220 protein-coding genes, 1 tRNA gene and 1 pseudogene (1 of these 222 cut by a window edge) are annotated in these 230686 nt (G+C 64.8%); 66 read left to right on the forward strand and 156 right to left on the reverse strand.

What is annotated here, in order from left to right:
* Positions 1 to 153: pseudogene (locus ACOQFP_RS14585) on the reverse strand (S-(hydroxymethyl)mycothiol dehydrogenase); the annotation flags it as partial.
* Positions 154 to 318: 165 nt separating this feature from the next.
* On the opposite strand from ACOQFP_RS14585, the gene sthA reads away from it, so the two are divergent.
* From sthA to ACOQFP_RS14610, 5 genes are all read left to right on the forward strand, one after another.
* Positions 319 to 1734: a Si-specific NAD(P)(+) transhydrogenase gene (sthA, locus tag ACOQFP_RS14590; protein ID WP_206490618.1), complete on the forward strand. Its 1416-nt coding sequence runs from the start codon at positions 319 to 321 to the stop codon at positions 1732 to 1734.
* Positions 1735 to 1918: 184 nt separating this feature from the next.
* Positions 1919 to 2863 (forward strand): proteasome assembly chaperone family protein, encoded by a 945-nt coding sequence (locus tag ACOQFP_RS14595; protein WP_206490617.1) that lies wholly within the window; start codon positions 1919 to 1921, stop codon positions 2861 to 2863.
* A 334-nt stretch (positions 2864 to 3197) separates the two neighbouring features.
* A complete protein-coding gene (locus ACOQFP_RS14600; protein ID WP_341244475.1) occupies positions 3198 to 4181 on the forward strand; it encodes an alpha/beta hydrolase in 984 nt (327 codons plus the stop codon).
* A gap of 70 nt (positions 4182 to 4251) precedes the next feature.
* The gene (locus tag ACOQFP_RS14605) at positions 4252 to 6768 is read left to right on the forward strand and encodes a DEAD/DEAH box helicase (protein WP_421584731.1); all 2517 of its coding nucleotides are present in this window, start codon (positions 4252 to 4254) and stop codon (positions 6766 to 6768) included.
* Between the two features lie 12 nt (positions 6769 to 6780).
* Positions 6781 to 7452, forward strand: a complete 672-nt coding sequence (locus ACOQFP_RS14610; RefSeq protein ID WP_421584732.1) for a PhzF family phenazine biosynthesis protein — start codon at positions 6781 to 6783, stop codon at positions 7450 to 7452.
* Here ACOQFP_RS14610 and ACOQFP_RS14615 read toward each other — a convergent pair.
* Positions 7442 to 8086, reverse strand: coding sequence for a hypothetical protein (locus tag ACOQFP_RS14615; RefSeq protein WP_206490614.1), 645 nt, complete (start codon positions 8084 to 8086; stop codon positions 7442 to 7444). The genes ACOQFP_RS14610 and ACOQFP_RS14615 overlap by 11 nt on opposite strands.
* A gap of 54 nt (positions 8087 to 8140) precedes the next feature.
* Between ACOQFP_RS14615 and ACOQFP_RS14620 the strand changes: the two genes are divergently transcribed.
* Entirely contained in the window at positions 8141 to 8371 is a 231-nt protein-coding gene (locus ACOQFP_RS14620; RefSeq protein ID WP_421584733.1) for a hypothetical protein, read from the forward strand.
* On the opposite strand, the gene ACOQFP_RS14625 is transcribed toward ACOQFP_RS14620, so the two are convergent.
* Positions 8355 to 9614, reverse strand: a complete 1260-nt coding sequence (locus ACOQFP_RS14625) for an aminotransferase class III-fold pyridoxal phosphate-dependent enzyme (protein ID WP_341244471.1) — start codon at positions 9612 to 9614, stop codon at positions 8355 to 8357. The two genes, ACOQFP_RS14620 and ACOQFP_RS14625, sit on opposite strands and share 17 nt — an antisense overlap.
* A 3-nt stretch (positions 9615 to 9617) precedes the next feature.
* Positions 9618 to 10286, reverse strand: coding sequence for a Pr6Pr family membrane protein (locus ACOQFP_RS14630; protein WP_421584857.1), 669 nt, complete (start codon positions 10284 to 10286; stop codon positions 9618 to 9620).
* A gap of 76 nt (positions 10287 to 10362) precedes the next feature.
* On the opposite strand from ACOQFP_RS14630, the gene hrpA reads away from it, so the two are divergent.
* Entirely contained in the window at positions 10363 to 14259 is a 3897-nt protein-coding gene (hrpA, locus tag ACOQFP_RS14635; protein ID WP_421584734.1) for an ATP-dependent RNA helicase HrpA, read from the forward strand.
* Positions 14260 to 14271: 12 nt separating this feature from the next.
* Here the strand turns inward: hrpA and nrdR are convergent, their stop codons facing one another.
* Positions 14272 to 14736, reverse strand: a complete 465-nt coding sequence (gene nrdR / locus ACOQFP_RS14640) for a transcriptional regulator NrdR (protein ID WP_341244470.1) — start codon at positions 14734 to 14736, stop codon at positions 14272 to 14274.
* A 100-nt stretch (positions 14737 to 14836) separates the two neighbouring features.
* Positions 14837 to 15250 (reverse strand): hypothetical protein, encoded by a 414-nt coding sequence (locus tag ACOQFP_RS14645; protein WP_421584735.1) that lies wholly within the window; start codon positions 15248 to 15250, stop codon positions 14837 to 14839.
* A 370-nt stretch (positions 15251 to 15620) separates the two neighbouring features.
* Between ACOQFP_RS14645 and lexA the strand changes: the two genes are divergently transcribed.
* On the forward strand, positions 15621 to 16298 hold the full coding sequence (lexA, locus tag ACOQFP_RS14650) for a transcriptional repressor LexA (protein WP_206490672.1): 678 nt from the start codon (positions 15621 to 15623) through the stop codon (positions 16296 to 16298).
* 89 nt (positions 16299 to 16387) lie between these two features.
* On the opposite strand, the gene ACOQFP_RS14655 is transcribed toward lexA, so the two are convergent.
* The 3 genes from ACOQFP_RS14655 to ACOQFP_RS14665 all read right to left on the reverse strand — a co-directional run bounded on the left by ACOQFP_RS14655 (position 16388) and on the right by ACOQFP_RS14665 (position 20704).
* The gene (locus ACOQFP_RS14655; RefSeq protein ID WP_206490608.1) at positions 16388 to 17530 is read right to left on the reverse strand and encodes an acyl-CoA dehydrogenase family protein; all 1143 of its coding nucleotides are present in this window, start codon (positions 17528 to 17530) and stop codon (positions 16388 to 16390) included.
* Between the two features lie 151 nt (positions 17531 to 17681).
* Entirely contained in the window at positions 17682 to 18953 is a 1272-nt protein-coding gene (locus tag ACOQFP_RS14660) for a solute carrier family 23 protein (RefSeq protein ID WP_341244766.1), read from the reverse strand.
* A gap of 20 nt (positions 18954 to 18973) precedes the next feature.
* Positions 18974 to 20704, reverse strand: a complete 1731-nt coding sequence (locus ACOQFP_RS14665) for a phosphoenolpyruvate--protein phosphotransferase (RefSeq protein WP_421584736.1) — start codon at positions 20702 to 20704, stop codon at positions 18974 to 18976.
* Between the two features lie 170 nt (positions 20705 to 20874).
* Between ACOQFP_RS14665 and ACOQFP_RS14670 the strand changes: the two genes are divergently transcribed.
* Genes ACOQFP_RS14670 through ACOQFP_RS14685 form a run of 4 tightly spaced genes read left to right on the forward strand, consistent with a single transcriptional unit; the run spans position 20875 to position 25011 of the window.
* The gene (locus ACOQFP_RS14670; RefSeq protein ID WP_421584737.1) at positions 20875 to 21642 is read left to right on the forward strand and encodes a DeoR/GlpR family DNA-binding transcription regulator; all 768 of its coding nucleotides are present in this window, start codon (positions 20875 to 20877) and stop codon (positions 21640 to 21642) included.
* A complete protein-coding gene (locus tag ACOQFP_RS14675) occupies positions 21639 to 22649 on the forward strand; it encodes a 1-phosphofructokinase family hexose kinase (protein ID WP_341244768.1) in 1011 nt (336 codons plus the stop codon). Before ACOQFP_RS14670 ends, ACOQFP_RS14675 begins: the two co-directional genes overlap by 4 nt.
* Before the next feature lie 9 nt (positions 22650 to 22658).
* On the forward strand, positions 22659 to 24710 hold the full coding sequence (locus ACOQFP_RS14680) for a PTS fructose transporter subunit IIABC (RefSeq protein ID WP_421584738.1): 2052 nt from the start codon (positions 22659 to 22661) through the stop codon (positions 24708 to 24710).
* A 43-nt stretch (positions 24711 to 24753) separates the two neighbouring features.
* Entirely contained in the window at positions 24754 to 25011 is a 258-nt protein-coding gene (locus ACOQFP_RS14685; protein WP_206490603.1) for an HPr family phosphocarrier protein, read from the forward strand.
* A 9-nt stretch (positions 25012 to 25020) separates the two neighbouring features.
* On the opposite strand, the gene ACOQFP_RS14690 is transcribed toward ACOQFP_RS14685, so the two are convergent.
* Genes ACOQFP_RS14690 through ACOQFP_RS14710 form a run of 5 tightly spaced genes read right to left on the reverse strand, consistent with a single transcriptional unit; the run spans position 25021 to position 30259 of the window.
* Positions 25021 to 26109, reverse strand: a complete 1089-nt coding sequence (locus tag ACOQFP_RS14690; RefSeq protein ID WP_421584739.1) for a hypothetical protein — start codon at positions 26107 to 26109, stop codon at positions 25021 to 25023.
* 5 nt (positions 26110 to 26114) lie between these two features.
* Positions 26115 to 27656 carry a GTPase HflX gene (hflX, locus tag ACOQFP_RS14695; protein ID WP_206490601.1) on the reverse strand — a complete coding sequence of 514 codons (1542 nt, stop codon included), beginning with the start codon at positions 27654 to 27656 and terminating at the stop codon, positions 26115 to 26117.
* 58 nt (positions 27657 to 27714) lie between these two features.
* A complete protein-coding gene (dapF, locus tag ACOQFP_RS14700; protein ID WP_341244770.1) occupies positions 27715 to 28584 on the reverse strand; it encodes a diaminopimelate epimerase in 870 nt (289 codons plus the stop codon).
* Positions 28585 to 28593: 9 nt separating this feature from the next.
* Positions 28594 to 29520, reverse strand: coding sequence for a tRNA (adenosine(37)-N6)-dimethylallyltransferase MiaA (gene miaA, locus ACOQFP_RS14705; RefSeq protein WP_421584858.1), 927 nt, complete (start codon positions 29518 to 29520; stop codon positions 28594 to 28596).
* A 16-nt stretch (positions 29521 to 29536) separates the two neighbouring features.
* Positions 29537 to 30259: a hypothetical protein gene (locus ACOQFP_RS14710; protein ID WP_421584740.1), complete on the reverse strand. Its 723-nt coding sequence runs from the start codon at positions 30257 to 30259 to the stop codon at positions 29537 to 29539.
* A gap of 152 nt (positions 30260 to 30411) precedes the next feature.
* On the opposite strand from ACOQFP_RS14710, the gene ACOQFP_RS14715 reads away from it, so the two are divergent.
* On the forward strand, positions 30412 to 31917 hold the full coding sequence (locus ACOQFP_RS14715) for a DUF349 domain-containing protein (RefSeq protein ID WP_206490599.1): 1506 nt from the start codon (positions 30412 to 30414) through the stop codon (positions 31915 to 31917).
* A gap of 25 nt (positions 31918 to 31942) precedes the next feature.
* Here the strand turns inward: ACOQFP_RS14715 and ACOQFP_RS14720 are convergent, their stop codons facing one another.
* Both ACOQFP_RS14720 and miaB read right to left on the reverse strand, forming a co-directional pair.
* On the reverse strand, positions 31943 to 32602 hold the full coding sequence (locus ACOQFP_RS14720) for a hypothetical protein (RefSeq protein ID WP_421584741.1): 660 nt from the start codon (positions 32600 to 32602) through the stop codon (positions 31943 to 31945).
* A complete protein-coding gene (gene miaB, locus ACOQFP_RS14725; RefSeq protein ID WP_341245099.1) occupies positions 32590 to 34140 on the reverse strand; it encodes a tRNA (N6-isopentenyl adenosine(37)-C2)-methylthiotransferase MiaB in 1551 nt (516 codons plus the stop codon). The genes ACOQFP_RS14720 and miaB overlap by 13 nt, the downstream gene beginning before the upstream one ends.
* Positions 34141 to 34389: 249 nt before the next feature.
* On the opposite strand from miaB, the gene ACOQFP_RS14730 reads away from it, so the two are divergent.
* The 4 genes from ACOQFP_RS14730 (at position 34390) to ACOQFP_RS14745 (ending at position 37633) form a co-directional block, all read left to right on the forward strand.
* A complete protein-coding gene (locus ACOQFP_RS14730; RefSeq protein ID WP_206490667.1) occupies positions 34390 to 35118 on the forward strand; it encodes an amino acid ABC transporter ATP-binding protein in 729 nt (242 codons plus the stop codon).
* Between the two features lie 53 nt (positions 35119 to 35171).
* Positions 35172 to 36005, forward strand: a complete 834-nt coding sequence (locus tag ACOQFP_RS14735; protein ID WP_206490597.1) for a glutamate ABC transporter substrate-binding protein — start codon at positions 35172 to 35174, stop codon at positions 36003 to 36005.
* Positions 36006 to 36089: 84 nt separating this feature from the next.
* Positions 36090 to 36767 carry an amino acid ABC transporter permease gene (locus tag ACOQFP_RS14740; protein ID WP_206490596.1) on the forward strand — a complete coding sequence of 226 codons (678 nt, stop codon included), beginning with the start codon at positions 36090 to 36092 and terminating at the stop codon, positions 36765 to 36767.
* Positions 36767 to 37633 carry an amino acid ABC transporter permease gene (locus ACOQFP_RS14745; RefSeq protein WP_206490595.1) on the forward strand — a complete coding sequence of 289 codons (867 nt, stop codon included), beginning with the start codon at positions 36767 to 36769 and terminating at the stop codon, positions 37631 to 37633. The genes ACOQFP_RS14740 and ACOQFP_RS14745 overlap by 1 nt, the downstream gene beginning before the upstream one ends.
* Positions 37634 to 37727: 94 nt before the next feature.
* Here ACOQFP_RS14745 and ACOQFP_RS14750 read toward each other — a convergent pair whose 3' ends face one another.
* The 5 genes from ACOQFP_RS14750 to ACOQFP_RS14770 all read right to left on the reverse strand — a co-directional run bounded on the left by ACOQFP_RS14750 (position 37728) and on the right by ACOQFP_RS14770 (position 41674).
* Entirely contained in the window at positions 37728 to 38282 is a 555-nt protein-coding gene (locus ACOQFP_RS14750; RefSeq protein WP_341243449.1) for a regulatory protein RecX, read from the reverse strand.
* Positions 38283 to 38294: 12 nt separating this feature from the next.
* The gene (recA, locus tag ACOQFP_RS14755; protein WP_206490593.1) at positions 38295 to 39332 is read right to left on the reverse strand and encodes a recombinase RecA; all 1038 of its coding nucleotides are present in this window, start codon (positions 39330 to 39332) and stop codon (positions 38295 to 38297) included.
* Between the two features lie 194 nt (positions 39333 to 39526).
* Positions 39527 to 39718, reverse strand: a complete 192-nt coding sequence (locus tag ACOQFP_RS14760; protein WP_206490592.1) for a DUF3046 domain-containing protein — start codon at positions 39716 to 39718, stop codon at positions 39527 to 39529.
* 10 nt (positions 39719 to 39728) lie between these two features.
* The gene (locus ACOQFP_RS14765) at positions 39729 to 40901 is read right to left on the reverse strand and encodes a glycosyltransferase (RefSeq protein ID WP_421584742.1); all 1173 of its coding nucleotides are present in this window, start codon (positions 40899 to 40901) and stop codon (positions 39729 to 39731) included.
* Between the two features lie 140 nt (positions 40902 to 41041).
* Positions 41042 to 41674 (reverse strand): TetR/AcrR family transcriptional regulator, encoded by a 633-nt coding sequence (locus ACOQFP_RS14770; RefSeq protein WP_421584859.1) that lies wholly within the window; start codon positions 41672 to 41674, stop codon positions 41042 to 41044.
* 228 nt (positions 41675 to 41902) lie between these two features.
* Here ACOQFP_RS14770 and ACOQFP_RS14775 point away from each other — a divergent pair, with 228 nt between their 5' ends.
* Complete coding sequence (locus tag ACOQFP_RS14775) at positions 41903 to 42799, forward strand: diacylglycerol kinase (RefSeq protein ID WP_421584743.1); 897 nt, start codon at positions 41903 to 41905, stop codon at positions 42797 to 42799.
* A 10-nt stretch (positions 42800 to 42809) separates the two neighbouring features.
* Here the strand turns inward: ACOQFP_RS14775 and ACOQFP_RS14780 are convergent, their stop codons facing one another.
* The 5 genes from ACOQFP_RS14780 to pgsA form a co-directional block, all read right to left on the reverse strand.
* Positions 42810 to 42983, reverse strand: a complete 174-nt coding sequence (locus tag ACOQFP_RS14780) for a hypothetical protein (RefSeq protein ID WP_206490588.1) — start codon at positions 42981 to 42983, stop codon at positions 42810 to 42812.
* Between the two features lie 102 nt (positions 42984 to 43085).
* On the reverse strand, positions 43086 to 43886 hold the full coding sequence (gene pspM, locus ACOQFP_RS14785; RefSeq protein WP_341243447.1) for a phage shock envelope stress response protein PspM: 801 nt from the start codon (positions 43884 to 43886) through the stop codon (positions 43086 to 43088).
* Between the two features lie 111 nt (positions 43887 to 43997).
* Positions 43998 to 44807 carry a PspA/IM30 family protein gene (locus ACOQFP_RS14790; protein WP_206490586.1) on the reverse strand — a complete coding sequence of 270 codons (810 nt, stop codon included), beginning with the start codon at positions 44805 to 44807 and terminating at the stop codon, positions 43998 to 44000.
* 145 nt (positions 44808 to 44952) lie between these two features.
* The gene (locus ACOQFP_RS14795) at positions 44953 to 45294 is read right to left on the reverse strand and encodes a helix-turn-helix domain-containing protein (protein ID WP_206490585.1); all 342 of its coding nucleotides are present in this window, start codon (positions 45292 to 45294) and stop codon (positions 44953 to 44955) included.
* Between the two features lie 199 nt (positions 45295 to 45493).
* Positions 45494 to 46186 (reverse strand): CDP-diacylglycerol--glycerol-3-phosphate 3-phosphatidyltransferase, encoded by a 693-nt coding sequence (pgsA, locus tag ACOQFP_RS14800; protein WP_374222394.1) that lies wholly within the window; start codon positions 46184 to 46186, stop codon positions 45494 to 45496.
* A 140-nt stretch (positions 46187 to 46326) separates the two neighbouring features.
* Between pgsA and ACOQFP_RS14805 the strand changes: the two genes are divergently transcribed.
* Together ACOQFP_RS14805 and ACOQFP_RS14810 are read left to right on the forward strand one after the other, a co-directional pair.
* Positions 46327 to 46914 carry an amino-acid N-acetyltransferase gene (locus ACOQFP_RS14805; protein WP_421584745.1) on the forward strand — a complete coding sequence of 196 codons (588 nt, stop codon included), beginning with the start codon at positions 46327 to 46329 and terminating at the stop codon, positions 46912 to 46914.
* Between the two features lie 42 nt (positions 46915 to 46956).
* The gene (locus ACOQFP_RS14810; protein WP_206490584.1) at positions 46957 to 47241 is read left to right on the forward strand and encodes a YciI family protein; all 285 of its coding nucleotides are present in this window, start codon (positions 46957 to 46959) and stop codon (positions 47239 to 47241) included.
* Between the two features lie 84 nt (positions 47242 to 47325).
* Here ACOQFP_RS14810 and ACOQFP_RS14815 read toward each other — a convergent pair whose 3' ends face one another.
* Both ACOQFP_RS14815 and ACOQFP_RS14820 read right to left on the reverse strand, forming a co-directional pair.
* Positions 47326 to 49992 carry a DNA translocase FtsK gene (locus ACOQFP_RS14815; RefSeq protein ID WP_421584746.1) on the reverse strand — a complete coding sequence of 889 codons (2667 nt, stop codon included), beginning with the start codon at positions 49990 to 49992 and terminating at the stop codon, positions 47326 to 47328.
* Positions 49993 to 50061: 69 nt separating this feature from the next.
* On the reverse strand, positions 50062 to 50685 hold the full coding sequence (locus ACOQFP_RS14820; RefSeq protein WP_206490582.1) for a TIGR03085 family metal-binding protein: 624 nt from the start codon (positions 50683 to 50685) through the stop codon (positions 50062 to 50064).
* Between the two features lie 78 nt (positions 50686 to 50763).
* Here ACOQFP_RS14820 and ACOQFP_RS14825 point away from each other — a divergent pair, with 78 nt between their 5' ends.
* Positions 50764 to 51543, forward strand: coding sequence for a sulfite exporter TauE/SafE family protein (locus ACOQFP_RS14825; protein ID WP_206490581.1), 780 nt, complete (start codon positions 50764 to 50766; stop codon positions 51541 to 51543).
* Positions 51544 to 51548: 5 nt separating this feature from the next.
* Here ACOQFP_RS14825 and ACOQFP_RS14830 read toward each other — a convergent pair whose 3' ends face one another.
* From ACOQFP_RS14830 to thyX, 3 genes are all read right to left on the reverse strand, one after another.
* Positions 51549 to 53303 carry a ribonuclease J gene (locus tag ACOQFP_RS14830; protein ID WP_374222399.1) on the reverse strand — a complete coding sequence of 585 codons (1755 nt, stop codon included), beginning with the start codon at positions 53301 to 53303 and terminating at the stop codon, positions 51549 to 51551.
* Between the two features lie 107 nt (positions 53304 to 53410).
* Positions 53411 to 54319: a 4-hydroxy-tetrahydrodipicolinate synthase gene (gene dapA, locus ACOQFP_RS14835; RefSeq protein ID WP_206490580.1), complete on the reverse strand. Its 909-nt coding sequence runs from the start codon at positions 54317 to 54319 to the stop codon at positions 53411 to 53413.
* 77 nt (positions 54320 to 54396) lie between these two features.
* Entirely contained in the window at positions 54397 to 55137 is a 741-nt protein-coding gene (gene thyX, locus ACOQFP_RS14840) for an FAD-dependent thymidylate synthase (protein ID WP_206490579.1), read from the reverse strand.
* 153 nt (positions 55138 to 55290) lie between these two features.
* Between thyX and ACOQFP_RS14845 the strand changes: the two genes are divergently transcribed.
* The gene (locus ACOQFP_RS14845; RefSeq protein ID WP_341243446.1) at positions 55291 to 55764 is read left to right on the forward strand and encodes a hypothetical protein; all 474 of its coding nucleotides are present in this window, start codon (positions 55291 to 55293) and stop codon (positions 55762 to 55764) included.
* A gap of 31 nt (positions 55765 to 55795) precedes the next feature.
* On the opposite strand, the gene zwf is transcribed toward ACOQFP_RS14845, so the two are convergent.
* The 4 genes from zwf to ACOQFP_RS14865 are packed head-to-tail and all read right to left on the reverse strand — an operon-like array spanning position 55796 to position 60046.
* Complete coding sequence (gene zwf, locus ACOQFP_RS14850) at positions 55796 to 57319, reverse strand: glucose-6-phosphate dehydrogenase (RefSeq protein WP_241256984.1); 1524 nt, start codon at positions 57317 to 57319, stop codon at positions 55796 to 55798.
* The gene (locus ACOQFP_RS14855; protein ID WP_206490576.1) at positions 57316 to 58527 is read right to left on the reverse strand and encodes a winged helix-turn-helix domain-containing protein; all 1212 of its coding nucleotides are present in this window, start codon (positions 58525 to 58527) and stop codon (positions 57316 to 57318) included. The genes zwf and ACOQFP_RS14855 overlap by 4 nt, the downstream gene beginning before the upstream one ends.
* Positions 58528 to 58562: 35 nt before the next feature.
* Positions 58563 to 58679 (reverse strand): MFS transporter small subunit, encoded by a 117-nt coding sequence (locus ACOQFP_RS14860; RefSeq protein ID WP_421584747.1) that lies wholly within the window; start codon positions 58677 to 58679, stop codon positions 58563 to 58565.
* Positions 58676 to 60046 carry an OFA family MFS transporter gene (locus ACOQFP_RS14865; protein WP_206490575.1) on the reverse strand — a complete coding sequence of 457 codons (1371 nt, stop codon included), beginning with the start codon at positions 60044 to 60046 and terminating at the stop codon, positions 58676 to 58678. Before ACOQFP_RS14865 ends, ACOQFP_RS14860 begins: the two co-directional genes overlap by 4 nt.
* Before the next feature lie 150 nt (positions 60047 to 60196).
* Here ACOQFP_RS14865 and ACOQFP_RS14870 point away from each other — a divergent pair, with 150 nt between their 5' ends.
* Positions 60197 to 60649: a hypothetical protein gene (locus tag ACOQFP_RS14870; protein WP_341243445.1), complete on the forward strand. Its 453-nt coding sequence runs from the start codon at positions 60197 to 60199 to the stop codon at positions 60647 to 60649.
* Between the two features lies 1 nt (position 60650).
* Here ACOQFP_RS14870 and ACOQFP_RS14875 read toward each other — a convergent pair whose 3' ends face one another.
* The 4 genes from ACOQFP_RS14875 to dapB are packed head-to-tail and all read right to left on the reverse strand — an operon-like array spanning position 60651 to position 63260.
* The gene (locus tag ACOQFP_RS14875) at positions 60651 to 61556 is read right to left on the reverse strand and encodes an alpha/beta hydrolase (protein WP_421584748.1); all 906 of its coding nucleotides are present in this window, start codon (positions 61554 to 61556) and stop codon (positions 60651 to 60653) included.
* 16 nt (positions 61557 to 61572) lie between these two features.
* Positions 61573 to 62025 carry a flavodoxin family protein gene (locus ACOQFP_RS14880; RefSeq protein ID WP_421584749.1) on the reverse strand — a complete coding sequence of 151 codons (453 nt, stop codon included), beginning with the start codon at positions 62023 to 62025 and terminating at the stop codon, positions 61573 to 61575.
* A gap of 6 nt (positions 62026 to 62031) precedes the next feature.
* Entirely contained in the window at positions 62032 to 62451 is a 420-nt protein-coding gene (locus ACOQFP_RS14885; protein ID WP_206490662.1) for a hypothetical protein, read from the reverse strand.
* A 50-nt stretch (positions 62452 to 62501) separates the two neighbouring features.
* Complete coding sequence (gene dapB / locus ACOQFP_RS14890; RefSeq protein ID WP_421584751.1) at positions 62502 to 63260, reverse strand: 4-hydroxy-tetrahydrodipicolinate reductase; 759 nt, start codon at positions 63258 to 63260, stop codon at positions 62502 to 62504.
* Between the two features lie 93 nt (positions 63261 to 63353).
* Between dapB and ACOQFP_RS14895 the strand changes: the two genes are divergently transcribed.
* Positions 63354 to 64142 carry an ABC transporter ATP-binding protein gene (locus ACOQFP_RS14895; protein WP_421584752.1) on the forward strand — a complete coding sequence of 263 codons (789 nt, stop codon included), beginning with the start codon at positions 63354 to 63356 and terminating at the stop codon, positions 64140 to 64142.
* A 4-nt stretch (positions 64143 to 64146) separates the two neighbouring features.
* On the opposite strand, the gene ACOQFP_RS14900 is transcribed toward ACOQFP_RS14895, so the two are convergent.
* From ACOQFP_RS14900 to ACOQFP_RS14925, 6 genes are all read right to left on the reverse strand, one after another.
* Positions 64147 to 65253: an alcohol dehydrogenase catalytic domain-containing protein gene (locus tag ACOQFP_RS14900; RefSeq protein WP_341243442.1), complete on the reverse strand. Its 1107-nt coding sequence runs from the start codon at positions 65251 to 65253 to the stop codon at positions 64147 to 64149.
* Between the two features lie 83 nt (positions 65254 to 65336).
* Positions 65337 to 68015 (reverse strand): MGH1-like glycoside hydrolase domain-containing protein, encoded by a 2679-nt coding sequence (locus tag ACOQFP_RS14905; protein ID WP_421584753.1) that lies wholly within the window; start codon positions 68013 to 68015, stop codon positions 65337 to 65339.
* A 24-nt stretch (positions 68016 to 68039) separates the two neighbouring features.
* Complete coding sequence (locus tag ACOQFP_RS14910; RefSeq protein WP_421584754.1) at positions 68040 to 69962, reverse strand: putative nucleotidyltransferase substrate binding domain-containing protein; 1923 nt, start codon at positions 69960 to 69962, stop codon at positions 68040 to 68042.
* The gene (locus ACOQFP_RS14915) at positions 69952 to 71499 is read right to left on the reverse strand and encodes a GMC family oxidoreductase (RefSeq protein WP_421584755.1); all 1548 of its coding nucleotides are present in this window, start codon (positions 71497 to 71499) and stop codon (positions 69952 to 69954) included. Before ACOQFP_RS14915 ends, ACOQFP_RS14910 begins: the two co-directional genes overlap by 11 nt.
* A 12-nt stretch (positions 71500 to 71511) precedes the next feature.
* Positions 71512 to 73023, reverse strand: a complete 1512-nt coding sequence (locus ACOQFP_RS14920; protein ID WP_421584756.1) for an APC family permease — start codon at positions 73021 to 73023, stop codon at positions 71512 to 71514.
* Between the two features lie 24 nt (positions 73024 to 73047).
* A complete protein-coding gene (locus tag ACOQFP_RS14925) occupies positions 73048 to 74574 on the reverse strand; it encodes an aldehyde dehydrogenase family protein (protein ID WP_421584757.1) in 1527 nt (508 codons plus the stop codon).
* A gap of 188 nt (positions 74575 to 74762) precedes the next feature.
* Here ACOQFP_RS14925 and ACOQFP_RS14930 point away from each other — a divergent pair, with 188 nt between their 5' ends.
* Entirely contained in the window at positions 74763 to 75017 is a 255-nt protein-coding gene (locus tag ACOQFP_RS14930; protein WP_206490565.1) for a hypothetical protein, read from the forward strand.
* Positions 75018 to 75168: 151 nt separating this feature from the next.
* Positions 75169 to 76065 (forward strand): YdcF family protein, encoded by an 897-nt coding sequence (locus ACOQFP_RS14935; RefSeq protein ID WP_421584758.1) that lies wholly within the window; start codon positions 75169 to 75171, stop codon positions 76063 to 76065.
* Here ACOQFP_RS14935 and ACOQFP_RS14940 read toward each other — a convergent pair.
* A complete protein-coding gene (locus ACOQFP_RS14940) occupies positions 76059 to 76652 on the reverse strand; it encodes a TetR/AcrR family transcriptional regulator (RefSeq protein ID WP_421584759.1) in 594 nt (197 codons plus the stop codon). The genes ACOQFP_RS14935 and ACOQFP_RS14940 overlap by 7 nt on opposite strands.
* A gap of 57 nt (positions 76653 to 76709) precedes the next feature.
* Between ACOQFP_RS14940 and ACOQFP_RS14945 the strand changes: the two genes are divergently transcribed.
* Positions 76710 to 77207, forward strand: coding sequence for a DUF4188 domain-containing protein (locus ACOQFP_RS14945; protein ID WP_421584760.1), 498 nt, complete (start codon positions 76710 to 76712; stop codon positions 77205 to 77207).
* 10 nt (positions 77208 to 77217) lie between these two features.
* Here the strand turns inward: ACOQFP_RS14945 and nuoN are convergent, their stop codons facing one another.
* From nuoN to ACOQFP_RS15025, 16 genes are all read right to left on the reverse strand, one after another.
* On the reverse strand, positions 77218 to 78780 hold the full coding sequence (gene nuoN / locus ACOQFP_RS14950; RefSeq protein WP_421584761.1) for an NADH-quinone oxidoreductase subunit NuoN: 1563 nt from the start codon (positions 78778 to 78780) through the stop codon (positions 77218 to 77220).
* On the reverse strand, positions 78780 to 80315 hold the full coding sequence (locus ACOQFP_RS14955) for an NADH-quinone oxidoreductase subunit M (RefSeq protein WP_421584762.1): 1536 nt from the start codon (positions 80313 to 80315) through the stop codon (positions 78780 to 78782). Before ACOQFP_RS14955 ends, nuoN begins: the two co-directional genes overlap by 1 nt.
* The gene (gene nuoL, locus ACOQFP_RS14960) at positions 80312 to 82183 is read right to left on the reverse strand and encodes an NADH-quinone oxidoreductase subunit L (RefSeq protein WP_421584763.1); all 1872 of its coding nucleotides are present in this window, start codon (positions 82181 to 82183) and stop codon (positions 80312 to 80314) included. Before nuoL ends, ACOQFP_RS14955 begins: the two co-directional genes overlap by 4 nt.
* Positions 82184 to 82199: 16 nt before the next feature.
* Positions 82200 to 82499, reverse strand: a complete 300-nt coding sequence (nuoK, locus tag ACOQFP_RS14965) for an NADH-quinone oxidoreductase subunit NuoK (RefSeq protein WP_008717020.1) — start codon at positions 82497 to 82499, stop codon at positions 82200 to 82202.
* On the reverse strand, positions 82496 to 83257 hold the full coding sequence (locus ACOQFP_RS14970; RefSeq protein ID WP_206490529.1) for an NADH-quinone oxidoreductase subunit J: 762 nt from the start codon (positions 83255 to 83257) through the stop codon (positions 82496 to 82498). The genes nuoK and ACOQFP_RS14970 overlap by 4 nt, the downstream gene beginning before the upstream one ends.
* Positions 83254 to 83799, reverse strand: coding sequence for an NADH-quinone oxidoreductase subunit NuoI (nuoI, locus tag ACOQFP_RS14975; protein ID WP_206490528.1), 546 nt, complete (start codon positions 83797 to 83799; stop codon positions 83254 to 83256). Before nuoI ends, ACOQFP_RS14970 begins: the two co-directional genes overlap by 4 nt.
* Positions 83792 to 85102 (reverse strand): NADH-quinone oxidoreductase subunit NuoH, encoded by a 1311-nt coding sequence (gene nuoH, locus ACOQFP_RS14980; protein WP_421584764.1) that lies wholly within the window; start codon positions 85100 to 85102, stop codon positions 83792 to 83794. The genes nuoI and nuoH overlap by 8 nt, the downstream gene beginning before the upstream one ends.
* Entirely contained in the window at positions 85099 to 87528 is a 2430-nt protein-coding gene (locus ACOQFP_RS14985; protein ID WP_421584765.1) for an NADH-quinone oxidoreductase subunit G, read from the reverse strand. Before ACOQFP_RS14985 ends, nuoH begins: the two co-directional genes overlap by 4 nt.
* Positions 87525 to 88826, reverse strand: coding sequence for an NADH-quinone oxidoreductase subunit NuoF (nuoF, locus tag ACOQFP_RS14990; RefSeq protein WP_421584766.1), 1302 nt, complete (start codon positions 88824 to 88826; stop codon positions 87525 to 87527). The genes ACOQFP_RS14985 and nuoF overlap by 4 nt, the downstream gene beginning before the upstream one ends.
* A gap of 1 nt (position 88827) precedes the next feature.
* Positions 88828 to 89724, reverse strand: a complete 897-nt coding sequence (nuoE, locus tag ACOQFP_RS14995; protein WP_421584767.1) for an NADH-quinone oxidoreductase subunit NuoE — start codon at positions 89722 to 89724, stop codon at positions 88828 to 88830.
* Entirely contained in the window at positions 89721 to 91019 is a 1299-nt protein-coding gene (gene nuoD, locus ACOQFP_RS15000; RefSeq protein WP_206490523.1) for an NADH dehydrogenase (quinone) subunit D, read from the reverse strand. The genes nuoE and nuoD overlap by 4 nt, the downstream gene beginning before the upstream one ends.
* Positions 91019 to 91681: an NADH-quinone oxidoreductase subunit C gene (locus ACOQFP_RS15005; RefSeq protein WP_421584768.1), complete on the reverse strand. Its 663-nt coding sequence runs from the start codon at positions 91679 to 91681 to the stop codon at positions 91019 to 91021. Before ACOQFP_RS15005 ends, nuoD begins: the two co-directional genes overlap by 1 nt.
* A complete protein-coding gene (locus tag ACOQFP_RS15010; RefSeq protein ID WP_206490521.1) occupies positions 91678 to 92232 on the reverse strand; it encodes a NuoB/complex I 20 kDa subunit family protein in 555 nt (184 codons plus the stop codon). The genes ACOQFP_RS15005 and ACOQFP_RS15010 overlap by 4 nt, the downstream gene beginning before the upstream one ends.
* A gap of 55 nt (positions 92233 to 92287) precedes the next feature.
* Positions 92288 to 92647, reverse strand: coding sequence for an NADH-quinone oxidoreductase subunit A (locus tag ACOQFP_RS15015; protein WP_206490658.1), 360 nt, complete (start codon positions 92645 to 92647; stop codon positions 92288 to 92290).
* A gap of 250 nt (positions 92648 to 92897) precedes the next feature.
* Positions 92898 to 93344 carry a hypothetical protein gene (locus ACOQFP_RS15020; protein WP_421584769.1) on the reverse strand — a complete coding sequence of 149 codons (447 nt, stop codon included), beginning with the start codon at positions 93342 to 93344 and terminating at the stop codon, positions 92898 to 92900.
* Positions 93345 to 93423: 79 nt separating this feature from the next.
* Positions 93424 to 94065, reverse strand: coding sequence for an AMIN-like domain-containing (lipo)protein (locus ACOQFP_RS15025; RefSeq protein ID WP_341243431.1), 642 nt, complete (start codon positions 94063 to 94065; stop codon positions 93424 to 93426).
* A gap of 98 nt (positions 94066 to 94163) precedes the next feature.
* On the opposite strand from ACOQFP_RS15025, the gene ACOQFP_RS15030 reads away from it, so the two are divergent.
* Positions 94164 to 94439 carry a hypothetical protein gene (locus ACOQFP_RS15030; protein WP_206490518.1) on the forward strand — a complete coding sequence of 92 codons (276 nt, stop codon included), beginning with the start codon at positions 94164 to 94166 and terminating at the stop codon, positions 94437 to 94439.
* A gap of 167 nt (positions 94440 to 94606) precedes the next feature.
* Here the strand turns inward: ACOQFP_RS15030 and ACOQFP_RS15035 are convergent, their stop codons facing one another.
* On the reverse strand, positions 94607 to 95029 hold the full coding sequence (locus ACOQFP_RS15035) for a hypothetical protein (protein ID WP_421584770.1): 423 nt from the start codon (positions 95027 to 95029) through the stop codon (positions 94607 to 94609).
* 66 nt (positions 95030 to 95095) lie between these two features.
* On the opposite strand from ACOQFP_RS15035, the gene ACOQFP_RS15040 reads away from it, so the two are divergent.
* Positions 95096 to 95854: a 2-phosphosulfolactate phosphatase gene (locus ACOQFP_RS15040; protein ID WP_421584771.1), complete on the forward strand. Its 759-nt coding sequence runs from the start codon at positions 95096 to 95098 to the stop codon at positions 95852 to 95854.
* Positions 95855 to 95951: 97 nt separating this feature from the next.
* Positions 95952 to 96698, forward strand: coding sequence for a polyprenol monophosphomannose synthase (locus ACOQFP_RS15045; protein WP_206490515.1), 747 nt, complete (start codon positions 95952 to 95954; stop codon positions 96696 to 96698).
* Between the two features lie 3 nt (positions 96699 to 96701).
* Here the strand turns inward: ACOQFP_RS15045 and ACOQFP_RS15050 are convergent, their stop codons facing one another.
* Positions 96702 to 97376 carry a lysophospholipid acyltransferase family protein gene (locus ACOQFP_RS15050; protein WP_206490514.1) on the reverse strand — a complete coding sequence of 225 codons (675 nt, stop codon included), beginning with the start codon at positions 97374 to 97376 and terminating at the stop codon, positions 96702 to 96704.
* 53 nt (positions 97377 to 97429) lie between these two features.
* Between ACOQFP_RS15050 and ACOQFP_RS15055 the strand changes: the two genes are divergently transcribed.
* The gene (locus tag ACOQFP_RS15055) at positions 97430 to 98002 is read left to right on the forward strand and encodes a TetR/AcrR family transcriptional regulator (RefSeq protein ID WP_206490513.1); all 573 of its coding nucleotides are present in this window, start codon (positions 97430 to 97432) and stop codon (positions 98000 to 98002) included.
* On the opposite strand, the gene ACOQFP_RS15060 is transcribed toward ACOQFP_RS15055, so the two are convergent.
* The 4 genes from ACOQFP_RS15060 to ACOQFP_RS15075 form a co-directional block, all read right to left on the reverse strand.
* A complete protein-coding gene (locus ACOQFP_RS15060; RefSeq protein ID WP_206490512.1) occupies positions 97983 to 99374 on the reverse strand; it encodes a M16 family metallopeptidase in 1392 nt (463 codons plus the stop codon). The genes ACOQFP_RS15055 and ACOQFP_RS15060 overlap by 20 nt on opposite strands.
* Positions 99337 to 101598 (reverse strand): polyribonucleotide nucleotidyltransferase, encoded by a 2262-nt coding sequence (locus ACOQFP_RS15065; RefSeq protein WP_206490511.1) that lies wholly within the window; start codon positions 101596 to 101598, stop codon positions 99337 to 99339. Before ACOQFP_RS15065 ends, ACOQFP_RS15060 begins: the two co-directional genes overlap by 38 nt.
* A 411-nt stretch (positions 101599 to 102009) precedes the next feature.
* Positions 102010 to 102279 (reverse strand): 30S ribosomal protein S15, encoded by a 270-nt coding sequence (gene rpsO / locus ACOQFP_RS15070; RefSeq protein WP_206490510.1) that lies wholly within the window; start codon positions 102277 to 102279, stop codon positions 102010 to 102012.
* A 121-nt stretch (positions 102280 to 102400) separates the two neighbouring features.
* A complete protein-coding gene (locus ACOQFP_RS15075; protein ID WP_206490509.1) occupies positions 102401 to 103369 on the reverse strand; it encodes a bifunctional riboflavin kinase/FAD synthetase in 969 nt (322 codons plus the stop codon).
* Between the two features lie 103 nt (positions 103370 to 103472).
* On the opposite strand from ACOQFP_RS15075, the gene ACOQFP_RS15080 reads away from it, so the two are divergent.
* From ACOQFP_RS15080 to ACOQFP_RS15095, 4 genes are read left to right on the forward strand one after another with little or no spacing between them, the layout of a single operon-like run.
* The gene (locus tag ACOQFP_RS15080) at positions 103473 to 104435 is read left to right on the forward strand and encodes a metal ABC transporter substrate-binding protein (protein ID WP_421584772.1); all 963 of its coding nucleotides are present in this window, start codon (positions 103473 to 103475) and stop codon (positions 104433 to 104435) included.
* The gene (locus ACOQFP_RS15085; RefSeq protein WP_206490507.1) at positions 104432 to 105247 is read left to right on the forward strand and encodes a metal ABC transporter ATP-binding protein; all 816 of its coding nucleotides are present in this window, start codon (positions 104432 to 104434) and stop codon (positions 105245 to 105247) included. The genes ACOQFP_RS15080 and ACOQFP_RS15085 overlap by 4 nt, the downstream gene beginning before the upstream one ends.
* A 48-nt stretch (positions 105248 to 105295) precedes the next feature.
* Positions 105296 to 106123: a metal ABC transporter permease gene (locus ACOQFP_RS15090; protein ID WP_421584860.1), complete on the forward strand. Its 828-nt coding sequence runs from the start codon at positions 105296 to 105298 to the stop codon at positions 106121 to 106123.
* 19 nt (positions 106124 to 106142) lie between these two features.
* The gene (locus tag ACOQFP_RS15095) at positions 106143 to 106877 is read left to right on the forward strand and encodes a metal-dependent transcriptional regulator (protein WP_421584773.1); all 735 of its coding nucleotides are present in this window, start codon (positions 106143 to 106145) and stop codon (positions 106875 to 106877) included.
* Between the two features lie 69 nt (positions 106878 to 106946).
* On the opposite strand, the gene truB is transcribed toward ACOQFP_RS15095, so the two are convergent.
* Genes truB through ACOQFP_RS15110 form a run of 3 tightly spaced genes read right to left on the reverse strand, consistent with a single transcriptional unit; the run spans position 106947 to position 109500 of the window.
* Positions 106947 to 107879: a tRNA pseudouridine(55) synthase TruB gene (truB, locus tag ACOQFP_RS15100; protein WP_341244011.1), complete on the reverse strand. Its 933-nt coding sequence runs from the start codon at positions 107877 to 107879 to the stop codon at positions 106947 to 106949.
* Between the two features lie 35 nt (positions 107880 to 107914).
* Positions 107915 to 108580: a 4'-phosphopantetheinyl transferase Npt gene (gene npt, locus ACOQFP_RS15105; RefSeq protein WP_421584774.1), complete on the reverse strand. Its 666-nt coding sequence runs from the start codon at positions 108578 to 108580 to the stop codon at positions 107915 to 107917.
* Positions 108577 to 109500, reverse strand: coding sequence for a metallophosphoesterase family protein (locus ACOQFP_RS15110; RefSeq protein WP_421584775.1), 924 nt, complete (start codon positions 109498 to 109500; stop codon positions 108577 to 108579). The genes npt and ACOQFP_RS15110 overlap by 4 nt, the downstream gene beginning before the upstream one ends.
* 270 nt (positions 109501 to 109770) lie before the next feature.
* Here ACOQFP_RS15110 and ACOQFP_RS15115 point away from each other — a divergent pair, with 270 nt between their 5' ends.
* The 4 genes from ACOQFP_RS15115 to ACOQFP_RS15130 are packed head-to-tail and all read left to right on the forward strand — an operon-like array spanning position 109771 to position 112887.
* Positions 109771 to 110163: a TOBE domain-containing protein gene (locus tag ACOQFP_RS15115; RefSeq protein WP_421584861.1), complete on the forward strand. Its 393-nt coding sequence runs from the start codon at positions 109771 to 109773 to the stop codon at positions 110161 to 110163.
* A 17-nt stretch (positions 110164 to 110180) separates the two neighbouring features.
* The gene (modA, locus tag ACOQFP_RS15120) at positions 110181 to 110972 is read left to right on the forward strand and encodes a molybdate ABC transporter substrate-binding protein (protein WP_421584776.1); all 792 of its coding nucleotides are present in this window, start codon (positions 110181 to 110183) and stop codon (positions 110970 to 110972) included.
* The gene (locus ACOQFP_RS15125) at positions 110969 to 111796 is read left to right on the forward strand and encodes an ABC transporter permease (protein ID WP_421584777.1); all 828 of its coding nucleotides are present in this window, start codon (positions 110969 to 110971) and stop codon (positions 111794 to 111796) included. Before modA ends, ACOQFP_RS15125 begins: the two co-directional genes overlap by 4 nt.
* Complete coding sequence (locus ACOQFP_RS15130) at positions 111793 to 112887, forward strand: sulfate/molybdate ABC transporter ATP-binding protein (protein ID WP_421584778.1); 1095 nt, start codon at positions 111793 to 111795, stop codon at positions 112885 to 112887. Before ACOQFP_RS15125 ends, ACOQFP_RS15130 begins: the two co-directional genes overlap by 4 nt.
* Positions 112888 to 112910: 23 nt before the next feature.
* Here ACOQFP_RS15130 and ACOQFP_RS15135 read toward each other — a convergent pair whose 3' ends face one another.
* The 8 genes from ACOQFP_RS15135 to rimP form a co-directional block, all read right to left on the reverse strand.
* A complete protein-coding gene (locus tag ACOQFP_RS15135) occupies positions 112911 to 114236 on the reverse strand; it encodes an MATE family efflux transporter (RefSeq protein ID WP_341244007.1) in 1326 nt (441 codons plus the stop codon).
* Positions 114233 to 115228: a DHH family phosphoesterase gene (locus ACOQFP_RS15140; protein ID WP_421584779.1), complete on the reverse strand. Its 996-nt coding sequence runs from the start codon at positions 115226 to 115228 to the stop codon at positions 114233 to 114235. The genes ACOQFP_RS15135 and ACOQFP_RS15140 overlap by 4 nt, the downstream gene beginning before the upstream one ends.
* A 1-nt stretch (position 115229) precedes the next feature.
* Positions 115230 to 115718 (reverse strand): 30S ribosome-binding factor RbfA, encoded by a 489-nt coding sequence (gene rbfA / locus ACOQFP_RS15145; protein ID WP_421584862.1) that lies wholly within the window; start codon positions 115716 to 115718, stop codon positions 115230 to 115232.
* Between the two features lie 86 nt (positions 115719 to 115804).
* On the reverse strand, positions 115805 to 116095 hold the full coding sequence (locus tag ACOQFP_RS15150; RefSeq protein WP_206490488.1) for a DUF503 domain-containing protein: 291 nt from the start codon (positions 116093 to 116095) through the stop codon (positions 115805 to 115807).
* Between the two features lie 154 nt (positions 116096 to 116249).
* The gene (gene infB / locus ACOQFP_RS15155) at positions 116250 to 119114 is read right to left on the reverse strand and encodes a translation initiation factor IF-2 (protein ID WP_421584780.1); all 2865 of its coding nucleotides are present in this window, start codon (positions 119112 to 119114) and stop codon (positions 116250 to 116252) included.
* Between the two features lie 97 nt (positions 119115 to 119211).
* Positions 119212 to 119544 (reverse strand): YlxR family protein, encoded by a 333-nt coding sequence (locus ACOQFP_RS15160; protein ID WP_206490486.1) that lies wholly within the window; start codon positions 119542 to 119544, stop codon positions 119212 to 119214.
* Positions 119545 to 119640: 96 nt separating this feature from the next.
* Positions 119641 to 120648: a transcription termination factor NusA gene (gene nusA / locus ACOQFP_RS15165; protein WP_206490484.1), complete on the reverse strand. Its 1008-nt coding sequence runs from the start codon at positions 120646 to 120648 to the stop codon at positions 119641 to 119643.
* Positions 120645 to 121223, reverse strand: coding sequence for a ribosome maturation factor RimP (rimP, locus tag ACOQFP_RS15170; RefSeq protein ID WP_421584781.1), 579 nt, complete (start codon positions 121221 to 121223; stop codon positions 120645 to 120647). Before rimP ends, nusA begins: the two co-directional genes overlap by 4 nt.
* A 184-nt stretch (positions 121224 to 121407) precedes the next feature.
* On the opposite strand from rimP, the gene ACOQFP_RS15175 reads away from it, so the two are divergent.
* Positions 121408 to 121923 (forward strand): hypothetical protein, encoded by a 516-nt coding sequence (locus ACOQFP_RS15175; protein ID WP_421584782.1) that lies wholly within the window; start codon positions 121408 to 121410, stop codon positions 121921 to 121923.
* Positions 121920 to 122360, forward strand: coding sequence for a ferritin-like domain-containing protein (locus tag ACOQFP_RS15180; RefSeq protein ID WP_421584783.1), 441 nt, complete (start codon positions 121920 to 121922; stop codon positions 122358 to 122360). Before ACOQFP_RS15175 ends, ACOQFP_RS15180 begins: the two co-directional genes overlap by 4 nt.
* Here ACOQFP_RS15180 and ACOQFP_RS15185 read toward each other — a convergent pair.
* Positions 122323 to 123777 (reverse strand): MFS transporter, encoded by a 1455-nt coding sequence (locus ACOQFP_RS15185; RefSeq protein WP_341244003.1) that lies wholly within the window; start codon positions 123775 to 123777, stop codon positions 122323 to 122325. The two genes, ACOQFP_RS15180 and ACOQFP_RS15185, sit on opposite strands and share 38 nt — an antisense overlap.
* 82 nt (positions 123778 to 123859) lie before the next feature.
* On the opposite strand from ACOQFP_RS15185, the gene ACOQFP_RS15190 reads away from it, so the two are divergent.
* On the forward strand, positions 123860 to 124462 hold the full coding sequence (locus ACOQFP_RS15190; protein ID WP_421584784.1) for a TetR/AcrR family transcriptional regulator: 603 nt from the start codon (positions 123860 to 123862) through the stop codon (positions 124460 to 124462).
* On the opposite strand, the gene ACOQFP_RS15195 is transcribed toward ACOQFP_RS15190, so the two are convergent.
* The gene (locus ACOQFP_RS15195) at positions 124459 to 126195 is read right to left on the reverse strand and encodes an acyl-CoA dehydrogenase family protein (RefSeq protein WP_421584785.1); all 1737 of its coding nucleotides are present in this window, start codon (positions 126193 to 126195) and stop codon (positions 124459 to 124461) included. The two genes, ACOQFP_RS15190 and ACOQFP_RS15195, sit on opposite strands and share 4 nt — an antisense overlap.
* Positions 126196 to 126270: 75 nt before the next feature.
* Positions 126271 to 128022 (reverse strand): proline--tRNA ligase, encoded by a 1752-nt coding sequence (locus ACOQFP_RS15200; RefSeq protein WP_421584786.1) that lies wholly within the window; start codon positions 128020 to 128022, stop codon positions 126271 to 126273.
* A 69-nt stretch (positions 128023 to 128091) separates the two neighbouring features.
* Between ACOQFP_RS15200 and yaaA the strand changes: the two genes are divergently transcribed.
* The 3 genes from yaaA to mgtE are packed head-to-tail and all read left to right on the forward strand — an operon-like array spanning position 128092 to position 131432.
* Positions 128092 to 128835 carry a peroxide stress protein YaaA gene (gene yaaA / locus ACOQFP_RS15205; RefSeq protein ID WP_341244000.1) on the forward strand — a complete coding sequence of 248 codons (744 nt, stop codon included), beginning with the start codon at positions 128092 to 128094 and terminating at the stop codon, positions 128833 to 128835.
* The gene (locus ACOQFP_RS15210) at positions 128832 to 130043 is read left to right on the forward strand and encodes a DUF2786 domain-containing protein (RefSeq protein WP_206490468.1); all 1212 of its coding nucleotides are present in this window, start codon (positions 128832 to 128834) and stop codon (positions 130041 to 130043) included. The genes yaaA and ACOQFP_RS15210 overlap by 4 nt, the downstream gene beginning before the upstream one ends.
* 42 nt (positions 130044 to 130085) lie before the next feature.
* A complete protein-coding gene (gene mgtE / locus ACOQFP_RS15215; RefSeq protein ID WP_421584787.1) occupies positions 130086 to 131432 on the forward strand; it encodes a magnesium transporter in 1347 nt (448 codons plus the stop codon).
* On the opposite strand, the gene ACOQFP_RS15220 is transcribed toward mgtE, so the two are convergent.
* The 10 genes from ACOQFP_RS15220 to mqo all read right to left on the reverse strand — a co-directional run bounded on the left by ACOQFP_RS15220 (position 131433) and on the right by mqo (position 144218).
* On the reverse strand, positions 131433 to 132863 hold the full coding sequence (locus ACOQFP_RS15220; RefSeq protein WP_206490653.1) for an MFS transporter: 1431 nt from the start codon (positions 132861 to 132863) through the stop codon (positions 131433 to 131435).
* 64 nt (positions 132864 to 132927) lie between these two features.
* The gene (gene cobA, locus ACOQFP_RS15225; RefSeq protein ID WP_421584788.1) at positions 132928 to 134163 is read right to left on the reverse strand and encodes a uroporphyrinogen-III C-methyltransferase; all 1236 of its coding nucleotides are present in this window, start codon (positions 134161 to 134163) and stop codon (positions 132928 to 132930) included.
* Between the two features lie 11 nt (positions 134164 to 134174).
* Positions 134175 to 135857 (reverse strand): ATP-binding cassette domain-containing protein, encoded by a 1683-nt coding sequence (locus ACOQFP_RS15230; RefSeq protein ID WP_421584789.1) that lies wholly within the window; start codon positions 135855 to 135857, stop codon positions 134175 to 134177.
* A gap of 69 nt (positions 135858 to 135926) precedes the next feature.
* Positions 135927 to 137594 carry an alkaline phosphatase D family protein gene (locus ACOQFP_RS15235; RefSeq protein WP_421584790.1) on the reverse strand — a complete coding sequence of 556 codons (1668 nt, stop codon included), beginning with the start codon at positions 137592 to 137594 and terminating at the stop codon, positions 135927 to 135929.
* The gene (locus ACOQFP_RS15240) at positions 137591 to 138010 is read right to left on the reverse strand and encodes a cobalamin biosynthesis protein (protein WP_421584791.1); all 420 of its coding nucleotides are present in this window, start codon (positions 138008 to 138010) and stop codon (positions 137591 to 137593) included. The genes ACOQFP_RS15235 and ACOQFP_RS15240 overlap by 4 nt, the downstream gene beginning before the upstream one ends.
* Before the next feature lie 12 nt (positions 138011 to 138022).
* Positions 138023 to 139417 (reverse strand): cobyrinate a,c-diamide synthase, encoded by a 1395-nt coding sequence (locus tag ACOQFP_RS15245; protein WP_341243907.1) that lies wholly within the window; start codon positions 139415 to 139417, stop codon positions 138023 to 138025.
* Positions 139411 to 140031: a cob(I)yrinic acid a,c-diamide adenosyltransferase gene (cobO, locus tag ACOQFP_RS15250; protein WP_421584792.1), complete on the reverse strand. Its 621-nt coding sequence runs from the start codon at positions 140029 to 140031 to the stop codon at positions 139411 to 139413. Before cobO ends, ACOQFP_RS15245 begins: the two co-directional genes overlap by 7 nt.
* Positions 140032 to 140040: 9 nt before the next feature.
* A complete protein-coding gene (locus tag ACOQFP_RS15255; protein WP_421584793.1) occupies positions 140041 to 141960 on the reverse strand; it encodes a magnesium chelatase subunit D family protein in 1920 nt (639 codons plus the stop codon).
* 249 nt (positions 141961 to 142209) lie between these two features.
* Complete coding sequence (locus tag ACOQFP_RS15260) at positions 142210 to 142686, reverse strand: GNAT family N-acetyltransferase (protein WP_206490450.1); 477 nt, start codon at positions 142684 to 142686, stop codon at positions 142210 to 142212.
* 11 nt (positions 142687 to 142697) lie between these two features.
* Positions 142698 to 144218 (reverse strand): malate dehydrogenase (quinone), encoded by a 1521-nt coding sequence (gene mqo, locus ACOQFP_RS15265; protein WP_206490448.1) that lies wholly within the window; start codon positions 144216 to 144218, stop codon positions 142698 to 142700.
* A 177-nt stretch (positions 144219 to 144395) separates the two neighbouring features.
* Between mqo and ACOQFP_RS15270 the strand changes: the two genes are divergently transcribed.
* Both ACOQFP_RS15270 and mtr read left to right on the forward strand, forming a co-directional pair.
* On the forward strand, positions 144396 to 145436 hold the full coding sequence (locus ACOQFP_RS15270) for an alpha/beta hydrolase (RefSeq protein ID WP_421584794.1): 1041 nt from the start codon (positions 144396 to 144398) through the stop codon (positions 145434 to 145436).
* Positions 145433 to 146818 (forward strand): mycothione reductase, encoded by a 1386-nt coding sequence (gene mtr / locus ACOQFP_RS15275; RefSeq protein ID WP_421584795.1) that lies wholly within the window; start codon positions 145433 to 145435, stop codon positions 146816 to 146818. Before ACOQFP_RS15270 ends, mtr begins: the two co-directional genes overlap by 4 nt.
* 11 nt (positions 146819 to 146829) lie before the next feature.
* Here mtr and ACOQFP_RS15280 read toward each other — a convergent pair whose 3' ends face one another.
* Entirely contained in the window at positions 146830 to 147396 is a 567-nt protein-coding gene (locus ACOQFP_RS15280; RefSeq protein WP_421584796.1) for an alpha/beta hydrolase, read from the reverse strand.
* Between the two features lie 106 nt (positions 147397 to 147502).
* Between ACOQFP_RS15280 and ACOQFP_RS15285 the strand changes: the two genes are divergently transcribed.
* Genes ACOQFP_RS15285 through ACOQFP_RS15295 form a run of 3 tightly spaced genes read left to right on the forward strand, consistent with a single transcriptional unit; the run spans position 147503 to position 149477 of the window.
* Positions 147503 to 147865, forward strand: coding sequence for a GntR family transcriptional regulator (locus ACOQFP_RS15285; RefSeq protein ID WP_206490652.1), 363 nt, complete (start codon positions 147503 to 147505; stop codon positions 147863 to 147865).
* Entirely contained in the window at positions 147862 to 148785 is a 924-nt protein-coding gene (locus ACOQFP_RS15290; protein WP_421584797.1) for an ABC transporter ATP-binding protein, read from the forward strand. Before ACOQFP_RS15285 ends, ACOQFP_RS15290 begins: the two co-directional genes overlap by 4 nt.
* Positions 148782 to 149477, forward strand: a complete 696-nt coding sequence (locus ACOQFP_RS15295; RefSeq protein ID WP_421584798.1) for an ABC transporter permease — start codon at positions 148782 to 148784, stop codon at positions 149475 to 149477. The genes ACOQFP_RS15290 and ACOQFP_RS15295 overlap by 4 nt, the downstream gene beginning before the upstream one ends.
* Here ACOQFP_RS15295 and ACOQFP_RS15300 read toward each other — a convergent pair.
* Both ACOQFP_RS15300 and map read right to left on the reverse strand, forming a co-directional pair.
* Positions 149461 to 150996 (reverse strand): cobyric acid synthase, encoded by a 1536-nt coding sequence (locus ACOQFP_RS15300; RefSeq protein ID WP_421584799.1) that lies wholly within the window; start codon positions 150994 to 150996, stop codon positions 149461 to 149463. The genes ACOQFP_RS15295 and ACOQFP_RS15300 overlap by 17 nt on opposite strands.
* Positions 150993 to 151868, reverse strand: a complete 876-nt coding sequence (map, locus tag ACOQFP_RS15305; RefSeq protein WP_206490435.1) for a type I methionyl aminopeptidase — start codon at positions 151866 to 151868, stop codon at positions 150993 to 150995. Before map ends, ACOQFP_RS15300 begins: the two co-directional genes overlap by 4 nt.
* 141 nt (positions 151869 to 152009) lie before the next feature.
* Here map and ACOQFP_RS15310 point away from each other — a divergent pair, with 141 nt between their 5' ends.
* Entirely contained in the window at positions 152010 to 152882 is an 873-nt protein-coding gene (locus tag ACOQFP_RS15310; protein ID WP_206490433.1) for a helix-turn-helix transcriptional regulator, read from the forward strand.
* A 22-nt stretch (positions 152883 to 152904) separates the two neighbouring features.
* On the opposite strand, the gene ACOQFP_RS15315 is transcribed toward ACOQFP_RS15310, so the two are convergent.
* The 5 genes from ACOQFP_RS15315 to dxr all read right to left on the reverse strand — a co-directional run bounded on the left by ACOQFP_RS15315 (position 152905) and on the right by dxr (position 159377).
* Entirely contained in the window at positions 152905 to 154695 is a 1791-nt protein-coding gene (locus ACOQFP_RS15315; RefSeq protein ID WP_421584863.1) for a penicillin-binding transpeptidase domain-containing protein, read from the reverse strand.
* A gap of 104 nt (positions 154696 to 154799) precedes the next feature.
* Complete coding sequence (locus tag ACOQFP_RS15320) at positions 154800 to 155636, reverse strand: GNAT family N-acetyltransferase (RefSeq protein ID WP_421584800.1); 837 nt, start codon at positions 155634 to 155636, stop codon at positions 154800 to 154802.
* 121 nt (positions 155637 to 155757) lie between these two features.
* The gene (ispG, locus tag ACOQFP_RS15325; RefSeq protein WP_206490429.1) at positions 155758 to 156921 is read right to left on the reverse strand and encodes a flavodoxin-dependent (E)-4-hydroxy-3-methylbut-2-enyl-diphosphate synthase; all 1164 of its coding nucleotides are present in this window, start codon (positions 156919 to 156921) and stop codon (positions 155758 to 155760) included.
* 33 nt (positions 156922 to 156954) lie between these two features.
* Positions 156955 to 158178, reverse strand: a complete 1224-nt coding sequence (locus ACOQFP_RS15330) for a M50 family metallopeptidase (protein ID WP_206490427.1) — start codon at positions 158176 to 158178, stop codon at positions 156955 to 156957.
* Positions 158179 to 158183: 5 nt separating this feature from the next.
* On the reverse strand, positions 158184 to 159377 hold the full coding sequence (gene dxr / locus ACOQFP_RS15335) for a 1-deoxy-D-xylulose-5-phosphate reductoisomerase (protein WP_421584801.1): 1194 nt from the start codon (positions 159375 to 159377) through the stop codon (positions 158184 to 158186).
* Positions 159378 to 159446: 69 nt separating this feature from the next.
* Between dxr and ACOQFP_RS15340 the strand changes: the two genes are divergently transcribed.
* A complete protein-coding gene (locus ACOQFP_RS15340) occupies positions 159447 to 159968 on the forward strand; it encodes a DUF1990 family protein (RefSeq protein ID WP_421584802.1) in 522 nt (173 codons plus the stop codon).
* 1 nt (position 159969) lies between these two features.
* Here ACOQFP_RS15340 and puuE read toward each other — a convergent pair whose 3' ends face one another.
* Positions 159970 to 160869, reverse strand: a complete 900-nt coding sequence (gene puuE / locus ACOQFP_RS15345) for an allantoinase PuuE (RefSeq protein WP_421584864.1) — start codon at positions 160867 to 160869, stop codon at positions 159970 to 159972.
* A gap of 215 nt (positions 160870 to 161084) precedes the next feature.
* Here puuE and ACOQFP_RS15350 point away from each other — a divergent pair, with 215 nt between their 5' ends.
* Positions 161085 to 161354 (forward strand): DUF2631 domain-containing protein, encoded by a 270-nt coding sequence (locus tag ACOQFP_RS15350; protein ID WP_206490423.1) that lies wholly within the window; start codon positions 161085 to 161087, stop codon positions 161352 to 161354.
* 7 nt (positions 161355 to 161361) lie between these two features.
* On the opposite strand, the gene rlmN is transcribed toward ACOQFP_RS15350, so the two are convergent.
* Positions 161362 to 162513 carry a 23S rRNA (adenine(2503)-C(2))-methyltransferase RlmN gene (rlmN, locus tag ACOQFP_RS15355; RefSeq protein ID WP_421584803.1) on the reverse strand — a complete coding sequence of 384 codons (1152 nt, stop codon included), beginning with the start codon at positions 162511 to 162513 and terminating at the stop codon, positions 161362 to 161364.
* Between the two features lie 372 nt (positions 162514 to 162885).
* Here rlmN and ACOQFP_RS15360 point away from each other — a divergent pair, with 372 nt between their 5' ends.
* Entirely contained in the window at positions 162886 to 163728 is an 843-nt protein-coding gene (locus tag ACOQFP_RS15360; RefSeq protein ID WP_421584865.1) for an HpcH/HpaI aldolase/citrate lyase family protein, read from the forward strand.
* A 55-nt stretch (positions 163729 to 163783) separates the two neighbouring features.
* Here ACOQFP_RS15360 and ACOQFP_RS15365 read toward each other — a convergent pair whose 3' ends face one another.
* The 6 genes from ACOQFP_RS15365 to rpsB form a co-directional block, all read right to left on the reverse strand.
* Positions 163784 to 164503: a class I SAM-dependent methyltransferase gene (locus ACOQFP_RS15365; RefSeq protein WP_421584804.1), complete on the reverse strand. Its 720-nt coding sequence runs from the start codon at positions 164501 to 164503 to the stop codon at positions 163784 to 163786.
* Between the two features lie 15 nt (positions 164504 to 164518).
* Positions 164519 to 165433 (reverse strand): phosphatidate cytidylyltransferase, encoded by a 915-nt coding sequence (locus tag ACOQFP_RS15370; protein ID WP_206490417.1) that lies wholly within the window; start codon positions 165431 to 165433, stop codon positions 164519 to 164521.
* Positions 165434 to 165469: 36 nt separating this feature from the next.
* Positions 165470 to 166027, reverse strand: coding sequence for a ribosome recycling factor (frr, locus tag ACOQFP_RS15375; RefSeq protein ID WP_206490416.1), 558 nt, complete (start codon positions 166025 to 166027; stop codon positions 165470 to 165472).
* Positions 166028 to 166082: 55 nt separating this feature from the next.
* Positions 166083 to 166811 (reverse strand): UMP kinase, encoded by a 729-nt coding sequence (gene pyrH / locus ACOQFP_RS15380; RefSeq protein WP_421584805.1) that lies wholly within the window; start codon positions 166809 to 166811, stop codon positions 166083 to 166085.
* Positions 166812 to 166988: 177 nt separating this feature from the next.
* On the reverse strand, positions 166989 to 167813 hold the full coding sequence (gene tsf, locus ACOQFP_RS15385; RefSeq protein ID WP_206490412.1) for a translation elongation factor Ts: 825 nt from the start codon (positions 167811 to 167813) through the stop codon (positions 166989 to 166991).
* A 156-nt stretch (positions 167814 to 167969) separates the two neighbouring features.
* Positions 167970 to 168839 carry a 30S ribosomal protein S2 gene (gene rpsB, locus ACOQFP_RS15390; protein ID WP_206490410.1) on the reverse strand — a complete coding sequence of 290 codons (870 nt, stop codon included), beginning with the start codon at positions 168837 to 168839 and terminating at the stop codon, positions 167970 to 167972.
* A gap of 347 nt (positions 168840 to 169186) precedes the next feature.
* Between rpsB and ACOQFP_RS15395 the strand changes: the two genes are divergently transcribed.
* A complete protein-coding gene (locus ACOQFP_RS15395) occupies positions 169187 to 169723 on the forward strand; it encodes a M23 family metallopeptidase (RefSeq protein ID WP_374222390.1) in 537 nt (178 codons plus the stop codon).
* A 20-nt stretch (positions 169724 to 169743) separates the two neighbouring features.
* On the opposite strand, the gene ACOQFP_RS15400 is transcribed toward ACOQFP_RS15395, so the two are convergent.
* The 13 genes from ACOQFP_RS15400 to ACOQFP_RS15460 all read right to left on the reverse strand — a co-directional run bounded on the left by ACOQFP_RS15400 (position 169744) and on the right by ACOQFP_RS15460 (position 182901).
* Positions 169744 to 171018: a MinD/ParA family ATP-binding protein gene (locus ACOQFP_RS15400; protein ID WP_421584806.1), complete on the reverse strand. Its 1275-nt coding sequence runs from the start codon at positions 171016 to 171018 to the stop codon at positions 169744 to 169746.
* 109 nt (positions 171019 to 171127) lie between these two features.
* Complete coding sequence (locus tag ACOQFP_RS15405; RefSeq protein ID WP_206490408.1) at positions 171128 to 172054, reverse strand: tyrosine recombinase XerC; 927 nt, start codon at positions 172052 to 172054, stop codon at positions 171128 to 171130.
* A 69-nt stretch (positions 172055 to 172123) separates the two neighbouring features.
* Positions 172124 to 172906, reverse strand: a complete 783-nt coding sequence (locus ACOQFP_RS15410; protein ID WP_421584807.1) for a siderophore-interacting protein — start codon at positions 172904 to 172906, stop codon at positions 172124 to 172126.
* Between the two features lie 94 nt (positions 172907 to 173000).
* Complete coding sequence (gene dprA, locus ACOQFP_RS15415; protein WP_421584808.1) at positions 173001 to 174122, reverse strand: DNA-processing protein DprA; 1122 nt, start codon at positions 174120 to 174122, stop codon at positions 173001 to 173003.
* A gap of 11 nt (positions 174123 to 174133) precedes the next feature.
* The gene (locus tag ACOQFP_RS15420) at positions 174134 to 175639 is read right to left on the reverse strand and encodes a YifB family Mg chelatase-like AAA ATPase (RefSeq protein ID WP_421584809.1); all 1506 of its coding nucleotides are present in this window, start codon (positions 175637 to 175639) and stop codon (positions 174134 to 174136) included.
* Positions 175639 to 175995, reverse strand: a complete 357-nt coding sequence (locus ACOQFP_RS15425) for a YraN family protein (protein WP_421584810.1) — start codon at positions 175993 to 175995, stop codon at positions 175639 to 175641. The genes ACOQFP_RS15420 and ACOQFP_RS15425 overlap by 1 nt, the downstream gene beginning before the upstream one ends.
* Before the next feature lie 347 nt (positions 175996 to 176342).
* A complete protein-coding gene (locus ACOQFP_RS15430; protein ID WP_421584811.1) occupies positions 176343 to 176687 on the reverse strand; it encodes a histone-like nucleoid-structuring protein Lsr2 in 345 nt (114 codons plus the stop codon).
* Between the two features lie 380 nt (positions 176688 to 177067).
* Positions 177068 to 177373: a DUF2469 domain-containing protein gene (locus ACOQFP_RS15435; RefSeq protein ID WP_008717288.1), complete on the reverse strand. Its 306-nt coding sequence runs from the start codon at positions 177371 to 177373 to the stop codon at positions 177068 to 177070.
* 37 nt (positions 177374 to 177410) lie between these two features.
* Positions 177411 to 178184, reverse strand: coding sequence for a ribonuclease HII (locus ACOQFP_RS15440; RefSeq protein ID WP_206490396.1), 774 nt, complete (start codon positions 178182 to 178184; stop codon positions 177411 to 177413).
* Positions 178181 to 178957, reverse strand: a complete 777-nt coding sequence (gene lepB / locus ACOQFP_RS15445) for a signal peptidase I (protein WP_421584812.1) — start codon at positions 178955 to 178957, stop codon at positions 178181 to 178183. Before lepB ends, ACOQFP_RS15440 begins: the two co-directional genes overlap by 4 nt.
* A 182-nt stretch (positions 178958 to 179139) precedes the next feature.
* Positions 179140 to 179481: a 50S ribosomal protein L19 gene (rplS, locus tag ACOQFP_RS15450; RefSeq protein ID WP_008717293.1), complete on the reverse strand. Its 342-nt coding sequence runs from the start codon at positions 179479 to 179481 to the stop codon at positions 179140 to 179142.
* A gap of 132 nt (positions 179482 to 179613) precedes the next feature.
* On the reverse strand, positions 179614 to 180468 hold the full coding sequence (locus ACOQFP_RS15455) for a hypothetical protein (protein WP_206490646.1): 855 nt from the start codon (positions 180466 to 180468) through the stop codon (positions 179614 to 179616).
* Positions 180469 to 180558: 90 nt separating this feature from the next.
* Positions 180559 to 182901 carry a Tex family protein gene (locus ACOQFP_RS15460; protein ID WP_421584866.1) on the reverse strand — a complete coding sequence of 781 codons (2343 nt, stop codon included), beginning with the start codon at positions 182899 to 182901 and terminating at the stop codon, positions 180559 to 180561.
* A gap of 74 nt (positions 182902 to 182975) precedes the next feature.
* Between ACOQFP_RS15460 and ACOQFP_RS15465 the strand changes: the two genes are divergently transcribed.
* Entirely contained in the window at positions 182976 to 183932 is a 957-nt protein-coding gene (locus ACOQFP_RS15465; RefSeq protein WP_421584813.1) for a serine hydrolase, read from the forward strand.
* Between the two features lie 5 nt (positions 183933 to 183937).
* On the opposite strand, the gene trmD is transcribed toward ACOQFP_RS15465, so the two are convergent.
* The 12 genes from trmD to ftsY form a co-directional block, all read right to left on the reverse strand.
* On the reverse strand, positions 183938 to 184618 hold the full coding sequence (gene trmD / locus ACOQFP_RS15470) for a tRNA (guanosine(37)-N1)-methyltransferase TrmD (RefSeq protein WP_421584814.1): 681 nt from the start codon (positions 184616 to 184618) through the stop codon (positions 183938 to 183940).
* 3 nt (positions 184619 to 184621) lie between these two features.
* On the reverse strand, positions 184622 to 185170 hold the full coding sequence (rimM, locus tag ACOQFP_RS15475; RefSeq protein WP_341244053.1) for a ribosome maturation factor RimM: 549 nt from the start codon (positions 185168 to 185170) through the stop codon (positions 184622 to 184624).
* 14 nt (positions 185171 to 185184) lie between these two features.
* Positions 185185 to 185427: an RNA-binding protein gene (locus tag ACOQFP_RS15480; RefSeq protein ID WP_206490390.1), complete on the reverse strand. Its 243-nt coding sequence runs from the start codon at positions 185425 to 185427 to the stop codon at positions 185185 to 185187.
* Positions 185424 to 185894, reverse strand: a complete 471-nt coding sequence (rpsP, locus tag ACOQFP_RS15485) for a 30S ribosomal protein S16 (RefSeq protein WP_206490389.1) — start codon at positions 185892 to 185894, stop codon at positions 185424 to 185426. The genes ACOQFP_RS15480 and rpsP overlap by 4 nt, the downstream gene beginning before the upstream one ends.
* Positions 185895 to 186080: 186 nt before the next feature.
* Complete coding sequence (locus tag ACOQFP_RS15490; protein WP_421584815.1) at positions 186081 to 186938, reverse strand: CPBP family intramembrane glutamic endopeptidase; 858 nt, start codon at positions 186936 to 186938, stop codon at positions 186081 to 186083.
* Positions 186904 to 188022 (reverse strand): amidohydrolase family protein, encoded by a 1119-nt coding sequence (locus ACOQFP_RS15495; RefSeq protein ID WP_421584816.1) that lies wholly within the window; start codon positions 188020 to 188022, stop codon positions 186904 to 186906. The genes ACOQFP_RS15490 and ACOQFP_RS15495 overlap by 35 nt, the downstream gene beginning before the upstream one ends.
* A 10-nt stretch (positions 188023 to 188032) precedes the next feature.
* Positions 188033 to 189592 (reverse strand): signal recognition particle protein, encoded by a 1560-nt coding sequence (ffh, locus tag ACOQFP_RS15500; RefSeq protein ID WP_341244056.1) that lies wholly within the window; start codon positions 189590 to 189592, stop codon positions 188033 to 188035.
* 137 nt (positions 189593 to 189729) lie between these two features.
* Positions 189730 to 190635, reverse strand: coding sequence for a peptidoglycan DD-metalloendopeptidase family protein (locus ACOQFP_RS15505; RefSeq protein WP_421584867.1), 906 nt, complete (start codon positions 190633 to 190635; stop codon positions 189730 to 189732).
* A 330-nt stretch (positions 190636 to 190965) separates the two neighbouring features.
* The gene (locus tag ACOQFP_RS15510; RefSeq protein WP_206490384.1) at positions 190966 to 193497 is read right to left on the reverse strand and encodes a [protein-PII] uridylyltransferase; all 2532 of its coding nucleotides are present in this window, start codon (positions 193495 to 193497) and stop codon (positions 190966 to 190968) included.
* The gene (locus ACOQFP_RS15515) at positions 193487 to 193825 is read right to left on the reverse strand and encodes a P-II family nitrogen regulator (RefSeq protein ID WP_019664269.1); all 339 of its coding nucleotides are present in this window, start codon (positions 193823 to 193825) and stop codon (positions 193487 to 193489) included. The genes ACOQFP_RS15510 and ACOQFP_RS15515 overlap by 11 nt, the downstream gene beginning before the upstream one ends.
* Before the next feature lie 72 nt (positions 193826 to 193897).
* Positions 193898 to 195187, reverse strand: a complete 1290-nt coding sequence (locus tag ACOQFP_RS15520) for an ammonium transporter (RefSeq protein WP_206490642.1) — start codon at positions 195185 to 195187, stop codon at positions 193898 to 193900.
* 202 nt (positions 195188 to 195389) lie between these two features.
* Entirely contained in the window at positions 195390 to 196871 is a 1482-nt protein-coding gene (gene ftsY, locus ACOQFP_RS15525; protein ID WP_421584817.1) for a signal recognition particle-docking protein FtsY, read from the reverse strand.
* Between the two features lie 101 nt (positions 196872 to 196972).
* Here ftsY and ACOQFP_RS15530 point away from each other — a divergent pair, with 101 nt between their 5' ends.
* Positions 196973 to 197605: an MSMEG_1061 family FMN-dependent PPOX-type flavoprotein gene (locus ACOQFP_RS15530; RefSeq protein ID WP_341245374.1), complete on the forward strand. Its 633-nt coding sequence runs from the start codon at positions 196973 to 196975 to the stop codon at positions 197603 to 197605.
* A gap of 4 nt (positions 197606 to 197609) precedes the next feature.
* Here ACOQFP_RS15530 and smc read toward each other — a convergent pair whose 3' ends face one another.
* The 14 genes from smc to ACOQFP_RS15600 form a co-directional block, all read right to left on the reverse strand.
* Positions 197610 to 201266: a chromosome segregation protein SMC gene (gene smc / locus ACOQFP_RS15535; protein ID WP_421584818.1), complete on the reverse strand. Its 3657-nt coding sequence runs from the start codon at positions 201264 to 201266 to the stop codon at positions 197610 to 197612.
* A gap of 65 nt (positions 201267 to 201331) precedes the next feature.
* Entirely contained in the window at positions 201332 to 201607 is a 276-nt protein-coding gene (locus ACOQFP_RS15540) for an acylphosphatase (protein WP_421584819.1), read from the reverse strand.
* Positions 201604 to 202518: an SMP-30/gluconolactonase/LRE family protein gene (locus tag ACOQFP_RS15545; protein WP_421584820.1), complete on the reverse strand. Its 915-nt coding sequence runs from the start codon at positions 202516 to 202518 to the stop codon at positions 201604 to 201606. Before ACOQFP_RS15545 ends, ACOQFP_RS15540 begins: the two co-directional genes overlap by 4 nt.
* On the reverse strand, positions 202518 to 202946 hold the full coding sequence (locus ACOQFP_RS15550; protein WP_421584821.1) for an OsmC family protein: 429 nt from the start codon (positions 202944 to 202946) through the stop codon (positions 202518 to 202520). Before ACOQFP_RS15550 ends, ACOQFP_RS15545 begins: the two co-directional genes overlap by 1 nt.
* Before the next feature lie 101 nt (positions 202947 to 203047).
* Positions 203048 to 203914 (reverse strand): bifunctional DNA-formamidopyrimidine glycosylase/DNA-(apurinic or apyrimidinic site) lyase, encoded by an 867-nt coding sequence (gene mutM / locus ACOQFP_RS15555; protein WP_421584822.1) that lies wholly within the window; start codon positions 203912 to 203914, stop codon positions 203048 to 203050.
* Positions 203914 to 204696, reverse strand: a complete 783-nt coding sequence (rnc, locus tag ACOQFP_RS15560; RefSeq protein WP_206490641.1) for a ribonuclease III — start codon at positions 204694 to 204696, stop codon at positions 203914 to 203916. The genes mutM and rnc overlap by 1 nt, the downstream gene beginning before the upstream one ends.
* A 26-nt stretch (positions 204697 to 204722) precedes the next feature.
* Complete coding sequence (rpmF, locus tag ACOQFP_RS15565) at positions 204723 to 204905, reverse strand: 50S ribosomal protein L32 (RefSeq protein WP_032397784.1); 183 nt, start codon at positions 204903 to 204905, stop codon at positions 204723 to 204725.
* The gene (locus ACOQFP_RS15570) at positions 204906 to 205514 is read right to left on the reverse strand and encodes a YceD family protein (RefSeq protein WP_206490368.1); all 609 of its coding nucleotides are present in this window, start codon (positions 205512 to 205514) and stop codon (positions 204906 to 204908) included. It lies immediately after the preceding gene.
* Positions 205515 to 205605: 91 nt separating this feature from the next.
* Complete coding sequence (locus tag ACOQFP_RS15575; protein WP_206490366.1) at positions 205606 to 206394, reverse strand: DivIVA domain-containing protein; 789 nt, start codon at positions 206392 to 206394, stop codon at positions 205606 to 205608.
* 135 nt (positions 206395 to 206529) lie between these two features.
* Entirely contained in the window at positions 206530 to 207018 is a 489-nt protein-coding gene (coaD, locus tag ACOQFP_RS15580) for a pantetheine-phosphate adenylyltransferase (RefSeq protein WP_421584823.1), read from the reverse strand.
* Between the two features lie 58 nt (positions 207019 to 207076).
* Positions 207077 to 207634, reverse strand: coding sequence for a 16S rRNA (guanine(966)-N(2))-methyltransferase RsmD (gene rsmD, locus ACOQFP_RS15585; RefSeq protein WP_341245201.1), 558 nt, complete (start codon positions 207632 to 207634; stop codon positions 207077 to 207079).
* Positions 207631 to 211047, reverse strand: a complete 3417-nt coding sequence (locus ACOQFP_RS15590) for a pyruvate carboxylase (protein WP_206490363.1) — start codon at positions 211045 to 211047, stop codon at positions 207631 to 207633. The genes rsmD and ACOQFP_RS15590 overlap by 4 nt, the downstream gene beginning before the upstream one ends.
* A gap of 110 nt (positions 211048 to 211157) precedes the next feature.
* Positions 211158 to 213434, reverse strand: coding sequence for an ATP-dependent DNA helicase RecG (gene recG, locus ACOQFP_RS15595; protein WP_421584824.1), 2277 nt, complete (start codon positions 213432 to 213434; stop codon positions 211158 to 211160).
* Positions 213435 to 213446: 12 nt separating this feature from the next.
* Positions 213447 to 215123 (reverse strand): DAK2 domain-containing protein, encoded by a 1677-nt coding sequence (locus tag ACOQFP_RS15600; RefSeq protein ID WP_206490360.1) that lies wholly within the window; start codon positions 215121 to 215123, stop codon positions 213447 to 213449.
* Between the two features lie 494 nt (positions 215124 to 215617).
* Between ACOQFP_RS15600 and rpmB the strand changes: the two genes are divergently transcribed.
* Both rpmB and ACOQFP_RS15610 read left to right on the forward strand, forming a co-directional pair.
* On the forward strand, positions 215618 to 215809 hold the full coding sequence (gene rpmB / locus ACOQFP_RS15605; protein ID WP_008717389.1) for a 50S ribosomal protein L28: 192 nt from the start codon (positions 215618 to 215620) through the stop codon (positions 215807 to 215809).
* 133 nt (positions 215810 to 215942) lie between these two features.
* Positions 215943 to 216737 carry an enoyl-CoA hydratase/isomerase family protein gene (locus ACOQFP_RS15610; RefSeq protein WP_206490358.1) on the forward strand — a complete coding sequence of 265 codons (795 nt, stop codon included), beginning with the start codon at positions 215943 to 215945 and terminating at the stop codon, positions 216735 to 216737.
* 5 nt (positions 216738 to 216742) lie between these two features.
* Here ACOQFP_RS15610 and ACOQFP_RS15615 read toward each other — a convergent pair whose 3' ends face one another.
* The 3 genes from ACOQFP_RS15615 to ACOQFP_RS15625 are packed head-to-tail and all read right to left on the reverse strand — an operon-like array spanning position 216743 to position 218930.
* Positions 216743 to 217435: a uracil-DNA glycosylase gene (locus ACOQFP_RS15615; protein ID WP_206490356.1), complete on the reverse strand. Its 693-nt coding sequence runs from the start codon at positions 217433 to 217435 to the stop codon at positions 216743 to 216745.
* A complete protein-coding gene (locus ACOQFP_RS15620) occupies positions 217432 to 217956 on the reverse strand; it encodes a gamma carbonic anhydrase family protein (RefSeq protein ID WP_206490354.1) in 525 nt (174 codons plus the stop codon). Before ACOQFP_RS15620 ends, ACOQFP_RS15615 begins: the two co-directional genes overlap by 4 nt.
* Before the next feature lie 38 nt (positions 217957 to 217994).
* Entirely contained in the window at positions 217995 to 218930 is a 936-nt protein-coding gene (locus ACOQFP_RS15625; protein WP_421584868.1) for a thiamine-phosphate kinase, read from the reverse strand.
* A gap of 243 nt (positions 218931 to 219173) precedes the next feature.
* On the opposite strand from ACOQFP_RS15625, the gene ACOQFP_RS15630 reads away from it, so the two are divergent.
* Both ACOQFP_RS15630 and ACOQFP_RS15635 read left to right on the forward strand, forming a co-directional pair.
* A complete protein-coding gene (locus tag ACOQFP_RS15630; RefSeq protein WP_421584825.1) occupies positions 219174 to 219422 on the forward strand; it encodes an Lrp/AsnC ligand binding domain-containing protein in 249 nt (82 codons plus the stop codon).
* Between the two features lie 102 nt (positions 219423 to 219524).
* The gene (locus tag ACOQFP_RS15635) at positions 219525 to 220073 is read left to right on the forward strand and encodes a DUF3515 domain-containing protein (protein WP_307830835.1); all 549 of its coding nucleotides are present in this window, start codon (positions 219525 to 219527) and stop codon (positions 220071 to 220073) included.
* 11 nt (positions 220074 to 220084) lie between these two features.
* Here ACOQFP_RS15635 and ACOQFP_RS15640 read toward each other — a convergent pair whose 3' ends face one another.
* Both ACOQFP_RS15640 and ACOQFP_RS15645 read right to left on the reverse strand, forming a co-directional pair.
* Positions 220085 to 221191, reverse strand: a complete 1107-nt coding sequence (locus ACOQFP_RS15640) for a D-alanine--D-alanine ligase family protein (RefSeq protein ID WP_421584826.1) — start codon at positions 221189 to 221191, stop codon at positions 220085 to 220087.
* A gap of 73 nt (positions 221192 to 221264) precedes the next feature.
* On the reverse strand, positions 221265 to 222263 hold the full coding sequence (locus ACOQFP_RS15645) for an NAD(P)H-dependent glycerol-3-phosphate dehydrogenase (RefSeq protein ID WP_206490349.1): 999 nt from the start codon (positions 222261 to 222263) through the stop codon (positions 221265 to 221267).
* 116 nt (positions 222264 to 222379) lie between these two features.
* On the opposite strand from ACOQFP_RS15645, the gene cofC reads away from it, so the two are divergent.
* The 3 genes from cofC (at position 222380) to ACOQFP_RS15660 (ending at position 226378) form a co-directional block, all read left to right on the forward strand.
* A complete protein-coding gene (cofC, locus tag ACOQFP_RS15650; RefSeq protein WP_421584827.1) occupies positions 222380 to 223150 on the forward strand; it encodes a 2-phospho-L-lactate guanylyltransferase in 771 nt (256 codons plus the stop codon).
* Between the two features lie 172 nt (positions 223151 to 223322).
* Positions 223323 to 225443 (forward strand): RNA degradosome polyphosphate kinase, encoded by a 2121-nt coding sequence (locus tag ACOQFP_RS15655; protein ID WP_241257037.1) that lies wholly within the window; start codon positions 223323 to 223325, stop codon positions 225441 to 225443.
* Entirely contained in the window at positions 225443 to 226378 is a 936-nt protein-coding gene (locus ACOQFP_RS15660; RefSeq protein WP_206490343.1) for an NUDIX hydrolase, read from the forward strand. The genes ACOQFP_RS15655 and ACOQFP_RS15660 overlap by 1 nt, the downstream gene beginning before the upstream one ends.
* A gap of 119 nt (positions 226379 to 226497) precedes the next feature.
* Here ACOQFP_RS15660 and ACOQFP_RS15665 read toward each other — a convergent pair whose 3' ends face one another.
* The 3 genes from ACOQFP_RS15665 to leuC form a co-directional block, all read right to left on the reverse strand.
* On the reverse strand, positions 226498 to 227145 hold the full coding sequence (locus ACOQFP_RS15665) for an HU family DNA-binding protein (protein ID WP_421584828.1): 648 nt from the start codon (positions 227143 to 227145) through the stop codon (positions 226498 to 226500).
* A gap of 148 nt (positions 227146 to 227293) precedes the next feature.
* Positions 227294 to 227911: a 3-isopropylmalate dehydratase small subunit gene (leuD, locus tag ACOQFP_RS15670; protein ID WP_421584829.1), complete on the reverse strand. Its 618-nt coding sequence runs from the start codon at positions 227909 to 227911 to the stop codon at positions 227294 to 227296.
* A gap of 46 nt (positions 227912 to 227957) precedes the next feature.
* Positions 227958 to 229382 carry a 3-isopropylmalate dehydratase large subunit gene (gene leuC / locus ACOQFP_RS15675; protein WP_206490337.1) on the reverse strand — a complete coding sequence of 475 codons (1425 nt, stop codon included), beginning with the start codon at positions 229380 to 229382 and terminating at the stop codon, positions 227958 to 227960.
* A 148-nt stretch (positions 229383 to 229530) separates the two neighbouring features.
* Between leuC and ACOQFP_RS15680 the strand changes: the two genes are divergently transcribed.
* The gene (locus ACOQFP_RS15680; protein WP_206490335.1) at positions 229531 to 230259 is read left to right on the forward strand and encodes an IclR family transcriptional regulator; all 729 of its coding nucleotides are present in this window, start codon (positions 229531 to 229533) and stop codon (positions 230257 to 230259) included.
* 116 nt (positions 230260 to 230375) lie between these two features.
* The gene (locus ACOQFP_RS15685) at positions 230376 to 230543 is read left to right on the forward strand and encodes a DUF5302 domain-containing protein (RefSeq protein ID WP_206490333.1); all 168 of its coding nucleotides are present in this window, start codon (positions 230376 to 230378) and stop codon (positions 230541 to 230543) included.
* 98 nt (positions 230544 to 230641) lie between these two features.
* Here the strand turns inward: ACOQFP_RS15685 and ACOQFP_RS15690 are convergent.
* Positions 230642 to 230686: transfer RNA gene (locus ACOQFP_RS15690), tRNA-Glu, on the reverse strand; it runs 28 nt beyond the window's last position.

Raw genomic sequence — 230686 nt, forward strand, 5'->3', positions numbered from 1 at the left:
ACCCTCGCGATAATGCAGATCCGTATGACACACCCCGCACGCCGCAACCGCGACCACCACATCGTTCGGACCCGGATCCGGGATCGTAATCGTCTCGATCGACACGGGCTCGCCCTTGCTCTTGGCAACGACTGCCCGGACCTGTTGCGGCATATGTTCCTCCACTGAAAGCTGGTGTGATGCGTTCGCGGTTCAGCCTGTCACAACGCATCAGACCGTAGCTACATCTGCATGCGTGCCGCGGTGGGTAGTTCTCTGTTCACGAGGTTGTGACCGAGCGAACACACGTTCTTTGCGTGCGAGCGGTACCAATGAGCAATGTCCGAACACATGGCGTACGACCTGGTGGTCATCGGCTCCGGCCCCGGTGGCCAGAAGGCCGCCATCGCAGCAGCGAAGCTCGGTAAGCGAGTGGCGATCGTGGAGAAGGGGCACATGCTCGGCGGGGTGTGCGTCAACACCGGCACCATCCCTTCCAAGACGTTGCGTGAGGCCGTCCTCTATCTGACGGGCATGAATCAACGTGAGCTGTACGGGGCCAGCTATCGAGTCAAGGCAGACATCACGCCTGCCGATCTGCTGGCGCGCACCCAGCACGTCATCGGCAAGGAGATCGAGGTCGTCCGCTCGCAACTGCTGCGCAACCGCATCGAACTCATCACCGGTGTCGGCAAGTTCCTCGATGCGCACACCATCGTCGTCGAGGACGAGTCCCGGGGCGAGCGCATCACCGTGACCGCCGAGAACGTGGTGATCGCCACCGGAACCGCGCCCGCACGTCCCGCGGACGTTGCGTTCGACGACTATCGGGTACTCGACTCCGATGGAATTCTGAACCTCGAGTTCATCCCGGCATCGATGGTGGTGGTCGGGGCGGGGGTCATCGGAATCGAGTACGCCTCGATGTTCGCGGCCCTCGGCACGAAGGTCACCGTCGTCGAGAAGCGTGATTCGATGTTGGACTTCTGCGATCGCGAGATCATCGAATCGCTTCAGTTCCATCTCCGCGATCTCGCGGTGACATTCCGATTCGGGGAGGCTGTCACTGCGGTCGATGTCGGACCGAACGGCACGGTGACCACCCTCGCGAGCGGTAAGCGCATTCCAGCGGAAACCGTGATGTATTCGGCCGGACGGCAGGGCTTGACCACTGCACTGGAACTCGAGAATGCCGGTCTCGAGGCCGACGCGCGAGGTCGCATCTTCGTCGACGAGCATTTCCAGACCAAGGTCGATCACATCTACGCGGTCGGCGATGTCATCGGGTTCCCGGCGCTCGCCGCGACATCGATGGATCAGGGCAGGCTCGCGGCGTATCACGCGTTCGGCGAGTCGAGTGCTCAACTGACCGACTTACAGCCCATCGGCATCTACTCCATTCCCGAGGTCTCCTACGTCGGAGCGACCGAGGTGGATCTGACGAAGGGTTCGGTTCCCTACGAGGTCGGGGTGTCGCGGTATCGCGAACTGGCCCGCGGGCAGATCGCAGGCGACTCGTACGGGATGTTGAAGTTGCTGGTCTCCACCGAGGACCGGTCGATTCTCGGCGTGCACATCTTCGGTTCGGGTGCGACGGATCTCGTGCATATCGGGCAGGCCGTCATGGGCTGCGGCGGCACCGTCGACTATCTGGTCGATGCCGTGTTCAACTACCCGACCCTGTCCGAGGCGTACAAGGTCGCCGCACTGGACGTCACCAACAAGATCCGGGCATTGGCCAACTTCGATCGCTGACGCAGTTCCGGCGAAGACGGTGCGAACCACCACCGGGAATGAACGGCCGTCGATCGGTTGTTGTGTCCATGAGGGATTCGCCACGGTCGAGATCGCGCGTGTACGGCTCGAGCCGGCGGTCGGCGTATTCTGACCCGAATCTCGCGCCGAGGTACAGACGAGTCGATCCGAAAGGGGCCCGGCCATGACCGAACAGTCGAACATGTACGAGCTGGAGTTTCCGGCACCGCAGATTTTCTCCAACGACGGTGTCGGACCAGTCCTCGTGCACGGCTTGGAAGGATTCTCCGACGCGGGACATGCGGTGAAGCTTGCGACGACTCATCTGCGCGAGAGTCTCGAGACCGAACTCGTGGCCTCGTTCGACGTCGACGAGTTGATCGACTACCGCTCTCGTCGTCCGACGATGACGTTCAAGTCCGATCACTTCTCCGATTACGATGCGCCCGAGCTCAATCTGTACGCGGTCAAGGACCGCGCCGGTACCCCCTTCCTGTTGTTGGCGGGGATGGAACCGGATCTGCGGTGGGAGAAGTTCACCACTGCCGTCCGGCTGCTCGCCGATCAACTGGGAGTGCGGCGCACGATCGGGCTCGGCTCGATCCCGATGGCGATTCCGCATACGCGCCCACTCGGAGTCACTGCCCATTCCAGTGACAAATCGCTGGTCAAAGACGGCAACAGCTGGGCAGGCGATCTGCAGGTACCCGGCAGCGCCTCCTCGCTGCTCGAGCTCCGGATGGCGCAGCACGGCCATGAATCGATGGGCTTTTCGGTGCATGTCCCGCACTACCTCGCCCAGACCGATTACCCGAGTGCAGCCGAGACGCTCCTCGAGAACGTCAGCGAGGCAGCCGAGCTGGACCTTCCGCTTGCAGCGCTCGGCGAGGCGGCCGCGCGAGTGCGGGAACAGGTCAACGAGCACATCACCGGCAACGAAGAGGTTCAGTCCGTTGTGCAGGCGCTCGAGCGCCAGTACGACACCTATGTCGCAGCGCAGGAACAGCAGTCGACGCTGCTCGCCGGTGACGAGCCGCTTCCGAGCGGAGACGAGCTCGGTGCCGAGTTCGAGAGGTTCTTGGCCGAGCAGACGGGCTTCGACGACGGCAAAGACGACACCACGGGGTAGCCTCGTCGGACCGAGCGACAGCACGAGCCGAACCCCATCGTGAGCCGAACGAGAGTGTGAGTGGTCACAGATTCCCGGCACCGAGGCGGTTGAGTTGGACAGCGTGGGCGGATCGAAACATACCTGTAACCGTATTTGCACTCGATGTTCTGCCCACGAGGCCATCTCGTGCGAGAGTCGTAGCACTATGTACGCCAGTGCATAGACGTACACAACCGTTCACGGCGACGCCGTGCTGTGCCGCCTGCGGTGCACCAGGGAATTTCAGGAGGCGCAAGTGTCCACCACTCCGCGCAATCGCAAGCTCCGCCCGGTTCCCGATGAAGAACCGCGGTTGATCTTTCGGACCATTCACGGCTACCGGCGAGCCTTTCGCATGGCAGGCGAAGGTCCGGTGGTGTTACTGATCCACGGGATCGGCGACAACTCCGAGACCTGGAACGAGGTAATTCCTCACCTCGCGAAGAATTACACCGTGATCGCACCCGATCTGTTGGGGCACGGTCGCTCGGACAAGCCACGCGCGGATTACTCCGTCGCTGCGTACGCGAACGGCATGCGAGATCTGCTCTCCGTGCTCGGCATCGAGAAGGTCACGGTCGTGGGCCACTCGCTGGGCGGCGGCGTCGCCATGCAGTTCGCGTACCAATTCCCCAACATGGTGGACCGGTTGGCGCTGGTGTCCTCCGGTGGCGTCACCAAGGACGTCCATCCCATCCTTCGACTCGCCTCGATGCCGTTCTTGAGCGAAGCCGTCAAACTTCTTCGGCTCCCCGGAGCGATACCTGCGGTCAAGCTGGCAGGCGGTGTACTGAGCAAGCTGCACAGTTCACCACTACGGCCCGGTTCGCTGCTGCACGACACACCTGACTTGATTCGGGTGTTGAGCGAGCTCCCGGCCCCGACCACGTACGAGGCGTACTTGCGTACCCTGCGGGCCGTGGTCGACTGGCGTGGGCAAGTCGTCACCATGCTGGATCGGTGTTATCTCACTGAAAATCTGCCGGTACTGCTCGTCTGGGGTGATCAGGACGCGGTCATTCCCGTCAGCCATGCCCGCCTCGCCCATTCGGCCATGCCCGGCTCCACTCTCGAGGTGTTCGAGAACTCCGGACATTTCCCGTTCCGCGACGATCCGATGCGTTTCCTGCAGGTCGTCGAGGACTTCATCGACTCGACACCGTCCTTGGCCTTCGACGAGGTGCGGTGGCGCAATCTGCTCATCACCGGCGTCGGCGAGGACATGATCACCGGGAGCGCCAGCACCCGACTGGCCGTACTCGGAGCCATGGGTTCGGACGAACGCAGCGCGACCTGAGGCGTCGACTCGACCAGACCGGTGCGGTGTCGATGCGGGACCGGTCGTTGATCCCACATAGCCTGTAGAGGTGCTTCTCACCGAACTGATTCCCGATGTCACCGCTGCCGATCCCGACGGCGCAGACCCGGATGTCCTGTTCGACACCTTCACCAGCTGGACGGCCGATCGGGGCCTGACGTTGTATCCCGCCCAAGAGGAAGCTCTCATCGAGCTCGTCTCGGGCTCCAACGTCATTCTTGCCACGCCCACGGGTTCCGGTAAGTCGATGGTGGCCATCGGAGCCCACTATGCCGCCATGGCTGCAGGCATTCGCAGCTTTTACACCGCGCCGATCAAAGCACTGGTCAGTGAGAAGTTCTTCGCCCTGTGCGAGATCTTCGGTGCCCAGAACGTCGGCATGATGACCGGCGACGCGTCGGTCAATTCGGGTGCGCCGATCATCTGCGCCACCGCGGAAATCGTGGCGAACCTCGCCCTGCGCCAGGGCGCGGACTCCGATATCGGCCAGGTGATCATGGACGAGTTCCACTACTATTCCGAGCCCGATCGAGGGTGGGCCTGGCAGGTGCCCTTGATCGAGCTGCCGAAGGCGCAGTTCCTGTTGATGTCGGCGACCCTGGGAGACGTGTCGTTCTTTCGAGACGACCTCACCCGGCGCACCGGACGCACCACCACTGTCGTCTCCGGAAGCGAACGCCCCGTTCCGCTGATGTTCTCCTATGTCACCACCCCGATCAGCGAAACCATCGAAGAACTGGTCGACACCCACCTCGCGCCCGTGTACGTCGTGCATTTCACCCAGGCCGCGGCACTCGAACGAGCCCAAGCGCTGACCAGTGTCAACGTCGCGTCGAAACAGGAGAAGGCCGAGATCGCCGACGCGATCGGTAGCTTCCGTTTCACCACCGGTTTCGGAAAGACACTGTCGAGGCTGGTTCGGCACGGTATCGGCGTTCATCACGCAGGGATGCTGCCCAAGTATCGGCGTCTGGTCGAAAAGCTCGCACAGGACGGTCTGCTCAAGGTGATCTGTGGAACGGACACCCTGGGTGTTGGTATCAATGTCCCCATCAGGACCGTGCTGTTCACCGGACTCACCAAGTACGACGGAGTTCGTACTCGCAAGCTCCGGGCACGCGAGTTCCATCAGATCGCAGGCCGTGCGGGCCGTGCGGGCTACGACACCCTCGGCACCGTCGTGGTCGAGGCCCCCGAACACGACATCGAGAACGCTCGCCTGGTGGCCAAGGCCGGTGACGACCCGAAGAAGCTCAAGCGAGTGCAGCGCAAGAAGGCCCCGGACGGTTTCGTATCGTGGGGTGAGCCGACATTCGAGCGGATTGTTGCCGCGAGCCCCGAGCCACTCACCTCGAGATTCTCGGTGAGCAACGCCATGCTTCTCAATGTCATCGCCCGTCCGGGTAATTGCTTCCACGCGATGCGTCATCTACTCGAAGACAATCACGAAACCCGGGCTGCTCAACGCAAGCACATTCTGCGTGCGCTCTCGCTGTATCGCGGCCTGGTCGACGCGGGCATCGTCGAGCAGTTGGAGCACCCCGATGCCGACGGTCGACATGCTCGACTGACTGTGGATCTGCAACCGGACTTCGCACTCAACCAGCCGCTGTCGACGTTCGCGGTCGCGTCGTTCGATCTGCTCGACGCGCAGTCACCGACACACGCACTCGATGTGGTCTCGATCATCGAGTCCACGCTCGACGATCCGCGCCAGATCCTGATGGCACAGCAGCACGCCGCCCGCGGCGAAGCGGTATCGCAGATGAAGGCCGACGGAATCGACTACGACGAGAGAATGGAGCTGCTCGAGGAAGTCACCTGGCCGAAGCCGCTCGCAGAACTACTGGTTCCGGCGTTCGAGATCTATCGAGGCACCCACCCGTGGCTTTCCGAGGTCGGCTTGTCGCCCAAGTCCGTCGTGCGCGACATGGTCGAGCGGGCGATGACCTTCGCCGAGCTGATCAGCCATTACGGTCTGATGCGGTCGGAGGGGCTGGTACTGCGGTATCTCGCCGACGCGTACCGCACGTTGCGTCAGACGGTCCCACCGGAGTCTCGAACCGAGGAGGTTCAGGACATCACCGAGTGGCTGGGCGAGCTCGTCCGTCAGGTCGATTCGAGCTTGCTCGACGAGTGGGAGAACCTGACCGATCCCGGTGCAGAGCCGGAAGCGCTGGTCGAGGCCTATGGCTCCGATACTCCGCGTCCGATCTCGGCCAACCCGAGGGCTTTTCGGGTACTGGCTCGCAATGCCATCTTCCGTCGGGTGGATCTGGCGGCCCGTCGCCAATGGAACGCGCTCGAGGAACTCGACGACGGCCCGGACTGGGAGACCGAACTCGAGCCGTTCTTCGCCGAGTACGGACCGATCGGAACGGGGCCCTCGGCTCGTGGGCCTGCGCTGTTCACCTTCGATGTCGGCACCGAGGCCACGACGGTGCGTCAGGTGCTCGAGGACCCGGACGGCGATCACGGTTGGTCGCTCGATGCCGTCGTCGACGTACCGGAATCCGATGCCGCCGGCGAGATCGTATTCGACGAGATCGTGATCACCCCGGGCTGATACCGTCCCGACATGGCTATCGAGGTGTCCGTCGTCCGTGTGTTCACCGATGCCGACGGCAGGTTCGGCAATCCTCTCGGCATCGTCGCCGCGGATGATGTCGACGAGGCGGACAGGCAGCAGTTCGCCACCGAGCTCGGTTACAGCGAGACGGTGTTCGTCGCTCGCACCGAGCCCGGTACGGCCTCGGCCACCATCTACACCCCGGCGGTGCAGCTGCCCTTCGCCGGCCATCCCACGGTCGGTCTGTCGTGGTGGCTCCGAGAACAGGGCCACCCGGTGCGAACGCTCACAGTTCCGGCCGCAGGGCTCGAGATCCGATACGACGGCGAGGACACCTGGGTTCGCGCTCGCGCCGACTGGACTCCGCAGTTCACCTTCCATCAGGTCCGCGACGCAGCCGAGGTAGCGGCAGCCGACCCGAGCGCCTACGACAGTGGGCACCACTATCTCTGGGCCTGGACCGACGAGGCGCGCGGGGCCGTGCGATCGCGCATGTTCGCCCCCATGATGGGAATCGCAGAGGACGAAGCGACCGGTGCCGCCGCCGTGCGCCTCACCGGAGAGCTCGGCCGCGGTCTGACGATCGTGCAGGGGGTCGGCTCACGATTGCGCACCACGATCGACGACGGCTGGGTGGAATTGGGCGGACGTTCGGTGAGCGATCCGTCGATCACGGTGTGACGGGTACGTCCACCTCGATCTCCTCGCCCAACCGCACGCCCGCAGCCAGCGGGAGTCGATCTCCGCTCCAGAACTTCCCCGGGTCGAACCAGTTGGCCTTCTTGTGTCCGGCGAGCAATCCCATCGCGTCGTAGGTCATCGCGACCACCTCGGCGCAGTACGCGGTTTCGAGGGCGGCCGAGTGCTGTCGGCGTCGGCGCAGCGTGGGCACTCGTCCCCGGAACCAGCGACCGGTGAGTGCGGCGGTAGTAGGAAAGGCCGTGCCGTCCATCCGGGCGATCGTGCGCAGCAAGGCGTCTTCCTGGGCTTTCGTGACGGCGTCCTCCAACTGCCGCAGCCAGCACCGCTGTTGGTACACGGTGGCCCACTGGGTCACGGCCGCGCGCAGGTCGTGCAGCTGCACGCCACGCTGAAAGTTGCCGGTCCACATGTCCTGCAGTGACTTTCCCAGCTCGGCGTGCCACATCAGCGGCGGCAGGTCGTCGATCACGACGGCCATTCCGACATGATTGACGGGGCTGTTGGTCAGCGTTTGGATTGCCCGATCGGCCGTCGAGTGTCCGCGGAAGATCCAGATGTCTCCGGTTCTGGTGGCATCGACGGCTGTGTCGAGGCCGATTCGCGACGGGTTCATCTCTCACACCCTAGGTCTCGGCGTCACCCCGCCTCGTGACGGTACGGTTGGCCAGTGAACGTGTGGAAAACTCTCGGCCTCGCCGGGATGGTCGGTGTCGCGGCCACCGGGGCGTTGGTGGTTCGGTCCGAGCGCAAGCGGCGCGCCTATGCGCCCGAGGAAGTGCGCGATCAGCTGCATCGGCGGTTCGAGGCAATGTCCGGCGAGCCGGACCCGGCACCTACTCCCCTGCCGTCGAGGGGGCAGCGTCTGCTCGGGACTCTCCGGTTCAGCCGAGCGCGCTGAGAATCCGTGCGGCCAACTCTTCGATCTCGGCGTCTGTCATGACGAACGCCGGCGAGATCTGCATCGCACCCTGACCGGCGGCTCGACCGGAAACCCCATGCGCTCGAAGGGTTTTGACGAAGGGCAGCGCCTCCGCCGGGTCGGCGAGCTGGACGGCGGCAACCGCACCGAGTCCGCTGCGAACCTCGGACACTCGATCGTGCGCGGCGAGCGGCGCCAGGTGAGTATGCAGGGCAGCCTCGATGCGCTCGGAGTGGGTGAGCAGGTCCTCTCGCTCGATGATGTCGAGGTTGGCCATCGCCGCTGCGGCCGCGCCTGCGTGCCCGCCGTAGGTGTACCCGTGTCGCCACCAGACTCCGCCCGCGAAGAAGGGTTCGGCGATCTTCGGTGCGATGAACACCGCACCCATGGGCACATATCCTGATGTCAGCCCCTTGGCCGTCGTCATCAGATCGGGTGCGAGATCGAATCGAGTCGAAGCGAACCAGCTGCCGCCGATGCGGCCGAAGCCGGTGACGACCTCGTCGGCGACGAACAGCACGTCGTTGTCTCGACAGATCTGCCGGACCTCGCGCAAGTAGCCCTCGGGCGGCAGGTACACCCCGCCCGCTCCGATCACCGGCTCACAGAAGAATGCCGCGATGTTCTCGGCACCGACCTCCTCGATGAGTGCCAGCAGCGATTTCGCGTCGTCCCAGGCCACCGTCCTGGCGTCGGGCATGAGCTCGCCGTAGTTCTCCTTGTTCACCGCGATTCCGGCCAGTGCAGTACCAGCCACGTGCATACCGTGGTATGCCTTCTGTCGACCGACGATCAGCTTCTTGGACGGTTGTCCCATTTCCACCCAGTAGCGACGCGCAAGCTTGGCTGCGGTGTCGATGGAGTCCGATCCACCCGAGGTGAAGAAGATCTTGCTACCCGGCACGGGCGCGATCGCGGACAGGCGGTCGGCCAGAGCCAGCGTGGTCTCGGGAACGAAGTCACCGAAGTTCGAGTAGTGGGCGATCGAACTCAGCTGCGAGGCAACGGCATCGGCGATCTCGCGGCGTCCGTGGCCGACGTTGGTGAACCACAAACCCGCCGTGGCGTCGAGGTACTTGGTGCCCGCGTCGTCGAAGATGTACGCACCCTCACCTCGCGAGATGACGAACGGCCCACTGGCGGTGACATTGCCCATGTCGGCGAAGCCGTGCCACAGCGCGGAGGAGTGTGCGGTGCCGGCTGAATCCAGATCGGAAGACATGCGCTACACAGTAGTGGAGTCCGATTCGATCGAGTCCGATCCGTGTCTCCACCGTCCCGCCAGCCGCCCGAGCGCATTGACTGCCAGTGCCATCAGCGCGAAGGCGACAGTCAACACCACCAGCCCGATGGCGAGCGCGATGTATCCCTGTTCGCGTGGATCGAGAAACGGGTAGGGATACCAGTCGACGATCGGTCCGCGGACAAGGGTGTAGATCCCGTAGATCAGCGGGAACAGCAACCACATCAGGCTGCGCGATTCGGATATCCGGCGACGCGGCGGGGCGAGAATCCAGTCGAGGAGTAGTACGACCGGCATGATCCTGTGCACCACGTTGTTGGTCCACGGATCTGCGACACCGACATCGATGTTCGCAAGCAACACCGCGTAGATGATCCCGGTGATCACCATGTAGAGCGTCACCGCCCCGCGCACGAGCTGCCAACCCGAAGATCGTGGATCGATCAGGCCGCCGATCATGAGGACGAGCACCGTCGCGACGTTGCTGAGCACGGTGAAGTAGCTGAAGTAATTGGCCAACGAGAACGTGGAGGCGGCAAGTCCGTTCAGAACGATCGAGACGAGGGCCGCCGCGGTGAGCGCGCCGAACAGCACCCGCAACGTCCTGATCGTCGCCGGGGTACGTGGCTCGGCAAGGACATCGCGCGAGATGCTGATGCGGCGATCCTGGCACAGTCGGGGCCGGCATTCACGAGGGTTGCGGCGAAACGGATATCCTGCAGTGAGTATGTCTACCTCCACTTCGTCCCGTCAGCGCAACGCTCTCGCCACTCGCCTGGCCGAGGTCACCATCCGCGACGAGAACAGGCTGCGTCGGCGAGTGGACAAAGCCCGCACCGAGGAAGCCTTCGCCGCAGTCGAACGCGATATCACCCGCGCGGAAGCTGTCGTCGCACATCGCAAAGCCGCGGTCCCCACTCTCGATTTCCCCGAGTCGCTGCCGGTCAGCCTGCGCAAGGACGACATCGCCGCTGCCATCGCCGCACATCAGGTCGTGATCGTGGCCGGTGAGACCGGCTCCGGTAAGACCACCCAGATTCCCAAGATCTGTCTCGCACTCGGTCGCGGGATTCGCGGCTCCATCGGCCACACCCAGCCTCGACGCCTCGCCGCGCGTACGGTGGCCGAGCGCATTGCCGAGGAGGTCGGCGAGCCGCTGGGCGAATCCATCGGCTACAAGGTCAGATTCACCGATCAATCCTCGGATTCGACTCTGGTCAAGTTGATGACCGACGGCATCCTGCTGGCGGAGATCCAGCGAGACAGGATGCTTCGCCAGTACGACACCCTGATCATCGACGAGGCTCACGAGCGCAGCCTCAACATCGACTTCCTCCTCGGCTACCTGGCTCAGCTCCTCCCGAGACGACCGGATCTGAAGATCGTCATCACCTCGGCGACGATCGATCCGGAACGGTTCGCCGAGCACTTCGCCCAGGACGGTGTGCCCGCCCCGATTATCGAGGTCTCCGGTAGAACGTTCCCGGTCGAGATGCGGTATCGGCCACTGACCGTCGATGCCGGAGACACGACGATCGATCTCGACCCCGTCGACGCGACCTGCCAGGCCGTCGAGGAACTCATGGCCGAGGGCGACGGAGACATCCTGGTGTTCTTGTCCGGTGAACGCGAGATTCGCGATACCGCCGACGCATTGAACGATCGCACTCTTCGCAATACCGAGATCGTCCCGCTGTACGCGAGATTGTCCGCAGCCGAACAGCATCGAGTGTTCTCCCCACACTCGGGCCGCCGGGTGGTGCTCTCGACCAACGTCGCGGAAACATCGTTGACGGTCCCCGGCATCCGATACGTCGTCGACCCCGGTACCGCCCGCATCTCGCGCTACTCGTTGCGCACCAAAGTGCAGCGCCTCCCCATCGAACCGATCTCCCAGGCGTCTGCGCGCCAGCGAGCGGGGCGCTGCGGGCGTGTCGCCGACGGCATCTGCATTCGGCTGTACTCGGAGGAGGACTTCGATTCCCGTCCGCAGTTCACCGAGCCCGAGATTCTGCGCACCAACCTGGCCTCGGTCATCCTGCAGATGACCGCACTGGGTCTGGGCAAGATCGAGGCGTTCCCGTTCGTCGAACCGCCGGACCCGCGCAGCATCCGAGACGGCATCGGACTACTCGATGAACTGGGAGCCCTCGAACCCGCAGGCAAGGACGGTACCGCCAAGCTCACCCCGATCGGCCGAGAGCTCTCGGCGTTGCCCGTCGATCCTCGGATGGCGCGAATGTTGGTCGAGGCCAACGGCAACGGATCATTACGCGACGCGTTGGTGGTCGTGGCGGCGCTGTCGATCCAGGACGTTCGGGAGCGGCCCGCCGAGCATCAGCAGGCGGCGGACGAAAAGCACGCCCGTTTCGCAGTCGAGAACTCCGACTTCCTGGCCTACGTGAAGCTGTGGACGTACTTGCGCGAGCAGCGAAATGAACTGTCTTCCAATCAGTTTCGACGCATGTGTCGCACCGAATTTCTGCACTATCTGCGGATTCGGGAGTGGCAGGACCTGCACGGCCAGCTCCGTCAGATCACCCGCGGGCTCGGCTGGACGGTGCCCGATGCCGACTCCACGGACAACGCTCTGCATCAGTCACTGCTGTCCGGATTGCTCTCACACGTCGGACTCAGGGAAGGCGACAAGCGGGAGTTTCTCGGTGCGCGCGGCGCGCATTTCGCAATTTTCCCCGGATCCGGTTTGTTCAAGAAACCGCCGCGGTGGGTGATGGCCGCGGAGTTGGTCGAGACCGGCCGACTGTGGGGCCGCATGGCTGCCCGCATCGAACCCGAGTGGGCCGAGCGGCTGGCCCCACACCTGGTCAAGCGGACGTATTCGGAGCCGCACTGGTCCATCAAACGCCAATCCGCCATGGCCTACGAGCGAGTGACTCTGTACGGCATCCCCCTGGTCACACAGCGTCCGGTCGGATATCACCGCATCGACCCGGAAGTATCACGCGAGCTGTTCATCAGACATGCCCTGGTGGAGGGTGAATGGAAGACCCAGCACGCGTTCTTCCACAAGAACAGGGCGCTGCTCGAGGACGTCGGCGAACTCGAGCATCGGGCCCGGCGGCGCGATATCGTCGTCGACGACGAGGCTCTGTTCGATTTCTACGACGCACGCGTCGCGCCAGAAGCGGTGTCGGCCAGGCACTTCGACACCTGGTGGAAGAAGGCCCGCCGACACGATCCGGCCCTGCTGGATTTCACCACCGAAACCGTGGTCAACGCCGACGCGGCTGCGGTGCTCACCGGCGCGTACCCCGACGCGTGGCGACAGGGAGAGATCCAGTTCCCGCTGACCTACCAGTTCGAGCCGGGTACCGCCGCCGACGGGGTCACCGCACGCATTCCGATTGCACTGCTCGCTCAGGTGCAGCCGGTGGGCTTCGACTGGCTGGTGCCGGGAATGCGCGCAGAGTTGGTGACGGCATTGATCAAGACACTGCCGAAGGCGCTGCGTCGCAACGTCGTTCCGGCTCCCGACTTCGCCGCCGCGGCGTTGGCGGTGATGAAGCCGCGATCGGAAACTCTGGTGACGGCCTTGGCTCGTGAGCTTTCGCGTGCTGCCCAGTGCCACATCACGGCCAAGGACTTCGATACGGCGGCGCTACCCGAGCATCTGAGGATGACGTTCTCGGCCGTCGACGCCAGCGGAAAAGTGTTGGGTAGCGACAAGAATCTCGCTGCACTGCGCGCCGGACTGTCCGGGGAGGTGGGTCGTCAGGTCGCGAGCGCGGTCGGCGACGCCGAGCGTGCACCGTCGTTGGCCTGGACGTCGAGCACGCTGGGACGGCTGGAGTCGACGGTCACCCGGGAGGTCGGTGGGCAGATAGTCACCGGCTACCCGGCGTTGGTACCGGAAGGGTCCGGTGTCGCAGTGCGGGTTCTGAGCACTCCGGCCCAGCAGCGCGCGGCGATGCGGTCGGGCACCAGAGCGCTGCTTCTCGCGTCTGCACCCAAGGGCACCAAAGCACTGCTGGCCGGTCTGCCGACTGCGGAACGTCTTGCCCTCGGCCAGAATCCGTACGGAAGCGTGGACGCCCTCCTGGAGGAGTGCCGAGTCCTCGCGGTGGAGGAGGCCATGGACGCGCACGGTGGGCCCGTCCGCGATCCGGAGGCCTTCGAGAAGCTGCGCGCGCTGGTCGATGCCGAGGTTCCACAGCGCACCGCAGCGATACTGGCACTGGTCCGTCCCGTGCTGACCGCAGCACTCGCAGTGTCGGCGACATTGCAGTCGTCATCGGGTGAACCAGCCGACGATGTCCGTGAACAACTCGACGGCTTGATCTTTCGCGGGTTCGTGACCGAGTTCGGTTCTCGCAGATTGGCAGACCTGCCACGCTATCTCGCCGCGGCGGCGAAGCGATTGGCCACGCTGCCGAGCAGTGCGGGCCGAGACGCTGCGGCGATGGACGTTCTCGATCGCGTCTACGACTCGTACGGGCGGTTGCTCGATTCGCTTCCGGAAGCGAGAAAGAACAGTGCGGGAGTGCAGGAACTGTTCTGGATGATCGAGGAATTGCGGGTGGGGCTGTTCGCTCAAGGAATTAGGACGGCATATCCGGTCTCGGAGAAGCGTCTCGAGAAGGCGATCTCGGAACAGGCCCGCTGATGGCATCGACTCTCAGTCGATGTCGGCGGACTCACGATGCTTACGAAGCTCGTGGATTTCCTTCTCGAAGTCCTCGGCCGAACTGAACGAGCGGTACACCGACGCGAACCGGAGATACGCCACCTCGTCGAGATCGCGAAGCGGTCCCAGGATGGCCAACCCGACCTCGTTACTGGGGATTTCCGCGGACCCGGCGGCCCGAATGGCGTCCTCTACCTGTTGAGCGAGGAGGTTCAACGCGTCGTTGTCGACGTCCCGGCCCTGGCAGGCCCTGCGAACTCCCTTGACGACCTTTTCGCGACTGAACGGCTCTGTCACTCCGCTGCGCTTCACGACGGCGAGCACGGCGGCCTCGACAGTGGTGAAGCGCCGGCCACATTCCGGGCAGGAGCGGCGACGCCGGATTGCCTGCCCCTCGTCCATGTCTCGCGAGTCGACCACGCGTGAATCGGGGTGCCTGCAGAACGGGCAATGCATGAAGGAGCCTCCGTCGTAGCCGATGCTCCGACGTGAAACATGTGTGTCGGAGCAGTCAGTCGAGGATACTCAGTCTGCCCACGAGCGATGGGGCCGGTGGTCACCTGCCCGGCGCGTACTCGACGACAACTCCGTTGTGGACCTCCACCACGCCGGTCGGCTGCACGGCTGCATCCGGCGCAGCTGCCCGAACATTGGCAATGCCGATCAGGCCGCCGGCCACGACAACAACTGCGAGCACCCACAGCACCAACGATCTCGTCCGGACCGGCTGGCCCGCGAAGTGAGCCGAGGTCTCGTCGAACTCACGATCGGCCAGCTCGCGATCGGTGACCTCGGTCCGGGACGGGGCCAGCACCGGCAGGCACGCGGTCGGCTGCACACGACGCGCGGTCGTGACCCCCGGTGCGGCGACCGAACTCCGAAGCGCGGGACGAACCCGGCGACGACGCTCCACCACGGTGGACCGGGTACGGATACCTGCAGCGGTGGGGCGATCGGTGATGATGGTCATCGGAACCTCGACTTCGCTCGTTGGATCGATTGTTCGATCAGGCGTTCGATGGACGCTTGTTCGAAGTTCTATCACGGGGCTCCGACAAAGTCTGCAGAAAACGCGACACGAGTCGAACAGATGTTTGATTCAACAGCTGATACACGCTAGATTCGTGGCAGAAACCACACGCCACACGAGTCGACACCATCAACTCCAGTCCGCGCAGACCGACGCACGCAGACCGGATCCAGGACACCAGCAGGAGGCCGACAGCATGAAGGACCAGACCTCGACGAGGTCGACCACGGGTTCGAAGACGACGGGTTCCAAGACGGCGGCCACGAAGGTTGCGGCAGGCAAGCCGGCCGCCGAACCGACACCCAAGGCGATGGAAGTCGGCACCGACATCGCCGCGGGGCTGACCGAACGCCAACGGAAGGTCCTCGAAGTCATCCGAGCCTCGGTCACCGAACGCGGATATCCGCCGAGCATTCGCGAGATCGGTGACGCGGTGGGTCTGACCTCGACCTCCTCCGTCGCGCACCAGCTACGCACCCTCGAACGCAAGGGATTCCTCCGACGTGACGCCAACCGTCCCCGGGCGGTCGACGTACGCGGGCTCGACGAGGTTCAGGCCGATCAGGCGGCCGCCGCGGTCGACGGTTCCGCGGAGGATCAGGACCGACTCCCGACGCCGACGTTCGTACCCGTCCTGGGACGCATTGCCGCCGGTGGTCCGATCCTCGCCGAGGAAGCCGTCGAGGACGTCTTTCCCCTCCCCCGCGAGTTGGTCGGTCAGGGTTCACTGTTCCTGCTCAAGGTCGTCGGCGAGTCGATGATCGACGCGGCGATCTGCGACGGAGACTGGGTTGTCGTCCGTCAGCAATCCGTGGCAGACAACGGAGACATCGTCGCGGCGATGATCGACGGCGAAGCGACGGTCAAGACCTTCAAGAGGTCCAAGGGCGAGGTGTGGCTACTGCCGCACAACCCGCTGTTCGAGCCGATTCCGGGCAACAATGCCGCCATCCTCGGCAAGGTCGTCACCGTGATGCGCAAGCTCTAGGGAACCTCTCCGCCGACAGGCGAAGGGCTGACATGCGAAGGGCCGCAGCACGTCTGTGCTGCGGCCCTTCGTGTCCGTCGGGGGGCGAATCAGAGGTTCAAGCCGCGCCCGATGATCTCCTTCATGATTTCGGTGGTTCCGCCGTAGATGGTCTGAACGCGAGAGTCCATGTACGCCTTGGCGATCGGGTATTCCTTCATGTAGCCGTAACCGCCGTGCAGCTGTAGGCACCGGTCGATCAATTTGACCTGGTTCTCGGTGGTCCACCACTTCGCCATCGCGGCTTCCTGAACGGTCAGGGTGCCTGCGTTGAGCAGTTCGATGAATTTGTCGACCATGATGCGGGTGGCGGTGGTCTCGGTTGCCAACTCCGCCAGGACGAATCGGGTGTTCTGGAACTTGCCGATCGACTTTCCGAAAGCCTTGCGGTCGCGACAGTACTGGATCGTCATGTCCAGTGCCGATTCCATGGCTGCCGCGGCGACCACTGCGATCGACAGGCGTTCCTGGGGCAGGTTCTGCATCAGGTAGATGAAGCCCATGCCTTCTTCACCGAGCAGGTTGGCGGCAGGCACGCGCACGTCGGTGAAGCTGAGCTCGGCGGTGTCCTGGGCCTTCATGCCGATCTTGTCGAGATTGCGCCCACGCTCGAACCCGGGCATATCGCGTTCGACGACCAGCAGGCTGAAGCCCTGCGCACCCTTCTCGGGGTCGGTGCAGGCCACCACGATCACCAGGTCGGCGTTGATCCCGTTGGTGATGAACGTCTTCGACCCGTTGAGGATCCAGTCGTCGCCGTCACGTACTGCTTTGGTCTTGATGCCCTGCAGGTCGCTTCCGGTGCCGGGCTCGGTCATGGCGATCGCGGTGATCAACTCACCGGAGCAGAATCCGGGGAGCCAGCGCTGCTTCTGCTCGTCGTTGGCCAAGTCGATCAGGTAGGGCGCGACGACGTCGTTGTGCAAGGTGAATCCGATACCGCTGTAGCCGCCGCGGGTGGTTTCTTCGGTGACGATGGCGTTGTAGCGGAAGTCCTTGACGCCGCCGCCGCCGAACTCCTCCGGCGCGGCCGTTCCGAGGAAGCCCTGCTTACCGGCCTCGACCCAGACGCCGCGATCGACGATGTTCTGCTCTTCCCACTTCGCATGGTTGGGTGCTACGTGTTGTTCGAGGAACTTCCGGTAGGACTCCCGGAACAGCTCGTGCTCGGGCTCGAAAAGTGTGCGTTCCACGCAGATCTCCTTGTTCGGTGCGTACCGACTTCGACCTGCGGTCTGGTTCCGATCGCGGTCGTCGGTACGACTGACGTCGCGATCCAACACTACGTTCGGCGCGCGGCGGCGGTCGATGACCAAAACGCGCGCGATCCGTGACCGAGACCCGCTAACGCCCGCCGTTGCCTGCGCGCCTCGCGAGTGCCGAGACGATCGGGTAGCCGAGAAGAATGCCGAGCGAACCCCATGCGATACCGCCGAGTTCGACCGATCCGACGGTCAGCGTGAGGTCGCCGATTCCCGCGACGAGGGCCGCAGCAACGACGATCAGATTGATCGGATCGGCGAAATCCACCTTGGCATCGGTCCAGATGCGCACTCCCAGCAATCCGATGAGTCCGTACAGGACCAGCGTCGCCCCTCCGATGACGCCGTCGGGCACCGTGAAGATCAGGGCACCGAACTTGGGCGAGAACGCCAGCACGATTGCTGTCAGAGCTGCGACCCAGTACGCCGCGGTCGAGTAGACCCGGGTGGCGGCCATGACGCCGATGTTCTCTGCGTACGTGGTGGTTCCGGAGCCACCACCTGCTCCCGCCAGGGTGGTCGCCAGGCCGTCGGCGATCAGCGCGTCACCTGCCACGTCGTCGAGGTTCTTGCCGGTCATCGCTGCCACCGCTTTGACATGCCCGACGTTCTCTGCGACCAGGACGATCACCACCGGCAGTGCCACCAGGATCACCGACAGTTCGAAGGACGGCCCACGGAACTCGGGCAGCCCGATCCAGCTCGCGGCGTTCAGGGCGTCCAGGCGTGGTTGCGCGATCCCACCGGTGAGGGCAGCGAACACCCAGCCCACCACGACACCGAGCAAGATCCCGAGGCGGCCGAGCAGTCCTGGTCCGATGGCCGTGGCCAGCAGGATCGCAACCAGCGTCACGGCCGCGATCAGCGGCTGCGCTTCGAACGACGTCGTCGCGGCCGGTGCCAGGTTCAACCCGATCAACACCACCACGGCGCCGGTCACCACGGGCGGCATCGCCGCGTCGAGCACACGCCTGCCTGCGAACTTGACCACGAAGCCGATCGCCGCCAGCACAACGCCGACGCACAGCACGGCTCCGAGCTGCGCGGCCGGCCCGTTGGCCTGGGTGGCACCGAGTGGGGCCAGGAACGCAAAGGAGGACCCGAGGTAGCTCGGCACCCGTCCTCTGGTGATGAGCAGGAACAGTGCCGTTCCGATGCCCGAGAACAGCAGCGTCGTCGACACCGGAAAGCCCGTGATCGTCGGAACCAGCAGCGTTGCCCCGAACATGGCGATGACGTGCTGCATGCCGATACCGATGGTGCGCGGCCAGGTCAGGCGTTCGTCCGGCGACACCACCGCTCCAGCGGTGACAGTTCTTCCGTTTCCGTGCAGCGTCCAACCGAGATTGTTCATTATTCGAGCAGACTAGGCGTTCAGCCGAGGATTGCGCTCACTGCCTCTCGGGCCGCCGCGGTGCTGTCGGTCTTCAGGGCGGCGGCCGCAGCCGCCTTGCACTGATCCAGGGTGACCGTCGCCAATCTGGAACCCACATGGGCGACGGCTGCCGATGCAGCAGAGAGCGAGGTGATGCCGAGTCCGACCAGCACGCACGCCAGCAGCGGGTCGGCGGCGGCTTCTCCGCAGACGCCCACGGGCTTACCCGCCTTGGCTCCGGCGGCCGCGGTGTGTGCCACGAGTGACAGCACGGCCGGCTGCCACGGATCGGTCAGACCGGCGAGCTGAGCGGACATGCGGTCGGCCGCCATCGTGTACTGCGCGAGGTCGTTGGTTCCGATGGACAGGAAGTCCACGTGCTCGAGGATGTGCTCGGCCAACAGGGCAGCCGCAGGCACCTCGATCATGACGCCCGGGGTGAGGCCACGCTCGCGGACGTCGGCGGCGAAGTCCTTCGCTTCCTGGGCGGTCGCGATCATCGGAGCCATGACCCAGGGGGAAGAGTCCGTGGCCTTGGCGGCTGCGGCGATGCCGTCGAGCTGTCGGTACAGAATTCCTCGGTCTGCCTCGGCGATGCGGATGCCGCGAATACCCAGTGCCGGATTGGCCTCGTCGGGATGGGTGGCGAACCGAAGGGGCTTGTCGGACCCTGCATCGAGGGTGCGGACGACGACCTTCTTGCCCGCGAACGCGTCGAGCACTTGGGCGTAGATCTCGGCCTGTTCGTCGACGGTGGGCTCGGAGTCCCGGTCGAGAAAGCACAGTTCGGTGCGGAACAGACCGACGCCGTCGGCAGCACTGTTTCGCGCTGCGCGAGCGCCTGCGCCGTCCTGGACGTTGGCGAGGATGTCGACCGAATGCCCGTCTGCGGTGGCACCGGGGCCGACCCACCGGGATACGCGGTCGAGTTCGTCACGGGCCGACACCACTGCGGCGCGAGCCGATTCGGGGTCGGGTTCGAGTTCGATGCGGCCGCTGGTTCCGTCGACCGATGCATGCGTTCCTGCAGCGATGTCGTCGAGACCGGATACCGCGACGATGCACGGAATCCCCAGCTGACGCGCGATGATCGCCGTGTGGCTGGTCGGGCCGCCCAACGAGGTGGCGAGTCCGACGATGAGGGTGGGGTCGAGACCTGCGGTGTCGGCAGGTGCCAGGTCGTCGGCGAACAGGACCGACGCTTCGGCCGGCACGGGGACACCGGGTTCCGGCAAGCCCAGGATCTCGGCGATGACTCGATCGCGGATATCGCGCAGGTCGGTCACCCGCTCGGCCATGAGGCCACCGAGCTGGGTGAACATCGCGGCGAACTTGTCAGTGGCCGCTGCCGTTGCGCTCACCGCGGAGCTGCCCTTGGCGATCGAGGACCGAGCGGCACCGAGCCAGCCACGGTCGGCTGCCATCGCGGCATTGGCCGACAGCACCTCCGAGGCAGCTCCGGTTGCCAGCTCGGCGCGGCCGCGCAAACGGCCGGCGACCTCGTTCGCGGCGGCGTCGAAGATGTCTTTTTCGGCACCGCGATCGGCCTCGGCCACTTCACCGGTGTCGGCTGGAATGGCAGGGCGGGCACCGGGGCGGATGACAGGACCGTAGCCGACACCAGGCACGACGGGTGTGCCGTGCAGAGCGGCCTGCACTGGTCCGCCCTCGATGACATCCACTGTCGTGGCGGTACGTCCAGTCGAAGCGGTGCTAACCGATCCCGTCATGTGGTCCTCCTCGGATCCTGAGTGAACAAAAGCCTTCGTGCTGTTCGGCGAGCTGTGGTGTAGCCGGTTGCTCGCTGGTGTTGTGACCGAGATTACTCCAAACCCTTGACATGTCAACACACACGGGCGTAAAACAACATAAAGCAACATCGACCCGGAAGGAGACGCAGGTGTACGCCGAAGAGAGACAGCACGCAATCGCTGAGCTGATCAGCACGCAGGGCCGCGTCTCCGTGAACGAGCTTTCGACCACCTACGGCGTCACAACCGAGACGGTCAGACGCGATCTCGCCACCCTCGATCGGCTGGGTGTGGTCCGCCGTGTCCACGGTGGAGCGGTACCTGCATCGGCACTGACCACCCTCGAACCCGGCGTCTCGGAGCGGGAGTTCACTCGCGCTGATCAGAAGGACGCGATCGCAGCCGCCGCGCTGTCGTTCCTTCCTCCGGTCGGGGGCAGCGCGGTATTCGACGCCGGAACCACCACCGGACGCCTGGCCGGCCTGCTGCCGCACGATCGCGAACTCACGTTGGTCACCAACTCGGTGCCGATCGCCGCACGCGTGTCGACACTGGCGGGGGTCGGCCTCCGACTACTCGGTGGGCGCGTCCGGGGGACGACACAGGCCGCCGTCGGCGAGGAAGCACTGCGCACACTCGAATGGTTGAGGGTCGATGTCGCGTTCATCGGCACCAACGCCATCAGCGTCGGGCACGGCCTGTCCACTCCGGACAGCGACGAGGCTGCCGTCAAGCGCGCGATGGTCGATGCGGCCAACCATGTCGTGGTGCTTGCCGATTCGTCGAAGATCGGCCGAGAACATCTGGTGAGCTTTGCCCGGGTGCAATCCATCGACGTCATCGTCACCGACAGTGACATCTCCACCGAAGACCGAAAAAAACTCAGCGACAAAGGAATCGAGGTGGTGATCGCATGATGGTCACACTCACGGCCAACCCGAGCATGGACCGCACGGTCACACTCGATACGCCGCTCGTACGCGGGGGCGTGCACCGGGCATCGACCTCGGCCACCGACCCGGGAGGAAAGGGCGTCAACGTCGCTCGCGTCATCGGCGGGTCGGGAGTCGAGGCACTGGCAGTCCTACCGGCCAGGGCCGGAGACCCCCTGCTCGACGCGATGGCCGCGAAAGGAGTGCAGTACTCCGCAGTTCCGACGTCGGAACTGGCTCGCACCAACATCACCGTGAGCGAGATCGGTGGCACCACCACCAAGATCAACGAGCCGGGCGCAACGGTGTCGGCGCAGACTCGCGCCGAACTACGAGAGCGCATCTTGTCGCTTGCAGCCGATGCCGAGTGGGTGGTGCTGTCCGGTTCGCTTCCCCCCGGCCTACCCGTCGACTGGTATGCCGAACTCGTCACCGCACTACGCACCACCTCTGCGAAGGTCGCCGTCGATACCTCGGACGAGCCGCTGCTCGCTCTCGCGGCAGCGTTCCCGGGATCGGCACCGGACTTGATGAAACCGAATTCCGAGGAACTCGCGCAATTGACCGGGTACGATTCGGAGGAGCTGGAAAGCGCTGCAGCACAGGGTGATCCCACCGCCGCAATCGCCGCCAGCACAATCCTTCTCGGCCGAGGAGTCCGTGCGGTGCTGGCCACTCTCGGCAGCGCAGGAGCTGTCCTGGTCACCGCGGACGGTAGCTGGTATGCCAGTCCGCCCCCGATCACCGCGGTCAGCACGGTCGGTGCAGGCGATTCCTCACTGGCCGGTTACATCCTCGCCGATGCCGAGAACTGTTCCAACGCAGACAAACTACGCCGCGCCGTCGCCTACGGGTCGGCAGCGACCGCACTTCCTGGCACCACGCTTCCTCTGCCCGAGCAGACCCACCCGAATTCGGTGACGGTTCGTGCGCTCGACATTCCTACGCCCGTCACCCCGTCTACGTTCTCCCCTGCTTCGAACCTTCTCTAGGAGTCTGAAATGTCAACCCCCACCGCAGATCAGCCGGTCATCGCCGAGGATCTGATCCTTCTCGACGCCGATCTCGGCGAAACCAAAGCTCAGGTCATCGAGCGCCTCGCGGGTGTACTCGCTTCGGCGGGACGCGCCACCGACACCGACGCACTACGCGACGCCGCGCTGGCCCGCGAAGCGCAGTCGGCGACCGGACTGCCCGGCGGCATCGCAATCCCCCATTGCCGCTCCGAAGCGGTCACCTCTGCCTCGCTCGGATTCGCCCGCCTGAATCCGAAGGTCGATTTCGGAGCCCCCGACGGCCCGGCAGACCTGGTGTTTCTGATCGCCGCGCCTACCGGTGCCGGATCGGCTCACATGAAGCTGCTGTCCAGCCTGGCTCGCGCGCTGGTCAAGCCCGAGTTCGTCGCCTCGCTGCGCAACGCGTCCTCGGCGTCCGAGATCGTCACCCTCGTCGACGGCGTCATCAACCCTGCGACCAAGCCTGCAGTTGCGGCTCCCGTCGCGGCGGCCCCGGTCTCCACCGCCAAGCACAGCACACCCGACACCTCCGCCGAGGCGTCGTCGGCTCCCAAGCACATCGTGGCGGTCACTGCCTGCCCCACGGGAATCGCGCACACCTACATGGCGGCCGATTCCCTCGTCGCAGCGGGTGAACGCGCCGGAGTCACCGTCCACGTGGAGACGCAGGGTTCGAGCGGCAGCACGCCGTTGGATCCCGCGATCATCGCCGGAGCCGAAGCAGTCATCTTCGCCACCGACGTGGGCGTCAAGGGCCGCGAGCGTTTCGCCGGCAAGCCCGTCATCTCCTCGGGCGTCAAGCGTGCGATCAACGAGCCCGACGTCATGGTCACCGAGGCACTGCGCGCAGCGCTGAACCCGGACGCGGCCCGCGTCGGCGGTACTGCCGTCGCGGCCGAATCGAACGACTCGGCCGGTGAGCTCGGCTGGGGCACTCGCATCCGCCAGATTCTGCTGACCGGCGTCAGCTACATGATCCCGTTCGTCGCCGCCGGTGGTCTACTGATCGCTCTCGGATTCCTGCTCGGTGGCTACGAGATCTCCGGCGTCGCCGAGGACATCGTCGTCAACAACTCCATCACCTCTCTGCCCGACGGCGGAATCACCGCATACCTCGGTGCCGTGCTCTTCCAGATCGGCGCGCTGTCGTTCAGTTTCCTGGTACCCGCACTGGCCGGCTACATCTCCTATGCCATTGCCGACAGACCAGGTCTGGCACCGGGCTTCACCGCCGGTGCAGTCGCGGTACTGGTGGGGGCAGGCTTCATCGGCGGTCTCGTCGGTGGTCTGATCGCCGGCTTCGTCGCGCTGTGGATCAGCAAGTGGAAGATCCCCACAGTACTGCGAGGCCTGATGCCGGTCGTCATCATCCCGCTGTTCGCAACGCTCATCGTCGGCGCGATCATGTTCCTCCTGCTCGGCAAGCCGCTCGCCGCGATCACCAGCGGATTGACGGACTGGCTCAACGGACTCAGCGGCTCCTCGGTCATCATCCTCGGCATCATTCTCGGCCTGATGATGTGCTTCGACCTCGGCGGACCGGTCAACAAGGCGGCCTATGCGTTCGCTACTGCGGGCCTGTCGGTCACCGACACCGCGTCGCTGCGCATCATGGCTGCAGTCATGGCGGCCGGTATGGTGCCGCCGCTGGCCATGGCTCTGGCCTCGACCGTTCGCTCGCGGCTGTTCACCGAAGCCGAGCGCGAGAACGGTAAGGCTGCCTGGTTCCTGGGTGCGGCGTTCATCTCCGAAGGGGCGATCCCTTTCGCCGCAGCGGATCCGTTCCGCGTCATCCCGTCGATGATGGCCGGCGGCGCAGTCACCGGGGCCATGATCATGGCCTTCAACGTCACCCTCAGCGCACCGCACGGCGGAATCTTCGTGTTCTTTGCAATCGGGAACATCCTGTGGTTCATCGTGTCTCTCGCTGTCGGCACCATCGTCTCGGCGTTCCTGGTCGTCTCGGCCAAGCAGTTCGTCAAGAGCAAGAACTCCCCCACCGAAGCCGAACTCGATCCGGCACTCGTCACCGTCTGACACTCGCTAGCATCGCAACGAACCCACTACGAAGGAGCACCACATGCCCAGCACCACAGTCGCCGTCGGATCCTCGATCGGTCTGCACGCTCGTCCCGCAGCACTGATCGCCGACGCCGTAACCGAAGCCGGCGTGGACGTGACCCTCGCAGTGGCCGACTCGGAGCCGGTGGACGCAGGTTCGGCCTTGATGATCATGACCCTCGGTGCCACCAAGGGCACCGAAGTCACCGTCACCAGTGACGACCAGGCCACCCTCGACAAAGTGGTCGCACTCGTCGAAGCCGATCTGGACGCCTGACTCGGTCAGCTAGCCAGATCGCCTCGATCGCCGGACGGTGTATCCCACCGCTCCGGCGATCAGCACCACCCCGGCAGCGACGGCCGTTCGGAATCCCCATTCCGAGTCCGTCGCTGCCGGCGTCTGCGCGGGCCTGTCGGACACGGTGGTCGGCGACACCGACTCTGTAGCAGCAGGTTCGGGCGCAGAAATGTCCATGGACTCGGCGTCCGAGATTTTCAGAACGGGCGGAAGCGTTCCGTCCTCGGGACCGAAGCCCGCCTCCGACGCAAGGAGCAGGCTTCCGTCGTCCAGGAACGCCAGTGCCTCGCCCTGCGGTTGATCGGGCAACGCCACCACCGCCCGAGGCGAGGTCGGGTCCACGAGCGTGGCCGCGATGTCTCCGTCGGACGGATGGAACAGGTATGCGTCGGTGTAGGTGCGGACCGCGGCGATGGTGCCGTCCGCGTTCACCGCTCCCCCGGTCGCCAGAATCGAGCCGACCACGAACGGCGGCCCGCCGACGGTGTCGGTTGCGGTGAACGCCATCTCGCCGACCTTCCGCAGCGGCGTCGGCCCGGGGCTGTCCAGATCGGCGACGGATTCGTCGCCTGCCGGGACGTACACCCCGCTGACGCCCGAGAATTCCTTGGTGACGATCACCGGCCTACCGCCCGGCTCGATCAGTATCGTCTCGGCGTCGTGCGCGCCGTCGGGGTACGTCAGTCGGTGCAGTTCACCCGCCCCGGTCACCGGGTCCATTCGCGTCAATGCCACTGTGTCGCGGCGCATCTGATTGTCGCCGATATCGGCCAACCACAGCGAACCGTCGTACGAGGTCAGGTCCTCGACGTCGTACGGGTCGACGGGTACGTCGATCCATCGCTCGACGGCGCAGTTCGCATCGAGTTCAGCGACGCGGTCATCGGAACCACTGTCTCCGATCGCATAGAGAACCCCATCGATCGAGGTCAGTCCGGACAGTTCGGAGAGGCCGGGATCTGTGGGGCGACAATATGTTTCGGTGTCGACAGGTGCGGCGAGGGCAGTTCCGGTGAACGCGAGGGCAGTGGCGAACGCGGACGCGGCGGCACCACGCACCACCAGCCGTGGCCTCATCGAATTCAGGCGCTGGGAACGGCGGCCGTGAACTCGACGAGCGCTGCCGCGAGCGACTGCGGCACCCGAGCTTCGACCCGCGTGCCGTCCTCCTCGTGCGTGGACTGCACGATTCTGCCGTCGGTGTGAATGCGAGCGACCAGATCACCGCGGGTGTACGGCACCAGCACGTCGACCAACACGTCGGGCTCGGACAGGATCTCTCCGAGGTGATCGCGCAACTCGTCGATGCCCTCACCGGTCTTGGCCGAGACGAACCGGGCACCATCGAGCACACCGCGCAACTGGGTGAGCTGCACCGGGTCGGCGGCGTCGATCTTGTTGACCACCAACAACTCCGGCGGCATCTTCGCGTCCTGCTCGCGCACGACGTCGGTGATCACCTCACGCACGGCCTTGATCTGATCGATCGGCAGTGGATCGGAGCCGTCGACCACGTGCAACAGCAGGTCGGCATCGGTGACTTCCTCGAGCGTCGAGCGGAACGCCTCCACCAACTGGGTCGGGAGGTGTCGGACGAAGCCGACGGTGTCGGTCAGCACAATCGCGCGCCCATCCTCGAGCGTCGACTTGCGGGTCGTGGGATCGAGTGTGGCGAACAGCGCATTCTGAACGAGCACCCCGGATCCGGTCAACGCGTTCAGCAGACTCGACTTGCCCGCGTTGGTGTAACCGACGATCGCAATGGACGGCACCGTACCGCTGAGCCGCTGCTCCCGCTTCGTGTCGCGGGCCTGCTTCATGCCCTTGATCTCGCGGCGCAGCTTGGCCATGCGCTCGCGGATGCGCCGGCGGTCGGTTTCGATCTTCGTTTCACCCGGTCCACGCAGACCGACGCCGCCATTGCTGCCCGCACGGCCACCGGCCTGCCGCGACATCGATTCGCCCCAGCCGCGCAGCCTGGGCAACATGTACTCCATCTGCGCGAAAGCAACCTGCGCCTTGCCCTCTCGCGAGGTCGCATGCTGAGCAAAGATGTCGAGAATCAATGCGGTGCGGTCGATGACCTTGACCTTGACGACCTTCTCCAGCGCGTTGAGCTGGGCAGGGGTCAGTTCGCCGTCGCAGATCACCGTGTCGGCACCGGTCGCGAGCACGATGTCGCGCACCTCTCTGGCCTTACCGGAACCGATGTAGGTGGCAGCATCGGGCTTGTCGCGCCGCTGCATCAACGCTTCGAGCACCTCCGAGCCTGCGGTCTCGGCCAGGGCCGCCAGTTCGGTCATGCTGGATTCGGCCTGCGCCGCAGTGCCCGTGGTCCAGACACCGACCAGGACGACGCGTTCGAGACGCAGCTGTCGGTATTCGACCTCGGTGACGTCGGTGAGCTCGGTGGACAGACCGGCAACTCGGCGCAGCGCCGTGCGGTCTTCGAGTTGCATATCACCCGAGGACGGTGAGTCCTCGTCGTTGAGTGGGGACCGGGCCAACCGCCTCGACCATGCGTCGGACTCCTCGCGGGTCCACGCAGATGCGGTGTCGGATGAATCGTCGATGCTCTTCTCGACCGGTTCGCCCGCAGGGGATGTTTCATGTGAGTTCGTCATACATCACCCATGATCCACGAAAAACCCAGCGTATGCACGCGAGTTTTCCGTTCGAGCCTCAGGACTGGGCCGCGAACCACCGCTCGTCGATCTCCCCGCGGGCCAGCAGGACCGACGGACCGCGCAAGGTGGCACCGACATGATCGATGTTCACCCGTACCCTGCCGCCGAGCACACCGACGCTCACCTCACCGGTCTCGAGGCCCTCGTAGGACAACGCGGCGGCCGCCGCGGCCACGGTGCCGGTGCCGCACGATCGCGTCTCGCCGACGCCCCGCTCGAACACCCGCATCTCGACTCCTCCGTCGTCCAGCCTGGTCAGAATCTCGACATTCGCGCCGTGCGGAAAGAACTCGGCGTCCAACGTGGGTGGGGCGGAGAAATCGAGGGTTCGAAGCGAGGCACGAGTCGATGCACCGTCGACGCAGGCCAGGTGTGGATTGCCGACATCGATCCCGACACCGTCGAAGGACCGACCTGCGATCGAGACCGAGCTCGAACCCATCAGCGTCACCTCGCCCATCGCGACGGTCACATCGGCGTTCGTGTCGTCGAAGGAGTGCACCGTCACCGCGCGTGCCCCGGCGCGCGAACCCACCACGAACTGATCGCGTTGCTCCAGGTCGTGCACGCGCAGATAGTGTGCGAACACGCGGACACCGTTGCCACACATCTCGGCGATGGTGCCGTCACCGTTGCGGTAGTCCATGAACCAGTCCTCGGGCTCGATTCCCGCGGGAATGCGATCGAGCACGCCTGCATCGCGCAGCACTCCGGCCCTGGCGACCCGCAGGACACCGTCCGCACCGATGCCCTGGCGTCGATCGCACAGCACGGCGACCGCCGACTTGGTGAGCTCGAGCTCGGCTGCCGGATCCGGCAGTACGACGAAGTCGTTCTGGGTCCCGTGACCTTTGACGAAGTCCATGCGGCGAGTCTACTGAGAGACGAGTGCGGCCAGAGCATCCGAGGTCAGCGTCGGTGAGGCTCCGTCGAGCCAGCGCACCCGGTCGTCCCTCCGAAACCAGGAGCGTTGACGCCGCACGTAGCGCCTGGTGCCGATGAAGGTTCGTTCCCGGGCGTACTCGATGTCGTACTCCCCCGCCAACACGTCGAGCGCCTGGGCGTACCCGATGGCCCGGGATGCGGTGACTCCCTCCCGCAGGCCACACTCGAGCAGCGCTTCGACCTCGTCGAGCAGGCCGGTGTCGAACATGAGCCGGGTGCGCGCGTCGATTCGCTCGTCCAGTTCGACGGTATCGCGGTCGACGCCCAGTATGATTGTGCCCCAACGAGGTTCACCGATTTTCGGAGCCGATGCGGCGAACGGTCGACCGGTCAGCTCCACTACTTCGAGAGCGCGGACCATGCGTCGGCCGTCGGTGGGCAGGATCGATGCGGCGGCCTCGGGATCGGCCAGTCCCAACGCACGGTGGATCTCGTCCACCCCATCGCGTTCGAGTACCGCTTCCCATTTCGCCCGGACGGCCGGATCCGTCGCCGGGAAGGCCCACTCGTCGAGCAGCGACTGCACGTACATCATCGAGCCGCCGACGATGATCGGCCGCAGCCCTCGGGATCGAATGTCCTCGACATCGACTGTGGCCGCCGCCTGATAGCGCGCAACCGTTGCGATATCGGCGACCTCGAGCACATCGAGTTGATGATGCGGGATGCCGCGACGGTCTGCGGCCGGCAGTTTCGCGGTACCGATGTCCATTCCCCGGTACTGCTGCATCGCGTCGATGTTGACGATCTCGCCGCCGAGTTCCTCGGCCAGATCGAGGGCGAGATCCGACTTGCCCGTCGCCGTCGGCCCGATCACCGCAACGGGAGTCGTGGCCGAATCGCGCGGGTCCGCCACGGGGTTTCCGGTTCCCTCAGGCACGAGACCAGCTTCCGACGAAGTACCCGACGCCGAACGGAGCACCTCGGTAGAGCTCCGTCGTCGCCATCGCGTCGGCACCGACCACACCGGCCAACACCTGCCATGCCGCTCTGCCGCCGACCCCGAGGGCCGCGCACAGGTCCGAATCGAGTGCCGCCAACGAGTCGACCTCGGCTGCAGTCAGGGCATCGTCGATCCCCTGCTGGATTTGTTCGGCTCGCTCGTCGAAGGCTCCTGGAGCCTTTGCTGACAGCGTGTTCGCCCCGTCTGCCAGCACCAGGACACCCCAGCGCTGCTCCGATGCGTCGAGCTCACGCCGCAGTTGGGCTCCGAACTGCGCGCACCACCGAGGGTCCGCGGTCGCGGGGACCGTACGGACCTCGACCGCGGACTCCGGGGCGGCGGCACCGCGTAGCCAGCCGGCGATCAACACGGCCAGCGGCAGTTCGGGGTCCGGAACCGTGGACGTGCTGCCGCCGGACAGACTCACCGGCACGTCGACGCCGTAGCCGCGCAGGGTCCCGACCGTGGTCTCGTCGTAGTGGCCTTCGGCATCGTCGACACCGATGGCAAGCCACCGGTCTGTCTCCGACGTCAGCGCCCTCACCGCGGCCACGGCAGCGGTCCGAAGGTCCTCCGTCTGGGGAGCACGGGCACCGGCCAGTTCGGGTACGAGAAGCGGTGGGGTGGGCGCCAGGGCCGCGACACGAAACACGAAGACCACGCTAGCCGGTGACACGAGTTGGCCGGACGAGTCCACGTCGAGGCGTCTGAGCTGTTTCAATGGTCCGATCGGTCGTCACCGAGTTCAATGGTGTCCAGATCGCGATCTAAGGCAGCCGTGACGCGCGGCAGAGATGAGGAACAATGACCGACCCGAATGCCGGTACCCCCACACCTACCGAGGCTGCGTCCTCCGATGCACCCCAGCAGACCACCGGTGCGGCCGAGCCCAGTCCCGCCCAGTCCGATCCCGTCAAGCCCGGCGGTGGCCCGAAGCCGGGCAACGGACCCAAGCCAGGCGGTGGCCCGAAGCCCGGCGGCGGACCCAGGCCCGGTGCTCATGGGGTCGGTTCTCCTCGTCCGGGTGGTTCGATCGGGGCCAAGCCGCATCCGACGCCCTCGCACGTCCCCACCGCGATTCCGACTGTCGCCCCGGCGAGCGATCCCAGCAAGTTCGGCAGAGTCGACGACGACGGCACCGCGTGGGTGAAGACAGCCGACGGCGAGCGGCAGATCGGATCCTGGCAGGCCGGCGACGCGGCAGAAGGACTCGCCCACTTCGGTCGGCGTTACGACGATCTCGCCACCGAGGTGGGTCTGCTCGAAGCACGGCTGACCTCCGGCACGGGCGATGCGAAGAAGACCAAGGCTGCCGCGTCCTCGTTGTTGGAGAGCTTGCCCACCGCAGCGGTGATCGGCGACCTCGAGCTGCTCGCCCGGCGACTCGATGCGGTCGTCGAGCATTCCGACGCCGCGGCAGCAGTGGCCAAGAAGGAGAAGGAACTCGAACGAGCCGAGCACACCGCCCGTAAGGAGGCCCTCGCGGCCGAGGCCGAACAGATCGGCGGTGAGTCGACCCAGTGGAAGCAGGCCGGAGATCGGCTGCGCGAAATCCTCGATGAATGGAAGACGATCCGCGGGGTCGATCGCAAGGTCGACGATGCACTGTGGAAGCGGTACTCCAAGGCGCGGGAGAACTTCAATCGGCGGCGCGGAGCGCACTTCGCAGATCTCGATCGAGAACGTGGAGCTGCGAAAACGCGCAAGGAGGAGCTCGTCGAACGAGCACGGGCGTTGTCCTCGTCCACCGACTGGGGCCCCACCGCCGCAGCATTCCGCGATCTGCTCGTCGAGTGGAAAGCATCGGGCCGGGCACCACGCGATGCCGACGACGCCCTCTGGAAGAACTTCAAGGCTGCGCAGGACGTGTTCTTCTCGGCACGCAACGCCGCTGCGTCCGAGCGGGACGCCGAGTTCGAGGGCAACGCCGAGGCCAAGGAAGCCTTGCTGGCCAGGACCCACATAGATCCGAGCAAGGACCTGGACGCGGCACGGTCGGCCCTGCGTGACCTGCAGGACAAGTGGGATGCCATCGGCAAGGTTCCTCGCGAGAAGATGCAGGAGCTCGAAGGAAAACTGCGGGCGATCGAGAAATCCGTGCACGACGCCGTGGAAGCTCAGTGGCGACGTTCGGATCCCGAGGCCGTGGCCCGTGCGGCTCAGTTCCGCGAGCGGGTATCCCAGTTCGAGGATCAGGCTGCAAAAGCGAAGGCAGCGGGCAGAACCAAGGACGCCGAGCGCGCGCAGGCGCAGGCTCAGCAGTGGCGCGAGTGGGCAGACGCAGCAGAGAGCGCCGTCGACGAACTGTGACCAGCGGTGGGGCGACCGCTCGGACCTACGGGGCCGAGTGGCCGTCCCACAAGCGCAGTTTCTGCTCGCCTGACGCGGCCGCGATTCGGCGTTGCTCCTGAGCGGCGAGCTGCGAGTTCGTCTTGTTCCACACGGCCTTGAGCCAGTGGAAGGTCAGCGCAATCACGGCGATCCACGCGATGATCAGGCCGATACCCGGTCCGCCGCCCTGCAGGTTGTCCGGCAGGGTCTGCCGCGTCCAGATCGAGAGCATTCCGTACACCGAGGACACCGCACACCCGGCAAGTGCAGCCCACGCCAATGCCCATATTCGCGTGACGAGCGCCAGCACCGACATCACCACGCCGAACGTCAGCACCAGCACGACGAAGATGCGCGACGGCAGCGCAATCGATTCGGCGACTGCCGCATCGCTGCCCGAGAGAACGTCGAACCCGCTGGCGGAGCCGGCGTGCGGGAGCGCGAACGTGACGAGCAGGACCAATACCAGTCCGGCCACGACCATGGCCCGCGCGCCGGGGTCCAGTTCGGTCATCACCGTTCGCTCCGCGCGTTCGAGTTCCTCGGCAGAGCCAGCAGAGCCGGCAGAGCCGGTGGGGCCGCCGGAGCCAGCGGAGCCGGTGAGGCCGCCGGAGTCATCGGTGGTGGCGCGGTCGGGGCCGTCGGTCTCTGTCATGCGGTGCATCCTGTCTGAACCGGGAGGGGCGCAGGTGCGCCGATGGAGGGGAGTCCGAGACCGACGCCGATCGGTGGGGTCTTCGGCATGATGCCGCGTTCGTGGGCATCGCCGGCTGCGGTACGGCGGTGCGTGAGCACTCCGGCGTCGGCGATGAGGTGATACGGGGCTGCAGCAGTCAGTGTCGTCGTCACGACATCGCCCGGGCGAATCTGCTCTGCCCTGGCCGCGTCGACGGCGAAGTGGACGAGCCGACCGTCCCTGGCCCGTCCGCTCATCCGATGGGTCGCAGCATTCTTGCGTCCCTCACCGGTGGCAACGAGGAGTTCGACGTCGGTACCGATCAGAGCCTGATTGGCTGCGAGAACGATCTCTTCCTGCAATGCGATCAATCGCAGATACCGCTCTTGCACAACCTCTTTGGGTACCTGGTCCGGCATGTCCGCGGCCGGTGTCCCCGGCCGCTTGGAGTACTGGAAGGTGTAGGCGTTGGCGAACTTCGCGCGCCGCACCACCTCGAGGGTCTGCTCGAAATCCTCTTCGGTCTCGCCTGGAAAGCCGACGATGATGTCGGTGGTGATGGCCGCATGCGGCATGGCGGCGCGCACCTTGTCGATGATTCCCATGAACTTCGTCTGCCGATAGGACCTGCGCATCGCCTTGAGAATTCGATCCGATCCGGATTGCAAGGGCATGTGCAGAGTGGGGCAGATGTTCGGGGTGGACGCCATCGCCTCGATGACATCGTCGGTGAACTCGGCCGGGTGCGGGGAGGTGAAACGCACTCGTTCGAGCCCCTCGATCGATCCGCATGCGGTCAGCAGTGAGGCGAACGCACCTCGATCGCGCGGCATCTCCGGATCGGCGAACGAGGCACCGTAGGCGTTGACGTTCTGGCCGAGCAGCGTCACCTCGAGCACGCCCTGGTCCACCAATGCCTGCACCTCGGCGAGGATGTCGCCGGGCCTGCGGTCGATTTCCTTGCCGCGCAGGGCCGGAACGATGCAGAACGTGCAGGTGTTGTTGCAGCCCACCGAGATCGATACCCAACCTGCGTATGCGGACTCCCGTTTGGCCGGCAGGGTGGACGGAAAGGCGTCGAGTGACTCGAGGATCTCCACCTGAGCCCGGTCGTTGTGTCGAGCGCGTTCGAGCAGCACCGGAAGCGACCCGATGTTATGGGTTCCGAACACGACGTCGACCCACGGAGCCTTCTCCACGACGGTGGAGCGATCCTTCTGCGCCAGGCAGCCCCCGACCGCGATCTGCATGTTCGGGTTGCGGGTCTTCGCGGGTCGCAGCATCCCGAGATTGCCGTACAGCTTGTTGTCGGCGTTCTCTCGTACTGCGCAGGTATTGAAGACAACGAGGTCGGCGTCGGTACCCGGATCTGCCGGAACGTACCCTGCGTCCTCGAGCAATCCGGACAACCGCTCCGAGTCGTGGACGTTCATCTGACAACCGTGCGTGCGCACCTCGTAGCTGCGGGGGGCCGTCGCCGACGCTTCTTCGGCCGGCGCGGGATCGGAACTGCCACGATCGGCCACGTTCACGGTCGGAAAAACACTCGTCTGCACCCCTCCAGGGTACGTCCATCGCACCGACCGGCCCGCTGGGGTCGCGGGCTCCGCCGCTGACTGTGCTGGGCCGATGCAGTCCCACAGTAAAGTTTCCATTACATAATCGAAGACTGCGGGCGAAAACGCCGGTCCCCGAGGAAACTACGCATAGGGTTTCGTCTCATGACGCACGCCACCGACGCGCCCGCATCGACACCCCCGCCGGGCGCACCTTCGATGATCTCGCTCAAATCCGTCGACAAACACTTCGGTGATCTGCACGTTCTCAAGGACATCAACCTCGAAGTTCCTGCCGGTCAGGTCGTCATCGTCGTCGGTCCGTCCGGATCGGGTAAGTCGACCCTGTGCCGAACGATCAACCGTCTGGAGCCGATCGACTCGGGCGCAATCGAGGTCGATGGAAACCTACTTCCCGCCGAGGGCAAGGCTCTCGCAGCACTGCGCGCAGACGTGGGGATGGTGTTCCAGTCGTTCAACCTCTTCGCGCACAAGACCATTCTGCAGAACGTGATGCTCGCGCCGATCAAGGTGCGCAAGCAGAAGAAGGACGAGGCCGAGAAGAGTGCCCTGGCACTGCTCGAGCGCGTCGGCATCGCCAACCAGGCCGACAAATACCCCGCTCAGCTCTCCGGCGGACAGCAGCAGCGCGTCGCGATTGCTCGGTCACTGGCGATGAACCCCAAGGTCATGCTGTTCGACGAGCCCACCTCCGCGCTCGACCCCGAGATGGTGAACGAGGTCCTCGACGTCATGACCTCACTCGCCAAGGAGGGCATGACGATGCTCGTCGTCACCCACGAGATGGGTTTCGCCCGCAAAGCCGGTGATCGCGTGATCTTCATGGCCGACGGTGCCGTCGTCGAGGACACCGATCCCGAAACGTTCTTCAAGTCACCGAAATCCGAACGTGCCAAGGATTTCCTCGGCAAGATCCTCGGTCACTGACCCGATTCATCGTTCACCCGACAAGTACCAACCAATCCGTAAGGACATTCACAGTGAGAATCACCCGACCACTTCGCCTCGGTGTCGCCATCGCCGCTCTGTCCATCGTCGCCACAGCATGCGGCGGCGGAGAAGAAGCCCGCACCATCTCGAGCAGCGCGGAGTCCGGCAAATTCGTCGTCGGCATCAAGTTCGATCAGCCAGGCCTCGGACTGCGCAACCCCGACGGCACCTTCTCCGGCTTCGATGTCGAGGTGGCCAAATACGTCGCCGGCCAGCTCGGCGTGGACCCCGCGAACATCGAATTCAAGGAGTCCCCCTCCGCGCAGCGCGAGACCCTGATCGAAAACGGTGAGGTCGACTACATCGTCGCCACCTACTCGATCACCGACGCCCGCAAGGAGAAGGTCGGCTTCGCCGGACCGTACTTCGTAGCCGGGCAGTCGCTGCTGGTTCGGGAAGACAACACCGACATCACCGGCGCAGACTCGCTCGACAACGGCAAGCGGCTGTGCTCGGTCACCGGATCCACCCCCGCTCAGAACATCGCTGACGAGTACCCCGGCGTGCAGCTTCAGCCATTCGACACGTACTCCGCCTGTGTGGAGGCGCTGCGCAACGGCACTGTCGACGCCGTCACCACCGACGACATCATCCTCGCCGGTTACGCAGCTCAGTCCCCCGGACAGTTCAAGGTCGTCGGCGAGCCCTTCACTACGGAGAACTACGGCATCGGCCTGAACAAGGACGACACCGAGGGGCGCAACCAGATCAACGACGCCATCGAAGAGATGGTCTCGAGCGGTGCCTGGGAGCAGGCCTTCGAAGACACCGTCGGCGCATCCGGCTACCCGCTGCCGGCTCCGCCCACCGTCGACCGCTACTGATCGATGACACCTGCCGTTCCGCTGCCCTCGGCGCAGCGGAACGGCAGGGTCGAACTCGCCGAGCCGTGAGGACCTGAAAACACCGTGAACCTACTGAGCAAGTACGGCGATCAACTGATAGACGCGTTCCTGACGACCATCTACCTCACCCTGGCCTCACTGGTCGGAGCCTTGGTCATCGGAACGATCATCGCCGCGATGCGGGTCTCCCCTGTCCCGATCGCACGCGGCATAGCCGCCACGTACGTCACCATCTTCCGCAACACCCCGTTGACCCTGATCATCCTGTTCACCTCCTTCGGGCTGTACGGAACCATGGGCGTCGCGTTGGCCTCCGAGACCTCGCCGACCTTCTTCGAGAACAACAACTTTCGGTTGGCCATCCTCGGTCTGAGCGTCTACACCGCATCGTTCGTCGCCGAATCTCTGCGCTCGGGAATCAACACCGTCCCGGTCGGTCAAGCCGAGGCCGGTCGCTCGTTGGGCATGACGTTCACCCAGAACATCTCGATCGTCGTTCTTCCCCAGGCGTTCCGGGCAGTAGTCGGGCCGCTCGGCAGTGTCGTGATCGCACTGACCAAGAACACGACCATCGCGTCGGTCATCGGTGTCGCTGAAGCGTCGTTCCTGATGAAGAACATGATCGAGAACGAGGCGGCGATCTTCGTAGTCGGCGGCATTTTCGCGCTCGGATTCATGATCCTGACGCTCCCGACCGGATTGCTCTTCGGTTACATCAGCAAGCGATTGGCGGTGTCCTGATGAGTGATGCAGTGGCAGTTCTGTACGACGTCCCCGGCCCCAAGGCGGTGCTGCGGTACCGCATCCTCACCGCGGTGGTCGCGGTGGTCTCGTTGGGAATCGCTTTCCTGATCTACCGGGCTCTCGATTCCAAAGGTCAGTTGACCGCGGAGAAATGGGATCCATTCCTCGAATCCACCACGTGGACCACTTATCTACTTCCCGGCATCCAGGGAACGCTGATCGCTGCGGCATTGTCGATCGTGTTCGCGTTGATACTGGGCGCTGTTCTCGGCATCGGACGGCTCTCGGATCACCGAACGGTACGGGTGATCAGCGGGGTCGTCGTCGAGGTGTTCCGCGCAGTTCCAGTGCTGATCCTGATGATCTTCTTGTACGCCGTCTACGCGGACTACGAGGTCTTCAAGGTCAAGTACCTGGCGTTGGCAGCGGTGGTCACCGGCCTGACGCTGTACAACGGCTCGGTCATCGCCGAGATCGTGCGTGCGGGCGTCAATTCGCTACCCAAGGGCCAGCGTGAGGCAGCGTCGGCGCTCGGTATGCGCAAGAGCCAGGTCATGCTCCTGGTGCTGCTCCCCCAGGCCGTCACCGCGATGTTGCCGGCGATCATCTCGCAGATGGTTGTGGCGTTGAAGGACTCGGCGCTCGGCTACATCATCGGCTATGTCGAGGTCGTTCGTTCCGGTCAGCAGGTGGGTGCCTTCTACAGCAACTATCTGCCGTCGTTGGTGATCGTGGCCATCATCATGATCATCATCAACTCCTCGCTGACCAAGCTCGCGACCGTCGTCGAGAAGCGACTGAGGACCGGCAAGAGTAAATCCGGCACTCCGGCACCGGCTGCGGATGCAAGCCACGCGGCCTGACAGCTCGCCGCCGGACTGACACCAGTAAGGCCCGCAACACCGATGGTGTTGCGGGCCTTACTGTTTCTCGACGACTCCGACTCGAGGTGGACGATCACATCGTGTCGGTGCTGTCGAAGTCTTCGGTGTCGGCACCAGCGCGGTCGAGTTCTTCCTTGACCACCGCAAATGCCATTCCCTGCGAGTATCCGCGGCGAGCGAGCATCCCGACGAGCTTGCGGACCACCTTGTCGCGCTCGGCGCGAGCGTCCGGTCCGCTCGGATCCGGCAGCTGCAGTGTACGAAATCGCTTGCGTACCAACTCGGCTGCGCGCTGACGCTCGTCCTCGGCGTCGATCAGATCGAGCGCGTGCACGGCCAGTTCGTTACTGACACCCTTGTTTCGGAGCTCCATGCTCAAGGCCCGTTTGCCTCTACCGGAGTAGGTGTGCCGAGATTGGACCCACTGCTGCGCGAACGATTCGTCGTCCACGAGCTTCGCCTTTTCGAGCCGATCCAGAACTGCGTTCGCAATCTCGGCGGTGAAGCCCTTCTTGGCTAGGCTCGTTTCGAGTTCGTACCTACTGCGTGCTCGGTCGGTCAGCAACCGAAGGCAGGCATCTTTCGCCTGCGCCTCGGTGCCGCCACCCTCGTCGTGTCGCTGCTGCACAGCGAGACCAGATTAGAAGTCGACCGGAGCAGCTGCGGGCTCTTCCGCGGTGACGTCTGCGCCGATCTGCAACTTCTCCATGATCTTCTTCTCGATCTCGTCCCGCACGTCGGGGTTCTCGAGCATGAACTTGCGGGCGTTCTCCTTGCCCTGGCCGAGCTGATCGCCTTCGTAGGTGAACCACGAACCCGACTTGCGGATGAACCCGTGCTCGACGCCCATGTCGATCAACGAACCCTCGCGGCTGATGCCCTTGCCGTAGATGATGTCGAACTCAGCCTGCTTGAACGGCGGCGCGACCTTGTTCTTGACAACCTTGACCCGGGTGCGGTTACCGATGGCGTCGGTTCCGTCCTTCAGGGTTTCGATGCGGCGGATGTCGAGGCGGACCGAGGCGTAGAACTTCAATGCCTTACCACCGGTGGTGGTTTCGGGTGAGCCGAACATCACGCCGATCTTCTCGCGCAGCTGGTTGATGAAGATGACGGTGGTGCCGGAGTTGCTCATCGCACCGGTGATCTTGCGCAGCGCCTGGCTCATCAGGCGCGCCTGCAAACCGACGTGGCTATCACCCATCTCGCCTTCGATCTCGGCGCGAGGTACCAGTGCCGCAACCGAGTCGACCACGAGGATGTCGAGGGCACCCGAGCGAATCAGCATGTCGGCGATCTCGAGGGCCTGCTCACCGGTATCGGGCTGTGAGACCAACAGCGCATCGGTATCGACACCGAGCTTCTTGGCGTAGTCCGGGTCGAGTGCGTGCTCTGCGTCGATGAACGCGGCGATCCCGCCTGCCCGCTGAGCACTGGCTACCGCATGCAGAGCAACGGTGGTCTTACCCGAGGATTCCGGACCGTACACCTCGATGACGCGTCCACGCGGCAACCCTCCGATGCCGAGTGCCACATCGAGGGCGATCGATCCCGTCGGGATGACGGCGATGGGCTGGCGAACCTCGTCACCGAGGCGCATGACCGAACCCTTGCCGAAGTTCTTGTCGATCTGCGCGAGTGCGAGATCGAGCGCTTTGTCGCGATCGTATGCAGCCATCGTGAGCTCCCTGTGTTGTGTCGTTCAGCTGTGTCGTATCGATCAGCTTGTCGTCGGTAACGCTAGAACGGGGTACCGACAAGAAGTTCCTCTAGACCGCTCCGCAACCGTTGACACCAGCATAGGGGAACAGGTGTTCGAGTCAACTATCTCGGCTTTCGACACGCCGACGGATCGACTTCACCAGCGAGGAGCTACCAGCGTTCCTTCGGAACATCGAACTCGTAACAGATCGAACGCCACACTTCCCGCGGGTCGACGCCCTCCTCGATGGCCTGTGCCCCCGTTCGGCCGATACCGGAGAGCACATGATCGGCCAGCAAGGAATTACCTCGAACGGAGCCGAACTCCTCGGTGAGCAGTTCACGAAATTCGGTCAGACGCACAGAAACGATCCTAACGTCCGGCCCGCGGCGCGTGACGAGCGAGCACCTCGTGGCACACCGACACGGGATCCTCGACGCGGTGCGCGTCTGCCGCCGCACGCGCCGCCGCCTGGGCATACCGTGGATCGGAGAGCACAACGGTCACCGCGTCGGCGATCGAGGCAGCCGTCGCAGGCCGAACGATCACGGCGCTGCCCTGCCGGGCCGCCCGGTTCGCCAGTTCCCATTGATCGCCGCCGCCGGGCACGGTCACCACCGGCACCCCGTGGATGAGGGCCTTCGCCAACATTCCGTGCCCGCCGCCGCACACCACCAGATCGGCGCGGCGAAGCAGATCGTCCTGCCGACCGAGACCGGCGTTCGCCCACTCCGGCAGCACCTCGGGACCTCCGTCGAGAACCGAGGCCACCACCCGAACCCCGCTGCCGTCCAAACCTTTCAGCGCCATCTCTAGCATTCCCTCGGCACCGGTGAACGCCGTCGAGGGGGCCACGACGACCAACGGTGCATCGCCGTCGGGTACATCGAGCAGGGCCTCGGTCGGCTCCCACAGCAGCGGCCCGACCACGTGTGCATTCTTCGGCCAGTCCGGGCGTTCCACTTCGAGTGCCGGAATGGTGGCGATCAAGCGGGCAGCCGGGCCAGGATCCGGGCCGGGAAGTCCGATGCCGGTCCTGGCGACGGCGCGTTGAGATCGTCCCTGCGCAATCGAACGCGCGGTCAACGCTCGCATCACGGTGTCGCGCAGCATCCCTCGCAGTCCGACGCCAGGAGCCAGGCCACTTCCGATGGGAGGCAACCCTTTCGAGGGTGAATACAGAGGGTGGGGTGAGAGCTCCACCCAGCTGATACCGAGACGCTCGGCAGCCATGCCGCCGCCGGCGGTGAGGATATCGGACACGACCAGGTCGACGTTCGCCCGCTCGAGATCGGGCAACAGCTCGGTAGAGACGAACGCCGCGCGTGAGTGAATGCGCTGACCGGCATCGAGATCATCGTCCTCGGGTCGCGGTGCCAGTCCGCCCAGCGGAAACGCCCGTAGCCCAGCGGCCCGCGCGTCGGATACCCACCGACTTCCGGTGAACAGAACAGGGTCGTCGCCGGCTCGGCGAAAGAGCAGAGACAGCGCAATGGCCGGAAACGCGTGCCCCGGGTCGGGCCCTGCCACCACTGCCACTCGCACGGGACCAGCCTGCCACACCCGACACGGCCGCGACCGACATCCAGCGACGAGGACTCAGGTCGACGGCACCCCGAACGGTGCGAGAGGGTTCCAGCGGACTGCAGCGCGGGTGGTGATGTCCGCCGATCGACCATGCTCGGTCATGCGGCGTCGGGCCTGAGATAGGCGTCGACGGCCGATGCCATCTGACGGATCACCTCGGCACCGGGCACTCGCTCGGACACCATCTCCGCGGACTGAACGGCCGATTGCACCATCAGCAGAACGATCGTGGCCATCGTCGACGGATCACCAGCACGGATCGACGAATCCCGTTGTCCTGCAAGAATCAAGCCGGCCAATGAATCGATGATCAACACCTGACTCGTGCCGAGTCGATGCAGGATGTAGGTGGCGAGCACATCGGAGTCGGATCGCAGAATCTTCACGAACAGCGGGTGGACTCGGATTCGGTCGGCGGACGCGACGACACCGGCCACGATCTGATCGCGACCGGTGGCCGCTGCATCCAAGCGCGGGATCAGTGCGCCGATCTCTCGGGTGAGCAGACTCGACACCACAGCTCGTGTATCGGCCCATCGCCGGTACACCGTCGGCCTGCTGACCTTGGCTCGTCGGGCGATCTCGGCAAGCGTCGTCCGCTTGACTCCGTGTTCGAGGATGCACGAGTGCGCGGCGTCGAGAACGGCGTCCTCGACAGACTTCTCGGGCGCATCGGTGCCCGGCCGCGCGGGCTCGGACTGTGCGGGCTCGGTCGAGACGGAACTCGACACCGGCTGCTCGGTCACGTGCCACCCTTCACGTCGCGGGAAGAACTCCTGAACTGCTGCACAAGCAGCTCGCTTAGTTACTATAGCTCACGGTTACATCAACTTTCCGGCAGCACTGTGAGCGAGCACACGCCGTCGCGAGCTACTCCGGGCAGGAATCGAGTCGGTCATCACCACACGGGATGCCAACCCTGGCAAGCTTGGCCACGTGATCGAACAATCGGGACGACCATGACCCGCTCGGTGACAGTGCTGACCAATCCGACGGCCGGCCGTGGACGCGCTGCCTACTGCGGCCGCTATGCCGTGGCCCGACTCCGCGAGCGACAGCTCCATGTCAACGCCATCGAGGGCCGCACCCCCGGAGACGCATTGATTTTGCTCGAGAGGGCCGTCAGAGGCGGAACCGACGCCGTCGTCGCAGTCGGTGGGGACGGGCTCGTCAATCTCGTGCTTCAGGTGCTCGCCGGCACCGACACCCCGATGGGCCTGGTACCTGCAGGCAGCGGAAACGATTTCGCGCGAGCACTGGGTCTACCCCTCGGCGATACCGTTCGCGCAGCAGATATCGTCGCCGAGAACATCACCCGCACGATCGATCTGGGCCGGGTGGGCGATCGTTGGTTCGCGACGGTGTTGTCGAGTGGTTTCGATTCGCTGGTCACCGAGCGAGCGAGTCGGCTTCGCTGGGTCGGCGGCCCACTGCGCTACAACGCGGCCATGGTCTTGCAGCTGGCGACACTCGAAAAGCTACCGTTCATCATCGAATTGGACGACGCCGAACTCACGGTCGATGCCACGTTGGTCGCCGTGGGGAACGGCACCAGCTACGGCGGAGGAATGTCCATCTGTCCGGCCGCTCGTGTGGACGACGGTCTACTCGACGTCACCGTCGTACGTGGGGTCAGCCGAACTCGCTTACTCGGGATGTCGCCCACCCTCTATCGGGGAACGCATGTCGATCTCCCGCAGGTCGATACCTATACCTCCGCGCGGGTCGCTCTGCACAGCGACGGAATAGTCGCCTATGCGGACGGTGAACGGGTGGGCGCGTTGCCCGTCACCGTACGGTCCGTTCCGCACGCGCTGCGGGTGTTCGTCGATCGGAACTCCGCGCCGCACGGGTAGTGAGGCGGACTCAGTACTTCAGTGACGAATGATCATCGGAGGACGAGATCGCCTTGTACAGCCATACCAGCCCCAACACGACGGCTCCCGCCACCACCAGCCAGAACACGCCCTTGATGATGGCGCCCAATAGTGCAAGCGCTATCCAGATCAGAACGATGAATCCGAGTACTTTCCAGATCATTTCGCAGCTCCCTGCTGTGTCGCACGTGCACCGTGTCGTGCCGCGTATCTCGATCCTCGCATCGGGGCGCTGCGAATACATCGGGGTGAACCCTGAAATGGCTCAGCGGTGTCGCGCCCGGATCTGGTCGATTTCGGTGAGCGCCTCGGCCCACCCCTGCAGTCGATCGGTGGCCGACGCCAATTCGCGGCGATGCGTTTCCACGACCGTCGCCGACGCGAATCCGGCGGGTCCGGTCATGCGAGCGGCCGCCGCAACGAGCTGTTCGTACTGCTCGACGCCGGTGGCGAGATCGGCTGCCGCCGATTCCGTTGCGCTGCGCAGATGCTCCCGTGTGACATCGCTGGTCGCGCCTGCGCGTTCGAGAGCGGCTATGTCGACGGCGACACCCTCGAGACTTCGAGCCGCAGCGGAGGCGACACCGATCATCTCTTCGATCTCGTCGGCCCCGATGGTCTCGGATCGAGACAGGATCGACAACAACTCGAAGAACCCCTGCTCTGCTCCAGCCAGCCGGGTCATCGACTCGTAGGCGGCGGAGGCGCGCTGCGGTGCCATCCGTTTGGCCGGTATCCCCACCGGCACCGGCTGGGATCGAAGACGGCGCAAGCGGGTCACTGCGAAGACCGCAGGTACGGCCATGACCGCAGCTGAACCGCCACCGACGAACAAGGTCCACTCCGGGGCGGACAACACCGCCAATCCCGCTGTTCCGACTGCCGACGTGGTCGAGGCTGCACCGAACCGGATGCCTCGGCGTCTGGCGCGCCGAATCTTCTTCAGATGCTTGGCGCGGGGGTCCTTTCGGCGTCCGGCCGCGGCGAGGAGGGACATGCCCGCTCCGCGTGCGGACTCGGCGAGAGATCGCACCACTGCGCCCGAGTCCGCAACTGCTGCAGTCACGGACTCGCGATCGAGCGAAACGGCCGGCCGCTTACGCGACCGGCCGGTTTCGTGTTCTCTGTCTGTCATGTCGGCGCTGACGTCAGTCGGCAGAGCCGTTCGCTCGACCGGTCACGCCTGTGCCGGAGGCTCGGGCGTTGCGTCGGGGGACTTGGCGATCGAGGGCTTGGCGGCGGAGTTGCCCGATGCCAGGGAGTCACCCGACATCGATGCACGGATCTGCTCGAGTCGACTGTGCCCGGCCATTTGCACCGATGCCTGCTGCACTTCGAGCATGCGTCCCGAGACCGAGTTCTGCGCCAGCTCGGCCGATCCGAGAGCGTCCGCGTACCGACGTTCGATCTTGTCGCGGACTGCGTCCAAGCTCGGAGTGTTGCCGGGCGCGGACAACGTGCTGTCCATCGAACGCAGAGACTCGCTGACCTTCTCTTGCATCTTCGCCTGCTCGAGTTGGCTGAGCAGCTTGGTGCGCTCGGCAACCTTGGACTGCAGCGCCATCGCGTTCTGCTCGACGGCTTTCTTGGCCTGAGTGGCGGCCTGCAGCGACTGATCGTGCAGAACTTTCAGATCCTCGACGCTCTGTTCGGCGGTCACCAACTGTGCAGCGAATGCCTCGGCGGCATTGGTGTACTGGGTGGCTTTCTCGATGTCGCCCGCAGCGGTGGCCTGATCGGCCAGCGTCACCGCTTGCCTGGCGTTGGCGTTGAGCTTCTCGACCTCGTCCAACTGCCTGCTCAGCTTCATTTCCAGCTGACGCTGGTTGCCGATGACGGAGGCGGCCTGCTGGGACAGAGCCTGGTGCTGCCGCTGCGCGTCTTCGATGGCCTGCTGAATCTGAACTTTGGGGTCGGCCTTCTCGTCGATCTTGGAATTGAAGAGCGCCATCATGTATTTCCAGGCCTTGACGAAAGGATTAGCCATGGGGTGGTCCTGCCTCCATCTGTTGCGCCGCGGTGGCCGCGTACGGGTCGGACTGCTCTCGCAGTGACCGACATGAACCTGTCCGTGCTGAGAATGTCGGGTGCTTGGTCTGGGTCAGGAGTACGAAATCGAGTACCCGTCGATCTTAGGCGGCAGCGAGGGCTCTGGCAGCAGGTGCGGGAATCACGACGCGAGTATCGCCGTCGATGCGAGTCGCCACAGCCGCGTCCTCCGCCAGTGCAGCGGCGAGGGATGCATCGGACAGAGTCACGCTGACATCGCTCATGACATCCGCGAGCGGGACCGCAAGCGCGTCGCAGATCGCGGCGAGCAGTTCGCTCGACGCCTCCTTGCGGCCACGTTCCACCTCCGAGAGGTACCCGAGGCTCACGCGTGCGGTGTTCGAGACTTCACGCAGGGTCCGACTCTGTGCGACGCGAGTTCGCCGCAAACTGTCGCCGAGTGCTTCACGCAATAGCAGCGCCATCTCGCTCCTCCTCGTTGGTATCGGTCTCGACGGCCGAACCGTCGGGACCACAACGTTCATATCTCGTTTCGTCCGGAGCCGTCACGATGTCCAACGTCCCAGTCGGTCCGATTGGTTCCCGACCCTATATGCCCGTTCGCTCCCGCACGCGCCGAAGCCGCTCCGACACGGCTTCGAAGACTGTATCCCGCCACTGCGCTCATCGTGAGGACCTGCCTCTACGCAAGCGAACTGCCTGCACCACGTAGTCGACACCGGTGTAGACGGTCAGCAACACCGCCAGAACCATCAGCGTGATCGCGACCGGATCGAACGCGTCCGGCAGCGGACACAGGTACACCCCGATCGCGAACGTCTGCACCAGGGTCTTCACCTTCCCGCCCCGGCCGGCTGGGATGACTCCGTGGCGAAGTACTGCGAACCGCACCAGCGTGATGCCGATTTCTCGGACCGCGATGATCACGGTGACCCACCAGGACAGATCCCCCAGCATGGACAATCCGACGAGCGCCGCGCCGATCAACGCCTTGTCTGCGATGGGATCGGCCATCTTCCCGAAATCGGTGACCAGACCGTACTTGCGTGCCAGTTGCCCATCGATCCGGTCGGTGATGGCGGCACCGGCGAAGATCGCTGTCGCAACCAAGCGCCAGGTGCTCTCGTGGCCGTCCCCGACGAACAACGCCGCGAGGAAGACCGGCACCAGTGCGATTCGGAGCACCGTCAACACGTTGGCGATGTTGAGCAGAGGCACGTCCTCGGATCCGCCCGGGGCGGCATTGCCGTGCGGCAATGCCGTGCTCCGGGGACCCCCGTGACTGCCGGAGGTACCGCGTTCGGGCTTGCCGCTGCTCGCGGGGGCGCCTTGATCGGGCGCTACCGGCTCGGTCATCGTCGAACCCGCGAGCCCGGCACATGGCAATCGGTGGTGTGTTCACCCTCGCGCAGCACCGACCCGCCGAGACGGGTAACCAGCTCAGTGAACGACACACGGAAAGTTTATCGGTTGGGGTACTCGCTACTGTTCACCACATGACTTCTGGGCCGAACCGGGCGAGTCGCGATGCCGCGTATGTCGAATCCGACGTGCGTCCCGACACCGTGGACCGGAGTTCCGCTCCGGACAGCACAGTCGTCGTGCGTCGCGCCAAGACCTCCGACGTTCCCGAGATCAAACGCTTGATCGACATCTATGCCGGACGCATTCTGCTCGAGAAGAATCTCGTGACGTTGTACGAGGCAGTGCAAGAGTTCTGGATCGCCGAGCGTGACGGCGAGATCATCGGCTGCGGGGCGTTGCACGTGTTGTGGGCCGATCTGGGCGAGGTGCGCACGGTGGCCGTCGATCCGGCCGCGAAAGGGCACGGGGCCGGGCATGTGATCGTCGCCAAGCTCATCGAGGTCGCGCGTGATCTAGCGCTGCAGAAAGTGTTCGTGCTGACCTTCGAGGTGGATTTCTTCGCCAGACACGGATTCGCCGAGATCGATGGCACGCCCGTCACGGCCGAGGTGTACGCCGAAATGTGCCGGTCCTACGACACCGGCGTTGCCGAATTCCTCGACCTGAGCTTCGTCAAGCCCAACACCCTGGGCAACACTCGAATGCTGCTGTCACTCTGACAGAATCCGTGGACCACCCCTCGAATCCCGGAAGAGAGTTCCATGCCTCTGATCGCCGTCAGCTACGTCTACTCACCCGCCACCGCGGACGGCCGCGACACTCATCGCGCGGCTCATCGCGCCTGGCTGGCCGACCTGCTCGAGCAGAAGACTCTGGTATCGAGTGGCCCCTATGCCGACGGTAGCGGCGCGTTGCTGCTGGTCGACGGCCCGGACGCCGCCACAGTCGAGACGCTGTTCGCTCAGGATCCGTTCGCCGTGGAGAACCTGATCGAGTCGGCTTCCTTCGACGAATGGACTCCCGTGATGGGCGCGTTCACGTCCTGATCGGCCCGCTCGACCGATTCCGGTGAATGGACCACTGCACGGCCGACACGCCCGCAGTGGTCCATTCACCCAAAACGTGGACCGTCAGAACTCGTCGGAGGCCGGCTGCTCGTCCGGGTCGCCGCCCTTGATCGACCACAGCAGACCGTCGAGCTCGTCCGGTTTGATGAGTACCTCGCGAGCCTTCGAGCCCTCACTGGGACCGACCACCCCGCGGTTCTCCATCAGGTCCATCAACCGCCCGGCCTTGGCGAAGCCGACTCGAAGTTTGCGCTGCAGCATCGAGGTGGAACCGAACTGGCTGGTCACCACCAGCTCGACGGCCTGCAGCAACACGTCGAGGTCGTCGCCGATATCGGGGTCGACGTCCTTCTTGTCCGAGACCTTCGCCGCGGTCACGGTCTCGTTGTACTCGGGCTCGGCCTGGTTCTTCGCGAAGTCGACGACGGCGGCGATTTCCTCGTCGGTGATGAATGCGCCCTGCAGACGCGTCGGCTTCCCGGCACCCATCGGCAGGAACAGTGCGTCGCCCATACCGATCAGCTTCTCCGCACCCGGCTGATCGAGGATGACGCGTGAGTCCGTCAGAGAGGACGTGGCGAAAGCCAGTCTCGAGGGCACGTTGGTCTTGATCAGGCCCGTCACCACGTCCACCGAGGGACGCTGCGTGGCGAGCACCAGGTGTATCCCGGCCGCGCGCGCCTTCTGGGTGATCCGCACGATCGCTTCCTCGACGTCCCGCGGGGCCGCCATCATCAAGTCGGCCAACTCGTCCACGATGGCCAGGATGTAGGGATACGGCCGGTAGACGCGTTCGCTACCCAGGGGTGCCGTGATCTCGCCCGAACGCACCTTCTTGTTGAAGTCGTCGATGTGCCTGACCTTGTTGACCTGCATGTCCTGGTAGCGCTGCTCCATCTCTTCGACGAGCCAAGCCAGGGCTGCCGCGGCCTTCTTCGGCTGCGTGATGATCGGCGTGATGAGGTGCGGAATGCCCTCGTAGGGCGTCAACTCCACCATCTTCGGGTCGATCAGGATCATCCGTACCTCGTCCGGTGTCGCTCGCGCGAGCAACGACACCAGCATCGAGTTCACGAAACTCGACTTGCCCGATCCGGTGGATCCGGCCACCAGCAGGTGGGGCATCTTCGACAGGTTGGCACTGACGAAGTCACCCTCGATGTCCTTACCGAGGCCGATCACCAACGGATGGTGATCCTTGCGCGTCGACGGCGCAGTGAGCACATCGGCCAGCCGGACCATTTCGCGGTCCGAGTTCGGTACCTCGATACCGACCGCGGACTTGCCGGGGATCGGGGCGAGCAGACGTACGTTGTCGGTCGCGACCGCGTACGCGATGTTGCGGGCCAGCGCGGTGATCTTCTCGACCTTGACGCCGGGGCCCAGTTCGACCTCGTAGCGGGTGACCGTCGGTCCTCGGGTGAAGCCCGTGACCGCGGCATCGATCTTGAACTGATCGAGCACCTCGGAGATGGCCTCGATCATGGCATCGTTGGCCTGGCTACGGGTTTTGGGTGGATCGCCGTCGATGAGCAGCGACAACGACGGAAGTGTGTAGTCCCCGTCGACGACGCGATCGACAACGATCTTGTCGTCCTCGGCCATCGGTTTCGGTTCGGCGGCTTTGACGATCGGTTTGGGCTTCGGCCGCTCGGGCGCAGCGGTGGGCGTGGCGGCGGGCGGGATGACCTCGGTGGCTGCCTCCGGAGTCGGGGTCTTGCGCGCTCGCGGCGACTTGGCGACCGGGATGTACTCCTCGGTCGGGTAGTTGTCGTACGGATCGGCGCTGCCGTGAACCGGATATCCGTCGGCGTCGAAATCGGCGTCGTACGCGCCGTAGCCCTCGTCTGCGAACTCGGACCCGAAGTCGGCCGGGTCGTAGTCCTCGTATTCGTCGCCGCGACTGTCGGTGCCGAACAGCGCCCGCAGGCGGTCCGGGACGTCGCGGACCGTGGTTCCGGTCAGCAGCAACACGCCGAACAGGCCTGCGAGCAGCAGCAGCGGGACCGCCAACCACACGGTGAGGCCGTCGGCGATCGGTCCCCCGGCGACGTATCCGACGAAGCCCGCTCCTGCGGATCGACCGGCGGCGTCGTTGGGCGAACCGGTGGCCATGTGCCACAAGCCCAGGATCGGGAGGGCGAGCAGGATCGAGCCGAGGACGAGTCGGGGTCGCACCTCGGGTCGAGGTTCGGAACGCATCAACACCACGGCGATGCCGACGCCGAGAACGGGTGCGACATATCCGGCTTCACCGATGACGGCGCGGATGCCGATCTCGATCCATCGTCCGACCGGTCCCCCGGCACTGAACCACACGCTCGCGGCGAGGACCACGCTGGCAGCGATCAATCCGAGGGCGATCCCGTCTCGGCGATGGCCGTGTTCGATATCAGCAGCCTTGCCGACCGTCCTGGTCGTGGCACCGACGCCTTTGGCCGCCATGGACCAGGTGGACGCGATGCCGCGGCCGATCGCGTCGAGCGCACCGCGGGACTTCGTCTTGGTGGCCGGCCGCCGAGACGCCGCACCTCTCGCTGGTCCCTTGCCGCGCGACGTGGCGCTCGCCCGAGCCGTCGCCGGATTGCGCGGTGCGGTCGGCTTCTTCGGCGTCGTGACGGTCCGAGCGGTACGGCCGGAACCGGACTTACGTGCGCTACCGGACGTGCGCGAAGAGCCGGATCCGGTGGATCCGGCCCTGGCGGTGGAGGTGCTGGTCTTTCCTGCCATGCCCCCAGGCTAGTCGCAACAGCCCCGCCGAAACCATCCGCAACACCCGTAACAGCGGAGGTGAATGTGTCAGAAACTCGGATCGAGCGCCTTCACCGCAGCGATATCGTCCTCCGAACCCACGTATTCGACGTCGACCTGATCGCGACCGAAGGCGTAGAGAAGCAATTCGGAGGGCTCGCCCTCCACCGTCACCCCGACACCGGCACCGCCCTTGAACGTGGCTGTCCGGCCATCGGGTGTGCGGACGCGCACCGGAACGGGTGCAGAGCGATGTCCGGCCCGCCCGATCAATCGGACCTGCGGCCACAGCCGCGACTCCACCGCCGCCGGCATCGTCCGCCGGGTCCAACCCGCGCCTGCGCGGCGCACATCCTCGTGATGAACGAACATCTCACCGAGATTGATCAATGGATCCAACACAACGAACGGCGACCAGATCGGTGGACCGGTACGAACATCCTCGACAACCGCCGCGAACGGTCGATCGGCGACGGACCGCTGCACCCGTTCGGTGTAGCCCTCCAGCGCCGGCACGAAGATCCCCGGAACCGCATCGAGTCGTCGCTCACGCACCACCAGATGTGCGGCCAGATCTGCTGCCGTCCATTCTCCACACAGAGTCGGCGCGTCGGGACCGACGTCGAGAAGGGTACGAACAAGCTGGGAACGTTCATCCTGGGCGAGGCTCACAGGTCCACGGTACGTCGCGCCGGAACCGACGGCATCCTGCTCGGCGCTGCACACCGATGTCTGAGTAGCCTCCCAATAGTGCCGGTATCGGAAATTCTCGTGATCTTGCTCGCCGGCCTCGGAGCCGGGGCCATCAATGCCGTCGTCGGATCCGGAACGCTGATCACGTTTCCGACTCTGGTCGCATTCGGCTATCCGCCGGTGGTGGCCACGATGTCCAACGCGATCGGTCTGGTCGCGGGAAGCGTTTCCGGCACTTGGGGTTACCGCCGAGAACTGCGCGGGCAGTGGCACCGACTGCGCTGGCAACTGCCTGCCTCGTTCTTCGGGGCACTCGGCGGCGCATGGCTGTTGCTGCACTTGCCCGAAACCGTGTTCGCCTCAGTGGTACCGGTACTGCTCATCGCAGCGTTGATTCTCGTTGTCGCACAACCGAGAATTCAGGCCTGGGCGAAACGACGCTCGGACGCCGCGGGTAAGGCCGCGGGCCACCTGAGCCGCACCCGGATGGCCCTGATCACCGTGGGCACCCTCTTGGTGGGCGTCTACGGCGGGTATTTCACTGCCGCGCAGGGAATTCTGCTGATCGGCGTGATGGGAGCATTGCTACCCGAGACCATGCAGCGCATGAACGCCGCCAAGAATCTGCTGTCGCTGGTGGTCAATGTCGTTGCCGCAGTGACCTATACGATCTTTCGATTCGACGACATCAGCTGGCAGGCGGCCGGGCTCATCGCCGTGGGATCGCTGATCGGCGGCGCGGTCGGGGCCCGCTACGGCCGCCGGCTTTCACCGGCGGCCCTACGCGGTGCCATCGTCCTGCTCGGACTGATCGGACTGTGGCGACTGCTGGTCTAGCAGGTCTACTTCGGCTGCGACTGCGGATTGACCGCGATGATCGTCGGAACGATCATCGGCTTGCGGCGGTATTTGTCCGCCACCCAACGACCCACCACGCGGCGCACTGCCTGCGCGATGCGATGGGTGTCCGATACCCCATCGGACGCCAGTCGATGCAGCTCCGCTTCCACGAGCTGCCCGGCCTCCTTCAGTGCGGCCGGATCGTCGGAGAACCCGCGACCGGACACCTCGGGTGCGGTCACGGCGCGCCCGGTTGCGGAGTCGACGGCAACGCTGATCGCGATGAAACCGCCCTCACCCAGCACCAGTCGATCGGACAGGGTCGAATCACCGACGTCACCGACCGAGAGGCCATCGACGTACACATGCCCCACGGGTACCTGCCCGACGATCTCGGCGAGACCGTCGACCATGTCGACCACCACGCCGTCCTCGGCCAGCACCACGCGGTCTTCGGGGACTCCCGTCGCCTTGGCCAGCGCAGCATTGGCCCGCAGGTGCCGCCACTCACCGTGCACCGGCATGGCATTGGTGGGCCGCACCGCGTTGTAGAGGTACAGCAGTTCGCCCGCAGATGCGTGGCCCGAGACGTGAACTTTCGCGTTCTGCTGGGTCACAACGGTCGCACCGCGCTTGGCGAGACCGTTGACCACCGCGAACACGGAGTTCTCGTTGCCGGGAATGAGCGAGGACGCCAGCACCACGAGATCGTTTGCCTTGACGTTGATCTGGCGATGCTCGCCGCGCGCCATCCGCGAGAGCGCCGACAACGGCTCGCCCTGCGAACCGGTGGAGATCAGAACCAACCGATCGTCGGGGAGCGTCGCGGCAGTGTCGATGTTGACCTCGAGCCCGTCGGGCACCCGCAGGTAGCCCAGATCCTGGGCAATCTGCATGTTGCGCACCATGGACCGGCCGACGAACGCCACCCGCCGGTTGTATCGCTCGGCCACGTCGATCACCTGTTGAATACGGTGGACGTGGCTGGCGAACGACGCGACGATGACGCGCTGCTTCGCCTTGCCGATGACCGTGTCGAGCACGCCGCCGATCTCCCGCTCGGGAGTGACGAATCCGGGTACCTCGGCATTGGTGGAGTCGACCAGGAACAGGTCGACGCCCTCGTCGCCGAGTCGCGAGAATCCGGCCAGGTCGGTCAGACGACCGTCCAGTGGTAGCTGATCGAGTTTGATGTCACCGGTGTGCAGAACCAGACCGGCATCGGTTCTGACCGCGATGGCAAGCGCATCGGGGATCGAATGATTGACCGCGAAGTACTCGCAGTCGAACGGGCCGTGCTGAGTGTGCTGGCCTTCGATCACCTCGACGAGATTCGGCCGAAGCCGATGCTCACGACACTTGGCTGCGACCAGGGCGAGGGTGAACTTCGATCCGACGACAGGCAGATCGGGACGCAGGCGAAGCAGGAACGGAACGGCTCCGATGTGGTCCTCGTGGCCGTGCGTGAGAACTACGGCCTCGACATCGGCCATACGGTTCTCGATGTGCCGGAAGTCGGGCAAGATCAGATCGACGCCCGGTTGCTGGTCCTCGGGGAACAGGACGCCGCAGTCGATGATCAGCAACTTGCCCTGGTGCTCGAACACGGTCATGTTGCGACCGATTTCGCCGATGCCACCGAGCGCAACGACGCGAAGGCCCTTGAACGGTGCCTTCGGCGGCGTCCCGAGTCGCTGCGTCGGGTCGAATTCCCGTCGCGCGTCGGGGCGTTGGGTTCGCGCAGAGTTCTGCACCATCGGCTTGCCCTGCCGTGCTCCCGACGGCTGGCCCTGCGTCGGGGTCTTGCGCTCGGAGGGGGGTCCAGCGTTTCGGGTTGCGCGTCCGCGCGATCTGTTGGGTCGTGTCATACAAGAACTCCTGCCGCTCGCAGCTCGGCTGCGAGCAATTCGATGTGGTCGATGCTCGGTGGCACCTGGGGAAGTCGTGGATCGCCTACATCGAGTCCGATGAGGCGGAGGCCGGCCTTCGAGGCGCTGACGCCACCGAGGCGTGCGACCGAGCGAATGACCGGGATGAGGCTGACGTTGATTGCCTGCGCACGCGCGATGTCACCCATCATGAAGGCGGTGTGCAGTTCGCGCAGGCGGGCGGGAACCAGATGTCCGATCACGCTCACGAATCCAGTGGCTCCGACCGAGAGCCAGGGCAGGTTCAGTGGATCGTCACCGGAGTAGAACTGCAGGCCCGTCGATGCGATCAGCTCGGCACCGGCGTTCAGGTCGCCCTTCGCGTCCTTGACGGCGAGGATCCGAGGGTGTTCGGCGAGGCGGCGCAGCGTCTCGGTCTCGATCGGAACGACCGATCGCGGCGGAATGTCGTAGAGCATCACGGGCAGGTCCGTGGCACTGGCGACTGCTGTGAAGTGGGCGTAGAGACCGGCCTGGGGCGGCCGAGAGTAGTACGGGGTCACGACCAGGAGGCCGTGTGCTCCGGCACGAGCGGCATCGCGGGCAAGTTCGACACTGTGCGCGGTGTCGTTGCTTCCTGCCCCGGCGATGATTCGAGCTCGATGCCCCACCGCCGCGATGACTGCGCGCAGAAGTTCGAGCTTCTCGTTCTCGGTGGTGGTAGGCGATTCGCCCGTCGTACCAGCCAGAACCAGGCCGTCGTTGCCCTGCTCGACGAGGTGATGGGCCAGCCGAACGCCGGCATCGATGTCCAACTTACCGTCCGGCGTGAACGGGGTCACCATGGCGGTGAGCACCGTACCGAACACAGGCGCAACGGAAGGAGCGGCGTCACCGTAGGTCATGGCAGCAGATTACCCGGTGCTTTGCCCACTCCTGCGCAGCGGGGATACCCGGTACCTGCGACGACCGTGCCTCGCCGCTAGACCTCGGTGACGAACGGACTGCGGGCCACTTCGGTGCCGTCGGGCAGCGTCGAGATCTCGAAGTCACCGAACACGTCCGGCGCCACGTCCACCAGCTTACGCAGACATTCGACGGCAACGCGGCGAATTTCTACGTCCGCGTGCTCGGAGGCACGCATCGAGACGAAATGTCGCCATGCCCGATAGTTGCCGCTCACCACCACCCGCGTCTCGGTGGCATTGGGCAGCACCGACCTCGCGGCCTGCCGCGCCTGCTTTCCGCGCAATGCAGCATTGGTGACCGACTCCAGTTTCCCCTCGAGTGCGCTGAGCAGTTCGGTGTACGCGGCGCGACTGGCCTCGGTAGCGGACGCGAACAGCGCCTCGAGCTCGGGATCCCCTTCCACCGCAGGCGGAACGACGACGTGTGCGTCGTGTTCGGGGACGAAGCGCTGGGAGAGTTGGGAGTACGAGAAATGCCGATGCCGAATCAACTCGTGGGTACACGAGCGCGATATCCCGGTGATGTAGAAGCTCACGCTCGCGTGTTCGAGGACCGACAGGTGTCCGACGTCGAGCAGGTGACGCAGATACGACGCATTGGTGGCGGTGCGCGGATTGGGTTTGGACCAGCTCTGGTAGCACGCCCGCCCGGCGAACTCGACGAGCGCCTGCCCACCGTCCGCATCGGTCTCCCACGGAATGTCCGTCGGCGGTGTGAACTCGGTCCGGGCAACCAACTGCACGTTCAGTGTCACCGTTCGGGGCGCTGCTCTACCTTCGTTTTCACTCGACACCGCACAACAGTAAGTGCGGTCCCCCCGATTCGACCAAAGTTGACGCCATGATGCCGTCACCGGACGCCACTCGACTGCCTTGACTGACGTCATCTATGGCGTCACACTGGCGTCATGGAACTCGACAAGTACACCGAGACGCTTCGTACCGATCTTCTGGCCGCCGCAGCCCTGGGCGACGAGCACACTCGGCAGACGGCCGAGGCGCTCGGCAAGACTGCCGAGGCCTCGGCCCGATTGATGTTGTTGACCGCGCTGTCCGATTTCGCGGCCGAGATCTCCAACGACCTGGACGGCCACACCGTGACCGTTCGTCTCGACGGCACCCGGGCGCATGCCGATGTTCGACGCGATCTCCCGACCGTGGACTCGGGCGAATCGGAGGCAGCCGCAGCCGAGGACTACCCGACGATGGACGATGTCTCAGGAGAGGTTCGTCGAGTGACGTTGCGACTGGTCGAGCAGATCAAGGAGCGGGCAGAGGACGCCGCGAACAACAGCGGAGTATCCCTCAATTCCTGGTTGTCACAGGCGGTTCAGGGTGCACTGCGCGAGCAGATGCGCAAGGACCGCGGCTGGAACAACTGACCGGCTGGAACGACTGAGCCCTCGGGGGCACCTACTTCTTCTCGCGCCACTCGCGCTCGAACGGCAACCGCCACGCGTGTGGAGCGATGAGTTGATGGATGGCGTTGGGACCCCAGGATCCTGGTGAGTACAAGCGCACCGGCGGCGGATCGGCCAACAACGGCTCCGATACCTGCCACAGCCTTTCGATGCCCTCGGCGGTGGTGAACAGCGTGTGATCGCCGTACATGGCGTCGAGGATCAGCCGTTCGTAGGCTTCGAGGACATCTCCGACACGTTCGGTTTCCTGGATCGCGAACTGCATGCTCAGTTTGTCCAGGCGCATACCGGGTCCCGGTCGTTTGCCGTAGAACGACAGCGATACCTTCGATGCGTCCGCGAGGTCGAAGGTCAGGTGATCGGGGCCCTGCGCACCGACACCGGAGCCCGCCGGGAACATGGACTTGGGTGGTTCGCGAAACGCGATGGAGATGATGCGCTGCCCTTCGGCGAGACGTTTGCCGCTGCGGAGGTAGAACGGCACGCCCGCCCAGCGCCAGTTGTCGATCTCGCATTTGAGTGCGACGAAGGTGTCGGTATCGGAATCGGGAGCTACTCCCTCCTCGGACCGATACCCCGTATATTGGCCTCGGACAACGTTTTTCGGGTCCAGCGGCACCATGGATCTGAATACTTTGTTCTTCTCCTCGCCGATGGCGCGGGGTTCGAGGGCCGTGGGCGGTTCCATTGCCATGAACGCGAGCACCTGGAACAGGTGAGTGACGACCATGTCCTTGTAGGCACCGGTGGATTCGTAGAATCCGGCTCTGCCGTCCAAACCGAGCTTCTCGGGTATGTCGATCTGTACGTGGTCGATGAAGTTGCGGTTCCAGATCGGCTCGAAGAGCCCGTTGGCGAAACGGAAGGCCAGAATGTTCTGCGCCGGCTCCTTGCCGAGGAAGTGATCGATTCGAAAGATCTGGTCCTCGTCGAATGTTTCGTGTACCCGAGCGTTCAACGCGATCGCGCTCTCGAGGTCGGTACCGAACGGCTTCTCCATGACGATCCGTGAGCGCTTCACCAGATCGGCGGACGCGAGCGTATCCACCACGGCCAGCGCTGCTCTCGGTGGAACGGACAGGTAGTGCAACCTGCGTACGCTCCCGCCCAGGTCGATCTCGGCTTCGGCAACCGCTTGACCCAGCGCTGCCGGTCCGGCTTTCTGCGAAACATAGGTCAACCGCGAGGCGAACTGTCGCCATTGCTCGTCGCCGACCTTACGACTGGAGAACTCGTTGATCGATTCGCGCGCGAGCGTACGGAATTCCTCGGTGGACATCTCTTCGAGCGAGGTGCCCACTACCCGGATGTTCGGTGCCAGATCGGACAGTGCCAGGTGCATCATCCCGGACAGGAGTTTGCGTTTGGCCAGGTCTCCGGTCGCGCCGAACAGCACGACCACCTGGGGCGGAAGTTCGGAGACGGTCTCGGTCCGGCGTGAAGTCACACTGGAAATACTGGCATCGTTTCTCGCCGAGCGCACATCGGTGGCCTCCGATTCAGCCGAGTGAATCATCGTCGTAACGCGTCGACCAGGTCTCCCCTGTCCCCCACCACGACGCGTTCGAGTTCGAGCCACTGCGCCATCTCGTGAAGAACCTCGCGCAAACGGGGAGCAATCGTGCCGGCGTCGCGGTCCCCCTCGATGTACGCCGCGATGACGTGCAGCTCCGACCGCGCCCGCACAGCCTTCAAGTCGACTCGTGCCACCAGGTGCCCGTCGAGCAGAAAAGGGAACACGTAATAGCCGTGAATTCGCTTGTGCTGCGGCGTGTAGATCTCGATGCGGTAGTGGAAGCCGAAGATTCGCTCCACCCGGGGACGAAAGAAGATCATCGGATCGAACGGGCACAACAGGGCGGCAGCGGTCGCGGTACGCGGTGTTCGGGCTTCGCTGTGTATGTAGGCCGGTGCATTCCACCCTCGCACCGATACTTGGTCGAGGACGCCGTCCTCGACCAGATCCGCGATCGCCGACTTGGTCTGCTTCTGCGAAAGGCGGTAGTAGTCACGCAGGTCCGGCTCGGTGCCGATTCCCAATGCACGAGATGACTTTTCGACCAGCGCACGCACCGCATCGGATTCGTCGACCCGCCTGCGCAGCACGCTGTCGGGAAGCACCCGCTCGCTGAGTTCGTACTGACGAACGAACCCGGTTCGCGCAGGCACGCTCACCACTCCCGCGGCGAAGAGTTGCTCGCAGACGACCTTGACATCGCTCCGGTCCCACCAGGGGCCCTTGCGCCCGGGTGTGTCGAGATCGAGATGCTTCTCGATCTCGCCTGCGCTGCTCGCGCCACGATCTTCGATCACAGCCAGAACATCGTCCACCAGAGTGGGTTCACGGTCGAGGATTCGAGCCGCTCCACCCCACCGACCGTGTCGATACAACTCCATGCGCCATCGCATGAGTGGCCAGTCTTCTACCGGCACAAGTGCAGCCTCGTGAGCCCAGTACTCGACCAACCTGCGGGGGCGTCGCGTGGAGTCCGCCCATGCGGCATCGTCCACGATCGTTCGATCGTAGGCACCGACCCGACTGAACACCGGTGCGTAGTGCGCGCGGACCACCACCGACACCGAGTCGATCTGCAACAGACCGGTGGTGTCGATGGCACGGTGAACGGCCGCTCTGCTCGCCGGACGCGTCCGTGAACGCGTCGATGCCAGTCCTTGGGCACCCAACGCTGTGCGACGAGCCGCAGCGGCACTCATCTCTCGCATCGGCCAAGCCTGTCACGCCCCACCGACACGATCGATCAGGAACCGAAGAGGTTCTTCGCCTTCAGGACGAGTTCGTACACTCCGTACGCGAACGGAACGGTCACCCACAACCAGGCGACTGTCATCGTCACCCGCATCTGCCCGCCGCTCATGACTGTGCTCCCGTCGAGGTCGTGGTGTCTGCGGTGACGGCCGAATCGGGCTCGTGAAACTTCTCGGCCACCGGCTTGATCGCTTCGTTCGCCAGGAAGCCGACGACGAGCAACCCGATCATCACGTAGAAGGCCGGAAGGTACCGAGCAGTGGTTCCCGGCTCTCCGGCGTCGGCGATCGCGTTGACGATCAGTGGCCCCAGGACCCCGGCAACCGACCACGCGGTGAGTAGTCGGCCATGGATCGCACCCACTTGGTACGTGCCGAAAAGATCCTTCAGGTAGGCGGGAACGGTGGCGAATCCCGCGCCGTAGAACGACAGGATCAGCAGTGCCGACACCAGGAACAAGACCTTGTTGGTATTGGTGAACACGGCGATGTACAGGTACAGCAGTGCGCCGACGCCCAGGTACAGCCGGTAGATGTTCTTGCGGCCCACCAGATCGGAGACCGAGGACCAGATGAACCGGCCGATCATGTTGGTCAGCGAGAGGAAGGCGACGAAGCCTGCGGCGGCAGCGGCCAGGGCCTGCGGCGAAGTCGCGTCGGGGAAGAAGTCCTGGTAGATGCCCGAGCCGCGCTCCAGAATGCCGATCCCGGCAGTGACGTTGAAGCACAGCACAACCCACAGCAGCCAGAACTGCGGGGTCTTGACGGCATTGGCGGCCGAGACGTTGTGCCGGGACACCATCGCCGATGCCGCAGGCGGGGTCCAGCCTGCCGGGGTCCAGCCCTCGGCGGGGACTCTGATGAGCACGACACCCAACGCCATGAAGACGGCGTATCCCACGCCGAGGGTGAGGAACGTCTTGGCGATCGAACCGTCGGTGAAGCCGCCGAAGTTGATCATCAGCTGGCTGGTGAGCGGTGACGCGATGAGAGCGCCGCCGCCGAATCCCATGATGGCGATGCCGGTGGCCATTCCCGGCCGGTCCGGGAACCACTTCATCAGCGTGGAGACGGGTGAGATGTAGCCGATGCCGAGGCCGATGCCACCGACGAACCCGTAGCCGAAGATCACCAACCAGAACTGCCCGAGCGCCATGCCGAGCGCGGAGATCAGCAGACCCGATACGAAGAAGACCAGTGAGACGGCCATCGCCCAACGCGGACCGTTCTTCTCGACGCGGGTTCCGAAGATCGCGGCGGACAGGCCGAGCATCACGATGGCGAGCTGGAACGGTATGGCGGTGACGGTGCCGCTGAGCCCGAGGGCTTCCGGTTGCGAGATGGCGTTCTTGAACACGCTCCAGGCGTATGCAGAGCCGATCGCGAGGTGGATGGACAGGGCTGCCGGCGGTATCAACCAGCGGCTCCACTCGGGCGTGGCCACTATTGCGGAGCGGTCGAGCATGGGGAGGGTCATCGAAATCCCTTGGAATCGAGAGCGGTAGAAAGATCAACTATTGCGTGCAGTCAAACACGAGAACCACCCTGCTTGCTCACAATCAGGATAGTTTCTTCCCCGAACTCACAACATCGGCTTCGTATCCTCGGCGCGCGTATTCTGGAGCCAGTGGATATCGAGCGGTGGCGCAGCAGATTGCCAGTGAAGCGAGCCTCGGACGGCGAGGTGATCGGGTGGACCGTGGCCCATCGATCGCACGCATCGGCACCTCTCGACGAACACGACGAAGGATATCTGGTCGATGCCGTCAACCCCGTTGGGATCACTGTTGCACAGGGCGTTCCGATCGAGACAGCCGTCGCTCACCTCGAAGAGCGTGGGCTGGCATCACTGTCGGCACCGCACTGGACCAAAGCGCCGTTGCCGCTCGCACCGGAAACCGATCTGATTGCACCGCAGGATGATTGGCAGTGGCGGCGGGTACTGATGACCCAACTCGACGACAATCGAGTCTGGATCCGGCCCGCGTACCCGAGTTGGCCGGAGCGTCTACTCGAGATACCACTGCCGATCCCTGCCGATGACATTCTGCGCCCGGACTCCCCCGCTGATTCCGATTGAGTCAGTAGTCTTTCAGGACAGATCTCAGCGCGTCGGCCAGCTGCGTCAGGCCCGGTTCCTCCACTGGCAGATGACCGCACCCGTCGAGCATCACGATCGCGGTCTCTGCCCGGAGACGTTGCAGGAATCGGATACTGACGTGCGGCGGCGTCCATCGGTCCTCGGCGGGATGGGCAAGCAACACCGGTGGGCCATCGTACTTTTCCGGCCGGACGTGCGCGTAACCGAAGTAGTCGGCGAGAAAGCCGACGGGAACCCGTACGCCTCCACCCTTGGTGTCTCCGGCGCACAGGGTGGACAGTTCGGAATTGCGGCTCATGTTCGCCATGTCCGCCATCCACCTGACGGGAACACGAACCCGACCGGCCGGGACCGCGCACGCACGCAGCAGCCATGGAGCCGGCCCGCCGAGTACCGCGAATCGAGCTGCTGCCCGACGGGCGTCCGGATCCGATGGATCGAGCAAGCACGTGGCAACAACCCGGTCCACAAGTGCCGTTCGGTGCGCCACCTCATAGGCGAGCATCCCGCCCATGCTCGCGCCGAAAAGGATCAGAGGACGGTCGTCCTTCGACTTCTCCGCAACGACGAGGTCACAGAGGAGATCGATCCAGTCTCGGTAGCGAACTGCCGAGGGATCGGGAACGTCGGTATCTCCGTACAACGGTAGATCGGGGCACAGAACCTCGAATCCCTCAGCCGCTGCGATAGCGGCGTAGGGCCACAGCAGTCCGGAATATCCCCCGGCACCGTGCACTGCAATCACCCGAACCTTCGATTCGGGTCTAGACGCTCGCGCGATATGGACGCTCGTATTTTTCCATGTCCAGTAGGTCGGCTCCGGGCGGTGTGCAGAAGCCGAGTGGTACCGCTCGGGAAGAAATCGGTCATATCGGACCCAATCCATACCCGGATCGTAGCCGTCAGTCGGACAATCCCGCGGCCACTGTGCCGCCCAATTCGTAGCACCGCTCGCGAGCATCTCTGCCGCCCTCGGCGAGGTGTACCGTGCCGAACACCTGTGCCAGGCCCCACCCCGCGGCGATGCTTTCGAGGGCGCGACCGGCACCCACTGTGTCGTTGTTGCCGTGAATCCATGCGCTGTAGGGCTTTCCGGCGACCGCGTCGAGGCATGGGTAGTACACGGTGTCGAAGAAGTGCTTCAACGCCCCGCTCATGTAGCCGAAGTTCGCGGGCGTGCCGAAGAGGAAGCCGTCGGCGCCGAGCACATCCGGGATCGTCGCACCGAGGGCAGGCACACTACGCACGTCCACACCGCTGATCTCGGGATCACGTGCACCGGAAAGAACGGCCTCGAGCAGCTCTCGGGTGAGTGGGCTCGGGGTGTGGTGAACCACCAGCAGAGTGCGCCTCATGCGCTGTCAGCGTTCTGCTTGTTCGAGTGCCACTGCGCGTTTCATGGTCTCGCGGGCGCGTCCCCGGTCGCCTGCATAGTCGTAGGCCCGAGCCAGTCGGTACGAGCTTCGCCAGTTGTCCGGGTCCTTCTCCCATTCGGCCTTGATCTGTTGGAACAGCTCGTCGGCGGCATCGCGGTCGATCCGTCCCGACGGCATCCGCGGGAGATCGTCGACGTCGAGTTCGAGACCTTCCTCCCGTATGCGTGACGCCAACCGCTGATGGTCGAATCCTGCTTTGAGCGTCGCCCACACGATCCACAGTCCGATGATCGGCAGCAGCAGAACCCCGATCCCCAGCGAGATGCTCGCCGCGCCTCCGCTCTGGATCAGCGTCACACCGCGCTGGCCGAGCAGGAAGAAATAGAAACCGAGGATCAGCACCATCACCGCGATGATGGCGACGACTTTGGTCGCTTTGTTCACCGTCGATCAGCTCACAGATCCAGTAGCGGATCGAGGCCAACGGTCAGCCCCGGGCGAGCTGCGATCTCACGGACTCCGAGGAGCACTCCGGGCGCGAAGGACGTCCGGTCCAGCGAGTCGTGCCGAATACTCAGCGTCTCGCCTTGGGTACCCAGCAAAACCTCTTGGTGCGCAACGAGTCCCGCGAGTCGGATCGAATGCACCCGCACCCCGTCGACATCTGCACCGCGTGCGCCGTCGAGCTCGGTCGTCGTGGCATCGGGGCTGGGCGGTGTACCTGCCGCGGCGCGCGCTTCGGCGATCAGCGCGGCAGTGCGGTACGCGGTGCCAGAGGGGGCGTCGGCCTTGTTGGGATGATGCAGTTCGATCACCTCGACAGAATCGAAGAACCGGGCGGCCTGCTGGGCGAATCGCATCGACAACACTGCGCCGATAGCGAAGTTGGGGGCGACCAGCACTCCGGTCTGCGGCGATCCGTCCAACCATTCGCGAACCTGCTCGAGCCTCTGATCGTCGAACCCGGTGGTGCCCACGACGGCGTGAATGCCGTGTTCGACGAGGAACTGCAGGTTGTCCATCACCACGTCGGGATGGGTGAAATCGACCACCACCTGGGCTCCGCTGTCGACGAAGTTCGCCAGCGGATCGCCTTGGTCGACGGTTGCCACGAGCTCGAGGTCTGCGGCTGCCTCGACGGCGGCGCAGATCGCCTGCCCGACCTTGCCGCGCGATCCCAGTACCCCTACTCGAACAGGTGCCGTTGCACTCACGTCGTACCCACACTCATTTCGTCATCGTCCACTGGTCCTTCGACCACGAAGCCTACTTTCCCGGTGGCACGCACCGGCAGCTACGGTCGACCGGTGAACACCACCGTCCTCTTCGCCGACCGAGTCGATCTCGTCCGCGGTGGCCGTCACCTGCTCAGCGACGCGACGATGCGGGTCGACGAGGGCGAACACTGGGTGCTGCTCGGGGCCAACGGCGCAGGCAAGAGCACTTTGCTGAGCCTGCTCGGCGCGGTCGTGCATCCCACCCGCGGCGTCGTGCACGTGCTCGGTCATCGCCTCGGACGGGTGGACATGCGCGAACTGCGAACGCACATCGGCCATGTCGATCCACGCTTGACGATCGACGCACCCCTGACACTGTTCGAGGTGGTACTGACCGGACTCACCAACACACCCGACCTGATCCCGCGATGGTCGGCCACCGAGGCTCAGATCGCCCGCGCTCACCGTCTCATCGCATCGCTCGGGGTCGATCACCGCAGCAACGCGTCCTGGCACACGCTCTCCCAGGGCGAACGTGGCCGAGCGCTCATCGCCCGTGCCCTACTCCCCGACCCGGCGGTGCTGCTGCTCGACGAACCCGCCACCGGTCTCGATCTCGCTGCCCGCGAACAACTCCTCAGCGCACTGGACTCGCTTCGATCCGAGCACCCGAGTCTGGCCAGCATTCTGGTCACTCATCATCTCGAGGAAATCCCGGTCTCGACCACCCATGCGCTCCTCATCCGAGACGGACGAGTACTGGCGCAGGGCACCGTGGATGCGGTGCTGACCACCGAGAACGTCAGCGCCTGTTTCGACCATCCCGTCGAGATCACCAAGCAGCGCGGCCGTTGGCTGGCCACGGCCTCCCCGAGCTGACCCATCAGTCGAAGACGATGACCTGACGGATCGCGTTGCCGTCGGCCAATTCGTCCATGCCGCGGTTGATCTCGTCCAGCGTGATGCGAGAGGAGATCAACTTCTCGACGGGAAGTCGTCCCTCACGCCACATCTGGGCGTACGTCGGGATGTCGCGCGCCGGTACGGCCGAGCCCAGGTAGCTGCCGATGATCGTGCGGGCTTCGGCAACCAGGCCCAGGGGCGAGATGGACGACCGCGCGTCGGGTGCGGGGAGGCCGACGGTGATGGTCTTTCCGCCGGGCGCGGTTGCAGCAACGGCGGTCTCGAAGGCTCGGGCGTTGCCTGCGGCCTCGATCACGATATCGGCTTTGATGCCTTTCTCGGCGAGCTCGGCCGGCGAGTAGACCTGCGTTGCGCCCAGATCGGTCGCGGTGGCGAGCTTGTCCGGGACGCCGTCGACACCGATCACCTCACCTGCACCGATCGATACTGCCGTCAGCACCGCTGCCATGCCGACGCCGCCGAGGCCGACGACCATGACCGACTGTCCGGGCTTCGGGGTCCCGGCGTTGAGTACCGCGCCACCACCGGTCAACACTGCGCACCCCAGGACGGCTGCGATCTCGGCTGGAATGTCGTCCTCGACCGGGACGATCGACTGTCGGCTCACTACCGCATGGGTGGCGAATCCGGAGACCCCGAGGTGATGCTTGATCTCGGCACCGTCGCGGTGCAGTTTGATGCCGCCGCCGAGCAGCGTTCCTGCATTGTTCGACGCACTACCGACAACACAGGGCATCTGGCCGTCGGTGGCGCATCCGGCGCAGTCGCCGCATCGCGGCAGGAACGTCATGACGACGCGAGTGCCGACCGCGATGTCGTCGACACCCGACCCGACTTCTTCGACCCTGCCTGCTGCCTCGTGGCCGAGCAGCATCGGAACCGGGCGGACACGGTTGCCGTCGACCACCGACAGGTCCGAGTGGCACAGTCCCGCGGCTTCGATCCTGATCAGCAGTTCCCCGTCGCCCGGCGAGCCGAGTTCGAGATCGGAGACGGTGATGGGATGCGAGTCGGCGAAGGGACGAGATCGGCCGATTTCTTCGAGTACAGCGCCGCGAATCTTCATCCCGCCAGACTATGCGGCTCCGCCGCAGTGGTGTGGAAAAGTGCCGTGGGGGGGCACATAACCGCACCACTGCGCGTAGCGCACTACAGCGGCAGACGTGGCCTGAGCAGGTGCGCAACCAATGCCGTCCAGCCGGTCTGGTGGGTGGCCCCGAGTCCCTCACCGGTGTCGCCGTCGAAGTACTCGTTGAAACTGGGATGCTCGCTCCACAGTGGGTCGAGGCTGGATTCGATGCGATCGCCGTCGGCCGGCCGCTTGCCGTCGACCGGACGAAACAGTCCGGCGAGACCGTTGTCGATCAGATCAGCGGCGTCGGTGAGGGTGCGATGATTTCCCGAACCGGTGGGGATTTCGATGGTGAACGAGTCGCCGTAGTACCGGCCGTAGGCGCGAAGTTTGTCGGCCAACAGCACGTTCACCGGGAACCACACCGGCCCGCGCCAGTTGGAGTTTCCACCGAACATTCCGGTGCGCGACTCCCCCGGCTCGTATTCGATGGACATGCTCCTGCCGTCGACGTCGAAGGTCACCGGTTCGCGATACGAGGCGGAGAGCGAACGAATTCCGAACTCCGACAAGAACTCCTCAAAGTCGAACATTCTCGCGAGGATCCGCTTGAGTCGCTCCGGCTGAACGAGCGTGAGCAACATCCGAACCTCGTTGCCCTCACGCCGCGCCAGCAGCGGGCTGACCATGTCCGGCCGTCGGTGCTGCACCCACCGCAGCCGTGCCGCGAGGTCGGGGCACTCCTTCTCCACCCAGGGCGGGATCTCGGTGGCACCGAGGATGGGCAGCAGTCCCACCATGGATCGAACCCGCATCGGGACGGCATCGCCCTCCGGCTGAACCAGGACGTCGTAGAAGAACCCGTCTTCCTCGTGCCACAGCGAAATGTGCCGCGAACCGAACGAATTGACGGCCTTCGCGATCGAGAGGAAGTGCGAGAAGAACTTGGTCGCGACGTCGTCCCAGGCGCTGTCGTGGCGGGCGAGTTCCAGGGCGATCTTGAACATCTGCTGGCAGTAGAACGCCATCCAACTCGTTGCATCGGACTGCTCGAGCCGGAATCCGGGAGGCAGCGGCGCGGACCGGTTGAACAAGCCGATGTTGTCCATGCCGAGAAAGCCGCCCTCGAAGATGTTCGAGCCCTCGGAGTCCTTGCGGTTGACCCACCAGGCGAAGTTGAGCAGCAGTTTGGTGAACACCCGCACCAGGAACTCGCGATCCCGATACCCGTCGATGCGATAGACGTGCCATGCCGCCCACGCGTGCACGGGCGGATTGACGTCACCGAACTCCCACTCGTACGCGGGCAGTTGGCCGTTGGGGTGCATGGCCCATTCCCGGCACATGAGTACCAGTTGTTCCTTGGCGAAATCGGCATCGACGTGTGCCAGTGGAATCGTGTGAAACGCCAAGTCCCAGGCGGCGAACCACGGGTATTCCCACTCGTCGGGCATGGAAATCACGTCGGCCAGCGCCAGATGCCGCCAGTGCGCGTTACGCCCGCCCGGATCCTGCCTCGATTCCGGGGTCGGCGCGCCGACCTTGTCACCCTCGATCCACTGGTCGACGTCGTAGCGATAGAGCTGCTTGGTCCACAACAGTCCGGCGTAGGCGCGCCGCGCCACGTGCCGATCGGCCTCGGTGAGGTCGGCACCGATCACCGCGCCGTAGAACTCGTCGGCCTCGGCCCGACGGTCGACGTTGACGGCGTCGAATCCGGCCCCGAAGGTCTGCTCGTCCGGCCGGTTGGGCGACAAGCGCAGTTGGACCGATTCCGTTGCACCGGGGGCGATGTCGTCGAAGCGATACCAGAAGGCGGCCTTCGTCCCGGTCTGCTCGGGGTTGACCGCATCGAGATCGCCGTCGACGACTCGGCGGCCGATGCCGTCCTTCGGGTAGGCCGAGATGTTCTCCTGCCCCCACAGGGCTTCGGCATTGGTTTCGTTGTCACAGAACAGAACTGCCGGTGTTCCTTGGGCGCTGAGGTAGTAGCGACCGAGAAATCCGTGGTCGACGGCGATGGCTTCGAGACCACCTGCCACGAGGTCCGGCGGACTGAGCTGCGTCAATTTTCCGCCGCGCTCGTCGCGTCCCCAGGACCAGGTGTTGCGCAACCACAGGTGCGGCAGAAGGTCCACCGAGGCCGCCTCGGGGCCGTGGTTGGTGATGGAGATGGTGATGCAGATGTCGTCGGGTGAGGCTTTCGCGTAGGTGACCTGAACGTCGAAGAACCGGTTCTCGTCGAGGATGCCCGTGTCGGCCAGCTCGTATTCGCGGTCGTCACGCCCACGTCGGGCGTTCTCCTCGCGCAGATGAGCGTAGGGATACTCTGCGTGCGGATAGCGGTAGAGCCACTGCATCCAGCTGTGCGTCGGCGTTCCATCGACCGCCCAGAAGTACTCCTTGACGTCCTCACCGTGATTGCCCTCCTCGTTGGCGAGGCCGAACAGTCGTTCCTTGAGGATCGGATCCTTGCGGTTCCACAGTGCGAACGAGAAGTTGAGGAACCCGAAGCGGTCGCAGATTCCGCCGATGCCGTCCTCACCCCAGCGGTATGCCCGCTTGTGCGCCTGATCGAACGGGAACGACGCCCAGGCGTTGCCGTCCTCGGAGTAGTCCTCGCGCACCGTGCCCCACTGACGTCCCGCCAGGTACGGACCCCACTGACGCCACGGGCCGCTGACTCCGGGCGATTCTGCCAACCGAGTGTGTTCGACGGTGGACGGGGTGGGAACGGTCACGGGGTTGGTGGTCACGGCACACAGTCTGGTCGTTCGCGCTCAACGATGCACGCCGACGTTTGCCGCCAGATACCCGACGCGGCGTTGGACTGCGGCAATCTCTCGGACGCCATCGGTGAGCATGCTCCGTTCGAGCGGGGACAGCTCCGCCATGATCAACACGTCTCCGGGTCGATGTCCCGCCACGAGCTGGTTCACCTGATGCGACAGACGAAGACGCTGCAACAGTGCGAACACCTCGGTCAGTGTGGCGACATCGCGTTCGGAGAGCAGGCCGTTGCCCGACGCCGCCTCCAGTCGCGCAGGGGTCGAGGACGACCCGATCCCGACCGACAGTCCACCCCAGCGAGCGAGGTTGACGATGGGGGTCAGCGCGTGGGCCTTGAGGTCGAAGGTGCCGCCTCTGCGAGCCAGCACATCTCGAAGTGAGCGCAGCCGGGCTCGTCCGGCGAGTGCCTCACGCAGTTGCAACCGCAGCGCGTCGGGGTGATCGACCAGTTGTCGACGGTAGGCCTCGGGGACGGTGTGCAGTTCACTTGGTCCCCAGACCACCCTGCCGTCGATCATCAGCGAGGACATGATGAGACCGGAATCCCCTGCCGGATTGCCACGATCGCCGAAGGGGTTGCTGAGCCAGTGCTCGGCGGCGGATTCCCACTGCCGTGCCGAGCGCGCGAAGCGCGGCGAACTCGCCACCGCGCCATTGGTGTCCGAGGGCAGTCCGGCACCGTCGAGATCTGCGTGCACTCGGACGGCCAACTCCATCAGTGCTTCGTCGCGGGTTCTCGGCATCGCATCCGACTGTCCAGTCGAATCGGGGTCGGCCGTGGCATCCAACCAGCTCAAAGCGCTGTCGATATCGGAGGACGGCATCGCTTCTCGACGCGCGACGCTGCCGAGAGTTATCCAGGCGACGTTGTTGCGCGGTACCTCCGGCCGAGCCGACCACTCGATCTCGACGGCTCGCCGCACGAGACTGTCCGCCACCACCGACAGGATTGCACTGACTGCCATGGCGTCGGTCCCACCTCGGAACAGGTCCACAACGAGGCGCGGCACGAGCTTTCCCACCTCGGCGAGTTCGGCGGGGGTCGACGCCGACATGACTGCTCGACGGACCACGAAACTTCGCCTGGTGGACGCGGCGTACAGGTCGGAATCGTCGACGACGCCGAGTATCTCACCGCGGGTCGACACCACCGGCATATGCCGCAGTCCACGTTCGAGCATGTCCATCAGCACAGTGCCTGCGAGACGGTCCGCAGTGACGGTCTCGGCGGGCGAGGTCATCACCCGTTCGATCGGGGTGTCGATGCCGACCCCGGCGGCCACCACGCGCACTCTGAGGTCACGGTCGGTGAAGATCGCATACCGCGAACCTCGCAGCGGGATCAGAACGTACGAACTGCCCTGCTCGGTCATGTGTCGAACCGCGTCTCGTACGGTGGTGCCGACGGTCGTGAACACAGCAGGGGCAGAAATCAATTCGCCGACGGTGCGGCCGGCAGTGCCTTCCCTCGGTCCGGCCCGGTGCGCGGAAGCGGACGTGACGGCATCGGCCAGAAACGCCAGCCCGGTCGGCGTCGCGAACCACGGTCGACTCAGCTCGCCGGGCAGCTCGAGTACGACGCTCGGTTCGATTGCCCGCACACCGAATTCGACGGTGCCGCCCGAGAGCAGCGCCGAAAATCCGAAGACCCCACCGACTCCGATGGTGTCGATCGGTACCTCGGCGGGCTGGGCGTGGTCCGGGTGCAAAATCACCACTCGTCCGGTGCGCACCATGAACACTGTGTCGGTGGCGGTCTGCTCGGTCGCTCGTCCCGGACCCACAACCCATGCACCACTGGCATATTCGTGCTCGACGGCAGCCGCGGCGATCTCGGCCAGCGCCGCGGGTGGCGCTCCTTGGAACGGTGGGTGCGCGCCGAGGAAGTCGGCGAGCGCTGAGCTATCCGCCACGGATCAGGTCGGCGCATTTCTCCGCCATCGTCATGACGGTGATGTTGGGGTTGACGTAGGGCAGCTTGGGCATCGCCGACGCGTCGACCACGCGCAGGTGCGAGACTCCCTTGACGCGTAATTCCGGATCCAGCACGGCCATGGCGTCGTCCACCGAGCCCATCCGCGCGGTGCCGGCGGGGTGGTAGACCGTGTTGTGCGTCTTGTGGACGTAGTCGAGCAGGTCATCGTCGGTGACGGCATCGGGCCCCGGTGCGAGTTCGCGTTCGATCCATCCCGACAGTGGACCGCGCGCGGCGATGACGCGCGCCAGTTTCAGACCAGCGAGCATCACTGCGTCGTCGTGGCCGTCCGGGTCGGTGAAGTACCGCGGATCCACCTTTGCGCGGTCCCGAAAGTCCCTGCTCCGCAATCGAACAGTGCCCCTCGACCGCCCCTGGGTCACATTGGGCGTCAGGCAGAACCCGTTGTCTGTGCTCGGATAGCCCCACCGCAGCGTATTCATATCGAACGGCACGCTGCCGTAGTGCATCATGATGTCCGGGTAGTTCAGTGTCGAGTCGGTCTGTGCGAACACACCGATCTCCCACCACTGCGAGGATGTGGTGGTCATGGGTTTGCTCGCCTCCCAGAACACCAGACCCTCGACGTGGTCGTCGAGGTTCTCGCCGACCCCGGGCGAGTCGACCCGTACGGCAATTCCCATCTCCCGTAGCTGTGCTGCGGGGCCGATTCCGGAGAGCATCAACAACTTCGGAGTGTCGATGGCACCTGCGGTCACGATCACCTCGCGTCGCGCGGACACGGTGTCGTATCCGGTCAGGTCCGGACGTTGGTACCGCACACCCGTCGCCGTCAGCGACTCGTCGATCAGGATGTCGCTGATCCAGCAGTCGGTACGCACCTCGAGGTTCGTCCGCGTGCCGATGATCGGATGCAGGTACGCGTGCGAGGTCGACATCCGCAGGCCGTCGGCGTCCGCGTTGATCTGAAACCAGCCTGCACCGTTGAGAACCGTCGCACCGCGGTTGAAGGCGACTGTGGGAATCCCTACCTCGGCGGCCGAGGCGAGTACCGCCGCACCGCATGGGTCACCGGGGGGCACGTCGCGAATTCGCACAGGCCCAGCCTGTCCACGACCGGTGTCGTTGTTCTCCACACGCGCGACGAACGGCAGGATGTCCGACGCTCCCCAACCGGTCGCACCGGCGGCGGCCCAATCGTCGAGAGTTTCCGGCGGCGGGTGAAATGCGATGCAGGAGTTGTGCGACGAGCAGCCACCGAGCACTTTCGCTCGCGCATGCCGCATGAAGCTGTTTCCGCGCTCCTGCGGTTCTACCGGATAGTCCCAGTCGTAGCCGGAGTCGAGGAGATGCATCCACTGGCTCAGTTCGAGAATCGCCCTGTCACCGACGTCCGTCGGTCCTGCCTCGACCAGGCACACGCTCACGGAGGGATCCTCGCTCAGTCTCGCGGCGAGCACACATCCCGCCGTCCCACCTCCTGCGACGACGTAGTCGAACTGAGTGTCTGTCACTGCACGCTCCTTCTAATCGCCCGCGGAGGCATGAGATTTCAGAGTGCCGATGTGATTGCGTCCCTTCACTGCGTACCACAGCAAGCCCACGCCCAGGATGCCGCCGATGTAGACGAACGCGCCGAATGTGTTGTACCAGGGGGTGCCGTACACCGCCTCGCGCGGCCACGCGAGGTTGAGGGCCATTCCGCCGCCCCACAGCACTGCTGCGATATTGACCGGCAGCCCCCACCTACCTATCGTGAAGTACCCCTCGGCTTTCACCTCTTTCGGAGGCCACTGACCGTGCACCCGCTTGACCAACAGCGGGCCGGTCACCATCAGGTACGCGAGGTAGATCATGATGATCGCGATCGAGGTCAGGACCGTGAAGATCTGCGGCTGACCGATGTTGACCACGAGGATGACGATGGCCAGTACGCCGATGGTCACCGCGGGCACCACCGGGGTCTGGGTCTTCGGATTCACCTTGGCCAGGCTCTCACCGAACGGCAACGCGTTGTCTCGAGCCATGGCGAACGTGAGTCGGATCGCCGCGGTGTGCACTGCCAACGAGCACACGAAGACCGCGATGACGATGCAGATCAGGAAAACGGTGCCCAGCGGGCCCCACATCACCGCTTCGACGATGGATTGCAAGCTGCCGTCCGGGCTGCCGAGCGAGGGATCGTCGAGGTCCGGCGCAGCCATGACGGCGAACACGAGGATGGCTCCGCCGATCACGAACGAGGCGAGGATGGCGCGCAGGATGGCCGCGGGGGCGGTGCGCCGAGGTTCGACGGTTTCCTCGCCGAGTGAGCTCGCAGTATCGAACCCGTACATGACGTAGCCCGAGGCCAGCGACGCGACCAAGAACGCACCGAGGTACCCGCCGCTTTCCCCGGCACCGTAACCGTTGGTGGAGAAGAACACCTCGGGGCCACGAGTGATGTTGGCCGCGAGCAGAATCGCGATCAGCACGGCAGCAATGAGCTCGATGAACACACCCGCACTGTTGATCATCGCCATCAGGCGAACTCCGAGCGCGTTGATCGTGGTGGTGATCGCGATCAGAATCGCTCCGAGGAGGACGGCGTTGGCCGCGAAGTCTCGGGCACCGCTACCGTCACCGACGATCTGGAACCCGCTCCAGATGCGTGGCAGATTCAACTGCAGCGCGAGGGCGACGGCGGCCAGCGTCACGATCGAGGCCGTCAGCATCAACCATCCCGCTGACCATCCGACGATTCTACGGCCCAACAGCTTTGCCCAGTTGTACACCGATCCGGCTACCGGATATTTGGCGGCCAGTTCCATGAAACACAGGGCCACGCAGAGCTGCCCCACGAAGACCGCGGGCCACGACCACAGGTAGGCCGGCCCGGCGGTGCCGAAGCCGAAGTAGAACAGTTGGAATGTGCCGGTGAGAATGGAGATATAGCTGACGCCTGCGGCGAAGCTGGCGAATTTACCGAGACTGCGGTCGAGTGATTCCTTGTAGCCGAAATCGCTCATCCCACTCGAGCTGTCCTGTATCGATGCCATACTCGCGGCCTTTCCCATCGTGCATTACCGGGTGCCGAACCACCCCGCCGCCGTGGGTGAGGTGTTGTGCCAAATATGCTTCGCTTCTTGATATTCGGACAAACCGGACGGACCGAGTTCGCGGCCGTTTCCGGACTGCTTGAAGCCGCCCCATTCCGCGGCGGCCGTATAAACACCGAAATCGTTGAGCCACACCGTTCCATGGCGCAGCCCACGCACCATTCTTTCGCCTCGAGCGGCGTCGGACGTCCGAACTCCCGCGGCGAGACCATAATTCGTATCGTTTCCCAGCAGGAGCGCTTCGGCCTCGGTGTCGAAACGCTCCACAGTGAGTATGGGCCCGAATGTCTCCTCCTGCACGATATTCATCGACCTGTCGCAATGGTCGAATATCGTCGGCAAGAAATAGCTACCCTCATCCAAATCCGAATTGTCCGGCTTGGTCCCACCGATCACCAGAGTCGCGCCTTCTGCGATCCCCCCTGCGACGAATCCCTCGATCTTCTCGCGCTGCGCCTGCGATACCAGTGGTCCGGTCTCGGTGGCAGGGTCCATACCCGGTCCTATCACGATGTCCTGGGCGCGCGCGGCGACGGCAGCGACGAACCTGTCGGCAACGGACTCCTCGATGATCAGCCGAGTACCGGCCGAACACACCTGACCCGAGTGCAGGAACACCCCTGTCAACACGTTGTCGACCGAATCGGCGAAAGACTGATCGTCAGCCACCGCGTCGGCGAACACGATGTGCGGATTCTTGCCTCCGAGCTCGACGGCGACCTTGGTGACGTTCTCCGCCGCCGCGGCGAGGATGGTCCTACCGGTTGCCAACCCGCCGGTGAACGAGATGAAGTCCACGTCGCGGTTTCTGGTGAGCGCGTCCCCGAGAACCGCGCCGCTGCCTTGGAGCAGATTGACCACCCCGGACGGCACGCCGGCTTCCTCGATCAACTTGGTGAACGCGATGGTGCTGAGCGGAGTCACCTCGCTGGGCTTGAGCACCATCGTGCAACCTGCCGCCAACGCGGGCGCGATCTTCCACGAGATCTGCAGCAACGGATAGTTCCACGGCGCGATCATGACGCAGACACCGATCGGTTCGTGGACCACACGGCTGAGAATCTCGGGCCGGTCGACGTCGATCAGTCGATCCGCCTGCACCGCAACCAGATCTGCGTAGAACCGGAATACCGACGTCACGTCGTCGATGTCGATCTCACTCTCGCCGAACGTCTTTCCCGTGTCGAGAGTCTCGATGCGCGCGAGTTCTGCCTTGTCGCGCTGAAGGAGATCTGCGATACGGGTGAGCAGAGCGCTGCGCTCGCCCACGGTCACCGAACGCCACGGCCCGTCGTCGAACGCGGTCCGCGCCGCGGCAACCGCGCGCAGGGCGTCATCGGATGTGGCCTCGTCCACCACTGCGACCGTGCTGCCGTTCGCGGGATCGATGACCTCTCGGGTACCGCCGTCACCGGATCCTTGCCACTGCCCGTCGATCAACAGTGAGGGTCGCAGCGAAGTCGGGTCGAGTCCTGCATCGGAGTCGGTCACTGAAACGCCTTCTTCCGTGTGTGGGCCTGATCGTGGTTCTACGGTATGCCCTCAGGCGGCCGGTGACGCCAACGAATCAGGTCGCGTCGCCCTTCGGTGCGCGATACCGAACGATTGCGAACAGCGAGAGCATCGAGTGCAGTTTGCGCAGGACCGCACTGCACGCAAACCGCACTATGGTGGTGTTCATGACGATCGAAGACATCGGTGGCAGACGAACGGTGACAGCTGACGAGTTACTCCTGTTGGTGGGTGATCATCTGCTCATCGAGGAAGGCGTTGCGACCGGGTTCATCGAGAGCGCAGGGCAGGTGGCCGAAAATGTTGCGATCACCGTCACCGATGGCGTCGACGGAACCACCACGACCGAACGAGTGTTTCTTCCCGACGCCGAGGTGACGATCGAGCCTGCCGATCGCGGCCGGGCCCCGGTCACCATGTAGCCACCACGGAATGCCTGCTCAGAAGCACATTCGTGTAACTCTGGAAACTTCACCCACACCAGTCACACTGGCACCGAACTGAGCTAGGGTGGCGGAAACCCGTCACCTCCGAAAGGCATCAGCCGTGCGTCACCGCCCAGCTCGCCCGACGATGCGCGTTACCGTCCTGGCCTGGAGTACTGCTCTCACGCTGGGCGTCGGCGCGGGTGTGGCGACGGCACAGCCCGACACCTCCATTTCTTCGGTCAGCGCAGTAGAGACCGTCAGGTCGGCCGATGCGCAGCAGTACAACGATGCACAGAACGCTCTGGTCAAAGGCCGCTACGATTCCGGGTTCGCCGCATTGGAGGCGCTGGCGGCCGCGGCCCCCGACGATGCCAACGTAGCGGCACTGCAGACGTTCTACGCCAACGCGACCGCCGATGCCGATGCCCGCGTTCGGCATTCGGCCCGCCTACGGGAGCTGTCTCCGACACTCGCCGATGCGGTCGACCGGGCTATCGCCGTCATCGATCGCACAGCAACCGAAGAGATCGACTTCGCACCGGTGACCGACGGTCCGCGCACCGCGATAGTGGTGCTGGGTCTGGGCCTGAACGGTGACGGCAGTATGGCAGCGGAGCTGGTTCAGCGGCTACGCTCCGCCGTCGCGGCAGCCGAGCTCTCCCCCGATTCGCCCATCATCGTCACCGGCGGAAATCCGCAGAACGGGATCACCGAGGCCGAGGCGATGCGGCGATGGCTGATCGACAACGGGATCGAAACGGACCGCATTCATGCCGAATCCACTGCGAACTCGACGGTGCAGAACGCGCAGCATGCCACCGCGCTGGCTGCGGAGATCGGTGCCGAGTCCATCGTACTGGCAACGACTCCGAGCCATCTGCGACGCGCAATGTCGGACTTCGAGATTGCCGGTGCCGACGTGATCGGTGCTGCCACCACAACTCCCGAGGACATACCCGATCTTCCTGCACTCGCTCCCACCTCGCGGTTGGGCATGACCGTCGATGCCACCAAGATCCTCGGAATCCCGCGCTTCTACTGACGCGACCATCCCCGCAGTACCGATTCCGTTCCCGCCTCGAACATCGATCGACGGGTCTGTTCGTCCGAATCGGCAAGCATTGCCAGCTCGAGTGACACCAATCCGTGCACGATCGCCCAGAACGAGTGGGTGATCAACTCGACCGACGCGCCGCGCAGAACGCCGCCTCCGACAGCGCTCGTGACTGCCGCCCGGAGCGGATCCATCGCTGCATCGGCGAGATGCGCCTCGTCCGCTACATCGACTCCGCCGAGCACACCCCCGAACATCACCGCGTACAGGTTGGGGTTACGCAGTGCCCAGTCCCGGTACGCCGCCGCGAGTTCGCGCAGATCGACCTCGGGATCGCCGGTGACGGGAACTCGACGTTGTGCGTCACCGAAACTGGAGAACGACGCAGAGAACAACGCCACCAGCAGCTCCGCACGACCACCGAACAACGAGTAGATGGCCGTGGTCGACGTCCCTTCGGCTGCGGCCAATTTGCGCAGTGACAACGATTCGACGCCGTGCTGAGCGACGCTTTCCGCTGCAGCCTCGAGCAGCCTGAAACGTAGCTCCGCGTCGTGAATTCTCGGTCTCGCCACTTGCGAAACCTACCACAACAGTGTTTTATAACAGTGTGACGAAATAGTGAGCAGCCCATGAAAGATTGGACCCCCATGCCACCCATCATCGAAGGTCGCCGCACCGTCGAATCCGATCGCGAGACCGTGACGGTGTTCCTCATCGGAATGCGCATCAACAATCCTGTGGCGATTCGTTCCTGGCTTCCCGTCGCAGGCGCGATGCCGAAGATGCTTCGCCATCTCGAACGCGACCCGAAATCGGGACTGCTGAGTTACCACTCGTGGTTCGGCCGCACGACCGTTCTCGTCAGCTACTGGCGCAGCGCCGAGGACCTGACGCGATTCGCATCGGATCCCGATGCGCCCCATGCTCCCGCGTGGCGCTCCTTCAATCGAGCGGTGGCAGCCACCAGGCACGTCGGGGTGTGGCACGAGACCTACACCGCAAGCGCAACGAACAGCGAATCGATCTATGTCAACATGCCCTCGTTCGGTCTGGCCGCCGCGCTGGGAGGCACCGAGGTCGGCCCCGGATCGCAGACGTGGAAGCAGCGAATGACCCGCGGGCACTGACGATGTGGCCCTACAGGAAGGTGCCGGCCCGCGACGCGAGGTCCAGCACCGGCTGCGGGAACACTCCCAGTGCCACGGTGACTACCACCGATACTCCGATAGCGAGCGTCACCGACGCCGTCGGACGCACCATCGTGGCGGTGCGGTCGGTGGGATCGGTGAAGAACATCAGCACGATCACTCGAACGTAGAAGAACGCGGCGATCGCGCTGCACACCACCCCGACGACCACCAGTGCGGCTCCGCCGGCGCCCGAGGCAGCGCTGAACACCGCGAACTTGCCGATGAAACCACTGGTGAGCGGGATACCGGCGAAAGAGAGCAGAAACAGCCCGAACACGGCAGCGACGAGCGGTGAACGTCGACCGATCCCTGCCCACCGGTCCAGATCGCCCACCTCACCACGTTCGTCTCGGGCCAGACCGATGATCGCGAATCCACCGAGAGTGCTGAACGCGTAGGCCACGAGGTAGAACATGGTGGCCGAGACACCGGAATCACCCACATCACCCGAATTACCCAGCGCGGTCACTCCGGTGAGGATGAAGCCGGTGTGCGCCACAGACGAGTAGGCCAGCATCCGCTTGACGTCCGTTTGCGTCACTGCGACAACCGAACCGAGCACCATCGTCGCGACCGCGATCACCCACAGCATCGGCCGCCAACTCGACTCGAGTCCAGGCAGCGCCATCCCGAAGATCCGCACGATCGCGCCGAAGGCCGCCACCTTGGTCACCGTCGCCATCAATGCGGTCACCGGCGTGGGCGCACCCTGATAGACATCGGGAATCCACGAATGAAAAGGCACTGCACCGACTTTGAACAGCAGCCCCACAGCCAGCAATGCGACACCGATCAGCGCCAGCGATCTGCCCTGTCCATCTGCCGCGATGGCCTCGGCGATGCCGTCCAACCGGACGGTACCGGCGTAGCCGTACAAGAACGCGACTCCGAACAGAAAGAACGCGGAAGAGAAAGCTCCGAGCAGAAAATACTTCAGCGCCGCTTCCTGGGAGAGCAACCGGCGTCGCCGTGCCAGACCGCACAGCAGATACAGCGGCAGCGAGAACACTTCCAAGGCGACGAACATCGTCAGCAGATCCGCGGACGCCGGGAACAGCAGCATGCCGCCGATCGCGAACATCGCAAGCGGAAAGACCTCGGTCTGAGCAACTCCTGCGTCGACGGCTTCTCGTTCGGCCACGCTTCCGGGAATGGTGGAGGCTTGCGGGGTGAACGAGTCGATTCGGCGCTCGGCACCGGACTCGGTGACGGCGACGGTGCGTTCCGCCAGGAGCGCAAGGGCCGGAATCGCCACCAACACAATGGTTCCCTGCAGAAACAGCGTCGGCCCATCGATTGCCACCGCACCGGACATCGCCGAAGCCTCGGTGCCGGCCAGAGCGATCACTGCAACCAGTGCCGCCACCAGACCGGCGAGCGCAAGACCCAGATGCGTTGCCCGACGTGCCCGCCTCGGGACGAATGCTTCGACGAGGACTCCGAGAACCGCGACTCCGAAGACGATCAGCATCGGCGAGAGCAGACCGTACTGCACCTCGGGTGTGGTCATCACTGACCTCCTGAACTGTCGACAATCGTGGATTGCACAGCCGGAGTGATGACATCGAGCGCCGGCTTCGGATACACCCCGAACACGATGAGCAATGCGAGCAGCGGAACCACCACCACCAACTCACGAGGGACGAGATCGGAGATCTTGTCGTTGCCCACTCGGACCGGACCCGTCATCACCCGCTGATAGAGCCAGAGAATGTAGATCGCCGACAGCACCAGCGCGCCGGTGGCCACGATCGCCGCGACACCGTACCGACCGAATGTGCCGATCAATACCAGGAATTCACTGATGAACGGGGCCAGTCCAGGAAGCGAGAGCGTGGCCAGTCCCGAGATCAGAAAAGTTCCGGCGAGTACCGGCGCGACCTTCTGCACCCCACCGTAATCTGCGATTGCCCGTGAACCACGACGAGAGACGAGGAAGCCCGCGATCAAGAACAACGCAGCCGTGGAAATCCCGTGATTGACCATGTAGAGCGTTGCACCGGCCTGACTCTGCCCCGTCATCGCGAAAATACCGAGAATGATGAATCCGAAATGCGAAATCGAGGTGTACGCAATCAGTCTCATCATGTCGGTCTGGCCGATCGCGAGGATCGCTCCGTACACGATGCCGATCACCGCCAGGGTGATGATCCATGGCGCGAAAGTCTGCGATGATCCGGGAAAGAGCTCGAGGCAGAAGCGCAGCATCGCGAACGTGCCGACCTTGTCCACCACTGACATCATCAGCACGGCTGTCGCGGGAGTGGATTGCACGGCGGCATCGGGCAGCCAGGTATGGAACGGCCACAGCGGCGCCTTGATCGCGAAGGCGAACATGAAGCCCAGGAACAGCGCGTTGAGCACCGCCGAATCCACGCCGAGCCCGCCCGCTGCCGCCGCATCCGCGATGGTGCGCAGATCGAACGTACCCCCGTCGAACGGACTCCCCGCCCTGGCCGTGACGACGTACAACCCGATGACTGCAGCCAACATCACCAGTCCACCGAACAGGTTGTACAGCAGGAACTTCACCGCGGCTCGCGTCCGCTCGACGCCCCCGAAACCACCGATGAGGAAGTACATCGGGATCAGCATCGCCTCGAAGAAGATGTAGAACAGCAACACGTCCAGCGACAAGAACGAGACGATCACCATGGACTCGACCACCAGGATCAACGCCGTGTACGTGTGCGGGGACCGTCGAGAACCGTGGTTCGCCACCCGGCTGCCATCGTGCCAGCCCGCGATCAGCAACAGCGGCGTCAGAACGGTGGTCAACAACACCAGCACCAGGCCGAGTCCGTCGAGACCGAGCGTGTAGCGCGCACCGAACGCCGCTATCCAGGAATGGTCCTCGACGAACTGGTACCGATCTCCCCCGGTGTCGAAGGCGACCGCGAGTGCGACCGACACCGCGAGGGTACCGGTGGCGAAACCCACTGCGACGCTACGCGCCAACCTCGGTCGATCAGCTGGGAGAAGGGCGACGACGACAGCGCCCAGAACGGGAAGCACCCACAGGACGGTCAACCCGGGAATCGTCACAGAACCACCACCATCAGCACGACGAGAACAGCCCCGGCGAACATCGCCAGCGCATAGGACCGAACGAATCCGGTTTGCAGGCGCCGAGATCGAGTCGATACGCCTCCGATCGATCTCCCCACCCCGTCCACGACGGCGTCGATGCCCGCTGTGTCGGCGAGTACCAATGTGCGCGTGAGTTTTTGGCCCGGACGCATGAACACGGCCTCGTTGACGGCATCTCCGTACAGATCCACTCGCGCCGCTCTGGTCAAGCCCGACACATTCTCCGGTGGTGTCTCGGGAACCTCGTGGGCGATGTACTTGCGGTAGGCGACGCTCGCGCCCGCGAGCACCACCACGAGCACTGCGACCGTCACGACCCAGGCGGGTATCGTGTGCTCCTCGTGCGCCGACCCCACCACCGGCTCCAGCCACGTCTCGAGGCGTCCGCCCACCGTGAGGAAGGCACCCGCAGCGACCGAGCCGATGGCCAGAACGATCATCGGGGCGGTCATCGTCGGCGGTGCCTCGTGCGGATGTGCTTGCGCCGCCCATCGTTTCGGCCCGAAGAATGTCATCAGCATCACCCGGGTCATGTAGAACGCCGTCAGTCCCGCACCGAGCAACGTCACGCAGCCGAGCACCACACCCTCCGCTCCCCCGGCCGCGAACGCGACCTCGATGATGGGGTCCTTGGCGAAGAAGCCGGAGAACGGTGGTACCCCGATGATGGCGAGGAAGCCGAGGCCGAACGTGGCGAACGTGATCGGCATCGCGGCGCGAAGCCCGCCGAACCGTCGCATGTCGGTCTCGTCGTTCATCGCGTGCATCACCGAGCCCGCCCCCAGGAACAGACCGGCCTTGAAGAACCCGTGCGAGAGCAGCAGCGCTATGGCGAAGGGGTATCCGGACGGGCCGAGCCCGGCGGCGAGCACCATGTACCCGATCTGGCTCATCGTCGACGCCGCGAGCGCCTTCTTGATGTCGTCCTTGGCGCAGCCGATCACGGCACCGAACAGCAACGTGATGGCACCGACGGTGACGGTAGCGGCTCGGGCGACCGGCGACGCCTCGAACACCGGGCCGGAGCGCACGATGAGATACACACCTGCAGTGACCATGGTCGCCGCGTGGATGAGAGCCGACACCGGCGTCGGGCCCTCCATCGCATCACCGAGCCACGACTGCAGCGGCACCTGGGCCGACTTGCCGCAGGCCGCCAACAGCAACATCAGCGCCATCGCCGTCGCGACCGACTCACCGGCGGTACCGATTCCGGCGAACACGACGTCGTACTGCACCGATCCGAAATTCACGAACATGATCATCAGCGCAATGGCGAGGCCGATATCACCGACCCGGTTGACCACGAAGGCTTTTCGTGCGGCCGATGCTGCCGACGGCTTGTGCTGCCAGAACCCGATGAGCAGGTACGACGCGAGCCCGACGCCCTCCCACCCCAGATAGAGGCCGAGGAAGTTGTCGGCAAGGACCAGCAGCAGCATGGCTGCGAGAAACAGATTGAGGTACGCGAAGAATCGTCGGCGTCCGGGGTCGTGGCTCATGTAGCCGATGGAGTAGACGTGGATGAGTGATCCGACGCCGGTGATCAGCAGGACGAAGCAGATCGACAGCTGGTCGGCGCGAAGGCCGAAGTCGACCTGCAGCTGATCGACCGGCACCCATCGGAACAGCGACTGACCGAGCGCTCGGCTCGACTCGTCACGTCCGAGCATCGAGACGAACACCAGTGCCGCGACGACGAACGAGGCCACGGCTGCAGCTGTGGCAACCAGGTGCCCCCAGGAGTTGCAGCGCCGCCCGCCGAGCAGCAGGACGGCCGCACCGAACGCCGGCAGAGCCGGGAGAAGCCACAGTATCGACATCGTTTCAGCTCCCCCGTCAGTTCTTCATCAAGGAGTTCTCGTCCATCGAGATCGAGCGACGAGAGCGGAAGATGGCCATGATGATCGCCAGGCCCACCACCACCTCGGCAGCAGCGACCACCATGGTGAAGAACGCGAACAACTGTCCGTCCAGATTTCCGTGCATGCGGGAGAACGTGACGAACGCCAGATTGACTGCGTTGAGCATCAATTCGATGCACATGAACACGATGATCGCGTTGCGCCTGACGATGACACCCGCCGCGCCGATGGTGAACAGCAGAACCGACAGATAGAGGTAATTCTCGGGATTCATCGCTCGTCACCGTCGGTTCGTGGCTCGGCGAACATGGCATTGACAGAGGACTGCGATTCGGTCCCGTCCGGCAGCAGAGCGCGGCGATCGACGCCGTTGTGTCGGGCGTACACACCCGGGCTCGGCAAGGGCGTCACTCTGGTGCCGTCTCGGAACCGATCCCGGGATATTTCGCGCTGCCCCTTGACCGGTCCGAGTGCTTCGCGGTGCGCCAGGATCATCGCCCCGATGGTTGCAGTGATCAACAGCGCGCCGGTCAGCTCGAACGCCCACACGTATTCGACGAAGATCAGCTCGGCCAGGCCCTCGACGTTGCCGGTGGAATTGGCTGCGTCGAGCCCTGCGAATTCGAGCCGACCGGTACTGGCCGCGTCACGCAGCAGGACCCCGATGATCAGCAGTCCGAAGCCGATCCCGATGACGACGGCCGCGACGCGATGCCCGCGCAGCGTCTCCGACAACGATTCCGAGGTGTCGACTCCGACCAGCATCAGCACGAACAGGAAGAGCATCATCACCGCGCCGGTGTAGACGACGATCTGCACGACACCGAGAAACAGTGCCCCCTGAGCCATGTAGAACGTCGCCAGCACCACCATCGTGGCCGCGAGGAACAGCGCCGAGTAGACCGCTTTGGTGCTCATCACCACCCCGAGCGCGCCGATGACCGCAACGACACCCAAGGTCCAGAACTGCACCGCCTCACCGGTGGACGTCGACTCCAGTGCCAGTTGTACGGCCGCTGCCTGCGCAGTCATCGAACCGGTCCGCTGTCGGTCTCGACCGCACCCTCGGTGCCGGTGACGGTGCCGCGGTAGTAGTCCTCGGCGGTGCACCCAGGTGCCATCGCATGCGGCGGCGGGACCATGTCGGGCTCCATCGGTGCCAGCAGAGCATCCTTCTCGTAGATCAGATCTGCTCTGTTGTCACCGGCGAGTTCGTACTCGTTGGTCATCGTCAAAGCCCTTGTGGGGCAGGCCTCTACACACAACCCGCAGCCGATGCAGCGGAGGTAGTTGATCTGATAGACCCCACCGTATCGCTCGCCCGGTGAGAATCGTTCGGTCTCGGTGTTGTCGGCACCTTCGACGTAGATGGCATCGGCCGGGCAGGCCCATGCGCAGAGCTCGCAGCCGATGCACTTCTCGAGGCCGTCCGCGTACCGGTTGAGCTGATGGCGGCCGTGGTAGCGGACCTCGGTCGGCTTCTTCTGCTCGGGATACAGTTCGGTCTCGGGCTTTTTGAACATCGTGGCGAACGTGACGCCGAAACCGGCGATGGGACCGAGAAATTCAGGCATCGGCATTCTCCTTCTCGGGCGTGGTCACTGGGGACCGGGTACCGGCGTGCCGGCTCGAAAATCGCGAGCCCTGCGCAGGAGTGGGAGGAATCGGGAATCCTCCGGCCAGGGCGTCGAACTCTGCCTCGGCAGCAGACGTCGACACGTGTCGATCGCGGGTGCGTCTTCGCAGCATCGACAACAACGAGCCCAGGACGGCGAGAGCGAAGACCATCGAGACGATGAACGTGACGAGCGGAACGTCGAATCGCCCGGTACCCAGTACTCGCACTGTTGCAATGACCATCACCCAGATCAGCGCGACCGGGATGAGGATCTTCCACCCGAAATTCATGAACTGGTCGTACCGCAGACGCGGCAGAGTCGAGCGCAGCCAGATGAACACGAACAGGAACATCCAGACCTTGAGGGTGAACCACAGCACCGGCCACCACCCGGAATTGGCACCGCTCCACAGGCTCAGCGGAATCGGCGCGTGCCAGCCTCCGAGGAAGAGGGTGGTGGCGAGTGCCGAGACGGTGACCATATTGATGTACTCGGCGAGCATGAACATCGCGAAGCGTAGTGACGAGTACTCGGTGTGGAACCCGCCGACCAGCTCTCCTTCGGCCTCGGGCAGGTCGAACGGGGCGCGGTTGGTTTCACCGACCATGGCCGTGACGTACACCAGAAACGAGGGCAGCAGCAGGAACACGTACCAAGTGTTCTGTTGCGCAGCAACGATTCCGGATGTCGACATCGTGCCCGCGTACAGGAATACCGCGGCGAACGACAGACCCATCGCGACCTCGTACGAGATCACCTGGGCGGTCGAGCGAAGTGCTCCGAGCAGCGGGTATGTCGAACCCGATGCCCATCCGGCCAGGACTATGCCGTACACACCGACCGAGGTGACCGCGAGAATGTACAGAACCCCCACCGGAAGATCGGTCATCTGCAGCTCGGTCGTCGTCCCGAACACCGACACCTGCGGTCCGAACGGGATCACGGCGAAGGCCATGAACGCCGGAACCACCGAGATGATCGGTGCCAGAATGTAAATCGGCTTGTCGACGCCGGCGGGAGTGATTCCCTCTTTCAGGGCGAGCTTGATCCCGTCCATCAGCGACTGCAGCAGTCCCCACGGACCGACACGGTTGGGCCCCACCCGCATCTGCATCCACGCCATGATCTTGCGTTCGACATAGATGGCGATCAGTGGTGTGAGCACCAGGAAGACGAAGACGGCCACTGCCTTTCCGACGACCAACCACCACGGGTCGGTGCCGAACATCGACAGATCGGTCGGTGCGGCGACGATCATGACGAGACCTCCTCATCGAGCTGTCCTGTCGCAGCCGTAGGCCCCGTCCGCAGCTTCACCAGATCGCCCGAGGCCGCACCGAGAGTCCGATACACCGCCGAGCCGGGCGAGTTCATCGGCACCCACACCACGTTGTCGGGCAGATCGGTGATCGTCAGCGGCAGCGTGATCGAACCACGCTCGGTCTCGACGACGACCAGATCACCCTCCTCCGCGCCGATATTCGACGCCGTCCTCGCAGACAGTCGGACCACCGGTGACCGCCCGGTCCGCGCGAGATTGTCCTCGCCGTCCTGCATCCGTCCCGAATCGATCAGCATTCGCCACGTGGCCAGAATCGCGTGGCCGGGGGCAGGCGACGGCAGATCGCCACGCGCTGGCACCGGAGCGAGGATCTGGCGTTGGCCTGTCCAGGTGCCGAGACGAGCCAGTTCGTCTCGCGCAGCCGTCGCATCCGGAAGCGACAGTTCGACGCCCATCTGGGCGGCGATGGCGTCGAGTACGCGTTGGTCGGGCATCAGTGCGCCTGAACCGAGTGCCGTGCCGAACGCCCTGGGCCTACCTTCCCAGTCGACGAACGTTCCGGGCTTGTCGACCACCGGGGCCACCGGGAACACCACATCGGCACGCTCGGTCACCGCGCTGTGGCGCAGTTCGAGGCTGACCACGAACGCCGATCGATCCAGCGCATCGAGTGCGCCACGCGGATCGGGCAGGTCGTCGATATCGATTCCTGCTGTGACCACTGCGCGATCCGGGCAGGCATCGGCCAGGATCGCGGCAGTGTCGCGGCCCGCGTCCGCAGGGAGGTCGTCGATACCCCATACAGCTGCAACCTCGGCGCGTGCCGCCGAGTCCGCCACAGGCCGTCCACCCGGCAGCACGTTCGGCAGCGCGCCGGCGTCGAGTGCACCCCGCTCGCCTGCTCGACGTGGAACCCAGGCCATGGTCGCTCCCGTGCTGTCGACCAGAGCCGACACCGCAGACAATCCACCGGGAACGCAGCCGAGCCGCTCGCCCACGAGAACGATCGCCCCCGGCTCTCGGAGGAGCTGAGCAATCGAGTCGGTATCGCGGTCGCCGACACGCAGGGCGTCCAGCCACTGCGGCTCGTCACCGGGAATCGACTGCACGAGCGCACCACCGAGCTTGCTCAGCCCTCGACTTGCCCAGGGGGCGATCGATGCCACACGGACGCCGTTGGTGCGGTGCGCCGCACGCAGCCGCAGGAATATCAGTGGTGATTCCTCCTCGGGCTCGAAGGCCACCAGGAGGACGACCGGAGCATTCGCGAAGTCGGAGTAGGTGACCCCCAGCCCGGTCGCTGCCACGCGACTGGCCAGGAAGTTCGATTCCTCCGTGCTGTGATCACGATTTCGGAAGTCGATATCATTGGTGCGCAGTACTTTTCGGGCGAATTTCGCATAGGCGTAGGAGTCTTCGAGAGTCGATCGTCCGCCGACGAGCACCGCCGCACGCCCCACAGAGGCGGCCAATCCCCTTGCCGCGGCGGCCAGTGCGGCCGACCACGACGTCTCGATGAGGGCACCCGACTCGTCTCGGATCATCGGTGCGGTGATGCGATCCGGTTCAGTGGCATATTTGAACGCCCAGCGACCCTTGTCGCAGTTCCATTCCTCGTTGACCTGCGGATCATCCCCTGCGAGACGACGCAATACCGTGCCGCGTCGATGATCGGTGCGTTGAGCGCACCCTCCCGCACAGTGCTCGCACACACTCGGCGACGACGTCAGATCGTACGGCCGCGCACGGAACCGATACTCGATGTTGGTCAGAGCCCCGACCGGACAGATCTGAACTGTGTTACCCGAGAAATAGGAGTCGAACGGTTCGTCACCGAAGATGCCCACCTGTTGCACCGCACCGCGTTCGAGGAGCTCGATCGAAGGGTCGCCGGCAACTTGCTCCGCGAACCGAGTGCATCGAGCGCACAGAACGCAGCGTTCCCGATCGAGCAGGATCTCGGCCGACAACGGAATGGGCTTGGGATACGTACGTTTGGTCTCGGTGAACCTGGACTCGGTCCGTCCTGCGGCCATCGCCTGATTCTGCAGCGGACATTCGCCGCCTTTGTCGCACACCGGGCAGTCGAGCGGGTGATTGATCAGCAGCAGTTCCATGACGCCGCGCTGCGCCTTCTCGGCAGACTCGGACGTCACCTGCGTGCGTACGATCATGCCCTCCGCCACAGTCGTCGTGCACGATGCCAGCGGCTTGCGCTGCCCTTCGACCTCCACCAGGCATTGCCGACACGCGCCCACGGGATCGAGCAGCGGATGGTCGCAGAAGCGTGGAATCTGCACCCCCATCAACTCGGCGGCACGGATCACCAAAGTGCCCTTCGGAACACTGATCTCGTGATCGTCGATGGTCAACGTCACCAGCTCCACCGACACGTCGGTCATGACGAGAACTCCTCTGCCATCAACGTCGACAGGTGCGGATCGAACGGGCATCCGTGCTCGGTCACGTGTCGAACGTATTCGTCACGGAAGTGCGCCAGTGAGGACACGATCGGGCTCGCGGCCCCGTCTCCCAACGCGCAGAACGACTTTCCTGCGATGCCATCCGCTATATCGAGCAGCGTGTCCAGGTCGTCCTCGGTGCCGGTACCGGTGTCGAGTCGACGCAGTATCTGCACCAGCCAGTACGTGCCCTCCCGGCACGGTGTGCACTTGCCGCAGGATTCGTGTGCGTAGAACTCGGTCCATCGCAACACTGCTCGTACCACGCACGTGGTGTCGTCGAATATCTGCAATGCCTTGGTACCCAACATCGATCCGGCTGCTCCGACACCCTCGTAATCGAGAGGCACGTCGAGATGATCGTCGGTGAGGATCGGCGTCGACGAGCCGCCCGGCGTCCAGAACTTCAGTTGGTGGCCCGGTCTGACCCCACCTGCGTAATCGAGGAGTTCCCGCAACGTGATTCCCAGTGGTGCCTCGTACTGCCCCGGTCGGCATACATGACCGGAGATCGAGTACAGCGTGAAGCCGGGCGACTTCTCGGTGCCCATCGATCGGAACCATTCGATTCCCTTCCGTAATATCACCGGAACGCTGGCAATCGATTCGACGTTGTTGACCACCGTCGGACGCGCGTACAAGCCCGCGACCGCCGGGAACGGTGGACGCAACCGGGGTTGTCCGCGCCGTCCTTCCAGCGAGTCGAGCAGGGCTGTCTCTTCACCACAGATGTATGCGCCTGCACCGGCGTGGACCACCAACTCCAGATCGAATTCCGAACCGAGAACGCCCATTCCCAGATACCCCGCCGAGTAGGCCTCGGCCACCGCGGCCTGCAACCGCCGCAGCACCGGAACCACTTCCCCGCGCACGTAGACGAACGCGTGCGATGCGCGAATCGCGTACGCAGCGATGACGATTCCCTCGATCAGGGTGTGTGGACTGGCCATCAGCAGTGGCATGTCCTTGCAGGTGCCCGGCTCGGACTCGTCGGCGTTGACCACCAGATAGTGCTCTTTACCGTCGTTCTGCGGTATGAAGCTCCATTTGGTGCCGGTCGGGAATCCCGCACCCCCACGGCCCCGCAGGCCCGATTCCTTGACGAATGCGATGAGGTCGTCGGGGTCCATGGCGAGGGCTTTCTCCAGCCCTCGATATCCCTCGTGACTTCGATAGGTTTCGAGTGTCCAGGAGTTCTTCTCGTCCCAGAACTCGCTCAACACCGGCGTCAGGGCCATCTCAATTCCCCTTCGTCGGTGGATCGGTCTCGGCGGTGTTCGCGCGTGGTGGCACGGTGGCAGAGGGAGCCGGTGCAGGCTTCTCCCGCACCGTCTCCGACACTGCTTCTGCTCCGAGATCGGGATGTTCGTCCTGCACGTTCGGTTCCGTTTCGGGAGCCGACATAGCGTGTTCTCGCGCGTAGCGCAGACCGACGAGGCTGGCTTCACCTGCGCCACCGCTCGATTCGAGTGCACCGGGCCGCTCGTCGGCAAAACCGGCAAGAATGCGTTCGGTCTGTCGAAAGGTGCACAGTGGAGCGCCGCGCGTCGGGGTGACCTGCGCTCCAAATCGAAGTGCATCGACCAGAGCACGCGCCGTCGACGGAGAGCTGTTGTCGAAGAACTCCCAGTTGACCATCATGACCGGCGCGTAATCGCAGGCAGCGTTGCACTCGATGTGTTCGAGGGTGATCGTGCCGTCCTCGGTCGTCTCGCCGTGGCCGATGCCGAGGTGATCGGTCAATGCCTCCATGATCGCGTCACCACCCATGACAGCACACAGGGTGTTGGTACACACTCCGACGCGATACGTGCCGGTGGGCTCGCGCCGGTACATCGAGTAGAAGGTGGCAACGGCCGTCACCTCGGCTCCGGTGAGGTCGAGTACCTCGGCACAGAACTCGATGCCGGCAGGTGTCAGAGCACCGTCCTCGGATTGCACCAGATGCAGCAGTGGGAGCAGCGCAGAACGCGATTGCGGGTAACGCGCGAGGATGATGTCGGCGTCGGCACGTAGGCGAGTGCGCTGCTCGGGAGAATACGAGGCTCGTGCGCCGGGACGGGCGAGCTGCACCGCTTCCTCCGGCCGCGCTCCGAGTTGGATCAGAACCGGCTCCGACTGCGATTGTGCGGTCATCGGTCGACCCCGCCCATCACCGGGTCGATACTGGCCACTGCCGCAATGACATCGGAGATCATTCCGCCCTCGCACATCGCGGCGACCGCTTGCAGGTTGGTGAAGGACGGATCCCTGAAGTGCACCCGGTACGGCTGTGTTCCGCCATCGCTGACGATGTGCACGCCCAGTTCTCCTCGCGGCGACTCCACCGAGGAGAGCACTTGACCAGCCGGGACCCGCATACCCTCGGTGACCAGCTTGAAGTGATGAATCAGCGACTCCATCGAGGTGTCCATGATGGTACGGACGTGATCCTGCGAGTTTCCGAGCCCGTCTGGGCCCGACACCAACTCGGCAGGCCAGGCGATCTTCTTGTCGTCGATGACCACCGGCCCGGGACGCAGACGATCGAGGGTTTGTTCGACGATCTTCAACGATTCCTTCATCTCCTCCACCCGAATGAGATAGCGCCCGTAGCAGTCGCTTCCGGTGTCGGTGATGACATCGAACTCGTAGTTCTCGTATCCGCAGTAGGGATCGGAGCGACGCAGATCGTAGGGCAGCCCGGTGGACCGAAGCACCGGACCGGTGACGCCGAGGGCCATGCATCCGGTCAGATCCAGATATCCGACGTTCTCGGTTCTGGCCTTCCAGATCGGGTTGTCGTTGAGCATGAGTTCGAGATCGCGAAGTCGTCCGGGCATCACCCGCAGCAGCTCGCGAACCTTCTCGATCGCGTCCCCCGGCAGATCCTGCGACAGTCCTCCCGGACGAATGTAGGCGTGATTCATGCGAAGTCCGGTGATGGCCTCGAAGACGTCGAGGATCAGCTCGCGCTCGCGGAAGCCGAACAGCATCGCCGTCACCGCTCCCAATTCCATTCCGCCCGTGGCTAATGCGACGAGATGCGAGGAAATGCGGTTGAGCTCCATCAGCATCACTCGTACAACTGTCGCCCGCTCGGGAACGTCGTCGGTGATATCGAGGAGTTTCTCCACCCCCAGGCAATATGCGGTCTCGTTGAAGAACGGCGACAGATAGTCCATGCGAGTGACGAAAGTGACGCCCTGGGTCCAGTTGCGATATTCCAGGTTCTTCTCGATTCCGGTATGCAGGTAGCCGATCCCGCATCGCGCCTCGGTGACCGTTTCACCCTCGATTTCGAGAATCAGTCGCAGCACGCCGTGGGTGGACGGGTGCTGCGGTCCCATGTTGACCACGATCCGTTCGGTACCCGATCCGCGTGCCAGCTCGACGACGTCATCCCAGTCCTGACCGGAGACCGCGTAGATCGTCTCGTTCGTTGCGCTCATCAGCTGTACGACCTGCGCTCGTTGGGAGGCGCAATTCGAGCGCCCTTGTACTCGATCGGAATTCCGCCGAGCGGATAGTCCTTTCGTTGCGGATGGCCGACCCAGTCGTCGGGCATTTCGATTCGCGTGAGAGCGGGGTGACCGTCGAAGACGAGTCCGAAGAAGTCGTAGACCTCACGCTCGTGCCAGTCGTTGGTCGGATACACCCCGCAGAGCGAGGGAGTGTGCGGATCTGCGTCGGGGACGGCGACTTCGAGTCGCACCCGGCGCCCGTGCGTGATCGAGACGAGGTGGTACACCACGTGGAGTTCGCGGCCGACCTGGTCCGGATAGTGCACACCCGATGCGCCAGTGCACAATTCGAATCGCAGTTCCTCGTCGTCGCGCAACGCGTGGGCCACTGCAGGAAGATGCTGACGCGCGATGTGCAGTGTCAGCTCGCCCCGGTGTATCACCACCCGCTCGATGGCGTCGTCGGACGGCACCGGTGCATCACCGGATTCGAGAACTGCGGCCAGTCGGTCGACAAGGGCGTCGAAGTAGGTGCCGTACGGCCGCTCGGCGGTGTCCGCCGTTGCCACCGGCGGCTGCAGTCGTCCGTAGCCCGAGGTGTCACCCGTGCCCCGCACACCGAACATCCCGCCAGGTCCGCGCGTGGTCATCGCAGCATTCCTTTCAGATCGATCGTCGGGGTGGACGAGAGCGCCGCCGCTTCCGCGGCCGCGCGCACCTGCTCACGATTGACACCGAGCGGCATCTGTTGAATCTTCTTGTGCAGCTCCAAGATTGCGTTGAGCAACATCTCGGGTCGAGGTGGGCAACCAGGCAGGTAGATGTCGACCGGAACGATGTGGTCGACCCCCTGAACCACCGCGTAGTTGTTGAACATTCCGCCCGAGGATGCGCAGACTCCCATGGCAAGAACCCATTTCGGTTCGGCCATCTGGTCGTACACCTGCCGGAGCACCGGTCCCATCTTCTGGCTGACGCGCCCCGCCACGATCATCAGATCCGCCTGGCGCGGGGATGCGCGGAACGCCTCCATACCGAATCGCGCGAGGTCGAATCTGCCGGAGGTGGTCGCCATCATCTCGATCGCACAGCACGCCAGACCGAACGTGGCGGGCCACAGCGAACCCTTGCGGGCGTAACCGGCCAGGCCCTCGACCGTGGTCAGCAGGAATCCACTGGGCAGCTTCTCTTCGAGTCCCATCGATCACGCTCTTTCGGTTCCGCAGAAGGAGAACAATGCACTGTCTTTTCGTCGATCAGTCCCAACCGAGTCCGCCTCGTCGCCACTCGTAGACGTAGGCCACCGACACGTTGACGACGAACAGCCCCATCGCAACGAGGCCGAAGGCTCCCAGCACGTCGAGATGGACGGCCCAGGGATAGAGGAAGACGATTTCGATGTCGAAAATGATGAACAGCATCGCGGTGAGGTAGAACTTCACCGGAAACCGTTGCCCCGTCGGTGCATGCATCGTCGGCTCGATACCGCACTCGTACGCGTCGAACTTGGCACGGTTGTATCGGGCGGGTCCCACCATGGTGCCGACCATCACCGAGAACACCGCGAACACGATCGCGATGGCACCGAGAACAAGAATCGGAACGTAGGCGTTCACGGACATCCGCTCCCTCGATCGACGACCGCGCCGCCGCACACCGAATGCGACGGCCGTACCAATGTGACCTGAAACACACAGTATGGGTTCGGTGCGAATCTCGCGGGATTTCGAGCAGTCGAGTTTCGTAAACCGTTGACGCCCATAGCTCGCCCGCATCCAGAGGCCCGCGGACTGTGATCTATATCACTTGCTTTTCGAGGGTGCAGCGGTCACCACTTCCCGCGCTCTCCTTCGGAGCTGCACAGCTCTAGCGAGACGGCGCTCCGGACCTCGGGTGCGCAGCATGCTCGATCAGCAGATCCACCACTGCACGCCCCAGTCGTATCGGGTCCAGGGGGTACGGAACCGCCGCTTCGGCGCGCGACCAATCGGCCAGCCACCTGTCGTCGGGACGTCCGATCAGCACCAGCACCGGCGGGCAACTGTCGATCTCGTCCTTGAGCTGCTTCGCCAGGCCCATGCCGCCGACCGGTGAGGCCTCGCCGTCCAGAATCGCCAGGTCCACCCCGCCCGCATCCATGTGCTCGACGACGACAGCTGCCGTGGCTATGTCCGTGTACTCGATCTCACCCACTGCCGGGTCCGGTCGATTCCCCACCGCGGACCTCACCCGAGCCCGCGTGTTCGCGTCGCTACTGTAGACGAGCACCCGCACACGAGGTGGTCGATTCTGTCCCGCTGTGACGTCAGACACATCGCGATGCTACCGCGGGGTCGTGGAGGACGGACCGAAACCGCCACGGCCGACATGCATTCGACGCACGCCGAGTCCGTCAGGACGCGATGGTGACGATCACCGCGGCAGGGTTTTCGGTCGTAGTCACGGTGAACTCGGGGCGATCGGTACTCACTGCGATGAAGGACTGAGAGATTCCGTCGGGATCGGCCAGAAAGTCGACCGACACCACGGCGGAGTCGGCACCGACTCGAATCCGTTCCGGCCCGGTGTACGGAGCGAAGCTGTCGTCCGATTCCGCCGACGCACCGGACAGGTCCACCTGCAGCACCGACTTCCCCGGCACCGCCAGCGGTTCACTCGTGCCGTATCGGACGGCCTCGTCGACGTATCTGACCGTGTACGACACCGACCCGTTTCCTGCCAGCCGATATTCGACGGCCGAGGACCCCGAGACATTCACTTCGGTGACGCCGACCGATGACGAACCCGAGGCACGGGCACCGCCCAGACCGTCGGGCAACGTCGGGATCACGAGGGGCGGAACCTCGGCGGTCGGCGCAACAGGCGAGGGATCTCCCACGATCAGCGATCCGGTGATCGTGGTGTAGTTCGTGCTCGCCGAGACCTCCTCGACGACCTCGGGGGTGCCACTGCCGGAACAGCCCACCAGGAGGCCGGTCAACACCGATGCCGCGACCGCGAGCGGGATGGTCGCGGAATCGCGGCTGTGGTCCATCGACCCACCGTACTGAAGATACCGTTCGGTTCGGTAGTGCTGTTCGACCGCGATTCGGTCACGATCGCACCGACGGTCGATTCTGCTAGCGTCGGAACATGGAGCCCAAGAGCTATTCCTCGGGTGAGCGCGTGTTCGGTCCACCCAACGGCACATTCGACGCCGATTGGGCGGCCACGGCGTTGCGCTCGAACCGCCCCGAATTGGACCATCCCACCTCGGTTCGGCTGGTGGAGCAGGCCTGGGAGATACTTCGGACGCAGGGTCTGCGCGGCGAGCGGCTCACAGCTGCACTCGACCTCGAACCAGGGCTCGCAGCTGCGGTCTCGGCGGTCGCCACCGAGACCGCGGAGCTCTACCTCGACCCCAGATGAGAACCGGATCAGGTGCAGGCCATCCGGTGCCGCACCACAGCAGCCATCATCCCTTGCGCAGCAATACAACCGACACCCAGGCAACTGAACGTTCCACCGCAGCCGCGCCGAACACCATCCGACGCCCGCTGCGAACCGCAACAGGCAGTCTTGCCGCCGGTCACAGCTCAGAACTGCTCGGCCACGAATCCGGCCACGAGGACCGCAGTTCCTCCGATCTCACCGATGATCAACAGCAGCATGAACACGTGAGTCCCCGGGACTGGATGGACGAACTGATTCTCGGTGTCCCGGCGGATCCCGTGCACGGTGTACCCGGCGATCGCAGCCACGAAGAACAGCAGCACCACGGATGCAGCCGTCAGATCGACCGGGACCGACCAGGCGCTGAACTGCGCGAGAACGGCCAATATCAGTGCGGCGAACGAATACATCAGCGCGGCTCGATGGGCGATGTCGACGTAGCGATGCGCCGCCCCGTCCGCCGATGTCGACATCTGGTGGTATTTGAGCACCCCCAAGCCCAACGCCCACAGCAACAACAGACTCGCCGCGAGGACGATCACCGTGGTATCGAACTCCAACTGCATCCCCAGCTCCCCCACTCGATTCCGCGCCGAACGTATCACCGTCTCCCCTGTTGCTACCGTTCGGTGATGCCTGTCGACCCGAGCATGTCCCAAAGCGCATACCGGCTCCGCTTCGAGTGGGGTCTGTCGGGGGCCGATGCGATAGGCGACGGAGCCGATGTCGCCGTGATCGTCGATGTGCTCTCGTTCACCACAACGCTGACGGTCGCGGTGGATGCGGGAATAGAGGTCGTCCCCAGCCGCTGGCGTGACTCCCGAGCCGAGCAGCTGGCCGATCAGTTCGACGCAGCTCTCGCCGTTGGACGTGCGGCGACCACATCGGGGCAGATCAGCTTGTGCCCGGCAACCGTCCGTGCCGCGCCTGCGCCTGCACGCCTGGTGTTGCCGTCACCCAACGGATCCACCATCGCGGACGAGCTGGCCGGCAGGGTCGGGGTGTGCGTCGGCGCTTCGCTGAGAAACGCCGACGCAGCCGCGCAGTGGATCCGAGCCACGAGCCCGAACGCGGTGATTGCCGTCATAGCGGCCGGCGAGCGATGGCCCGACGGATCGTTGCGGCCCGCTGAGGACCTGTGGGGTGCCGGGGCGGTCATGTCCGCACTCCTGAACACCGGGGCCGTCGACGCGTCTCCTGAGGCCGTGATGGCAGCGGCGGCGTGGCGAGCCGTCGAACACGATGCAGGCTCCGAGCTGCGGCGCTGCGCGTCCGGCCGGGAACTGGACGCCCTGGGTCATCCCGAGGACGTGACGATCGCCGCCGAGATCGGATCGAGTTGCTGCGTTCCGGTTCTTCGCGGCGGGATGTTCGCCGACGCGACGCGGTGACCGCTCGATCGAGTGTCACGGCGGCCCCGAAGCGCTGCACCGACACGGCCGAGGATGTCCGATATTTGGATCGGACACCCTCATCACGGATCATACGGTGGTGAGTACGGAACGAACCGCCCCGAAGACCACCGTCGTCGTACCGACGTACAACGAACGCGAGAACCTCCCCAAGCTCGTCGAGCTTCTCGCCGGGCTGAAGGTCGAGGGGCTCGGCGTGATGGTGGTCGACGACAATTCACCCGACGGTACCGGTGATGTCGCCGACAAATTGGCACTCGACGGTCCTCTCGACGTCAGCGTTCTGCATCGCACGGAGAAGAACGGACTCGGCCGTGCCTACGTCGCGGGTATGACGAAGGCACTCGACGAAGGCGCGGACATCGTGATCCAGATGGATGCCGATCTCTCGCACCCTACCGAGGTGATCCCGGCGATGATCGACAAGCTGACCACCACCGACGCGGCCGTCGTTCTCGGCTCGCGCTACGTTCCCGGCGGGGCCGTCGCCGCAGATTGGCCCTGGCATCGCAAAGCGTTGTCGGCTTGGGCGAATTTCTACGTGAACACGATTCTGCGCCTCGGCGTCAAGGACGCGACCGCCGGCTTCAAGGCATGGCACGCGCGCACCCTCCGCACCATCGACGTGGCCTCGGTCGAGAGCAACGGATATGCATTTCAGGTCGAGATGAACTACCGAACCGTCAAGCACGGCCTCGTTCTCGCCGAGGTGCCGATCAGGTTCGAGGAGCGCAGCGAGGGTGAATCCAAGATGAGCCTGTCGGTTCAGCTGGAGTCGGCGCTGGTGCCGTGGAAACTGTTGCTGGGCAAGAAGAAGCTCTGAACCTCATGCTGCGTCCTTGACCGTGGCGGCGTAGACATCGACGTATTCCTGTCCCGACAGGTTCGACAGCGCTGCCATCACTTCATCGGTGGCCGCTCGTAGGATGGCCCTGTTGTTCTCTCCCCCTGCGTATCTCGTGAAATGCAGGGGTTTGCCTACCGTCATCGTCACCTTGCCCGGTCGCCATATTCTCGAACCCACCGGGTTGACCCCGAGCGTTCCGTGCATCACGATCGGCACGACGGGTGCCCCGGTCTCGATCGCGACGCGAGCCACGCCGGTCTTGCCCTTGTAGAGTCGACCGTCAGGAGATCGGGTTCCTTCCGGGTACACCGCCCACACGTTCCCTTGCTGCAGAACAGTTTTCGCTGCCATGAGGGCCGGAGCCGATGCATCTGCCCCGCGTCGATCGACGGGTACCTGGCCCGTCGCAGAGTAGAACCATCGAAGCGCGGCCCCCTTGATGCCGCGACCGGTGAAATATTCGCTCTTGGCGATGAAAGTGACTCGACGGGGCACCAGGAGAACGAGGAAGAACGAATCGACCACGGTGAGGTGGTTGCCGGCCAGAATCACCGGTCCTGTCGTCGGGAGGTTGTCCATCCCGACCGCGGTCGGTCGGCCGAGAATGCGAAGAATCGGCCCGATCAGCACGTGTTTGAACAGCAGGTACCACATCGTTCGATCCTCTCGGGTGGACAGCGTCAACGCCGAGAGTAGACAATGTCTACGTGGCAGACAACCTCCGGAAGCGGCTGATCGATGCCGGCGTACGACTGCTCGAGAGCGAAGGACGAGAAGGGCTGACCATCAGAGCGGTCACCCGTGAAGCAGGCGTATCGCATGGAGCCCCGAGACGCTATTTTCCGACGTTGAATGCGCTCGCCGCAGCCGTGGCGCGAGTGGGACTCGACGATCTGGGCGTGGCGCTGAACACTGCCGCGCGGCAAGCCGATTCGCCGCGGAACGCGCTCGACGCCATGGCCGACGCATACGTGCGGTTCGCCGCGCAGCGACCGGCGATGTTCGCACTCGCCTTTCGGCACGACATCCTCGCGGGCTCGGGAGAAGACCTGCGACAGAGCTCACGCCCGTTGTTCGAGGCGCTGATCTCGGCGGTCAGCGCTGTGTCGCCGCAAAATCCACAGTTCACGGCCCTACGACTGTGGACCTCCGTACACGGAATAGCGGCGCTCAACTCCACACGCGCCTTCGAACCGATCACCGGCCACATCGAGATGGGACCGGTGATCCGCCGCACGGTCTGCGAGGTGATCGGGGAGGCTACCGAACCAGAGACCTGACCGACGCAGGCAGTTGGCGGACGTTCTTGTACGGCCCCACCACAGCGGCACCGAAAGGACGCTCGAGCAACATGGCGGCAACCTCGCGCACCTCGTCGTTGCCGACGCTGTCGATACGCGAGAGTGTGTCGGTGATGTCGCGGTGATTGCCGTAGTTGAGTTCGCTGCGACCGATACGATTCATCCGGGCACCCGAATCTTCCAGTCCCAGAACCAATCCGCCGCGCAATGAGCCCTTCGCACGAGCACACTCCGCATCGGTGATGCCCTCGGCCGCAACCCTGGCCAAGACTTCACGAATCACCGTGGTGACCTCGCCGAGATTCTCCGGCTGACATCCCGCGTACACCGAGAACGCACCGCTGTCGGCAAACGTATCCACCGAGGAATACACCGAGTACGCCAGTCCCCGCTCTTCCCTGACCTCCTGGAACAGCCGAGAACTGAGCCCACCGCCGACTGCGGAGTTGAGCACCGACAGCGCCCAACGATGCCCTTCGTGACGTCCGAAAGCACGTACGCCCAGGCACAGATGCGCCTGCTCGCTGTCCCGGGTCGTCAGACTCAAGGTCGGGGCGCTCCGTACCCGCGCCGTGCCACCCCGTCGTTCGGCGGGTTTCACGCCCTTGACCAGGTGACCGGAGAATGCGCGACGCACGAGCGACACGATCTGCTTGTGATCGACGTTGCCTGCCACTGCGACGACCATCCGCTGCGGTGTGTACCGCCGCACATGGAACGAGTGCAGTTGCGCACGGGACATCGACTCGATGGACTCGACGGATCCGATGATCGGACGGCCGATCGGGTGATCACCGAACATCGCCTCGAGAAATGCGTCTCCGAGCAGATCCTCTGGATCGTCATCGCGCATGGAGATCTCTTCGAGTACCACCTGGCGCTCGACGTCCACATCTGCCGAGCGACACCGCCCGCGAAGCACCACATCGCTGACCAGATCGATGGCCAGCGCCACATCCTCGTCGAGCACATGCGCGTAGAAGCACGTGCTCTCCTTGGAGGTGAACGCGTTCAACTCTCCCCCGACACCGTCCATGGCCTGAGCGATCTCGAGCGCACTGCGCGTCGGCGTCGACTTGAAGAGAAGGTGCTCGAGGAAATGGGCGGCACCGGCCACGCTCGGTTGCTCGTCCCGCGAGCCGACACCCACCCACACCCCGACCGAGGCAGAGCGAACACCCGGAACGAATTCGGTGACGACTCGAAGACCGCCCGGCAGAGTAGTGCGCTGCACGCCGGTGCCGATGTCGTTGTTGTCCGTAACGGCCGAACGGTACGTCCCGAGGGGACGTACCGTTCGACTCGACTGCTTCTTACTCAGCGCTGGCCTCGGCTGGTGCCTCGGGAGCATCGGCGGCAGCGGCCGCGTTGTCGTCCTCGACCGGGACGAGGCTGATCTTGCCGCGGTTGTCGATATCGGCGATCTCGACGCGCAACTTGGATCCGACGCTCACCACGTCCTCGACCTTGTTGATGCGCTTACCGTTGCCCAGCTTGGAGATGTGCACCAGTCCGTCGCGGCCCGGGAGCAGCGAGACGAATGCACCGAACGCCGTCGTCTTCACGACGGTTCCGAGGAATCGCTCGCCGACCTTCGGCAGCTGCGGATTGGCAATGGCGTTGATCATGTCGATCGCGGCCTGTGCGGACGGGCCGTCCGCTGCACCGACGTAGACAGTGCCATCGTCTTCGATCGAGATGTTGGCACCGGTCTGCTCGGTGATGGAGTTGATCATCTTGCCCTTGGGCCCGATGACCTCGCCGATCTTGTCCACCGGGACCTTGATCGCAGTGACGCGAGGCGCGTACGGGCTCATCTCGTCCGGGGCGTCGATGGCCTCGGCCATGACCTCGAGGATCGTCGTACGAGCATCCTTGGCCTGAGACAACGCGCCCGCGAGCACCTTGGACGGGATGCCGTCGAGCTTGGTGTCCAGCTGCAGCGCCGTCACGAAGTCCTTGGTTCCGGCGACCTTGAAGTCCATGTCTCCGAATGCGTCCTCGGCACCGAGGATGTCGGTGAGGGCGACGTAACGCGTCTCGCCCTCGACCTCGTCGGAGACGAGACCCATTGCGATACCGGCCACCGGAGCGCGCAGCGGCACGCCTGCGTTGAGCAGTGACAGCGTCGATGCACACACCGAGCCCATCGACGTCGAACCGTTGGAGCTCAGCGCCTCGGACACCTGGCGGATGGCGTACGGGAACTCCGCCTGGCTGGGCAGCACCGGCAGCAAGGCGCGCTCGGCCAGTGCGCCGTGGCCGATCTCACGACGCTTCGGCGAACCGACGCGGCCGGTCTCACCGGTGGAGTACGGCGGGAAGTTGTAATGGTGCATGTACCGCTTGGACGTCTCGGGCCCGAGCGAATCGACCTGCTGCGCCATCTTGACCATGTCGAGGGTGGTGACGCCCAGGATCTGGGTCTCGCCGCGCTCGAACAGAGCAGATCCGTGCGTGCGCGGAATGATCGCGACCTCTGCGGACAGCGAGCGAATGTCGGTGATGCCGCGGCCGTCGATGCGGAAGTGATCGGTGAGGATGCGCTGGCGAACCGACTTCTTGGTCAGCGCGCGGAATGCGGCACCGATCTCCTTCTCGCGGCCGGCGAAGCTGTCTCCGACCACTGTCATGACCTGAGCCTTGACCTCGTCGAGTTTGCTCTCGCGCTCGGCCTTGCCGGCGATGGTCAGTGCCTCGTTCAGTGGAATCTTCGCCGCGTTCTCGACCGCTTCGAAGACATCCGACTGGTAGGCCGGGAACACCGGGTAGTCGCCGGTCGGTTTGGCTGCCTTGGCGGCCAACTCCTGCTGCGCAGTGCACAGCGCGGCGATGAACGGCTTGGAAGCCTCCAGGCCCTCGGCGACCACGGTCTCGTTGGGGGCGGTGGCACCGCCGTCGATGAGCTCGATGACGTTCTCGGTCGCCTCGGCCTCGACCATCATGATCGCGACGTCTGCGTCGGCACCCGAGCCGGAGACGATGCGGCCGGCGACGACCATGTTGAACACGGCCTTTTCGAGCTGCTCGTTGGTCGGGAACGCAACCCACTGCTTGTCGATCAGTGCGACGCGGACGCCGCCGATCGGGCCGGAGAACGGCAGGCCGGCGATCTGCGTCGACGCCGAGGCCGCGTTGATCGCGACGACGTCGTAGAGGTCGGCCGGGTTGAGGCTCATGACCGTGATGACGACCTGGATCTCGTTGCGGAGACCGTCGACGAACGTCGGGCGCAGCGGCCGGTCGATGAGGCGGCAGGTGAGGATGGCGTCGGTGGACGGGCGGCCCTCGCGGCGAAAGAACGATCCGGGGATGCGTCCGGCGGCGTACATACGCTCTTCGACGTCGACCGTCAGCGGGAAGAAGTCGAATCCCTCACGGGGGTGCTTGCCTGCGGTCGTCGCCGACAACAGCATGGTGTCCTCGTCGAGGTACGCAGCAACTGCGCCTGCGGCCTGCTGTGCGAGGCGACCGGTCTCGAAGCGGATGCTCCGCTTGCCGAACGAGCCGTTGTCGATGATCGCGGTGGCTTCGAAGACGCCTTCTTCGGCGTCCAAAGTTGTTGTGTCCGTCATGTGTTCTGTCTTCGTCCTCTCGTCTTTGCCGTGCCCGCGTGGACACACCACGAGCCCTCCTGGCTGTGGCGGCATACCTGTGCCGTCCATCTCCGAGAACGTGTCTCGGGACGCGGCTGCGCGGAGGCGGCCATCGATCGAAGCCCTCCGGATCTCGTATCCGAAAGGCCACTACCGAAGACCGACACCACGTCGTGACAGGCATACACGGCGATGTTCGGATGCCGTGCATCCGCTTCTCGTGCTGGCGTAACTGTTCTTGCGGTACAAACACAGAGAGCCAACGAGGAACAGTCTAAGCACTGCCTCGTTGGCTTCTGCACTAATGCATCGAGTCCGGTGGACACCGGCGCGTCGAACTGCGGATCGGTGACACCGACTCGTCGTTCGAGATCGACTCGTCGTTCGAGATTATCGACGCAGACCCAGACGCTCGATGAGCGAGCGGTAACGGGTGACGTCGACCTTCGCGATGTACTTGAGCAGGCGACGACGACGTCCGACCAGCAGCAGCAGGCCGCGGCGGGAGTGGTGGTCGTGCTTGTGCTTCTTGAGGTGCTCGGTCAAGTCGACGATGCGCTTGGTGAGCATTGCAACCTGCGCCTCGGGCGAACCCGTGTCGGTGGGGTGCAAGCCGTACTCGCCGAGAACGGCCTTCTTCTGTTCGGTGGTCAATGCCACTGGTACTACTCCTGATCAATGACGTCCGCGTGAAAGGAAGCAACGCAGCCGTCGTTGGCACGACGGAATCGAAGCCGGTACAGCCGCCGCGGACCGCAGCGAGCACCGAGGGGACAGCCTATCAGGCCGAGTCCGCGGCAAGAATCGAGCGTGCTCGCTCGGCGTCGCGGCCCATTTCCTCCACGAGCGCCTCCATCGAGTCGAACTTCTCCATCCCGCGCAGCCGCTCGACGAAGTCCACTGCCACGTGCTGGCCGTACAGGTCGGCCTCGCCGTCGAGCACGAACGCCTCGACAGTCCTGTTGCGGCCGTAGAACGTGGGATTGGTTCCCACCGACACCGCCGCCGGATGTCGTTCACCCGGGGTCACCGTCCCCATGATCGGACCGGGCCCGAGAACGGTGAACCACGCGGCGTAGACGCCGTCCGCCGGAATTGCCGAGTACATCGGCGGCGCGACATTAGCTGTGGGATAACCCATTTGACGACCGCGACCGTCACCGTGCACCACGACACCCTCGACGCGATGCGGACGACCGAGCGCTGCTGTCGCCGCACCGACGTCTCCTGCGTCCACGCAGGATCGGATGTACGTCGAGGAGAACGTCACAGCATGCTCGGCGAGCAGGTTCACTCCGTCCACCGCGAAGCCGGACCGTTCGCCGATCTTCCGCAACAGCGGGACGGTCCCGAGCGCCTTCTTTCCGTAGGTGAAATTCTCACCGACGACGACTTCCGCGACGTGCAGGCGCTCGATCAGTATCTCGTGCACGTATCGCTCGGGCGTGAGTTTCATCAGCTCGGGTGTGAACGGCATGACGCAGAACACATCGATTCCCAACGCTTCGGCCAGTTCGGCACGCCTGGTCAGAGTCGTCAGCTGCGCAGGATGACTTCCCGGCCGCACGACTTCCATCGGATGTGGATCGAACGTCATGAGCACGCTCGGAACACCACGCTCCCGCGCAGCGACAACTGCGCGCTCGATCAGCTGCGCGTGTCCGCGGTGAACGCCGTCGAACACACCGATCGTGAGCACGCATCTGCCCCAGTCGGCAGGTACATCGTCGAGTCCTCGCCACCTCTGCACACCGCGAAGCCTACGGCCCGTCGCCGTCGCGGTCACTCTCGGACTGGCGTGTCGCACGCGCCGGGTATAGACAAAAAGGTATCCCCACGGTAAATATTTCGGTGTGCCTAACTTTTTTCTTCGCGGCCGTGGATCTCGCACCGAGCGAGTAGTCGTGACCTGTGCGCTGGCGGGCCTACTGGTCGCGGCGAGCAATGGTTGCGCCCGTGCCGTCGGGGATGACGACGCGTTGGTGCTCGACGACGATCGTCCTTTGGTTCTGACAACGTTCACCGTCCTCGCCGACATGGCCGCGAACGTCGCCGGAGAACACCTGCGAGTGGAATCGATCACGAAGGCCGGAGCCGAGATCCACGGTTACGAGCCGACCCCTGGAGATCTGCGGACGGCCGAGCAGGCCGAGCTGATCCTGGACAACGGTCTGGGGCTCGAAGCCTGGTTCGAGAAATTCGTCGAGCGTCTGCCGGTACCGCATGCCGTCGTCAGTGCGAATGTGGATCCGGTCTACATTCGCGACGACGCATACGCGGGGAAGGTGAACCCGCACGCGTGGATGTCGCCGGTCGCCGCCGAGACGTACGTGCACAACATCGCCGCCGCGTTCGCCGAACTCGATCCCGGCAACGCCGCCGACTATCGCGCCAATGCCGCCGAGTACACCGAGCAACTCCGAGAGGTCGGGGGCGAACTCGACGCAGACCTGGCCGCCCTGCCTCCGCAGCAGCGTGCACTGGTGACCTGCGAGGGGGCCTTCGGATACCTCGCGCGCGACTTCGATCTGCACGAGGCGTACCTGTGGCCGGTCAATGCCGAACAGGAAGGAACACCCAAGCAAGTGGTCCGCACCATCGATTTCGTTCGCGAGAACGACGTACCCGCAGTGTTCTGCGAGTCGACCGTCTCCGACAAAGCGCAGCAACAAGTCGCCGGGGACACCGGCGCGCGGTTCGGCGGACACCTCTATGTCGACTCCCTGAGCGATGCCGACGGCCCGGTTCCCACGTACCTGGATCTGCTGCGCTACGACGCCCGGCTGATCGCCGATGCGCTGGTGGGGCAACGATGACCGAACACGACACCGCATCGCGGGCAGACGGCGTCGACGCGTTGTCGATCGACACCGTCAACGTGCGGTATCGCGAGGTCGTGGCTCTCGTCGACGCCAGCCTCACGCTCGCATCGGGCCGAGTGTGCGGGTTGGTCGGGATGAACGGATCGGGCAAGTCGACACTGTTCAAGGCCGTGATGGGAGTCGTGAAGCCGAACACCGGTTCCATCACGGTCTTCGGCGCGGACCCCGCGCAGGCACGCAAAGCAGGCACGGTCAGCTACGTGCCCCAGGCAGAATCGGTGGACTGGACCTTCCCGATCAGCGTTCGTGATGTCGTCATGATGGGGCGATACGGAAAACAGAACTTCTTCCGCACTCCCCGAGCTGCAGATCGTGCAGCCGTCGACGACGCTCTGCAGCGTGTCGACCTGGCCGATCTAGCGAATCGGCAGATCGGCCAGCTCTCGGGCGGCCAGCGCAAACGTGCGTTCGTCGCACGTGCCATCGCCCAGGAGGCGTCGTTGCTGTTGCTCGACGAACCCTTCGCGGGCGTGGACAAGAAGACCGAAGCCACCATCACCCGGCTGCTGCGCGAGCTCGCATCGCACGGTGCGGCGGTACTGGTGTCCACTCACGATCTGCACGCACTACCGGCTCTGTGCGACGAGGCGATCCTGCTCCAACAGCGGGTGCTGATGCACGGCCGCCCCGCCGAGGTACTGCGCCCGGAGAACCTCGCGCTGGCCTTCGGCATGGACCCCTCGACGGTCGACCAGCTGGGCGCAGGGACTCCCCCGACGCACACCCGAACCCCGGAAGCGAGCTGAACGGTGTATCCGATCGACTTCCTGCTCGACCCGCTCGAGTACACCTTCATGCAGCGGGCACTACTGGTGACCGTCACCGCCTCGATCGTGTGCGCGGTCCTCAGTTGCTGGCTCGTCCTCATCGGATGGTCGCTGATGGGTGATGCGGTCTCGCACGCGGTGTTGCCCGGCGTCGCGCTGTCGTATCTGTTGGGTGCGCCGTTCGCGATCGGCGCGCTGTTGTTCGCGCTCATCGCGGTCGGTGCGATCGGGGTGGTCCGCAACACGACCATCGTGAAGGAAGACGCGGCCATCGGCGTCGTGTTCACCACGTTGTTCGCGCTCGGCGTCGTGCTGATCTCGAAGTTTCCCAGTCAGATCGATCTCAATCACATCCTGTTCGGCAATCTGCTCGGCGTCTCGCAGGCCGACATGCTGCAGGTATTCGTCCTGGGCGGGATCGCGTTGGCGGTCATGATCGTCAAGCGTCGAGATTTCACCCTGTTCGCGTTCGACCGCACCCAGGCTCGCGCCGTCGGAATCAACCCGACGGTGATCTCCGCGGTGATGCTGACCCTGCTGGCACTGACCACCGTGGTCGCGCTGCAAGCCGTCGGGGTGATACTCGTCGTGGCGATGCTGATCACGCCCGGCGCATCTGCATACCTGCTCACACACAGTTTCGGACGGATGCTGGCGCTGGCACCGCTGATTTCGGTGGGATGCGCGCTGGTCGGCATCTATTCGAGTTTCTATCTCGACGTCTCCTCCGGCGGCAGTGTCGTACTGGCCCAGGGGTTGGTATTCGTACTCGCATACTTGTTCAGCCCCTCGCAGGGCATCGTCACCCGTGCCCTGCGTCGGCGCAGACAGGTGCCGTTCGCTCCGGCCGAGTGAAGTGTCTTTTCCTATTGGATTGCCTAAGCTCGGATTCGTGGCGCAACGAAAAGACGATCCTGTTTCTGCCGACGAGGGCGTCCAGCTGTCCGCTGTTGCGCAGGATTACCTCAAGGTGATCTGGACTGCCAGCGAGTGGAGCGAGGACTCCGTCAGCACCAAGATGCTCTCCGAACGCATCGGTGTGTCCGCGTCGACGGTGTCCGAAGCAATTCGCAAACTGGCCGACCAGGGCATGGTCGATCACGCCCGCTACGGAGCGATCTCGCTGACCGAGAAGGGCCGCCTGGCCGCCATCGGCATGGTGCGTCGACACCGTCTGATCGAGACGTACCTCGTGCGCGAACTCGGCTACGGCTGGGACGAAGTCCACGACGAGGCCGAGATCCTCGAACACGCCGTCTCGGACTTGATGATGGAACGGATCGACGCCAAACTCGGCCATCCCGAACGGGATCCGCACGGGGACCCCATTCCCTCGGTCGATGGTGCGGTCGACGCCCCGTCCGCCACCCGGCTCAGCGACTATCTGGACGGACAATCCGGCAGAGTAGCCAGAATTTCCGATTCCGACCCTGCGATGCTCCGCTACTTCGATTCCGTCGGCATCGCTCTCGACGTGCCGATCACGGTGAAGGAACGACGCGACTACGCCGGTACCGTCGCCATCGAACTGGCACGAACCGGTGACACGGACTCCATCGACCTCGGGCACCGTGCCGCCGAGGCGATCTGGATGGTTCCCGCGACCTGACTGCCGCAGGGTCCGCGTCCCGGCCCCGACAGCGCCCCGGCCCCCAACTGCGCCCCGGCCCCCAACAACTCAGTGGCCCCGTAGCGTCGCCGGCCGAACCACCATGACCGACCCCGCCCGTTTCCCCCGCTCCTGAAGCAGTGCGATGGTGTGACCTGTCGGGTCGATCGCCGCGTAGACCCCGTCGATCCCTACCGGGTCCAGCCAGCGGCCCTGGCTCAATGATTCGGCCTCGGCCGCATCGATCTGCCGATGCGGAAACGCAGTGCGAGCGGCCTGATCGATATCGAGGCTCACCGCTGGATCCTCGGCCAGCTCGTCGAGGGTGCGCGCATGCTCGAGCGTGAAGGGCCCGACGCGAGTGCGACGCAGCGCCGTCAGGTGGCCACCCACACCCAAGGCCGTACCGAGATCGCGCGCCAAAGCGCGCACGTACGTCCCCGAGGTGCAGTCGACCTCGACATCGAGGTCGACGAAACTACTCTCGTGCTCCACCACATCACGTCTGGCCGTGACATCGAACCGGTCGACCGTGACCTTGCGGGCGGCCAGCGTGAACTCCTCGCCGGCCCGAGACAACTTGTGTGCGCGCTGACCGTCGACCTTGATGGCGCTGACGCTGGCCGGGACCTGCTCGATGTCGCCGGTCAATCCGGCGACAGCGGTGGCGATCTCCGAATCCGAGATGTGCCCGGCGGAGGCGTCGGACAGGACCTCTCCCTCGGCGTCGTCGGTCGTCGTGCTGCGCCCGAGCCGGACGGTCGCGGTGTAGGACTTGGTGGTCAACGACAGCAGACCGAGCATCTTGGTGGCCCGCTCCACACCGAGAACGAGTACGCCGGTGGCCATGGGATCCAGAGTCCCTGCATGGCCGACTTTCCTGGTGCGCAGCAGTTTTCGACACGACGCCACCACATCGTGGCTCGTCACACCCGGACCCTTGTCCACCACCAGCAAGCCGGCACCGACGAGACCGGAGGAAATCTTTTCGCGAGCACTCACGGGAGTGCATTGTGCCAGGCGGGCCGGGCCTACCGTCACATCACCGAGATGGCGGTCATCACCAGGCCGCCCTCGACCTTCCATCGGCCGTCGAACGCAGTCAACGGGGATCCACTGTCGGTATCGCCGGGCACCAGCAGTTCCGAACGGAACGTCCCCGAGATGTCGTCACCGGAGCCGGTGCGCTCGAAGGTGATGTGCGCATCCTCGAACCCGAGCCACCGTCCGGTCAGTGGCTCCCAGGCTTTGTAGGTGGCCTCCTTGGCGCAGAACAGCAGGCGATCCCAATGGACGTCCTCGCGGCCGACACTCGCCAGCCAGTCTCGTTCGGCCTGCAGACTGACCGCTTCCAAGACCCCGTCGGGCAGTGGACCGTGCGGCTCGGCATCGATTCCCACCGACCGCACCTGCATCGAATACGCCAGCACCGCCCCGCGATAGCCGTCGCAATGCGTCAGGGAACCGACCACTCCCTTCGGCCACTGCGGCGCACCCGACGTGCCCCGCATGATCGCTGCGGGCTCGACCCCCAACTTCTCCATGGCCACGCGGGCACAGTGCCGGGCCGAGGTGAACTCCCGCTTGCGCTTGTCCACCGCCTTGGCGACCAACGGCGCTTCGAGCGGATGAGGCTTCAGGTCCGGTGGATCGGCGAACAACTCGGCCGCGACCACGCCGTTCGGAAGTATGGATTCGATCACTTGCCCGCCCTCATCTTTTCTACTTCCGCTTCCATCTCCGGCGTCACCGTGAAGTGTCCGCCCCACTTGTTCAACGTGCCCGGTGGATACTCGGGGACCGGAAGAATCTGTCGCAGAACATTGTTCGGTAGACCGCGGCGCTGCCATTCACGCGGGTAACCCACCGAGACCTCCTCGAAGCGGACGCCGTCGTAATAGGTGGTGCGCGGGATGTGCAGGTGCCCGTACACCGAGCAGATCGCGTTGTACCTGGTGTGCCAGTCCGCCGTCCGAGTGGAACCGCACCACAGCGCGAACTCCGGGTAGAACAACACCTCGGTCGGCTGACGAACCATCGGGAAGTGGTTGATCAGCACAGTGGAAACAGTGGTGTCCAGCGCGTCGAGCCGCTCCTGGGTGGCTTCGATACGCGCGTGGCACCAGGCGTCACGTGTCGCGTACGGCTGCGGGGACAGCAGGAATTCGTCGGTGGCCACGACGTTCTTCTCCCGCGCAATCGCCAGTCCATGTTCTTTGTCTCTGGCTCCCCGAGGCAGGAAGGAGTAGTCGTAGAGCAGAAACATCGGCACGATGGTCGCCGGTCCGCCCTCCCCCTCCCATTGCAGGTAAGGGTCCTCCGGGGTGACGACGCCGATCTCGCGACACAGGTTCACCAGATACTCGTACCGAGCGGCTCCGTGGATCTGGACGGGATCTTTCACCGTCGTCCACAGTTCGTGGTTTCCGGGGACCCAGATGACCTGTGCGAAACGGCTACGAAGCAGCTCGAGAGCCCACTTGATGTCGTCGGTCTTCTCCGACACGTCGCCGGCCACGATGAGCCAGTCGTCGGGTGACTCGGGGAAGATGTCCTCGGTGACGGGACGGTTACCTCGATGTCCGACGTGAATGTCGCTCACTGCCCACAGCTTCGCTGCCACTGATGACCCCTTTCGATGCGCTCGGCCGCCGGCGTCGAGTAGCCGTACCGTCCGAGAACGTATCCCGTACCGTCCGAGAACGGTTCAACGTCCCATGGTCCACGGAGATTCCGCGGCACGCTCCGCCGGGTGCCGGAGAGCGCCGAGAAACCGACGCCGCTGTGGGCATCGGCGACGGGCACAGGCTCGTATTGTCCGCATATTCGGGTATATGGTGCTGTTCATGACGATTCTGCGGAAAAGACCGGCGCAGGAGACACAACAATGACCGTGCCTCCGATCCGAGTACGAGACGCTGCCGCGTTACTCGGCGTCAGCGACGACACCGTGCGGCGATGGATCGACAGCGGCACGCTTGCCTCTCTGGAAGACGAGACCGGCCGCAAGGTCATCGCCGGCCGAGACCTGGCCCGGTACGCCCGCGAGCATGCTGCTCCCCCGCCGGAAGTCTCCTCGGGCGGCAGCTCTGCCCGGAATCGACTGGTCGGGCTGGTCACCGATGTCGTGTCGGACACCGTGATGAGCGAGGTCAGCATGCAGTGCGGGCCTTTTTCCATCGTGTCCCTGATGAGTACGAAGTCGGTTCGCGAACTGGGACTCGAACCCGGCAAGGTCACCGTGGCAGTCATCAAGGCCACCACCGTCATCGTCGAAACACCCTAGAACGGAAAGGGATCCGAGTGAAAGCCACGAAGCCGGCCTGCATCACCCTGATCGCGGCAGCTGTGCTGCTGGCCGGGTGCAGTTCCGCCACCGGTTCGTCGGCGGCGGATTCTGCCCCGCCCGATGGCGGCGTCGGCGGCAAGATCACCGTGTTCGCGGCGGCCTCGCTGCGCGCACCGTTCACCGATATCGGTGCGCGCTTTCAGTCCCGACACCCGGACACCACCGTCGATTTCAGCTTCGCCGGTTCCTCCGATCTGGCCGCTCAACTGATTGCAGGCGCACCCGCAGACGTCTTCGCGTCGGCCGATACAAACAACATGACCAAAATCGTCGACGCAGACCTGGTTGCGGGCGAACCCGCCGACTTCGCCGCCAACACCCTGACCATCGTCACCGCACCGGGAAACCCGAAGAACATCACCTCGTTCGCAGATCTGGCGAATCCCGCGGTCCTGACGGTGATCTGCGCGCCGCAGGTACCGTGCGGGGCGGCCGCCGCGTCCGTCGAGGCCGCAACCGGCACCGACATACCGGCGGTGAGCGAGGAATCCTCGGTCACCGATGTGCTCGGTAAAGTCACCTCGGGCCAAGCAGACGCCGGGCTCGTCTACATCACCGATGCCTCCGGCGCAGGTGACGCCGTGACAGCGATACCGCTCGCAGAATCGAGCGAGGCTGTCAACACCTACCCGATCGCGACGTTGCGCGCCTCCGACAACGACGACACCGCTCGCGCATTCACCGAGTTCGTCACCGGCCCCGTCGGGCGAGACGTACTTGCCGGTGCAGGCTTCGCGGCACCGTGACCGTGCAGACACCCGACGTGCGGCCGCGTCCGCGCCGCGCGGGGCCGGTCGGGGTGCCGCTGTGGATTTTCGTTCCCGCGGCGGTCGGTGCGCTCGTCGTCGTGGCACCGCTGGCCGCGATGTTCACTCGAATCGAATGGTCGAACTTCTTCGGACTCGTCTCCTCGGACTCGGCGGTTGCGGCGCTGATCCTGAGTCTGAAGACGGCATCCGCCAGCACGGTCCTGTGCGTGCTGTTGGGTGTGCCCATGGCAATCGTGCTCTCGCGCAGCACGATCGGCGGGCTGTCGATCCTTCGATCCTTGGTCGTGCTGCCACTTGTTCTACCTCCGGTGGTCGGCGGAATCGCGTTGCTCTACACCTTCGGGCGACAGGGACTGCTGGGCGAACATCTCGAAGCGTTCGGAATTCGCATCGCGTTCACCACCTCCGCCGTCGTGTTGGCGCAGGTATTCGTGTCCTTGCCGTTCCTCGTGGTCAGCGTCGAGGGCGCGCTGCGCACCGCCGGCAGTCGCTACGATGTGGTCGCAGCGACTCTGGGGGCCACCCCGACAACCGTTCTACGTCGCGTCACCATTCCATTGATACTTCCGGGGTTGATGTCCGGCACAGTGCTCGCCTTCGCACGATCTTTGGGTGAATTCGGAGCCACCTTGACGTTCGCCGGTTCGCTCGAGGGCGTGACCAGAACACTCCCGCTGGAAATCTATCTGCAGCGTGAGACCGATCCGGATGCCGCAGTGGCGTTGTCACTGCTGTTGATTCTCGTCGCCGCACTCGTCGTCGTCACCGTACGCGGCACTCGATCCTCGGGCACGCTGTGAACTCGCTGCACGTACGTGCCAGCCTGAGAGTCCGCGGCATCGATCTCGAACTCGACGTCGACAAGGGCGAGACGGTCGCAATCCTCGGCCCCAACGGGGCCGGCAAATCGACACTGCTGCAACTGGTGTCGGGTTCGCTGACCCCGGACGACGGAATCGTCCGACTCGGGTCGGAGATGTTGACCGAGACCTCGGCGAGAACGTTCGTCCCGATTCACGCCCGAGGCGTTGCCACTCTCGCCCAGGACGCGCTGCTGTTTCCGCACATGGACGCACGCACCAACGTGGCCTTCGCGCCGCGGAGCACCGGGGCGAACCGAGCAACCGCGAACGCCGTGGCCGATCGGTGGCTGGACGCCGTCGAAGCATCACACCTGGCCGGTCGGCGTCCGGCTCAGCTGTCCGGTGGTCAGGCCCAACGTGTGGCGATTGCGCGTGCCCTTGCTGCGGATCCTCGACTGCTTCTGCTCGACGAACCGCTCGCGGCCCTGGATGTCGAAACCGCACCGGCCGTTCGGCGGGTGCTGCGGACGGTTCTGCGCGACAGCGGCTGCACGACGCTGATCGTCACCCACGATCTGCTCGATGTGGTCGCACTCGCCGATTCCGTCGCCGTGATCGACGGCGGACGCGTGGTAGAGCGCGGCTCGGTGGCCGAGGTACTCACCGCTCCCCGAAGCGAGTTCGGTGCCCGCATTGCCGGAGTGAACCTGATCTCGGGCCGCGCCGTCGATGCCGATGACACGACGAAGCTGACCACCACCTGGGGTATGACGGTTCACGGTTCGGACCGGTACGCCACCGGGACGCCACTGGTAGCAGTGTTCTCCCCCGCCGCGGTCTCGGTGCATCTCACGGCACCGCACGCCAGCCCCCGCAACGTATTCGAGGTCGTGATCGAAGAATTGGAAGTCCAGGGATCGGGCATTCGCGTCCGCTCTCGCTCCCATCCCGACGGCTCACCCGGGATGGCCGCCGACATCACCCCCGCAGCCGTCGCGGATCTGGGGCTCGAGCCGGGACGCACCGTGTTCTTCGTGGTGAAGAGCCACGAGGTGGCATTGCACCCCGCGCTGCCCTCGCGACCGTGATCGGCGGTCACTGCAGTTGTCGGTCACTGCAATTGTCGGTCACTGCCGATCACGAGCCACTTGCCGGACAGCACTCTGCCCACGACCGCGAGCATGCGCAAGCCGACGAAGACACCCAGGCCGATCCAGATCCCCACCAGGCCCCAATCGAAGACCAGAGCCGACCAGATGAACGGCAGGAAGCCGGCGAGGGCGCAGGCCATCGTCGCGTTCCGCAGGAAAGCCGCGTCACCACTGCCGAGCAGAACACCGTCCAACGCGAACACCACACCTGCAACAGGGATGATCGCCACGAAGATCCACCAGATCGCATGCATCTGATCGACAACCGAGGCATCGCTGGTGAACAGACCGGGGACGAACGACCGACCGAGGGCGAACAGGGCGGCGAGAACGATGGCGAATACCGTCGACCACACCGTCAGACGCCAGGCCAGAGCGCGCGCGTCCTCGGTCCTACCGGCACCCAACGCGGCCCCCACCAGGGTTTGCGCGGCAATGGCCAGCGAATCGAGCGTCAGCGACACCAGGTTCCACATGTGCAGTACCACCTGGTTGGCGGCGACCGATGCTGCCCCGAACCTCGACGCGACCGCGGCAGCCGAGAGGAAGCACGCCTGGAACGCAAGGCTGCGCACGATGAGGTCACGGCCGAGCACCAGCTGTGCCCGCATCACCGTCCACCGTGGACGTAATGCGGTGCCTTCTCGGACGACCGCTACGACGAACAGCACGCCCGCGACACCCTGGCCGATCACATTCGCCACAGCCGATCCCACGAGCCCGAGCCGCGGAAACCCGAGCACGCCGTGCACGAGGAGCGGGCACAGTACGGCCGACACACCGAAGCCGAGCACGACGAATCGGAGCGGCGACACGGTGTTCTGAACCCCGCGCATCCATCCGTTTCCGGCCAGCGAGATCAAGATGAACGGCACCCCGAGCAGAGCCACCCGCAGCCACGCGATCGCCTCGACGGCGATGTCGCCGCCTCCGGTGAGCATCGACACCACGGGCTCCGCGGCCAATTGGGCCACGATCACGATGGCCGTTCCGATGGCGACGGCCAACCAGGTTGCCTGCACGCCTTCGCCCACGGCATCGCGTTCACGTCCGGCACCGTGCATGCGCGCCGCCCGCGCTGTCGTGCCGTACGACAGAAACGTCAGTTGCGTACTGACTTGCGCCAGCACGAGGCCACCGATCGCCAGTCCGGCCAGCGCCAACGCGCCGAGTCGGCCCACCACCGCGGCATCGAACAGCAAGTACAGGGGCTCGGCGGCGAGGACGCCCAATGAGGGCAGCGACAGCCCGAGGATTCGTCGAGCGGTGACGGGGGTGGAGCTCACGACGACGACAAGGCCTTGCACAGAGCGTCGATCACGTCGTCGAGCTGACCCGTCGCGGTGTAGCCCGCTGCGTTGCGGTGACCGCCTCCGCCGAGCGTGTAGGCCACTGCCGACACGTCGACCTTGGTCTTCGAGCGCAGCGAGACCACCCACACCGAAGTGAAGTCCTGCTGCTTCAACACGGCGGCGACTTCGGCTTCCGAGGTGGTGCGCACGATGTCGATCACACTCTCGATCTCCTCGGACCGGAGCCCGGCCGCATCCTCGCTACGGATGACGGCGTAGACCAATCCGCCACCGTCGGCCGCATCGGGTAGCAGGGCCGCCGAACCCAGCACGTTTCCGAGCATCGGCAGCCAGTTGAAGGGGTGGGTATCGAGGAGCGTGCGCGCGATGCGTGCGCCGTCGATACCCGTCGCCAGCAGTCTCTCAGCCAACAGGTGTGAACCCGGCCGAACCCAGCGGAACGATCCGGTGTCGGTGACCAGACCTGCATAGAGTAGGTGCGCCAGATCGGCATCGATCTCCACACCCCACCGATCGAACAGATTCGCGATCACTGCCGTGGTGGATTCTGCCGACGCGACGACCATGTTGACCGTTCCGAAGCGGGTGTTGCTGCGGTGATGATCGATGACGAGGCTCGCCGACGCGGTATCGAGTCGGTCGGCGAGCGAGCCCAACCGATCTCGGCTTCCGGCGTCGACCGTGACCACGAGATCGACGGCCTCGGCCACGTCGTGGGCGCCGACCAGCAGGTGACGACTCGGCATGTCGTCCATCGATTGGGGCAGGGACGATGGTGCGGCGAAGGCAACTTGCACCCGCACGCCGCGCCGTTCGAGGGCAGTACCGAGCGCCAGGCCGCTGCCGATGGTGTCGGCGTCGGGCTGGACGTGGCACAGAACCGTCACCGAGGACGCGCGTTCGAGCATCTCGATCGCGCGCGCAACCTCGACGGGCTCGGCCAGTGCCCGCGAATCATCCGACATGTCAGTCGGCTTCGGCAGGCTCGACGGCCTCTGTATCGTCCCGGCCCGCGAGTGCTTCCTCGCGCGGGGCCTTGTACGGATCGGCGTCCCCGGCCGGAGTGGCGTTCGCACGCGCGCGGGCCAGCTCCTCGTCGGCCACGCGCGCACGCTCGAGGAGTTCTTCCATGTGACGGGCCGTATCGGGGACTGTGTCGGTCACGAACGTCAAAGTCGGGGTGAACCGCACGCCCGTCCCGGCACCGACCTTCGAGCGCAGCACACCCTTCGCTTTCTCCAGGCCTGCCGCCGCGCCCTGTAGGTCGGGCGGAGTCTCGAGGTCCTTGCCCATGACGGTGTAGTACACCGTTGCGTCGTGCAGGTCGGCGGTCACCTTGGTGTCGGTGATCGTGACGAAGGCCAGCCGTGGATCCTTGATCTCGTGATCGATCGCCGTCGCAACAATGGCGGCGATTCGCTTGGACAATTTACGAGCCCTGGCCTGATCCACCACGACAATCACACTCCTCTTTCATGGCCGAACGCCGATTCGATCCGACGTCCCGACGGTTGTGCACTTCACTCGGCCGATTTCGCGAATCAATCCTCGGGTCCGAAAATTCTCCGACGTACTGCCAACAGTTCCAGATCGTGTCTTTCGGCGACGTGCCGCTCGCACTCGTCCAGTTTGTCGTGCAGTAGATCTACATCCGTGCCTGCTGCGGCGACTCCGAGCAGTGACCGCCGGATTCGTTCTCGTTCACCGGTTTCGGCGGCCGACACTCCCAACTTGTGCAAGTCACCGAGAACCGGTTCCACCATCGACCGCTTCTCGGCGAGCGAACGCACGTCCCCCAACAACACGTCCAACTCCAGAGCACCCAGATACACGCTGACGTCCTTCGATCGGCTCCGACGACAAAACCGGTGGCGGTACAACTGTCGTACCGCCACCGGCTCGAAAGTCGGAGCGCAGTGTCACTCCCCTGGCTTCACCACCGAGCCGACGCGACCGGGAACGGAGCCTGACGACTCCGTCCACCAGCTAGTCGCGCGGCTTTTCACGGAGTTCGTACGCCTCGATGACATCGCCCACCTTGATGTCGGAGTACGTCACCGTCAAACCACACTCGTATCCCTCGCGAACCTCGACCACGTCGTCCTTCTCGCGGCGAAGCGAGGAGATGGTGACGGTCTCGGCAACGACCGAACTGTCACGGAGCAGACGCGCCTTGGCGTTGCGACGGATCGTACCGGAGGTGACGAGGCAACCGGCGATGTTTCCGACCTTGGAGGAGCGGAACAGCGCGCGGATCTCGGCCTGGCCCAGTGCGACCTCTTCGTAGATCGGCTTGAGCATGCCCTTGAGGGCCTTCTCGATCTCGTCGATGGCCTGGTAGATCACCGAGTAGTACCGAATGTCGACGCCCTCGCGGTTGGCGAGTTCGGTTGCCTTGCCCTCGGCTCGAACGTTGAAACCGATGATGATCGCGTTGGACGCCGACGCCAGGTTGACGTTGGTCTCCGTCACGCCACCGACACCGCGGTCGATGACCCGCAGTTCGACTTCGTCACCGATTGCAATGCCGAGCAATGCCTCTTCGAGAGCCTCGACGGTTCCCGAGTTGTCGCCCTTGAGGATCAGGTTGAGCTGAGAAGTCTCCTTCAGAGCTGCATCGAGATCGTCGAGGCTGATGCGCTTGCGACTCTTCGCTGCGAGCGCGTTGCGCTTGCGGGCGTTGCGCCGGTCGGCGATCTGACGTGCGATGCGATCCTCGTCGACGACCAGGAGGTTGTCGCCTGCTCCGGGCACCGACGTGAAGCCGATGACCTGAACGGGCCTGGACGGCAGCGCCTCGGTGACGTCCTCGCCGTGCTCGTCGACCATGCGGCGGACGCGGCCGTATGCGTCGCCTGCCACGATCGAATCGCCGACACGGAGCGTTCCGCGAGCGATGAGCACGGTCGCAACCGGACCACGACCGCGGTCGAGGTGCGCCTCGATGGCGACACCCTGAGCCTCCATGTCCGGGTTGGCACGAAGATCGAGCGAGGCGTCGGCAGTCAGCAACACCGCTTCGAGCAGAGCCTCGATGTTGGTGCCCTGCTTGGCGGAGATGTCGACGAACATCGTCTCGCCGCCGTATTCCTCGGCGACCAGACCGTACTCGGTCAGCTGCTGCCGGATCTTGTCCGGATTCGCGCCTTCCTTGTCGATCTTGTTCACCGCGACCACGATCGGCACCTCTGCCGCCTGGGCGTGGTTGATCGCTTCCACCGTCTGCGGCATGACGCCGTCGTCCGCGGCGACCACCAGGATCGCGAGGTCGGTGGCCTTGGCACCGCGGGCACGCATGGCCGTGAAGGCCTCGTGACCGGGGGTGTCGATGAACGTCACGAGACGTTCGCTGCCCTCGAGCTCGGTCAGCACCTGGTACGCGCCGATGTGCTGCGTGATTCCGCCCGCCTCGCCTTCGCGCACCGTGGTGTTACGAATCGAGTCGAGCAGTCGCGTCTTACCGTGATCGACGTGGCCCATGACCGTGACCACGGGAGGACGCTGTTCGAGGTCTTCCTCGCCCCCTGCGTCCTCGCCGTAGGTGAGGTCGAACGAGTCGAGCAGTTCACGATCCTCGTCCTCGGGGCTGACGACCTGGACGACGTAGTTCATCTCGCCGCCGAGAAGCTCCAGCGTCTCGTCGTTGACCGATTGCGTCGCTGTGACCATCTCGCCGAGGTTGAACAGAGCCTGCACCAGAGCGGCCGGGTTCGCATCGATCTTGTCTGCGAAGTCCGACAGCGAAGCACCGCGGGCGAGACGAATGGTCTCACCGTTGCCGCGGGGCAGCCTGACGCCGCCGACTGCCGGAGCCTGCATACTCTCGTACTCGGCGCGTTTCGCCCGCTTCGACTTGCGGCCACGACGAACAGCACCGCCGGGACGACCGAAAGCACCTGCCGCTGCACCGCGCTGGCCGGGACGGCCACCGCCACCGGGACGGCCGCGGAAACCACCTGCGGGAGCGCCGCCTGCGGGAGCACCACCGGGAGCGCCGGGAGCGCCGCCACCGCGGTAGCCGCCGCCGCCCGGACGTCCGCCGGGTGCGCCTCCTGGACGACCTGGGCGTCCTGCTGCCGGGCCGGGGCGCGCCGAACGGGTCGGCATCGCACCTGGGTTGGGACGAGGCGGCATCGAGCCGGGACTCGGACGAGGTCCGGCCTGTCCTGGTGCCGGGCGGGGCCCACCCTGCCCGGGGGCCGGACGGCTACCGCCGGACGGTGCGGCAGGCCGAGGGCCTGCCTGTCCTGGAGCGGGGCGTCCGCCACCGGGACGCGGGGCACCGGGTGCCGGGCGGGGAGCCGGTCGCTCGACGGGAGCCGAGGAGTACGGGTTGTTGCCGACACGCGGGGCCTTGGGGCCGGGCTTCGGGCCGGGACCTGCGGGCTTGGGAGCTGCAGGAGCCGGTGCGGCGTCGCTGGCTGCAGCCGCAGCCGGAGCCTGTTCTGCCGGGGCCGCGGGCTGAGCTGCAGGCGCTGCCGGTGTTGCCGGAGCAGCGGGCGCTGCCGGAGTCGGCGTGGCCGGAGCAGCGGGCGCTGCCGGTGCCTGAGCTGCCGGCTCGGCCGGACGGGGTGCCGGTTTGGGGCCGGGACGGGGTCCGCCCGGTTTTGCAGCGCCTGGCTTCGCAGGGCTGCTGGCCGCGCGATCTGCCGCTGCGCGACCGTTGGGTGCTGCCGGCGCGTCCGCGTTCTCGGACGGGAAAGATTCGCGCAGTCGACGAGCCACCGGGGCCTCGACTGTCGATGATGCGGACTTGACGAACTCGCCCTGCTCTTTGAGCCGTGCGAGTAGTTCCTTACTGGTGACACCGAGTTCTTTTGCCAACTCGTGCACGCGGGCCTTGCCTGCCACTGCTCTCCTCACTGAGAGGCCGAGCGAGGCTTGGTGCCCGCACGACCTCGGGTTATCTCCGATGGACGTTCATCGTTGGTGCTTCACGGTGTGCTCATCAGTGCTGTTGCCTGTTCTTGTCGACGGGTGTTGCTCTTGTCGTGTTCTCGTTCTGCAGCCGTTCGTGCTCCACGAGCACGTCTGTCACCGCGGACGATTCCACATTTCCCGATATCCGAAACGCACGACCGAAAGCTCGGCGTCGCTCCGCATTGTGCAGGCACTCTCGGCTGTAGTGCAACCACGCACCACGGCCGGACATCGAATGCCGGACATCGGGGACGAGAGCGAATTCGTGCGAACCAGCTTCTCGAACCACGATCCTCAACAGATCGGTGGCAGGTACTCGCTCCCTGCACCCGACGCATGTACGAAGTGGCCGACTTTTCACAGCCGAATACTCATGTTCATGCCTCTGGGCGGAGAGGTCGTTACCGAACCAAAGACCACTCTACCGCTGTCTTGCCTCGAACTCCGCATTCCGGCCCTATGCGCTGGTCGTCTCGGGTGCCGCCGCATCGCTGCGGATATCGATACGCCAACCGGTCAATCGAGCCGCCAGTCGAGCGTTCTGCCCTTCCTTACCGATTGCCAGAGAAAGCTGATACTCCGGAACCACCACTCGCGCCGCACGAGCGGCCGCATCGACAACCGTCACAGACACAACCTTCGACGGCGAGAGTGCATTCCCGACGAACGTGGCGGGGTCCTCGTCGAAGTCGATGATGTCGATCTTCTCCCCGGCCAGTTCGCTCATCACGTTGCGCACCCGCTGGCCCATCGGTCCGATGCAGGCACCTTTGGCATTCAGACCAGCCACCGTGGACACCACTGCGATCTTCGACCGGTGCCCTGACTCCCGTGCCACCGCCACTATGTCCACCGAACCGTCTGCGATCTCGGGCACCTCGAGCGCGAACAGTTTGCGCACCAGATTCGGATGAGTGCGAGAGAGAGTGATCTGCGGGCCCCGATTTCCCCGGGCGACCCCGACGACGTAGCACTTGATGCGTTCTCCGTGCTCGTAGGTCTCACCCGGAACCTGCTCGGCGGGGGGCAACAGACCGTCGGCACCGTTGGCGTCACTGCCGATGCGCACGATCACCGTGCCCTTCGAGTTGGCCCGGGTATCGCGCTGGATCACACCGTTGACGATCTCACCCTCGTGTGTGGAGTACTCGCCGAAGGAGCGCTCGTGCTCGGCGTCACGCAGGCGCTGCAGAATGACCTGACGCGCGGTCGTGGCCGCGATGCGTCCGAACCCTTCCGGGGTGTCGTCCCACTCGGAGACGAGATTGCCGTCGGCGTCGAATTCCTTGGCCATGACCCGAACGGCCCCGGTCTTACGGTCGACGTCGATCCACGCGTTCGACTGATGCCCCTCGGTGTGTCGGTAGGCAGTGAGCAGCGCGGTCTGAATGGTGGAGATCACCATCTCGATCGGAATTCCCTTGTCCGCCTCGATCGCACGCAGTGCCGCAATGTCGATATTCACTTGTTGGACCCTTCTTCCGGTGCTTCCACATCCACGATCTCATCGGTGTTCGCGGGTGAAGGGCGGCTGCCCACAACCCCTCCCGCCAGGTCCATCTCCTCGGCACTCGGGCGCGAGAACTCCACCTGCACAACAGCTTTGACAATGTCAGAGAGTGACACCGCCCGGGTGGACAGCACTCCCTTCTGCTTGATCACCACGGTGACCGAGTCGCCGTCGAGTACCCCGACTCGACACTCGAATGCACCCCCATCGGCGAGTTCGACGCGCACCTTGCGGCCCCGGGCCCGACGCCAATGCCGCGCCTCGGTCAGCGGCCGGTCGATTCCGGGAGTGGTCACCTCCAAGGTGTACGGAGCTTCACCGAAATCGGTCACGGCATCGAACGCATCGGAGATCTCACGGCTCAGCTCCGGGAGCGCGTCGAGATCGACACCCTCCTCGCGATCGACCATCACCCGCACCGCGCTGTGTTTGCCGGCGGCGATGACGTTCACGTCTTCGAGGTCGTACCCTCGCTCACGAACGAGGTCGACGAGCAGTTCGACAACCCTCTCCTTCGACGGAACAGGCATGTCGGAAAACTCCTCGTGTGTAGTTGTGTGCGGTACGACGAACTGGCAGACCGGCTGCATCAGCCGAAGCTACAGCCTACCGCCCCACGGCCGATGCTCGTGACCACGCACAGCCGACGCTTTCGCGCGGGCGCGGCACGCGGGCACAGACCGCGGGGGCACAGGGGTCTGGCACGATGTCGTGGTGCCCACGCCGACCATCCCCTTCGCGCTCAGCCGCCGCGGGTTGTTCCGACTCGCCGGTGCCGCCGCCCTGTCCGCGGCCACCATGTCCACTACGGTCGCCTGCGGCCGCGAGGAGATCTCGGGCCCTGCGCTCGACTCGCTGACTGCGCAGGCGCGCGCCGCGCGCAGCGATGCCGCAGACGCCCTTGCCGCGTCGACCGCGATTGCCGACTATGCAACAGCACTCGAGATCGTGGCAGCGCAGCGCGCCGAACACGCCGATGCTCTCGATACCGAGATCGCCCGGGCCACCGGTGCACCTACCGACACCCCGACGACCGAGACCTCCGCCACGTCCACCACGACGACTGCCGCCGCACCTCCGCCGCCCGATATCGCCGCGGTGCGGGAAACGCTGACCGCCTCTGCTCGGAGTGCCGCGCAGGCGGCTCGAAACGAAAGCGGATATCGCGCTGGGCTTCTCGGTTCGATCAGCGCTGCGTGCTCGGTCTCGGCCTCGGTGGTCCTGGCATGAGCGATCTCGGTCCCGAGCAGCAAGGGCTGGTGGACGCCCTCGACGCCGAGTACGCCGCGGTGTTCGCCTACGGTGTCGTCGCCGCATTTTCCAACTCCTCGCGCGCCGAACTGGTGGCGTCGAACACCGCCGCGCACCGTGCGCGCCGCGATGCGACCATCGACGCGCTTCAGGCTGCGAGTGTTGCCGTACCGGAGCCCGCTGCGGCCTACGCAGCTCCGTTTCCGGTGACCGATGCCGTCTCGGCTGCTCGATTGGCTGTGCAGGCCGAGACCGACACGAGCGTCGCGTGGCGTTCACTGATCGAGCGCAGCCAGTCCGGTGCCACTCGCGAGATGGGAGTGCAGGCCCTGACCGAGTCCGCGGTTCGTCTCGCGACGTGGCAGCAGATCCTGGGCGTCACTCCATCGTCGACTGCATTTCCCGGTCAACCGTGACCGTCTGTGCCACAGCGGCGGTACGGCCCGGCATGAACAGTGCGGCCAGGATGCCGATCGCGACTACTCCGGCACCGACGAGTAGGGCCGGTGCCAAGGCATCGGTGTAGCCGGTGGGCGTCAGCGATCCACCGTTTCCGAGGAACACGGCGGTGAGCACAGCAATTCCGAGTGCGATACCCACTTCTCGCACAGTGGAGTTGGCACTGCTCGCCGTGGCGTGATCGTCGTCGTTCATATCTCGCAAGACCGCGGTCGCGGACGGTGCGAACGTCAGTCCCATTCCCACGCCGGCCATCAGCAGCGCCGGGACGATCGACCGGTAGCCGGTATCGGGACCCAGGATCAGCGCCATCCACACCAGCGACGCCGACTGCAGGGACAAGCCGCTGATCAGCAAGCCGCGCAGTCCGACGCGCTCGGCCAACAGACCCGCGATCGGAGCGACCACCATCGGCGCTGCAGTCCAGGGCAGCGTGCGTAGACCTGCCTCGAAGGGGGTGTAGTGCATGACGATCTGTAGGTATTGCGCGAGGAGAAACACTGCGCCGAACATGCCGAGCGAAAACGTGATCCCGATGACGTTGGCGACGGCGAAACTACGGGAGCGGAACAGCGCAAGCGGCAGCACCGAATATCGAATGCGTGCTGCGCGCGCGAGGAATGCCGCGAGCAATACTGCGGAACCGAGGAAGCTGGCCAGGACGGTGGCCGAGGCCCAGCCGTCGTCGTTTCCGTGAACGACAGCCCAGACCAGGAGGAATACTCCGGAGCCTGACAGCAGAACGCCGAGCAGATCGAGTGGCTGGACACGACCCGCCGATTCCTTCAGCGCGATGTATGCGAGCGGCATCGCGACCAGCGCCACCGGAACGTTGATCCAGAAGATCGCCTGCCAGGAGATTCCGTCCACGGCGGCACCACCGACCACGGGTCCCAATGCCACGCCGAGCCCGGAGACCCCGCCCCAGATCCCTATTGCCATGGCACGCTTGCGCACTGGCACCACTGCGGCGAGCAAGGTCAACGACAACGGCATGATGGCGGCGGCACCCATCCCCTGCACCGCCCGGGCCGCGATGAGCATTGCCGGGCTCGCAGCGAGAGCGCTGGCGACAGAGGCAGCGGTGAAGATCGCGATACCGCCGAGAAATACCGAGCGCCTGCCCCACCTGTCCCCGAGCGTTGCGGCCGTGAGCATGAAGGTGGCGAAGCTCAGCGTGTAGGCGTTGAGGAACCACTGCAGTTGGCCGACCGAGGCATTGAGGTCCTGCTGAATGACCGGAAGCGCGCTGGTCATCACCAGGTTGTCGAGCGTGGCCATGAACATCGGTATGGATGCTGCGGCAATTCCCAACCACACGGGAATCGATCGAGAGCTGGGTGGCAGTGCATGGGGAGTGGCTGTAGCGGTCATGGCGACCTTCCCGAATCAGGCTTGTAAGCATCGAATGATTACTTATTTTCGACCGTAAGTTATCGACTGATAACCTGTCAACATGTCCGATACCCCCACGCCCAGAGCAACCCGCATGGACGCAGCCGACCGTCGAGAACTCGTTCTCGCCGCCGCGACACGCGCGTTCGCCCGCGGGGGCTACGCCGGAACCAGCACGGATGCCGTGGCGAAAGAGGCCGGGGTCTCGCAGCCGTACGTCGTCCGCATGTTCGGAACCAAAGTCGAGTTGTTCTGCCTGGTCTTCCAACGCGCCATCGACGGCATCATGGCGGCTTTCGACAACGTACTGGCCGGCGGCCCACTCGACCACACCGACGATCAAACGTGGGCGAAGCTCGCCGGTGCCTATGCCGATCTGGTGGCCGACCGCGACCTACTCCTGGTGATGATGCACGGCTTCGGTGCCGGCGCGGTACCCGAGATCGGCCGTCGAGCACGAGAAGGTATGGGTGCGATCTACACTCAGATCCGTAGCGGCACAGGATGTTCGCAGGACCAGGCCAGAGAGTTCATCGCGCACGGAATGCTGCTCAACGTACTGTTGTCGATGCAGGCACCCGAGCACCCGGACGACAGCGTCGCACTGCACGAGATGACGATGTGCGCATTCGGAACCACGTTGGTTCCGGCAGACCCCGACTAGGGGCGCATCTCGTACCGACCGTCGTACGAGACGACCTCGTTCCACACCGCCTCGAAACGATCGGCGTCCACCACGGGCTTACGGATGGCATCGAGCGCCCACTGCTGTTGCGCCGCAGTCGAAGACGGCTTTCCGTACAGTGCGACCGCGTACCCGGAGAAGTCCCTGATCTGGAAATCGAAGATCTGGTCCATCATCTCGGTCGAGATCTCGTCGGCCTGCTCGAGCAGGAGATGACCGTAGACGACGAGCGAGAACAGATGACCCACGACGAGTAGGAAGTCGAGGTCCTTCTGTTGCGCTTCGTCCGGCGCACACTCGGAAAGAAACGATCCGAACGCCAGTGCCTGCTCGTAAAAACGCTCGACGTTCGGTATGCCGGAATGTTTCCGATACAGCGGATTCCAGTCGTGGAATCGCACCGCGCTCGCGCCGCGGGCCGGACCTTGGGCAAAGAAGAAGCTGTCGTCTACCGGCTCGGACGAGGAGACGATATCGGGGTAGTCGGTGGGCGAGAACATGTACGCAGGCATGAATTTGAGCATCAACGCGACGTTGACGTGGACCGTGCCCTCGAGTTTCGGCAACGTACCGATCAACTGGGCGGCTTCACGGAAGTAGGTGTTCTTCTCGTATCCCTTGGCTGCGATCACGTCGTGCAGCAGACCCACGACGGTTTCGCCCTCCGACGTGACCTTGGCCTTGGTCATCGGATTGAACAGCAGATAACGCCTGTCCTCCGGTCCGGCGGCACGGAAGTAGTCCAGCGCTCGCGCGCTGAACAGCTTCATCGCGATCAGGCGTGCGTAGCCGTCGACGAATGCGGCACGCACATGGGGGAAATCGGTGACCCGGTTGCCGTACAGAATTCTGTTGTGCGCGTGCGTGATCGCCTCGTAGAACGCATGCTCGCAGATACCGATCGAGCCGGTGCACAGATTGAACTTGCCGACGTTGACCGTGTTCAGAGCGGCCGAGAACGCGTCGGCTCCGGTGTGCAGGATGTCCTGCCTGCGGACCGGGTAACTCTCCAGCGAGAACGTGCTCACGTACATCTGTCCGTGCACGACGGACTCATGCAGCCGGTACGCAGGATGCGCGCTGTCGGCGACGAAGAAGACGTACGAGTCCGGCCCCTCCACATCGGTCCGCCGACCGAACACCGACACCATGCCCGCCACATTGCCGTTCCCGATGTAGTACTTCTCCCCCGATGCCGTGAACTCCGGGCCCTCGAAATCCTCGGAATTCTCGGAGGTGGGCGTCAGCAGCATGTCGGTGGAATACACGTCGGCACCGTGTGTCCGCTCGGACAATCCGAACGCCATGACTGCGCCACCATCGAGCTCTGCCGCGGCCCGCCGCTTGGCATCGTCGTTGGCGCTCATCCAGATCGGCCCGAGGCCGAGAACCGTGACCTGCCAGGTGTACCAATACGCCAAACCGTAGAACCCGAGAATCTCGCTGAGCGCAGCGTTGCGGGCGGCGTCCCAGCGCGTATTCGGAAGACCGTTCGCGTAGGCGGCGGGTGTGGAAAACGTTGCGAACAGCTTCTGTTCCGCGACGAATTCGAGAAAATCCGAGGGCCAGACGCTGTCCAGATCGTCTGCCAGCAGCCTGTCCTTGCCTCGACTCTCGAACCATTCGATCAGGGCACGCAGCTGTCTCCGAGAATCGTCGTCGAGCTCGGTGGGATCGAAGGTGGCCGGATCGAACAACGCATACTGACCCACGGTGTGACCTCTCCTAGTCGTTGACTCGAAGCTACCAGCGGGTACACGACGGCGCGGAGAGATCGGCAGACTGTCCTACGCGGTGTGCCGGACGGCCTTCACGATCTCCTCGACTGCCGTATCGATGTCCAGTTCACGACTCTCTCCGGAGAAGCGATCGCGGATCTCGACCTTGCCGTCGGCCCAGCCGCGTCCGAGGACGACCACGAGCGGGACCCCGATCAGTTCCGAGTCCTTGAACTTCACTCCCGGTGACGCCTTGCGGTCGTCGAACAGAACCTCGATTCCCTGCGTATCGAGTTGTGTTGCAATGGACTCCGCACCTGCACGGGCGGCATCGTCCTTGTTCGCGATCACCAGATGGACATCGGCGGGCGAAACCTCCGACGGCCAGCGCAGGCCCTTGTCGTCGTGCATCTGCTCGGCGATCACCGCGACCAGCCGTGAGACGCCCACCCCGTAGGAACCCTGCACCAGACGGACCGGCTTGCCGGTCTCACCCAGAACATCGACCGAGAACGCATCGGTGTACTTGTAACCGAGCTGGAAGATGTGCCCGATCTCGATCCCGCGGGCACTGACCAGGGGGCCACGACCATCGGGAGAGATGTCGCCATCGCGCACCTCGGCCGCTTCGATCGTGCCGTCGGGTACGAAGTCACGTCCGGCGACGAGGTTCACCACGTGCTTGCCCTTGACGTCCGCACCGGTGATCCAGGTGGTCCCGTCGACCACCCGCGGATCGACGAGATACCGAACTCCGTTGGCCTGCAGTGCACGAGGCCCGATGTAGCCCTTGACCAAGAACGGATTGGCCTCGAAATCAGCATCGGTCAGCAGCGCGAACTCGGCGGGCTCCAGCGCGGCTTCGAGGCGCTTCTCGTCCACCTCTCGGTCACCGGGCAGGCCGATCGCCAGCAGCTCCCACTCGCCCTCGGCGTTGCGGACCTTGAGCAGAATGTTCTTGAGTGTGTCGGCCCCGGTGACGGTACGACCCAGATCAGCGCCGTTGGCCCATTCGACCAAGGTCGCAATCGTGGGCGTGTCACCGGTCTCGTAGTCGAGTGCTGCGGGCTGACCCTCGATGGGCAGCGGCGCAGGCGCCGGGGTGGTGACGGCCTCGACGTTGGCCGCATAACCGGACTCGAGGCAGCGAACGTAGGTGTCCTCACCGATATCGCTCTCGGCCAGGAATTCCTCGGATGCACTACCTCCCATGGCACCGGATGTCGCAGCGACGATGACGTACTTGACGCCGAGCCTGGCGAAGATGCGCTGGTACGCCTCACGGTGAGCGGCGTAGGACTTCTTCAGGCCGTCCTCGTCCATATCGAAGGAGTACGAGTCCTTCATCACGAATTCGCGTCCGCGCAGAATGCCTGCGCGGGGTCGCTCTTCATCGCGGTACTTGGTCTGGATCTGATACAGCGTGACCGGCAGATCCTTGTACGAGTTGTACTCGGCCTTGACCGTCAGCGCGAACAGCTCTTCGTGAGTGGGTCCGAGCAACATGTCGTTGCCCTTGCGGTCCTGCAGCCGGAACAGTGCGTCACCGTATTCGGACCATCGATTGGTGGTCTCGTACGGTTCGCGCGGCAGCAGAGCGGGCAGGGAGATCTCCTGCGCGCCGATGGCATTCATCTCCTCACGCACGACACGTTCGACCTGCCGAAGCACCCGTAGCCCCAGCGGTAGCCATGAGTAGACACCGGGCGCGATACGTCGAACGTATCCGGCGCGAACCAGCAGCTTGTGGCTGTCGACCTCGGCCTCGGCCGGATCGTCGCGAAGGGTGCGGAGGAACAACTGCGAAAGGCGGGTGATCACGGGTTGTCAGACTAGTCGCTCGTACAGCGCCTGTGAGCAGGTGGCCGCGAAGTGAGTAGCCTCTAGCCCGTGCTGATTCTGCTTCCTCCCTCCGAGACGAAGTCCGACGGCGGTTCCGGAGCACCCCTCGATCTCAACCGGTTGTCGTTGCCCTCTCTGCTCCCCCTTCGCCGCACACTCGCCGACGCGCTGGTCGAGCTCTCCGCCGACATCGACGCATCGGTCACCGCGCTCGGGCTCGGCCGGACCCAGATCGACGAGATAGAACGCAATGCTCGACTGTGGACCTCACCCACCGCGCCCGCGCTGGCGCGCTACACCGGCGTGCTCTACGACGCGCTGGACGCGCGTTCGTTCACCCGTGCCGGTCGCGCCAGGGCACACGCGAGATTGTGGATCGGGTCGGCGCTGTTCGGGGCCGTCCGCGCCTCCGACCCGATTCCGTCCTATCGGCTGTCGGGGGGCTCGTCGATCCCTGATTTCGGAACACTGCGATCGCACTGGAAGCCTGAACTCTCCGATGCCATCCTGAGCGAGGCCGAGGGGGTTGTCGTCGACCTACGCTCGGGCACCTACCAACAGCTCGGGCCGATCCCCGGCGCGATCACCGCAACGGTGCTCACCGAGAAACCGGACGGTAGTCGATCGGTGGTGAGCCACTTCAACAAGCACCACAAAGGACTGTTGGCTCGCGCGCTGACCCTGACCACCGCCGAGCCCAAGGATGCCAAAGCTGTTGCGCGCGTGGCCTCGAAGGCAGGCTTGCGAGTGGAAGTGGCCTCGAACACCGAAGTGATCGTGCTCACCGAATGACCGATATTCCCGGTCTGCTCCGCAAGGGTGCCGACGCGTCGTCCGGAAAGACCAAGAGCCATCGCATCGCCGACGACGTCGCCGATCGATTGGTGTCGCTGGACGCGACCGCACTCGGCTCTCTGACACTGACGAACATGATCGAGGTTCTGTACGAAAACGGTTGGCAGCCAATGGATCTGGTGCACGTCGTGCGCCGTCAGCACACCGTCGCGGTGGCCGCACTGGCCGCAGCGGTCCTACTGCATCAGGCCGATCTCACCGACGCCGACTCACGAGCACCTCAGGACTGGGTGGACCAGCTGTCCTCGATCTGCGAACAGTTCCCGAAAGTCGCGGCTCGGGTGGAGGCCACACCGGATTTCCTGACCGCCTACCTCGCAGCGTCCGGCAAGTCCGACTACATCGCCGCGAGCGATCAATGGCTCGATGTGCTGACCCTGCTCGGTCGCTGGCAGACCCTTCCCCGTTGGCCTCAGCTCGGTCCGAAGCCCTCCCAGTGGCCGCGGGCTCGCCCGACGGTGGTCGGTGTGGCCGGTTCCGACGCACCGAACACCAAGATGCTGAGCAAGATTCGCGGATTGTTGGCCAAAGCCGATGCCACGGATTTCGAGGAAGAAGCCGAGACGTTGACGGCGAAGGCGCAGGAGTTGATGACCCGCTACTCCATCGACACCATGCTGCTCTCCCGCGGCAACATCGATATTCACAGTCGACGCGTGCACGTCGACGGCCCGCATGCGCCTGCAAAGGCTCAACTGCTCCACGTCGTGGGAACCGCCAACCGCGTCAAGGCCATCTGGGATCCCGAGTTCGCTGTGGCGACTCTGGTGGGATCGCCCGTCGATGTCGAGCAGACCGAATTGTTGTTCACCTCACTGTTGGTGCAGGCAACACGGGCGCTCGGCCATTCCCCCGAAGCGAAGAAGCGCAAGAAAGCAGGTTCGGCTGCCTTCGGCAAGGCGTTCCTGTACGCCTACGCCGTTCGTATCGGAGACCGCCTGTCCGACGCCGACGCGCACACTCTCGCCGAGGTCGGTCACGAATCCGAGGATCTGTTGCCGATGCTGGCGGCCCGGACCGTCGCCGTCGAAGCGGAATTCGATCGGCTGTTTCCGACGGCCAAGCCGATGCGCGGACCCCGCCTCGACGCCGAGGGTTGGGATTCCGGTCATGCCGCGGCCGATCGAGCCGATCTCACCCGCTGACGCGTCGTTCGCCCGACCCGAGCACCAAGGCAAAATGGTTCTGTGCCCGAAACTCTCGACGACATCATGACGCGAACCTCCGAATTGCTCGCCGAGCGCGATATGGCCGCCCTGTCGACGTTGATGGCAGAGGTGTCGACCACGGATGCCGTGCGGATACTCGAGCGGGTCGACTCAGCTCAGCGTGCGGTGCTCTATCGCCTGTTGCCCAAGGACGAGGCGGTATCGGTGTTCGAGCGGTTCGACGCCACGGTGCGCAGTGAGCTGTTCGAGAGCCTGCGCAGCGACGACGTGATCGCACTGTTCGAGAACCTCGACCCGGACGACCGCGTCGAACTGCTCGACGAACTGCCCTCGAATGTCGCGCATCGAATGATGCGTGGACTCTCCCCCACGCAACGAGCGCTCACGGCACCGATGTTGGGATACGACCGGGGAAGCGTCGGACGGCGAATGAGCCCCGAATACGTGCGCCTGCACAGCGATACGACGGTGGCCGAGGCGCTCGATGCCGTGCGCCGAACCGGCTCGGATGCCGAATCGGTCTATGTTCTGCCGATCACCGACGAGCAGCGGAGGCTGCTCGGTGTGGTCACCCTCGCCGATCTGGCAACCGCGGCGTCGACGACAGCCGTGGGCGATCTGTATTCGGTTCATCTTGTGGTGAAGGCGGACTCGTCCGCCGAGGTCGCGGCCCGGCAATGCTTCGAGCACCGCAGCCCCGCTGTCGTGGTCGTCGATTCCGAGAGAAGGCTCGTCGGGATTCTCACCCTCGAGCAGTCCGCACGCATTCTGGAGGAAGCCGAGGACGAGGACGCCGCTCGCGCGGGCGGTTCGGAACCGCTACGGCGGCCCTATCTGTCCACGCCGGTGCTGTCCATCGTTCGCTCGCGGGTGGTGTGGCTGCTCGTGCTGGCCCTGTCTGCGATTCTCACGGTGCAGGTACTCGAGATCTTCGAGCACGCACTCGCCGCCGTCGTGACTCTCGCCCTGTTCATCCCGCTGCTCACCGGGACCGGAGGCAACACCGGTTCGCAGGCCGCGACCACCGTCACCCGCGCTCTGGCGCTGGGCGACGTACGACCGCGAGACATCGCCGCGGTGCTGTTTCGCGAGGTTCGGGTCGGAGCGACGATGGGTGCCATGCTAGGCACCTTGGGCTTCGTCATCGCCGGACTCGTCTACGACTGGCACCTCGGCGTCGTGATCGGAACCACATTGCTGTCCATCTGCACCCTTGCGGCGACGGTCGGCGGTGCCATGCCGCTGGTTGCCAAGAAGATCGGTGTCGATCCCGCGGTGTTCTCGACGCCGTTCATCTCGACCTTCTGCGATGCAAGCGGATTGATCGTCTACTTCCTCATCGCCAAGGCAGTTCTCGGCGTGTGATCAGCTCTTCTGGGCGTCTTCCTGAGCGGCCTGGGCTTGAGCTACCTGCTGCGGGGTGAAGCGGATGAACAGCGCCGCGGCTCCCGCGATCACGGCACAGACCGCGCAGCAGAACAACGCGAACATGTAGCCCGAGCTCAGGGCGTCGAGTTGCAGGTCGTTCATCAGATTCGCCGGTCCCGACGTGCCCCCGAGGGATAGGGTTCGTGAGGTGACCAACGCCCCGATCACGGCCAGAGCCAGCGGACCACCGAGTGTTTGCGCAACCAGCGCGATCGCGGTCAGCGGACCGATCTCGGTGGGGCTGACCCCGGCGATGGCGCACAGCGGCAGTGGAACCACCGTCAGACCCACTCCGAACCCGATGCCGATGACGGGGAAGAACAACCCGGGGAAGTATGCCGAATCCGCGTTCATCGTCGTCACCGAGACCATCAACCAGCCGATCATGATGACCGCACCGCTGAGAATCAGCCATCGCGGGGCGATCCGGGTGACCAGTTGCGAGGCGAGGAACGCCGCGGCACCGAGACCGAAGGCGAACGGAACGAACGCCAGACCCGCGTGCAGCGGGCTGTAGCCCAGGATGTCCTGGACGAACAGGGCCACGTACGCCGCCAGGCAGAACATCACGCCACCGGCGAAGAAGATCGCCACGAACGTGGCAACGCGGTCGCTGCTGCCGAACAACGAGAACGGCAGCAGCGGATTGTCGGCCCGCCGCTCGACCATCAGGAACAGTCCGAGGAAGAGCAGCCCTGCCACCAGCGAGACGATCACGATCGGATTGGTCCAGCCCAGTTCGGTGCCCTCGCTCAGCGCCAGCACGACGCCGGTACAACCGAGCGTCGCCAGGATCGCGCCGGGCACGTCCAGCGCCAATTTCGCGCCGACCGTCTCCTGAAGCGACACGACCGCGAGCACCACGATGACCACACCGATGGGCACGTTGATCAGGAAGATCCAGCGCCAGGACACCTCGGTGAGCGCTCCACCGATGATCAGACCGGCGATGGATCCGACACCGGTCATGGCCGCATAGATCGCAATGGCCTGGTTGCGCACCGGTCCCGGTGCGAAGGTCGTCGCCACCAACGCGAATGCCGTGGGCGAGGCCACCGCGGCACCGACACCCTGCAACGCTCGCGCCGCGACCAGGGTGGCTTCGTTGACCGCGAGGCCGCAGAGCAACGACGCGACGGTGAACAGCACCACGCCGGCCAGGAACATCTTCTTGCGTCCGAAGGCATCGCCGAGCCTGCCGCCCAGCAGCATCAGCCCGCCGAAGGCCAGTGCGTACGAGGTCAGCACCCAGTTGCGGCCCGCGTCCGACAGCCCGAGATCGGCCTGGAGCGGTGCCAGCGCCAAGTTGGCGACGGTGCCGTCGAGCACCACCATCAATTGCAGGCCGCTCAGGACGATGATGGCCATCCCGAACGCGCGGGTGGTCACCGGGTATTTGATCTCGGTGACGGAGTTGTCGGGTATCGGTGTTTCAGGCACGAGAGTTCACGGTACCGGCGTTGACAGAGAAACCGGCAACAGTTCCGATAACAACGATTGCAGGAGGCCTGATCCCTGCTTCACGGACGGCCTCGGCGACAGTGCTCAGATCCGCCCGAACCTCGCGCTGGGTACGCATCGTGCCCTCCTGTACGACGATGACCGGAGTGTCGGCCGCCCGGCCGCCTGCAACCAGTACGTCGGCAAACAGCCCTATCCGCTCGACGGCCATGAGCAGCACGATGGTGCCCTCGAGCTTGGCCAGAGCTGCCCAATCGACGAGCGAATCGGGGTGATCAGGGGCCACATGGCCGCTGACGACGACGAACTCGTGGGTGACGCCTCGATGCGTCACCGGGATTCCGGCCGATGACGGCACCGAGATCGCACTGGTGATGCCGGGTACCACGGTCACCGGAATTCCCTCGGCCGCGAGCGCCTCGAGCTCCTCGTATCCACGTCCGAACACGTAGGGATCGCCGCCTTTGAGCCGCACGACGAACTTCCCGGCTCGCGCACCGTCGATCAACGCCTGGTTGATCGCTTCCTGCGCCATCGCGCGGCCATACGGAATCTTGGAGGCGTCGATCACCTCGACGTGCGGCCCCAGCTCGGCGAGCAGCTCGGGCGGAGCGAGGCGGTCGGCCACCACGACATCGGCGTAAGCGAGCAGCCTTCGTCCGCGGACGGTGATCAGATCGGGATCACCGGGGCCACCACCTACCAGCGCGACACCGGTCATCGGGGCATGCGCCGAATCGGCAACCACACCGGACTGCAAGGCCTCGATCACCGCATTGCGCACAGCAGCGGACCGCCGGTGCTCCCCGCCTGCGAGCACACCGAGGGTCAGGCCGTCCCACTCGGCCGAGGCGGGCGTCACTGCCGTCCCGTCCTTGGCGATGTCTGCGCGGACGCAGAAGATCTTGGCCGCAGTGGCCTCTGCGACGATCGCGACGTTGGTCTCGGCCTCGTCGGTGCAGGCAATGGCGTACCAGGCCCCGGCGAGGTCGCCCTCGCGATACTCGCGCAATTCGAGCGTCACCTGGCCCGCCGTCGCCATTGCCTCGACGGCGGGTGTTGCCTCACGAGTGATGACGTGCACCACGGCACCGGAGGAGATGAGCAGCGGCAATCGACGCTGCGCGACGGTGCCACCCCCGACCACGACGACGCGTCGCCCGTCCAGATTCAGGCCGACCAGATAGGGAGAATCAGTCGCGTTCACGAGAGGAAACGCTACCGCGCGCGCTGCACCCTCTTCTCGTCCCATACTGGCTCGGCGGATTCGTAGGCCTGACCGGTGCTGCCGAACACCAGGAATCGGTCGAAGCTGCGGGCGAACCAGCGGTCGTGTGTCACCGCGATGACGGTGCCGTCGAACGCCGCGATCGCGTCCTCGAGCGCATCGGCCGACATGAGGTCGAGGTTGTCGGTGGGCTCGTCGAGCAGCAGCAGTGTGGCACCGGAGAGTTCGAGCAGCAGGATCTGTACCCGGGCCTGCTGGCCGCCGGAGAGATTGTCGTAGGACTGCTCGGCAGCGCGGGCCAGACCGTATCGGTCCAGTGCCCGCCCCGCGGCCTCCCGTCCCATCCCGTCCCGATGCTCGTTGCCCATGTGCAAGATGTCGAGCAACGTGTTGCCCGCCAGGTCCGGGCGGGTATGCGTCTGCGCGAACAGTCCAGGCCGCACCCGGGCCCCGAGGACCGCCGTGCCGGTGTGCGGTACCGGATCCAACGCGAGCTCCTGCACCGGCTGGTGTTCCTTCTCCGGATCGGTACCACCGTTGGCGAGCAGCCGCAGAAAGTGCGATTTGCCCGAACCGTTGGAGCCCAGCACGGCGACGCGGTCTCCGTACCAGATCTCGGTGTCGAAGGGCTTCATCAGTCCGGTCAGTTCCAGTGCCGTACAGACCAACGCACGCTTGGCAGTTCGGCCGCCGCGTAGACGAACGGTGACGTGCTGCTTCAACGGCACCGCTTCCGGCGGTCCGGCCTCCTCGAACTTGGCCAACCGGGTCTGAGACGCGTGATATCGAGCGGCAACCCCGTCGTTGAACTTGGCCTTCTCCCGCAGACGCAGGACCAATGCCCTGAGTTTGACCAGTTCCTCGTCCCACCGCCGACGCAGTTCGTCGAGCCGAGCATTCCGGTCCTCGCGCGCGGCGTGATACGTCCCGAACCCGCCGCCGTGCACCCACGAGGTAGCACCGCTGACGCCCGGCTCCAGCGTCACGATCCGGTTGGCGGCGTTGGCAATGAGCTCCCGGTCGTGGCTGATGAACAGGACGGACTTGTCGGAATCGCGAATGGTCGCTTCGAGCCAGCGCTTGCCCGGCACGTCGAGATAGTTGTCCGGCTCGTCGAGAAGCAACAGAGTGTCCGAGCCGGCGAACAACGCTTCGAGTACGAGGCGCTTCTGCTCACCGCCACTGAGAGTCGACGCACTGCGCCACTTCGCTCGATCGAACGGCATTCCGAGTGCTGCCGTGGTGACCTTGTCCCAGAACGGCTCGAGGTCGTAGCCGCCGACATCACCCCAATCCGCCAGAGCCTGCGCGTAGTTCATCTGGGTCTTCTCGTCGTCGACCTCGATCATCGCGTTCTCGGCTGCATCGAGCGCAGCGGCAGCCGTTCGAACTGCGGGCGGGGCCACCGACAGCAGCAGGTCGCGGACGGTCGAATCGTCGCGCAACTGACCGACGAACTGCCGCATCACCCCGAGCGAGCCCGAGCTCGACACAGAGCCCTCATCCGCGGTTTCGTCGCCCGCGATGATCCGGGTCAGCGTCGTCTTGCCGGTTCCGTTGGGGCCGATCAGCGCAGCCTTGGCACCGTCGCCCACCCGAAATCCGACGCCGTTGAGCAACTGCCGTCCATCGGGCAGGAAGTAGACGATGTCGTTCAGTTCGAGGTGGGCCACAACGAACCAGCCAACCTCATCGGCCCCGCGATGGCCAATCGTTTCTCGGCCGCCGAGGGCGAGCCGTCTCTAGGCGAGGGCCAGGGTCGCGGTCTCCGTGAGAACCTGCTTGCCTGCATCGTCGACATTGGCATGGCGCACCTGCAACCGAGCCGAGTCGCCGTGCAGGGTCAGCAACATCACGCCGTTGTCGAACCACGGCCCCGCCTCCGCCTCCCACTCGACACCGGATGGCCCCACGTGCGCAGCGCGCGCCAGCTGCGACAGGACCCTGGCCGCAGGGCGCTTGATGGCCAGCTTGTTGACCGCGCGAATCGGCAGATCCAACGGATTGCGGAACGGCGACATGGTGAGCTGATAGGTCGCCGGTACCGCGCGGCCGCCCACCCCGAAGTCCGCATTCGCGACATAGGAGCAGTGCACGTCTCCCGAGAGCCACAGGATGGAGGCGGGTGTGTTCTCCCCGCGGGAGAGCTCACGGGTCAGAGCTGCCATGTCGTGGAACGAGTTGGTGAAAGCCGCCCAGTGTTCGAGATCGAGACCGATGCGCATCTTCTCCGCCACCTTGGCCGGCAACCGGCCCCAACTCCCCTGCGCCACAGCCTCGTTCCACTGTTCGAGGTGATGCAGGGCAGGCAGCATCAGGTAGGGCAACGAGGAACCGAACAGCAGATGCCGCGGAGTCCTCTCCATGGCTCGCTCACGTACCCAGGCCCATTCCTTCGCATCGACCATCTCTCGGTTGTTCGGATCGAGATTTCGCGAGCAGCGTGAGTCGATCATGATCAACCGGGTATCACCGAAATCGCGACAGAAGCTCCACCGTCCGGCCTCGGGCTTCCGGTCCACGCGTAAGGCGAAGTCCGCCAACAACTTCTCTCGCTCGGCATCGCAGGCGGCCGATCGTACCGCGGAGTACATCTGGTCCTGCGCCAGTTCGTTCGGCGACAGATTACCCAGGTGCTGATACACCCAGTACGAGGAGTACGCGCCGACGACGCGGTCGTTCCACCACGGCCGGGTCTCGATGTCCCGACGCCAGGAGGCCGAGGAATTCCAGTCGTCGCGTAGGTCGTGATCGTCGAGGATCATGCACGACGGGATGCTCGCCATCAATGTTCTGACCGGCTCGAGCCCCCACGACTCCCGGTACAGCCAGGAGTACTCCTCGAAATCGCAGATCTCGTTGTCCGCATCGGTGCCGATCGCACTCGTCGGCCCTTGCCCCGACCGTCGGCGCTCCTGCAGCCGCTCGAGGATCTCCGGCGATGGATCGTCGGCGTAGACCTGGTCACCGAGCAGCAGCAACGCCTGCGGCCACTGACCGGGATCCTGCTCGATCAGCGCATTCCCGAGTCCGGCCAGGGCGTCGGCCCCGATCTGATCGAGAGATTGTTTGCTGTAGTTGTCGCCTCGTCGGCACGATCCGAATGCCAACGTGACAGGCCCGTGGACGTCGACGGTATGGATGGCGGCTCGGCGGCCCTGAGGCGGCCACACCGTGCGCTCGTCCACGAACACCTCGTAGTGCACGGTGGAATCGGCGGGCAGCCCTTCCAGTGCGACCAGCGCGAAATGATGGCCGTACAGGCCCCACGTGCGTTCCTGCGCCCGAACGCCGGTGTCGGTGACGACCGTGACGGTCGATGCTTCGGCCATCTCGAACCACAGGGTCGCCGTGTCGGTGCCGACGTACCGGGCGATCGGGCCGAGCACAACAGCGCTGTCGGGGTTCATTCGATCCACAGTGCCCGGGTCGGTCGACGTTTACCAGCCTTCGGCACGAAATTACCGGCCACCTCGCTCACCGCGCCCACCGCGACGACCACCGCACCCTGGACGGTTCTCGGCACCAGCAACGGTCCTGCCGCACCGGCCAGGCGCACCGCGGCCTCGGCGACGCTGGCAGAGCCGACGGCGTCGAGAACGCGCGGCGAGGAACTCGTCGTCGTGACCTGCGCGAGTTCGGACCCCGAGTACGTCACCCCTCGCACCCCCATGTTCGACGCCACCGCCGACACCAGTTCGGCTTTTCCGTCGATCGAGGCGATCGTGTCGACCTGCCAGTTCTGCTGCAGCACAGTCGAGACGACGCGTATCACCTCGGTTGCATCTACTCCCTTCCGCGCTCCGATTCCGACTACCACGCGCATGGTCGACCGGCTCTACGCCCGCGCGTAGTCGACTGCGGCGCAGACGAATCGACTGATGGCGTGAGGATTGCCTGCGGCGTGGGTGTGCAGGTACGACGCGTGCACTCCGCCGCGGACGAAGCCTTCGCGCACTGCGGTTCTGCCGTCCGGGCGTTGTGTGTGCCAACCCCAGGCTGCCGAGGCCCCCTCGCGAACGTCGACGAGCGCGGTCCGATGGAACTCATGGCCGGTGACGCGAGTTCCTGCATCGAACAGGGTCGAGGATTCGAGGGCCACGGCATCGCGGTACCCGAGGGTGAGGGTGTTTCCGAATCGCGCGTCGACATCGATGACACCGGCCATGGCGTGACCGTCCAATCGCCTGGCCAGGTAGAGCAACCCAGCGCATTCGGCATGAACGGGTAATCCGCGGGCCGCGGCAGATCCTATGTCGGACAGCAACACTCGATTCTCGGCCAGCGCTCCGGCGTGTTCCTCGGGGAATCCGCCGGGCAGCACTACTGCTGCCGTGCCGGTGGGCAATCCGTCACGCAACGGGTCGAAAACGGCGACGTCGGCCCCGGCGGCGCGAAGCAGTTCGACGTGCTCGGTGTAGCCGAAGGTGAACGCGGGGCCACCCGCCACTGCCACGACCGGTGCGCCCTCGGATCTTTCGACCTCGTCCTCGGGATTCCACTGGGCCGATGTCACCGACGACCTGGCCAGGGCGCTCACTGCCTCCAGGTCGACGAACTGCGAAACGAGTGCGCTCATCGCTTCGACAGCATCGGTGGCCGCTCCCCCGTGTTCGATGGCGGTGATCAACCCCAGATGCCGGGACGGCACCACCAGTTCGCTCATTCTCGGCAACGCGCCGAGCACCGGCACACCCACCCGCTCGCACGCTTGACGCAACACATCCTCGTGACGCGTGCTGCCGACCCGGTTGAGGATCACACCGCCGATGCGGACGCTGGAATCGAAGGTCGAAAACCCATGCAGCACAGCCGCGAGAGACTGGCTGTGGCCGCGCGCATCGACGACGAGAACCACCGGAGCGCCGAGCATGGCGGCCACCCGCGCGGTCGATCCTTCTGCGGATGCCTCCCCTGGGCCGGTCATGTCGATCTTGCCGTCGAACAGTCCCATGACGCCCTCGACGACGGCGATATCGCAACCCCGGCTGCCGTGCCGAAACAGTGGGCCGATGCGATCGGCACCGACCATCACCGCATCGAGATTGCGGCCTGGCAGCCCGGCTGCGAGGCCGTGATAGCCGGGGTCGATGTAGTCCGGGCCCACCTTGAACGGTGCAACCTTTCGGCCTGCGGCCCGCAGCGCTCCCATCAAACCGGTGGCCACGGTCGTCTTACCGCTACCCGACGCGGGAGCCGCGATCACCACGGCCGGACACGTCGGGCTCACCATTCGATGCCTCGCTGTCCCTTTCGGCCCGCATCCATCGGGTGCTTGATCTTCGTCATCTCGGTCACCAGGTCCGCGGCCTCGATCAGCTCGCGGGGCGCATAGCGTCCGGTGACGACGACGTGTTGATCACCCTGACGATTGCGCAGAACCTCGACCACCTCTGCGACATCGACCCAGCCCCACTCGAGCGGGTAGGTGAATTCGTCCAGTACGTAGAACCGGTATGTCTGTTGTTCGATCCGACGGACGATCTCGCGCCAGCCCTCGGCCGCGGCCGCGGCGTGATCGACCTCGCTCCCTTTCTTGCGGGTCCACGACCACCCCTCGCCCATCTTGTGCCACTCGACCGCTCCGCCGACACCCGAGCTCCGGTGAAGTTCCCCGAGAGCCCGAAACGCCGCTTCCTCGCCGACCTTCCACTTCGCACTCTTGACGAACTGGAACACCCCGACGTCGAAGCCCTGATTCCAGGCCCGCAACGCCATCCCGAACGCTGCGGTCGATTTTCCTTTACCCGGGCCGGTATGGACGGCGAGAACGGGTTGGTTGCGTCGCTGTCGGGTCGTGAGACCGTCCTGCGGAACGGTTCCCGGAGCCGGTACACCCTGAGGCATCGCTGGCCCCTACGCCGCTGCGCGGACGACGGCGGTGACCTGCTCGGCAGACAGGTCGGACAGCGCGACGTAGCCGCCGCCGAGAGCCGCGGCGAACTCTGCGGCCAATCCGAGTCGGACCATTCCCGATTCGCAGTCGACCACGACCGAGGCGATCTTGTCCGAGGCGATACGGCCGGCGGCGATCCGAGCCCGACCGACGGGATCAACGCCTCCGGTGGCACGGCCATCGGTCAGGGCAACCACGAGCGCTCGACGGAGCGGGTCTCGAACCCGTTCTCGCAGAACCAGTTCGCGGGCTTTCACAAAGCCCTGTGCCAGCGGTGATTTTCCACCGGTCTTCATGGTGCGCAGTCGCGTCACGGCCACGTCCACCGAAGACGTCGGCGGCAGCACCGTCTCGGCGGCCGTGCCACGGACGGTGATCACTGCCACCTTGTCGCGTCGCTGATACGCATCGCGGAGCAGCGACAGAACAGCGCCGGTCACGGCCGAGAGCCGGTCTCGCGCAGCCATCGATCCCGAGGCGTCGACGACGAAGACGATCAGGTTCCCCTCGCGGCCTTCCTTGATGGCCCCCCGCAGATCCGATGGCTCTAGCCGCAATCTGCCCGACGTACGTCCTCGAACGACTTGGTGCTCGGCCGCAGCGAACAGGGTGCCGATCAGATGCAGGCTCCTGTTTCGTTCGGCGGTGGGCCGCACCGACCGTCCGTGCGTGGAGCGCGACCGCGATCGTCGGCCCGGGGCACCCTCACCCACTCCGGGGAGCTCGATCAGACGGGCCCGGAACTGCGCTCCTGGAGTTCCTGCCTGCTTGTCACCGCCGGCTCCGGAGGGGCGCGGCTGAGCGGATCGGTCCTCGTGAGGCCGGGAAGTTTCCGAGGATTCGGTGTCCTCGGCACGGTCCGGCAAGGGGGCACCCCCGCCGCCGTCCGGGTCCGGCTCGGGATCGGGGTGCTGATCGGCCTGTTCGGCGGCGTCTCGCATCGCCTCGTCCAGTTGCTTGTCGTCGATGCCGGGCTCGTCGAACGGGTCGCGTCGACGCCGATGCGGCAGCGCCAACTCGGCGGCAACTCGCACGTCCTCTTCTGCCACCTCCCCTGCACCTCTCCACGCGGCGTGGGCGGACGCGGTGCGCGCGAGCACCAGATCGGCGCGCATCCCGTCGACGTCGAAGGACGCACAGAGGGCGGCGATACGCCGAAGTTCCTTATCGCTCAGGACCACATCGTCGAGGATCTTTCGGGCGGCCAGAATCTGCTCGGCCACGGCGGCATCCTCGTCGCGGAATGCAGTGGCGAACGCGTACGGGTCACGCTCGTAGTCCATGCGGCGGCGCACGACGTTCATGCGGACCTCCACCTCACGCGAGGCCGTCACCTCCACCGCCAGACCGAACCGGTCGAGCAGCTGCGGGCGAAGCTCGCCCTCCTCGGGATTCATCGTTCCCACGAGCACGAATTGCGCTGGGTGAGAATGCGATACACCATCGCGTTCGACGTGCACCCGGCCCATCGCGGCCGCGTCGAGCAGCACGTCGACGAGGTGATCGTGCAACAAGTTCACTTCGTCGACGTAGAGAACTCCGCGGTGCGCCGCCGCGAGCAGGCCGGGCTGGAATGCGCGTTCTCCGTCGCGCAGCACCTTCTCGAGGTCGATGGAGCCGACCACCCGATCCTCGGTGGCCCCGACCGGAAGCTCGACCAATTTCGCCGGACGCGATCCCTCCGCGTCCTGCACCGCAGGCAGCAACGTCGCGAGAGCGCGTACCACTGTCGATTTCGCGGTGCCCTTCTCACCTCGAACCAGCACACCGCCGATCCCTGGATGCACGGCACACAGAATCAACGACAAGCGCAGTTGGTCCTGACCGACAATCGCACTGAACGGATATCCCGGTTCGGGACCACTCCCATTTCCCTGCACAGCTTCGTCCCTTCGTGCCCGGAGTTCCGCGCCGGGCGTTCGGTGAAAATCGCGAAGCCGGGCGGCGATCTGGCTGACAGGAGTATTCGCTGAACGAAGACCTTCCTGAACACAGTGGCGGGACCGCGCCTGATTCACACAGGACTTCTCCGCGACCGACTTCGGAATCGAACACTACAGCCGAACACACGAATGCCACACACGGTGTGACCGTGTGTGGCATTCGCAGATCGGGTGTTGCGGCGGTTGTTACGCCTCGCTCCAGGCTGTGCCGCCGCCCCGACGCATCGGAGTGTGCGGAATTCCGTCCTCGAGAACTTCCTCGCCGTCGGGCAGGAATCCGTGCTTGGCGTACATGTCGACGAGGTAACTCTGCGCGTTGATCCGGCACGGTGCCGAGCCGACCTCGGCGAGCGCTGCCCGCAGGATCCTCGTGGTGTGGCCCTGCCCTCTGGCCGAGCGCTGGGTGCAGAGTCGACCGATCCGGAAGGCCTTCTCCCCGTCGTCGTGCTCTTCGAGCAGACGAAGGGTGCACACCACTTCACCGTCACGTTCGAGCCAGAAGTGCCGCGTATCGGCGAGCAGGTCACGCCCGTCCAATTCCGGGTATGCGCACGCCTGCTCCACCACGAACACCTCGACGCGCAGCTTCAACAGGTCGTACAACGTGTTGTTGGACAGGTCTAGTGCCCATGATCGTTTGAGAGCTGCTGCTTGCGTATTCATACCTTTTGCTATCACACACCCGTGGGCTGTGCGACCTCACGCGTGTTTTCGAGCTGCAGAGTTTTCGACGTCCAGCTCCAGACCTCGTCGAACAGCGACCTGTTCTGGGCCAGCTCGACTCCCAACGACGGGACCATTTCCTTGAGCTTGGGCTGCCAGGAGTCGTACTTGTCACCGAAGCAGCGTTGCAGCACGTCCAGCATCGCCGGGACGGCGGTGGAAGCACCGGGCGATGCACCGAGCAGGCCGGCGATGGTGCCGTCCGCAGCATTGACCACTGCGGTGCCGAACTCGAGCACGCCGCCGCGCCCCTTCTTGCGGATGACCTGAACGCGCTGGCCGGCGGTGACGAGTTCCCAATCCTTCGCTACCACTGTGGGTGCGAACTCCCGAAGCGTCTCCACTCGATCTGCCTGCGACTGCGCCAGCTCGCTGACCAGGTACTTGACGAGTCCGAGCTCGGTCACACCGACACCGAGCATCGACATCAGGTTGCCGGGCTTGACCGAACCGGGCAGGTCGGTGACCTTGCCCTGCTTGAGGAACTTGGGCGACCAGCCGGCGTAGGGGCCGAACAACAGGCCCTGACGGCCGTTGATGACACGAGTGTCCAAGTGCGGCACCGACATCGGCGGAGCGCCGACCGAGGCCTTGCCGTACACCTTTGCCGAATGTTGAGCGATCAGCTCGGGGTTGGTGCAGCGCAGCCACTCGCCGCTGACCGGGAAGCCACCGAATCCCTTGATCTCCGCGATACCGGACTTCTGCAACAGGTGCAGTGCCCCACCGCCCGCCCCGACGAACACGAACTTGGCGTTGACGGTCTTCTTCGCGCCGGTCCGCTGGTTGACGACCTTGACATCCCAGGTGCCGTCGGACTGCTTGGAGATATTGCGCACATCGTGCCCGAAATGCACGGTGCTGCCCGCCGAGGACAGGTAATTGAGCAGCTGCCTGGTGAGCGCTCCGAAATCGACGTCGGTGCCGTCCTGGCTCCAGTTCAACGCCACCGGATCGGAGAAGTCACGACCGCGAGCCATCAACGGCAACCGCTTCGAGAATTCGTCCTTCGAGTCGATGTACTCCATCCCCGCGAACAGGGGGTTGCCCACGAGCGCCTCGTAGCGCGCGCGCAGGTACTCGGCGTTGTCCGCCCCGTGCACGAAGCTCACATGCGGAATGGGGTTGATGAAGTTCTTGGCATCGGAGAGCACACCTTCTTCGATGCCGTGCGCCCAGAATTGCCGCGAGACCTGGAACTGCTCGTTGACCTTGAGCGCCTTGGTGATGTCGACGCTGCCGTCCTTGTTCTGCGGCGTGTAGTTCAGTTCACACAGCGCCGAGTGGCCGGTGCCCGCGTTGTTCCACGCGTCGCTGCTCTCGGCTGCAGCAGCATCGAGGCGCTCGTAGACGTCGATCGACCAGTTCGGTTCGAGCTGACGGAGCAGCGCACCGAGGGTGGCGCTCATGATTCCGGCACCGACCAGAACGACGTCGGTCTTGATCCGCTTACCCTGCTCTTCGTTTGACACTGGAGAATCGACTTCCTTGTCTGTGGAGGTCTCGATCGGAGAACTCAGCTGTGTAGAGGGCTACTGACCCGATGCGGACAGGTTACTAGCTGGGCCTACCCCGTCGGACACCACGTCAACCCGAGATCGATTGTGCTCCTCGGACGCAGCGAACGGCGCCCACTACAGTTGTGATCTGTGACTACCTGGGTGCCCGATGTCCTCGGCGACGGCTACGAACAGACGACCATTGCACTCGGAGACGATCCGGATGGAGAAGGGCAGGTCGAGGCCACTCTCGTTCGGTATCAACCGCCCGGAGCAGCCAACGTCGAGCGCGCGGTCGTCTACGTCCACGGGTTCACCGACTACTTTTTCCAGCGACACATCGCCGAGCACTTCGCGGCGATGGGATATGCCTTCTACGCGCTGGACCTACGCAAGTGCGGCCGCTCACGCCGCGAAGGCCAGACCGCTCACTTCGTGACAGATCTGGCAATGTACGACGCCGAACTCGACGAGGCTCTGCGGCTGGTGCGCACCGAGCGCCCACAGGCCCCGGTACTGCTGATGGCCCACTCCACGGGCGGCCTCGTTCTGCCGCTGTGGCTCGCCCGCCTCAACCGCCGGACAGGCGGTACCGCCGGCCTCGGCCTGAGCGGGGTGGTGCTCAACAGCCCGTGGTTCGACCTGCAGGGACCACCCGCCGTTCGCAGCGTAGGTACCGCGGCGATCGACCTGATCGGGCGTCTTCGGTCCAAGACGAAGGTCCCCGGCACCGGCCTCGACACCTACGGTCTCTCGCTCGCCGCGTCGGAGAACGGTGAGTGGGAGTACAACCTCGATTGGAAGCCGCTGTCCGGCTTCCCGATCACCTTCGGCTGGATTCGCGCTGTTCGTCGCGGGCACGCCGAACTGCACCGAGGCCTCGACATCGGTATTCCCTCGTTGATTCTCCGCTCGAAAGTAACGCACTTCTCCCGCCGCTACAGCTCGGCCGTCGACGCTGCGGACGCCGTTCTGGACGTTCGGCAGATCGCACGCTGGGCCGGCTGCCTCGGCGATCGCACCACGATCGTTCCGATCGAGGGAGCACGGCACGATGTGTTTCTGTCCACCGAAGGGCCTCGCGCACGGGCCTTCGAGGAAATGGACGAGTGGATCGAATGGTTGCACCGAAGCGAGAGCCTCGGCCACGCGTTGGGCAAAGACCACAGTGAGAGCGGACACATTTCATGACAGAGCACTTCGACATCGCGATCATCGGCTCCGGATCAGGAAACTCCATCGCCGATTCGCGATTCGACAACAAGAAGATCGCTCTGCTCGAGGAGAATTCGACGTTCGGCGGCACCTGCCTCAACGTCGGCTGCATCCCCACCAAGATGTTCGTCTACGCCGCCGAAGTCGCCCGTACCGTGCGTGACTCGGCGAAGTACGGCGTCGACGCCCACGTCGATGCGGTGCGCTGGCCCGACATCGTCGACCGCGTCTTCGGTCGTATCGACCCCATCTCCGAGAGCGGAAAGAGCTACCGGGCCGAAGGCAGCCCCAACGTCACGCTCTTCGAGGGCCATGCGACGTTCGTCGGCCCCCGCACCATCGATACCGGCACCGGCGCCGTTATCACCGCAGACCAGATCGTCATCGCGGCCGGGTCCCGGCCGGTGGTGCCGCAGTCCATCCTCGATTCGGACGTCTCGTACCACACCAACGACGACGTGATGCGACTACCGGAGCTTCCCGAGCATCTGGTGATTCTCGGATCCGGCTATATCGCAGCAGAATTCGCGCACGTGTTCTCCGCCCTCGGCTCGAAGGTCAGCATCATCGCGCGCAAGGGCGCGCTCCTGCGCGCGCTCGATGCCGACATCTCGCACCGGTTCACCGAGCTGGCCGCCGCGAAATGGGACGTCCACCTCGATTCCGGTGAGTCGACGGCGATCTCCGAGAACGGACTGCAGGGTGTGGTGCTCACGGACGGCACGAAGGTACTCGGCGACGCATTTCTCGTTGCTGTGGGCCGCGAGCCGAACGGGGACCGTCTCGACCTGGGCACGGCCGGCATCGAACTGGACGCCGAGGGCCGCATCGTCGTCGACGAGTTCGGTCGTACTACGGCCGAAGGAGTGTTCGCCCTCGGTGACGTCTCGTCTCCGTACCAGCTCAAGCATGTGGCCAACCAGGAAGCCCGTGTCGTTCAGTACAACCTGCTCCAGGACGCGTGGCACGGCGACACCACGGCGTTGCGCGCCAACGATCATCGTTTCGTTCCCGCTGCCGTGTTCACCGATCCACAGATCGCCGAGGTGGGCATGACCGAGCAGCAGGCCCGCGGCGCCGGCCTGGACATCACGGTCAAGGTGCAGAACTACGGCGATGTCGCCTACGGCTGGGCCATGGAGGACAGCGAAGGCCTCTGCAAGATCATCGCCGAGAAGGGAACCGGGCGTATTCTCGGTGCCCACATCATCGGGGCCCAAGCTCCGACATTGATTCAGCCGATCATCCAGGCGATGAGCTTCGGACTATCGGCCCAGGACATGGCCCGTGGCCAGTACTGGATTCATCCCGGGCTGCCCGAGGTGGTCGAGAACGCGCTGCTCGGTCTCGAAGTGTAGGTCCGACCCACTCACCAGGGGCTGGTGCGGAGCGCGATTTCGGTGGCCAGTGCCGCCGCCGCATCAGCAGGGATGTTCGCCACTCCATCGAGCTGGACCACCCGGAAATCCGAGTAGGCGAACCGCCCGCTCGCGTCGGCCGGCGTCCGTCCGAGCGAGGACCCGATAACCAAGGTCGTCGGTATTTCGACGGCCGGGCAGTCGGCGGCGCGAACCACGCCCTGCTCGTCTGCGATGGCGGGGTGGCAGCGGTTCACGGCGATCAGGCTGGCGAATCGCCCGAAGGTTTTCGCGGCCAAGGTCCATGCCGATTCTGCACCCGCACCACTGCCGACCAGGTGCACCCAGGACAACTTCAGTTCGTCGAGAACGGCGAGGACGACCTCGTCGCTCACGCCGTCGATGCTTTCCAGCGCAACGGTTTTCAGGTCGGAATTGTGAAGACGCTCGCTGACGGCGTCGTAGACGTCCACCGGATCATCGGCATCGGGAAGTAAAAGAACAGCGTGCCGACTGTCCGGGCCCGCGACTCGAACCGAACATTTCCCGCCCGCGGCACTCACATGCGTGAACTCCATGGGAACGACGGTACTGCCTCTTGCGCCGAACTCGTACCGGTTCTATGGTTAGTTACATGAGTAATGAACCATTGAGGCAAGTAACCGACCTGCTTCGGCGGCGGTTCTGATGGACGAGGGCAGGCCGATCTTCCTGCAGATCGCCGAGCTCGTCGAGAACTCCATCGTCGATGGCTCGTTGGCCGAGGAAGAGCAGGTCCCCTCGACCAACGAGCTCGCCGCGTTCCATCGCATCAATCCGGCGACGGCGGGCAAAGGTCTCGCGAAGCTCGTCGCCGATGGCGTCGTCTACAAGAAACGAGGAATCGGAATGTTCGTCACTGCAGGCGCTCGGGACGCTCTTCGATTCCGTCGCCGCGAGCTGTTCGCTCGCCAGTACATCGATCCGTTGGTCACCGAGGCACGCAAACTCGGCATGACCGTCGACGAACTCAAGACCATGCTCGACAACTGGGAGGAAGCACGATGAGCGTCCACACCCTCGACTCGATGGACGAACCCCGCACCATCGCTGCATCGACGACTCACCTGAGCAAGAACTTCGGCTCGTTCACCGCCGTCGACGATGTCAGTTTCGAGATCGAACAGAACAAGATCTACGGATTTCTCGGCCGCAACGGCGCGGGCAAAACCACCGTCATGCAGATGATGACAGCGCAGATGCGCCACAGCGCCGGTGAGATCTCGATATTCGGACAACGCCCGTGGGAGAACCCGCGCGCTCTGGCTCACGTGTGCTTCGTCAAGGAAAGCCAGAAGTATCCGGACGATCTCAAGGTGAAAAGTGCCATCTCGCAGGCCTCGCACATACTTCCGCACTGGGACAGCGAGTTCGCCGCCGAGCTACTACGCGATTTCGACCTACCACTCGGCCGCAAGATCAAAAAACTCTCACGAGGAATGACCTCGGCACTCGGCATCGTCATCGGACTGGCCTCGCGGGCACCACTGACATTCTTCGATGAGCCGTATCTGGGATTGGACGCCGTCTCGCGACACATGTTCTACGACAGATTGCTTGCCGACTACGCCGACAATCCCAGAACCGTCGTGCTGTCCACTCACCTCATCGACGAGGTGAGCGATCTGATCGAACACGTAATTCTCATCGACAAGGGCAAGATCGTGCTCGACGAGGACTCGGATTCCCTGCGCGAGAGCGCGTTCGAGATAACAGGGCCGGCACAGGCCGTCGACTCGTTCGCCTCGGGGCACCGAATACTGCACCGAACTGCGATCGGCGCGAGCGCCCGCACCACCATCGACGGCCGATTGAACGAACGGCAGAAATCGGACGGTACCGCAGCAGGGCTGACCATCGAGGCCGTTCCGTTGCAGCAGTTGATCATCGAACGCACGACAGGCGACACCGAGGAGACAGTGTCATGAAGCGAATACTGAATGTAGCCCGCGTCCACAACACCTCATGGGCGACCACGTTCACGTGGCCACTGGGGATCCTTGCGATAGTGTTCGCCATCACCTACGGCATCTTCCTGGTGGTACCGACGAGCAATTCCGACTCCACCTTCACCGGCGGCGTGTTCTCCGTGTACGGATTCGCCATCGCGTTCTACATCACCGCCATAACACAGTGCTTTCCCTACGCACTGAGCCTGAGTATCACCCGACGCGAATTCCTCAGCGCTACAGCCCTCGTGGGGATCACACAGTCGGTTGCGATCGGCACGATCGTGTATCTGCTGTCCTTGGTCGAGGCGGCGACCGGCGGATTCGGCAAGAACATCCGTATGTTCGGCCTCGCCCGATACGCGACCGACAATCCCGTCCTCCAATGGGCCGCCCTGGTGACAGGATTGTTGATGATCGGCGGAATCGGTGCCTTCATCGGCGTCGTCTATCGGCACTACCGTACGAACGGACTGTTCACGCTCGGTCTCGGCGCGCTCGTGGTCTTCGGCGGCGGAGCGATTCTCGTGACCTGGCAGAACTGGTGGCCGCACATCGGCAGCTTCTTCACCGACACGCCGCGAGTCCTACTGCTGGTCGTCATCCCGTTGACCATCGCAGGCGTGTTGTCAGCCGCCAGTTGGTTCGGTTTGCTCAAAGCAACTGCGTGACAATCATCTCGACGCGACGGTCGACGCCGTTCTCGATGAGATCGAGTATTGCGTCGACGTCGAGATTGTCCTCCACGAGATCCGCCAGCAAATCCAACTGCTGCTCTCTGAGAGCCCTGACCGACGTAGCAGGTGCCACCACGAATCCGGTACGCCCGGACGCCTCTGCCACCCAGGAGAGCACGTGACGCCGGAAGCCGTCGGACTCGAGCAGACCGTGCCAGTGGGTGCCCACGACACTGCCGCGCACACTGCCCTCGTCAGCACCCGATGCCGATGACGACAACGGCCGGTCACCGTTCCGGGCAACGCGACCGTGATGAATTTCGTACCCTGCCACTGCGTCCGAGCCGAACTCGACCGAGAAGCCGTTCACCTGTGCCAGCACCTTCTCGTCCGCGAATTCGATGTCCAGATCGAGCAGGCCGAGCCCCTCGACCACACCGACACCCGACTCCACAGTGTCCGAGATGGTTCGGCCGAGCATCTGGTAGCCGCCGCAGATACCCAGCACCGGCCGACCCGCCGCGGCCCGCTCGGAAATGGCACGAGCAAGACCGGTGCGCCGCAACCACTCCAGATCCGAGACGGTGGACTTGCTGCCAGGGACGACCACCAGATCCGCATACTCGAGCCGAGACGGCTCGGTGACCCAGTGCACCGACACACCCGGCTCGCAGGCCAGCGCCTCGACGTCGGTGGTGTTGGAAATTCGCGGCAACCGCACCGCCGCAACGCGTAGCCACTGCGACCCGACCGGCGGACGCGGCCTGCCCACCGGGGCATCGGGAACGGTGCCCAGCGAATCCTCGGCATCGAGCCACAGTCCGTCGGCGAACGGAACGACGCCGTACGTCGGCCGCCCGGTCAACGCGTGCAACTGATCGAGACCGGGTGCCAACAGAGTCGGGTCACCTCGAAACTTGTTGATCACGAAGCCCGCAACGAGCGCCTGGTCTTCCTCGGACAGCACCGCCACGGTGCCGAACAGATGCGCGAGCACTCCCCCGCGATCGATATCTCCCACGACGATCACCGGCAGCGATGCCGCCGACGCCAGACCCATGTTGGCTAAGTCCGTCGCGCGCAGATTGATCTCGGCAGGCGAACCGGCCCCTTCACAGATCACCACGTCGAACTCCGCACGCAGAGAAGCCAACTCCTCGGCCACCACCGCGCGCAATGCCTGCCGATGCTCGATGTAGTTGCTCGCACTCACCTGCGCCATCGCACTCCCGCGCACCACCAATTGCGAGGTCCGATCGCTGCCCGGCTTGAGCAACACCGGATTGAAACGCACACTCGGCTCCAGGCCGCAGGCCGCAGCCTGCATCGCCTGGGCTCGGCCGATCTCACCGCCGTCGAGCGTCACCACCGAGTTGTTGGACATGTTCTGTGCCTTGAACGGAGCTACCCGGACGCCCCGACGAGCCAGCATGCGACACAGACCGGCAACCAACACACTCTTGCCCGCGTCGGACGTCGTCCCGGCAACGAGAAGTGCACCTTTCGGACTCACGGGAGAGTCAGAATCTCGCTACCCGTCTCGGTCACCACGAGCGTGTGCTCGAACTGCGCCGTCCACTTCCGGTCACGGGTGACCACAGTCCAGCCGTCGTCCCACATCTCGGCGTCGATGCCGCCCAGGTTGATCATCGGTTCGATGGTGAACGTCATCCCCGGCTCGATGACCGTATCCACCGAGGGCTGGTCGTAGTGCAGCACGACGAGACCGTTGTGGAAGGTGGTGCCGATACCGTGACCGGTGAAGTCCTCGACCACCCCGTAGCCGAACCGATGCGCATACGACTCGATGACCCGGCCGATCACGTTCAGTGCCCGACCCGGCTTCACCGCCTTGATGGCGCGCATCGTGGCCTCGTGCGTGCGCTCGACGAGCAAACGGGCTTCCTCGGAGACGTTGCCGGCGAGGAAGGTCGCGTTGGTGTCGCCGTGCACGCCGTCGATGTACGCGGTGACGTCGATGTTGACGATGTCACCGTCCTCGATCACCGTGGAGTCGGGGATGCCGTGGCAGATGACCTCGTTGAGCGAGGTGCAGCACGATTTGGGAAAACCCTTGTAACCCAACGTGGACGGGTATGCGCCGTGATCGATCATGTACTCGTGTGCGATCCGGTCCAGTTCGTCGGTGCTCACGCCGGGGGCGACCGCCCGGCCCGCTTCCTGAAGCGCTCGAGCAGCGATCTTCGACGCCAAGCGCATCTTCTCGATGACCTCGGGAGTCTGCACCCAGGGTTCGCTCCCCTCGGCAACCGTCGACTTCCACGCGTACTCGGGCCGCTCGATCGACTTCGGCACCGCAAGGACGGGCGAAACAACGCCTGGTACGAGTGGCTGGCGTGGCGTGCTCTCGGCGGTCACAGACATACGCACCACAGTAGTCGGCACCCGATCTGCCCCACGACGCAGCGCATCGATGCTCGATGCCGGCGAATCACCGTTCGTTGCAGCGGATATGATCTGGGTCACGTTCATACCCGAAGCGTCCCGCGCGAGGAAGGAAGCACCATGATTCATTCGAACCTGTTGCGACCTCGTGACGGTGATGCCCTGCGGGCCGAATTGCGCCAGGTAGCGGCGACATCCGGAGTCCCGGTGGTATTCGGCGGCGAGGTGTCCTCGAACACCTTGTACCTGAGCGAGTTCCACGGCACCAGAACGCGGGGTCTCGACGGACTCGCCATCGCGCCGAGATCAGGACTCGGCGGTCGGGTGATGGCGCAGCGCAGACCGGCTGCCGTGAGCGATTACGGCTCGTCGCTATCGATCACTCATCACTTCGACCGCCCCGTGCTCGGCGAGGGCCTCAAGTCGATTCTCGCGGTGCCGGTGGTCGTCGCCGGTGCCGCGCGGCTGGTGATGTACGCGGCGGTGCGCGAGCGCGGGCCCCTCGGCGATCGCGTCACGGACCTCATGACGACCGCCGCACGACGCCTCGGCCAGGAGATCGCCGTGCGCGACGAGGTCGACCGCAGAGTCCGCCTGTTGGAGACCACCGGATCGATGCTCGATTCGGATGCCTCGCGCACGGCCGAACTGCGCAGCGTCCACGAGGAGCTGGCCGATCTCGCTCGGTCGGTGGATGACGGGATCATTCGCCGCAGACTCGACGCGGTCGCGGCCCGTGTGGCGGCGTCGCTCGGCCAGGAAACACACCACGGCACGCGGGCCGAGGAGATGTCACCGTCGTTGACGCCACGCGAGATCGACGTGATCTCGCAAGTCGCACTGGGCTGCACCAACATCGAGGTGGGTCGCCGCCTGTCGATCGGTGCCGAAACGGTCAAGTCCTACCTGCGTAGCGTGATGCGCAAAACCGATTCGCACACCCGCTACGAGGCAGTGATGACCTGCCGACGACTCGGCCTGTTGAACTCCTGACCACGGGACATCGACTGCCCGCTCAGTATCCCGGCGGCAATTGCTCGAACATTTCCCTGGTCACTGCGACCGCGTTGTCCGAGCTTCCCCCGCGCACCACCAGGGTGGCGAAAGCGATATCGCCTCGGTAACCGACGAACCAGGAGTGCGAGCCGCCCTCGACCTCTGCCTCACCCGTCTTTCCGTAGACCTCCCCCTGATCTGCGATGCGCTCGGCGGTACCGCTGGTGACCACCGACCGCATCATCCCCCGCAGACCATCGACCATGGCCGGCTCGATCGGCGGATGATCGCCGGTGATCATGGTGTCTCGTCCGACCAGCAGATTCGGAACCGGCGTCGAACCGTGTGCCACGGTCGCGGCCGCCAGCGCCATACCGAAGGTGGACACCACCACCTTGCCCTGCCCGAAGCCGTCTTCGGTGCGCTGGACCAGTTCCTCGGCCGGGGGCACCGAACCCGAATCGGTCGGCAATCCGACGACGTCGTAGTCCGGTCCGACGCCGAACTGAGACGCGGCGACCGTCAACGCGTCCGGCGACATCTCACTGGCCAGCTTCGCGAACGAGGTATTGCACGAACGGGTGAACGCGGTGGTCATCGTCACGTCACCGAGTGAGAACTCGTTGTAATTGGGCACACTGCGCTCGCCGATCACAATGCGGCCCGGGCACGGCACGGTACTGCCCGGACCGGCAAGTCCGTTCGAGATGGCAGCGCCTGCAGTGATGATCTTGAACGTCGATCCGGGCGGGTAGAGGCCAGCGGACGCGACGGGCCCGTCCCGGTCCGCCGCCGGATTCTGCGCCACCGCCAAAATGGCACCGGTCGACGGTTGAATGACCACCGTCATCGCCTGCTCCGAGCGAGCATTCACCGCTTTCTGGGCAGCGACCTGGACGTTGCGATCGAGACTGATCGAAAAGGAGGGCACGGGCTCCGGCGGAGTATCGGTGAGAACGTCGATGTCGATGCCGTTGCGGTTGGTGGTCACCACACTCCAGCCCGCCTTCCCGTCGACCTCGTCGATGACGGCCTTCTTGACCTGCCCGACCAGATCCGGAGCGAACGTCGGATCGGTGGACAACAGATCCGATTCGTCGGACGCAGTGACGCCAGGGATCTCGGTGACGGCGGCGGAGATGGGCTCGAAGTCGCTCTCGCGCAGAAGCGCGACCGGATAGTCGCCATCGACCGAGGTGGCCGACTCCACGATCGACTGTGCCGTGATCGATGCGTCGAAGGCAGTGAGCAACGATGCCAGTGCTGTTGCCGAGGCGACGACGTTGTTCGTGTTCGCCGCGTCGAACTTGATGCGATGCACCACGCCGGGCACCAGCACATCGGTGCCCGAACGCTCGTTCACGCGTGCGCGCGGAGCTGCCGTCGAGCGGAGCGACATCGTCTGGGTGTCGCCGAGCTTGGGATGTATGTCCGACGACGTCCAGCGGACCACCCATTCACCCGCGGTGCGGCCCATGTTCAGTTGCCCGTCGTAGGTCCATACCCGGTCCTTCGGCAACTGCCACCGATAGGTATAGCCGACCGTGGCGGTGTCCCCGTCGACCTGCACCGAGGTCGTTTCCGCATCGAGAGCCTCGGCCTGCAGATTGGTCCACGTCTCGGTCAGCGCTGCGGCTGCCGCGTCGGGTTTGTCGGTGCGCGCAGCGGCAACCTGGATGTCCTTCGATTCGAAGGCGGCGAGAAATGCCTGAGCGGCCGGTTCCGGGCCGTCGGGTTTGGGAGTGCACCCGGCGAGCGAGGCGACCGCGACGGCTCCGATCGCGAGCAGCGCACACACTCTGTACCGCATATCGGTTGCACAAGGTGATCTCATCGAGACCCATCGTAATGGGGCAGCGGGCTACCGACGGCAACGAATCGCGGTTGGCGACAAGCCAATCGAGAAGCCCGGCGTCAATCCAGAAGCACGGTCGTGAAGGTCGCTACCTGAGTGAGACCGATCTTTGCGTACGCCCGCCGGGCGACGTAGTTGAAGCTGTTGACGTACAGGCTGGCGATGCGGCCATGCCGGACCACCGAGTTCACCACTGTCGCCGTGCCGGAGGCACCCAACCCGTGACCTCGCAGGTCGGGATGAACCCACACTCCCTGAATTTGGCCGACCGACGCCGACTGTGATCCGATCTCGGCTTTGAACACCACTCGGCCGTCCTCGAATCGAGCCCAGGCACGCTGGGCTGCAATGAGACTGGCGATCCGTCGTCGATAGCCCCGGCCGCCGTCGTTCATGCGCGGGTCGACTCCGACTTCCTCGATGAACATCGCCACGGCTGCCGTGAGATACGCATCGAGCTCGTCCGGACGAACGAGGCGGACCTGAGGATCTGCTGGAACGGACGAGCGAATCGACGTCGCCAACAGTGGCTGCTCACTACGGACCTCGCGAGCCGGGCCCCAGTCGGTCTCGAGCATCTCCCACAGCGGAAGTGTCAGTTCGGCTCTGCCGACCAGGGACGAACACAGCCGTGGGCCGCGGCACGCGCGATCGGCGAACGATCGAAGGTCGTCGGTGGATCCGAGCAGAGGGACGAGGTTCGCTCCGGAGAAGCACAACGATTCGTCCGGGCCACCCCTACTCCATAACTCACCGTGAAAAGACCTCGGATCGAGCCCGGATTCCTGCACCCGCGCCGCAACCATGCAGGTGGCTACCGGATCGGCGTCCAGCACCCGCAGCACGTGTGCGGCGTCTCGATTACCGAGAGGCTTCGCACCGAGGAGCTTGAGCACCTATGGACCTCCTGACCCACCTACCGCCTGCGCCCCGACCGAGCGTGTACCGAATCATTCCAGAGAACACGTCGTCTCGGTGGCGGAGCGGCAAACCGGACACCGATCAGATCGACTCCACTCAGCTGACCGTCACCACGGGAGCGCCACCGTCTGTGGTCTCGTCCTTGTCGAATTCCTCGGCAATGCGCATGGCCTCCTCGATCAGGGTTTCCACGATCTGCGCCTCGGGCACCGTCTTGATGACCTTGCCCTTGACGAAGATCTGGCCCTTACCGTTACCCGAGGCCACCCCGAGGTCTGCGTCACGCGCTTCTCCCGGCCCGTTGACGACGCATCCCATGACGGCGACGCGCAGCGGGATCTCCATGCCCTCCAGGCCTGCAGTGACCTCGTCGGCAAGGGTGTACACGTCGACCTGTGCCCGACCGCAGGACGGGCAGGACACGATCTCGAGCTTGCGCGGACGCAGATTGAGCGACTGCAGAATCTGGTTGCCGACCTTGATCTCCTCGGCAGGCGGGGCCGACAACGACACCCGAATCGTGTCGCCGATCCCGCGAGAGAGCAACGCCCCGAACGCCACCGAGGATTTGATGGTGCCCTGGAAGGCCGGCCCTGCCTCGGTGACACCGAGGTGCAGCGGGTAGTCACACTGCGCAGCGAGCTGCTCGTAGGCGGCGACCATGACCACCGGGTCGTTGTGTTTGACGGAGATCTTGATGTCGCCGAACCCGTGTTCCTCGAACAGCCCGGCCTCCCACAGCGCCGATTCGACGAGAGCCTCGGGGGTGGCCTTGCCGTACTTCTTCATCAGCCTGGGATCGAGCGAGCCCGCATTCACGCCGATACGGATCGGGATGTTGGCGTCGCCGGCAGCCTTGGCGACCTCCTTGACGCGGCCGTCGAACTCCTTGATGTTGCCGGGGTTGACGCGCACCGCGGCGCAGCCTGCATCGATTGCGGCGAAGATGTACTTGGGCTGGAAGTGGATGTCGGCGATCACCGGGATCTGACTCTTCTTGGCGATGATCGACAACGCGTCCGCATCGTCCTGTGTGGGGCATGCCACACGCACGATGTCGCAACCCGATGCCGTCAGCTCGGCGATCTGCTGCAACGTGGCGTTGATGTCATGAGTTTTGGTGGTGCACATCGATTGCACCGAGATAGGACTGTCGCTACCTACTCCCACCGATCCGACCTGGAGCTGCCTGGTCTTTCGACGTGGCGCGAGTACGGGCACCGGCGGTGCCGGCATTCCCAATCCGACTGACACGGTCACAGTGGCCTTCTTTCGTCGCTACGACTGTCGAGTTTACTGATAGATCTGAATCGGGTTGACGATGTCCGCCGTGAGCGTCAGCAAGGAGAACCCGATGAAAACGATGATGACCACGTAGGTGACCGGCATCAGCTTCATGTAGTTCACCGGTGCCCCGTCGGGCAGGCCGCGCCGGTTACGGAAGATGTTGCGGATGCGCTCGTAGATGGTCACGGCGATGTGGCCGCCGTCGAGCGGCAGCAGCGGCACGATGTTGAACGCACCGAGGAAGAAGTTCAGCGACGCCAACAGCCCCAGGAAAGTGATCGCGTCGTCACGCTCGACCGCTTGGCCGCCGATGACACTGGCACCGACCACGCTCATGGGTGTGTCGAGTCCGCGCTGTCCGCCGAAGATCGACTCCCACAGCGCCTGCACCTTCGTCGGCAACTGGACGAGGGCTTTTCCGGTCTGCACGAAGATGTCGCCGGTGAAGACGAACGTCTCGGGCACGGCCTCGATCGGGTTGTATTGGATACGCGGGGGCATGATCGTCGAACCCTTCACACCCACGGCACCGACTGTCATCGATTGCACGGCTCCGGTATCCGGGTCGGTGACGTAGCGCTGCACCTCGGTGATCGGAATGGTCAGATCGATCGATGCTCCGTCCCGCTCGACCGTCAAGTCGACCGAGCCGGACGAGTTTCGCACCGCGTCGACCACATCGCCCCAGTACTGCGTGGGCTGGCCGTTCACTGCGGTGATGACATCGTCTTTGCGGAGCCCGGCCTCGGCGGCGGGACTGGTTCCCGAGCAGGGCGCGAATGTTCCGTCCTCGCTCTGCGAGGGTGCGATGCAGACGACATTGCTCACTTGAACGGTGGGAGGCGTCACCCGATCCGGCGTTCCCCAGCCCAAGACCAGCGTGTAGACCAGCACGATGCCGAGTACGAAGTTCATGGCGATTCCGCCGACCATGACGACGATGCGCTTCCACGTCTTCTGGCGGTACATCGCCCGCTCGACCTCGTCGGGAGCCAGCTCGTCGATCGCCGTCATGCCTGCGATATCGCAGAAACCGCCTGCCGGAATGGCTTTGAGGCCGTATTCGGTCTCCCCTCGCCGGAAGGAGAAGATCTTGGGGCCGAAACCGATGTAGTAGCGCCGGACCTTCATACCGAGCGCTTTCGCGGTCCACATGTGTCCCGCCTCGTGCAGCGCGATCGACACGCCGATACCGACGGCGAACAGCACGACACCTATTGCGAACGCCATGTGAGTCAGAGACCCTTCTTCTTCAGGAGCTCACGCGCACGTGCGCGAGCCCAGGAATCCGCAGCCAGAACGTCGTCCACGGTAGTCGGGGCCGCCGACCAGTCCCCGCTACCGTCGTCTACCACCGCGCGCACCGTCTGCACGATCTGGGGGAATTCGATGTGCCCGGCCAGAAAGGCCTCGGCCGCGATTTCGTTGGACGCGTTGTACACAGCTGTCATGCAACCGCCCAGGATTCCTGCCTCGCGGGCCAATTGCACCGCGGGAAACACTCGATCGTCCAGCGGCCCGAAATCCCAGGAGAATGCCATGGTGAAGTCGAGTGCGCGTGCCACGTTCGGGACTCGATCGGGCCACCCGAGTGCGAGCCCGATCGGCAACTTCATATCCGGCGGGCTGGCCTGAGCGATCGTCGAGCCGTCGACGAACGTGACCATCGAGTGGACGATGGACTGCCGGTGGACGGTGACGTCGATCTTCTCGTACGGCACCCCGAAAAGCAGGTGCGCTTCGATCAATTCGAGGCCCTTGTTGACCAGTGTCGCCGAGTTCAGCGTGTTCATCTGACCCATCGACCAAGTGGGATGCACGGCCGCCTGCTCCGGGGTGACCGATGTCAGTTCTTCCTCGCTCCACCCGCGAAACGGTCCTCCCGAGGCGGTCAGGATCAGTCGATCCACCTCGCTACGGTGTCCACCACGCAGGCACTGCGCCAATGCCGAGTGTTCGGAGTCGACCGGCACGATCTGCCCGGGAGCGGCCGCAGCGAGAACGAGATCGCCGCCTGCCACCAGCGACTCCTTGTTGGCCAGCGCCAGCCGAGCGCCGGTCTGCAGGGCGGCCAGAGTCGGCTCCAGGCCGAGCGAGCCCACCAGTGCGTTGAGCACGACGTCGGCAGGCGTCGATTCGACGAGCTCGGTCACCGCACGCGGACCACTGAGCACCCCGGGCAGGTCGAGCTCGGCCGCGGCGTCGGAGTCGGCCACGGCAACCCGCTCGACTCCGGTCTCGGCGATCTGACGCCGGAGCAGATCGATGTTGCGTCCGCCTGCGGCGAGACCGACCACGACGAATCGGTCGGGGTTGGCTGCGATGACGTCGAGTGCTTGGGTTCCGATCGAACCGGTGCTCCCCAACAGCAGCACGCGAATCGGGTCGGGACGGTCCGCGGTGGTCGTTCGCTCACGATGGTCTGGCACGGGTCCATTGTTGCCTACCGAGTCTGAGAAACCCCTATGCGCTTCACCGGTACTGGCACGCTGGGGGGCATGGACGTCTCGAAGTACCGCACGACCTCGTTCAACTACGCCGATGTGGGAGCGAGCGAAGGGACCTTTCCAGCCGACTACCACCACCTCACCAGATCGCAGGTGATCGGGGCCGGGCTCGACGAATACGGGGCGGCAGCCGATGCGCTGATGCAGTGGGACATGCATCGTGGGGCCGGGCTGAGGGTTCATCCCAGTGCCGACACCGCGATCCCCGACGCAGTGGTCGTACTCACCCTCGGCCCGATCCGGAGCCCGTGCCGCGTGGTGTACGTCATCGACGAGGCCAACCGTCAGGGCTTCGCCTACGGCACGCTCGACGGCCATCCCGAGGCGGGCGAGGAGCTCTTCCACATCGACTACTCCCCTGCCGACGGCGTCGTCACCGCGCACATCTCTGCGTTCTCGCGTCCGGGACGCTGGTTCACCACACTGGGCGGTCCCGTGGGCAGGCGGGTACAGGCGCTGATCACCGACAGGTACTTCGCCGCGTTGGAATCGGCGTGCCGTTCTGCTCGTTGAGTCAGGAGCCGGGGGGATGTACCGCGCGCCAGTGCTCGGCGATGTCGATGCGCTTGGCGACCCAGACCTTCTCGTGCGATTGCACGTGATCGAGAAAGCGCTCGAGGGCTGCCACCCGAGCCGGCCTGCCGACCAGCCTGCAGTGCAGGCCGACCGAGAGCATCTTGGGACTGCCGTTCGCGCCCTCGGCGTAGAGCACGTCGAATGCGTCGCGCAGATGCGCATAGAACTCGTCGCCGGTGGAGAATCCGCCCGGCGAAGCGAAACGCATGTCGTTGGTGTCGAGGGTGTACGGCACCACCAGGTGATCCCTCGTCTCACTTCCTGTGGACACGTTCGTCCAGTAGGGCAGATCGTCGGCGTAGGAATCGGAGTCGTAGACGAATCCGCCGTGCTCGACGACGAGTGACCGAGTATTGGGTGAGTCGCGGCCGGTGTACCAACCCCGCGGTGCCGAACCGGTGAGATCCCGCAGAATGGCCACGGCCTCGGCCATGTGTTCGCGCTCGACGTTCTCGTCGATCTGCTGATAGGACAGCCACCGCAGTCCGTGACACGCGATCTCGTGGTCCAGCTCCAGCAGAGCGGCAACTACTTCCGGGTTTCGTTCCATGGCCCTGGCCACGGCGAAGACCGTCAGGGGTAGATCCCGCTTCTCGAAGGCCCGCAGTACCCGCCACACGCCGGCGCGTGAACCGTACTCGTACAGCGATTCCATGCTCATGTGTCGGTTCGGAAACGCTTGCGCCCCGATCATTTCCGACAGGAACGTCTCGGATTTGGTGTCGCCGTCGAGCACGTTGTTCTCCGCGCCCTCCTCGTAGTTGAGGACGAACTGCACGGCGATGTTCGCCCCACCGGGCCACTGCGCGTCCGGCGGAGTCCGCCCGTAGCCGACCATGTCACGGGGGTAGCTCAGCGGAAACCGGGTCAGCGGGTGCGGAAGGCGTTCGGACGTCACCGAGGCAGTCTCTCACCGAAGTCGACACCCGCGCCCGCTGAGCGCAGCCCTGATGGCTACGACGGGCGGTCGTATGCCAATATTGACCGAACGCGGCAGCCTCGACGCCTCGTGCAGGACGATTTCGAGAATTCATCACCCGAGAGGACCGACCGGTGGCAAATACCGAACTGGAATCCGCTTCGTACGACCCGGTCGTCGATACGCGTCACGAGGTGCCCGAGGTACCGTCCGCCGAGTGGGGCTGGAGCGGCGAATCGAACAAGGCCATGCGCATCGCCGCCGTCGTCGTCGCGGTATTTCTGCTGTTGCTGACCATCGGAAACCACGAGGGCAGGGTCGAAGATCTGTGGCTGGTCGGATTCGCCGCAGCCCTGGTCGGCCTGGTCGTTCGCGACGTGATCGTCCGACGCAAGCCTCGCTGACAACCGATCAGTTCTCGGCGGCCAGCTGGCCGCAGGCCGCCGCTATCTCCTGGCCACGAGTATCCCGGACGGTGCAGGACACACCCTGCGCGATCACCCGTCGCACGAATTCTCGCTCCACCGGCTTCGGGCTGGCATCCCATTCGCTGCCCGGAGTCGGATTGAGCGGGATGAGGTTCACATGAACCCGTGACCCGAGTGCCTTGTGCAACTTCTTGCCCAGCATGTCCGCTCGCCACGGCTGATCGTTCACATCGCGGATCATCGCGTACTCGATCGACACGCGTCGACCTGTCTGATCGGCGTAGTACCGAGCAGCCGACAGCACCTCCGCCACCGACCACCGGTTGTTCACCGGAACCAACGTATCGCGCAGGTCGTCGTCGGGCGTGTGCAACGACACCGCCAGCGTCACCGACAGTCCCTCGTCGGCCAACTTGCGTATGGCCGGAGCCAAACCGACCGTCGACACCGTCACCGATCGCTGGGACAGACCGAGCCCGTCGGGTGCGGGCGAGACGATCTTCCGGACCGCCGAGACGACGCGTTTGTAGTTGGCGAGCGGCTCGCCCATACCCATGAACACCACGTTCGAGAGCCGGCCCTCACCGCCCGGTACCGCTCCGTCGCGCAAATCCGCTGCCGCGGACCGGACTTGATCCACGATCTCGGCCGTCGAGAGGTTTCGCTGCAGGCCAGCCTGACCGGTCGCGCAGAACGGGCAGGCCATTCCGCAGCCGGCCTGGCTCGAGATGCACAGCGTTGCTCTGCCCGGGTATCGCATCAGGACACTCTCGAGCAACGTCCCGTCGTTCGCCTTCCACAGCGTCTTGCGGGTGTCACCGTCGTCACACGCCAGATGGTTGATGGCCGTGAGCAGCGTGGGGAAGAGATCGGCCCCCACCTTCTCGCGCACGTCGGCCGGCAGATCGGTCATCTTCGTGGTGTCGGCTTCGAGGCGCGCATAGTAGTGCCGGGCCAGCTGATCGGCGCGGAACGCCGGCAGGCCGAGTACTTTCACTGCCTCCCGCAGACCTTCCCTGTCGAGGTCGGCAAGGTGGCGCGAGGGCATGCCGCGACGCGGCGCGGTGAAGACCAAGGGAAGATTCGGCCTCTTCTGCTCCGCCGAAGCGTCCGTTGCGTCGACCGCTTCACTCATACGTCACCCAAAGTCCTTCCTGCCTGTCGAACATCATTCCGCCATTGTCCACCCGTTCGCCTCGCAGTCCTATTCGCGGTTGTCGGATGTGCGGCCGGTGGGCAGTCGCCACGAGTTCGTATGCGCGCGCAATCCCGCACCGACATGCGCACGAACCGAGGATTCGGCCACCGACGCTGCCGGCCGCGATCATGGGCGCTGGTGATGTCGTCGGTCTGACAGGCTTGGACTCTTCGGTGCCGGTTCGGGCAGCGAACAAGAAATATCCTCACGATTTGTGAACACTATGTACGGAATCTGGCGTCTCGTCACTGAATCGATCAGGCTGGTGTTGCCCCCACTTCACCCGAGGAGCACGACGTGACAACTTTCATGGAGACACCAGTGGCATCCGGCATCGCCCCAGACCGCGCGCGGTCGTGGCTACTGGTCCCCGGAACCAAGCCCGAGACATTCAGCGACGCCGCGACGTCCGGAGTCGATGCAGTCATTCTCGACATCGAAGACGCCGTCGCCCCGGCCAAGAAGCCCGCAGCACGTGAGGCCGTCCTGCAGTGGCTCGGCGAGGGCAACTCCGCGTGGGTCCGCATCAACGATGCGACGACCCCGTACTGGGCGGACGACCTCGCGGCCCTGTCAGGAATGCCAGGACTCGTGGGCGTCATGCTCGCCAAGACCGAAAGCGGCGGCCAGGTCGAGGCCACAGCTGCCCGCCTCGCACCCGGCACTCCGATCCTTGCCCTGGTGGAATCGGCGATGGGGCTGGAAGCGGCAACCGAGATCGCCCGCGTGGAGTCGACCTTCCGACTCGCCTTCGGCAGCGGCGATTTCCGCCGCGACACCGGCATGAGCGACGAACCACTGGCTATGGCATACCCACGTTCGCGCCTGGTCGTCTCCTCGCGGGCAGGGCGTCTGCCCGGTCCGATCGACGGACCGACGCTGAACTCCAACGAGAGCGTCCTCGGTCGAGATGCAGCACTGACGGTGTCGATGGGCATGACGGGCAAGCTGTGCATGCATACCCATCAGGCCGCCATCGTCAATCGTGAGCTCGCCCCGTCCCCCAGCGACGTGTCCTGGGCGCACGAGGTGATCGAGGCTCTCGGTGCCGACGGTGCCCACGTCAAGGACGGCAGTGATCTGCCGCGGCTGGCCAAGGCACTCGGGATCAACGACTCGGCCGAGGTGTTCGGGATTTCTCCCGCATCCTGACCGTCCACCAGGCCGACCCGCATTCCACTGCGTGTCGGCCTGCTTGCTCTCGGGCTCAACGCAACTCGATTCCAGTCGGTTTACGGCGCACGTGCACTCGGTACCGAACGTCGAACGAGACGCCCTCTACCGCCCTGATCGCATCCCTGGCAACCCGGGGCCCGAACTCGATTGCCAGCACCTCGCGGAGGACGGCTCGATTCGGAAACGACCACCTCGTGTCCACCCGGGTGATGTCGAATCCTTGCACCGAGAAAAATGCCTCGACAGCCGCCGGGTCGTAGCGCGGTAGATCGGCGCGCATCCAATCGCCGTACGGCGAAGCCGTCGCATCGAGATCTATCACTACCAACGCACCACCGGGCACGAGAACTCGCATGGCCTCGGTGATTCCCGGGCCGCAACCGGGCCCGAAGAAATACGCGGTGCGGGCATGAACGAGATCGACCGTTCCGTCTCCCATCGGGAGTGAGTCGGCCTGCGCGGCCCTCACATCGACGTTCGACAAACCGGCCACCCGCGTCCGCGCCGCGGCGGCCAGCGGCTCGTGCGGCTCGATACCGATTACCCGCTCGGCCGCAGCAGCGAAGATCGGGAGATGAAATCCACTTCCGCAGCCGATGTCGACGACCGTCTTCGAAGTCCAGTCGGCAACCGAGCGGATCGCCTCGAACAGTGCGCCGTCCACGTCCTGAGCGCGATTCTCCGCCTCGTACACGTGCGGCCAGTGCCAGATGTTCGGACTGGGAATCACCCCGCTACGAGCACGGTGCATGGCGTCGTACTCGGCTCAGAGCAGTACGGTGAAGACGAGCCAGGCGACGAACGCCGAGGGCAACAGCGAGTCCAGTCGGTCCATGATGCCGCCGTGCCCGGGTAGCAAAGTGCCCATGTCCTTGATCCGAAGATCCCTTTTGACCTGCGACTCGATCAGGTCACCCAGTGTGCCGGTCACCACCAGTACCACCCCGAGCAGAACGCCGATCATCGAGTTGGCCTCGAGAATGAGCGTCACCGTCAGCAGGCATCCGATGACGCAGAAGATCAACGAACCGACCAGACCCTCCCAAGACTTCTTCGGGCTGATCGCCGGTGCCATCGGGTGCTTTCCGAACAGCACGCCTGCGATGTATCCGCCGACGTCGGAGCACACCACGCCGATGACGAACACCAGGATGCGGCCGGCTCCGTTGTCCTGGAGCACCATCAGCACCGCGAAGGAGGCCAGCAGTGGCAGCCAGCACGCCACGAGGACGGTGACCGACAGTTCCTCGAGGTAATTTTTCGGAGCCGCACCGAAACCCTGCCTCAGCAGGAGCCACACCATACAGACCAAGACGGTGCCCACGGCAGCGCTGAGCACACCGACGGCACCGAACGGCCAGCCGAGCCAGATCATCGCCTGCCCACCGAGGATCAGTGGGATGCGGGGTACGAGCACGCCGCCTTCGCGTAGTCGCTTGGACACCTCGTAGGTGGCGACGGCCAACGCCACGGCCACCACACCGATCCAGACCAGCGGAACGAACACGAGGACCAGGATCAGGCCGATTCCCAGACTCCCGCCGACACCGATCGCGGCGGGCAGATTGCGGCCTGCTTTGCCTGCGGACTTCGCGGCAGCGACCCCGGATGGAGCAGCGGGAGTACCGCTGCCCTCCTGCCGATCCGGACCCACCACTGTCGTCAACTCCTCGGAATTCATCGTCTTCTGTCGTGAAAGCAGTCAGCTTCCGGAAGGTCAGACCTCCATCAGCTCGCCCTCTTTGCGCTTGACGAGTTCGTCCACGGACGCGGTGTACTTGGCGGTCGTCTTGTCGAGCTCGTTCTCGGCGCGGACGACTTCGTCCTCGCCGGCTTCCCCGTCCTTCTGAATCCGCTTGAGCTCTTCCATCGTCTTGCGGCGGACGTTGCGAATGGACACCTTGGCATCCTCGCCCTTGCCTTTGGCCTGCTTGACGAACTCGCGGCGACGCTCCTCGGTCAGCTGCGGCACGCCGACGCGAATCAGGTTTCCGTCGTTGGTGGGATTGACCCCGAGATCGGAGTTGCGAATGGCGGTTTCGATCGGTCCGAGCTGATTGGACTCGTAGGGCTTGATGACGACCATCCGAGCTTCGGGGACGCTGATGCTGGCCAGCTGCGTGATCGGCGTCGGCGCTCCGTAGTACTCGATCACGATGCGCGAGAACATTCCGGGGTTGGCACGTCCGGTGCGAATCGAGGACAGATCGTCGCGAGCAACCGATACGGCTTTTTCCATCTTCTCTTCGGCATCGAAGAGAGCTTCGTCAATCACGGTCTGTCCTCCATCGTCTTCGTCTTCGATTCGTCCGCGCCACTGTCGGTGACAGTCACGATGTGACCAGCGTTCCGATCTTCTCGCCGGCCACTGCGCGGGCGATATTTCCCTGGATCAGCAAATTGAACACCAGCATCGGCATCTCGTTGTCCATGCACAGGCTGAAGGCGGTCGCGTCGGCCACTTTCAGTCCCTGCTCGATGGCCTCGCGATGGGTGATGGTGTCGTACATCGTCGCGTCGGGGTCCTCCCGAGGATCGGCCGAGTAGACGCCGTCGACGGCTTTGGCCATCAGCAACACCTCGGCACCGATTTCGAGCGCGCGCTGCGCAGCGGTGGTGTCGGTGGAGAAGTACGGCATACCCATCCCGGCTCCGAAGATCACCACGCGACCCTTCTCCAGGTGTCGCCGTGCCCGAAGCGGGAGGTACGGCTCTGCGACCTGCCCCATGGTTATCGCGGTCTGAACCCTGGTGGCAACACCCTGCTTCTCCAGGAAGTCTTGCAAGGCAAGGCAATTCATGACGGTGCCGAGCATGCCCATGTAGTCCGAACGCGACCTGTCCATTCCGCGCTGCTGCAGTTCGGCACCCCGGAAGAAGTTGCCGCCACCGATCACCACGGCGACCTGCGCTCCGGTGGCCACGACCTCGGCGATCTGTTCTGCCACGTTGTTCACGACATCCGGATCGAGGCCGACCTGGCCGCCTCCGAACATCTCCCCACCCAGTTTGAGCATCACGCGTCGGAACCCGGGACGGTCAGGGGCCGGATCGGTCATAGCTCTCCTCGGTACTCGTCGAACACTACGGCTAACTTCAACGATCATCCTGCCCTATCGAGGTCGGAGTAGTGGACAGGGCTCCGACGTCCAACCGAACGTCGCCCACACACGAGTGATGCCGCCCACTCGATGGAATCGAATGAACGGCATCGCCTCGACCGACTGGTGCGCAGACTAGCTTGCGCCGACCTCGAAACGAGAGAAGCGCGTGATCGTCACGCCTGCCTCGTCCAGGATGGCCTTGACGGTCTTGTTTCCGTCCTGCACCGACTTCTGCTCGGTGAGAACGACATCCTTGAAGAATCCGTTGACGCGTCCTTCGACGATCTTCGGCAGTGCCTGCTCCGGCTTGCCCTCTTCACGAGCAGTCTCTTCGGCAATGCGACGCTCGGCAGCGACGAGATCCTCGGGGACCTCCTCACGCGTGACGTACTTGGCCTTGAGTGCTGCGATCTGCATCGCGGCACCGCGCGCAGCGTCGCCGGCGGCCTCGCCGTCACCGGTGTACTCGACCAGAACACCGACGGCAGGCGGCAGATCCGCGCTGCGCTTGTGCAGGTACGTTGCCGTGTTGCCGTCGTAGGACGCGACGCGGCGAATTTCGAGCTTCTCACCGATCTTCGCCGACAACTCGTTGAGAGCCGTGTCGACAGTCGTGCCGTTCATATCGAGTGCCTTCAGCGCATCGACATCGGCAGGCTTGCCTGCTGCAGCCGTCGCCACCACTGCGGCCGCGAACGTCTGGAACTCGTCGTTCTTGGCCACGAAGTCGGTCTCGGAGTTGATCTCGACGAGCACTCCACCCTCGGCGACGACGAGGCCCTCGGCGGTGCTGCGCTCTGCGCGCTTGCCGACGTCCTTGGCACCCTTGATGCGCAGGTACTCGACGGCCTTGTCGAAGTCGCCGTCGTTCTCGGCGAGCGCGTTCTTGCAGTCCATCATTCCGGAGCCGGTGAGCTCGCGGAGCCGCTTGACGTCGGCGGCAGTGTAGTTCGCCATCTTGGGCGAGCCTCCTCAAATGCTGGGTACGGACGTTGACGAAATGCTGTTCTCAGGGGGCGGTCGACTGGCTCTTGCGGAGCCGAACCGACGACAACCCTGACAGACCGAAGCGGCCCCGGCCCACCCCTGAGGGTGAACCGGGACCGAATTCGATCAAGACTGAGCGGCCGGTGCTTCCTCTGCTGCCGGTGCGTCGGCTGCGGGAGCCTCTGCTGCCGGAGCCTCGGCGGGAGCCTCTGCTGCAGGCGATGCCTGCGCGAGCTGCTCGAGCTCCCACTCGGCGAGGGGCTCGCCTGCGCCGACCTCGGGCTTGGCGTCGGATGCGGTGTTCTGGCCTGCACGCGCCTGCACGCCCTCGGCCACTGCGGATGCGACGACCTTGGTCAGCAGCGCTGCGGAACGGATCGCATCGTCGTTGCCCGGGATCGGGTAGTCGACCACGTCGGGATCGCAGTTGGTGTCGAGGATCGCGATCACCGGGATCTTCAGCTTGCGTGCCTCGCCGACGGCGATGTGCTCTTTGTTGGTGTCGACGATCCAGATGGCCGACGGAACCTTGGCCATGTCCCGGATACCACCGAGGGTGCGGTCCAGCTTGGTCATCTCACGCGTGAGCATGAGGATTTCCTTCTTGGTGCGTCCCTCGAAGCCACCGGTCTGCTCCATTGCCTCGAGCTCCTTGAGGCGAAGCAGACGCTTGTGGACCGTCTGGAAGTTGGTGAGCATGCCACCGAGCCAGCGCTGGTTCACGTAGGGCATACCCACGCGAGTCGCCTCAGCGGCGATGGACTCCTGGGCCTGCTTCTTGGTGCCGACGAACAGAACCGTGCCACCGTGGGCGACAGTTTCCTTGACGAACTCGTAGGCCTTGTCGATGAAGGTCAGAGTCTGCTGCAAGTCGATGATGTAGATGCCGTTGCGGTCGGTGAAGATGAATCGCTTCATCTTCGGGTTCCAGCGACGGGTCTGGTGTCCGAAGTGTGTGCCGCTGTCGAGCAGCTGCTTCATTGTTACTACAGCCATGGCTGAAGAACTCTCTTTCGATGGTGCGGTTGACGCAGAGTGTCGGTGACCTCTGCCCTGGCGCCCGCTGTAGTTGCCGGACCATTCGAATCACGAAGATTCCAAAGGACCGCCGGCAACCGGTTCTCGTGTCGGTGTTCTGCCGAAGCAGTCGATACGATGACGCGGACGCGCGAAGTCGACCCGTGCGTGCACAGGTCGCATGGACGAGTGTAGACCTGCCGCGGCCCCCGTCATAACCAGGCCCGACTGTCAAGAGATTCCGATGCCTGTGGACGAAGAATTTTCTCGTCCACACTCGGACTGCATGTTCGTTTCCGCACCCGGATTCGAGAGATGGTTCTCGGGTGACGATCCCCACGATAATTCGGACACTGACAGTTCGCACGCTGACAGTTCGGACACTGACGGTGTGTGTGGTGGCCGCCATCGCGCTCTCGACGCCGGTCGCGTCGGCGGCACCCGGCGCATTCGACTGGCCACTTCGGCCGAAGCCGCAGGTCCTCACCCCGTTCGATCGTCCGGAGCACGATTGGCTACCCGGCCACCGCGGTGTCGACCTCGCCGCAGGTGAGGGTGAACCGGTACTGGCCGTCGCCGACGGCACGGTGGTCTTCGCCGGTTCGGTGGCGGGCAAGCCCGTCGTATCGGTGGATCATCCGGGTGGACTGCGTTCGACCTACGAACCCGTGTCGGCCTCGGTCACCGCCGGGACACGGGTTCGGCGAGGGACGGTCGTGGGCTTCGTGCAGTCAGGCCACGGAAGTTGCACGTCGACCTGCGTGCACTGGGGCATCAGACGCGGTCGCGACTACCTCGATCCGACGGCGCTCATACGCGGGCATCCCATCAGGTTGAAGCCCCTCGACACACCCCACGGCTGAGATTCGAGCGCCGAGGATCGTCAGCGGCGCGCCCCCGAGTGCCTGCCCGCCGCTGCGGGAAAGTCGTCGGCCACCATGGCGGCGAGCTCGACGAATGCATTACGCGTCTGGGGGCGCAGGAGATCGAGATCCACGACGGCTCCCTCGGCCAGATGCTCGTCGAACGGTATGACGTGCACTGCGCGGCAGCGCTCGAGGAAGTGCTGCTGGAGCAAATTCATGTCCACCGCGGACGAGCCGGGGCGAACCGAGCTGATGACGACCACTGTTCGCTCGACCAGGTGGCCGTAGCCGTGCAGCTCGAGCCAGTCCAGCGTCGCCGCTGCACTGCGAGCGCCGTCGACCGCCGGAGAGCTGACCAGTACGAGCGCATTGGCCAGTTGCAGCACCCCGTTCATCGCCGAGTGCATGATGCCGGTGCCGCAATCGGTCAAGATGAGGTTGTAGTACACCTGCAGCATCTCGATGACGGCTCGATAATCTTCTTCACCGAACATCTCCGATGCCGCGGGATCACGCTCTCCGGCCAACACTTCGAGACGGCTCGGTGCCTGCGAGGTGTGTTCGCGGATGTCGGAGTACCGACGAATGTTCGGCGCCGCGGCCAGCAGATCGCGCACGGTGGAGGACGTCTGCCGCGGAACTCGCTCTCCCAGCGTGCCGAAATCGGGGTTTGCGTCCACGGCGATCACGCAATCGCCCCGCAGCGACGCGAACGTCGAGCCGAGGCCGAGGGTGGTGGTCGTCTTGCCCACACCACCTTTGAGTGAGAGAAACGCGATCCGGTAGTCGCCCAGCACAGGCTGACGGATGCGTTCCACCTGATTTCGGTACCGCTCCTCGGCAGTCGACTCACCTGGATTGATGACGCCGCCGGTGAGACGGTGCACACCGCGTCGCCAGCCGGAGCTCGATGCACGCTTGGGACGTTTGAGGAGCGAGTCCGCGCCCAGGTCCTGGCTGTTCGGTCGATACGCGTTGGGTGCACCTGCCCACGGCTGCTGCGACCAGGGACCCGATGCTGCCGGAAACTCCTGGGCGTTCGGATCGGGCTGGTAGCGATCGGACTGCGCGGGTGGCGGTACCGGCTGAACCGGTACCGGTGGGTTGTATCGGGGCGGAGGGATTCGCCGGTCGAGGGAATCCGGCGTCTGCCAGGGCGGAGGCTGCCGGGGTACCGACCGGGGTGGCGGAGTCGGTTCCGAGGATGTGGGCCCACCGTCGTTGTCACGAGTCCGGTCGGTCCGATCGGCCGAATCCTGGCGCTCGGCGGCAAAGCCTCGACCGACATGCATCGACCACGGCTCCGAAGTGCCTTGTGGTCGGTCGCGGTCCACGGTCCCCCGTTTTCGATGTAGTGCGTCTGAAACGACGCTACCAAACCTAGCGCCGCCGACGCTCGGCTCACGCCCGAGGATGAGCCTGATCGTGGACCGCGCGCAACCGTTCCACCGACACGTGTGTGTAGATCTGGGTGGTCGCCAGAGAGGCGTGGCCGAGCAACTCCTGCACCACCCGCAGATCGGCACCGCCCTCGAGCAGGTGGGTTGCCGCCGTGTGCCGTAGGCCGTGTGGACCGAGGCTGGGCGCTCCTGGGACGGTGTCGAGCACCGCGTGCACAGCGGACCTGGCCTGCCGCTGGTCGAGTCGGCCACCTCGACGACCCAGCAACAGTGCAGGGCCGGAGCGATCACTCGCCAAGGCAGGCCTTCCGCTGGCCAGCCACTTCTCGAGCGCCTGCAGCGCAGGGGCACCGAACGGCGCTGATCGTTCCTTGTTGCCTTTGCCCACCACTCGAACCAGGCGGCGGTCGGTGTCCACGTCGTCGATGTCCAGGCCGCACAGTTCTCCGACGCGCACTCCGGTCGCGTACAGAAGCTCGACGATCAGTCGGTCGCGCAGGGCGATGGGATCGAGCTCGGCCGCTCCCGACTCGGCCGCGGCCAACGCCTGAGCCGCCTGATTGTGGCGAAGAACACCGGGCAGCGTGCGGTGGCTGGAGGGTGCCGCCAGGCGTTCCGTGGGCCCGATCTCCACCGCTCCGACCCGCTCGAGCCACTTGCCGAAGGTGCGCGCCGAGGAGGTTCTCCTGGCCATGGATGTCCGGGCCGAACCCGCTGCCGAGTACCCCGCCAACCAGGAGCGCACCGTGCGGAGGTCGAGATCGCCGATCGTCGCCTCCGGTGACGAGGCCGCCAGGTGTGCGAGCAGGGATCGAACATCGCTCACGTAGGCGCGAATCGTGTGCTCCGAACGCTCCCGACCGAGACGAAGATGTTCGGCGAACTCTTCGACGTGGATGCCGAGGTGCGGCGGCAGCGAATCGGTCATCGGCTCAGCTTGCGGGCTCGTGCGCGGCACCACAACCGGACACGCCGACCGCGACGGCGCGGCGCCGGTTCAGGCGTCGACTCCGCTTTCCGCCTGCGCGAGTTCGCGCTTCCATACCCGGAACGTTTCCTCGGTTCGGCCTCTCCGCCAGTAGCCGGAGATCGACGCCCACTCGGCGGCGACCCCGCGCTCTTTGCGGATGTACGGCCGGATGTTGTGCATGACCGCCTGAGCTTCACCGTGGACGAAGACCTGGGCCTGCCCCGGCAACCATTCGGTGTTCTTCACGGCGGCGATCAGGGGTGCGTTGTCTCCCGCGTGATCGTCGTCGATCTCGTTCGAGGCTGCGCCCCGGTGAATCCAGGTGACGTCCACGACTGCGAGTGTCTCCATGTAGATCTCGTCGTGGCGGTCGGCAACTTCGATGAAGACCTTGGCGATGGCGTCTTCCGGTAGCGCCTCGACGGCGGCCGAGATCGCCGGAATCGCCGACTCGTCGCCTGCGAACAGATGCCAGTCTGCGTCGGCGCGCGGGGCGTACCCACCGGAGGGCCCGAAGAACGACATCTCGTCGCCGGGTTTCGCCTGGGTTGCCCACGGCCCGGCGACACCCTCGTCGCCGTGCACCACGAAGTCGATGGCAATCTCACGCGCGACGGTGTCGACCGAGCGAACCGTGTACGTCCGCATGATCGGTTCTTCCTCGGTACCGAGGAAGAGTTTGACGTAGGCGTCGGTCTGATCGATCGCGTCGAAATTGTCGAAATTCGCACCGCCGAGATACACCCGGTGCATGTGCGGAGTGAGCGCTTCGGTCCGCAGGACGGACAGGGTGGTTTTCTTGCGTGGCACTTCTGACCCTTCTTCGAGCACATGACGCCGATGCTCGATGCACCGACTAAGCATTACCTAACACCCTACCTTCGGGGCTCACGACGCAGCACGTTCAGCCTCGCACCACCCGAAACCACCCGGTCTCGTCGCTCGCCACGAAGCCATCCATCTCCAGCACCGGCAGGGCTGCGCGCACCTTGTTCAGCGGCACACCGGAATGCTCGGACAGCTCACGAGAAGACAATGATCCCGCCGACGGCAACGCGTCGTAGATCATCAATGCGGTCTCCGACAAGGCATCGGTGTCACGAAACAGTTCGGGCCGCGACTCCTCGGGCGAGCCGAGAGGCCCTGCCTCGGCGACCACGTCGTGCGAACTCGTCACCAGTATCGCCTCACTGTCACGAATCATGCGATGGCACCCGGTGGAGGTGGGCGAGGTGACCGGCCCTGGCACCGCCAGCACCGGCCGCCCCAGCTTTGCGGCCCACGCCGCGGTATTGCGAGCTCCACTGCGCCACCCGGCCTCCACCACCACCACTGCCGACCCGAGCGCCGCGACGAGTCTGTTGCGGGCCAGGAATCGATGCTTGGCCGGGGTGGTACCCGGCGCATATTCGCTCAGAACAAGCCCGCGAGTTGCGATCTGACGCAGCAGTCGGGAGTGGCCCGCCGGGTACGCCCGGTCCACCCCACAGGCGAGCACCGCCATCGTCGTGCCCTCCACCCCGAGCGCCGCCCGATGCGCCGCGGCATCGATCCCGAAGGCCGCGCCGGAAATGATCGTCCAGCCGTCGAGCGCCAGGTCAGCAGATATCTCCGCCGTCACATGATCACCGTAGGGACTCGATGCCCGAGTACCCACGACGGACACCGAGCGTTCGGTGACCGCTGCCACGGGAGCGCTTCCCAACACCCACAACGCAAGCGGTGGACAGGTATCGACCGCTGCGGTCACACCGGACCCATCGAAGCCGAGGAAACGCCAGGCCGGCCACTCGTCGTCGTCGGGCGTGACCAACCGGCCGCCCAATGCAGCAATGTGATCGAGATCAGCTGCGGCGGTGTCGATATGGGCCCGCACCTCGAGCCGCTCGCCCAGACCACCTGATCGCACCGCCGCGGCCGCCGCCTGCGGGCCGTGCTCAGCGGCGTGGTCGAACAACGGCCGATGCGGACCTTGCGCCACCCGAGACAGATACGCCCACGCGAGTCTGCGTTCGTCGTCGCTCATGCCACTCCCGCTCATGCCACTCCCCTGTCACGGAAATCCAGCGCCGCCCCCACCTCGTCGGCACCGGGAACGGTGCCGCCCGCGAGATCGTTCAACGTCCACGCCACCCGAATCGCCCGATCCGCCCCTCGCGCGGTCAACGATCCGTTGCGCAACGCACGCTCGACCGGTGCCAGGGCCGAACGAGCCAGCCGAAATCGTTGCCGCAGAGCCGGTCCTGGAACCTCTGCATTGGTTCTCCAACCGAATTCCTGCCACCGCTGCGCGGCGGCATCCCTGGCCCCGGTCACACGCGCGCGGATATCGCTCGTCCCCTCACCCACCTCGTCGACCAATGCCCCCGTCGCCACCCCCATCATCTGAATGCGCAGATCGACACGATCGAGAAGCGGCCCCGAGAGCTTTCCCAGATACTTGCGCCGAACCGTCGGTGCACACACGCAATCGACCTGCCTCGCCGGGGCACACGGACACGGATTCGCCGCGAGAACCAATTGGAATCTCGCTGGATACCTGGCGACGCCGTCTCGCCTGGCAATGCGAATCTCCCCGTCCTCCAACGGCGTACGCAAACCTTCGAGTACCCGAACACTCATCTCGGCGCACTCGTCGAGGAACAGGACGCCGCGATGTGCTCGGCTGACCGCACCAGGCTTGGCCATCCCGGTACCACCACCGACCAACGCGCTCACCGACGTCGAATGATGAGGCGCAATGAACGGCGGCGATGTGATGAGCGGTCGCGCGGTGGTCAACAGGCCCGCCACCGAATGAATGGCCGTCACCTCCAGCGCCTCGGACTCGGTCAGCGGCGGAAGGATCCCGGGAAGGCGTTGCGCCAGCATCGTTTTCCCGATTCCCGGCGGACCGGTCAACATGATGTGATGCGCACCTGCCGCGGCGACTTCGAGTGCCCAGCGCGCATCTGCCTGACCGGCGACGTCACTGAGGTCCGGATAGTGTTCCTGCTGCCATTCGGTCGGCACCGGCGATTCCAGGGCCTGCTCGCCGCGAAGCCAGGCCACCACATCGGTCAGCGAGCCCGCGCCCAACACCTCGATACCCTCGACCAGACCTGCCTCGGGCAGACACTGCCTCGGTACGACCACCCGATTCCATCGCGCACCCTTGACCGCGAGCACCGCGGGAAGAATCCCCCGCACTGCCCGTAACCTGCCATCGAGCGCCAGTTCGCCCATGAACACCGTCTCGGACAGACTGCCGCGCGGAATCGCTTTGGCCGCATCGAGAACCGACAGGGCAAGCGCGAGGTCGTACACCGAGCCACCCTTGGGAAGCGTCGCAGGTGACAGCGCGAGAATCACCCGACTGTCCGGCCACGTACCGCCCGAGTTCTTCACCGCGGCTTTGACGCGATCTCGTGATTCGTTCAGAGCGGTATCGGGCAGACCGACCAGATGCGTACCGGGCAGGCCCTGCCCGATATCGGCCTCGATCTCCACCAGCACACCGTCGACACCGTTGACCGCCACCGAGTGCGCTCGTCCGAGCGGCATCAGAACGCGGCCCGCACGTGCGTGATCTGCGGAGTGTCGTCGCGACCGACAACGATCGCGACGACGTCGAATCTGATCTGCACCCACGGCCCCTGTTGCAGAGCAAGCCAATACAGCGCCAGACCCCGTATTCGAGTCTGCTTGGAATACGTCACCGCCTCGGCAGGGGTCCCGTATCCGATTCCCGATCGCGTCTTCACTTCGACGAACACCACCGTATCGCCCTCGCGCGCAACGATGTCCAGCTCACCGGTTCGATGCCGCCAGTTCCGCTCTACCACCTCGAGCCCGATGCCCTCGAGATAGCGCACCGCGATGTCCTCCCCACGCGCACCGAGTTGCTGATGGGTCGCCATATCGATATTCCTCCACTCTCCGGCCGCGCTCGCAGGCCGATTCGGTCGGATCGACGGTGACACGCTCGAATCGAGGAGGAACTCAGAAAATGCAGGTCGGCGATTGCCCTGTGGACAACCGCTCGGCTGTGGAACAACGAGAGAAATTCTCACGTTGCGTGGCCGGTTTCGTCGGACCGTCGTGTCAGTGCTCGCACGAGGGACTCGGCCCGGCGAGAATGCCTGGGAAATGCACAAAGCTCCGTCCGGAATCACACATCGGACGGAGCTCGACTACAGGAACCTACGCCACAGCGCGGCCTGTCAGTGGTGCCGGTGGTGACGAATGGTTCGTCGCCACCGAAATTTCAGTGCGCGGCTTCGTAGGCTGCTTGTACGTCCTGGCTGATCCGACCGCGCGCGCTGACCTCGTACCCGTTCTCGCGTGCCCAGGCGCGAATGTCCTGCAGGTCGACCTTGCCACGAGCGGCCGTCGAAGCAGCCCCGGCCTTCCGAGTACGGCGACCGGAAATCTTCTCGGCGTGCTCGATCCAGAAAGCCAACTGTTCATGCAATTCGTTCGCATGTTTGAGATTCAAATCGATGCGGTACTGGTTTCCGCCGATGCCGAATTCGATGGATTCACCCTGCCCATCTTTGATAACCGATCCGTCGACATCGTCGATCATCTGCACAAGCGTCTTGCGTGCCATCTCTTACCTCTTACACGTCTTGGGGATGTGATATTCAAGTTCTACCACCGATTCTCCTACCGGCGCAAAGAACTGAACACGTTTCGCGACGTGTCGAATCAGTGAATATCCAGCCGGAAATCCCGAAACTTTTCGAGAAATTGCCAGATTTAATCGAATGCTATTGTTGCACAATTGATTTCACTACGTGAATCGATTCACCTGCGGCTACCGGCGCAGACTTTCGGAAGGCACGGAGGCCCGAAACAGGACACCCGGAACAATTTGGGCGGGTGTCCAGCTTTTCCGGCCGAGCGGATCGGTGGCACGCAGCGCCCGAAAGCCGCGCTGCCGTACGAGTCGTCGAGGGCTGCTCACTCCGCTCCGCCCCGCCGGGCGATCTATTCCGGCAGTCGGAGATCCGGTTTGTCCAGCTCTTCGATGTTGACGTCCTTGAACGTGATCACCCGGACATGTTTGACGAAGCGGGCGGGGCGATACATGTCCCACACCCAGGAATCCGACATCCGCAATTCGAAATAGATCTCACCGTCGGCGTTGTGCGGAATGAGTTCGACGGAGTTCGCCAGATAGAATCGACGTTCGGTTTCGACGACGTAGTTGAACTGACCTACGATGTCCCGGTACTCGCGATACAGCGAGAGCTCCATCTCGGTTTCGTACTTTTCGAGATCCTCGGCACTCATCGGTTTCTTTCATCCTCCAGTCGGGCGTGAAATGCAATCATCGCGCACCGGCGTCGCGGCAGTCCATTCGCCCCACGACGTCGACGCCCCCATCCGAGACCTCCGACGCCGGGCCCGCTGCCGCCGCCGCTACATTCGCGTACGACATTCGGTGTTCTCTGCTCGGCCCGAGAGCGGTCATGGCGGCCGAATGCGCACGCGTGCTGTACCCCTTGTGCACGGCGAATCCGTAACCCGGAATCTCCTCGTCCAGCTGCACCATCAACCGGTCTCGGGAGACCTTCGCCAACACGCTCGCCGCGGCAATGCACGCCGCAGTCGCGTCGCCCCCGATCACCGGCAGCGACGGAACCGGTAGACCCGGCACCCTGAACCCGTCGGTGAGAACGTACCCGGGGCTCACACCGAGCCCGGCAACCGCGCGTCGCATTCCTTCGATATTGGCCACGTGCACGCCGATGCGGTCCACCTCGGCAGCGTCGATGAACACCACACTCCATGCCAGCGCCATTGTCTGGATCTTGGGAAACAGATCCTCCCGTCGACGCTCGGTCAACTTCTTCGAGTCGTTCAGGTCCGCGAGAGCCGCATGTGCACGCGCACCGAGCACGCACGCAGCCACCGTCAGCGGGCCCGCACACGCTCCCCTACCTGCTTCGTCGACGCCCGCGACCGGACCGAGGCCGGAGCGTTCGAGCGCCGACTCCATCGTTCGCAGCCCTGCTGCCTTCCGAATGGTCGGACGCGGCGGCCAGGAGGAACGACTGAGCGTTGCGCGGGCGCGGGGCGCGCGGCGGGAGGCCGCCGTCATCGACCCTGGATGTCGGGAGAATGCAGGATGCCGGTCCGCGAGGGCGGGAGCGCGATGAAGACGGCTTTCCCGATCACGTTGTCCACGGGAACGGTCCCCGAGTACTCGTCGGTGACGTGATATCTCGAGTCCCTCGAGTTGCTTCTGTTGTCGCCCATCACCCAGATGTTGCCCTCCGGCACGGTGACGGGGTCGAAGCAACGTCCCGATTTCAGCTCGGTGTCACACGACATCGTGACCGGATCGAACGGGAAGTCCATCTGAATGTACGGCTCGTCCAACGGCTTTCCGTCGACGAGCACTCGCCCTTCGGCGTCACAGCATTCGACCGTTTGACCACCGGTGGCGATGACACGTTTGACCAGGTCGTTCTCGTCCGGGGCGACGACTCCGATCAACGAGCCGACCTCCTGGGCCCCGCGTATCACCGAGTTGTCCGATCGTTGCGAGACGAATTCGTCGTTCCACGAATCCGGACCGCGGAAGACGACGATATCGCCGGGCTTCGGGTCGCCGAACCGGTAACTGATCTTTTCGACGACGATGCGGTCTCCGGTGCACCCCGCGCAACCGTGCAGCGTCGGCTCCATCGATTCGGACGGGATCAAGTACACCCGGGCGACGAAGGTCTGCAGCAGGAAGCTCAGCACCAGCGCTACGAGTATCAGGATCGGAAGCTCACGCCAGAACGATCGAGGCTTGCGCTCCCGACGGGTCTTCTGCGAAGACTCGTCGTCGGGCTCATCGGTCTGATCTTGTGGGGACTGCGTCACGTGATCAGGTTAGCCGGAACCGTCGTCGGCGCGCCGGGACGGTCTGTGCACCGGCGATTCGAGACCACCGACTGCCGCGTCGACAACGGCAGGCTGCGAACACGCGGGACATACGCATCATGCCGCGCCGCCCGAATGGGCGACGCGGCATGATGGGAATCTGTGTGGCCGGGAAGAACCGGTCAGCGCTTTTCCTTGATCTTGGCGGCCTTGCCACGCAGATCGCGGAGGTAGTAGAGCTTGGCGCGACGGACGTCGCCGCGGGTGAGGACCTCGAACTGGGCGATGTTGGGGCTGTGCACCGGGAAGGTGCGCTCGACGCCGACGCCGAAGGAGACCTTGCGAACCGTGAACGTCTCGCGAACGCCACCGCCCTGACGCCGGATGACGACGCCCTTGAAGATCTGCACGCGCTCCTTCGAGCCCTCGATGACCTTGACGTGCACGTTCAGCGTGTCGCCGGGGCGGAAATCGGGAATGTCGCCACGCAGCGACTGATTGTCGAGAAAGTCCAGAGTGTTCATCGGTTGTGCCATCCTTGCGTTCTGCGCATGAGTAGAGGAACCGAGCGGCTCGCCGATTCGGCGGCTCGACTGGTTCGTGCTCCGAGTGAGGTCCGTGCCTGCTAGAGGCAACCCGACCATTGTGCCAGACCATCACGCATTCGAAGAAATCGACTCCGCCCTCGTCGCAGCGGCCCCGGCCGCCACCGGCGCCGGCACCACCACGCGCGCCAACTCGTCCTCGGTGGCCTCGCGCGCGTGAACGATGCTCGGCTTTCCTGCGATCGCGTCCTGCAGATAGATCTTCGCCCGGATCAACGGCCTGCGCCAGCGCTTCTCACGCCGCAACGCCCGCTCCATCTTCTTCGGCCTGTCGGTGTAGCGCCAACGAGCCCATGGCGCGCTCGGTCGACTCAGTCTGATGGCGGCCAACACCAGTATCGGCAGCACGAACAGCCCGACCAAACCGGTCCAGATCTTGCCCTTGAGGAGCACCACGACGCACAGCGCGAGGTTGACGACGGCCAGCGCCGCGAGGGTTCCACGTACCCACGGATCGGGATCGGCTCGGAAGTCCGCCGGGCTCAGTAGCTCGAGCGGATGAAAGCCGAGCAGCAACAGTCCGGTGAAGGCCAGGGCCGCGAAGACCGCGTCGACCGAGGTGCGGCCCTGCTCGGACCAATAGACGTCGCGGAGGTAGAAGATCAGCGCGAACTCGTCGAGGACGAGTGCGGCACCGATACCGAACACAGCCGCCAGTATCGCCCCGGCCGACTGGGACCCGTCGACGTAGACCGCGATCAGACCGATTCCCGCGAGCAACATCAACACGATCCCGAACACGACGTGGTGGATGTGTTGACCGCCGGGCGTGATGTTGCCCGGCCACCACTTCACGTCGGCGCGAATCATCCTGACACTGAGCCGGATCAACAGGAATCCCAGCAGCAATCCCAGCAGGAAGCACAACAGGGGCAGACGTCCGTGATCGATGACCCCGTGCTGCAACCACCTCACGTCTGCCTCACGTCCCTTCCTGGCGAATGGGCGAACAGCCCAGGCACCGTCAAGACTATTCGCGTCGGACTGGTGTCCAGGCTATTTCCCGAATCCGGCTTTTCTCAGTGCGTCGGCCATGGAACCGGCCGCCGGTGCCGCCTGCGCAGGCCCGCCGCGCCGATCGCGTTGGGGACGGCCGTCGCGTCCGCGACCGCCATCGTTGCCGCCCCCTGCTCGCCCTTGCCCACGAGGCCGATCACTCTGCCGTCCACGCGGGGAGTCCTTGCCGACGGCAGTTCCCGGCTCGTCGTCGAGCCGCAGACTCAGCCCGATGCGCTGCCGGGGAATGTCGACCTCCATGACCTTGACCCGTACGACGTCCCCGGACTTGACGACCTCGCGCGGATCCTTGACGAAGTTGTGCGACATCGCCGAGACGTGCACGAGTCCGTCCTGATGCACGCCGACGTCGACGAACGCACCGAACGCCGCGACATTGGTGACGACACCTTCGAGCGTCATGCCCGGCACAAGATCGGCCACCTTCTCGATCCCGGCCGCGAAGGTGGCAGTCTTGAACTCCGGACGGGGATCGCGTCCCGGCTTCTCCAGCTCGGAAATGATGTCGGTGACGGTGGGCAGACCGAATCTCTCGTCGGCGAACTCGGCCGGATTCAGGCTCCGCAGCAATGTGCTGTTCCCGATCACCTCGCGTACTCCCATCCCTGCCGTGCCGACGATGCGTCGTACGACGGGGTAGGCCTCCGGGTGCACACTCGAGCGGTCGAGCGGATCCTCGCCGCCGGAGATACGAAGGAACCCGGCGCACTGCTCGAAAGCCTTGGGGCCCAATCGTGGTACGTCCTTGAGGGTACTGCGACTGACGAACGGCCCGTTCTGCTCTCGGTGCGCCACGATGCTCTCGGCCAGAGAACCGGCGATTCCCGAGACCCTGGACAGCAACGGAACCGATGCGGTGTTGACATCGACACCGACCGCGTTCACAGCATCCTCGACGACAGCACCGAGAGATCGGGCCAGCAGTGTCTCGGAGATATCGTGCTGATACTGACCGACGCCGATGGATTTGGGATCGATCTTGACCAGCTCGGCCAGCGGATCCTGCAACCTCCGTGCGATCGATACTGCACCGCGAATCGACACGTCCAGTTCCGGTAGCTCACTCGAGGCGTAGGCGGAGGCGGAGTACACCGATGCTCCGGCTTCGGACACCACCACCTTGGTGAGGTTGGCTGCCGGGAATTTCGCGATCAATTCCGCTGCCAGAGAATCGGTCTCACGTGAGGCCGTGCCATTGCCGATGGCGATCAACTCCACGTTGTGCTTGGCCGCGAGGGCGGCGAGAGTTGCCACGGCCTGATCCCACTTGCCCTGCGGCTTGTGCGGGTAGATGGTGTCGTGGTCGACGACCTTTCCCGTCGCATCGACGACGGCGACCTTGGTGCCGGTGCGAAAGCCCGGGTCCAGGCCCATCGTGGCGCGGTTGCCCGCCGGTGCAGCAAGCAGCAGATCCTTGAGATTGCTCGCGAAGACATCGACCGCATCCTTCTCGGCCGACTGACGCAGTCGCATACGGGTATCGAGCGAGACAGTGACCAGCATCTTGGTACGCCAGGCCCATCGGACGGTGTCGAGCAGCCACCTGTCCGCCGGGCGTCCTCGATCGGCGATCCCGAAGGTAGCGGCGATCCGACCCTCGTACACGCTCGGCACACCGGGGGTCGGCTCCTCTCGTTCGGGCTCGAAGCCGAGCGAGAGCACTTCTTCTTTCTCACCACGCAGCGTCGCGAGGATGCGGTGTGAGGGCAAGCTCGTGAACGGCTCCGAGAACTCGAAGTAGTCGGAGAATTTGGCCCCGGCCTCTTCCTTGCCCTTGCGGACCGTCGACACGAGTTGGCCGGAGGTCCACATCAGTTCGCGCAACTCCCCCACCAGATCGGCATCCTCGGCGAATCGCTCGACGAGAATCGCACGAGCACCGTCGAGCTGCTCCTGATCGAACTGCGCCGGATCGGTCGTGGGGTCGGAGAACAGCGCGTCCGCTACTGGCTCGTGACCGGCTTCGCGCGCGATCTGTGCCTTCGTTCGGCGCTTGGGCTTGAACGGCAGATAGATGTCTTCGACGCGAGCCTTGGTATCGGCGAGCATCAGGGACTGCTCGAGTGCGTCGTCGAGCTTGCCTTGGCTACGGATGGATTCGATGACGGCGTCTCTGCGCTCGTCGAGCTCTCGCAGGTACCGCAGCCGCTCGTCGAGTAGCCGCAGTTGCGCATCGTCGAGCGTCCCGGTGACCTCCTTGCGATAGCGCGCGATGAACGGGACCGTCGAGCCACCGTCGAGCAGTTCTACGGCGGCACGAACCTGTTCCTCACGAACGTCGAGTTCTTCGGCTATGCGCTTGTTCACAGATTTCAGAGCAATGGTCACGGCGATGGACCCTACCGCTACTGTGAGAGTCGTCGGTCAGCGGTTCTGAGTGTGGGAGAGATACACGCATGGTCACGTGGTCTCGATTCCTGATCGCCACCTGTGCCACGATCTTGCTCGCAGTGGGATGTTCGGTGCCTGCGGACGACGAGATCGGCGATTCCGCGGGCAAAGCAACCGCCGAGACGTCCGCGTCACCCTTTCCGGACCTGAAGAAGGTCGACGGTGTGGCCCTCGAGGCCCGCATCCCCATGGCGGTCGCGTCGGCACGGGCCCGAGGTGCCGACATCGACTTCGCGCTACTCGATCGCGACACCGGGGCCTACTACAGCAGCAACGCCGATCAGCAGGTCGAAACGGCCTCGGTGTCCAAACTTTTCATCGCCGACGAGGTGATGTTCCGAGCGCAGTCGGAGAACCGCCCGGTCTCGCCGGAGGAACTGGACATCATGACGAGAATGTTGGAGCTCTCCGACGACAATGCCGCGTATACCCTCTGGTATCGCTACGGTTCGTCCGAGATCATCGGCGCAGTCGCTGCCCGCTACGGGTTGCAGAGCACCACTGCGCCCGCCGACGACCAGTGGTACAACACCGAAACCACACCCAGCGACCTGGTCGGCTACTACGCGGGCCTGCTCAACGGCAGCGGCGGTCTGACCACCGCGTCGGAGGAGGTCATCGTCGGCATGCTGCGTCGTTCGGCTCCGATTGCCGCCGACGGTTACAGACAGCACTTCGGAATCGTCGACGGCTTGCCGGGCGAAAGTGTGCACGCAGTCAAACAAGGCTGGATGTGCTGCGTGTCCGATCGCTGGGTGCACCTGTCGACGGGAACGATCGGGGTGGACAACCGCTACGTGCTGGCTCTGTCGTCACGGGAGGACATCTTCTACGCCGACGACATGGAGAGCTATCCGGACACCGCTGTGGTCGACGTGACCGACGATGCCAGCGCGCTGCATGCCAGGCAGACTCTGACCGGCTTCGTCACGATGCTCTTTCCCGACGGCACGATCAGCTGAATCACTCAGTCTTCGAGCAGATCCGGGCGTCGATCGGCGGTTCGCGCCAATGACTGGGCACGACGCCACGCGGCGATTTTCGCGTGATCGCCGGAGAGTAGGACTTCGGGGACGTCGAGCTCACGCCATCGGGCCGGACGGGTGTAACTGGGCCCTTCGAGAACCCCCTCGGAGAACGAATCCTCTTGGTGGGACTGCTGATTGCCGAGCACTCCTGGCATCAGACGGACCACTGCCTCGGCCATCACCAGGACCGCCGCTTCGCCCCCGATCAGAACGTAATCGCCGATACTGACCTCTTCGACCCGGACGCGGCGCGCGGCGTCGTCGAACACACGTTGATCGATGCCTTCGTAGCGGCCACACGCGAACACCAGATGGCGTTCGGTGGACCAGCGTTCGGCGGTGCGCTGGGTGAACGGCACTCCGGCCGGAGTGGGGACGACCAGTAACGAATCCCCGGTGAGCACCTCATCGAGGGCGTCACCCCAGACCGTCGGTTTCATGACCATCCCGGGACCGCCGCCGTAGGGCGAATCGTCGACCGCCTTGTGCACATCGTGGGTCCAGGACCGTAGGTCGTGTACCTCGAGCGAGACGAGCCCGCGGTCGATTGCCTTGCCCAGCAGTGCAGTTCGCAGTGGTGTCAGGTATTCCGGAAAGATGGTGACGACGTCGAGGCGCACGTGCTACTCCGGATCCAGTAAGCCTTCGGGCGGATCGATCTCGATCGTCTTGTCGGCCAACGACACCGAGGTCACGATCGCGGCCACGAAGGGAACGAGGATTTCGGCGCGCGCGGCTGCGCCGGTGGTGGTGTCCGAACTCGGTCGAATGGAGAGCAACTCGCCCGCGGCCGAATGCAGAACCTCGCGGACGGTTCCCACCACCGAGCCGTCGGTCAGGATCACCGTGAGGCCCTCTAGTTCGTGATCGTAGAACTCGTCCGGGTCCTCGGACGGTGGCAGGTCGGTGGATTCGACGACGAACAGGATGCCGCGCAGCTGGTCGGCGGCTGTCTTGTCGTCGATACCGTTCAGACGCAGCAGAAGCCGCCCGGAATGTTCCCGGACGGCGTCCACCGTGTATTTCGCCGGCGCTGCGTCCGATCGGGGCCTGCGGCCCCGAAGAACGTTTCCGGCGGCGAAGCGGTCGTCGGGGTCGTCGGTACGAACCTCGACGACGACTTCTCCTTTGATGCCGTGTGACTTGGCAACACGGCCGATGACGAGCTCCATGGTCGGTGCGTGACCTAGTTGTCCGTGTCGACCACGTCGACACGAATGCCGCGACCACCGATACCCGAGACGAGGGTGCGCAGCGCCGTCGCAGTGCGACCACCGCGTCCGATGACCTTGCCCAGATCGTCGGGGTGCACGTGAACTTCCACGGTGCGACCACGACGACCGGTGATCATCTCGACCCGAACGTCATCGGGATTGGCGACGATGCCACGAACGAGGTGTTCGACGGCATCGGCGACAACGGCGCTCACTTCTCAGCAGCCTCGGCGGCCGGCGCGTCTGCCGTCTCGGTTGCAGCGGCGTCAGCGGTGGTGGCGTCGTCCGACTTCGGAGTCTTCTTCTTCTTCGCGGTGGTGGCTTCACCCTGGGGCTCGGAGTCGGCCTGTGCCAGTGCGGCGTTGAACAGGTCGAGCTTCGACGGCTTGGGCTCGGCGACGCGCAGGGTGCCCTCGGCACCGGGCAGGCCCTTGAACTTCTGCCAGTCACCGGTGATCTTCAGCAGTGCCTCGACGGGCTCGGTCGGCTGTGCACCGACGCCCAGCCAGTACTGCGCACGCTCGGAATCGATGTCGATGACGCTGGGGTCCTGCTTCGGCTCGTACTTGCCGATGGTCTCGATCGCACGGCCGTTGCGGCGGGTGCGAGAGTCCGAGATGACGACGCGGTAGTGCGGGGTGCGGATCTTGCCGATACGCATGAGCTTGATCTTGACAGCCATGTTCTGGTGGAGCCTTTCGGGAGTTGGTCACGGCGCAATTCAGCGGTTCGCACGGCATGCGAACCCGGTTTTGCGTTGGAGGGTTGTTGTGACCGCCGCTCGGTACGTAACCGGATGACGGGCGAACAGCTGTTCATTGTGCCAGACGAGTGAGGCGATCGGTGAATCGCCTGCACAGCCACCCGATCACGCGAGCAGGATCACCAGGGCCGGGAGGGTGTTGTTCAGCGAATGGGCAGTGGTCGAGGCGACGATGGAGCCACTCCGCATTCTGGCGATGCCGATTGCCAGACCACCCCACAGCAGGATCACGAAACGCCACCATTCTCGGTGCCAGATCGCGAACACGACGGCGGTGATCGCCAACACGACCCATCTGTTGCCCAGCCACGCCATGGGCATCGGGCGGGTGCGCTTTTCCAGCGCACCCCACAGCATGCCGCGGAACATCGTTTCCTCACAGATCGGTGCGCCGATCCAGATCCACACGACCAGCAGAATCTTCCATCCCATGGCCGAGTCCGCAAAGTTGCCAAGAGGTGCCTGCTCGTCGACGTCGATGCTGGAGAACAGCATCAGCGCCAGCAACACGCCACCGACGACGGCCACGCCGCCCCAGGCCAGTCCGGATCGGACGTGACCGAGAAATTCGGCACTGGATCTGGGGAGACCGAAGTCGACGACGGGTCCGTTGCCACGCGTTCGTGAGATCGCCACCGCCAGCCCTGCGGCGAGCAGGCTGGGAATCATGATGCCCACGACCGACAGCGCGGAGTTCTGCGAGTTCACCGCGAGTCCGAGGAGCACGAAGCCCACGAGATTGACGCCGAGGACCAGCGCCGCGGCCGGCAGTCCCCACTTCTGGCCCCCGCGGCGGAGCAGGGCGGCATTCTCGGCCCGCCAGTAGGTCTCGGACAGGCCCGAGCCCTGCTGCTGAATCTGATTCATCGGCGCGAGGCCGGCCCAGCTCGGTCGGTCCGGATCGACGGGGCCTGCACCGCCGTCCGGCTCACTCACCCACAGGCCCCGATCTGTGTCGGTCACCGCCGCGTCGGTCGGTCACCCGCCCGCGAAGTATCACCAGTTCGGGGTTGGACAGCACCTCCGGTCCCCCGCGCGGATCCTCGGCGTAGACGACGAGGTCTGCAGGCGCGCCGTGTTCGAGCCCTCGTCGGCCCAGCCACGAGCGGGCGTCCCAGCAGGCGGCACCGAGTGCGTCCGTCGGAGACAGCCCGACGGATGCGAGTGCGGCAACTTCGTCGGCGATGCGACCGTGCGCGATCGACCCTCCGGCATCGGTTCCTGCGTAGATCGCGATTCCGGCGTCGTGGGCTCGTCCGACGGTATCGGCCACGCGCTCGTGCAAGGCCCGCATGTGGCGGGCGTAGACGGGATATCGGGTGGCGGAATCCGCAATCGAGGGGAAGGTCTCGATATTGATCAACGTCGGCACCAGTGCCGTGCCGCGATCGACCATCATCTCGATGGTCTCGTCGGTCAGGCCGGTGCCGTGCTCGATGCAGTCGATGCCGGCCGCGATCAGGCCGGGGAGGGCATCCTCGCCGAACACGTGGGCAGTCACTCGCGCTCCCTCGGCGTGCGCAGCGGCGATGGCATCGACGAGGATGGCGTCGTTCCACAGTGGGCGAAGGTCGCCCACCGAGCGATCGATCCAGTCTCCGACGAGTTTGACCCAGCCGTCACCGAATCGAGCTTGCTGCGCCACCGCCTCGGGCAGTTGGGATTCGTCCTCGAGGTCTACGGCCAGACCCGGTATGTAGCGCTTGGGCGATGCGATGTGACGGCCGGCTCTGATGATCCGAGGAAGCTCGTCGTACTCGTCCAACGCGCGGGTGTCCACCGGAGAGCCCGCGTCGCGCAGCAGCAGCGCGCCGACGCCTCGCTCGGTCTCGGCTTGGCGGATCGAACCGGCCAGATCCGTGTGTCCCCCGCCGTATTCGATTCCGACGTGGCAGTGGGCATCGACGAGACCGGGCAGAATCCAACCGCCGTCGTGGACGAGGTCGGCATCCGGAATCGGCTCCGTGGACAGCACGTCGCCGTCGATCCAGAGATCGACGTTCGCCCCGTCCGGCAGGCCGCGGCCCCGTACCCGCATTGCCGCCACGTGCGCGAGCCTACTTCTTCGGCAGTTTCAGCTGCGAGAGATCGATGCCCTCGAGGCCGGGCGGTAACTGGTCGAGACCCTTGGGCATGGACGACAGATCCGGCATCCCGCCGGGCATCCCGCCCGGCATACCGGGAAATCCGCCGCGAATCTTCGGCTGCGTCGGGCCGCGACCGCCCTTCTTGCCTTTCTTGCCCTTCTTGTTGTTCCGCACCTGTTTGCGAGCCCCAGGCATCCCCATCCGGCCTGCCATCGCCGACATCATCTTGCGTGCCTCGAAGAAGCGATCGACCAGCTGATTGACGTCGGAGACCTTGACTCCGGAACCGTTCGCGATCCGCAGCCGCCTCGAGGCGTTGATGATCTTCGGATCGGTCCGCTCCTGCGGAGTCATACCGCGGATGATGGCCTGGACGCGATCGAGTTGCTTCTCGTCGACGTCGGCGAGTTCTTTCATCTGGCCCGCGCCGGGCAACATGCCCAACAGGTTTCCGATGGGCCCCATCTTGCGGACGGCCATCATCTGCTCGAGGAAGTCGTCGAGTGTGAGCTGGCCCGAACCGATCTTGTTGGCCGTTGCCTCCGCCTGCTCGGCATCGAAGTGCTGTTCGGCCTGCTCGATGAGGCTCAGCACGTCACCCATGCCGAGGATGCGACTGGCCATACGGTCGGGATGGAAGACGTCGAAATCTTCCAGTTTCTCGCCGGTCGAGGCGAACATGATGGGTTGGCCGGTCACCTCGCGAACGCTCAGAGCGGCACCGCCGCGAGCATCGCCGTCGAGCTTGGTGAGCACGACGCCGGTGAATCCGACGCCGTCGCGGAATGCCTCCGCTGTGCTGACGGCATCCTGGCCGACCATGGCGTCGAGGACGAACAGGGTTTCGTCCGGCTGGACCGCGTCACGAATTCCTGCGGCCTGACTCATCAATTCGGTGTCGATACCGAGTCGACCGGCGGTATCGACGATGACGACGTCGTACTGCTTGTTTCGCGCTTCGGCTATGCCTGAGCGCGCAACCTCGACGGGATCGGATGCCGATACGCCGAGTGCATTGTCTCCACCGCCGATGGAGGTGCCCGGGTGCGGCGCGAAGACGGTTGCGCCTGCGCGCTCACCGACGATCTGGAGCTGACTGACGGCACCGGGCCGCTGCAGGTCGCACGCGACGAGCAGTGGCGTGTGCCCTTGGCCCTTGAGCCATTTCGCGAGCTTGCCTGCGAGGGTCGTCTTACCCGAACCCTGGAGTCCGGCGAGCATGATCACCGTCGGCGGGTTCTTGGCGAATTCGAGCCTGCGGGTCTCACCACCGAGAATGCCGACCAGTTCCTCGTTGACGATCTTGACGACCTGCTGCGCCGGGTTGAGCGCTGCCGACACCTCGGCACCCTTGGCCCGGACCTTGATGCGGCCGATGAATTCACGTACGACGGGCAGTGCCACGTCCGCTTCGAGAAGGGCAAGACGGATCTCGCGGGCCGTGGCGTCGATATCCGCGCCGGACAGCCGACCTTTGCCACGCAGGTCCTTGAGAGTCCCGGTCAACCTGTCGGAAAGGGATTCGAACACCGATTGCACTCCTGAGCTAGCCGATCACCGAAGACGAGTCGAATCCGGCACGGTCACCAGACTAGCGCCAGCGCCCGCGCTAGTCGCTCGGGCGTTCGTCCACCGTGTCGTTCACGGGACGAAGACCTGAACACCACTCACGCGTTGCGTGCGGAATCGTTCCATGTCACTGCCACACCCCGGGTGGACAGCCACTGGGCCGGATCGACCTTGACACCCGAGGCGTCGTGCACCTCGAAGTGCAGATGCGGCCCGGTGGACTGGCCGCGATTGCCCACTGTGGCGATCTGCTCCCCGGCCGACACCCGCTGACCGGGCTGTACCGAGAAGTCGTTGACGTGTCCGTAGATCGTTTCGGTGCCGTCGTCGTGCTTCAGCTTGACCCAGAGTCCGAATCCGCTGGCAGGGCCTGCATCGATGACCGTGCCGTCGGCGGCCGCGTAAATGGGCGTGCCGATCGGTGCCGCGATGTCGAGTCCGCTGTGTTGAGTGCCCCACCGCGATCCGAAGTTCGACGTCAACACCCCTGCCACCGGCTGCACGGTGGACTTCTTCAGCGAACGAAGGCTTTCGAGCGGCGATCCACCTCCGACCCCTCCCTGGCCGAGGCCCACGTCGTCGAGCCATTGCTGCGCAGCGGCACCGGGATCGGGCAGCCCGAATGCTGCCAATGGGTCGGAGCTCGGCGGAGCGACAGGAGTCGACGCGGGAGCCGAGGGTGCGGGCTCGGCTGGGGCGGACTGCGCTGGGCCGGACTGCGCTGGGGCCGACTCCGCCGGTGCGGGCTGCGCTGGGGCCGACTCCGCCGGTGCGGGCTGCGCGGGCTCGACCGGAGCAGGCGCGAACTGTGGCGGCAGAAACTGGGGCGGAACGAACTGAGGGATCTCGAACTGCGGGGCCTCGAACTGCGGGGCCTGGAACTGCGGGGGCTCGAAATGGGGTAGCTCGAATCCGGCCGGCAGAAGACCCTGCGGCACTGCGAACGGAAGCCCGGCGGCGGGCGGCTCCTGAATCGGCGCTGCGCCCGCTGTTCCCGCCCCCATCGAGGTGGCACCGACGACGATCGCGCCGGTCGCCGCCACGATCGTCGCAGTCCGACGACCGGTGTCCGGAGCCTGCTCGGCAGCGCGATGCTTGCCGCGCGGTTCAGCGGTTGCTGTGTCGGCCGGTACGTAGATGTTCGACCGTCGATGGGATCCCACAGTTGATGCCTCTCGCATAGCAGCAGTGTCGACTGCAGTAGCACCCGAAACCGGTGCGGCCTTCAGTCAGTGACGAACATAACAAAAGCGTATCGATGGCAAACCCATCGGCTGGAAGTTGGTGAGAAGTCACCACAGCATGCCGTAACGCAATCCGGTTCCGACCATCGGTTATGTCCCTTCCGGCTTTTCCGGGGGTTTGGGCGGTTCCGGGGCAGGCACAACCGCGAGTATCGCCCGTTCGAGATCTTCGCGAACGGCGCGGCTGTCCGCTCCTGCCAGGTCGATACAGAACGAGTCGACCACCGAGCTACCCAGCGTCGACACACGCGCCCAGCGAATGTCCGAGCCCTGCTGTTCGATCGCGCTGGCCAACCGACAGAGCAACCCGAGCCTGTCTTCTGCCCGCAGCTCGAGCACCACCTGGCCGGGTTCGCTGTCGTCGAACCACAGCACCCTCGGCGGGGCCTGGGCGTAGAGAACCGGCACTGCCGAATCCTCCCCCTCGTCCTCCACCGTCTCGGTTCGGGCGTGACGTTCTTTGGCATCGAGTACCGCCACCAGATCGAGTTCTCCGGCCTGCGCCCGAATGATCTCCTGGCGGAGCAGACCGGCCTGCGGCGGTGCCCCGAACAGCGGCGCGACATCGAAGGTGTTGATCGCCGAACCGTTGTGACTGCCCAGCGAGGCAGAGAGCACCCGCAGCGAGTGCAGCGCCAGCACCCCTGCGGTGTCGGAGAGCAGCCCGGGGGCGTCGGGCGCGATGACCGTGACGACGAAGGTGTGCAGTCCGTCGGTCGGTGCGATGTCGACGTGGACCCCGCCACGCGCGGCCAGCTCGATCCGTGCCGGATCGAGTGGATCGGGGCCGGGCAGACTCTCCCCTGCCATCACCAATCGGCACCTGCGCACCAGTTCGCGGATCAGTGACGCCTTCCAGTCTCCCCAGACTCCGGGGCCCGTGGCGAGCGAATCTGCTTCGGCCAGAGCATGAAGCAGCTCGAGCAGAATGGAATCGGCACCCAATGCGTCGACGACGGTCTGCACGGTGGCCGGGTCGTCGAGATCTCGGCGAGTAGCGGTTTCCGGCAGCAGCAGGTGGTACCGCACCATCGCCGTCAGCAGCGTCACATCCGAGGGCCACAGTCCGAGCCTGTTGCCGATCTGAATTGCGAGATCTGCACCCACGATGCTGTGGTCGCCGCCGCGGCCCTTTCCGATGTCGTGTATCAGCGCACCGAGGACCAGGAGGTCCGGACGTGCCACTCTGGTGGTCAACGCGCTTGCGTAGGCAGCGGTTTCGACCAGATGCCGATCGACGGTCCAGGTGTGCACGGCATCTCGGGGCGGTAGGTCACGCACCGCGCCCCATTCGGGGATCAGCCTGCCCCACAAGCCGGTTCGATCGAGCGCCTCGATGGCCGCGATGGCTTTGCGCCCGGATCCGAGCAGGACGAGCAGATCGTTGAGAGCTTCCTTGGGCCAGGGCTCACGAAGCTCGGGAGCACTGTCGGACAGCCGGTTCAGTGTCGATGCAGACATCGGCATTCCGGTCTGCGCCGACGCCGCCGCGACGCGCATGATCAGGCCGGGGTCCTTGTTCGGTCGCGCATCACGGGCCAGAACGACCTCACCGGCGTGCTCGACCACTCCCTCGTCGAGCGGACGGCGGACCGGAACTCTCCGCAAGCGTGAAAGTCCCTTTCGCGGAAGCGAATTACCCGCGGTACGCAATCCGACATCGACGGAATAGCTGATGGTACGAGCCGAATCGCTCAGCACGCGCGCGAGATCGAAGCGATCACCGATCCGCAGCGCGGCACCGATCTCGTCGGCATCCTGCGCGCGCAGTTGATCTCGCGCTCGGCCGGCCACCCGGTGCAGTTCGGTACGCACGTCAAGCAGTCGCCCGTGCGCGAAGGCCAAACCGCCTCCGGGCGACTCGGGTCCGAGCCCGGGCATACCGTCGGTGAGTTGAGCAATGGAGAGGGCGTCGAGCAACTGCACGTCTCGCAGTCCACCGCGTCCGCTCTTGAGGTCGGGTTCGGCGCGGTGCGCGATCTCACCGCTACGCGACCATCGCCCCCGAGTCTGCTCGATCAGTTCGTCGAAGCGCCCGCGAATTCCGTTGCGCCACTGACGCCGTACGCCGCCGATGAGCAGGTTGCTCAACTCGACGTCGCCGGCGATGTGACGTGCCTCCAACATCCCGAGCGATGCTGTCATATCCGCCGCGGCCACCTGCAGTGCCTGCGGCACAGTACGAACGCTGTGGTCGAGCTTGATGTGCGCGTCCCACAGCGGATACCAGAGCTTGTCGGCGACGTCGGAGACGATGCGTGGTTCGAGATCGTCGTGCAGCAGGATCAGGTCCAGATCCGAGTACGGCAACAGTTCACGGCGCGCCAGACCGCCGACTGCGACGATCGCGAAGCCCGAGTCGGGTTTGATCCCGAGCTCGGCACCTTTGGTGGTCAACCAGAACTCGTGGAGATCGACCAGAGCCTGTCTGAGCGAGGGCGCATCGAGACGACGGTTGCGAGTGCCACCGTCGAGTAGTTGTTTTCTGGCCCGAGCGAGATCGGCCGCAGCACCGCCCGTGCCCTTCGATGCCGAGCCCGAGGAGACCGCAGGCCCCGATCCCGACGCTGTCGCGCCCGAACCGGGGCCTGCGGCCCGAGACCCTTTGGGGTCAGAGTGCATCTGCGCCACGTTCTCCGGTACGGACTCGGATGACCGAGTCGACCGGGGAAACCCAGACCTTGCCGTCACCGATCTTGCCGGTGCGTGCGGCCTCGACGATGACCTCGACGACCTTCTCCACCGCGGCGTCGTCGACGACTACCTCCACACGTACCTTCGGAACGAAGTCGACCGAGTACTCGGCACCTCGGTAGACCTCGGTGTGGCCCTTCTGGCGACCGTATCCCTGAACTTCACTGACGGTCATTCCCAGTACGCCTGCCTGCTCCAGGCCCGTCTTGACGTCCTCCAGGGTGAACGGTTTGACGATTGCCGTGATCAGCTTCATTTTTGCTTCCCTTCACAAGACCTCGAGTGCCCGTTGTCGTACGGTGCAGCGTTCATATCCATCTCTACCTTGTCAGGCGAAATCATATGCAGTCTCAGCGTGCTCGGCTTCGTCGATACCGTTCGCCTCGTCCTCATCCGACACGCGCCAGCCGAGAGGCTTGAGCGCGAAGGCGATCACGGCAGTGACGATGGCGGTGAAGATCAGAGCGACCAGAGCGATGACGATCTGGACGACGAGCTGCTTGTAGTCTCCGCCGTAGAACAGGCCGGTCTCGGAGCCGAGGAAGCCGATGGCGATGGTGCCCCACAGGCCTGCCACGAGGTGCACGCCCACGACGTCGAGCGAATCGTCGTATCCGAACTTGAATTTCAGTCCGACCGCGAGGGCCGACAGGACACCGGCGATGACGCCGAGAATCATCGAACCGACCGGCGTCAGTGCACCTGCTGCCGGAGTGATCGCGACAAGACCTGCGACGATGCCCGAGGCGGCACCGAGGCTGGTGGCGTGGCCGTCGCGAATACGCTCGGTGATGAGCCAGCCCGCGATGGCAGCTGCGGTGGCGGCGGTGGTGTTGACCCAGGCCAGACCTGCGATGCCGTCTGCTGCGAACGCAGAGCCGGCGTTGAATCCGAACCAGCCGAACCACAGCAGTGCTGCGCCGAGCATGACGAACGGAAGGTTGTGCGGGCGGTAGGCCATCTTGCCGAAGCCTGCGCGCTTGCCGATGATGATCGCCAGAATCAGGCCGGCGATACCGGCGTTGATGTGCACCACGGTGCCACCGGCGAAGTCGATCGGTTCCACGCTGGCGACGAGCCCACCCTCACCGTCGTCGGTGGTTCCGAAGATCATTGCCGCGAGGCCGTTCTCGGATCCGGAGAGCAGTCCGCCGCCCCAGACCATGTGGGCCAGCGGGAAGTACGCCAGGGTGACCCAGATACCCGAGAAGACGAGCCACGTGCCGTACTTGACGCGGCCGGCGATCGAGCCGCTGATCAGTGCGACGGTGATGATCGCGAAGGTCACCTGGAACGCCACGTCGATGATGTTGGCGTAACCCGATGCGCCGACGATGTAGTTTCCGTCCGCATCGGTGATCGAATCCTTGAGTCCGAAGAACTCGAAGGGATTGGCGAAGATTCCGCCGACGTCCTGGGTTCCGTAGGACATGGACCAGCCCCACAGGAAGTAGACGATCGAGACGACGGCCATTGCTCCGAACGACATCATCATCATGTTCAGTACGGTCTTCTGCTGCGACATACCGCCGTAGAAGAACGCCAAGCCCGGCGTCATCAGCAGCACCAGAGATGCTGCCATCAGCATCCATGCGGCGTTGCCGGAGTTGGCCAACATATCCTCGGGACTCACGTACACCCTCCATTCTCCCGCACACCGGTTGGCGCGCCGTTACGCAAGAAGGGTGGTTTCACGAGGTTTCATCCGTGACACTCTGGTGTTTCGGACATGTGAACGCATGACCGAATTCTGTTGCAAAAAGGTTTCGTGCAGGCGTTTGTGCTTTTTCCCCGGTTCTTGGACAGCCCGATCGATGCACTCAGCCGAGCAGAGCGTCGACGAACGCCCCCGGCTCGAACGGTGCCAAATCGTCGGCACCTTCGCCGAGACCGACGAGTTTGACGGGCACCCCGAGCTCACGCTGAACCTGAAAGACGATGCCACCCTTCGCGGTTCCGTCGAGCTTGGTGAGCACGACTCCGGTGATGTCGACGATCTCGGCGAAGACACGCGCCTGCGTGAGCCCGTTCTGGCCGACGGTGGCGTCCAGAACGAGCAAGACGTCGTCGACGTGGGCGCGCTTCTCGATGACTCTCTTGACCTTGCTCAGCTCGTCCATCAGACCCGATTTGGTGTGCAGCCTGCCCGCGGTGTCGATCAGAACCACGTCGACCCCGCCGTCGATTCCCTTGCTCACTGCGTCGAACGCGACAGCGGCCGGATCCGCAGCCTCCTTGCCTCGGACCACCTCGGCCCCCACTCGCTCGGCCCAGGTCTGCAGCTGGTCGGCTGCTGCCGCGCGGAACGTATCGGCGGCACCGAGCAGTACTCGTCGCCCGTCCGCAACCAACACGCGAGCGAGTTTGCCGGTTGTCGTGGTCTTACCGGTCCCGTTGACGCCGACCACCAGCAGCACGGCAGGGGTGCCGTCGTGTGGAAGCGCGCGAATCGAACGATCGAACTCGGGATGGAGCTGCGCAACGAGAATCTCGCGCAACAGCGCCCGGGCGTCCGCCTCGGTCCGGATACTGCGCGCCGCCATCTGTTCGCGCAGAGTGCGCATGATCTCGGCGGTGGTCGCCGAACCGATATCGGCGATCAGCAGCGTGTCCTCGACCTCTTCCCAGGAATCCTCGTCCAGATCTCCGCCGCCGAGCAATCCGAGCAAGCTCTTGCCGACAGCGGACTGGGAACGGGCCAGACGACCTCGTAGACGATCCAACCGCCCCTCGGTGGGATCGATGGTGTCCAACCGCGACACTGCCGGGCCCGCTGTGGCAGGGGGCTGCGTTTCCGCAGCATCGGGAACAGCCGGCTCGGGCTCCGGCACCACGGGCTCCGGCACCTCGGGCTCGGAGACCACGGGCTCGGAGACCACGGGCTCGGGCAGTACCTGTGCGGTGTCCGCGGCGTCGCTCGGTGCGCCATCGCCTTCCGGCGTCTCGATCGCCGGAACATCGGCCTCGGTCCCCACGCGGTCCGCCTCTGCCGAGGCGGGCGACGCTGGATCGGCAGCGACCGGAGCAGAAACTGAGGGCGGAGGTTCGACCGGCGCACGGTCGGCCGGTTTCGGAGTCCGAGGGCGAACCGGATCTGCCGTGGCCGTGCCCTGGCTGAACGAGAATCCGCTGCCCGCGGTGTACCCGCCGGATCTGTCCTTGGTCGCTGCGTCCTCGATCCGCGCCGCCTCGTCCGCTTTGAGGGACACTCTGCGCCGACGGGACAGCACCAGTCCGACGACCAGAACGACGAGCAGGACGGCAGCGATCGCCGCAACGATGATCCACGCTTGGTTACTCACACAGACATCATCTCAGGCGATCACGACGGTGCTTCACCGGTGCTGGTCTGCCTCGCGAAATGCAGTTCTCCTTCGCCGCGCGGATCGCTACCATCTCGGTCATGGTGTGGGCAACGGTGCGGGACGCGGAACAGTTGACGCAGATGTTCGGCGAGCCGAGCTATCGAGCGGCCAACAAGGATCGGCGCACTCTGCATGCGCTGGACGTGCAGTGGCTCGCCGCGTCCCCGTTCTGTCTGGTGGGAACCTCGGACGCGAGCGGACGGTGCGACGTCTCGCCCAAGGGTGACCCGCCCGGGAGCCTGGTCCATGTCCTCGACGACGCCACGATCGCGCTCGCCGAACGACCGGGCAACCACCGGATGGACGGCTACCGCAACATCATCGAGAACCCGTTCGTCGGGCTGAATTTCTTTGTTCCCGGCCGCGGCGACACGCTCCGCATCAACGGTCGAGCGTCGCTCGTCACCGAGGCACCGTTCTTCGACGATCTGCAGGTGAAGGGTCATCGCCCGATCCTGTGCCTGGTGGTCGATATCGAGCAGGTGTTCCACCACTGCGCCAAGGCTTTCATGCGGTCCAAGCTGTGGCAGCCCGAGACCTGGGCTGCCGAGGCCGTGCCCGACGTCGCCACCTTGACCAGAACACTCATCCCGCAGGCACCCGAGACGATCGAAGAGTTGCGCGAGTACTACGGACCGTCCTACTCCGACCGGCTCTATCCGAAGCAGTGAGCGCTCAGAAGTCGGCGTCCGGTTCCGTTCCGGGAGGCGTCGGGTCCGGCTCGGTTGCATCGACGGCGACGCGTTCTCGGTTCAGACGCTGCGAAATGACGGTGGTGATGCCGTCGCCGCGCATGCTCACGCCGTAGAGTGCGTCGGCCACCTCCATCGTCGGCTTCTGGTGCGTGATGACGATCAGCTGCGACTTCTCGCGAAGCTGTTCGAACAGGCCGATCAGTCGACGCAGGTTGGTGTCGTCGAGTGCTGCCTCGACCTCGTCCATCACATAGAACGGTGACGGCCTGGCGCGGAAGATGGCCACGAGCATGGCGACCGCGGTCAGCGACTTCTCGCCACCCGAGAGCAGCGACAATCGCTTCACTTTCTTTCCGGGTGGGCGCGCCTCCACTTCGATTCCCGTGGTGAGCATGTCCGAGGGATCGGTGAGAATCAGCCGTCCTTCGCCGCCGGGAAACAGCTTGGCGAACACGCCGGTGAATTCCCGTTCGACATCGAGCCAGGCCTCGGTGAAGACCTGCAGGATGCGTTCGTCGACGTCGGCGACCACTCCCAGCAAATCCTTGCGTGCGGATTTGACGTCTTCGAGCTGGGTGGACAGGAAGTTGTAGCGCTCTTCGAGGGCTGCGAACTCTTCCAGCGCCAGCGGGTTCACCTTGCCGAGAGTGGCGAGGTCACGTTCGGCACGTTTGACCCGCTGCTGCTGGGTGGCGCGATCGAACGGCATGGGGGCCGGGGCCACCACTTGTTCACCGCGTTCCTTGGCCGCTTCGTACTCCGACATCTCGAGCTCGGTCGGCGGTAGCGGAACGTCGGGCCCGTACTCGGCAACGAGATCGTCGAGTCCGATTCCGTGCTGTTCGAGAATCGTGGTCTCGAGTTGTTCGATCCGCAAGGCAGCCTGCGCGCGGGCGACCTCGTCGCGGTGCACCGCGTCGGTGATCGACGCGAGCTGCCCTTGCAGGGCACGAACCTGCTCCTTGACTTTGTCGAGTTCGATTGTGCGGGTGGATCTCTCGGCAGACAGCTCGTCGCGCCTTCTGGCCGCGACGGCGACAGCGTCGGCGAGTCGCTCGGCGATCCGCTCCCCCGATTCTCCGACCGCGGCCGCCACAGCAGCCGCGTGCCGACGAGCTGCACTCTCGCGTTCGGCTCGCGCCCTTGCCTCACGTTCGGCTCGCGCCGCCCGGCGCAGCGAGTCGGCCCGGCCACGCACCGACTGCGCACGCTCCTCGGCGGTCCGCACGTTCAGCCGCGCCTCGACCTCCACCGCACGCACTTCCGTCAGTGCCGCTGCCGCCATCTCCCGTTCCATGGTGGTGGCACCGTCACCGCTCTCGCCATCTCCCGCGAAACCGGACTGCTCGTCCTCGGCCGTGCGCAGATTGTCTTCGAGCTCGGCCAGCCGCACGACCGCTTCCTCGCGACTCGCCTCGGCAGCACTACGTTGGGTGGTCAATCGCGCCGATTCGGCGTGCGCGGAACGCGCCAGCTGCCCCAGTCGGCCCAGTTGCTCGTACACCGCGGCCATCGCGGCGTCGGACTCGTTGAGGGCGGCGAGCGCCTGTTCCGCCGACTCGCGCCGGTCGCGCTGCTCCGCCAATGCGCCCGAGAGCGCAGCATCGAGTTCCTCCGAGCGCCGTACGGCCGCCGCCAACTCGACCGTCGACGTGTCGATCGCGGACTGCACTTCGAGAGTGCTGGGGCGACGGTCCGATCCACCGGTGACCCAGCCGGGCTCGACGACGTCGCCGTCTCTCGTGATCGCGCGCAGCTCCGTCGAGCCGGCGACGAGCCGCTCCGCGTCGTCGAGCGACTCGACCACGATCACCCCGTCCAGCAATGCCGTCATCGCTCCGGCCAGCCGATCCGGATAGTCGATCAGGTCGAGAACCCACCGCGCACCACTGGGCAGCTCGTCGCGCCGATTCCTTTGCGCTGCAACAGAACTACTGTGCACGATGGAGGCCCGGCCGCCGTCGGACGCTCGGAGCGCAAGCACCGCGTCACGCGCGGCATCGAAGGACTCGGCATGCGCCGCATCGGCCGCAGGGCCCATGGCCACTGCCACCGCGATCTCGTATCCCGGCTCCACTGTGAGGTGCCCGGCGAGCAGACCCGACAGCCCTCGCTGTTGGTTCTCCACCAACCACCCGGCACCGTCCTTGCGTTCGAGACCCATCGTGAGCGCTTCGATCCTGGCCTCGAACGACGCCACCTTCTTGCCCGCGGTTCGTTCCTCCGCCTGCAGTTCCGCCACGCGGGCGTCGGCGTGCCGCAACGCGGCCACTGCCCGCTCGTAATGCGTGTCGAGACTGAGCTCGCTGGCATCGAGAGTGCCGATCTGATCCTGCACGCTCTCGAACTCATGCTGGGCCGACTCGCCACGCGCCCGAGACTCCTCGATCGCCACCGACAGCCGGGCAACCTCGGCGTCGATCGACTCGACCTTCGTCCGGAACGTGTCGACCCGGCCGGACAGTCGGGCGAATCCTTCTCGGCGATCGGCGACCGCACGGACAGCGGCGAGGTGGGCCTGTTCGGCGGCCGACGCGGCAGCTTCACGCTCGGCGAGCTGCTCGCGTGCGGCCTCGAGGGATTCGCGGGCCATCTCGACGGCCTCGACGAGTTCCAGCTCTTCTTCTGCGACGCGTTCGGCCTGTGCCTCGAGCTCGTCCGGGTCCTGTCCCCGTCCGGAGGTCTGCACGGAGTCGAGGTGCCTGGCTCGTTCGTGCGCAACACGTATCGTCGCGTTCACGCGTTCGGCCAGCGCAGAGAGACGGAACCAGGTCTGACCGGCCGCCTCGGCACTGGGTGTCAGCCGTGCGACTGCCTGCTCGTGTTCCCCGAGCGCCACGGTTCCGGCTTCGAGGGCGTCCTGCACCATCGCGTACTGCTCGCGCGCTGCTTCCTCGTCCTGGGTCTGACTGGCGAACTCTTCCCGCCTGGCAACGAGGTCGTCGGCCGCCAGCCGCAGCCGAGCGTCGCGCAGATCTGCCTGCACGGTCTGCGCGCGTCGTGCTACCTCGGCTTGCCGACCGAGTGGTTTGAGCTGGCGGCGCAGTTCGGTCGTGAGGTCCGTCAGCCGAGCAAGATTGGCCTGCATCGCGTCGAGCTTGCGGACCGCCTTTTCCTTGCGCTTGCGGTGCTTGAGCACGCCGGCGGCTTCCTCGATGAAGGCTCGCCGATCCTCGGGGCGAGATTCCAGGATTGCTGCCAGCCGACCCTGCCCGACGATGACGTGCATCTCCCGGCCGATACCGGAATCGCTGAGCAGTTCTTGGACGTCCATCAACCGGCAGGAGCTGCCGTTGATCTCGTACTCCCCCGCGCCGTCGCGAAACATCCGCCTGGTGATCGATACCTCGGAGTAGTCGATCGGCAGCGCACCGTCGGAGTTGTCGATGGTCAAAGTGACCTCGGCCCGACCGAGGGGCGCTCGACCCGAGGTGCCCGCGAAGATGACGTCTTCCATCTTCCCGCCGCGCAGCGCCTTGGCGCCCTGCTCCCCCATCACCCAGGTCAGGGCATCGACAACATTGGATTTGCCCGAGCCATTGGGGCCGACGACGCAGGTGATTCCCGGCTCGAATCGAAGAGTCGTCGCCGAAGCAAAGGACTTGAAGCCCTTGAGCGTCAGACTCTTGAGATACATAGCGTCCGTACTTTACCGGCACCCTGCGGGTAAGCGCGCCGAGCCTCCCGCAAACGAGTGAGGAATCAGCGTTCTACGAAGCCCGTCAGATCTCCGCGGGCGCCGTCCCAACTCTCCACGACAAGCGTGACGGTGCCCGGGGTCCGATCGCCTCGCAGCAAGGCGAGAAGGGCCTCGAGTCGCTCGCGTGGGCCCTCCGCTGTCACCAGAACTCGCCCGTCCGCGTGATTGGTCGCGTGACCGACGAGTCCGAGTTCGAGCGCGCGCGAGCGAGTCCACCACCGGAATCCGACTCCCTGAACCTGACCGTGCACCCATGCCGTGAGCCGTTCGTCGGTCATGATGGACTCATCTTCCGGACGGTTCCGTCGAAACTGGTGGCGTACAAAGCTTTCTCGTCGAATCCGACCCCGCCGAAAGCAACCGACGAGGTCAGCGGAACCCCGGTGGCTATCACGCAGGACGATCCGGTCTCGGGGTCGATACGGAGCACCCTGCCCGCGAGATTCTGTGCGAGATAGACCGTTCCGTCATCGGCCACGGTCAGATCGTCCGACATCGTGAGCGGTCCGATGCCGTCGACGCGAATGCGCGAGGACGGCCCGGCCGGGTCCTTCTCGTCGAGCACGGTCACAGTCGTTTCCGGATCGAAGGTGTTGGCCACGTATATTTTTCCGCCGCTGATGTCGATACCGTTGGCCGAACCCAGATCGGTACGCACCGTCGACACCGAGCCGACCGACCCCGCGCCGTCGGTGGTGATGCGAGTGAGTCCGGACCCGCCGCCGAGGTTGCGGGTGGTGAACAGATCGCCCGTGGTGGAGCGGGCCAGCCCGTTGGGCATGGTAAGGCCGGACGCATACGTCGACCTGGCCCCGGAGCCGAGATCGATCGTCTCGATCGTTCCGTTCCGCATGTCGAGAAGGCCTGCGGCAGTTCTGTTTCCGGTGGCGAAGAACAACGTGTCTCCGTCACGTACCAGTCCGCCGGGCGACTCGACACCGGAGACGAGAGTGCCCCGTTCTCCGTTCGGAGCCACGGTACGCAGTGCCCCAGGCCCGATCGGGGAGGTCTCCGACACGATCATCGATCCTCTGCCGTCGAATTCCAGATTCTCCAGCATCCCGAATCCCGACGCCACGGTGCTCACCGACCATGGAGCGCAGGTGCTCGACGCCTCCGCAGTGGGAGACAGGGCGACCGAGGCACCGAGAACCAGGCCCGCCGCGACGGCGGCTGCCCCCGCTTTCATCAGGCGTCCACGTCGATGTCCAAGGTGACCGTCGTCCCGGCCTTCAGTGTCCGGCCGACCGTGCACACGCGGTCGATGGCGCGCTCGACGACTGTGAGCAGTCGCTGCTGAGCCTCGGGGTCCATCTCGCTGAGGTCGACTCGGAGAATTTCGTTCAGTTCCGGATACAGCTCGTTCTCGCGATCGGCGGCACCGGAGACCTCGACGGTGGCGGAGTAGTCATCGCCCAGTCGACGCGAGAGAGGGACGTCCGAACTCATTCCGGTGCATGCGGCGAGCGCGATCTTGAGCAACTCACCGGGTGTGAAGACGCCCTCGACCGACTCGGACCCGATGAGCACCTCGGCTCCTCGCGAACTGCGGCCGGTGTAGCGACGGGTACCTGTGCGCTCGACCCAGAGAGTGGTCGGCGTGCTCTGTTCTGCCATGACCGAAATACTAGGCGGGAACGACCATTGCGGTCAGGAGTGGAGCCTGCGGAACGACCATTGCGGTCAGGAGTGGAGCCTGCGGAACGACGTGCTGACTGTCATGTCCGAAGGTGTCGGGGTCGCGGCTGGCACCTGGGACAGCTGAACGAGGACCGATTCATGAACTTCTCGCGCCGGATCGGAGCGCCACACCGAGAACAGGGCAGGCCCTCCTGACCGTAGGCGTCGAGGGAACGATCGAAGTAGCCGGATTGTCCGTTGACGTTGACGTACAGCGCGTCGAACGAGGTTCCGCCCTGTGCCAGCGCCTCTCCCATCACCGCGTGGACGGCGGTGAGCAGTCGACGAAGGGCCGGCCGGGTCAGCGTTTCTGCGATGCGGTTGCCGTGAATCTTCGCCCGCCACAGCGCCTCGTCTGCGTAGATGTTGCCCACCCCGGAGAGCACAGTCTGATCGAGCAGTGCCCGCTTGATCTCGGTGTGCTTGCCGCGCAATACGTTCACTACCGATTCGGCGTCGAACAGCGGATCGATCGGGTCGCGCGCGATGTGCGCCACCGGTTCCGGTACCGGTGTGCCGTCCACCGTCACGATCGGGGCGAGTGCCCACCCGCCGAAGGTTCGCTGGTCCACGAAGCGTAGATCGTTGCCGTCGTCGAGCCGCGCACGAATCCGCAAGTGTTTCTCGTCCGGCGCGCTCGGCGGCTGCACCAGCATCTGTCCGCTCATGCCGAGATGCACGACGGTCGCGAAGTCACCGGGTTCCATCACCAGCCACAGGTACTTCCCCCGTCGCTGCGCGGACGAGATGCGTTGCCCTCGGAGTTGACCGATCAGGTCTTGGCCGCCGAGGTCGTGTCGCCGCACGGCGCGTGGGTGCAGCACGTCGACAGTGCGCATGGCCCTACCCACGACGTGCGATTCCAAGCCGAGCCGAACGACCTCGACTTCGGGCAGTTCGGGCATCAGGAAGGTTCGGTGGCGGATTCGGTCGAAACGTCGGTGTCGTTGTTCGACAGCGCATTCCACGCCAAGCTGGCAGCCTTCTGCTCGGCTTCTTTCTTCGACCGACCGATGCCGACGCCCAGGGGCGATTCGCCGACCAACACGGTCGCCGTGAATTCCTTGTCGTGATCCGGCCCGGTCGATTCGATTGCATACGAGGGGACGCCGAGTCCGCGCTCTGCAGTCAACTCCTGCAGGCTCGTCTTCCAGTCCAAACCTGCCCCGAGCTTCGGGGCGCGATCGAGCAGTCCAGCGAAGAGCGACAGGACGACGGTCCGTGCCACGTCGATGCCGTGTTGCAGATGAACTGCACCCAGCAACGATTCCATGCCGTCGGCGAGGATGCTCGGCTTGTCGCGTCCGCCGGTCTGTTCCTCCCCTTTGCCCAGCAGCAAGTGGCGGCCCAGTCCGCCGTCGCCGAGACCGCGGGCGACCTCGGCGAGGGCATGCATGTTGACCACGCTCGCCCGAATCTTCGCCAGCTGACCCTCGGACTTGGTGGGGTGAACCGCATACAGATGTTCGGTGACCGCGAGGCCGAGGACCGAATCGCCGAGGAACTCGAGTCGCTCGTTGGTCGGAAGGCCCCCGTGCTCGTATGCGAACGACCTATGGGTCAGAGCCAGAGTCAACAGCGGCTCCGACAGGGAAACACCGATGGCGGCGAGGAGCGACTCTCGGTCGTCCCCGCCGCCGTCGGCAGTAGAACTATTCGTCTGTGAACCGCTGTTGTGCTGATCCACTACCTCGTTGGTCACGAAAGCGGAAGTCAGACCGCTGCGACGACCTGGCGGCCCTTGTAGGTGCCGCACGAGGGGCACGCGATGTGGGGCAAGGTCTTCTCACCGCAACCACGGTTGGGGCACGTCACGAGGGTCGGCGCAGTGGTTTTCCACTGTGCACGACGCGACCTCGTGTTGGAACGCGACATTTTGCGCTTCGGGACAGCCACTTACTTCTCCTCGGCTTCGTTGTTCACAAGTTCTGTGCTCGGTTCTGAATCCACGCCAAATTTAGCTGCAAGACCAGCCCAGCGAGGATCAATTGTATCGTGACTGTGGCCGGATTCAGCAATCGCCAGGCGAACGCCGCATTCTGGGCACAATCCCTCGCACTCGTCGCTGCAGACGGGGTGGAGTGGAAGCTCCAGACCGACCGCGTCGACAATGACGGGTTCGAGATCTATCAGGTCGTCGGCGATGCGGTGAATCTCGTCCGCATCGGTGGTCTCCTCGGTGATGCTGTTCGGGTAAGCGAACAGCTCGGTGAGGTAGACCTCGACGGTGCCGCTGACCGGATCGAGGCACCGTGTGCACTCGCCGGCCGTGGCAGCTCGTACGGGACCGGTGACGAGAACGCCCTCGGACACCGCCTGCAATTGCAGGTCGAGCGACACCGGCACACCGGCTTCGATCGCGATCGCATCGAGGCCGATTCGGGAAGGAGCCGACACCGTCCGCTCGACCGTCTTCGTCGACCCGGGGCGACGACCGAGGTTGAGAATGTCCAGAACGAATCCATCGTCCAATTCAGGACGGGTCGTTCTCTGGGGCGGGGGCACGGCTGATCTTCCTCACTGTCGATGTACCTACTGTCGGTAAGCAACCCCACAACGATACGCATGCGTGCATACGAGGGCAAATCACTACCACTCAGTGTCGGCTGCGACGACCGTCCTGGCCGCCGTATGCGGCTTCGCCGTACGGTTCGCTGCCGTATTCCGGAACCCCGGAGCCGGTGCGCAGTTGCTGGCGGCCACGTCCGACCGAACGAATCGTGCCGCTGAGGAACTCCTCGAACTCCGCGAGTTTGGTGTCCACGTACACATCGCACTCACTGCGCATTCGATCGGATTCGGCGTGGGCGGCGTCGATCACGCGAGCCGACTCGGCGTGCGCGGACTGCACCACCTCGGTCTGCGATACCAATCGGTTCTGTTCGGCGGTGCCGTCGGCTACCGACCTCTCGTACGACGCCTCACCCGACTCGATCATGCGGTCGGCCTCGGTGCGAGCCCGAACCGTCAGCGCCTCGTACTCGCGCTGGCCTTCGAGCACCGTGCGCTCGGCTTCCGCCTCGGCGTCGGATACGAGTTGCTCGGCGTGGGCCGATGCCTCGGAGACCATGCGATCTGCCTGCGCTTTGGCGTCGGCGAGAATTCGATCGGCAGAGTCACGAGCGTTCTCGACGGTGTCCTGCGCTTCGGCGTTCGCGGTACCGACCGTCTTCTCCGCCGTCGCCCTGGCATCGCCCACCAGCTTGTCTCGATGATCGAGCACGTCCTGAGCATCGTCGAGCTCTCCGGGGATGGCGTCACGAACATCGTCGAGCAGTTCCAGAACGTCGCCACGAGGGACGACGCACCCGGCCGTCATCGGAACGCCGCGCGCCTCCTCGACAATGGCGACGAGTTCGTCGAGCGCCTCGAATACGCGGTACACCGGTTACCCCAATCGTCGAATCTGCCACTGCGCGGATCGACCACGGAGCGGCCGAGACACACAGTGCTGCGCTGATCAGTCTGCCTGCCCAGGCGCGTGTCTTCGCTATACCGGCCCGGTGTGTCGCCCGCCGAACTACTCTGCTGCCCGCTCGGCGATGCGAGCGACCAATCGATCCTGAACGAAAGGCGGAAGCATTCCGGTCACGTCTCCCCCGAACGTCGCGACCTCCTTGACCAACGAACTCGACAGGAAGCTGTGGGCAGGATTGGCAGGCAGGAACAGTGTGTCCACACCGGTCAACGTGCGGTTCATCTGCGCCATCTGCAACTCGTAGTCGAAATCGTTGGCGCTGCGCAACCCCTTTACGATCGCCGAAAAGCCTTCTTGCCGCGCGTAATCGACGAGCAGTCCGTACCACGAGCCGACCCTGACATTGGGCAGATGCTCCGTTGCGACCTCGAGCATCTCGATCCGCTCCTCGATGCTGAACATTCCCTTTTTGCTCTTGTTCACCATCACCGTCACGACCACCTCGTCGAATGCGGCAGAGGCGCGCTCGAAGATGTCGAGGTGCCCGATGGTCACCGGGTCGAAGGATCCAGGACACAGAGCGCCAGTCATGACCGAAACCTATCAGCCTGCCCAGAGGCAGGTCGTACCGTCTGCTCGCCCCGCAGGCTCAACCCGTGCATACCGCGATCTCGATTCGACTCTCCCCGTACCGCTTCGACTTCTCCGGCACCAGACCGCTCGGCCATTCGGTCTCCGGCGAACGTGACGACCGCTCGAGCACGACAACCGCGTCGGATGCGAGCCAGCCCCCAGTGACGAGCCTGTCGAGCAGCCCGGCCACCGCTGTGTCGGTGACGGCGTACGGAGGGTCGGCCAGTACCAGGTCGTATGCCGCATCGGCCGCCCCCGCCAGCACGGACGCCACCGGCGCGCACCGGACCGAAGCACCCGGCAAACCCACCGAATCGATGTTCCTGCGCACCACGGCAGCTGCTCGTGCGTCGGACTCGACCAACACCGCCGAGGACGCTCCACGCGACAGGGCCTCCAGCCCCAACGCGCCCGATCCTGCGAACAGGTCCAGTACTGCAGCGCCGTCGAGCTCCATCCGACTCTCGAGCGAACTGAACAGCGCCTCCCGTACCCGCTCGGAGGTGGGGCGGGTGCCCTGGCCGGGTACCGACAACCGTCGACCTCCGGCCACACCCGCCACTATCCGCGTCATTCGCTCCCGGCCTCTTCGCCCGTCGACCCCCCGCCGACGACAACGAGGAGATCTCCGCCCTCGACCTGCTGCACACCCGAGATCGCCAGCCGGGTCACCGAGCCTCCACGCGGAGCCGTGATCGCAGCCTCCATCTTCATCGCCTCGATCGTCGCGATCGTGTCACCGGCCGAGATCTTCTGACCCTCTTCGACCGACAGCGTGACCACGCCAGCGAACGGAGCCGGGATGTGCCCGGAGTTCGACCGATCCGCCTTCTCGACCGTCGGCACCTCACTCGAGATGGACCGATCACGCACCGACACCGGCCGCAACTGTCCGTTGAGGATGCACATGACGGTACGCATCCCGCGCTCGTCGGGATCGGAGATCGCTTCGAGACCGATGAGCAGCTCGACTCCCTTCTCCAGCGCGACTCGATGCTCGTCGCCTTGACGCAGGCCGTAGAAGAACTGGTTGGCCGACAGCCGCGTCGTATCGCCGTACTTCTCACGGTGTGCAGCGAGTTCGGCTGTGGGGCCGGGGAACAGCAGTCGGTTGAGGGTCTCGCGGCGCTGAGCCGACGTGCCGTCGAGGCACTTCTCGTCCTCCTCGGTCAGCGGTGTGACCGGCTTGCCCGCGCCGCGACCCTCCAATGCCTTGGTCCGCAACGGTTCCGGCCATCCGGCCGCCGGCGTGCCGAGGTCCCCACGCAGGAATCCGATCACCGAATCGGGGATGTCGTAGCGACCGGGGTTCTCGGCGAACTCCTCCGCGGTCGCTCCCGCCCCGACGAGGGCCAGGGCCAGATCCCCGACCACCTTCGAGCTCGGAGTCACCTTGGTCAGGCGACCGAGCATGCGATCTGCCGCAGCGTAATTGGCCTCGACCGTCTCGAAACGGTCACCGAGTCCGAGCGAAATGGCTTGCTGCCGCAGATTCGAGAGCTGACCACCGGGAATCTCATGGGTGTAGACGCGGCCCGTCGGTGCCGGCAGCCCGGACTCGAACGGCGCGTACACCTTTCGCACCGCTTCCCAGTACGGCTCGAGATCGCAGACGGCCCGCAGATCGAGGCCGGTATCTCGTTCGGTGTGGGCCGCCGCTGCGACGATCGCCGACAGCGCAGGCTGACTGGTGGTTCCTGCCATCGCCGCACTGGCGCCGTCGACGGCGTCCGCGCCTGCCTCCCACGCCGCCAGATAGGTGGCCAACTGTCCGCCGGGTGTGTCGTGGGTGTGCACGTGCACGGGTAGATCGAAGTTCGACCGAAGCGCCGTCACCAAGGTCTTGGCCGCGGGAGCGCGCAGTAGACCGGCCATGTCCTTGATGGCGAGAACGTGTGCGCCTGCATCGACGATCTGCTCTGCCAACTTCAGGTAGTAGTCGAGGGTGTACAGGTTCTCGTTCGGGTTCGACAGGTCGCCGGTGTAACTCAGCGCCACCTCGGCGAGTGCGGTTCCGGTCTCGCGCACCGCATCGATCGCCGGTCGCATCTGGTCCACGTTGTTCAGGGCGTCGAAGATCCGGAAGATGTCGATGCCGGTGTCGGTGGCCTCGGCGACGAAACTGCGGGTCACCTTCTCCGGATACGGGGTGTATCCCACTGTGTTCCTGCCGCGCAGCAACATCTGAATTGCGATGTTGGGCACGGCCTCTCGCAGGCTTGCCAGCCTCTCCCACGGATCCTCGTGCAGGAATCGCAGTGCCACGTCGTAGGTGGCACCTCCCCACGCCTCGATCGAGAGCAACTGCGGCGTCGTGCGCGCCACATACGGGGCGACCCCGAGCAGCCCGCTCGTACGGACTCGCGTCGCGAGCAACGACTGGTGCGCGTCACGGAACGTGGTGTCGGTGACGCCGAGCGCCTTCTGATTGCGCAGATCGCGGGCGAAACCCTCGGGTCCGAGGGCGAGCAGTCGCTGACGCGAACCGTCCGGGATCGGTGCCGAGAAATCGACCTCGGGGAGCTTGTCGTGCGGGTACACCGATGACGGACGCTCGCCGTGCGGCTTGTTGACCGTCACATCGGCCAGATAGGTGAGGATCTTGGTACCCCGGTCACCCGAGGAACGAGAGGTCAGAAGTTCCGGACGCTCCTCGATGAACGAGGTGGTGACCCGCCCGGCCGTGAAGTCCGGGTCCACCAGAACCGCTTGCAGGAACGGAATGTTCGTTGCGACACCGCGAATTCTGAACTCCGCCACCGCTCGTCGGGCCCGCGCCACTGCTGTGTCGAAATCACGACCACGGCACGTGAGCTTGACCAGCATGGAATCGAAGTACGCTCCGACCTCCGCGCCGAGTGCGGTGCCCCCGTCCAGGCGCACCCCCGCACCACCCGGGGTGCGGTATGCAGTGATGCGTCCGACGTCCGGTCGAAATCCGTTCGCCGGATCCTCGGTGGTGATGCGGCATTGCAACGCCGCACCGCGCAGCACGATGTCCTCCTGCCGAAGGCCGAGATCCGACAGCGTCTCCCCCGAGGCGATCCGCAGCTGGGACTGCACCAGGTCCACATCGGTGACCTCTTCGGTGACGGTGTGCTCCACCTGAATTCGAGGATTCATCTCGATGAAGACGTGATTGCCGCGGGTGTCGAGAAGGAACTCGACGGTACCGGCGCACGAGTAGTTGATCTGTTTGGCGAACGCGACGGCGTCCGCGCATATCCTCTCCCGTAGTTCTGCGGGCAGATTCGGCGCCGGAGCCAATTCGATGACCTTCTGGTGCCGACGCTGGACGCTGCAGTCTCGCTCGAACAGGTGCACCACATTGCCCTCGCCGTCGGCGAGGATCTGAACCTCGATGTGCCGGGGATCGATCACGGCCTGCTCGAGGAATACCGTCGGATCACCGAAGGCCGACTCCGCCTCGCGCGCAGCAGCTTCGATCGCCTCACGCAGCTGTTCGGGTTCGGCCACCCGGCGCATACCGCGACCACCGCCGCCCGCCACCGCCTTGACGAACAGCGGGAAGGTCATCGACTCCGATTCCGCGACGAGCGCGTCGATATCGGAGGAGGGCTCCGAGGACGCCAGCACCGGAAGCCCTGCCGCCTTCGCCGCGGCGATCGCCCGGGCCTTGTTACCGGTCAGTTCGAGAACATCCGCGGACGGGCCGACGAAGGTGATGCCCGCCTCGGCGCATGCGGCAGCCAGATCCGGGTTCTCGGAAAGGAATCCGTAGCCGGGGTACACCGCGTCGGCACCGCTCCGCTTTGCTGCGGCGACAATCTCGTCGACCGAGAGATACGCGCGTACGGGGTGCCCCTTCTCCCCGATCTGATATGCCTCGTCGGCCTTCGTCCGGTGCACCGAGTTCCGGTCCTCGAACGGGAACACCGCCACGGTCGAGGCACCGAGTTCGTAGGAGGCGCGGAAGGCGCGGACAGCGATCTCACCGCGGTTGGCAACCAAAACTTTGGAGAACATTGGCTCAACCTACCTGGCAGCGTGCGCCTCCGAGGCGAACTGATCCCACGATGCGGGACAATTTGCTCGAATTCGCCGACTGAAACGGTGCAGTGCGTCGACGCGGCCGTTCAGGACTTCTGCAAATAGTCCACCCGATCGGATCGCCAGGCCGATCTCATCATCGACGCGATGCCGGGATTGTTCGCCAGAGACGGGTCCTGCGCCAACAACGATCGTGCACAGTCGTGCGCATCGGCGATGATCTCCTCGTCGTCGATGAACGAGAGCAGCCGAAGGCCGGAGACCGTACCGGACTGCGCGGCCCCGAGAACGTCACCCTCTCGGCGGGTGGCGAGATCCAACTTGGCCAACTCGAAGCCGTCGTTGGTGGCGGCCACCGCCTCGAGCCGGGCGAAGGAGCCGCCCACAGGACTGAGATAGCTGATCATGATGCACAGCCCCTGGTGCCCGCCCCGGCCGATCCGGCCTCGCAACTGGTGCAATTGGCTCACGCCAAATCGGTCGGCGTCCATGATCACCATGACCGTGGCATTGGGAACATCGACTCCCACTTCGACCACCGTCGTACAGACGAGGACGTCGATCTCACCCGAGTTGAACTCCGACATCGTGATGTCCTTGTCGTCCCCGGGCAGCCGTCCGTGCAACAGCCCCACTCGCAGATCGTGCATCGGACCGGCGGAGAGTGTCTCGTACAGGTCGAGTGCGGCCGTGGTCTCCGGGCCGTCCTCCGATGTCGCGCCCTTCTTTCCCGAACTGTTCTTCTTTCCGGTCTCTGCGTCCTCGTCGTCGCCGATGCGTGAGCACACTACGTATGCCTGCCGTCCGGCCGACACTTCCTCACGAATTCGCTGCCACGCTCTGTCCACCCACGCCGGTTTGGTTCTGGCCGGGACCACGTTGCTGATGATGGGCGATCGGCCGCGCGGTAGTTCGGTCAGCACCGAGGTTTCGAGATCGCCGAGCGTGGACATCGCGATGGTGCGCGGGATCGGTGTTGCCGTCATCACCAGCAGATGCGGACTGGTGTTCTCACGCGCCTTCGCCCGCAACGCATCTCGTTGCTCCACGCCGAACCGATGCTGCTCGTCCACGACGACCATGGCGAGATCGAAGAACTCCACCCGATCCTCGATGAGCGCGTGAGTACCGATCACGATTCCGGCGTCGCCGGTCACGGCCTCGAGCAACGCGGATCTCTTGGCCGCAGTGGACATCGACCCGGTCAACAGAGCGACTTTGGTCGCCAGCTCGTGCGATCCGAGTTCGCCACCGGCAGCGAGAGACCCGAGCATCGCGCGAATCGACCGTGCGTGCTGGGATGCCAGCACCTCCGTGGGTGCCAACAGCGCACATTGATGGCCCGCGTCGATGACCTGCAGCATCGCCCGCAAGGCCACGATCGTCTTACCCGAGCCGACCTCGCCCTGCAACAAACGCGACATCGGATGCGGCGCCGACAGATCGTTGGCGATCTCGGCGGCAACTTCGTGCTGACCGGCGGTCAACTCGAAGGGCAACCGACGATCGAACTCGGCTGCAATACCGTCGGTGATCGGTGGGCACCGCCAGGCCGACCGCGTGGACGCATCGCGTCGACGGTCGGCGAGGACGAGTTGAACGGCCAGGGCCTCGTCGAACTTGAGCCGCTCGCGGGCAGAGTCCTTGTCCTGCACGCTGCCGGGAAAATGGATCGACCGCAGCGCGGTGTCGATATCGACCAGGCCACGTTCGCGGCGTACCGACTCGGGCAGGGCGTCGCGCACGTCCTCCAGTTGGTCGAGGACCTGCTTCACACAGCGCATGAACGTCCAGCTCTCGACGTCCTTCGTGGCCGGGTAGATAGGCACGAACGCGCTGTCGAACACCGACATATCGACGGACCCGGAGGCGTCGACCGCACCGCGGGCCAGGCCCGCCAGCGCACCGGCCCCGACGATCCGCCCTGCCGGTACGACGGCACCGTCGTTGTCGTCGCCGCCCAGAATCACATAGCTGGGGTGCGTCAGATTCCACCGTTTACCGAAGTACTTCACCTTGCCGGAGAACATTCCCCGGCGGCCGGGCACGACGACGTGTTTGAGCTTGTGCGGGCTGAAGAACGTGGCCTCGATCCGTTGTCCGTCGGCGGCGAGGGTCACCGCGAGGAATTGACCGTTGCGATTCTTCATCGAACGCAGGGTCGCGGACTCCACCGTGGCGACGATGGTGATGTGCTCCCCCTCGGGCGGCTCCTTCTCGCCGAGTTCGGAGCCCTGCGTCATGTACCGGTGCGGGTAGTGCCGCAGCAGATCCTCGACGGTACTGATACCGAACGTGTCCGCGAGCGGGGTCGCCGCCGTGGCTCCGAGGACGTCCTCGAGCCGATCCACCAGCGTTGCCATAGCCGAAATTCCCTATTCCACTCCGAATTGCACGAGATCCCCCGGTTGCCCACCGGCGTAGACCACCACGTCGACTCCCGGATGCGCACCCGTCACGTATTCCGCCAGCTGGGCACCGAAGTTCTCCGACGCCTGAGCCCCGACGAGCACTGTGACCATCTCTCCGCCGGTGGCCAGAAGCTGGTCGAGCAGTCGGCACCCGGCATCGAGCGGGCGAGCGGAGACGATCACCACCTCCTGCCCGGCCAGACCGATACTGTCCCCTGGCTCGCAGGTGCCCACCCACGTGAGCGATCGCTGCTGCGCGATCCGCAGTGATCCCCACCTCGTGCCTGCTGCTGCCTCGGACATCGTGAACGCATCGTCGACGGCGGCTCGTGCGGCGTCGTGCACCGCCAGCGCGGCCAACCCCTGCACCATCGCCGAGCACGGCAGCATCACCACATCCTTGCCGTCCGCTCGGGCCGCGGCACCCACGGCAACCAGGTCGTGCGCGGACAACGCCCCGTTCGGCAACACCAACACCTCGCGATGCTTCATCCCGACGATCGCGCGATGCAGCACCGAGGAGTCGATCGGCTCATCGCACCGCACCACCGTCGCGCCTTCCTGAACGTAGAGATCCGCGGCACCGTCGCCTGCCACCAGCGCCAAAATATCTCGGCCCACCGACACGGTGTCTCCGTCGTCGGCCTTCGGACCTGCGCCTGTCGCGATCTCAGCCAGACCGAAGCACGAGATTCGCACCCCACGCACGGCACCGATGGCGATGCCGCTTTCGACCGCACCGCCCGGATCGGTGGTATGCACATGGGCCGACCACGCCCCGGATCCGTCACCGGCGACCACGACCGAATCGCCGAGATCGGACAGAGCTGCGCGAAGGGAGCTCGCCTGCGCATCGTCGATGTCGTGGACGATGTAGACCACCTCGTAACCGAGGGGTCGTCCTGGCGCAAACACCTGCACCACTTCGGGTGCGCCGCCCTGCTTCGCGGCGCTCGACGCGGCACCGCCGAGCGATCGTTCGTGCTCGTGTGGGCGACGGTAGCGCCTGCGCGGCGGGGTGCGGCCGGTCACCACTTCCACCAGTGCATCGAAGACGACCGAGAGTCCGAGGGCTCCGGCGTCGACCACCCCGGCCTCGCGGAGTTCGGCGAGTTGGTCCGTCGTGCTGTCGAGGGCACGCGCGGTGGCCTCGGCGATGTCGACCACCAGTGTCGGGAGGCTCACATTGGCGTCATGTGCCGAGGCGTCACGATCCGCGGCCGCGAGAACGGTGAGCATCGTTCCCTCGGCGGGAACGCTGACCGCACCCGACACCAGCACCGTGGCACGCCGCAACATGGCCTGGATCGACACCGTGTCCAGCGGGCCGTCCGCAGCGGCCTCGGCAACCGCGCGCAGCAACTGGGACACGATCACTCCGGAATTACCTCGTGCGCCCGCTACCGCCCCGACGGCCAGTGCCCGACCGACTGCGCCGGTGTCAGCAGCCGGACCGGCCGCGCGCATCGACTCCACCGCGGCCCGGAAGGTGAACATCAGATTGGTGCCGGTGTCGGAGTCGGGAATCGGGAAGACGTTGAGTGCGTCGATCTCCTCGCACCGTGCAGTCAAGGAGTCGACGCATCGATAGGCCCACTGTCGCAGGGCAGCCGAATCGATCGATTCGAGAACGTCGACCACCTGGAGCAGCCTCCCCCGTATCGCGTGCCGATATGACGTCCGCAACCGCTCGCGGACAGTGCCCGAAGCTTAGTGGTGTCGGCCGGGACTTCGCCGCTCGGCGACGACCGGTCGGTACAGGGAGGGCTGGGGCGGGATCGGAAGGCTGGGCGGGCGGGCAAAAGCGGGCAGGAGCCGGGCAAGAGCCGGGCAGGGGCGGACCGGACGATCGACCTCCGATGAACGGAGGCGGCGGAGTCGCACGCTCCGTTGCGACGGCGTCCCCGGAGAATCAACTGCTCAACGGCGTGCTCGGGCAGTATTGTTCGGCATGCCGTCCAGGACCGCGCGAGCGCGTGTGCGGTGGCGGTTTGGTGATTACGTGCGACGCCGCTATTCTTGCAGGGTTGCCTCGAGGCGATCTTCATGCATTGCAATCCTTGCATCTGCTCGTAGTTCGTCTCGATGTCTTCGACCACAAGTATCGATCAACATCTATCAAGGAGTTCGCGACTATGGCTGCCGTCTGCGACGTATGCGCCAAGGGGCCCGGCTTCGGTAAGTCGGTCTCGCACTCGCACCGACGGACCAACCGTCGTTGGAACCCGAATATCCAGACCGTTCACGCTCAGGTTGCGCCTGGTAACTCCAAGCGCATGAACGTGTGCACCTCCTGCTTGAAAGCAGGCAAGGTGGTCCGGGGCTGATTTCGGCCTCGCTCTTCGATTTCCTCCACGGCCTCCATCGCGCGCGAGAACTGTGCCCCGCCCCCCAGTATCGGGAGGTGGGGCACAGTCGTCGGTGCGCCCGAACAGTTGGACGTCCATTAGAGTGCACAACGTGAGTTATTCCGAAGCCGACATATCCAGCAAGGTCAGCATCGAGGACGGCGTGCTACGCATCGTCGTCGCCACGGAGGCAGGCGGTGCCTCGCTCGACCTCGAGGGCATCGAAGAAGGCACCTCGACCCTGCGCTCCGTCAACGCCGGTGAGATCGCGATCGGGAGCGTTCTACTCATCGGTCGGGGCACCAATTTCTGCGCAGGCGGCAACGTGCGCGATTTCGCCGACGCAGCCGATCGCGGTGCTTTCGTCCGTTCGGTAGCCGATACGTTCCATGCCTTCGTCCGCGAACTCGCAGCCGTGACGGTCCCGATCGTGGCGGGTGTGCACGGCTGGGCCGCCGGGGCCGGTATGAGCCTGGTCTGCCTCACCGACATCGCCATCGGCGGACCGTCCACCAAACTCAGGCCTGCGTATCCATCGATCGGTTTCACCCCGGACGGTGCGATGTCGTGGACGCTGCCGCGGATAGTCGGCTCGGGCCGCGCGATGGAGATGTTGCTCAACGACTCGACCATCAATGGTGAGGAAGCGGTTCGTCTCGGAATTCTCAGCCGATTGGTCGGCGACGACCACGTCGACAGTGAGGCCGAGCGCCTCGCTCGGACCCTCGCGGTCGGGCCCACGTCGGCATACCAGGGAATCAAGAAACTGCTCCAGGCCTCCGAATCTGCAACCCTGGCAGAGCAATTGGATGCCGAATCTGCCTCTGTCTCGGCGGCCGCGGCCTCACCGGAAGGTCGTGAGGGCGTCGACGCATTCGTCGAGAAGCGTCGCCCCGATTTCTCCTGAACCGATCACGGCAGCGTCCAGTCGATCGGTTCGTCTCCGCCCTCGACCAACAATTGGTTGACTCGGCTGAACGGCTTGGACCCGAAGAACCCGCGGGAGGCGGACAGCGGTGACGGGTGCGCAGATTCGATACACGGCACCGATCCGAGCATCGGCTTGAGTGTCGCCGCGTCGCGGCCCCACAAAACCGCCACCAGTCCGGGCTCGTCGGGATCGCCGGCCCGGGCCACCAGTGCGCGAATTGCGTGCTCGGTCACCGCTTCCCATCCCTTCTTCCGATGGGAAGCTGCCTGTCCCGGTTCGACGGTGAGAACCCTGTTGAGCAACATCACACCTCGGTCGGCCCAGGGTGTGAGGTCACCGGTGCTCGGCGTGGGCAGTCCGAGGTCCGCCGAGTATTCCTTGAAGATATTGCTCAGGCTGCGCGGTACCGGCGTGACGTCTGGTGCAACGGAAAAGCTCAGCCCCACTGCATGCCCCGGCGTCGGATAGGGATCCTGACCGACGATGAGGACGCGAACTCGATCGAACGGGTGACCGAACGCACGCAGCACGTTCTCGCCCGCGGGCAGGTAATGCCGACCGGCCGCGAGTTCGGCTCGCAGAAAGTCGCCCATGGCAGCAATATTCGACTCGACAGGCGCAAGAGCACGCGCCCATCCCGCCTCGACACTCTCGGCAAGTGGCCGGGCCGTCACCGGTCGATCCGCCGCAGCGCGTCGCGGTAGTACGCAGCGTTGGCCGAGTACATCTGCACATTGACGTCCACATGCCCTTCGGGCACCTGATATCCCTCCCGAATTTTCGCGGGCACTCCCAACGCCATGGATCGCTCGGGGACGACGAACCGGAACGGCACCACCGCGCCCGCCCCGACTATCGAGCCGGAACCGATCTTCGAGCCGTTGAGCACGACCGAGCCCGATGCGATCAGACAGTGATCGCCGATCGTCGCACCCTCGACATGCGCGTTGTGGCCCAGCACGCATCCCGCGCCGATCACCGTCGCATCGATCGGCGTGCAGTGCACCACCGTGCCGTCCTGAACGTTGGTACCCGCGCCGATGGAAATGGTGCCGTAATCTGCCCGCAGAACCGCTGTGGGCCACACCGAGGAGCCTGCCGCCAGTGTCACCGCGCCGATCACCACCGCGTCGGGATGGACATAGGCGTCTGGATGGATGTCCGGTTCGCGATCACCGAGTGCGTAGATAGCCATCTCTGCAACTTAGCCGAGTCGATCGAACCCGAGCACGTTCATGTGCTCTCGAAGCTCGTCCATCCCGTTCTGCCCGATCCGATGCGTCCCTCGACGGTCACCGGCCTCGCCTGCTCACCGTCGCGGTCCTCGACGCGGCCGATGACCGTCCACCCCTGCGGGATGGTGCCGAGCCCGTCGAACGTGCCGACCAGAGCGTGATCCTCTCCCCCGGTCAGTATCCAGTCCACCGGATCGACTCCCAATTCCGTTGCTGCCGAGTGCAGTTCGGGTGGCACAAACAATCGCTCGGGGTCGATGACCATTCCGACCCCCGACGCAACGGCGATGTGCCCGAGATCGGAGCACAAACCGTCGGAGACGTCGGTGAGCGAGTGCGCGCCTGCCTCGGCTGCCTCCACACCGGCACGGTACGGCGGTGCCGGCACTCGATGTGCGTCCAGAACCAGGTCGTGGCCGGTGCGGTCTCGGCCGGCGAGCAGCAACGCCAGTCCGGCAGCGGACCACCCCAGCCGACCCGCGTACGCGATCAGATCACCGACCCGCGCACCCGAGCGGAGCACAGGAGCTCTGCCCTGGAGGTCGCCGAGCGCGGTGATCGAAATCACCAGCTCCGAGGATTGCACGAGGTCACCACCGACAACGGCCGATCCGGCGGCTGCGGCCTCGAGCCACATACCCTCGTTGATCCCGTCGATCACACTCACCGGGGTGTCGGCCGGGCACCCGAGCGAGACGAGAAACCCCGAGCATTGCGCACCCATCGCAGCGATGTCCGCGCCATTCTGCGCAATCGCCTTCCGGCCGATCTGAACCGGACTGGACCAATCGAGCCGAAAATGCCTGCCATGCACCAACATATCGGTCGATGCCGCGATTCGGCCGTCGGCGGCGGCGACAATGGCCGCGTCGTCGCCTGGCCCGAGGATGGTCGAGGGCGGTTGCACACGGCCCGCGACGGCGCGGGCGATCACATCGAATTCACCGACCTGTGCAACGGTGCGTTCGATGTCTGCGGCCGATTCGGTGCCGGGGTCGTCGATGATGTTCCTCTCCGAGAGCGCGGTGCGCGGGACGGTCTCACGCGGAGCACGTGACGAGCCTGCGGTACCTTTTAGCGGCGGCCGGGACAGCACCGACGCAGCAGATCACGTGCGAACAGAACGTAGTGGACTCAATTTACAGTCGAGAAGTCCGGCAGGAGAAAGGGACCACCGATGGTGCAAGCATTCGTCCTCGTTCAGACCGAGGTGGGGCGCGCGACGGCCGTCGCGCAGCAGATCGAGACCGTCGACGGCGTGGTGTCGGCCGAGGCAGTGGTCGGGCCGTACGACGTGATCGCGCGAGCTGACGGGGCCTCCGACGGCGAGGTCGCCGAGATCGTCTCCCGCATCCAGAAGGTCGATGCGATCACACGCACCCTCACCTGCCCGGTGGCCCCGCAGTCGCCCGCGTCCATCGGATAACTCGTGAGCTCACCTGATACCGGCAACGAAGATCACAGCACCGAAAATAACGGCAACGAAAATCACGCCACCGAGGACGGCGCTACAGAGAACAGCGAGGGCGTGAACACTCGAGAGCAGCGTCATCCTGCGGTGATCGCCACCGCCATCGCGCTCCCGGTTGCCCTGGTCGTCGGAGTCCTGGTCGCTGCCATCGCGGTCAATCGCTCCCCGGTCCACGATCCCGTTGCCCTCGGACCGGTGGATGCCCCCGATGCCTCGAGCGCGCAGTGCGCCTCGTTACTGGACGCACTGCCCGAGAACCTGGGCGACTACACCGAAGCCGAGTTGGCGCAGCCTGCGCCCGTCGGAGTTCGCGCATGGGTCTCGTCCGAGGAGAACGCAGAGCCGGTCGTGTTGCGATGCGGTCTGCCCCGCCCCATCGGTTTCGATGTCGCGGCACCACTTCAGGTGATCAACGGCGTTCAGTGGTTCGAGGTGTCCGGAAGCGACGACGGAATCGATGCCAGCACCTGGTTCGTCGTCGACCGCGGTGTCTACGTCGCGCTGACCGTCCCGGGCGGAACGGGCCCGACGCCCATTCAGGATGCGTCGACTGCCGTGGCGAACGCACTGCCTCAGCAACCCCTCGACCCGGCTCCGTTGCCGTAGCCCGCGCGCCCCTAGCGCAATCCGGTGCCGCGGGCGAGAGCGGTGTCGATCAGGGTGCTGACGAGCGTCGAGTAGTCCACGCCGGAGTGCGCCCACATCTTGGGGTACATCGAGATGGACGTGAACCCGGGCATCGTGTTGATCTCGTTGATGACCGGTCCGTCAGCGGTGACGAAGAAGTCCACCCGAGCCAGTCCCTGGCAATCCAGTGCCCGGAACGCCGCGACAGCGAGTTCGCGGATGCGGTCGCTGGTGGCATCGTCGAGTGCGGCCGGGATCTCGAACTCACTGACGTCGTCGAGGTACTTGGTGTCGAAGTCGTAGAAGGCGTGATCGTCGGCCGCCGCGTCCGGAAGCCGAATCTCGGCGACTGCGCTCGCGCGCACGCTGCCGTCGGGAAATTCGAGTACCCCGCACTCGACCTCACGGCCGTGGATCATTCCCTCCACGATCACTTTCGGATCGTGCTCACGCGCCAGGGCAATCGCGGTGCTCAGTTGATCCCATGCGGTGATACGCGAGATGCCGATGGACGATCCGCCTCTGGCGGGCTTGACGAACGCAGGCAACCCGATGGTGTCGCGCTCGGCGTCGGTCAGATCGTCGACCCCGCGTCGAAGTACCACCTGACGGCCGATCGGAAGCCCTTCGGCTCCCAGAAGCTTCTTGGTGAATTCCTTGTCCATGCCTGCCGCGCTGGCCAGCACCCCTGGCCCGACGTACGGAACACCGGCCAACTCCAGCAGGCCCTGCAGCGTGCCATCCTCACCGTACGGTCCGTGCAGAACCGGGAAGACGACGTCGACCGAAGCCAACACCGTTCCCCCTTCGCCCTCCCCGAGAGCGAGCAACGCACCGGCGTGCCCCGGATCGGTACTGAGGGCGAGGGCTGTTCCCGCCTTGTCCACGGTGGGAAGTACCCGGTCGTGAATCGTCAGAGCCTCGAGATCGCTCGATCCGAGCACCCAGGCACCGTCCGGGGTGATGCCGACGGGGACCACCTCGTACTTGTCGGGATCGAGATTCGCCAGCACGCTACCTGCCGATACACAGGAGACAGCGTGCTCACTGCTCCTGCCACCGAAGACGACGGCAACTTTGATGCGGGGAGTACTCACGAGGTGAAACCGTACCGTCGCGACGCGCCGAACGAAGAGTCGCCCTGTTGGTCGCGAGACCTCGGTCACTGCCTCACTCTGGCTTGATGCGCCGTCCCAACAGATGACCGACCGCGTCCGGAACGGACATGCCTGCGTGGCACACCCGATGCACGGCATCGGTCAGCGGCATCTCGACGTCGTAGCTCTCGGCGAGAGCGCGCACCGAGGTACACGATTTGACTCCCTCGGCCACCTGTCCGTGCGCGGCTTCCTGCGCACTCTCGAGTGAGCCGCCCGAACCCAATCGCTCACCGAATGTGCGGTTGCGAGAGAGCGGGGAGGAACAGGTGGCAACGAGATCGCCCACCCCGGCCAGGCCGGACAGCGTCGACGGCGTAGCACCGAGCGCTACCCCGAGTCGGATGATCTCGGCCAAGCCCCTGGTCATGATCGATGCCAGGGTGTTCTCCCCGTACCCGACGCCACTTGCCATCCCACACGCGAGGGCGATGACGTTCTTGCAGGCACCACCGACCTCGGCACCGATGACATCGGAATTGGTGTACGGCCGAAAGTATCCGGTGGCACACGATTTCTGGATCTCGAGGGCGCGCTGCGAGTCGGAGCATGCGATGACGGTGGCAGCGGGCTGTCCCTCGGCAATCGGACGCGCGAGGTTGGGGCCGGACAGACACGCCACTCGGCTCGGATCGGCTCCGGTGACCTGAGAGATCACCTGGCTCATCCGCATGAGCGTCCCGGTCTCGATCCCTTTGGCCAAGGACAGCAATGTCGCGTGCGCTGGGATCGATTCGGTCCAGTCCTCCAAATTGGCTCGCAGAGACTGCGACGGCACGGCAAGCACCACTATGTCGGCCCCGTCGAGCGCACGAGCCGGATCGCTGGTGGCGCGAATCGAGGACGGCAGCTCGATTCCGGGAAGGTAGTCCTTGTTCTCGTGGTGCTCGGTGACCGCAGCAGCAAGTTCTTCGCGGCGAGCCCACATGGTCACCTCGGTTCCGGCATCGGCCAGCACCTTGGCGAACGCCGTACCCCACGAACCCGACCCCAGTACCGCTGCTCTACTCATACCGCCAACCCCTCGCTCGATCCCGGTGCCTTGCCTACGCGCGTCACCCTAACTCGACAACGTGCTCGGGCGGTCGGAGTCGGCGCAGATCCGTGGCGCTGGCAGGATCGATCACCATGGGTGCATCACGAGCCGAGGACCGCGATCGACCGGCCACGTCATCGGACCGTGCCGAGCGGACGGTCGACGTTGTCATCGCCGTGAAGGATCTCACGACGGCGAAGTCCCGCTTGGCTGCCGAGTTTTCGGCTGCCGAGCGAACCCGGTTGGTGCTGGCGATGCTCAGCGACACCGTGACTGCAGCGATATCGGTGGTGGATTCGGTCACGGTGGTCACCCCGGATCCGATCGTCGCCGACACCGCTCGCGGAATCGGTGCACGCGTGTTCGACGAACCGATCGGCGGCCCCGAGCAGTCCGCCAACGAACGACTCAATCACGCGTTCGCGTCGGCGGCATACGTACTGCGCCGCGAGCACATCGAGGCAGAGGTCCTGGCGGGCGACGCTCCGCCGGTCGCGTCCATCGACATCATCGCACTGCAAGCCGATCTTCCGGCGCTGCGTTCGGCCGAACTCGCGCAGGCATACGCCGCTGCTCGCCGCGGAGGCAGATCGCTGGTGGTCGATCATCACGGCACGGGTACCGCCGCACTGATTCTCAAAGACTCCCCGGACGAGCTAACTCCATTGTTCGGTGCCCACTCTGCGCGCCGTCACACCGAGTCCGGCGCAGTGGAACTCGACGGCAAGTGGCCGGGGCTCCGGCTCGACGTCGACACTGTCTCCGATCTCGAACGAGCGCATGCCCTCGGTGTCGGGCCAGCGACGGCGGCCGTCCTGGCTTCGCTCGGTTGGAGCGGCGACGCGTCGACCACGACGGCCTGACCGCGTTTCGTACATCGGAGTTTCGTACATCGGAGTTTCACGCGAGCCGTATATGGGGGATGATCGTCCCGTGAGCAGAGACGACGTGCAGCCAGCGAACGAAGATCCGTCGATCGAGACAGGAGAAGGCAACGGCTCTGGTGCCGCCTGGAGCGCCCCGATCGCTGCGACGATGCCGAGCATCCCGTCCGCGTTGCCGGCCGCCACACCGGAATCGGTGGATGCCGCCACCGTCCTCTCCGAAAACCGCTATCTCAACCGGGAATTGAGCTGGCTCGACTTCAACTCCCGGGTCCTGGCGCTCGCCGAGGACTCCTCGCTTCCGCTGCTCGAACGGGCGAAGTTTCTCGCCATCTATGCATCCAATCTCGACGAGTTCTACATGGTTCGGGTTGCCGGCCTCAAACGTCGTGACGAAACCGGACTTTCGGTTCGGTCCGCCGACGGTATGACACCGCGTGAACAGCTCGCGGTGATCGGTCAACGCACCCAGGAGCTCGCACTCAAACATGCGCGAGTGCTGCTGGATTCGATCCTGCCCGAGCTCACCGCCGAGGGCATCGCGATCATCCGCTGGTCGGATCTCGACAGCGACGAACGTGCGCGGCTCTCGGAGTATTTCACCGAGCAGGTGTTTCCTGTCCTCACACCACTGGCCGTCGACCCCGCACATCCGTTTCCGTACATCAGCGGCCTGAGCCTCAATCTCGCTGTGACAGTGAAGGATTACTCCACAAGCGGCGAACACTTCGCCCGCGTCAAAGTTCCGGACAATGTCGACCGCTTCGTGCGCGTCAAACGCGGTGAAGGCAATCACCGCGTCGACGCCTTCCTGTCGATGGAGGAATTGATCTCGGCACATCTCGACGCCCTGTTCCCTGGAATGGAGGTGGTGGAGAGCCATGCGTTCCGCATCACGCGCAACGCCGATTTCGAGGTGGAGGAAGACCGCGACGAAGATCTGCTGCAGGCACTGGAACGAGAACTCGCCCGCAGACGTTTCGGCTCGCCTGTTCGTCTCGAGATCGCCGACGACATGACCGAGCACATGCTCGAACTACTACTGCGCGAACTCGATGTCGATCCAGGCGACGTCATCCAGGTTCCCGGACTGCTCGATCTGTCGTGCTTGTGGCAGGTCTACAGTGTCGACCGCCCCAATCTCAAGGACGCACCCTTCGTCCCTGCCACCCACCCGGCATTCGGTGAGCGAGAGACGCCCAAGAGTGTCTTCTCGACCCTGCGCGACGGCGATGTGTTGGTGCACCATCCCTACGATTCCTTCTCCACCAGCGTTCAACGCTTCATCGAGCAAGCCGCAGCCGACCCACAAGTGCTCGCGATCAAGCAGACTCTGTATCGCACCTCCGGAGACTCCCCGATCGTCAACGCGCTCGTCGACGCCGCCGGGGCGGGCAAACAGGTCGTTGCGCTGGTCGAGATCAAAGCGCGTTTCGACGAACAGGCGAACATCGAGTGGGCGCGCAAACTGGAAAAGGCGGGCGTGCACGTGGTGTACGGCCTGGTCGGCCTCAAGACACACTGCAAAACCTGTCTCGTCGTGCGGCGTGAAGGGTCCGTCATTCGTCGGTACTGCCACATCGGTACCGGCAACTACAACCCCAAGACCGCGCGCATCTACGAGGACGTCGGTTTGCTCACCTCGTCTCCAGAAATCGGAGCCGACCTCACCGATCTGTTCAACTCGCTCACCGGATACTCCCGGAAGTCCAAGTACCGCAACTTGCTCGTCGCACCGTACGGAGTTCGCGGCGGAATCGTCGACCGCATCGAGGCCGAGGTCGAACACCTCGAGGCGGGCCGTGCGGCCGGAATTCGCCTCAAGGCGAACGCATTGGTCGACGAGCAGGTCATCGACGCCCTCTATCGCGCGTCGATCGCAGGGGTTCCGGTCAAGGTGGTGGTTCGCGGAATCTGCGCACTGAAGCCGGGAGTACCGGGTCTGTCGGAGAACATCGAGGTTCGTTCGATCCTCGGTCGATTCCTGGAACACTCGCGGATTCTGCATTTCCAGGGTGCCGACGAATTCTGGATCGGCAGCGCAGACATGATGCACCGCAACCTCGACCGCCGAGTCGAGGTGATGGCTCAGGTCAAGGATCCTCGGCTGGCGAAACAACTCGGTGACATCTTCGACTCTGCTCTCGACCCCACCACCCGATGCTGGGTACTGGGACCGGACGGTGGCTGGGTGGCCTCACCGGCGCAGGGCGAGAAGGTCCGTGAGCATCAGGTCGAACTGATGCGCAGCCGGAGGAACCAGGCCTCCTGATGGGCACTTCCGACGGCTCCCCGCGCGCCAACATCTTTGCAGCCGGTTCGATCCTGTGGCGACGCTCACCGAAGAAGGCGTCGTCTGTCGAGGTCGCGATCGTCCACCGCCCGAAGTACGACGACTGGTCCTTTCCCAAGGGCAAGCTCGATCCCGGTGAAACGTCCATCGATGCCGCTGTTCGAGAGGTCAAGGAAGAGACCGGATTCGACTCACGCCTCGGACGGTCGCTGTCCTATGTCACGTACCCGGTCCCCGGCCACCGCCGAATGAAGAAGGTTCTCTACTGGGCGGCAGAGGCAACCGGAGGGGCGTTCGTCCCCAACGCCGAGGTGGACGAACTGCGGTGGATCGCGCCAGGCGACATCGGCAATGAACTGTCATATCCCATGGACCACAAGATCCTTCGGCGGTTCATGGCGGAGCCGGCCGATACCTCGACGGTGCTGTTCGTTCGGCACGGCAGCGCGGGTTCGCGATCGCGGTTCAAGGGCAACGACGTCGAGCGCCCGCTCGACAAGACCGGAAGACGGCAGGCCGAGTCGTTGGTGCCGTTGCTCCGTGCTTTCGGGGGTGATGCGGTGTACGCGGCCGATCGTGCCCGATGCGTCCAGACGGTCGGTCCCTACGCCGACTCGCTGGGGGTACCTGTCGTCTCCGAGCACCTGTTGTCCGAGGAGGGCTATGCGGACGACCCGCGAAAGGGGCGCCGTCGTGCTCGCGACATCGCCGACCTACCCGGCACACCCGTGGTCTGCAGTCAGGGCAAGGTGATCCCCGATCTGATGCGTTGGTGGGCCGAGAAAGACGGAATTACGTTGCCTGCCAACAGAAACCGAAAAGGCAGTGTGTGGGTGCTCTCGCGTCACAAAGGCAGGCTCGTTGCGGCCGATCACATTGCCAGTCCCCTTCCCACGCTCGTCGCCGACAATTAGGGCAGCTGCCGCGAGCGACAGCAAGGCCCCCGACTCTTCGATCGAGTCGGGGGCCTTGCTGTGTCGGGCTACGCGGGCGTCGACATCACGCCGTATTCGATACGTGAAGTCTGCAGGCTCTACTTCTTTGCTGCGCGCTTGGCCGGAGCCTTCTTCGCGGGAGCCTTCTTCGCGGGAGCCTTCTTGGCCGGAGCCTTCTTGGCTACGGTCTTCTTGGCAGCCGTCTTGGCCGGAGCCTTCTTGGCGGCGGTCTTGCGCGCCGTGGTCTTGGCGGGCGCTGCCTTCTTGGCGGCGGTCTTCGCGGGAGCTGCGGCCTTGCGCGCGGTGGTCTTGGCCGGTGCCGCCTTCTTGGCAGCTGCCGTGGTTGCCTTGCGCGCGGTCGTCTTCACAGCTGCCTTCTTGGCAGCCGTCTTCTTCGCCGCAGCAGTCTTCTTGGCCGGAGCCGCAGCCGAGCCACGCTTGACGGCCGGACCGGTGGCAGGCAACTTCTGTCCGCCTGCGATGACGGCCTTGAACTGCGCGCCGGGCCGGAACGCCGGAACGTTGGTCGGCTTGACGCGGACAGTCTCGCCGGTGCGGGGGTTCCGCGCGACACGTGCTGCGCGACGACGCTGCTCGAACACACCGAAGCCTGTGATCGTGACGCTCTCGCCTCGGTGCACTGCGCGCACGATGGTGTCGACGATGTTCTCGACAGCCTCTGTGGCGCTCCGCCTGTCAGACCCCAACTTCTCGGTCAGGGCGTCGATCAGCTCTGCCTTGTTCATGGATTTCCTCCGCTATATTGTGGCCCATCGTCGGACCGACTACTACAACGGTAAACCCCAAGTCGTCAAGAGTCTATGCGCCACGCCAATTTTCATGACGTGTCGCGGAATGATTCACGGCCGCAAAGCGTGTCGGACCCCCTCCAAGTCAGCTTTCGTGCGGGGCTTCGATCCGCGCCGGGAGCGTCAGGGGTTTGTATGACGGCCTTGACTTTTCGTACTCCGCAATGGCCTCTACCTGGCGCAATGTCAGTCCGATGTCGTCCAGACCTTCCAGCAGACGCCATCTGGTGTAGTCGTCAATCGCAAAGCGCACCACCAAAGTTCCAGCCGTTACGGTCTTGTCGACGAGATCGACAATTATTTCCAATCCCGGCTGTTCTTCTAAGGCTTTCCACAGCAATTCGACGTCCGACTGCTCGACTTCGGCCGCCAGCAGCCCGGCTTTGCCCGAGTTTCCGCGAAAGATATCGGCGAACCGAGACGCGATCACGACCCTGAAACCGAAGTCCGAAAGCGCCCAGACGGCATGCTCGCGTGACGATCCCGTCCCGAAATCGGGCCCGGCAACGAGCACCGAACCTCGGTTGTACGGCTCGAGGTTCAAGATGAAGTTCGGATCCGAGCGCCAGGCCGCGAACAACCCGTCCTCGAATCCCGTGCGGGTGACCCGCTTGAGGTAGGACGCGGGGATTATCTGGTCGGTGTCGACATTGGACCGCCGCAGCGGAACTCCGATACCGGTATGCCGAGTGAAAGCTTCCATCGAATTGACTCCTTGTGCGTTCGATCGATCCGGGCCGACAGCGCTTCTACGCGAGATCGGCCGGAGAAGAAAAGGTTCCGCGAACCGCCGTAGCGGCTGCGACCAGAGGTGAGACGAGATGAGTTCGACCGCCCTTGCCCTGCCTGCCCTCGAAGTTGCGATTCGAGGTCGACGCCGATCGCTCGCCCGCAGCCAACTGGTCGGGGTTCATTCCCAGGCACATCGAGCATCCGGCCTGTCGCCACTCGGCTCCCGCGGCCGTGAATATGTCGCCGAGGCCTTCCTCTTCCGCCTGTGCTCGCACCCGCATGGACCCGGGTACCACCAACATTCGCACCCCCTCGGCAACTGTGCGGCCCTCGAGGACCGACGCCACGGCGCGCAGATCCTCGATCCGGCCGTTGGTGCACGAACCGACGAACACGGTGTCGACGGCGATCTCCCGGATCGGTGTACCCGCTTCGAGACCCATGTACTGCAGGGCCTTCTGGGCCGCTACCCGCTCGCTCTCGTCGGTCATCGACTCCGGGTCGGGCACGGAACCACCGAGCGGCACACCCTGACCCGGATTGGTTCCCCACGTGACGAACGGAGTCAGCGTGTCGGCGTCGATGTGGACCTCACTGTCGAACACCGCATCCGGATCGGTCGCGAGCTCGTTCCATGCCGCTACCGCGGCGTCCCAGTCGGCTCCCTGGGGGGCGTGCGGACGCCCCGCGAGATACTCGTAGGTGATCTCGTCCGGGGCGATCATCCCTGCCCGTGCGCCGGCTTCGATCGACATGTTGCAGATGGTCATTCGCGCTTCCATCGACAATTTCCGAATGGCCTCGCCGCGGTACTCGAGTACGTACCCCTGGCCGCCACCGGTTCCGATCTGGGCGATCACCGCGAGAATGAGGTCCTTGCTCGTCACACCGGGGGCGAGTTCACCGTCGACGGTGATCGCCATCGTCTTGAACGGACGCAACGACAGGGTCTGGGTGGCCATCACATGCTCGACCTCGCTCGTTCCGATTCCCATGGCGATGGAACCGAAGGCACCATGCGTCGAGGTGTGGCTGTCGCCGCACACGACGGTCATGCCGGGCTGGGTCAGACCCAACTGCGGACCGATGATGTGCACGATGCCCTGATCGAGGTCACCCATCGGGTAGAGCCGAACGCCGAATTCCTCGCAGTTGCGGCGAAGGGTGTCGACCTGGGTACGCGAGACGAGATCTGCGATGGGCGCGAAGATGTCGGCCGTGGGGACATTGTGATCCTCGGTCGCGATCGTCAGATCGGGGCGTCGAAGTCCACGGCCGGCCAACCGCAGACCGTCGAAGGCCTGCGGGCTGGTCACCTCGTGTACGAGGTGAAGGTCTATGTAGATCAGATCCGGCTCACGCGCTCCGTCTTCTCCGCCGCCTCGGACCACCACATGCTGGTCCCATACCTTCTCCGCCAAAGTCTTCGGTGTTTCGGACATCGGTGTCGCAGACCTCGTCTTTCCTGTCGCCGCGCCGGGCGAACGGGGTGGTTCATTCGGCGCATGATCGTCTCGACATCATGCTCCTCGACGCTCGCGTGATCTCACAATTGTGCGATCTCAGCATTCGGGAGGCTAATATCGTTCTATGAGACAGCATAGCCTGGGTGGCCTCGTAGACCAATCGAGCGGTATCGGAGTGCTCGACAAGGCGATGGCAGTGCTGCACGCAGTGGCCGAGAAGCCATGCAATCTGGGCGATCTCTGCGCTCGAACCACCCTGCCCCGCGCCACCGCACACCGACTCGCAGTCGGACTGGAAACCCACCGCCTCCTCGTTCGAGATGCCGACGGCCTGTGGCGTACCGGGCCGGGACTAGGAGAACTCGCGTCGAGCGCCTCGGATGCACTGCTCGACGCGGCCGCCTCCGTGCTACCGCGCCTGCGCGAGATCACCGGAGAGAGCGTGCAGATTTATCGGCGCGAAGGATCGGTCCGTGTCTGCGTCGCCTCCATGGAGCCCCCGACCGGACTTCGAGACACTGTCCTCGTGGGCGCCCGGCTCCCGATGACGGCTGGTTCCGGAGCCAAAGTCCTTCTGGCATGGGCAGATTCGCAAACCAAACGTATCGTGCTTCCCGAAGCGGAATTCAGTGAGCGCGTCCTCATCGAAGTTCGACGACGCGGCTGGGCACAGAGCGCAGGAGAGCGAGAACCCGGCGTCGCGAGCGTCGCAGCGCCGGTGCGCGACGGCAACGACGCTGTGGTGGCGGCGATCTCGGTATCGGGACCCATCGACCGAATCGGCCGCAAGCCCGGTGCGCGCTGGGCCGCCGATCTACTCGCAGCGGCCGACGCACTGCACAAGCGACTCTGAGCACCGACCGTGCGCCCAGCAGCACTACCGAAAAAGAAACTGATCGCGCGCAGAAAACGGAGTACGTTCGTCTCGAACGGCCCCACCGGCCGGTCGTCGACTGCGAGGAGTCACCCATGCCCGAATCCGGCAGTGAAGAACTGAAGAAGAAGTTCCGCGAGGTACTGGAGCGCAAGAACAGCAAGTCCCACAACTCCGTCGAGCACAAGGACGGTGGACCCAAGGTCGGCAACGTCCACGGTCCGGCCGACCATCAGAAAATGTTCCGGCGCAAGAGCGTCTGACACCCTCCCGTACCGCAACCGACACCCGCCCGGACATGACAACACCCGGACATGACAACACCCTCCCGGTCCGAGGACCGAGAGGGTGTTGTCTGTTGTAGCCCCGACGGGATTCGAACCCGCGCTACCGCCTTGAGAGGGCG

The sequence above is a fragment of the Rhodococcus sp. MALMAid1271 genome, assembly GCF_049195265.1.
Classification (GTDB): Bacteria; Actinomycetota; Actinomycetes; order Mycobacteriales; family Mycobacteriaceae; genus Rhodococcoides.

Coding starts and splice junctions, on each gene's coding strand:
- ACOQFP_RS15210 (WP_206490468.1), top strand. CDS start 128,832: ATGACCGATATTCCCGGTCTGCTCCGCAAGGGTGCCGACGCGTCGTCC.
- hrpA (WP_421584734.1), top strand. CDS start 10,363: ATGTCTACCTCCACTTCGTCCCGTCAGCGCAACGCTCTCGCCACTCGC.
- hflX (WP_206490601.1), bottom strand. CDS start 27,656: ATGACGAACTCACATGAAACATCCCCTGCGGGCGAACCGGTCGAGAAG.
- ACOQFP_RS15440 (WP_206490396.1), bottom strand. CDS start 178,184: ATGACGGCGGCCTCCCGCCGCGCGCCCCGCGCCCGCGCAACGCTCAGT.
- ACOQFP_RS14810 (WP_206490584.1), top strand. CDS start 46,957: ATGCCTCTGATCGCCGTCAGCTACGTCTACTCACCCGCCACCGCGGAC.
- ACOQFP_RS15220 (WP_206490653.1), bottom strand. CDS start 132,863: ATGGCCATCATCGTCCTGAGCGGCCTGCAATTGATGGTGGTGCTCGAC.
- ACOQFP_RS15400 (WP_421584806.1), bottom strand. CDS start 171,018: ATGCATGTCGGTCGAGGCTTTGCCGCCGAGCGCCAGGATTCGGCCGAT.
- ACOQFP_RS15330 (WP_206490427.1), bottom strand. CDS start 158,178: ATGGCGTTCGCAATAGGTGTCGTGCTGTTCGCCGTCGGTATCGGCGTG.
- ACOQFP_RS15505 (WP_421584867.1), bottom strand. CDS start 190,635: ATGGGGGCGGGAACAGCGGGCGCAGCGCCGATTCAGGAGCCGCCCGCC.
- ACOQFP_RS15260 (WP_206490450.1), bottom strand. CDS start 142,686: ATGAATACGCAAGCAGCAGCTCTCAAACGATCATGGGCACTAGACCTG.
- ACOQFP_RS14860 (WP_421584747.1), bottom strand. CDS start 58,679: ATGAGCGGCGGGCAGATGCGGGTGACGATGACAGTCGCCTGGTTGTGG.
- ACOQFP_RS15280 (WP_421584796.1), bottom strand. CDS start 147,396: ATGGAGTTCACGCATGTGAGTGCCGCGGGCGGGAAATGTTCGGTTCGA.
- ACOQFP_RS15310 (WP_206490433.1), top strand. CDS start 152,010: ATGATTCATTCGAACCTGTTGCGACCTCGTGACGGTGATGCCCTGCGG.
- ACOQFP_RS15685 (WP_206490333.1), top strand. CDS start 230,376: ATGCCCGAATCCGGCAGTGAAGAACTGAAGAAGAAGTTCCGCGAGGTA.
- ACOQFP_RS14865 (WP_206490575.1), bottom strand. CDS start 60,046: ATGACCCTCCCCATGCTCGACCGCTCCGCAATAGTGGCCACGCCCGAG.
- nuoL (WP_421584763.1), bottom strand. CDS start 82,183: ATGTCGATACTGTGGCTTCTCCCGGCTCTGCCGGCGTTCGGTGCGGCC.
- ACOQFP_RS14595 (WP_206490617.1), top strand. CDS start 1,919: ATGACCGAACAGTCGAACATGTACGAGCTGGAGTTTCCGGCACCGCAG.
- ACOQFP_RS15550 (WP_421584821.1), bottom strand. CDS start 202,946: ATGGCAGAACAGAGCACGCCGACCACTCTCTGGGTCGAGCGCACAGGT.
- ACOQFP_RS15085 (WP_206490507.1), top strand. CDS start 104,432: ATGACCGAACACGACACCGCATCGCGGGCAGACGGCGTCGACGCGTTG.
- nuoN (WP_421584761.1), bottom strand. CDS start 78,780: ATGACCACACCCGAGGTGCAGTACGGTCTGCTCTCGCCGATGCTGATC.
- leuD (WP_421584829.1), bottom strand. CDS start 227,911: ATGGAAGCTTTCACTCGGCATACCGGTATCGGAGTTCCGCTGCGGCGG.
- ACOQFP_RS15545 (WP_421584820.1), bottom strand. CDS start 202,518: ATGAAAGCGGGGGCAGCCGCCGTCGCGGCGGGCCTGGTTCTCGGTGCC.
- ACOQFP_RS14645 (WP_421584735.1), bottom strand. CDS start 15,250: ATGACCATCATCACCGATCGCCCCACCGCTGCAGGTATCCGTACCCGG.
- ACOQFP_RS15315 (WP_421584863.1), bottom strand. CDS start 154,695: ATGCGGTACAGAGTGTGTGCGCTGCTCGCGATCGGAGCCGTCGCGGTC.
- ACOQFP_RS15010 (WP_206490521.1), bottom strand. CDS start 92,232: ATGGGACTCGAAGAGAAGCTGCCCAGTGGATTCCTGCTGACCACGGTC.
- recG (WP_421584824.1), bottom strand. CDS start 213,434: ATGGCAACGCTGGTGGATCGGCTCGAGGACGTCCTCGGAGCCACGGCG.
- mtr (WP_421584795.1), top strand. CDS start 145,433: ATGACAGAGCACTTCGACATCGCGATCATCGGCTCCGGATCAGGAAAC.
- ACOQFP_RS15235 (WP_421584790.1), bottom strand. CDS start 137,594: ATGAACCCCGACAGCGCTGTTGTGCTCGGCCCGATCGCCCGGTACGTC.
- ACOQFP_RS15435 (WP_008717288.1), bottom strand. CDS start 177,373: ATGAGTGCCGAGGATCTCGAAAAGTACGAAACCGAGATGGAGCTCTCG.
- ACOQFP_RS15060 (WP_206490512.1), bottom strand. CDS start 99,374: ATGCTCCCGAGGCACCAGCCGAGGCCAGCGCTGAGTAAGAAGCAGTCG.
- ACOQFP_RS14625 (WP_341244471.1), bottom strand. CDS start 9,614: ATGTCTTCCGATCTGGATTCAGCCGGCACCGCACACTCCTCCGCGCTG.
- ACOQFP_RS14795 (WP_206490585.1), bottom strand. CDS start 45,294: ATGGCGCTGCTATTGCGTGAAGCACTCGGCGACAGTTTGCGGCGAACT.
- ACOQFP_RS15515 (WP_019664269.1), bottom strand. CDS start 193,825: ATGAAGCTGATCACGGCAATCGTCAAACCGTTCACCCTGGAGGACGTC.
- ACOQFP_RS14930 (WP_206490565.1), top strand. CDS start 74,763: ATGACGATCGAAGACATCGGTGGCAGACGAACGGTGACAGCTGACGAG.
- ACOQFP_RS15540 (WP_421584819.1), bottom strand. CDS start 201,607: ATGACCGACGAACGGCTCACGGCATGGGTGCACGGTCAGGTTCAGGGA.
- ACOQFP_RS14665 (WP_421584736.1), bottom strand. CDS start 20,704: ATGACGGGATCGGTTAGCACCGCTTCGACTGGACGTACCGCCACGACA.
- ACOQFP_RS14845 (WP_341243446.1), top strand. CDS start 55,291: ATGGAACTCGACAAGTACACCGAGACGCTTCGTACCGATCTTCTGGCC.
- ACOQFP_RS15185 (WP_341244003.1), bottom strand. CDS start 123,777: ATGACCGCTACAGCCACTCCCCATGCACTGCCACCCAGCTCTCGATCG.
- cofC (WP_421584827.1), top strand. CDS start 222,380: ATGGGTGCATCACGAGCCGAGGACCGCGATCGACCGGCCACGTCATCG.
- ACOQFP_RS15030 (WP_206490518.1), top strand. CDS start 94,164: ATGGAGCCCAAGAGCTATTCCTCGGGTGAGCGCGTGTTCGGTCCACCC.
- ACOQFP_RS15630 (WP_421584825.1), top strand. CDS start 219,174: ATGGTGCAAGCATTCGTCCTCGTTCAGACCGAGGTGGGGCGCGCGACG.
- puuE (WP_421584864.1), bottom strand. CDS start 160,869: ATGGTCGGCTACGGGCGGACTCCGCCGGACGCGCAGTGGCCCGGTGGG.
- rimP (WP_421584781.1), bottom strand. CDS start 121,223: ATGCCTGTTCCGTCGAAGGAGAGGGTTGTCGAACTGCTCGTCGACCTC.
- ACOQFP_RS14660 (WP_341244766.1), bottom strand. CDS start 18,953: ATGAACAATCTCGGTTGGACGCTGCACGGAAACGGAAGAACTGTCACC.
- nuoK (WP_008717020.1), bottom strand. CDS start 82,499: ATGAATCCCGAGAATTACCTCTATCTGTCGGTTCTGCTGTTCACCATC.
- ACOQFP_RS14615 (WP_206490614.1), bottom strand. CDS start 8,086: ATGAACCCGTCGCGAATCGGCCTCGACACAGCCGTCGATGCCACCAGA.
- ACOQFP_RS15050 (WP_206490514.1), bottom strand. CDS start 97,376: ATGTGGTACCTGCTGTTCAAACACGTGCTGATCGGGCCGATTCTTCGC.
- ACOQFP_RS15370 (WP_206490417.1), bottom strand. CDS start 165,433: ATGAATTCCGAGGAGTTGACGACAGTGGTGGGTCCGGATCGGCAGGAG.
- ACOQFP_RS14970 (WP_206490529.1), bottom strand. CDS start 83,257: ATGACTGCGCAGGCAGCGGCCGTACAACTGGCACTGGAGTCGACGTCC.
- ACOQFP_RS14790 (WP_206490586.1), bottom strand. CDS start 44,807: ATGGCTAATCCTTTCGTCAAGGCCTGGAAATACATGATGGCGCTCTTC.
- ACOQFP_RS14675 (WP_341244768.1), top strand. CDS start 21,639: ATGATGGTCACACTCACGGCCAACCCGAGCATGGACCGCACGGTCACA.
- ACOQFP_RS14920 (WP_421584756.1), bottom strand. CDS start 73,023: ATGGCATCGATACAGGACAGCTCGAGTGGGATGAGCGATTTCGGCTAC.
- ACOQFP_RS14945 (WP_421584760.1), top strand. CDS start 76,710: ATGAAAGATTGGACCCCCATGCCACCCATCATCGAAGGTCGCCGCACC.
- dapF (WP_341244770.1), bottom strand. CDS start 28,584: ATGGACTTCGTCAAAGGTCACGGGACCCAGAACGACTTCGTCGTACTG.
- ACOQFP_RS14610 (WP_421584732.1), top strand. CDS start 6,781: ATGGCTATCGAGGTGTCCGTCGTCCGTGTGTTCACCGATGCCGACGGC.
- nuoD (WP_206490523.1), bottom strand. CDS start 91,019: ATGAGCGCAACGAACGAGACGATCTACGCGGTCTCCGGTCAGGACTGG.
- ACOQFP_RS15655 (WP_241257037.1), top strand. CDS start 223,323: ATGCCGAGCATCCCGTCCGCGTTGCCGGCCGCCACACCGGAATCGGTG.
- ACOQFP_RS14805 (WP_421584745.1), top strand. CDS start 46,327: ATGACTTCTGGGCCGAACCGGGCGAGTCGCGATGCCGCGTATGTCGAA.
- rpmB (WP_008717389.1), top strand. CDS start 215,618: ATGGCTGCCGTCTGCGACGTATGCGCCAAGGGGCCCGGCTTCGGTAAG.
- ACOQFP_RS15620 (WP_206490354.1), bottom strand. CDS start 217,956: ATGGCTATCTACGCACTCGGTGATCGCGAACCGGACATCCATCCAGAC.
- ACOQFP_RS15065 (WP_206490511.1), bottom strand. CDS start 101,598: ATGACGGACACAACAACTTTGGACGCCGAAGAAGGCGTCTTCGAAGCC.
- pgsA (WP_374222394.1), bottom strand. CDS start 46,186: ATGACCGAGCCGGTAGCGCCCGATCAAGGCGCCCCCGCGAGCAGCGGC.
- ACOQFP_RS14775 (WP_421584743.1), top strand. CDS start 41,903: ATGACCCGCTCGGTGACAGTGCTGACCAATCCGACGGCCGGCCGTGGA.
- ACOQFP_RS15645 (WP_206490349.1), bottom strand. CDS start 222,263: ATGAGTAGAGCAGCGGTACTGGGGTCGGGTTCGTGGGGTACGGCGTTC.
- ACOQFP_RS15680 (WP_206490335.1), top strand. CDS start 229,531: ATGAGACAGCATAGCCTGGGTGGCCTCGTAGACCAATCGAGCGGTATC.
- cobO (WP_421584792.1), bottom strand. CDS start 140,031: ATGCCTCAGGGTGTACCGGCTCCGGGAACCGTTCCGCAGGACGGTCTC.
- ACOQFP_RS15025 (WP_341243431.1), bottom strand. CDS start 94,065: ATGGACCACAGCCGCGATTCCGCGACCATCCCGCTCGCGGTCGCGGCA.
- dprA (WP_421584808.1), bottom strand. CDS start 174,122: ATGAGCGACGACGAACGCAGACTCGCGTGGGCGTATCTGTCTCGGGTG.
- rsmD (WP_341245201.1), bottom strand. CDS start 207,634: ATGACGCGGATAGTGGCGGGTGTGGCCGGAGGTCGACGGTTGTCGGTA.
- ACOQFP_RS15240 (WP_421584791.1), bottom strand. CDS start 138,010: ATGCGCGTGGTAGTCGGAATCGGAGCGCGGAAGGGAGTAGATGCAACC.
- smc (WP_421584818.1), bottom strand. CDS start 201,266: ATGTATCTCAAGAGTCTGACGCTCAAGGGCTTCAAGTCCTTTGCTTCG.
- leuC (WP_206490337.1), bottom strand. CDS start 229,382: ATGTCCGAAACACCGAAGACTTTGGCGGAGAAGGTATGGGACCAGCAT.
- nrdR (WP_341244470.1), bottom strand. CDS start 14,736: ATGCATTGCCCGTTCTGCAGGCACCCCGATTCACGCGTGGTCGACTCG.
- ACOQFP_RS15660 (WP_206490343.1), top strand. CDS start 225,443: ATGGGCACTTCCGACGGCTCCCCGCGCGCCAACATCTTTGCAGCCGGT.
- rpsB (WP_206490410.1), bottom strand. CDS start 168,839: ATGGCTGTAGTAACAATGAAGCAGCTGCTCGACAGCGGCACACACTTC.
- ACOQFP_RS15365 (WP_421584804.1), bottom strand. CDS start 164,503: ATGCACCGTGCTCGTAGCGGGGTGATTCCCAGTCCGAACATCTGGCAC.
- ACOQFP_RS14680 (WP_421584738.1), top strand. CDS start 22,659: ATGTCAACCCCCACCGCAGATCAGCCGGTCATCGCCGAGGATCTGATC.
- pyrH (WP_421584805.1), bottom strand. CDS start 166,811: ATGACCGATCCGGCCCCTGACCGTCCCGGGTTCCGACGCGTGATGCTC.
- ACOQFP_RS14985 (WP_421584765.1), bottom strand. CDS start 87,528: ATGACCGACGTGTCGGTGGAGCTGGTGACGTTGACCATCGACGATCAC.
- ACOQFP_RS14720 (WP_421584741.1), bottom strand. CDS start 32,602: ATGCACCGCATGACAGAGACCGACGGCCCCGACCGCGCCACCACCGAT.
- ACOQFP_RS15340 (WP_421584802.1), top strand. CDS start 159,447: ATGGACGTCTCGAAGTACCGCACGACCTCGTTCAACTACGCCGATGTG.
- ACOQFP_RS15530 (WP_341245374.1), top strand. CDS start 196,973: ATGGTGTGGGCAACGGTGCGGGACGCGGAACAGTTGACGCAGATGTTC.
- ACOQFP_RS15425 (WP_421584810.1), bottom strand. CDS start 175,995: ATGGCGACCCATCAGCAACTCGGTGCGCGTGGGGAGGACATCGCGGTG.
- ACOQFP_RS15040 (WP_421584771.1), top strand. CDS start 95,096: ATGCCTGTCGACCCGAGCATGTCCCAAAGCGCATACCGGCTCCGCTTC.
- tsf (WP_206490412.1), bottom strand. CDS start 167,813: ATGGCGAACTACACTGCCGCCGACGTCAAGCGGCTCCGCGAGCTCACC.
- ACOQFP_RS14815 (WP_421584746.1), bottom strand. CDS start 49,992: ATGGCAGGAAAGACCAGCACCTCCACCGCCAGGGCCGGATCCACCGGA.
- ACOQFP_RS15290 (WP_421584797.1), top strand. CDS start 147,862: ATGAGCGTCCACACCCTCGACTCGATGGACGAACCCCGCACCATCGCT.
- ACOQFP_RS15665 (WP_421584828.1), bottom strand. CDS start 227,145: ATGAACAAGGCAGAGCTGATCGACGCCCTGACCGAGAAGTTGGGGTCT.
- rplS (WP_008717293.1), bottom strand. CDS start 179,481: ATGAACACTCTGGACTTTCTCGACAATCAGTCGCTGCGTGGCGACATT.
- ACOQFP_RS15180 (WP_421584783.1), top strand. CDS start 121,920: ATGAGCGATCTCGGTCCCGAGCAGCAAGGGCTGGTGGACGCCCTCGAC.
- sthA (WP_206490618.1), top strand. CDS start 319: ATGTCCGAACACATGGCGTACGACCTGGTGGTCATCGGCTCCGGCCCC.
- nuoE (WP_421584767.1), bottom strand. CDS start 89,724: ATGACCGCACAATCGCAGTCGGAGCCGGTTCTGATCCAACTCGGAGCG.
- map (WP_206490435.1), bottom strand. CDS start 151,868: ATGTCTGTGACCGCCGAGAGCACGCCACGCCAGCCACTCGTACCAGGC.
- ACOQFP_RS15005 (WP_421584768.1), bottom strand. CDS start 91,681: ATGACCACGCGCGGACCTGGCGGGATGTTCGGTGTGCGGGGCACGGGT.
- ACOQFP_RS15090 (WP_421584860.1), top strand. CDS start 105,296: ATGCAGCGGGCACTACTGGTGACCGTCACCGCCTCGATCGTGTGCGCG.
- rlmN (WP_421584803.1), bottom strand. CDS start 162,513: ATGAGTGAAGCGGTCGACGCAACGGACGCTTCGGCGGAGCAGAAGAGG.
- recA (WP_206490593.1), bottom strand. CDS start 39,332: ATGGCTGCATACGATCGCGACAAAGCGCTCGATCTCGCACTCGCGCAG.
- mutM (WP_421584822.1), bottom strand. CDS start 203,914: ATGCCCGAACTGCCCGAAGTCGAGGTCGTTCGGCTCGGCTTGGAATCG.
- ACOQFP_RS14855 (WP_206490576.1), bottom strand. CDS start 58,527: ATGCGAGAGATGAGTGCCGCTGCGGCTCGTCGCACAGCGTTGGGTGCC.
- ACOQFP_RS15465 (WP_421584813.1), top strand. CDS start 182,976: ATGGTCACGTGGTCTCGATTCCTGATCGCCACCTGTGCCACGATCTTG.
- ACOQFP_RS15510 (WP_206490384.1), bottom strand. CDS start 193,497: ATGCACTCTGACCCCAAAGGGTCTCGGGCCGCAGGCCCCGGTTCGGGC.
- ACOQFP_RS15140 (WP_421584779.1), bottom strand. CDS start 115,228: ATGTCGGATGATTCGCGGGCACTGGCCGAGCCCGTCGAGGTTGCGCGC.
- ACOQFP_RS14730 (WP_206490667.1), top strand. CDS start 34,390: ATGATCTCGCTCAAATCCGTCGACAAACACTTCGGTGATCTGCACGTT.
- ACOQFP_RS14685 (WP_206490603.1), top strand. CDS start 24,754: ATGCCCAGCACCACAGTCGCCGTCGGATCCTCGATCGGTCTGCACGCT.
- ACOQFP_RS14745 (WP_206490595.1), top strand. CDS start 36,767: ATGAGTGATGCAGTGGCAGTTCTGTACGACGTCCCCGGCCCCAAGGCG.
- ACOQFP_RS14715 (WP_206490599.1), top strand. CDS start 30,412: ATGACCGACCCGAATGCCGGTACCCCCACACCTACCGAGGCTGCGTCC.
- rimM (WP_341244053.1), bottom strand. CDS start 185,170: ATGGAGCTCGTCATCGGCCGTGTTGCCAAGTCACACGGCATCAAAGGA.
- ACOQFP_RS15590 (WP_206490363.1), bottom strand. CDS start 211,047: ATGTTCTCCAAAGTTTTGGTTGCCAACCGCGGTGAGATCGCTGTCCGC.
- ACOQFP_RS14880 (WP_421584749.1), bottom strand. CDS start 62,025: ATGAGGCGCACTCTGCTGGTGGTTCACCACACCCCGAGCCCACTCACC.
- coaD (WP_421584823.1), bottom strand. CDS start 207,018: ATGACTGGCGCTCTGTGTCCTGGATCCTTCGACCCGGTGACCATCGGG.
- lexA (WP_206490672.1), top strand. CDS start 15,621: ATGGAAGTCGGCACCGACATCGCCGCGGGGCTGACCGAACGCCAACGG.
- ACOQFP_RS15035 (WP_421584770.1), bottom strand. CDS start 95,029: ATGCAGTTGGAGTTCGATACCACGGTGATCGTCCTCGCGGCGAGTCTG.
- ACOQFP_RS14780 (WP_206490588.1), bottom strand. CDS start 42,983: ATGATCTGGAAAGTACTCGGATTCATCGTTCTGATCTGGATAGCGCTT.
- nuoF (WP_421584766.1), bottom strand. CDS start 88,826: ATGGCCCTGACGCCGGTGTTGAGCGAGTTCTGGGACGAGAAGAACTCC.
- ACOQFP_RS15190 (WP_421584784.1), top strand. CDS start 123,860: ATGTCCGATACCCCCACGCCCAGAGCAACCCGCATGGACGCAGCCGAC.
- dapA (WP_206490580.1), bottom strand. CDS start 54,319: ATGACCTACGGTGACGCCGCTCCTTCCGTTGCGCCTGTGTTCGGTACG.
- ACOQFP_RS15245 (WP_341243907.1), bottom strand. CDS start 139,417: ATGGTGAGCCCGACGTGTCCGGCCGTGGTGATCGCGGCTCCCGCGTCG.
- ACOQFP_RS15420 (WP_421584809.1), bottom strand. CDS start 175,639: ATGCCGCTCGGACGAGCGCACTCGGTGGCGGTCAACGGTGTCGACGGT.
- nuoH (WP_421584764.1), bottom strand. CDS start 85,102: ATGATCGTCGCCGCACCGACCGATCTGTCGATGTTCGGCACCGACCCG.
- ACOQFP_RS15360 (WP_421584865.1), top strand. CDS start 162,886: ATGGAGACACCAGTGGCATCCGGCATCGCCCCAGACCGCGCGCGGTCG.
- ACOQFP_RS15405 (WP_206490408.1), bottom strand. CDS start 172,054: ATGACCGATTCGCTGCCGCCGCACCTCGGCATCCACGTCGAAGAGTTC.
- ACOQFP_RS15520 (WP_206490642.1), bottom strand. CDS start 195,187: ATGTTGGCCAACTCCGGCAACGCCGCATGGATGCTGATGGCAGCATCT.
- nuoI (WP_206490528.1), bottom strand. CDS start 83,799: ATGCCTGAATTTCTCGGTCCCATCGCCGGTTTCGGCGTCACGTTCGCC.
- ACOQFP_RS15295 (WP_421584798.1), top strand. CDS start 148,782: ATGAAGCGAATACTGAATGTAGCCCGCGTCCACAACACCTCATGGGCG.
- ACOQFP_RS14900 (WP_341243442.1), bottom strand. CDS start 65,253: ATGAAGATTCGCGGCGCTGTACTCGAAGAAATCGGCCGATCTCGTCCC.
- ACOQFP_RS14935 (WP_421584758.1), top strand. CDS start 75,169: ATGCGCGTTACCGTCCTGGCCTGGAGTACTGCTCTCACGCTGGGCGTC.
- ACOQFP_RS14885 (WP_206490662.1), bottom strand. CDS start 62,451: ATGGTGCTGATCCTCGGTTTCTATTTCTTCCTGCTCGGCCAGCGCGGT.
- rpsP (WP_206490389.1), bottom strand. CDS start 185,894: ATGGCTGTCAAGATCAAGCTCATGCGTATCGGCAAGATCCGCACCCCG.
- ACOQFP_RS15430 (WP_421584811.1), bottom strand. CDS start 176,687: ATGGCACGCAAGACGCTTGTGCAGATGATCGACGATGTCGACGGATCG.
- ACOQFP_RS14690 (WP_421584739.1), bottom strand. CDS start 26,109: ATGAGGCCACGGCTGGTGGTGCGTGGTGCCGCCGCGTCCGCGTTCGCC.
- ACOQFP_RS14875 (WP_421584748.1), bottom strand. CDS start 61,556: ATGGATTGGGTCCGATATGACCGATTTCTTCCCGAGCGGTACCACTCG.
- ACOQFP_RS14830 (WP_374222399.1), bottom strand. CDS start 53,303: ATGGTGCAGAACTCTGCGCGAACCCAACGCCCCGACGCGCGACGGGAA.
- zwf (WP_241256984.1), bottom strand. CDS start 57,319: ATGATTCACTCGGCTGAATCGGAGGCCACCGATGTGCGCTCGGCGAGA.